Consider the following 224,344-nt stretch of genomic DNA (forward strand, 5'->3'; position numbering starts at 1 on the left):
AGCGGCGTGTTGTCCCTGATTGCCTTGGCCAGCCAGCGCATTTCCTCGGCGCTGATCTTTGGTGGGCGGCCGGGTATCGGCTTAGCCAGCAGCGCCGTCTGCCCGCCGTTGGCAAAGTCGGCCAGCCAGCGATAGACGCTGCGCACATTGACACCAAAGGCCGCAGCCACGCTTTCTACCGTCTGGCCTTCGCGAATAGCCTTCACTGCCTGCTGCCGCATTACCTGCAAGGCTTGATGCTCGATCGACCGAGCGTCCGAGTTTCGTTTGCATTTCATGAAATGCATTGTCTCACATGACAATACTTTCTAAAAGGTTAGTAACGTTGCGCAGTTTCATGAGTCACTTCCTCGATCGACATTCTCTTGCACTTGAGCCACACGCTGAAATCGGCAACGAGAAGCAAGTGTCTGCGAATAGACTCCTGCGCGTAACCTTGATCATTCAGCAGACCTTCAAATGCACCGAGGTGTTCAGCAAGGGGGCCCTCGGGTGTATCGAGTGAGTGCGACCGCGTTTTTTGGTACAACTTCTCCATGACCTGCGCCTCTTGTAAAAGCGGGTCTAACATCTATCAGACTATGCCGATCATCTTTCGTTCATTGCCTTGAATTTGCGGCTCGCCACGTCCAAATCGAACATAGTTAACTACGCGGCATAGTTGTAGCTACGCCGCTAGCGGCGTAGTCGTAAAAGCCGCATCGTTCCCTTGCACGAAAGCGCTCGGGCCGGGCTGGAGCGTTATCTCGAACGGCGGGTGCCCTATGCACCGTTCGACGATCACGTGTTCATTTCGACGGCGGGAAAGCCATTGATTATCAACGATGTCGAAATCGCATTTCGTGCTGCAGCGACGAAGATAGGTCTACGCTGCGGCCCAGGCATGTCTCGACCCACACCACATTCGTTACGGCACACGTTTGCAGTGAGGGCGCTGGAAGCATGCCCAGATGAGCGCGACAATATCACGAAACACATGCTCGCATTGTCGACCTATCTCGGCCACGCCAAGGTGGCTAACACCTACTGGTACTTGCAAGCGACGCCGGAGCTGATGAGCGGTATCGCAGAGCGTTGCGAGCGTTTCGTCATGGGGGATCGGCCATGATTCCCGTTGCCCCCCATATCACGGCGTTTCTCCGACAACGCCTGCCGATCGAGCGCGGTGCCAGCGAGAATACCAGCGAATCGTACGCCTACGCGTTCAGGCTGCTCTTTGAGTATGCTGCGGCCACGCTGAAGGTTCCGCCATCGGCATTGCAGTTTGAGCAAATTGATGCGCCTCTGGTTCTTGGCTTCCTCAACCATCTGGAAACGGTTCGCGGCAATGGAGCAAACTCCAGAAACACTCGACTGGCCGCAATCAAGTCGTTCATGCATTTCATGGAGTATCGAACTCCGTCGGCTTTGGAACAAATCACTCGCATCTTGGCAATCCCGGCAAAGCGGACCGATACCCGTCTTGTACGACACCTTACCGTAGACGAAATGCAGGCCATCTTAGATGCGCCCAACCCGACCCTGTGCGATGGCATCCGGGACCGGGCCATGATTCATCTTTGCTTTGCCGCAGGTTTGCGTGTTTCCGAATTGATCGGACTGCGACTTAATGACCTGCAACTCCAGCCGCATCCCAGCGTCCTTGTGCATGGGAAGGGGCGAAAGCAGCGCTGTTTGCCCTTGTGGAAGGAGACCGCCACGGCGTTACGGGCGTGGCTCGCAGTACGCGACACGGTCTCCGCACCCGAACTGTTTCTCAATGCGCGTGGTGAACAGATGACTCGATCCGGGTTCGAATACATCCTTCACAAACATGTTCGAGCGGCAGCAGTACGATGCCCATCGCTATCCACAAAGCGCATATCTCCGCATGTACTTCGGCATACCTGTGCGCTGACGATGTTACAAGCCACCAAGGATCTCAGAAAGGTTTCCCTCTGGCTTGGACATGCACATATGCAAACGACTGAGATATACACCCGCGCGGACCCTTCGGTGAAACTGGAAGCGCTCGAAGGAATTATTGCGCCGAAGCTGCGTTCAGGCCGATTCAAGGCAACGGATGAGCTCATCGCCTCTCTGAAATCGAGTTCCCTTATGCGGAGAGACAAACGGACAACTTGACTCACAAGCGGAGCCTTCATCAACGACGACTCCGCATTAAAATATGCTCAGCATTTGAGCTGAACTTTAACGGCCAGGAGATCAATGGGCTCGGGCCCTTGAACTACGAAGCGCAGAGGGGGATGTATCTCCATCCGACCTATGCTGTGACGCCGGATCGGGAACCACTCGGTGTGATCGACGCCTGGATGTGGGCCCGGGAGCCGCTGGATGCAAACGGGCAGCGGGTTGGTATTACAGAGAGCGTACGGTGGACCGAAAGCTACGAACGCGTTGCAGAACAGGCCGCGATGTTGCCTGAGACTCGCCTGGTCTACGTGGCGGATCGGGAAGGCGATATCGCTGCGATGATGGAGCGTGCTAATGAGCTCGGCAATCCTGCAGACTGGCTGATACGTTCCCAACACAACCGCAGCCTTGGTGAGACAGGAAAGCTGTGGGACACGGTAGACGCCAGCGAAGCTCTGGGGGAGATCGGCTTCATCCTGCCGGGGCGCGCAGGCCAGAAGGCGCGCGAGGTCAAGCAGGAGTTACGTGCGCAACGCGTGAAGCTGCCGGGTAAGACAGGGCCCGCCGTCACCTGCATTGTGGCCGAGGAGATCGGCGCTCCGGCAGGCGTTACCCCTGTCGTGTGGCGACTGCTGACCAACCGGGAGGCGCAAGATACAGATGCCGTCGTCGAGCTGATCGATTGGTATCGAGCCAGGTGGGAGATTGAGATGTTCTTGTGCGTCCAGCAAAGGCTGGCGTATTCAGCGGGAGTCAGTCCCGCCGGGGTAAGAGTCAAGGCCCCGTAGCTAGGATGGCAGCGTGCCTGGGAAACTGGGACGCTGAAGCCCATCGACAACGTCGTCCGTGGGGCGGCGGCGAGTCACCAGGCCGTAATGAAAATGAACGCGGATGTGGCCTCGAAACTCTGTCCCCGAAGGCCGAGCCTCCAAGAATAGGGCGAAGGCAGCAGAGCCTACCGCAGGCTGACTGAAGCGGTGGGATCCTTCGGCGGGGTGGAAGCGACGGCATGGTGGCAAGGATATGCTGAGCAACTGGAGAAGCCCTCCTTGCCCCGTCGAGAAATCGACGGAAGCTGGGTAGGTCGTATAACCGGCAACACCGGGAAGTCGGCCGAAGGCGAGAGGGTGGCGGACGGGTGTGTAGTAGTGACGAAGCGGGGTAATGCCCGTGGAGCGAAGGCACCCTACTGTGTGTAACTCTTCCAACATAAGGGAGGCAAGGGTGAGATGAGAAAGACACCCGGCAGTTTGCAGGACCTGAGAAGGAAGATATACGTCAAGGCGAAGTCTGAACCGTCCTGGCGTTTCTGGGGTTTATACGTGCATGTCTGCAAGATGGAAACGCTGCAAGCGGCTTACCAGATGGCCAAGGAGAATCGCGGCGCCCCCGGCGGGGACGGCGAGACCTTCGAAGCCATCGAGGCGGCAGGGCGCCCAGGATTCCTCGAGCAGATTCAAGATGAACTGATACGACGTACCTACGCACCGAGGCCGGCGCGCAAGAAGGAGATTCCCAAGGATGGGGGGACGAAAGTCCGCGTCCTGTCGATTCCTTCGATCCGTGACCGCGTGGTGCAAGGGGCGCTGAAACTCATATTGGAGCCGATCTTTGAGGCGGACTTCCAACCGGGGTCATATGGCTACCGCCCCAAGCGGACAGCGCATGAAGCGATAGACCGGGTGGCCGGAGCGATCGTCAGTGGCAAGACGCGCGTGATTGACCTTGACCTGAAAGCCTACTTCGACAGTGTCCGGCATGATCGGCTACTGGGGAAGGTGGCAAGCAGAATCCAGGACGAGGATGTAATGCGCTTGCTCAAGATGATCCTGAAATCTTCCGGGAAGATGGGCGTCCCTCAGGGCGGCGTGATCTCGCCACTGCTCAGCAATCTCTACCTCAATGAGGTTGATCAGATGTTGGAGCGGGCGAAGACCCTGACTCGCCGGGGCAAGTACACCCAAATCGAGTATGCGCGGTTTGCAGACGATCTGGTAGTGCTCGTGGACGCCCATGCGCGGCATGACTGGTTACATAAAGCGGTGGTCGTGCGATTGCGGGAGGAGTTCGCCAAACTCCAAGTAGAGATCAATGAGGACAAGAGCCGAATGGTTGACCTCACACGAGGCGAGAGCTTCGGATTTCTGGGGTTCGACTTCCGACGGACCCGTAGCAGTAAAGGGTTGTGGTGGGCGCAGTTCACGCCGAAGTTGAAGAAACGTACGGCGTTGATGCAATCGCTCAAGGAAGTGTTCCGACGGTATCGTTCTCAGCCTGTGGCACGGGTGATACAACGCATTAACCCGGTGCTGCGCGGTTGGGTGAATTACTTTGCTGTCGGTCACTCAAGTCGCTGCTTCCAAGTGGTCAAACGATGGGTTGCATTGAAGATCAGAAGTCATCTGATGCGCGCTCGGGGACGACGGGGCTTCGGCTGGGCGAGATGGAGTACGCGATGGCTCTACGACACTCTGGGGTTGTTCGACAACTACAGGGTGCACTGGAGCATGCCGAAAGGATCCCCAGCATGATAGGTCTCATAAGCCGTGGTGCGAAGCGCACAGGAAAGCGGAGTGCGGGAAAACCGCCCGCTCCGTTTGACGTGGCGGGGGCTGGAAACGTGACTATGGTAGCCGGACTGCGGTCCACTGCGAAAGCGGTGGAGTTACCACCGGAGCCTACAGGTGCGCGCGCCAGTCCTCGACCCTACCAATGTCCTGAAGAACGGGTGCAAGGTGGAAGCTTTACAGTTATCCCACATGGACCGCGTGGAACGGGCCCTGGTGTTTTACATGGTGGTGGCGTGGCGCATTGCCCGGCTGATGCGTTTGGGCAGAACCTGCCCTGACCTGGACGCGTCGCTATTCTTTGATGCCGATGAGATACGAGGCGCGTATCTACTCGCGAAGAAGGCGCGTCCAAAGACGCCCGTCACGCTCAATCAAATGATTCGCTTGATCGCTTCACTGGGTGGTTTCCTGGGCCGCAAGAGTGATGGCGAGCCCGGCGCCAAAACGATCTGGATCGGCATGCAGCGAACCATGGATGCTGCGTTCATGATCCTGGCGCTACGGGCTGAGGACTCATGACTTCTGTATAAGGAGATGGCTTTAATGACCTGTACCCAGGTAGTAGCGACCATGCCTCCAAAGATCACATAGACCGTCATCAGCACGCCAACGATGACTACTGCCCAGTGATATTCCAGGCCGAACAGAAGCTGAATCAGTTGTCCTGCCCCAACCATTTGCACCACTAGGTAAAAGCACACCACCGTCAGGGAGCCAAATGCGGAAAAGGTTCGCACACTGTTCTGGTCCAAGCGGAATGAAGTGATGTCGGCAAATGTAAAGCGACCTAAGTTGCGCAACCGCTCTGCCATAAGAAACATGATGATAGGCCAGCCGATAAAGGCGCTGATCAAGTAGACGAAGCCGTCGTAGCCTGTTGCGAAAATTAGGCTGGTGGTGCCTAGCAACGTCGCGGCCGACATGTAGTCCCCTGCGATGGTCAAACCGTTCATATTGCCTGATATACCCCCACCGGCGGTGTAGAAATCAGACGCGGTCCGAGTCTTGCCAGCCGCCCACCAAGTGATAGCCAGGGTAAAAATAACAAAGAGCCCAAACATCGAAATGGCGAGAAGATTGAGCGGCTGCCCGGCCGCCGGCTGCGTCGATGCCTGTGCGGCGCAGGGTGCGCCAAAGCCGGCGCACAGCGCAAGTACGAAATTTCGCTTCATCATGCAACCTCCTTGAGCAGTTTCTCGTTCAAGTCGTCGAACTCCGAATTTGCCTTGTAGACGTAAAGCCCCGTCAATATCCATGAGCCAACGATTAATAGGCCCCCGGCGATCCAACCAAGGCTAATAGGGGTTGCATCTGAAATCGGCGTGTGCAATGTCTCTGGGGTTGCAGCAATCACTATTAGTAGGCCGTAGTAGCCGGAAAACACCGACAACGACAACCAAGTCGCCCACGCCGATCGCTTGCGAATCAGCAGCTTGAACGTCCCGCTGTGCAGGATCCTTGCATTTACTCATAAGTCAGAAATTTAGCGGACATATAGTCTATGCTTGAGCGATAGTCATTGAGAGGCACGCTCATGAAACGGGACGGCCGCAGTCTGGCTCACAACACGCTTGAAGAAATGCGCATCCTGGCGGTGCAACGCATGGCCGAGGGGGACCATCCGGATGATGTCGCGGCGTCGTTCGGAATGAATCGGTCGTGGGCATACAAGATTCGCGCCCAGGCGCATGGCCGTGGTGTACGAGCGCTGCGCTCGACCAAGGGCACGGGTCGCCCGCGCACGCTCACGCTTGCGCAGGAGCAGCGGGTGCTGCGATGGATCAATGGCAAGAATCCGATGCAGTATGGGTTCGATTTCGGGCTGTGGACGCGCAATCTGGTTCGCGAACTGGTGCAGATAAAATTCGGCGTGACGCTGAGTCTGGCCTCGATCGGCGCGATGCTGGCACGCCTGAACCTGACGCCGCAAAAGCCGCTGCAGCGCGCTTACCAGCGCGATCCGGAGGCGATCGATCGCTGGCGGCGCGACACGTTTCCGGCCATTGCCAGGCAGGCTCGTGAGCAGAAGGCGGATATCTTCTTCTGGGACGAATCGGGCTTTCGAGCTGACTCGGTGCATGGCAAGACGTGGGCGCCGCGCGGAGAAACGCCCGTTGTCGAGCGGCCGGGCCAGCGGCAAAGCATGAGCGCGGCGTCCGCCGTCAGTTCGAAGGGTGCCTTCTGGTTTGCAACGTATGAAGGCGGGCTCAGCGGCGAGTTGTTCGTCACGCTGCTCAAGAAGCTGATGTTCAACCGAAAGAAGGCGGTACATCTGATCGTCGACGGATTGCCAGCGCACAAGAAGACCATCGTCAAGGACTACGTTGTCAGCACGCAGGGCAAATTGACCTTGCATTTCCTGCCCGGTTACGCCCCTGACCTCAATCCAGATGAGTTGGTATGGAGTCACGTCAAGCGCAACGGCGTCGCGCGGCGCCCTTTGCAAAAAGGCGAAAAACTGGGCCCGCGAATTCACGAACAGCTTGCACAAATTGGACGCAATCCGAAGCTCGTACGCTCGTTCTTCAGGCATCCATCTGTCCGCTATATTTCTGACTTATGAGTAATTGTTCATTTATTTATGTCTCCATCCTTGTTGTTGTGTGTATTTTCCCTGTCGCTGGCAGGGCCTTATCGACTGAGCGGTGCTGACCTCAGTAGCCGATGAACGCGTGGAGGCTCTACGCCCCTAGTATCAGTCCTTCACCACATCCCGACGGTTGCGACTCCGCCGGGCACTTCATTTCCGCGCCTAGAGCAACACCTGCATCATCGTCAGTCGCGATGTCGATGGCCCTCATGTCGCGATCAGCCGCCCCAACGTGCTGCGCCCGTGCAACATCCTCTCCCCTTACTCGATGCGAATGGAAGCTTTCGCAGCAACTGCACGCATTAGCGGCAACTCCTTTGCGATACGCGCCTTGACTGCCGCTGGATCTTCGTACTTGGGGATCAAGCCCAGGCCGCTGATCTGGGCCTGCAGCGCTGGCGCGCGAGCAACCTCGGCAAGCGCCGCTGTGAGCTTCTGCTGTACGTCCGGTGCCGTGCCCTTCCTGACCAGCACTGCAATCCATGTTTCCAACGTGGCGCTGCCATACCCGAGTTCGGCTACGGTAGGAACGGACGGAAGCGACGGCAGCCGATTAGGCGAGGGCGTGGCAACGGCAGTGATCTTCCCGGCCACGAGCAGTGGCCGGGAAGCCACGGCGGTGTCGAATGCGACCGGAATCTGACCGCCCATAAGCGCAGTCAGGTTTGGTGCGCTGCCATTGAAGGGGACATGGACCATGTGGAGATCGGCGGCCTGATTCAGCAGCTCACCTGCGAAATGGGTTGGCGAGCCCAGTCCATACGTGCCGAAAGAAAATTTCTCCGGCATCGCCTTGGCCTGTGCGACAAGGTCCCGAAGGCTTTGTGGCCCGCCTTCCTTCCTAGTGACCACCACCATCGGCAGTATGCTCACCAGTCCTAACGGATCCAGTGCGACATTGGGATCGAAAGGCATCTTGCGTACGGCCGGGAAGTTGGTCAGCAGCGTGCTGCCCGTGAGCAAAAGGGTGTAGCCGTCCGCCGGGCTATTGGCCACGATTGATCCGGCCACGATCGAGCCGGCGCCTGGCTTGTTCTCGACCACAATGGGTTGTCCGAGTTTCTGTGCGAGTGAAGCCGACACGAGTCTGGCTACGCTATCGGCCGCCCCTCCGGGCGGGTAGCCCACCAGAAGTTTGATGGGATGGTTCGGATAGGTCTGCGCGCTGGTGGGGGCCGTGAGGATGCACGCCGCGCCAGCCACAAGGGTTGCGAGGATGTGTTTCAAGATATCTCCTTGAGTTGGTGCTCGGTGCGGGAGGGGGGCTGCAGCCGCTAGCTTTTGCAGGCCTACACGAGCTTCACTAGTTGCTTGCCGAGATTCTTGCCGTTGAGGAGCCCGATAAAGGCTTCCGGTGCGCGATCCAATCCATGCGCGATACTCTCCCGGAACTTGAGCGTGCCCTGTGCCACGGCGTTGCCGAGCGCATGCAACGCCTGCGGCCATGCGTCCGCGTGCTCGGAGACAATGAAGCCTTCCACCTTGAGGCGCGAGAGCAGGATCTGTTCAGCATGCAGCAGAGGTATCTGACCGTTGCCGAATCGCGATATCTGTCCGCAGACAGCAATGCGGCCAAAGGCGTTCATCCGGCGCAGCACGGCATCAAGAATCTCGCCGCCCACGTTGTCGAAGTAGCCGTCCACGCCATCGGGCGTGGTGTCGGCGAGCATGGCGTACAGCGCGTCACTGGTGCCGGCAGACTTGTAGTCGATGCACGCGTCGAAGCCGAGCGAATGGATGACGTAGTCGCACTTGTCCTTGCCGCCAGCAATGCCTATGACACGACAGCCCATGGCGCTCGCCAACTGACCCACCACGCTGCCCACGGCGCCGGAGGCCGCGCTGACCACCACGGTCTGGCCCGCCGCAGGCTTCAGAATCCCGTTCAGGCCATACCAGGCTGTGATGCCCGGCATGCCCACGGCGCCAAGATAGGCCGACATTGGTATGCGGGTGGTGTCAATTTTCTGCAGCGCATCGCCGCTCACTGCCCCCATTTCCTGCCAGCCGAGCAAACCAAGAACCGTGTCGCCCGTCGCATATCGCGAATCTCTCGAAGCGACGACCTCACCAACGGTGCCACCGATCATGACCTCACCAAGCGGCTGCGGCGAAGCGTACGATTTGTTGTCGTACATACGGCCGCGCATGTATGGATCGAGCGACAGAAAATGAACGCGTACCAGTACTTGCCCGTCTGCAATCTCGGGAACGGGCACATTCTCGAGCCGGAAGTTGTCGAGCGTTACGGCGCCGGTGGGGCGCGACGCCAGCACAATGCGTTGATATGTGGTCATCTTATAGCTCCAAAGAGTGGAGAACACCGCGTTTCCTTAGGGCCAGGAGGTTTTCCAGTTCTCCAAGCTCGAGTCCTTCTACCTTGTCGCGCAGGACCAGCCCTGCCGGCGTACACTCAAACGTCGCGAAGTCGGTATAGATGCGCTTGACGCAGGCCGCTGCTGTCAGCGGATAGCTGCACCGCTCGACGATCTTGCTGTTACCGCGTTTGTCCAGAAGATCCATCATGACCCAGGCCTGCTTGGCTCCTACGGCGAGATCCATGGCACCGCCAACGGCAGGAACGGCATCGGGGTCACCTGTGTGCCAGTTGGCGAGGTCGCCGGTCGCGGAAACCTGGAAGGCGCCGAGGACGCAGATATCCAGATGTCCGCCGCGCATCATTGCGAAGCTGTCGGCGTGGTGAAAGAAGGCACCGCCGGGCAGCAGCGTGACAGCCTGCTTTCCGGCATTGATCAGGTCAAAATCTTCGTTGCCGTCCGCGGGCGCCGGACCCATGCCCAGTATCCCGTTCTCGCTGTGGAGCACCACTTGGCGGCCGGCGGGAAGATGGTTCGCAACCAGGGTGGGCATACCGATGCCGAGGTTCACGGTGGCTCCGTCGAAAATATCTTTGGCTACCAGGGCAGCGAGTTGATCTTTGGTTCGTCTCTGGTAAGTCATGGCTTGGCTGCATCCTTCCTGAATCCGCTTGGCGCCGTAGGTACACGTGCGATCTTCACGATGTGGTCAACAAAGACGCTGGGCGTAATGATGTGCTCCGGATCAAGTTCGCCAAGCTCGACAATCTCGTGAACGCTCGCCACCGTCAGCGTTGCGGCGGTGGCCATTACCGGACCAAAGTTCCGAGCGGCTTTCCTGTAGGTCAGGTTGCCCCAACGGTCTCCCTTCTCAGCCTTGACCAGCGCGAGATCACCATGGATGGGAAATTCGAGAACATAGCCCTGTCCGTCGATCTCGCGGATTTCCTTGCCTTTTGCTAGTTCCGTGCCAAAGCCGGTGCGCGTAAAGAATGCGCCAATGCCCGCACCGGCAGCGCGAAGTCGTTCGGCCAGATTGCCCTGAGGTACCAGTTCAAGCTCCACCTTTCGGCTGCGGTAGAGTTCGTCGAACACATAGCTGTCCGCCTGGCGTGGAAAGCTGCAGATGACCTTGCGTACCCGGCCGGCCTTGAGGAGTGCGGCCAATCCGATCTCGGCGCTACCGGCGTTGTTGCTTACCATGGTCAGGTCTCTGGCGCCTTGCGCGATTAGGGCGTCGATCAGCTCGTTCGGCACGCCCGCCCCACCAAAGCCGCCGATCAACACCGTTGCTCCGTCCTTGACGCGGGCTAGTGCCTGTACCGCGTCATCGATGACCTTATTGATCATGGCGCGCTCCTCGGCCCGAAGCCCGAATATGGCTTCAGCGCAATCGCGGTGGGTGGTTGCAGGAAGCCCGACTTCACCAGGGGCAGCGCCGAGAATGTTTGCTCCAGACTTTGTGCGTCGCTGCCATCTGCGATAATGCAGGCGCCTCCATCGCCGCGCAGCCAGATCTGCGTGACGACGCCGTCCAGATAGAGACGGCGAATGGCCTCGGATTCGGCTTCGCGTTCGGCAGGCCTGGGAAATTCGTTCGGTGTCGGTGAGGTGCGGGAAATCAAAACGAGAAACTGCATGTCGTATCTCCTCTGTATGCGAATCGGTTGTTGCAATTAAAGGGGGCCTGCGCTGATGTCAGACGGGGCGGAGGAAGCGTTCGATCGCGCTCATGTCAGCTGACGTGCAGCGGCTGTCGGACGTGGCCGGGAGGGGACCGCCGTGAATCGACGCGTAGGGCACATCCGGATGCGCGAAGGCATTGACGACAATGCGACCGGTGCGCCGTTCGAGGATTGGCAGGAGCCGGGCAGCCAGCGTATGGTCGGCTGGCTCGAGATGCATCGTGGCCGAAAGTTGGCCACGAAAGCGCCGGGCGATGGCAATCAACTGGTCGTCATCCTCGACGCGTACCAGCAGCGCCGCAGGGCCGAAGACTTCTTCAAGCAGCGCCGGCTGTTCGAGCAGCCGTGCGCCGTCGATCTCCACGAGCAGGGACTGGCCGTCCCAGTCGCGTTCGGGGTTGGCGCCTGTGGCGATCTGTGTCGCGTCCGCCATCAACTGACGCTCCACGTTCTTGCGGTATGCGAGACGGATGCCGCGCGTGAGCATCGTCCGTGCATGCATCGCGTTGACGCGGGCAATCATCGCCCGCCTGAGTTCGCCGTAGCCGATGCCATCGATAGCCAGCAGGATCGCAGGCTTCAGGCAGCCCTGTCCGACGTTCACTAGCATCCGCTCGGCAAAGCCGTCGCCAATCGCAGCACCGCGCGCGTACAGCGCAATAGGCAGCACAAAGGTAGGGTTGACGCTGGTCATCTCGGTGAAGACCGGGATCGGATCAGGGCGCCGTTGTGCGCGGCGGTAGAGCGCAATGCCGCCGGCCTCCGATCCCGTGAAAGCAACGCCCTTGATTAGCGGATGGTCCACCAGCGCCTCGCCGATCGCATTGCCATCCCCACGCAGCAAGAAGAACACGCCCTCGTGCAGGCCGGCTTCCTTCACGGCCTGCTGAATGATGCGCCCCATGATTTTCAATGCGCCGGAGTGGTCATTGTGGGCTTTCAGGATGACGGGGCAGCCGGCTGCCAGCGCCGATGTGGTGTCGCCGCCGGCGACCGAGTAAGAGATCGGGAAATTGCTGGCGCCGAAGATCGCTATTGGACCGAGCCCGATCTTCTGCATGCGGTGATCCATGCACGGGCGCGGCTGACGCTCGGGCTGGGCGGAATCGATCGTAGCCCGCCGAAAACGCCCCTGACGCACCACGGCGGCGAACTGCCGGAAGTGGGTGGTGGCCTTGGCGGCTTCCGCTTCGAGTTGTGCGGCTGGCAGGCCGGTTTCCAGTGCTGCACGCTGGGCCAATGCCGTGGCGTTGGCGTTGAGGCCATCCGCGATGCGTTCCAGAAACGAAGCACGGACCGCGAGGCTTGTGTTGTTGTAGCTGCCGAACGCTTCGTCGGCCAACTGCGCGGCGCGATCCACCTCTTCAAGGTCGCCGAAGGCGAAGCCCTGAGCGAATTTGAGTTGCGTCGCCGGATTAAGCGTGCGCATCGTGCCCGTTGCGTCGCGCTTTTCGTGCGCGCCGATCAGGAGATTACCGGTCAGGTTCACGCTGCGTTCTCCTACGACGAGGCGGGAAGGGCGGCAACCAGGTTGGCCGTCGTGAGGATTTCATGCGCTAACGTCTGCCCGGCGCCAACAGATGTGCGCAGGTTGTCGAGCAGGCTCACGTCGTCGGCAACGTCCCGAAGCATCGGGAACAGCTTGCCGCCGTGTGAAAGGAAGTCGTTATATGGATCCACCAGCAGCAGGCCGGTGCGCTCCACGCGATACACGGAATCAGTCATTCAGTACTCCAGTTGGAAATGTGTGCGACCGGAAGCGCTTATCGCAGTGGCGCGGGACTGCAGGATCGGGAACGCGCGACCTCTCGCGAGCTGACCCGTCGCATTATAACTATGAAAATCATAGCGGCAAGAGCCACGAGACTTGTACGATGATTTGCCGGCAATGCTGACGTCGCTTAAAGGCACTGGAAGCCGACGGCATGGTCGAGCGCCACCCATATAGCGAGAAGCCCTTGCGCCACGAATACCGCTTGACAGAGAAAGGGGGGGGGCTTCTACCCCGTGATCTACGCGCTCAGGGCTTGGGGTGAGACGTGGTGCAAGGACGAGGACGACAGGGTGGCGATGCATTTCGCGCATCGAACATGCGGCCATGATGTCGGACTGGCCAACGTTTGACCGCACTGTGGTGTACCAGTCGAGCGCAAGGATTTGATAGCTTCTGTGGGGGGCACTTCGCGGCGGAGCGCGAAAGGCGACGGGCTGCCTTCCGGCGAAGATGATCGATCGTGGCCGATCAAAGCGAAATTCGGTCACCATCGTGAAATGTCCAAGCGTCGCTGGCTGAGACCGAACGGATCGCGGGCGCGAGCGGTGGCCGCTTTCCTGTCAAGGTGGAGTCGATTCCGGGTGAGCAAGCGGCTGCAGGCGCACCTGACGCTGAACGATGGCAGCCGTCTGACCATCGATTTCGGCCAGGTTGTGCCATCGCCACACGCCCACATGCGATACGGCGGGTCCTGACCAAGCTGATCGGAGCTGAGCGTGCCGGGAGCATGACATCGTGGTGATCGAGATGCTCGATCACGGTGCCGGCATCCCGGAAGACAAGCTCGAAGCAGTCCTTCAGCCAGTCCTTCAGCCATTCGTCCGGCTTGAAAAGTCGTGCAGCCGGGAAACTGGAGGCACCGGCCTGGGCCTGGCGATTGCGCATCAGCTTGCGGTGGAGCTTGGCGGTTTGCTCCGGCCGCACAACCGCGAAGGCGGAGGCGTGGCGGAGAAGCTCAGGCTGGGCTGACTGCCTTGCAGCCGGCCCTATCAACCTATTCCCCGCAAGCGGGAGGCCAGAAAAAGACCCTCGTAGCCTTCACGAACGTGCGCCTCCGGCGGCAGGCGATGCCCAATACTCTTGAGTTCTAACGCGCCAACGTCTGCCACGATCCACCAACGGAGCGGGCAGAGCCGACAACTTTTTTGTATGCCTCTGTATCACACCACTTCAACGATACGTCTCATGACGGAACTGGCCTCCAGGCGCTATGGACGCGATACATCGATCTCCTTAAATGCTTTCCGTGGCCCAGCGGAGGTGACTAGCAACGCTGCGATCCCAGGGCGCGCATTACCCAAACGAAAGCTCTTCAAGGAAATTGATCATGACTACCAACATTGCCAAGCGTTTTGTCTTTGCTATCGCCCTGTTTGCCGCGGCAGCGGGCGCGCAAGCCGCATCGTCGAGCATCGGCGCGCGAGACCCGTACACCGACGGTGCTCGCGCCGTGCAGGATGCACGTGACCCCTACAGCGAAGGCGCGCGTTCTGTACAGGAGCCGCGCAGCCCATACAGCGATGGCGCACGCACTGTCGACCCGTACACGGACGGTGCGCGCAACGTCGATCCCTATCTCGACGGCGCCTACGCCTGACGCGTGCTGCGGCCTGGCAGGGGCCGTGATGGCTGTCCAGGCGGAGATGTCCGGTCAGCGACGTACCGCGAAGGGGCGGTTCAGAAGCTCTGAGGCGTGTTGACCCACAAGACTAGTGCTTCAATGCTGCCGGTATTTCGATAGGCATGAGGAAGGTGCGAGAGGAAGAAGAAGGAGTCGCCTTTGCCCACCCTCGTCGTTTGATCGCCGACGGTGAGCTCCAACTCCCCCTGAAGTACATAGCCCATCTCTTCACCCTGGTGCTCAAGAAAACCCTGAGACGAGGTTCCCGCCGGGACATGATGAATATTGGCTTCCAAAAGCGCGCACAGATGGTTTGGGACCAATGTTTCCAGCGATACCCCATCTCCAGCCCGTAGATGTTCCGTCCGCAATACTTGGCGCTGACCGTCTCTCATCACCGTCAAGGGCCCCTCCGCAGTGCCTCCTTCAGCAAAGAGCTTGGCCACGCTGATTCCCAGCGTTACGGCGATTTTGTGAAGCATCGGAATAGAGGGCCGGACTTTACTGTTCTCGACTTTTGAGAGGAAGCTTTCCGTGCATCCGACCTTCTCTGACAACTGACGCAAGCTCAGCTTGCGATTCAGCCTCGCATGCTTAAGCCGGGTTCCAATGACGATGTCCAGATTAAATTCCTTGTTTTCCATAATAAATTACGCCAGACGCGATCCGTGCAAGGATCCATTCCATCAGAAACCTGCATGGATAATTCGCGGATCAAGCGCGAGTGCAAAGCCGATAAATCGATGGTCGTCGTATTCCAACGGGGCAGTATCCATCGGAACGTGCAGCCATGCAAACAGGCCGCATGTAACCACGCCGTACAAGCGTTTCCTGCATGGTCGATTTGACGCCTCCCGCAGCACACGCTCATCGGTATCGATGGCGTCTGATACGAGGCAGCATGCTGGCTGCCGAGCGCTGATGGCGCAGGCCTACCACCCGGCGGCGCTGACCAGTCCGTCGGAGCGAACGGCAACGAGTATATCGCCGATGCTTCACGGGACACCAAGGCTCGACAAGTGGCATCGACGCTACGCGTCTTTGCTTCCAGGGACGCCGGCCCTCGTCGGGAGAGGAATCTTGTGCCGACCCAGCCACGCTTGCCATGTTGCCACAGGACAGTGTGAGTCTTTTTAGTCAAGTTACTTGACTTAGGGCTACGGGCCCGCCAAACTAATCCCAACGAAACAATGAAAGTCCCACAGTCACCGTGAAAACCGACAATTCCATCGCCACAGCCCAGCCCCTTATCAATGCCTCCAGGCTTGCCGAGCGCCATCGGACCATGGCCAAAATCGGCGCTACCGGCAACGGTGGCGTCAACCGCCAGGCACTGACGCCCGAAGACACCAGGGGGCGGCAAGTGCTCCTGGAGTGGGCTGCAAAGCGGGGCTATACGGCTGCCATCGATCCCATTGGCAATCTGTTCATCCGTCGGCCAGGTGCTCATCCCGAGCTCAGCCCAGTCATGACCGGATCGCATCTCGATTCCCAGCCCACTGGCGGCAGGTTCGACGGCGTATACGGTGTGCTGGCCGGGTTTGAAGTTCTGGAAACTCTCGACGACTACGCTGTGGTGACCGAGCGCCCCATGGAACTCGTTGTCTGGATGAATGAAGAGGGCTCAAGATTTCCGCCGCCAACGATGGGCTCGGCGGTTGCGTCAGGCGCAATTCAGCTTGAACGGGCGCTGGCTACGCTGGACAGGAACGGCATCACGATAGGCGACGCGCTGGCAGTGCAAATTGAGGAACTGCCTCAGTTGCAAAGGAGGCCGCTGGGCGCGAAAGGCCATGCATACATCGAGGCACACATTGAGCAGGGCCCGCTCCTCGAAGCCGAGAATTGCGATATTGGTATCGTGAAAGGCATTCAGGGGTTGCATGCATATCAGGTCGAAGTTAGGGGGGCGGAAGCCCACGCCGGCACCACGCCCATGCGACACCGGAAGGACGCGTTGGTGGCGGCGACCACCCTGATTGCGCGGATCCGGAGTGAAATTGCAGACCCTGCGGATATTCTGCGTTTTACCGTCGGACGGTTTGAGGTCGCGCCCGGCGCGTCCAGCACTGTGCCTGGAAAGGTCACCTTCGTCATTGACCTCAGGCACCCCGATCCAGGCCACCTCCTTCGGACGGGCGAAAGGATTCTCCAGCTCTGTTCAGGCGAAGTCGAGCATTGTTCCGTCTCCGCAAAGATATTGCTGCGGTCGACACCCGTGATGTTTAACGATCAGGTTGTGGCGATGGTCCGGGAAGCGGCCGAACGTCGGCAATTCAAGCACATGAGCATGATCTCCGGCGCGACCCATGATGCTAAATACATGGCCGAGCACACACCTACGGCGATGATTTTTGTGCCCAGCGAGAAAGGCATTAGCCACAATGTGGCCGAAAATACGCGGGACGAAGATCTGGCTGCAGGCACTCAGGTCCTTTGCGATGCAATGCTCGCTGTCATGTCAGCAATGGAATAACAAGATAGCCCCTTAACAATTCAGGCCTGAGCAACGGCTGGCCGACGGAAACAAGCCGAGAGGAGATAATTTTGCCAGTAATGATTCAAGAATCAGCGACCGACGGGAGGGTGGCTTCCGTCTATCGGAAGGTGAATTTGCAGTTGCTGCCGCTTCTGTTTGTCGGCTTCATGTTTGCGTACCTCGACAGAATCAATGTCGGTTTCGCCAAATTACAGATGCAGAATGAGCTGGCACTCTCCGACGCGGCTTATGGAGTTGGCGCTGGCATCTTCTTTGTCGGTTACGTGTTATTCGAACTCCCAAGTAATCTGTTGCTGCCAAAGGTAGGGGCCCGCGCCACCTTCAGCCGAATCATGGTGCTGTGGGGAATTGCATCGATATGCATGCTGTTTGTGAAAAGCGTGCCCGCCTTCTATGCGCTGCGTTTCCTTCTGGGCGTTTTTGAAGCAGGTTTCGCGCCGGGGGTATTGTTTTTTCTGTCGCGCTGGTACGGACCGTCGCGCATTGCTGGCGCAATATCGATTGTCTGGCTCGCGGGCCCTGTCAGCGGCATCCTGGGCGGTCCGCTTTCCACCTGGATCATGACGTCCTTTGCCGGGGTTGGCAATCTCTCCGGTTGGCAATGGATGTTCCTGCTCGAAGGCGCCCCGTGCGTGGTCCTTGGCGTTATCGCGTTCTTCTTCCTGCCGGATGGTCCGGCCACCGCCAGTTGGCTGAACCCGGAGGAAAAACGCCTGCTGCGGGGACAATTGGGCGAGGCCGACGGAAAGCATGGTTCCTTCCGCACTGTCGCGAAGGATCCTAAGGTGTACATTCTCGCGCTGGCCTACCTCTGTATTATATCGCCAATATATGCCCTCAGCTTCTGGCTGCCGACGATCCTCAACCAGGAGGGCATCACCAGTACACAACAGCTTGGCTGGTATGCCGCCATTCCCTACGTCGCAGCGGCACTGGCTATATTTTACGGTGGCCGCAGTTCTGACAAACATGGCGAAAGACGTTATCACATTGCCTTGCCCGTGCTCATTGCCTGCCTGTCCATCATTGCATGGGTATGCAGCGGTGGCCTTCTTGCAACGATCGGTTTCTTCACGCTCGCAACAGGCATGATGTGGATGGCTAATATCGTATTCTGGGCCGTGCCGCCTGAATACATCAAGGGTGATGCAAGGGCGGGAGCCATTGCACTGATCAATACAATCGGTCTTTCTGGCGGGTTCTGGGGGCCAAGCATCATTGGCTGGTCGAAGAGCCTGACAGGAAGCATCCATCCTGGCTTTCTCATCATGGCGGCGATGCTTTTCATCTCCGGAATCATTATTATGTTCCTGCGATTGAATCAGCAGAATGCCGTTGAATCTGCATCGCGTAGTCGGGTTTCGATTCCGGCAGGGGCAAGAAGAGCAGATTGATCCCGCAGTACCCATGATTCTGCAGCCACGCTTCGTGGAGCGCTCTGCCGCATTCAGTATTTTGTCGTCAATTATTACTTTCGCCTAACTTATGAATTTGGCCGAATACGCGTCTTTTGATGGCGTGGGTTTGCATCATCTGATTTCGAGCGGGCAGGTCAGCGCCGCAGAAGTGGCATCCGCCGCGCTGAACGCTCTCGAGGCGGTGAACCCGAAGATCAATGCGGTGGTCGAGTGTTGGCCTGCGGAGGCGTACCCGACGGTTTCCGGGGAACGGGAACATCGACCGCTTGCAGGCGTGCCTTTCCTCATCAAGGATCTGGGCGTGGCCATGAAGGGCCGGCGAAGCGAAATGGGCAGCCGCCTGGGTGAGGGGTTTGTCGCGCCGGCTGACTCGAATCTGATGGGCAGTTTCCGTAAGGCCGGCCTCGTCACGCTCGGTCGTACGGCGATGCCGGAGCTGGCGGTGAGCACAACCACCGAGGCGCGAGTGTGCGGGCCGACCCGGAATCCGTGGAACCTCGATCGCGGTGCCGGTGGCTCTAGCGGTGGGGCCGCCGCAGCCGTTGCAGCCGGCATTGTTCCGCTTGCTCACGCGACTGACGGCGGCGGATCGATCCGCGTTCCAGCATCCTGTAACGGCCTGTTCGGCATGAAGCCGACGCGAGGGCGCGTGTCCAACGGTCCCACTGTGGACGAGGTGTGGAACGGACTGGGGGTGAGCTTTGCCGTGAGCCGTTCGTTGCGTGACAGTGCCGCCCTGCTTGACGCCGTGAATGGCGGGGGCATTGGCGAGCCTTACTATATTGCCCCACCAGCCAACAGCTATCTGTGGGAACTCCAACAAAGTCCCGGCAGGCTCAGAATTGGCTTCATGCCAAATCCACCGGATTCCGGGCGGACCGCACCCGTTGTGGCGGATGCCACCCTAGCAGTCGCCCAGTGTCTCAAAACGTTGGGCCACCACGTAGAGGAAACGGCACTGGATCTCGGCGTTAGTTGGGACAGCTTCGTCCATGCCAACGCGCAAATCTGGACCGCGAATGCTGCCCTGAGGCTCAATGTACTGTCGTCAGCTACAAGGCGGCCCATCACGGCGGAGATTCTTGAGCCTGCGACATTCGCGGTCTACGAATATGGGTGCCGCGTCACGGCCACGGACCTGCTGGCCGCGCTCCAGGTGAGAAATGCCGTTTCGCGGGCGGTGGGGCGCTTTTTCCAGGACTACGACATCATCCTGAGCCCGACGCTACCTGAGCTTCCGCCTCAGATAGGCGAGTACAACAAGGACGAGGGAAGCGTGGATGGTCTTGGCTGGATTGCGCACGTATTCCGGCAGTCGCCCTTCACCGCGTGGTCCAACGTGACAGGGTTGCCGGCGATGTCGGTTCCATTATCGTTCGACGGCGAAACAGGACTGCCAATCGGTGCGCAATTTGGCGCGAGTTTCGGGCGGGAGGATATTCTATTCCGGTTGGCGGCCCAACTGGAAGCGGCCATGCCGTGGCACGCCCGCCGGCCGAGTGTGTGGGCTGGATCCAGTTCCAGGGACTAGTTCTATCGGTGCGGCATTCGGACAGCGGTTTGTGCGTCATAACTAGAACATGCTTGGGGGCCAGTGCGGAAATGGGCCCATCAGACAGGATCTCCCTGTGCCAGACCAGATTTCGGCGAGATGTTCGGACGCGTCCTTCGCAAGTCTTCAAATGCAAGGCTCGAATGACACGCAAGTGCTGCAGATAGGCGGCAAGCAGCGAGCCGTCCGGGTCGTCCCGGGCGGTTCGACTGCAATACGCTTTGAAAAGCACCCCGCTACACGACCGGCACCGACGCCCAGCGGGCGATTGGAAGAGGCGGCAACCAATGCCATCCGCGCAAACTCTATAATTGTACTCCCAGAGGCTTTGAAGCTGCCCCCAACGCAGTCTTAGTGCGAGCCGCAGTGTCATCCCTGCCCCGATCGTTTCGCGAGCAACTTGTAACGTCGACGAATACCCACGCCCCGCCGGCGAGCAAGCAGTCTTCCGATATTTTCGTCGGCATCACCCTAATCCTTCAATTCGGTGTGTTGGAGCCCAGGCTGGGTAGGTGGTCGCCGAAGCGCATCTCCAAGTCGCTGCGGGTGCCAATGCCGAGCGCCATCAATGCCTCCACGCGGGGCGGCGTGCCTGGCCAGGTGAAAGCCTTGTAGAAGAGCGCTTGGGAGGCCTTCAGATCATCGGCATCGGGAAGTGTGCGACGGTTGATGGTCTGCTTGGCAGCGCCAAGCGCCAACTTGTCAAACGCCGCCAGGCGCTGTGCCAGATTGGTCACGAAGGCGTCGAGGTCCCCGTCCGGCAATGCGCGATTGATCCAGCCGTAGCGTTCGGCAGTCTGGGCATCGAAGTCGCTGGCGCCAAGCACAATCTCGAGCGCTCGTGCGCGACCTGAAAGCAGAGACAGGCGCTCCATCGAACCGCCACCTGGCACCAGGCCGACGCCCACTTCAGGTTGCCCGAAGACCGCGCGTTCGATGCTGGCGAAACGCATGTCAAAACCCAGCGCGATTTCGCTGCCCATGCCGCGCGCGCGGCCGCGGATCATCCCGATTGTGACCACCGGTGCTTGTGCCAGGCGCAGACTGATGTCGATCCACGACGGGGCTGGCGAACCGTCGGGCCGAGGGCGTGCCACACCGGCGATGTCCCAGTGCGCGAGGAAAAAGTCGGGGTCAGCACTATCGATGACGACCACCTTGAGTTCCTCGGACGCTTCGATGGCTGACGTGAGATCGTGCAGCTCCTGCAGCGTGTCGTGATCTACGAGGTTGATCGGCGGATGGTTGATGGTCACACGCCAGATTGACGGCGTCTCGCGCTGAATGATCAGTTGCTTGCTGTCGGGGGACATGATGGTTCTCCTTGAGGGGGGGCCGAGAAGCGGCAAGTGCATTCGTGGCGGCAGATAAACAAGCCTACGCGTGTGAGCCCGATCCAGCGAGCTTGCTTGGCGCCGACGCTGCCCAGCGCCGCGCCGGCCGCGCCGCCGAAGAAGTAGGCCAGCAGCACCATGCCGACGATCAACCAACCAAGGCCTTGTCCGCGCCACCTAGCCGAACGCGCCGATGGCCGCGGGCCGAGCCTGTAAGGTGCCTACGACAGTAGCGCTGCGAGCGTGGCCCACAGTGCGCTGAAGGCGGCGAATATCAGGGAGCCGGTCACCGCCGAGATGCGCAGCATGCGCTCTTCGCGCACGAGGCTCCCGAACGAGGGCATTAGCGCGCCATAGCCAATGGGATCCAGGGCACATGCTGTCGACATCGCATCCTGTACCGTCAGCAGGCCCTGGCGACGCGGCGGAAGCCGGCACGCGCCGCCAGGGGCGGTGGGTGCCCCGGGGCTAGCCGAAGGTAAAGGCATAGGCCTGAGCACCGGGGTCCAGGAAGCGGATCTCGAAGGTGTGCTCGCCCACCTCGCGAGCCTGGCGCACCAGTTGGTAGAGCCGCGTCTGCGTGACAGCACCGTTGCCGCCTGCATCGGTGTCCGCGCCGTGGCTGTCACCAGGGGGCCTGCCGTCGATTGTGACCAGGAAGCGCACCGCCCGGCCGTCGGCCGCGGGACCCAGCACCAGGTGCAGGTCGCGCGCATGAAAGCGGTAGGTGATGCTCCCATCGGCGTGATTGAGCGTGGCCTGCTCCGCGCCGATAGTCCATTGGCCGGACAGGCCCCACTGGTTGAGGCGGAGTCTGCCAACGGTGTACTGGCGCGGAGCGTCCTGCCGCATGCCGCCTGGCGAGGCGAAATTGGTCGCCTGTCCATAGCCGATGTAGGTTTCGCCGGAGCGGATGTTGTTCATGTCCGGCGCAGCCTGCGCGCCTTCCGCGTGGGGGACGACCACGTCGCGCGCCACCGGCGGTTTGCCAGCCTCCGCCAGCAGCGACTGGATCGCGCGCTCGGATTTGGCGTAGTCGCCCTCGCCGAACTGGTGATGGCGGATATTGCCATGGGCATCGACGAAGTATGCGGCCGGCCAGTAGCTATTATTGAACGTGCGCCAGATCCGGTAGTTGCTGTCGACTGCGACGGGGAAGCCGATGCGGAAACTCGAAACGGCGCGCCGGACGTTCTCCGGAGACTTCTCGAATGCGAACTCAGGTGTATGCACGCCGACTACCATCAGGCCCTGGTCCTTGTACTTGTCCGCCCAGGCCCGCAGGTAGGGGAGGGTGCGGATGCAGTTGATGCAGGAGTAGGTCCAGAAGTAGACCAGCGTGACCTTGCCCTGGAGTTGCTCACGTGTCAGCGGCGGGGAGTTGATCCATTGCACTGCACCATCGAGCGCCGGCATGCGGCCCTCCACGGGCAGGCGGCCCGTGAAGCCCATTGCCGAGTCATTGGCGGCCAACAGCATCTCGGCGCCGCGGCCGGCATCATCATTCGCCGCCTGCGGTGTGAGCCGCTGCTTGCGCAAAGCATCGACTAGCGCCTGCTCGATCCCGGCGCGCGTCAAGGCAGATGTCGCCTCATTCATGCAGCCAAACGCTGTTTTTTGGCGCCTGGCTTGATACCGCTGGGCACGGCAATCTCGCGCTCCGGGTTGAGCGTGACCGTGCCGATTGGCGTCCAGTTTCGCGTGTGGCGTGACCAGCGACGTGGGTTGCGCTCGCGGGCCTCGGCATAGAGCACATGACGAGCGGCGAGAATCCTATCGTCGTGCCCGGCGTGGCGCTGTGCCGGGCTCACGTAGCGGATGCCGCTGTGCCGATGCTCGTGGTTGTACCAGTGCACGAAGTGCGCCGCCCAGGCGCGCGCCTTGCTCAGATCGGCGAAGCCGCTGGACGGGAACTCCGGCCGGTACTTGGCCGTGCGAAACAGGCTCTCCACAAAGGCGTTATCGTCGCTCACGCGTGGACGCGAATACGAGGGCTTGACACCCAACCAGTGCAACATCGCCAGCACCGTGGTGGCCTTGAGTGTGGCGCCGTTGTCCCCGTGCAGCACCGGCTTGGCCGCCATGGCGTGGATGCCCTCGGCCAGCGCCGTGCGCTTGACCAGATGCGCCGCGTGGTCGGCGTCGTCGCGGTCGTGGACTTCGAAGCCCACGATCTTGCGGCTATACACGTCCAGGATCAGGTACAGATAAAACCAGCGCCCGGTGATCTCGGCAGGCAGGTACGTCATGTCCCAGCACCATAGCTGGCGCGGTGCGGTAGCCACGTGCGTGGTGGGCGGGCGGCTTTGACGGGGCGCCTTGGCGCGGCCTCGATGCCGGCTCTGGCCATGCGCGCGCAGCACGCGGCCAAAGCTCGATTCGCTGGCCAGGTACACGCCTTCGTCGGCCAGCATGGGCACGATGCGCGCCGGCGGCATATCGGCGAAGCGCGGCTCGTTGGCCACGCGCAGGATCTGCTCGCGCTCAGCCTCGGTGAGGGCATGAGCGGGCATTGGCCGCACCGCCTGGGGCCTGCCGTCACCCGATATGAGACCTTGGCCGTCCGTCCAACGCTGCAGCGTGCGCGCGCTGATGCCAGCGGTCTCGCAGGCCGCGTGCAGCCTTGCCCCAGCAGCGTGCGCCACTTCGATGTCGCGGGCCAGAGTCTGGCGATCTTCGAGGCCGATCATTCGTCCTCGCCCTTGTTGAAGATCGCCGCGACTTTTTTTGAAAGTACCAGCAATGCAGCAGTCTCGGCCAACGCCTTCTCCTTGCGCCGCAACTCGCGTTCGAGCTCCTTGATGCGGCGGCGATCATGCTGGGTCTGCTTCGGACTGGCGCGCACCTCCTCCGGTTCAGCCAGCGCCTGCGTGGCGGCTTGGCGCCACTGTTCAAGCTGTTGGGGGTACACACCGTGCTCGCGACACCAAGCACTGCGCGCAGTCTCGTCCATGGCCGCCGTGGCGATTACAGCCTCCAGCCGGGCAGGCGCTGTCCATGCCCGCTCGCGAGCGGGCATGGACAGCGCATCCGCACGCCACCGCTCCAACGTGGCCACTGCCACACCCAGTTCCCTTGAAACCACTTCCACCGCCACACTCTCCGGCGGCAACAACCGCGCTACTGCACGGTCCTTAAACACTTGTCCGTATCGAGCCACTTCCATCTCTTATCGCCCCCAAGGTTCAGATTCTATCTGGGCGACATCTATTCTGACGCGGGGGGATCCGCGCTGGGCCACTTGCGGACAGGCCGGCCAGCAGGCCGGTATCGGCCCCGAGTCCGATTGCCAGCACGCCGCCGATCACACCTGCCCCGAGGCCGCGACGCAGCCATTCACCGGCACCCATCGACCGCTTCATGGACGCGAGGACGCGTCCGCCGAGGCCGAGCGCGGCAGCCAGCGAAGTGGCCGCGCCGGCGGCATAGGCGGCGAGCGACAGGGAAGCCGATACGCTCGCGCCCTGCAGCGCCGCACCCGTCAGTACAAGGCCGAGAATCGGGCCCGCGCAAGGCGCCCACAGCATACCGGTTGCGATGCCAAGCAGCAGTGAACTCCATGGCGAGGCCGGCGCGGACGGTGGCGACGCGGCCAAAGCGCTGCCGGCCAGTCGGTTGCCGAGCGCCACCACAGGCCGCGCTAGCGTGTTCGCCACTTTCGGCAGCAGCAGGGACAGCCCGAACAGCGCCAGCAGCAAGAGGGCGGCCAGGCGCCCGTATTCATTGGCGCGGACTGCCCATACTCCGCCAGTCGAGGCCAGCGTAGCGACCGCGGCAAAGGTCAGCGCCATGCCGACCAGCATCGGCAGCCTGCCGCGCAGGAACGGCTGGCCGGCGCGGCTGAGGACAAAAGGCAGGACGGGCAGGATGCATGGGCTCAGGATGGTCAATGCCCCCCCGAGGTACGCGAGTATCAATAGGCTCATGATCGCTGTCCTTTCGCTAAGGCTTGGCTTGCCCTAGATGTGTACAGATCAGATACTGCCGACGTGCCAGCCTCCACCAGGCAGCTCCGTGTCCAACGACAGATAGCCGGTCGGAACAGCACGCAAGTTGCACTGGGGCAACTGCGAGGCAAGCCAAAGCGATGGGTGGATTGTTTCGGGGGCGACAGTGAGCATGGGAAGCTCCTGCAAGTCAGGATACTGTATGTTTGGAGGGCTATCCACTTTAGCTCCAGTCATGTCAGAACTACTGGATGGATATACAGGTAGAGCGGATATTTCCTCCAGATGTCCTGCCTCAAAGTTATTGAGTTCTGTCTCGAAGCTGGTCGGTTGGATACACAAAATTATGGTACGCCGAGGGGCCGGGGACGAGGGATCGGAGGCCGGGCGAGCCGCTTCACGATCGATCTGCAAATGGGGCGATGCTGGACGAGTCGCCAGTCTGTAGCCGAGCCATTTGACCGTCCGTGCCCCTGATCGCCGCTTGGGCGCGCCACACACTCGACATCGGATGGGCATATTGATGACGCAAGGGCATCACACGAGACTTGGCGGGGGCTTGTAGTGAAGCGCGCTGTCGACGCTATAGTTGCCCAGCTCGCTTCCGCTAACTGTGACAATCATCGAAGCACCGGTATCCATCACAAGAAGGCAAGGGTCTCACTCAAAAGATGCATGAAAGCAATGTGTTTTTCTGCGGTGATCCGCATGGAGAGTTTGGACCGTTGATTGAGACCGTGCATCGTCCTGATGCAGTTGTGCTCGCAGGGGATATTCAAGCCAGGCGACCGCTGGATCAGGAAGAGGCTCGAAGGAGAAGGGCGCCACCCATGAAATCATCGATGCCTCCCTGTATGGCGTGGTGTCCTACCAGATCGACGCCCAGCTCTACGCCACGCCGACGATGATTTGGCGCCATGGCGACCACCTCTACTGGCACGGCTCTGCCGGCAACAGGATGCTCATGCATGTGTCGCAGGACACTCCGGTCTGCATCAATCACTGCTCGACGGCTAGGTCCTGTCGCGGCTGGCGTCGGCGCATTCGCTGAACTATTGCTCGATGATGGTTTTCTGGCGCCCGAAGGCGGTCGCGGTCGCCGCCGAGCGCCGCGAGCAACTGAAGTTACGAAGTTGCCCGGAAGCGCGAATGCCTCCGCGAACTAACGGCCGCGTCACGAGCGGCCTCTGCTAGTCGATCCTGCAGTCGTCGTCGGCAGTGCCATGACCTGCCGTCTAGCCATCTACCTTTCACGCGCTGTGGTGATAGCGAGCGGCTGCGTGCTTTTGCATCAAGTTCGGCAACATCGAAGCCCGAGCTGCATCATACTGCTGCCATTGCGTTAGGTCCGGTAGCGGCGGAATTGTCACTGTTTCGCGCTTGTCGAATCCGACCAGTGCCGCGTCGACCAGCTCGTCGACGTTCATCATGCCTTCGATCGTGTTCACGTTTCGCCCAGCATGCTGCCAGATTTCGGTGCGCGTCCCGGACGGCAAAGTCGCCTGCACGTAGACGCCTTTCGGGCCAAGTTCCAGATGCAAGCCTTGGGAAAGGAAAAGCACGAAGGCCTTCGTAGCGCCGTACACAGTCATGCCGAGCTCCGGTGCGAGGCCGACCACCGATCCAATATTGATAATTGCGCCTTGCCCGGTGCGTGCAAAGCGTGGTGCCACCGCGTTCGCGAGCCTGGCGAGCGCCGTGACGTTCAGTCCGATCAGCCGCGTCACGTCGTCGCTGCTTTGTTCGATAAATGTGCCTGGCAACGCGGTGCCCGCATTGTTGACCAAGATTCCGAGGTTCGGGTCGTCGCGCAGACGCGTCTCGATCCTCAAGACATCGGCGAGATCATTCAGGTCGGCCTTGATGACCTCGATCTCCACACCTGTCTCGGCGTGCAATCGTCCTGCAATCGCCTGCACTCGCTCTGCATCTCGCGCGACCATCACGATCGGGTGACCCCGACGTGCAAAACGATCTGCATACATGGCGCCGATACCAGTCGATGCGCCCGTGATCAAAACTGTCGATTTTTGCTGCATGATGTTGCCTCTTCGATAGGATTGTCGAGGAAAAACAGGCCGCCCCCTCTTATTGGACAGCCATCTTGAGAATCAGGGTCGTGTTGAGCTCCACTCAACTGGCCGGTACGACATCGCGCTCGGGCACACTGAGATCGTGTTGCAATAAATCAGTGCGCTGGATTCCCTGTTGTTGCTCCTGTGCCATATGCAATATCACTCCACTTCCGATGGCCAGCAACGCAGCCGCAATGATTCGAGTCGATTTCATATGAACATCTAGCCTTGAAAACAGAATTCCCTCTTCGCAAGTCACCTTGATCGTCTCGAAGATCATGCAGTGAATTGTGAGTAGCGCCTGAAGACAGAGTCGCGGTCCCGCGACGGCAGCCACCGAAAGAACAATGTGTAATAGAAGCCTTCTTCAGAATTAGCGCAGCGATTGGAAAGCCGCGTCAAACTGGTTCGTGGCCATCGCCTGCAGCAGACGCATATTCGGGGGAACGGCACGCCGTAGTGCTTCGCCCAACGCGTAGCGTCCAGAAATGCATAGCGGGTCTTGGGCGGACAAGCAGTCGATAGTTGGTTATTGACAGCCTGCATCACGCTGGGAGCGTCAACCGGCGTGATTTCCACTTCGGCGTCCAACCGGTGAATTTGTGTGCTTGCCAGGTAGGCGTAGGGGCTACGGTAGTCCAGGAGGAATTCAACTTTCATTTAGGTTCCTTGCTGTTTGATCGACGCGATTCATTCAACCATCATCTACGGAAGCGAGGGACAGTTTCCCGTCGACGACTTGAACCGGAACTGAGAACGGAGGAGTGCAGTGCGCGCAATTTGCTACGAAACGTTTGGTAACCCTGCCGAGGTCCTGAAACTTGTCGACCGCCCGGAGGAGAGCCCTGGGCCAGGACAGGTTCGGGTACGCATCGTCCTCGCGAGCGTCCACAACCACGATTACACGACCATTCAGGGCCGCTACGGCTACCGTCCCGAACTGCCTGCCACCGGCGGTACAGAAGCCGTGGGTATCATCGATGCAGTCGGTGAGGGCGCGCAGTTCTCTCCAGGGCAGCGAGTCGGTTTTTTCAATAAGACCGGGGCATGGGCCGAACAGGTTGTCGTGTCCGAGGCTGTGGTCGTTCCCCTTCCTGAGCCAATCCCGGACGAGATCGCGGCTCAACTGGTGTCCATGCCGGTGAGCGCCCTTACCCTGCTGAACTCGCCGCATCTCGGCGAAGGGGATGGATTATTCAGAACGCTGCGAATGGCGCCGTTGGCGTCACGCTCGCCAAGATCGCCAGGCTAGAAAGCTGAACATTCTGAATATCGTTCGCCGGAAGGAGGCGATAGGCGAGCTTGCTGCCATTGGTATCAACAACGCCATCTTGTCCGACCAAGCCGACTGGAAGAGCAGGGCTAAGGAGCTGGTTGGGGACGCGTGCATCGCCTCGGCCATCGACTCGATCGGCGGCATAGCTGTGAATGATCTTGTTGACCTCCTTTCTCCTGAAGGGGAATTGGTCATCTTCGGATCGCTGACTGGACAGCCACTCGAACTCAACGGCAGCCAACTGCTGTTCAAGGAGCTGAATATGCGCGGCTTCTGGGCAAGCCGCCTGATGCAACGCATGACTGCGGGCGAGCGTACCAGGCTGTACAGCGAGGTGCTGGGTCTTGCAGTATCGAGCGACCTTGTGCTGCCAGTCGGTGCCATCTTCGGTTTCGAGGACATCGAAGCGGCAATGGCCGCTCATCAGGCTCCGGGCCGTGGTGGCAAGATTCTGCTCAGACCGTAAGCGACCTGCATATCGCTGGGAAGTGGAGCGCACGATCAAGTCCTTTCAAGGCTTAGGCATATGCCCCTTCGTAGTACGAGTTGATGCTATGGTCCGGCGTTGCCGATACGCCCGTGCGGTCCAGGCCTGCCAGGGTGTGGCCCCCATCGGTGAACGGGTCGACGTTACGCGCGCCGTCGGTGAAGGTATCGACACTGTGAGCGGCATCGCTGTACGGGCTGCGCGGCTCCTGCACCGAGCGTGCACCGTCGTTATACGGGCCACGCGCGTCAAGCACGGAATGGGCGCCCTCGGTATAGGGGTCGCGCCCGCCTACTACGGCAGCCTGGGCGCCAGCAGCGGCAGCTACCAGTGCAACGGCGAACACAAAACGCTTGGCGATATTGGCAGTCATGATCGATCTCCTGGGGTTGGATTGGTCAGCGCAGCCGGGAATCGCATCGTTGCTGTTCGCCGACGGGCTACGGAATGCATTTAAGGAGACCGATGTATCGCGCCCTTAGCGGGGAACGGGCCTTTCTGTCGGGACACGTATCGTGGCGGCTGCCTGATACATGCGCGTACAAAAATCGTATGGCAGCGGAGTCCGGCCGTTCACACGCCATGCGATGCATGGACGGTGCGCCGGTCAGGTACCAGTGCGATAGTGAGGCATCGACCACAGGACAATAGGGAAAGCGCATTTAGGCCAAGCAATCACGGGGGATTGCTTGGCCAGTCGCGCGTATCAAGGCTTAGGCATATGCCAGGCCTGCCAGGGTGTGGCCCCCATCGGTGAACGGATCGACGTTACGCGCGCCGTCAGTGAAGGTATCGACACTGCGAGCGCCATCGCTAAACGGGCTGCGCGGCGCGAGGGTGGCGACAGTGTGGGCGCCATCGGTGAACGGGTCGACGTTACGCGCGCCGTCAGTGAAGGTATCGACATTGCGAGCGCCATCGCTAAACGGGCTGCGCGGCGCGAGGGTGGCGACAGTGTGGGCGCCATCGGTGAACGGGTCGACATTACGCGCGCCGTCAGTGAAGGTATCGACACTGCGAGCGCCATCGCTAAACGGGCTGCGCGGAGCGAGGACTGCGACAGTACGGGCGCCATCGGTGAAGGGATCCACCGTACGCGCACCGTCGGTGAACGGATCGACACTGCGAGCACCATCGCTAAACGGGCTGCGCGGCGCGAGGGTGGCGACAGTGTGGGCGCCATCGGTGAACGGGTCGACGTTACGCGCGCCGTCGGTGAAGGTATCGACACTGCGAGCGCCATCGCTGTACGGGCTGCGCGGCTCCTGCACCGAGCGTGCACCGTCGTTATACGGGCCACGCGCGTCAAGCACGGAATGGGCGCCCTCGGTATAGGGGTCGCGCCCGCCTACTACGGCAGCCTGGGCGCCAGCAGCGGCAGCTACCAGTGCAACGGCGAACACAAAACGCTTGGCGATATTGGCAGTCATGATTGATCTCCTGGGGTTGGATTGGTCAGCGCAGCCGGGAATCGCATCGTTGCTGTTCGCCGACGGGCTACGGAATGCATTTAAGGAGACCGATGTATCGCGCCCTTAGCGGGGAACGTTCGGGACACGTATCGTGGCGGCCGCCTGATACATGCGCGTACAAAAATCGTATGGCAGCGGAGTCCGGCCGTTCACACGCCATGCGATGCATGGACGCGGCGCAGGCCGTTCAAGTGAAATTGTGGCAAATGAATCACAATTATGCCGCGGCAAATGTGACGGGATATGGAAAGCGGGTTAGTTGGCGGACTGGGCGAGCCTGACTACCGCCACCAGGCCCCCGCCATCACGGTTATGTAGCGCAAGCGAGCCGCCGATGGCAATTGCAAGCTGCTGGGCAATCGCCAGCCCAAGCCCGGTACCGCCAGTCTCCCGGCTGCGTGAATTCTCGAGCCGGACAAACGGCTGCAGCACCGCTTCGAGCTTGTCCTCCGGAATGCCGGGGCCTTGATCGAGCACTTCGATCACCACGGCGCCTCCGTCCCGGCGCACGCACAATTCTGCCGCTCCGCCATACTTGATCGCGTTGTCGATCAGATTGGTCAGTACGCGGCGCAACGCTTGAGGACGCGTCATGATGGCGCCGCCAACGCCCTGCAGGACTGTCACGGCCTTGCCGGTATCCTGATAATCGTATGCCAGGCTTTCGATGAACGATCCGATATCGATGCGCGACTGCTTTTCGCCGTCGCCATGGGCGGTGCGCGCATATGCCAGGCCTTCGCGCACAAGCGTTTCAATTTCCGCCAGGTCATGCACGAGCTTGCGCTTCTCGTCGGAGTCCTCGGCAATCTCGGCGCGCAGCTTCATGCGCGTGATGGGCGTCTGCAGGTCATGAGAGATGGCGGCCAGGATCTGCACGCGTTCCTGGACGAACCGGGCGATGCGCTCGCGCATGGCATTGAATGCGTGGGCGGCGCGCGCGAGTTCAGTCGGCCCTGTTTCGTCAAGCGGCGGTGTCTCCGCATTGGGGTTGAGCGCGTCAGCAGCTTCTGCCAGCGCAACTACCGGACGGATCGACAAACGCACCGCAAACCAGCAGCACAGGATCAGCAGCAGCAACTGGATCACCAGCACATACGGCAACCACTGCGCGATGGGCAGCGTGCGCGGATGGACATCAATGGTCAGCGGATTGCCGTCACTCAGTGTCAGGTGCGCTTGCAGTTGCTTGCCCCCGGCTGGGGCTGACTCCACACGGACTTGAAAGCGGCCGGCACTCGCTTCGGTGATCCGCGCGGCGATATCCTTGCCACGCTGCGTCATCTCGGGCACCCCGGGCGAACCCGGGCCCAGTATGTACTGATAGTTGCCACGATTGAGGCGCGGCAGCCACTCCGGCCGCTCCGTCGCCGGCAGGCGGTCCAAAATGGCGATGGCGGTGGAGACGTCGTTTTCCAGCGTGCCAAGCATGACTTTGCGCGCGGTCATGTACCGTTCGGAAAACACCACCGCAAACGACAGCGCATAGGCGACGATCAGACCGGCAAGCAGGACTAGGAAGAGCCGTGATCCCAGCGACCGGGGCCAGGGTAAGGCGCGCGCGGTCACTGACGCTCCTCCTTGATCTCCACGGGCTTGGAAAATACATAGCCCTCGCTGCGCACGGTCTTGATATAGGCCGGATCGCGTGCGTCATCATTGAGGCGCTGGCGCAGGCGGCTGACCAGCAAATCGACCGACCGCTCGAACATGTCCGCCTCGCGGCCCTGCGTGAGGCTGAGCAACTGGTCGCGATTGAACACCCGCATCGGGTGGTCGACGAATACGCGCAGCAGGCGGTATTCGGCACCGCTGAGCGCGACAATGGTGCCTTCCCGATCAATCAGGTGCCGCGCGGTGGTATCAAGTTGCCAGTCGCCGAACGCCAGCATCTGCCCGGCCTCGGAGATCTGCAGGTTGGGCGGCAGCATCCGGGTGCGGCGCAGCACGGCCTTGATGCGCGCTAGCAACTCCCGCGCTGCAAAAGGCTTGGCCAGATAATCGTCGGCGCCCATTTCAAGACCGAGGATGCGGTCGGTCTCGTCGTCGCGCGCGGTGAGCATCAGTATCGGCGTGGCCTTGTGCTTGCCGGCGCGCAGTTCGCGGCACAGTACCAGGCCATCATCGCCGGGGAGCATCACATCGAGTACGATCAGGTCGACCGTGTTGGCCGCCAGGAAGGACCGCATATGCCTGCCATCCGGCGACACGGTCACACGCAGGCCGTTCTTCGTGAGGTAGGTCGAAACCAGTTCCCGGATTTCCCGGTCGTCATCGACGATCAGGATCTGGTCGACGTGGGTATCCATTGGTGTCACCTCGGCACAATTGAAAGAGAACGGCCATTTGCCGCTTCTACGGTGTGACGTCGCGAGCCGTGAGTATATCGCAATGCATGTTGCGGTGGCCTTTATACGGTTCGATACATAACCCTGCCTTCGGCGATACACGCCAGAAACGCCCATGGTCTTTCATTGACGCAAGCCCGACCCTTGCGGAGGAAACCGATCATGAGCCTGCTGATACTCGCCTATCTGGGTGGCGTGCTGACGATCCTGAGTCCGTGCATCCTGCCCGTCCTACCGTTCGTGCTCAGCCGCACCGGCCAGCCGTTCCTGCGCGGCAAGTTGCCGATGCTCACCGGCATGGCACTGACCTTTGCCGGATTTGCCACGCTGGTCTCGGCCGGTGGCGCCTGGGCAGTGCGCGTCAACGAATACGGGAGACTGGCCGCTCTGGTATTGCTGGCGGTCTTCGGGTTCTCCCTGCTCTGCCCGAAGCTGGCGGATCTGCTCGCGCGGCCGGCAGTGGCGCTCGGCAACCGGCTGGCAGCCAGCGGCGCTGCCATGCCTGCCTCGTCCACGCAACCGTCCCCGATGGGGTCGCTGCTGCTCGGCGTTGCCACCGGCATGCTGTGGGCGCCGTGCGCAGGCCCGATCCTCGGCCTTGTCCTGACCGGCGTGGCGCTCAAGGGCGCAAGCGTGTCGAGCGCGCTGTTGCTGGCTGCCTATGCTGCGGGCGCCGCTACCTCGCTGGCCGCTGCGCTCGGTATCGGCGGCCGCCTGCTCGCGACAATGAAGCGATCCATGGGTGTCGGACAATGGCTGCGCCGCGGCATGGGGGCGAGTGTGATCGGCGGCGTGGCCATCATCGGGCTCGGCGCAGACACTGGCCTGCTGGCACGCTTGTCTGCGACCGGGCCGGTGCGGCTGGAGCAAGTGCTGATCGACGGGTTGGGCATGAGGCGGTCCGCCCCGCAAGCCACCAAAGTTGCCGACCGCGATGCCAGCTTGCTGCCAGCCGCCTACGCTGCACAAGTCGATCGTCCGAGCCGCTTGCCCGTGGAGGGCCGCCTGCCCGCGCTCGATGGTGCGGTGCAATGGATCAATTCTCCACCATTGTCGGGCGAGCAGTCGCGGGGCAAGGTCACGCTGGTCTACTTCTGGACATAATCCTGCATCAACTGCATTCGCACCCTGCCGTACCTGCGAGCATGGGCTGACAAGTACAAGGACCAGGGCCTGACGGTGATCGGCGTGCACACACCCGAGTTCGCCTTCGAGAAGAAGCCCGAAAACGTCCGCCGCGCGATCGCCGATTTCCGCATCGGTTTCCCCGTCGCCGTCGACAGCGATTACCGCATCTGGAGCGCATTCCATAACAGCTACTGGCCGGCCGCTTACTTTGTCGATGCCCACGGCAACATCCGCCATCATCAGTTTGGTGAGGGCGATTACGCCAACTCCGAACGCGTCATCCAGTCGCTGCTGGCAGAAGCCGGCAATACGTCGGTGGCGCGTGGCGTGGTATCGCCCGATGCGTCCGGCGCACAGGCTGCACCGGATCTGAGCAACATCCGCTCCGCCGAAACCTACATCGGCTACAACCAGGCCTCGAACTTTGCCTCGCCGGGCGGCATGCGGCAAGACGCGCCGCGCCGATACAGCGTCGGCAGCCTGAGCCTGAACCAATGGGGCTTGCCGGGCCAATGGACGGTTGGTGCCGAGCGAGCCAGGCTCGATCGCGCGGTCGGCAGCGTCGTCTATCGCTTTCACGCGCGCGATCTGAATCTTGTGCTCGGTCCGGCAGTCGATGGCCGTGCAGTGCGCTTCGAGGTGATGATCGATGGCAAGGCTCCCGGTGACAGCCACGGCGCTGATATCAATGCGGCCGGCAACGGTGCCGTCACGGGCGGCCTGGAACCTGTCCCCGGGCGCTGGATTTTTGTATGCCTTTGTATCTGGCGGCAAGCGGGATACATGCCCAGACAGAATGGATGTTTCGGGCTACGTGGGGGATACATCGGTTTTCTTCAATGGATAGCGTGACCCCGCCGCCAGACAAGGGCGAAGTCACCTGGACGCCCAATCGAACCTAATCTCAATTCAAGGAGATCCATCATGATCCGTATCGAAAATGTGCTTTACACCGGAAAGGTCCGCGTTACCGGTGGCCGCGATGGCCAAGCCCACAGTGACGACGACCGCCTGAACCTGAAACTGTCACCCCCGGGCAGCAACGGCCACGGCACGAACCCGGAGCAGTTGTTTGCCGCAGGCTGGTCCGCCTGCTTTATTGGCGCGATGGGCCGTGCAGCCAGCCAGATGAAGATCAGGCTTCCGGCGGACCTCGCACTCAATACCGAAGTGGACCTGGGCACAACAGACGACGCGTACTTCCTGCAGGCCCGCCTGAATGTCAGCCTGCCGGGCCTGGACCGTGAGGTGGCGCAAGCGGTGGTGGAAGCCGCGCACCAGCTCTGTCCGTACTCCAAGGCGACGCGCGGCAACATCCACGTCGAGTTGAACGTGGCCTGACATGCATTGGCCTGCTTGCATCGCCTCGCAGGCCATCCTTTGCAACCTTTCACGTACCCGAACCATGCGCACGTATCTACGCGCCGCCCTGGTGGCCTTGGTCATCGGCGCAATTTATTTCATTGGGACCGGTGCGCGCACCTTCGGTGCGACGCCGGCTAACGGCGGTGCCGCGCCCGAGTTCACTGGCATCAAACAATGGCTGAACTCGCCACCACTGTCCATGCAGGCCTTGCGCGGCAAGGTAGTGCTGGTGGACTTCTGGACGTACTCCTGCGTGAACTGCATCAACACGCTGCCCCACGTCAAGCAGTGGTACGAGAAGTACAAGGACCGGGGCCTGGTCGTTGTGGGCGTGCACACGCCCGAATACGCCTTCGAGAAATCGACGGCCAACGTGCAGGCCGCACTCAGGCGCCTTGACGTCCGCTATCCGGTAGCGCAGGACAACGGGTACGGCACGTGGTCGGCATTCCGCAATGAGTACTGGCCCGCCCTGTACCTGATCGACGCCGACGGCCGCATCGTCTACCAACACTTCGGCGAAGGCAGCTATGCCGAGACGGAGGCTGTCATTCAGAAACTCCTGGCGGAGCGCAAGCCGTCGCAGCCAGCCTGATGCGAGAGCGGGCCAGCAGTTCCGCCAGCGGCGGGTACGGGATCAGTTTTGCAGCCGGCTCCGATTCGAGCGGAAGAATCGCCGGAGGGTAGGAGGGCATGGTGTTTTTTCATTTTCGCAACATGGATTGCCCCGGCGCCGGGCCTGTTTCGGCCTCGCGCGTAGGTACAGATTAGCCCCGAGCGATGTCAATTACGCAGCATTCTTGTATGGGAATGTATCCAGCGCGGTTCTGGATACGTGATGGTACGTTCTGGCCTGTTGATCGTTACAGAAGAGATACATGGCCATCCTCCAGATATCCAACTCAGGCGGATGTTGTCCACAATGCGAGGAAGAAACGGCACCGCCTGCATAGGCTTACCCGAAGCGATTTACGCCTGGCAGGATATTGCTTCAACGTTGGGTAATGAATTCGAAGTCTATGCATTCGACTCGATACCGAAAAACCAACACCAGAAATGACGCGGCAGATGACACGCAGACTGCTCTGAACAAAACGAATACGACGCGCGAGTTCGATATAGATCATGATTTCGAGCAGAGCGTTTTGCCATTAACGCTGAGAGAACAATGGGCAACTTTTTCTTTGGATCAGCGGCCTGTCTATCGCACCGGGATTAGAAACAAGCCAAAACAAATTGCCCGACACGACCGGCGATTCACCGGGACGATCGTGGCTGTAACGGAATCTCCCCCATCTTATCAAGACGAAGGAATCTCTAGATGAAATCGACCAAAATCATTGCTGCGGCTATGCTCTTCATGGGCAGCGCTTTGATGCTGCAGGCGGCTCAAGCACTAACGGCGGACGTCCATCGCACAGATCTCGTCCAGCACGATCTCAGCGTGCCGGATCGCGAGGGCATTCAGGTACGCGTTGACTTCGATCCTGGCGCGTTCGCGCCGAAGCATTCGCATCCGGGCGAAGAGATTGCCCATGTATTGCAGGGGGCGCTGGAATACCAGCTCGGCGACAACCCGCCTGTCACGCTCACGGCTGGTGATTCCCTGTTCATCCCGGCTGGAACCGCCCACTCGGCGAGGAATGTCGGCAGCGGCAAGGCATCGGAACTGGCAACCTACATCGTGAAGAAGGGGGCACCACTGCTGGTGCCGGCCAAATGAGCACTCGGTCTGGATCCACTACGGAAGGCAAAGGTGACATCCTCTTGAACACACACGCATCGAACCCGCCACCCAACCTGTCACGCCGAACGTTGCTAATGGGCGGCGTGGCAATGGCAGCGCTCCCCATGTTCCACCCGGTCCTGTCTGCTGCCGCGCAGGCCAATGCCGGGCATCCCGTCATGACGGACGCGATTCACCCGTTCCGCGCGCATGTTCCCCAAGCCGCGCTCGCAGATCTGCACCGTCGCCTGGCCGCAACGCGCTGGCCCGATGCGGAAACGGTCAGCGATCGATCCGAGGGCACACAGCTTGCAAAGCTTCAGGCGCTCGTGGGCTACTGGGCAACAGGCTACGACTGGCGAAAGGCCGAGGCAAAACTCAATGCCTATCCCCAGTTCCTGACGAACATCGACGGTCTGGACGTTCATTTCATTCACGTGCACTCTCGCCATCCGAACGCGCTGCCGCTCATCATGACCCACGGCTGGCCAGGGTCGGTCTTTGAATTGCTCAATGTCATCGGCCCGTTGACCGATCCCACAGCACACGGCGGCACCGCCAACGATGCTTTCCATCTGGTCATTCCGTCGATTCCCGGCTTTGGCTTTTCACAAAAGCCAACTGGCAAAGGCTGGAATCCCGAGCGCATTGCGCGCGCCTGGGACGTCCTGATGAAGCGGCTCGGCTATACGCGCTACGTTTCACAGGGCGAGGACTGGGGTGCCGTCATCTCCGATGCGCTTGGTCGCCTGGCGCCGGAGGGGCTTCTCGGCATCCACGTCAACCGGATCGAGCGCGCCACGACCTTGCCACCAGAAGTTGCAAAGGTGCTCAGAAGCGGGGATCCCGCGCCGGCGAACCTGGACCCCGAAGAAAGGCAGGTGTTCGACCAGGCCAGGGAATTCCTCAATAAGGGATTCGGATACGCCTCTATCATGCAAACGCGACCGCAAACCATCGGATACAGCCTGGCCGATTCGCCGGTGGGGCTGGCAGCATGGATCTATGACAAGCAGGCTGACTGGGTATTCACGCGTGGCGACCCTGAGCGAGCATTAGGACGCGACGCAATCCTCGACAACATCACGCTCTACTGGCTGACGGATACCGGAACCTCAAGCGGGCGGATCTACTGGGAAGCCGGTGCTACCACTGCCAGCACAGCGTCCATCACCATCCCCGTGGCGGTAACCATCTTCCCAGGCGAGGTCTACCGGCCGCCAAGGCACTGGGTGGCACGCGCTTATCAGAACCTCATCTACTACAACCGCGTGGACAAGGGCGGTCACTTCGCAGCATGGGAAGAGCCAGAATTGTTCAGTATCGAAGTACGTTCCGCGTTCCGGTCCCTGCGCTGAGCAAGTACCATGGTGCCGCCCGTCCCGATCAACTGACCGAGCAGGCGCGCGCGGCAATGAGTTCGCCATCGGGAAGGTACAACGGCATGCATTGTCGGGTAAAGTGGCTGTACTGCCAGCCGCACTTCACCCCTTCCCGGCCCGGTTACGGGCCTTGACTATCCCTGCGGTATTCGCCGTTGCCCACTCGGCGGGTTCGAAACGCATGTCGCGCAATCCAAGCGTGCGTGGACCCACGCGAACTCCTACGGCTTCGATGCGCCGGCCAGTACTGTCCTCGACGATACGTCTTGGCGTCTTGAGTCCGCACCACGCATCGCCCCATTGGATCAGTGCAATGAGCACCGGATAGAGCGCCTCGCCTTTTCGTCAGCAGATATTCGGTGCGCCGCTCGCTGCCCTCGGCCGGCCGAGCCGGCGAATTGTTCGCCACGCCGCGCGGCGGCATCCTTTCCGTCCCTCATGCTTGACTAAGCATATAGAGCACCCCCCACGTAAGTGGGGGCTCCGCAACCGAATTCGGCCTTGCCCCTGCTCCAATTTGGGTTAACGTTGTAGAGACAGGTAAAACAACGCTGCGCAAATCCGCGCGCCCCGGCGGCGGCGGCCCTGCAGTAGCCTGTTGACACCATCGCCGCTTGATCGCTCAGGTCTGCAGTTCACACGTCACGTTCCGGGGGGATATCGTGTGCGCAAGCTACTGACGCAATTGCTGCGTCCGTTCGGACGCGTCAGTACGACCGCCATTACACTCGGCGCGCTGCTGCTTGGCCTGCTTAGCACGATCGTCGTGCATTCGCTCTACACAGACCTGCTGGAGAAGGATGCGCGCCTGCGATTCAAGAGCGACACCGACGATATTGTCCAGCAGATCGATACGCGTATCCGGCTCTACACCGACGTCCTGGTAACCATGCAGGCGCTCTTCGGCGCCAGTGATGATATCTCGCGGGAGGAATTCCGCGACTTTGTCAACGGCCTCAACCTGGAGCAACGCTACCCCGGGTTCCAGACGCTAAACTACGCGCCTTATGTGCCGGCCTCCGCGCTGGCAAGCTTTGTCACCAGCCAGCGCAAGGACCCGGTCCTGCGCGACGCCGGAGTCGCGTTCTCCATCCACCCTGCAGGGGAGCGGCCAGCCTATTTCGTGTTGACTTATGTCGAGCCGCTCCACAACAATTTGACGTCGGTCGGCATCGACATAGGTGCTGACCCGGGGCGCCTGGCCGCCCTGGAAAGAGCCCGTGACAGTGGGCAGGCAGTGAGCAGCGGGCGCCTGATCTTCAGCGAAGCCAAAGGTCCTCACGTCGGCATTGCCTTGCGCCTTCCTGTCTACAGAAAGGGCCAGCCTCTCGATTCAGTGGAGCAGCGCCGCCGTGCCTATATCGGTTCCGTTGGAGCCGGGATACGAATCAGCGGCCTGCTCGGGGAGATCGGCGGCAACGAGCGCTTGTACGGGACCCGTTTTGAACTGTACGACGCCGGAAAACTCAATGGCGAGCCAGTACCGCCGTCCCCGGCGACTCTGCTGTACAACAGCGCCGGCGCCTTGACGGCCACCCCCGCCAGTGCCAAGGCGACAAGCCGTGCCAGCACGGCACGGCTTGTCGTCGGCGACGGGCATTCCGCACTCCAGCAGGCGAGCGCATCGGACGATCGCTCCTTCCTGCGCAAGGAGGCGACACAGGCGTTCGGAGGGCGGCGTTGGCTCATTGTTTTCTCCGCCGACGCCCAGGCCATGGCGGGCCCGCAACGCTACCTGAAGAGTGTGGTGCTTGGGGCCGGGCTGATCATTACCGCACTGTTGGCTGGGCTGGCCTACGCGCTATCCAGTTCCCGTTCACGTGCCCTGGCGGTGGCCGATGGCATGACGCACAGCCTGCGCGAGAGTCAAGAGGGCCTTGCCCAGGCGCAGCGGATCGCGCACCTGGGGGATTGGCGTCTCGACCTTGAGCGCAATGCCGCCTATTTCTCCCGCGAGATGGCCCGGCTGCTCGGTGCGCGAGTGCCGGATCCCACACCAGACACACTGCTAGGCGCAGCCGATCCTCGCTTCCGCGGCGTGTTGTGGCAGAGGATGCAAACCGCCTTGCGTGAGCGCGTCCCTTTCGAGCTCGAATGCCCCTACCGCTCGTCACGTGGACGCATGGGTTGGCTTCATCTGATCGGCCACGCGCATGGCCCACCGGGTACCGCCGTCCTGCGCGGCACCGCGCAAGACATCACGCAGCGAAAGCTCATCGAGCAGGCTCGCGCGCAGGAGCATCTGGTTGCCTTGCATCTCGCGACCGTGTCCAGCGAAGCCGAAGTCCTGGAAAAGATCGTTCGCACCCTGGTCGCAGGAATGGAATGGGAGGCGGGTGCGTTCTGGCCTTCGGACGCGGGACGTGGCTTGACGCTTGCGCCGGTTCTCCAGGCCAGAGAGCACGAACTGCAAGCCTGGCTGGCACGGCGGCCGGTCGGCCCACAGGCAGATCAGGGGGACGTACTGAGGGAACCGCATTGGTATGCGAGCCGCAGTGCCATTGCGCGTTTGCCTCAGCATCGCTGGCTGGCCGACGGGAGCGTCCGAACTGTATTTGCTTTCCCACTGCGCAAGGGCACGACCACGCTTGGACTGGTGGAGTTGTATTCGCGCACCAAGCGTCCACGCGATCCATATGCGCTTGCCATGGCTAGCGCGATAGCTAGTCACGCCGGGCACTTCCTGCTGCGTCGCCAAGCCGAGGAGACCCTACGTTTTTTTGCCAATCACGATGTGCTCACCGGTCTGCCCAACCGGCTGATGTTCAAGAATCATCTCGAGAGCAGCCTCGCTCGTTCTCGCTCCCGTCAACACCGTATCGACATTCTCTTTGTCGACCTGGACCAGTTCAAGAGGGTCAACGACACAATGGGCCACAACGCAGGCGACGTCCTGCTGCGTGCCGTGGCAGATCGCTTTAGCGCCACGCTTGGCGAAGCCAACCTGATTGCCCGGCTCGGTGGCGACGAGTTTGTCGTACTGGTCGAGCCAATCGACGACTTTTCCCTTCTGCACCGCATCATCAAGCGTATTCAGGCCGCACTCGCCTCGGGCTTTGTGGTCAATGGCAAGGAACTGCAGATGACGGCGAGCATCGGCGTCAGCTCCTTTCCCGAAGATGGCGATGACGCGCAGACTCTGCTAAAGCATGCTGATCTCGCCATGTATGCCGCCAAGCAACTCGGTAAGAACGGCTTCCAATACTATGTGCGCGAGATGAGCGTGTCCCTGCAGAATCGCATCGACATGGAATCGCATCTGCGCGGCGCACTCGAGCGCAATGAGTTCGTGTTGCACTACCAGCCACGCATCTCGCTGGACACCAATGCCTGTACGGGCGTGGAAGCCCTGGTTCGATGGCACCATCCGAAACTCGGCCTGGTGATGCCAGCTGACTTCATTCCGGTTGCGGAGGAATGCGGCGCCATCGTACAGATTGGCGCGTGGGTACTGCGTGAGGCCTGCCGGCAGAATGCGCAATGGCTTGCCGACGGCATTGCGCCGCTACGCGTCTCGGTCAACCTGTCCGCACGGCAATTTGCCGACAAGGACCTGAGGAGGGTCGTTCTCGATGCCCTCAGGCAAGCCGGCTTGCCAGGATATCTGCTCGAACTTGAACTGACAGAAAGCATGGTAATGCGCGATGCCGAGCAAGCGGCGCGCTGGCTGTCGCGCCTGAAGCGAACCGGGGTACGGCTGGCCATTGACGATTTCGGCACCGGCTACTCCTCACTCGCCTACCTGAGCCGTTTCCCGATTGACACGGTGAAGATCGACCGCTCGTTCATACGCTTTCTGCCCGACAGCAGGAGTGATGCGCAAATCACGAGCGCAATTATCGGGCTGGGACATCAGATGGCGCTGGAGGTCGTGGCCGAAGGCGTCGAGAACGAGGCTCAACTGGATTTTCTTCGTCGTGAGGGCTGTGACGAAGTCCAGGGCTACTACTTTAGCCGCGCTATTCCGGCCGAGGACGTCACCGCGTTCCTCGCCGGCCATACCGTGCACGGTCTGCTGCCTGAGCAGGGACCGCAGCCGATGCGCGCCTGATTCTGGAATCCGGCGCGTGCTCCAGCGTCAACAATAGGAGGAACCACATCATGACAGTGCAGCAAAAATCGATTGAACGGTCATGGCAAGCAATCGATGCGCTCGATTTCTCGAGGATCAAAACCAAGCTTCTACATGGCAAGCCAGCCCGTTGGAGCCCCGAAAGCCTGGTCGAAGCCGAGGCCGGTTACCGCAGGTTTCTCAAACTCGCGGCAAAGTACCCCGGCGCACCGGTCGTACCCAGCGAACAGGTGGACGCATTCTGGCATGCCCATATCGTCGATACCAGGCGCTATGCAAGCGACTGTGAGCGCATCTTTGGCCATGTACTGCATCATGACCCCTACGTCGGTATTGATGGACCACCGGATGAAGCCCGCCTGCGCGCGCTCGCCGAGGCAAGCGCACGGCTTGGTGCGCGCGAATTTGGCTTGAGACCGACGACGGCGGCCTACTGTGCGGTTACGGACGAGGGGAAGCCCACGCAGGGCTCCGCGCAGACAGACGCCAAGGCGGCGTACTGCGCGATAACCTCCGGGCCCACCCACCGGCACCCACTTTTAGCGATGGGCGGGCGGGCGTGTAGAGGCAGCGGGGCCAGTTGAGACGCGCCGAGCCAACTGACCGCAGGCGCTTTCGCGGCACCCCGCCCACGCCCGGGTGGGGCGCCGTTCTGCCGGAGACGATGCGATGATAGATGCATTGCTGTTCAGCAAGCCGTTTACTTTCCTGGCCTGCCCACCGATAGCGGAACTCAAGGAAGCCATCGATGCGCTTAACGCGCTGCCGGGACATTCGCGCTGGCTCAAGGACGAAGACACCATCCGTCGCGTTCATGTGCCGGCCTTTGTCGAGCAGAGCCGCCAGGCCCTGGAGGCGCTTGTTCCTGGCAGATCCCTCATGGTCGATAGCCTCTCCGAACGGATTCGGCACACACCACGCGTGCTGCACGAGTTGCGCGAGCACGGACCCGAGGTGGCAGATGCCGCTCACTCCTACTTCTACTGGCGCTACTCAGCCGACGTGCTCGGACGGGCGCAGGGCATTCCGCGCAGTGCGCTGGAGCGTCAGTTTGGCAGGGTGGCGGCGCGCGATGGGTCGCACAAAATCATCTGGGACTGCCCGTGTTGCGATCACCCGGCGCGATACCAGGTTGATGGGCTACTTGCCAGTCAGCGCCCGTCGCGCCAGGGCGGCTTTGCACTCGAATGCGATCATTGCGGGCATCAGGAACGGGTGTATGCCGGATTTCTGCATTACGGGCGTCTCCAGTGCCAATGCGCCGCGTGCAAGAGCTATGTTGGCATTCTCGCCTATGACATGGCCAGGGCCGCGCGAAAGCTTGCTGAAAATATCGAGAACTACGCCTGGATCCAAGCCGCCGAGACCCTTGCCGAGATCGAGGAATACAAGGACGAGTCCCTGCAGATTCTCCACCGCCGGGCTAACCCGTCACGCAATGCCGGTTCCTTCGCAGTGGAAGTCACGTCTGGCAGGCACGAATCGATGGCGACCATTCTAGCGAGCCTGGACCCTGGCCTGGAAGGCTGCATTGAGAAGAATCCCAGGGGCTGGGCATTGCTGTGCGAACTGCTGCGCGAAGGCGTGGTTGACGCGGAATGCCTGATTTACCAGGAAGCTGACCGCGAGCGCGTCGCGCTGCAGCTCTCACTGCTGGAAGAGCCTTCCCCCAAAACGGAAGGCTTGCCGCAGAAGAATCTTGAAATCGTGCTGCAAGGATATCAGCCTGTATCTCGTGAGTCCTTCGTGGCATGGCTGAAAGCAAGCATGCAATTGGGGCTGTTCACCGGCAAATTCTGTACTGCGGTGGAGGTCACCTGGAGACCCAATGTGCAGCGCTGCGAGCTCGTTGCCAGCAACCAGGACGGCCATCCCCGCGAGCTCGCGGTCGATGCAACGCCGAGATCCGCCACAACCTTCGCAGCGTCTTCGAAACGAGCGCCTCACACCGACGCTGAAATTGAAGCGGTGACGCTACTGAGATCACTGGGGTACATCGTTGTGGCGCCTGCAGTAATCGAAGCGCATGGCTACTCCAAGCTGGAAGAAAGCACGCCACTCAACAAGTAGCCCCGCGTGGCATTCCTTCTGCTGCCAATTCTCACTGGAGGCCGGGAGCTAAACAACATCGTCGACCAGGATCATCGGGCCAGCAAGCGCGCCACCCGGCCGATACGTTTTAGATTTCGCTTATATCTGCAGAAAACGGGGCGATGCCGGTGTGCGATGCAAGGGGCGATCAGGAACACGGAGGGAGAGGATATTTTTCATATCGCCTGTCGATACCGCGTGCGCTCCGTCGTCTAAGCTTTGAAGCGGCGCGCGTTGCGATCCGCAGGCCGGGCCGGAACGCTGGTCCGCCAAAAAGACATGGCATTCACGGAGAGGCACGGTATGTCCAGGTTGAGAGTTCACTGCTTTGCGGTATCCATCGATGGCTACGCCGCAGGCCCAAGCCAGAGCCTGGCGGATCCGCTTGGCGTGGGAGGCACTGCGTTGCATGAATGGGCCATCGCCACGCGCACGTTCCAGCACATGTTCGGCGGCGATGGCGGTACGACGGGGGTGGATGACGATTTTGCGGCGCGCGGATTCAGCAACGTCGGTGCCTGGATTATCGGTCGCAATATGTTCGGTCCTGTCCGTGGTCCATGGTCCGACGATCTCTGGAAAGGATGGTGGGGACCCAATCCGCCTTACCACACCGAGGTCTTCGTGTTGACCCACCATCCCCGCGAATCGGTCTCGATGGAGGGCGGCACAACCTTTCATTTCGTCACCGAAGGTATCCATGATGCGCTGAAGCGGGCGCGGGACGCGGCAGGCGGGCGAGACGTACGGCTTGGCGGAGGCGTAGCGAGCGTGCGGCAGTATCTGCGCGCCGGCCTGGTGGATGAGGTGCACCTGGCCATGGTGCCGGCCGTGCTGGGCGCCGGAGAGTCCCTGCTGACCGGTATCGATCTCAAAGGCCTGGGCTACGAATGCACCGAGCATGTGGGAACGCCGATGGCGATGCATGCCGTTCTGACGCGGCGGGCCGCCGCGGAACCTGTGGCGTGACCGGTCCGGCGTCCGGGAAGTTTGTAACAAGAGGGCAAGTCCTGTCGATCCGCGGGCTGTCCCCTCGTCGTGCCAGTACAGGGACGGCCGGTTCGGCCCTGTGATTGCCAAGCTAACAGCGAAAGGAATCCACATGACCCAAGCCATCGCATACCTCTCCTTCAACGGCAATTGCGCCGAAGCCATGCGCTTTTACGAGCAAGCCCTCCATGGCAAGCTCGAAGTGCTGATGAGTGGCGCCGATTCGCCCATGGCCGACCAGATCCCGAAGGAGTTCGCCCATCGCATCCTGCATGCACGGCTCGTGCTGCCTGGCGGTGGCACGCTTTTCGGGGGAGATTGTCCAGGGCACCTGCCCTATGAGGGCATCAAAGGTGTGTCCATCGCCGTCGACTACGCGACTACCGCGGAAGCGGAGCAGGTCTTTGCTGCCCTTGCCGGCGGCGGGCAGGTGACCATGCCCATGCAACCGGCCTTCTGGGCCAGGCGCTGGGGCATGCTGACCGACAAGTTTGGCACTCCGTGGATCGTCAACGGAGAACCGCTGCCGTTCTGAAGTGGCTGATGACGCGTAGGGCCAGTGTATGTGCCAATGGCGCGCGCTTGTGGGGCTGCGCGCGTCATGAACCAGCCCCGGCACGCATGATTTTCTATGCCGGCGCCAGCGCCAAGAGCAGAAGCAGCAAATTGAGGGCGATCAGCGCATACACGACGAGTCTGGCCGCCGGTACGGGCGCGGGTGGTTCGTGCTCTCTCGCGAAGCCGCCGTGCCGTTTGCGCGTCCGCCGGTAGGCCAGGCCCATGCCGATCACGCCTGCGCAAGCCAGCGCGCCAAACGAGCCTCTGGTGACAGGAGATGGCTTGCTTGCGACTGGCGTTACCGGAGCCCTTGCCGGCAAATTCCGCAGCGAAGTGTCGGTCGTGGGGGCGCGCACGGCCTGTTCCGTGCTGCGTTGCGTCACGATTAGCGGAGCCGGCGCTAGCGGATTCTGCCTGGGCGGCAAGGACGCTGCGATTTCGCCACGGCTTGGCTTGCTGCGCGCCTCAATATTCTGCGGCTTTGCCGGAAGCGGGATGGCGACGCGCTCCTTCGGCTGAGCGGCGACTCGCGTGGACTTCCTCTGCGCGGCGTACCTGTGCCATTGCGCGAAGACATCGTCCATGCAGTTCACGGAATCGCAGGCGTCGCGCTTTTTGCGCCACGCAACAATATCCGCCTGGCGAATTGCGCCATTCCGCAGCAGCCTCTGCTGCTCGGCGTAGATGCGGTCGTATCCTATGGAGAGGAGTGCATAATCGCAGATCAGAGTCTCCGCTCGTGGGTGACGATCGCTCGTTTTCTTCGCGCATCGCTGCCCGCCTGCCACCGTGTCTTCGCAACTGGCCGAGGCGCCCCGGTGGGCTGCCTTGCAAACGATGTCAGACGCCTGCGCGCCTTGAGCGGAGCAAAGACCCAATGTGACGAGAATGGCCAGGCGGCCCATGATCCTGTTCATCGTGTCTCCTCATGGAAGTGGGGACTTCGACCCTGAGGTTCAACCTGGATGAGGTTTGCATTGTGCTACAGCTTCAGGGCCGTCGCACGTGCGGTGCCACACGTTTCGCGCGGCGGTCGGCCGTCGATATCTTTGGCCGCACGGCATGGCAACTGAGCCTTATGAGTCACATTTCTGTGCGACAAGGGGAGTGCGGGATCCGTCCTATGCGCATGCACCATCATGACGATCGCCGGCCGTCCGGCTGCGGCGCAGGGTGCGATCAAGGAAGCGTTTGCGCTATCGGCCATCCCGGCGCCGGGTGTCTCGTCCCGGCAGTGCCGCCTGATTCGACTGGCGCCGAGACCTTTTGCGGCGACCGGACTGGTCCGTTCCGGCGAAAACCCGTTCCGCATTCCCGGCGTATAATCCTCTGCGCTGCGGGCCAAGGCCCGCAGCAGCGTTCTCAGGGCGGGGTGAAAGTCCCCACCGGCGGTGATGGCGATTGATTCGCATAAGCCCGCGAGCGCCCGGCTTTCCCAAGGCCGGGGTCAGCAGATTCGGTGTGATTCCGAAGCCGACGGTCATAGTCCGGATGAAAGAGAATCGCGACGTTCATGCCTCTGCCCGGAACTGGCGGGGGCGCGGGCTCGTGCGCCCTGATTCTGGTAACCCCTGCTAAAAGGCAACCCATGAATCAGCCCTACTCCTCGTTTCAACAATCCGCTGCCGGCCTGTCTCACCCGCAGCACACTCCCGCCGCTACCCGCTTTGCGTTTATCCATGCCCAGTGGCATGCCGATATCGTCCATCGCGCACGCGATGCCTTCCTCGCGGAAATGGCCGCGCAAGGCATTTCCCGCGATGTGATCGATGTGTTCGAGGTCCCCGGCGCATTCGAGATTCCCTTGCACGCGAGCAAACTGGCCGCTACCGGGCGATACGCTGCCATTGTGGCGAGCGCCTTTGTGGTCGATGGCGGCATCTACCGCCATGAGTTCGTTGCCGATGCCGTCATCAGCGGACTGATGCGCGTGCAGCTGGACACCGAAGTGCCGGTCCTGTCGGCGGTGCTCACGCCGAAGGATTTCCACGAGCACGAAGAGCATCGCCGCTTCTTCAGCGAGCATTTCGTGGTGAAAGGCAAGGAAGCGGCCCAGGCCTGCGTCAAGACCGTTGAAAGCCTTGGCAAGCTGGTAGCCTAACTGCGCACATGACTTTGCCCGGCCAGCACGGCGGCGCCGCGCTGGCCGGGCAATGACATCACCGGGTAGCACCCGGCTGGCCCGCTTTTACTTCAGGTCGCTGAATTTCTTCCCCTGCGCGACCAGGTCCACCAACAGTTTCGCCGGCCTGAAATCCGGGCCAAGCGTGGATTCGAAGCGCCTCAGCGTGGCCAGTACCTTGTCCAGGCCAATGGTGTCGGCATAGCACATCGGACCGCCGCGATACACTGGCCAGCCATATCCGTTGACCCACACCACGTCGATGTCCGACGCGCGGATGGCCTTGCCTTCCTCGAGGATCTTCGCGCCTTCGTTGATCATCGTGTAGACGCAGCGCTCGAGGATTTCCTGCTCCGGGACGATCCGGCTCGTCTTCCCCTGTTTAGCGGCGAAGTCGCGGATGATCTGCTCGACCACGGGCGAGGGTTTCGCGTTGCGCTTCTCGTCGTAGTCGTAATAGCCCGCGCCGGTTTTCTGGCCGCGGCGGTCCATCTCGCACAGGATTTCACGCAGCGTCGAGCTGCTGCTCTTCTCGCGGATCCAGCCGAGGTCCAGGCCGGCCAGGTCGCTCATGGCGAACGGTCCCATCGGGAAGCCGAAGTTGTAGAGCACGCGGTCGATATCCCATGGCAGCGCGCCTTCCAGCACCAGCTTCTGCGCTTCGCGCTGACGCTGCGCGAGCATGCGGTTGCCGACGAAGCCCGGGCACACGCCGACCAGCGCGGCGATCTTGCCGATCTTGCGCGCCAGTTCCATGGAAGTACGGATCACGGGCCTGGACGTCTTGTCCCCGCGCACCACTTCCAGCAGCTTCATGACGTTGGCTGGCGAGAAGAAATGCAGGCCGATCACGGATTCCGGGCGCGACGTGGCGGAGGCGATCTCGTTGACGTCGAGCGCGGACGTGTTGGTGGCAAGGATCGCGCCGGGCTTGGCGATCTTGTCGAGCTTGCCGAAGATGTCCTTCTTCACGTCCATGTTTTCATAGACGGCTTCGATCACCAGGTCGGCGTCGGCCAACTGGCCGAGATCCAGCGTGGGGGTCAGCAGCGCCATGCGCTTGTCCACATCGGCGGCCGTGATGCGGCCCTTCTTTGCCGTGTTGTCGTAGTTGGCGCGGATGGTGCGCACGCCGCGATCCAGCGCTTCCTGCGCGGTTTCCACGATGACGACGGGAATGCCGGCGTTGAGCATGTTCATGGCAATGCCGCCGCCCATGGTGCCGGCGCCGATGATGCCGACCTTCCTTACGTCGATGGTGGGGGTATCCGCGGGGATATCGGGCAGGTTCCAGACCTGGCGCGAGGCGAAGAAGTAGTAGCGCTGCGCGGCCGATTGCGTGCCGTTCATCAGTTCGAGGAAGAGCTTGCGCTCCACCTTCATGCCTTCGTCGAACGGCAGGTTGACCGCGGCCTCGATGCAGCGGATGTTGTACTCGGGCGCTTCGAACCCGCGGAACTTGCGGGCGTTGGCCTTGCGGAACTCGGCGAACAGCTCGGGCCTGCCGCAAGCGGCTTCCACTTTCTCATTGAGGTCGCGCACCTTGCGCAGCGGCCTTTGCTCGGCGTTGATGCGCTTGACGAAGGCAATGGCGTCGGCGCGCAGCGCGGCGTCGTCCGTGACCAGGTCGAACAGCCCCATCTCGGCAGCCGCGGCGGCCCCGACGTGCATGCCGGACGTCACCATCTCCAGCGCCTTGGCGGGTCCGACGATGCGGGGCAGGCGCTGCGTGCCGCCGGCGCCGGGCAGCAGCCCCAGATTGACTTCGGGCAGGCCGCATTTGGCGGATCTGGCCGCCACGCGGTAGTGGCAGACCAGCGCGACTTCCAGCCCGCCGCCGAGCGCGGTGCCGTGGATAGCCGCGACCACGGGCTTGGGCGAGTTCTCGATCGCGGCCTGCACGTCGGCCAGCGACGGGCCGGACGGCGGCTTGCCGAACTCGGTGATGTCCGCGCCGGCGATAAAGGTCTTGCCGGCGCAGGTCAGGACAATGCCCTTGACCTTGCTGTCGGCGATGGCGAGCCCGACGCCCTCCAGGATGCCGGTGCGCACGGCGGCCGACAAGGCGTTGACCGGAGGGGAGTTGAGCGTAAGGACGGCGATGTCGCCTTCAATGGTGAGATCGGCGACGGGGTTGACGGCTGTCATGTGGGTTGGCTCCAATAGGTCTGCGTAGGTGACTTGATACCGGCGGCTTCCGCCGTCCCTAGAAGATTTCGAACAGGCCGGCGGCGCCCATGCCGCCACCGATGCACATCGTCACCACCCCGAACTTCGCGCCGCGGCGCTTGCCTTCGAGCAGCAGGTGGCCGCTCATGCGCGCGCCGGACATGCCATAGGGATGGCCGATGGAGATCGCGCCGCCCGATACGTTCAGGCGCTCGTCCGGGATGCCAAGCGTGTCGCGGATATGCAGTACCTGGCTGGCAAAGGCTTCGTTCAGTTCCCAGATGCCGATGTCGCCCATGGACAGGCCGTGCTGTTTGAGCAGCTTGGGGATCGCGAAGACCGGGCCAATGCCCATCTCGTCCGGATCGCAGCCGGCCACGGCCATGCCGCGATAGGTGCCCAGCGGCTGCAGGCCGCGGCGTTCCGCTTCCTTCGCTTCCATCAGCACCATGGCCGATGCGCCGTCGGACAGCTGCGACGCGTTGCCGGCGGTGATAAATGCGCCTTCCGCGACGCGCTGCCCGTTCTTGAACACGGGCTTGAGCGCCTGCAGGTCGGCCAGCGTGGTACCTGGGCGATTGCCTTCATCCCTGGCGAGCGTGACCTGCTTCTCGCTGACCGCGCCGGTCGCCTTGTCCGTGACCAGCATCGTCGCCGTCATCGGCACGATCTCGGCGTCAAAGCGGCCGGCTTCCTGGGCGACGGCGGTGCGTTGCTGCGATTGCAGGGAATAGGCATCCTGGGCCTCCCGGCTTACGCCGTAGCGCTGCGCCACGATCTCGGCGGTTTCCAGCATCGTCATGTAGATCTGCGGCAGCGTCTGGTCCAGTTGCGGGTCCTGCGCCCGGTAGCGGTTGATCTTGTCGTTCTGCACCAGCGAGATCGATTCCAGCCCGCCGCCCACCGTCACCTGCATGCCGTCGACGATGATTTGCTTGGCCGCGGTGGCGATTGCCATCAGCCCGGATGCGCACTGCCGGTCCATCGACATGCCCGGCACGGTGACGGGAAGGCCGGCGCGCAACAGTGCCTGGCGCGCGATGTTGCCGCCCGTTGAGCCTTGCTGGACCGCGCAACCCAGGATGACGTCGGCAACCTCGGCCGGGTCGATGCCGGCGCGCCGCACGGCATGCGAGATGGCGTGGGCGCCAAGCTCCTGCGCCTGGGTGTTGTTGAATGCGCCGCGATGGGCTTTGCCGATCGGCGTACGCGCTGTGGATACGATGACTGCTTCACGCATTTGAAGTCTCCTGTGCGTTGATGTCTGGGAATGCATTATTTAATGCACTATTCAATGCTCATTCATGACGATCGGACACATCCCTGGCGATGGCGAGGAATCTCTCCAGGTCGTCGCGGATCTGCTTCTTGTTGTATTTGCCTACGCTGGTCTTCGGGATGTCCCGCGTGATGGCCACGAGCTTGGGCAACATCCACTTGGTGATCTTGCCGGTAGCCACGCCATGCACCTTCAGGAATTCGATGACGCTGTCCTCGGTGGCCTCGTAGCCCGCGCGCACGCTGACCAGCGCCATGGGCTTCTCGCCCCATAGCGGATCGGGCACGCCGACCACCGTGGCTTCGTGGACGAAGTCCGCCATCGCGATCAGGTTTTCCAGCAGCACCGTGGGCACCATTTCCGCGCCGCTGCGGATCACGTCCTTCATGCGGTCGGCGATGGTGATATAGCCTTCGGCATCCACCTTGGCGATGTCGCCGGTGTGCAGCCAGCCGTCCTGCCAGAGCTCGGCGCTCTTCTCGGGATTGCGGTAGTACTGCTCGGTCGTCCAGGGCGCGCGCACGACGATCTCGCCGACGGTCTGGTCGTCCTGCGGCACCGGCTTGCCTTGCTGGTCCACGACCTCCACCTCCACGCCGAGGATCGGCAGGCCGGACTTGACGAGCACGGCATCGGTCTCGTCGCGCTCCAGGTGCACCATGGTCTTCTTGATGAACGAGCCGACGATGGTGGGCGCGGTCTCCGTCATGCCGTAGCCGGAGCTCATGCGGAAGGTGGGGATCAGGGCTTCCAGCTTGCGCTTGAGTCCGAGCGGCAGCGCGCCGCCGCCAACGCTGACGCGCACCAGGCTGCTGAGGTCATATTTGCCGAGGTCCGGATAATCGAGCAGCATGGCCGCGATGGTCGCAACAATGCCGACCGAAGTCACTTTCTCGCGTTCCACCAGTTCGCAGAAGCCCTGTACGGTGAAGGTGCCGTGCAGCACGATCTTCTGCGCGCTGTAGACCGCGACGAACGGCTGGCCCCAGCCGTGGATGTGGAACATAGGCGTGTTCAGCAGCGGCACCGCGCCTTCGCCCAGGCGCGTGCCCAGGCCATCGGCGATATCGTGGTCCGGCGTGTTGCCGATGGCGAGCTGCGCCATCATGTGGATCGTCAGCAGGTACAACTGGCGGTGCGTAAACGTCGCGCCTTTCGGCTGGCCGGTGGTGCCGGTGGTGTAGCACAGCGTGGCGTTGACGTCCTCGTGCAGCGCGGGCCAGTCGAAGGTATCGGCCTGGCGGGCGAGCAGCGTCTCGTAATCGATGATGCCGGGGATTCGCGTCTGCGGCAGCCCCGGCGTGTCAGACATATAGACCACCGTCTCGACCACGTCCCTGATCTGGTCGTAGATGCCCTCCAGCAGGGGCATCAGGGTGTCGTCGACAAAGAGGATCTTGTCTCCCGCGTGCCGGATCGTGTAGACGATGTGCTGCGGCGAGAGCCGGACATTGATCGGGTGCAGCGTGGCACCGATGCCCGTCACGCCGTAGTACAGCTCCAGGTGGCGATGCGTGTTGAGCGCCATCGTTGCGATGCGGTCGCCAGGCTCGCCGGGCGTGCCGGCCCGCGCCTTCAGTTCGCCGCTCAGTCCGTTGGCAAGCTGCGCCACGCGCCGGTACCACTGCATCCAGGAAAAGCGGAAGTACTCCCCGGTGGCCGGGTTGCGGTAGACAACGCCGGTTTCGTTAGGGTACATCCGCACCGGCCGCTTCATGATGGTCGTGAGCAGAAGCGGGTAGTGGGTGCTGAACTCCGGATAGGTTCTGAATTCCATCTTGTCTCCTGGCGATTTCTGCGATTCTGGCGATCTTGATGCGATGTCCCGCTACGCGCTCCCCTCGCGCACCGCCCGCGGCCGGCGGCGTGGCTCTTCCACCCGCAGGGCAAGCGCGAAGGCAATGCCCATGACCGCGATGGCGGCAACGAATACCAGCGAGAAGCGCACGCCCTGTGCCAGCAGCCCGCCGAGGACCGGACCGCACGCCATCATGGTGTAGGTGGCGGTGTCGGAGACGGCCAGCAGCATGGGGCGGTCGCGCCGGTTGCCGAACTCCAGGGCGAAATTGTCCGCGGACAGGAGGTAGCCACCGAAGCCGGCGCCCAGTCCGCAGAAGACCAGCAGGAATGCGCCCAGCCCATCGCAGAGCAGCAGCGCGGCGGTCGACACGGCCCAGAGGCCGATGCTGCCCAGGAAAACCAGGCGATAGCCGTAGCGGTCGGCGATGCGGCCCCAGGCGAGGTTGCTGGTGGTCTGCGCCAGCAGGTAGGCAATGCTCAGGTAGCCCAGCGTGGCGCCGGACAGCGGGAGATGGCTGCCGACGTAGATGGCGTAGAACGGCACCGCCATCATGCTGAACGCCACCAGCGCCCGGGCGACGAAGAAGCGCACATAGTGCTTGTCCGCGCGCAGCAGGGCAGGAACCTCGCGGATGCGCTGGCGAAAGCCGGACTGCGACCGTACATCGTGCAATACCGGCTCGCGCATCCGCGTCAGCGCGGAGATGCCCAGGCTGGTGAGGACGAACGCGGCCAGGAAGGTGGTGGCATAGCCATTGCCGAACACATTGCCGCCAACGAGGAAGCGCCCGCCGAGATAAGCCACCGCCGCCGCGATCAGGCCGCCGAGGAAATTGCGGAGCGCGCTCAGCATGCCCCGGCGCTCCAGCGGGATGATCTTCGAGGTCAGGTAATTGAAGGTGACGTTCTGGACGCCGTTGAACAGGCCGAACAGCAGCAGGAACACGGCGGCAGCGGTCAGCGCCCCGTCACCGGAGAGCAGGAAGGCGGACAGGCCCAGGCCGAGGATCCGCAGGCGGACCAGCCATCCCACCAGGTAGATCAGCGGCATCACACGCTGGCGATGCTCGATCTGCGTCGCGCCCCAGATGGAGGACATCGCCATGCCCGCGTACTGCGCGTACAGCACGCATCCCCCCACCAGCTTGGAGCCGGACAGCAGGTAGATGTACGCCGGCACGAAGGTGGGGGCGGTCACCAGCCGGAATCCGGTCATGCCCAGCATGCCGTGGATCAGGTAGGCCTGGGCGTTGCGCGGCAGGTGCTGTTGCACGTGAGCGCGGAAATGGTGTTCCGCCAGTTTGTGCTGCACGCCGGGGGCGTGCGTTTCATGCAGGGCCGCTCCGGCGCCCATGGCCACCGCCACCGCGGCGGCTTCTGACGCGCAGTCCGCTTTCATGCCGGCGAGCCTCCACGCGTGGCCGCCAGCGATGCATATCGATGCAGCGCCTGGTCCAGTTCCACCGGCTCCAGCGAAAGCAGCTCGGTCACCGCTTTCAGCCAGTCCGGGCGCTCACGGGTACAGACCGAGATCGGCTGCGGCGTCTCCGAGTGCTGCGACGCCAGCATCGCGTAGTTGGCGGCATAGCTGGGCGGGCGCACGTCGGTAGCCAGGTCGGCAATGGCGTAAGGGTCTGGCGGACCGGTTCGCGTGGTGTCGACCACCGGGATATACGGATTGCGCGCGGCGGTGCCGCCACCTGCAAGCCCAGGACCGTCGCGCAGGATGGCGCCGCGCACCTGGTCCGGCCGCGCGCCGGCAAGCAGCAAGGCGATATAGCCGCCAAGACCGCGTCCGGCCACGGTCGACGGGCCCAGGTGCGCCAGTGCGACATCCGCGTCAGCCATCAGGAACTCGCAACTGTAGCCGCCGCCACGCGGTATGTCTGACAGCCCGTGGCCAGTGAAATCCAGCGCGTGTACCGGGCCGGGCCATGCCGCGTACTCCGGCGGCAGAGCCTGCGGCGCGCGTTCGCCCAGTCCGTGCAGCAGCAGCAGCGCTGGACCGCTGCCGGACTTGAGCGGATGTAGGGCGAGGCGCAGGCGGTTGTGGCGCAGGTAGACGGTCATGAGCGTAGAAAGCGCAGGATGAGGTCCGCGGTCTCGCGCGGCTGCTCGATATGGATGAAGTGCCCGGTGTCGCGCATCACATGGACCTGGGTCGTGGGCGGGAAATACGGCGCCAGGTCGGCGGCGGTGGCATCCCATCCCATGGGTTCGCGTTCGGTGCCGAAAATGGCCAGCATGGGAATGGGGAAGCCGGGCAGGCGGTCGGTCATCCAGCGCGCCCGCATGGGGCCGAAGCCGGAGGCGCCGATCACGGGGTCGAGCTTCCAGCGCCAGCCGTCCGCATCCTGCCGCGCGCCCAGCGATGCCAGGTAGCGCAGCCATGCCAGGCTCAGCCGCGGATTCATCCGGGCACGCCGTTGCGCCAGTTCCTCCAACGTGCCGGGCTTACGCAGGAGGCTCGCGCTCTGCCTGCGCGTATCGAGCCAGCGCGTGATGATGGGGGCGGTCATCGACTTCTTCTCACGCACCGCGCTGTCCGCGTGCGGGTTGCGGAAGGGCAGGCCGTCGATAGCCACGAAGCGGGTGAAGCGATGCGGCAGCGCCTGGATCGCGTGGACCAGCAAGGAGCCGCCCTTGCTGTGTCCGATCGCAATCAGCGGCTCGCGTGTGACCGAGTCGGCCACGGCAAGCAGGTCGCGCTCGTCGGCAACCCAGCTGTACAGGTCGGCATGCTCGGAATCTCCGTGGCCACGCTGGTCGTAGGACACCACGCGGTAGCCGCCATCGGCCAGCAGTGGCGCGAAGGCGTCGAAGGTCCGCGCGAAATCCAGGGCGCCGTGCACCAGCAGGATGGGCGTGGCGCCGGGCTCGCCCCATTCATGGACAGCGATGCGGATGCCGTCGGCAGTGACGGTGCGCATGCGGTCCGGTGCGCGGGTGCCAGGGAAGGCCGGGACGGCACGGCGCGTCGCGCCGATGGCTTCACCCTCCATTGTTGTCTCCTCGTTGCGCGCCACGGGGAACAGGCCAGTGTGTTGCTTTTGGCGGTTTCGTGTTTGCGGTATGTTTTTTTGGAATCCTATCACACTGTCTGTGAATACTAGTGCGGCCGTTTTTCGCGCCATGCGGCAGGGGCGGCCGGACACTCCCTCCATTTTAGGAAATGGAGTATTGACGTTGCCGGGATTGACTTATATAACCAGCTAAGCCGGTATGCATGGAACGCCGGGCAGGACGTAGCAAGCCAAAATAAAAAAGGAGACAAGCGTGGATGACCTGGAAACCTTCCGGCAGGAGGTACGTGCCTGGCTGGAAGCGCAATGCCCGTCCGAGATGCGGCAGCCGGTACGCAACGAAGACGATATCTGCTGGGGCGGACGCAAGTTCCGCTTCCAGTCCGAAGCGCAGCGCCTCTGGCTCACGCGCATGGGCGAGAAGGGCTGGACGGTGCCGGAGTGGCCGCGCGAGTACGGCGGCGGCGGCCTGTCCCGCGAGCAAGCCAAGGTGCTGCGCCAGGAGATGCAGGCGCTTGGTTGCCGGGTGCCGCTGCAAAGTTTCGGCATCTGGATGCTTGGCCCGGCGTTGCTGAAGTTCGGTACCGAGCAGCAAAAGCGGGAGCACCTCCCCAGGATCGCGCGTGGGGAAATCCGCTGGTGCCAGGGCTACTCGGAACCGAACGCCGGGTCGGACCTGGCCTCGCTGCAGACGCGCGCCGACGAGCGTGGCGATCACTTTGTCGTCAACGGCCAGAAGGTCTGGACCTCCTACGCCGACAAGGCGGACTGGATCTTCTGCCTGGTGCGTACCGATTTTGCGGCGCAGAAACATACCGGCATCAGTTTCCTGTTGTTCGACATGGAGACGCCGGGCGTGTCGACGCGCCCGATCGTGCTGATCTCGGGCAAGTCGCCATTCTGCGAGACCTTTTTCGATGAAGTCGTGGTGCCGCGCGGCAACCTGGTCGGCGAGCCGAACGGCGGCTGGACCATTGCCAAGTACCTGTTGACGCACGAGCGGGAAATGATCAGCGCCATCGGCAGCCGAGGGCGGCGCCCGCCGATGGGCAGGCTTGCCCGCGACACGCTGGGCCAGAATGAACGCGGGGAGGTTGATGCGCCGATGTTGCGCGCGCCGATCGCCACCTTCGAGATCGACGAGGTGGCCTTCGGGCTGGCGGGAGAGCGGGCCGTGGACCTTGCCAGGCAAGGCGAGGGCATCGCGGCGTTCTCCTCGGTGCTGAAGTACTACGGGGCCGAACTCAACAAGCGGCGCTATGAACTGCTGATGTCGATCGGCGGCAGCGAAGCGCTGGAATGGGAGAGCGAGCGCAGCCAGGACGGCGCCACCGCGCGCGGCTGGCTGCGCAGCAAGGCCAACTCGATCGAGGGCGGCACGAGCGAAGTGCAGCTCAATATTGTCGCCAAGCGGCTGCTTGGCCTGCCCGGCGCCTGACGCCGCCAGAACTTCACGCTTCGGAAACGACCATGGCCATCGTATTGAACCAGACCCAGGAGATGCTGCGGGACAGCGCCCTGGCATTCCTGCGCGAAAGCGCGCCGGTCGCGATGTTGCGCAAGCTGCGCGATACGCGCGACGAGACCGGCTTCTCGACCCAACTCTGGAAGGACTTCGCCGGACTGGGCTTTGCCGGCGTGCTGATCCCAGAGCAGTATGGCGGCAGCGAGCTTGGCGTGGTGGAGGCTGGCGTCCTCATGGAAGCGCTGGGCCGTACGCTGGCGCCCACGCCATTCTTCTCCACCGCCTTGCTCGGCGCATCGCTGATCTCACGGTGCGGCAGCGAAGCGCAAAAGGCGAAGCTGTTGCCAGCCATCGCCGCCGGCAAGCACCTGACGGCACTTGCGATCGACGAGAGCGCGGCGCACCGGCCGGAGCGGCAGGCGCTGCGTGCGGCGCAGCAAGACGGTGGCTACGTGCTCAATGGCGCCAAGGTGTTCGTCATCGACGGGCACATCGCGGATACGCTGATCGTAGTGGGCCGCACCAGTGGCGACACGGCCGACCCGGATGGCATTACGCTCTTCCTGGTTCCACGCGGCAGCGACGGCATCGACATCGAGCGCACCGTGATGGCGGATGCCCGCAATGCGGCCCGGGTGCGGTTCCGGGATGTCCGGGTCGACGCCGGCGCCGTGCTCGGCCGGGTGGGCGGCGGCGCGGCCATGCTCGGCCAGGTCCTCGATATCGCGCGCGCCGCGCTGGCGTCGGAACTCGTCGGCATTGCCGACGAGGTGTTCGAACGCACCTTGCAGTACCTGAAGGAGCGCAGGCAGTTCGGCAAGATCATCGGGGAGTTCCAGGCGCTGCAGCATCGCGCCGCCCACCTGTTCAGCGAAATCGAGATCACGCGCGCGGCGGTGTTGCGCAGCCAGCAGTTGCTCGACGAAAGCCCCGCCCAGCCTGTCGCCCTCGTATCGGCCGCCAAGGCGCGGGCGGGCAGCACGGCGACGCTTGCGGTGCAGGAAGGCGTGCAGATGCACGGTGGCATCGGCATGACTGACGAGTTCGAGATCGGCTTCTATATGAAGCGCGCTTGCGCCGCGCAAACACTGCTCGGCGACACCAACTTCCACGCGCATCGCTGGGCCACGCTGCGCGGCTACTGAGCGCCGCAGCGCACCATCCTGAAACCGGTTCGCAGGTCTTCCGCGCGCAGGCGCGGGGCCTGCGCTCGCCCTTGCTCCTGCGCTGGCGGGGTTTGCATTGCACAACGTGCGCGCCGCGAACGCGGACCCTAGGTAAATCCACTAGACATTCAAGGGCGAGTTCGGTTGTCACGAATTAGAACTCTGGGTATGCTAAGTACGCTATCTGCATAAACAGCAGCCCGGTGGAAAATCGTTGTGCAGGTTCTTTATTTCTGGTCGTAGTACGCGCTATTTAAGCGTCAAACGATTCCGGCATGCTGCACGGGTCAGCCACATGAAGCACCGAACAGGAGACGATATGGTCGGGGCGGCAAGAATTATCGTATCTACGGTATCTTTCTTCGAGGCGGGCGCCACGCTATGAGCGCCTACATCCTGCGCCGCTTGCTGGCGCTGCTGCCCACGCTGCTGTTCGCCAGCCTGATCGTCTTCGTGATCGTGCGCATGGTGCCGGGCGATGTGGTTGACCTGATGCTGAGCCAGAACGACATCAGCGCCGATGCAAAAAGCCGCGACGACCTGATCCGCGCGCTAGGGCTGGACCAGCCGATGTGGCGCCAGTACCTGCACTGGGTCGGCAGCATCGTGCTGCACGGCGACCTGGGCCAGTCGCTGTGGCAGGGCGAGCCGGTGCTGAAGATGGTGGTGGCGCGCATGCCTGCGACGTTTTCGCTTGGCGCGATGGCCTTGTTCGTGGCGTTGTCGGTAGCGTTGCCCGTCGGCGTGCTGTCGGCCATCCGGCAGGACACCGCGGCCGACTACGTGGCGCGCTCCTTCTCCATCCTGATGCTGGCGGTGCCGAGCTTCTGGCTGGGCACGATGGTCATGGTGTTTCCCTCGGTGTGGTGGGGCTGGTCGCCGGAGGTGCGCTACGTCCCCTTCCTTGAAGATCCGCTCCAGCACATCAGCAACATGCTGGTGCCCGCCATCATCCTCGGCATGGCGCTGTCCGCCATCACCATGCGGATGACGCGCACGATGATGCTGGAGGTGCTGCGGCAGGACTACATCCGCACGGCATGGGCCAAGGGACTGAACGAACGCCTGGTGATCCTGCGCCATGCGCTGCGCAACGCGCTGATCCCGGTGGTGACGCTCATCGGCCTTCAGGCGCCGCTGCTGATCGGCGGCGCGGTGGTGATCGAGCAGATTTTCGCGCTGCCGGGCATGGGATTGCTGTTGCTGGACGCCGTCAACCAGCGGGACTATCCCGTCATCACCGGCGTGTTCCTGGTGGTCGGCGTGGCAGTCATGCTCATCAACCTGCTCGTGGACCTGAGCTACGGTCTGTTCGACCCGAAAGTGAGGCATCGCTGATGGCCCGTCCAATCGCAAACGCCCCAGCAATCCAGGCGGCGCAACCGCCGCGGCCGATGTCCGGCACGGGTTGGGCTGTCGCTGCCCTTGCTCTGGTGAAGCGCCTCTTCCGCGAGAAGCCGCTGGGCGCCGCCGGCGCGGTGATCTGCCTGATCTTCCTGTTCTGCGGTGTCTTCGCCGACTGGCTGGCGCCATATGGCGTCAACGAGATCAGCATGATGAAGCGGCTGCAGCCACCGTCGTGGGCGCATCCCTTCGGCACCGACAACCTCGGGCGCGACATGCTGTCGCGCTGCCTGTATGGCGCGCAGCTTTCCGTGATCATCGGGCTGTCGGCGGCCACGCTCGCCACCGCGGTGTCGGTGGTGATCGGCATCCTGTCCGGCTACCTTGGCGGCAAGTTCGACCTGATCGTGCAGCGCATGGTGGATGCGTGGATGAGTTTTCCGGACCTGGTGATCCTGATCGTGGTGGTGTCCGTGCTCGGCCCGGGCAGCTGGCAGATCATCGGCACGCTGGGCCTGCTGCTGGGCGTCGGCGGATCGCGCATCATCCGCAGCGCGGTGGTCTCGGTACGCGAGAACATGTATGTCCACGCCGCGCAGTCCATGGGCGCCTCCACCGGCCGCATCCTGTGGCGCCATATCCTGCCCAACGTGCTGCCGCCCATCATCGTGCTGTTCACCACGCGCGTGGGCACGGCCATCCTGGCCGAGTCCGGACTGTCCTTCCTCGGGCTCGGCGTGCCGCCGCCGGCGCCGACCTGGGGCGGCATGCTCTCCGGCAACGGCCGCACCTTCATGTTCCAGGGGCCCTGGCTGGCGCTGGCCCCCGGCATCTGCCTCACCGTGGTCGTCTATGCCATCAACGTCTATGGCGACGCACTGCGCGACCTGCTCGATCCGCGCATGCGCGGCACGCGGTAACGAGATACCAGGGGCTGGCGCCATGACGCCGGCCCGGGAGGATCCAGGGGCGCGGGCGCATCGCTTGCGTCGCGGCTTGACGGGCGCAACTAGGAGGCAACGATGGAGGGACGCGGTTTGAAAAGAACAATAGTCTCGGTGGCAACGGGCGCGGCACTGGCGCTGTCCGCCGGCGCGGCCAGTGCGCAGGCCGAAGCGCCGAAATACGGCGGCAATCTCGAAATCGGCTCGATGTATCCGACCATCTCCGCCTTGTCCTGGGACCTGGCGGACTGGAACTGGAAGCAGAACTACGATACCGGGCAGGTCTACGAGCAACTCTTCGTGGCCGATCTTTCCAAGGCCAGGCGCAACGGCGGCAAATATGCCTTCCAGGCAGACGCCTGGCTGCCTGAGGATGCGATCCGCGGCGAGCTGGCCGAGAGCTGGAAGTGGGTCGATCCGCTGACGCTGGAAGTCAGGCTGCGCAAGGGCGTCAAGTTTCCCGCCAAGGCCGGCGTGATGGAAGAGCGCGAACTGGTGGCCGACGACGTGGTCTTCAGCTACACCCGGATGAACAGCAGCGCCAAGAAGATCCCGGCCTACTACGACCACCTCACCAAAGTCGAGGCGACAGACAAGTACACCGTGGTATTCCGCTTCAAGGAATACAACGCTGAATGGGATTACCGCTTCGGCTGGGGCTACTACTCCGGCATCATGCCCAAGGAAGTGGCGGCCGCCGGCGCCGGCAACTGGAAGAATGTGAACGGCAGCGGGCCTTTCCTGCTGAGCAACTTCGTGCAGGGCACTTCCAGCACCTATACCAAGAACGCGCAGTACTGGGACCGCGACAAGATCGGCGGCAAGGACTACAAGCTGCCCTTCGTCGACAAGGTGGTACTGCGCACGGTCAAGGACGAGTCCACCCGCAACACCATGCTGCGCACCGGCAAGCTCGACGTGCTGGAGTATGTCCGCTGGACCGCTGTCGATGAACTCAAGAAGAGCGCGCCGGCGCTCAAGTGGTCGCGCTGGTTGTCGACCAATGGCCAGTACGTGGCGCTGCGCGTCGACACCAAGCCGTTCAACGACGTCCGGGTGCGGCGCGCGCTGAACATGGCGGTCAACAAGCAGGAGATCGTCAAGCAGTTCTACGGCGGCAATGCCGAACTGTTCGCCTATCCGCAGCATCCGGACTACGCAGGCTACTTCGAACCGCTGAGCGCCATGCCGGAGCCGGTGAAGGAGTTGTTCACCTACAACCCGGACAAGGCACGCAAGCTGCTGGCGGAGGCGGGCTATGCGAAAGGCTTCACGTTCAAGGTGCAGGTATGCGCCTGCCAGCCCGAGCACCTGGAGCTGCTGCCGCTGATCGGAGCCTATCTCGAACAGGTTGGCGCGCGCATCGAGATCCAGCCGATGGAGTACGGCGCCTTCCTGTCGGCCATGACCACCAAGACCAATGCGCCCGGCTACCTGATGAGCAACGGGCATACCAACCCGACCACCACGATCCGCAAGAGCTTCGTGAAGGGCCAGGTGTGGAACGCCGCGCAGTGGGGCGATCTGAAGTATGAGCAGCGCGTGAACGAAGCCTTCCAGATGCGCGACCTCGGCCGCCGCCAGGAGGCATTGCGCGCGCTGACGCGGGACGTGCTCGCGGATGCGCCGTATATCTGGCTGCCGATCCCTTACCAGTACACCGCATGGTGGCCCTGGGTGAGGAACTACGACGCCGAACTGCGTGCGGGTGCGGTGCGTCCCGGCCCGATCTACGCGCGGATGTGGATCGACCAGGACATGAAGAAGAATATGGGATTCTGAACCCGTGACGCGAACGCGCGGGCCGGAGCGCCCGGCCCGCGTATTACCGTCATTCAGGCAATTGGCCACTTTGCCACTCAGAGGAGGCGCATGACGCAGCCCATTCTGCAGGTGAACAAGCTGACGACGCGGTTCCGTACGGACCGTGGCGTGGTCACGGCGGTGGACCAGGTCTCGTTCGACGTGGCGCCGGGCGAGACGCTGGCCATCGTCGGCGAATCCGGCTCGGGCAAAAGCGTGACCGCGCTGTCGATCCTGGGGCTGATTCCCAGCCCGGCCGGACGGATCGAATCGGGCGAGATCCTGTTCGACGGACAAGATCTGCTGCAGCTCAGTCCGGCACGCATGCGCGCGATTCGGGGCAACCGCATCGCCATGATCTTCCAGGAGCCGATGTCCTCGATGAATCCGGCGCTGACCGTTGGCAAGCAGATCGCCGAGCCGATCAACCTGCATCAGGGCATGCCGTGGAAGACCGCGCTCGGCATTGCCGGCGAGCTGCTCGGCAAGGTGCAGATCCCGGAAGCGGAAAGCCGGCTGGGCGCCTATCCGCACCAGTTCTCGGGCGGCATGCGCCAGCGCGCCATGATCGCCATGGCGCTGGCCTGCAAGCCGCAGTTGATCATCGCCGACGAGCCGACCACTGCGCTCGACGTCACGGTGCAGGCCCAGATCCTCGACTTGCTGAAGGATCTCGCCAGCAAGTCGGACACGGCGCTGATCCTGATCACGCACGACCTGGGCGTGGTGGCGCGCTATGCCGATCGCGTGGCCGTGATGTACGGCGGGCGCATGGTCGAGACCGCGAGAGCGCGGGAGCTGTATGGCCATCCGTCGCACCCGTACACGCGTGGCCTGATGGCCTCGGTGCCGCGCATTGACGGCGATACCCGTCAGCCGCTGGTGCCGATCGACGGCCAGCCGCCCGACCTGACCGCGCTGCCGCCCGGCTGTGCCTTCATGCCGCGGTGCAAGCTAGCCTCCGATCAATGCGGCCTGTCGCGCCCGGCGCTGCGTGCCGTTCGCCCGAACCACTACAAGGCATGCTTCCTCCATGATGCAGACTGAGACACAGGCGGCGCCTGCCGCGCCCCGGTATGGCGAGATCGGCGACGAGATCCTGCGCGTCGAGAATCTCAAGGTTCATTTCCCCGTGACCAAGGGCGTCTTCATCAAGCGTCAAGTGGGATCTGTGAAGGCCGTGGACGGCGTATCGTTCACGCTCAGGCGTGGCGAGACACTTGGCCTGGTCGGCGAAAGCGGCTGCGGAAAATCCACGACCGGGCTGGCCATCATCAAGATGCTCGCCGCCAGCGGCGGTCGGATCGCCTTTGACGGGGACGACTTCTCCACCTTCAGCAAGGCGCAGGAAAAGAACTTCCGGCGCAGCGTGCAGATGGTCTACCAGGACCCGTTCGGATCGCTGAATCCGCGCATGAAAGTGCGTGACATCATCGGTGAGCCGCTGGAGGTGCATGGCATGGCGAGCGACAAGGCGCGCTATGGCGCGCGTATCGCGGAGCTGTTGCAGATGGTGGGGCTGCTGCCCTACATGGCGGACCGCTACCCGCACGAGTTTTCCGGGGGGCAGCGCCAGCGCATCGGTATTGCCCGGGCTTTGGCCGTGGAGCCCAGGCTGATTGTCTGCGACGAGCCGGTCTCCGCGCTGGACGTGTCGATCCAGGCGCAGGTGGTCAATGTGTTCATGGAGTTGCAGCGGCGCCTTGGGCTGACCTATGTCTTTATTGCCCACGATCTCGCGGTGGTGCGCCATATCAGCGACCGGATTGCCGTGATGTATCTCGGCCGCATTGTGGAGATCGCCAGCCGTGACGAGCTATATGCGAATCCGCGGCATCCCTATACCAGGGCGTTGCTGTCTGCCGTGCCGGTGGCCAGTGTCGAGGCGGAGGAAAGGCGGCAGCGGATTGTGCTGAAAGGGGAGGTGCCGAGTCCGTTGAATCCGCCGGCGGGGTGCCGGTTTCATCCGCGCTGCGCGCAGGCTACTGAGCGGTGCAGGGGGGAGGATCCGGTGTTGAGGGAGAGGGGCGGTGGGCAGATGGTGGCTTGCCATTTGGAATGAGTGGGTTATTGTTTTCTATTTGGTTATATTCTGGCGGTGTTGGTTTTTGGACCCAAATGAATACGGCGTCCCCCGCAGGGGGATGTCGTACGCTGTTGGGTCCAAAAACCAACGCCGCTTAAAAAAAGCAATAACCGATTAAAAATCGATAAAAAACCCCCCTGTCACTCCCCAGAAAACAACCCCATAAATAAAGGCCGAATAAATAAATCCCCAGCATTCCCCCCGGAAGCATCCGGCACCCACCGCTGCAACTCCACCGCCGCATTAATCATCCCATTCACCTGCAACGAAGCAATCGACTGATCCATCGGCCGGATCGACCCATCCTGCATCCCCTGCACCAGAAACCGTGTAAACCGTGCCGACAGCCGGCTCATCGTCAACATCTTCTCCTTGCGCATCTCCTCCGGCAGCGCCCCATAGATGGTCAGCCGCAGCAGCGGCCCCTTGCTTGAGAACTGATAGCTCACCAGCGCACGCGAGATCGCGCACAGCTTGTCCCAGCCCGTGCCCGGCCCTTCCTCCACCTTCGACTGCGCATCCCGGATGACCGCGAACATGCGGTCGAAGCAGGCGGAGATCAGGTCGTCCTTGTTCTCGTTGTGGTGATAGAACGATCCCTTGGTGAGATTCAGCCGCGCGGAAATGCGATCCGCGGAGGCGCCGCGATAGCCCAGTTCGTTGAGTAATTCGGTGGCGGCGCGCAGGAAGGCTTCCTGAGTTGTCTCGGGTGTGTCGATCACCGGCAGCGGCGGCGAGGCGGGTGTGGTGTCGTCCCATTTCGAGGAAGGCGAGGCAAAGCCGTTGAGCAGCAGATCCACGACCGTTTCCGCGACTTTCGGGTAGTCCTGCGGTTCGTAGCGCTCGACCCATGTCATCGCGCCGCTGGTGAGCGACAGCAGCAAGTGCGCTGCCGCGCTGAGCGCGCTGCGTTGCGCGGGGCTCCGCGGTGCTTCCGCACGCAGCAGCTTGCGGATACGCCGGAACATGTCCGTGTACGCCTCGAAGGCGACATCCGCGTGGGTGTCCGGCAGCGAGCGGATCTCGCGAAAGCTCATCAGCTCCGGGCGCTCTCCCGTTGCCGTCCTGGCCAGCCGCTCGAAGAACAGGGCGATAAACCGGCGCACCCGTGCCTCCGGGCCGGGCTCGCCGGCCGTGGCGTCGGCGATGCCCGCCATCTCGTCGATCGTGCGCATCAGGCAGGCCACCACAAGGTCTTCCTTCTTGCGGTAGTAGTAGGTGATGCTGTTGGTGCTGAGCCCGACCTCCTGCGCGACGTCCGAGAGCGTGGCGCCACGCAAGCCCTTCCGGTTGAACAGGCGGGCAGCCGCGTCGAGAATCGCTTCGCGTTTCTCCACATAACGGCGTGTGGGGCGGGCTTCCGCTGTTTCCTTGAGCATGGAGTGATGTATCTGCGTTCGTTGGCCGGAGGCGCGGATCATTTGAGCGGGCGCATTGATCCGGGCGGTCTCGACGGGACTGTAAGTGTACCGAACGGATTCACAGGATGGCTTCCGTTTGATGCCGCGCAAGGGCTCACCAACGTGGCATCCGATCGCCTGGCGGCGCGAGGAGGGCATCGGATGGCCAGCGGTACCAGCGGGATCGACCTGATCAACGCGGCGAACAGCACCAACGGCGATCCCGTCATCGACCTGCGGGGCATCGCGTTCACATGGCCCGGGCAGGCTGCGCCTTGCCTGCGGCTCGACCGGTTCCGGCTGGGCGCGGGCGAGCAGGTATTCGTCTGTGGCCCGAGCGGCAGCGGCAAGAGCACCTTGCTGTCGATGCTGGCCGGGGTGCTGGTGCCGCAGCAGGGCAGCCTGCGCGTGCTGGGCACGGCGCCGGATGCGCTTAGCGCGCCGCGGCGCGACCGCTTCCGGGCCGACCATATCGGCCTCATCTTCCAGCAATTCAACCTGCTGCCCTATCTTTCCGTCGTGGACAACGTGTTGCTGCCGTGCCGCTTCTCGCGCAGCCGTCGCGAGCGCAGCGCGGCGCAGGGCGCCACGCCGCAAGCCGCCGCGCATGCGCTGCTTGCGCAGCTCGACCTGCCGCGGGCGCTGTGGCAGCGTGCCGTGACCCGGCTTTCCGTCGGCCAGCAGCAGCGCGTGGCGGCGGCCCGCGCGCTGATCGGCCGCCCGCGCCTGGTGCTTGCCGACGAACCCACTTCCGCGCTGGACGCGCCCCGACAGCAGGCCTTCATGGACTTGCTGCAGCGGGAATGCGGAACCGCCGGCGCCAGCCTTGTGTTTGTCAGCCATGACGAACGCCTGGCCACGCGCTTCCAGAGGCGGGTGTCGCTGCCGGCGGCCTATGCGCCGGATGCGCCGGATGTGGCGGAGGCGGCAGGATGGTGATGCTCGCGATGGCCGCGCGCAGCGCATGGAACCGCCGCTTCAACCTGCTGCTGATGCTGCTGGCAATTGCCATGTCCACTGCCATGCTGCTGGGGGCGGAGCGCATCCGGCACCAGGTACGGGCGAGTTTTGCGCAATCGGTGTCCGGCACCGACCTGGTGGTGGGCGCGCGCACCAGCCCGGTCCAGCTGATGCTTTACACCGTGTTTCACCTTGGCGGCACGACCAATAATATGAGTTGGGACAGCGTCCGGCGACTGGCGGGCCATCCGGCCGTGGCGTGGACCATTCCGCTTTCGCTGGGCGACTCGCACCGAGGCTTCGCGGTGCTGGCGACCACCGCCGGCTACTTCGCGCATTACCGCTACGGCGACCGGCAACCGCTGGTGCTCGCCCAGGGCCAGCCGTTCGCGGCGCTGTTCGATGCCGTGCTCGGCGCCGAGGTGGCGAACCGGCTGGGCTATCGCGTGGGCGACCGCATCGTATTGAGCCACGGGGATGGCGATGGAGAAGGGCCGGCGCACGCGGTCCATGCCGGGCATGAGGACAGGCCCTTCGTCGTGAGCGGCATCCTTGCGCGCACCGGCACGCCGGTGGACCGCACCGTGCATATCGGGCTGGAAGCGATGCAGGCCATCCACCTTGGCTGGGAAGGCGGCATGCCGCTGCCGGGCCTTGCCATCCTCCCGGAGCAGGTGCGCAAGTTCGACCTGACGCCCCATAGCGTGACCGGCGTGCTGGTCGGACTGAAGCTCAGGTCGCACGTCTTCACCGTGCAGCGGGAGATTGCCGAAGACCCGCATGAGCCGCTGATGGCGGTGCTCCCGGGCGTGGCGCTGGATGAGCTATGGCGCGTGACCGGTGTCGCCGAGCGCGCGTTGCTGGTGGTGTCGGGGCTGGTGGTGGTGGTCGGGCTGGCGGGGCTGGCTTCGTCCATCCTTGCCGCGCTGGGCGAGCGGCGGCGCGAACTCGCCATCCTGCGCTCGGTCGGCGCACGGCCGCGCGACCTGTTGGCGATGCTGGCGCTGGAAGGGCTGGTGGTGATGCTGGCGGGCGCGCTCCTTGGCCTCGCGCTGGTGACGCTGCTGGCGGCGGTGTCCGGCCCTTATCTGCAATCCGCCTTCGGCGTAACGGTGCCTGCAGCCTGGCCCACGCCGGGCGAATGGCCGCTGCTGGCCGCCGCGGTGGGCGCCGGTTTCTGCGTGAGCCTGCTGCCTGGATGGCGCGCCTATCGCCTGAGCCTGGCCGACGGGCTGATGCCGACGACATGAAGACGAAGACGCCAATGACTGCCCGCTTCCGGCGCACGTTGCTTGCGCTCACGGTCATCGCGCTGGCCGGCGGAGGCGCGGCGTATTTCTTCCGGCCGCTGTCCGCGCCGGAGTCCGGGGCCAACGCGGGCGCCGCCACACGCGAATCCGCCTATGCAGTAGGCGAGGCATTGCGCCCTGCCGTCGCGCCTTCCACGCCTGACCCCGCCTTCCGCGAGATAGCGTGGCGAGATTTGCTGCCAACGGGCTGGGACCCGCTGGCGCCGTTCAAGGGCCTGAAGCTCGACGAACTCGACGACGCCGATCCCCGCGCGCAGATTGCCCTGTACAAGGCACGGCAGTACTGGAAGAACGCGCCCGTTGAACCCACCCCGGATGGCGCGGCGGTACGTCTTGCCGGTTTTGTGGTTTCACTCGACGCAGAGGGCGAGGCGATTCGCGAGTTCTTGCTGGTGCCGTACTTCGGCGCGTGCATCCATGTGCCACCGCCGCCGGCCAACCAGGTCATCCACGTCCGCACGGACAAGCCGTTGCCGGGGCTGCGCACCATGGACACCGTGTGGATCGGCGGCGCGATGCGGGTCGTGCGGGCAGACACCATGATGGGCTACGCCGGCTATGCCATGCACGGGGCGCGGGTGGAGTCCTATCGCCCGCCCGCGCGGCAATAGCGGAGGCAGCGCGCGCTCCATTCTTGCTCCGGAATCAAGTATCTTCTGCGCGGGACATGGTTTTTCTCGTGGCGGGCAGCGCGGATACTCGGGGCATGTTCGCTGTGAAGGCAAGCAGGGCTTGCGTTGCGGCAAGCCGTGGCCCCATCGGCCAGATAAAACCCCGAATCAGGAAACAACAATGCCCATTCCCGCCCTTGGCCTCGGTACCTTCCGCCTGCAAGGCCAGACTGTCATCGATTCCGTGCGCAACGGCCTCGACGTTGGCTACCGCGTGATCGACACCGCGCAGATCTACGGCAACGAGGCCGAAGTCGGCCAGGCCATCGCCGAGAGCGGCGTCGCCCGTGCCGACCTGTTCGTGACGACCAAGATCTGGATCGAGAATCTCTCACGCGACAAACTGGTGCCCAGTCTCAAGGAGAGTCTCGCCAGGCTGCGCACCGACCATGTCGACCTGACCTTGATCCACTGGCCGTCTCCGGACAACGCGGTCCCGGTCGCCGAATTCATGACCGCGCTGGCCGAGGCTCGCGAGCAAGGACTCACCCGCCAGATCGGTGTATCCAACTTCACCGTCGACCTGATGCGGCAGGCGATCGACGCCGTTGGCGCGGGGGCGATCGCCACCAACCAGATCGAGTTGCATCCCTTCCTGCAGAACCGCAAGGTCGCTGACTTTGCGCGCAGCCAGGGCATACACATTACGTCGTATATGACGCTGGCCTACGGCAAGGCGCTGCAGGACCTGGTGATACGGGAGATCGCGCAGCGGCACGGCGCTACGCCTGCGCAGGTGGTGCTGGCCTGGGCCATGCGGCTTGGATATGCGGTGATTCCGTCTTCGACCAAGCGGGCTAACCTGGAGAGTAATCTTGGGGCCGTTGATTTGCGCTTGTCGGAGGGGGAGATGGAGGAGATCTCGGGGTTGGAAAGTGGCGGGAGGTTGACCAGTCCGGAGGGGTTGGCGCCTGTTTGGGATTGAGGCGACACGGATGGGATGTTACCGAAGCCGGCGCGGCAGCCGTCGCTCAGCCAATCATGTGCGGGCTCGGCCGTTGCCGCCGGGCACCGGTTTCATCCAGGCGATAGCCGTGGCCATACACGACCATGATGACCAGGCCATTCCGGGGATGCAGCTCCAGGGTCGCGCGCAGGCGCGACACCAGGCTGGCCAGCCCACGCGACCGCGGCGGCAGCGCATAGCCCCAGATCGCGCATTCGATGTAGGCGTGGGACAAGACGCGGCCGACGCTGGAAAACAGCAGCGAAGCAAGATCGAACTCCTTGGGGGGCAGCGGCATGCGGCGCCCCTGAAACACGGCCTGGTGCGACTGGCAATCCAGTGAATAGTGCCCGACCGTGATGTCCGGGCTCGGGGCTTGCTGGTGTGAGGCCGCGCGGCGCTGCAGCGCGTGCAGCCGGGCCACCAGTTCGCGCAAGCGCAGGGGGTGGATCATATAGTCGTCGGCCCCGGCTTGCAGGGTATTGACGACCGAGTCCTCGTCACGGCGGTTGGAAACCACCAGCACCGGCACCTTGCAGCGCCCGGCGCCGCGCAGCGCGCACACAGCCTCAACGGCAGGCAGGTCGGCCAGTTCCTGGTCGACCAGCAGGACATCGTAACCGGACTGGTCGATGCCGCGAAAGAACTCGCGGCTTGCGTGGTAGGTGTGGCAATACACCCCGGCGCGGGAGAGGGCGTCTGCCATGATCTTGGCCTTAAGCGACCGATCCGCGAGCAGTGCAATCTTCATAGATTTGTCCAACGCGTTAGTGCGGTTCGCGGGCCGGCGCGCGCATCGGCTGCGATACCTCTGTATCTCATTGCCGCAGCCTGGCGTCCGGTTCAGCCAGCGACCCGGCACGCGCGAGCCCCAGTGCCTGCAAGGCGTGGATATCGGAGGGAGGGGAGGCGGCAGCGGAAAGCATGCCGCCAGTTTACTGGCGGCGTGCTGGCAATGAAATCGGACACGTCCTAAACGCGCGAGTCCGGTGAGCGCGCGCGAGCGCTTTGCTGTAGTTGCCTGAGTAGAAACATTTGCCTATTACGGGTCTTTCGCAAAAACGGCCCCGTCCCGATAATCCACACGTCGTCCCGGGAACACCGCCGGGACGGCCCGGGCCTCAGTCCTCTTGCGGTGGCGTCAAGGATGGCCGGCTGCCCGTAGTGATACAGGCGTCACCCGGTGGCCCCGGGGGCCGTCCTCGGGCAGCTCATGCCGATTTTGCATAAGCGCCCGCCGGGGCTTATGGAACAATACGGCAACCGACGGATTCCGCTTCCGTCCCTTTACCGCTCTCCCTGCCCTGGCGCTACCCAACATGAACGACGAAATCGTCTACCTCAACGGCGAACTCACGCCTTTGTCCGAAGCCCGCATCCCCGTGCTGGACCGCGGCTTTATCTTTGGCGACGGCGTGTATGAAGTCGTCCCCATCTACGGCGCCAAGCCCTTCCGCCTGCAGCAGCACCTGGCCCGCCTGGGGCGCAGCCTGGCAACCATCGGCATTCCCAACCCGCACGCCGAGCCGGAGTGGATGGCGCTGATCGACCGCGTGGTGCGCGCCAACGGCCTCAGCGACCAGATGGTCTACATTCAGGTCACGCGCGGCGTGGCACGGCGCACCCATGCCTTCCCCAAGGAGGTGACGCCGACGGTGCTGATCATGACCAACCCCATGTCGCTGCCGTCGGCGGACATGCGCGAGAAGGGCGTGGCCTGCGTGACGGCCGAGGACAAGCGCTGGCTGCACTGCCAGGTCAAGTCGACCTCCCTGCTGGGCAATGTGCTGGCGGCGCAGAACGCGGCGGAGCACGGTGTCACCGAAACCATCCAGTTCCGCGACGGCGCGCTGACCGAAGCCTCGGCGTCGAATGTCTGGGTGGTCGGCAAGGGCCGGGTCTCGGCGCCGCCGAAGGACAACCTGATCCTGGAAGGCATCCGCTACGGCTGGATGGAGGAGTTGTGCGCAGCGCTGGATATCTCGCTGGAAGCGCGCCGGATTTCGCAGGACGAGGTAATGGCTGCCGACGAGGTGCTGCTGACGTCGGCCAGCAAGGAGATCCTCGCGGTGGTGACTATCGACGGCAAGACCATCGGCAGCGGCGAGCCTGGCCCTGTGTTCAAGAAGCTCTACGCCGCGTACCAGGCAGCCAAGGTGGCGCCGTAGTACGGGAACGGTGTGGCTGGTTGCCCGGCGTGACCGAGCGACCGGCGTTGCCCGTCCGGCCCGCAGAGCAGCAGCGTGCCGGCGGCGGTATCCAGTTCCAGGCGGGCCGCGGCGATCATGCTGCGGCTGTCAGCGCCTGCGGCGCGGCGCGGTATTCCGGCTCTCCTTGCGCCCTGGCGGCCTGCGGGCGGACCTGCCAGTAGGCGTCGTCGGGCGCAGCAGTCAGGGATTTGCCCCGCTGCTTCCAGTTTCAGCTTCCCCAACGTCAACGCAGCCTCTTCCCCGGCTTGCCATACGCCAGCGCGGGCAGGCCCGGCCAGTGCCAGCATGGCCTGCGCCTCGCGCTCGCGAGCGAATGATTCCGGATATGCAAACGCGAAATCCGTGCAGGCGGCGCGAAGCGGGGGAGGGCCGCAGCGCACGCGATGGCGGTCGGGATTCGCATTCGCATATACACCCCACGCATCTAAGCAAAGACGAATTTCGTCCTTCGGCGGCTTGTTGTGCTGCGCTATCGTGAGGGACTTGTAAGCGACCGCTTGCGACGGACAAAGCCTGCGGACAACGGCGCTGCGCAAGCGCTGCCGCATGCGCGGCACCGGGCAGGCATTGCAATGCGCGAATCCAGGACCAATCGATATCGACAGGAGGTTTTCCAATGGCTACACCGCTGAAAGTGGTTGCCGTCAACGGCAGTACGCAACAGCCCTCGCGCACGCTCGCGTTGGTGCAGGCGCTGCTTGCCGAGCTCGATGGCAAGCTGCTGCTGCACAGCCATATCGTCAACCTGGGCGAGATCGCCCGTCCGCTGGGCGCCGCGCTGACGCGCGCCGAACTGCCGCCGGAGATTGAAAACGAGCTGCTTGCCATCGAGTCTGCCGACCTGCTGGTGGTGGCGACGCCGGTCTATCGCGGGTCCTATTCCGGCCATTTCAAGCATCTGTTCGACCTGGTGGGGCAGGAGGCGCTGGCCGACAAGCCCGTGCTGCTGGCGGCCACGGGTGGCAGCGACCGGCACGCGCTGGTGCTGGAGCATCAGCTGCGGCCCTTGTTCGGATTCCTGCAAGCGCTGACGCTGCCGATCGGCGTGTATGGTAGCCCCGGCGATTTCCAGAACCACCAGGTCAGCAGCGATGCGCTGGCCGAGCGCATCCGCCTGGCGGCCGACCGCGCCGCGCCATTGTTCGGCGCCAGCCGCAGATCGCCGCTGCAGCGCGCCGCCTGAGGGGAGCGCCGCAGCCGGGATGTCTTCATCCCGGCTCTCGGCAAGCGTTCGTTGCCACGCCGTGTCCTTATTGACGGATCGTGTCCGGCATTGCCTTCCCATGCGCGCTCTCGCGCGATTGACATGGGCGTAATCTATGCTTGTGAGCGAAAGCCCGCCCCGGCTCCTCCGTCGGCGCGGCGCCCAATCCCTTGAAAGGACAAGCATATGGAACACCAAGCAGCCAATCAGATCCCCGCCACCCTGATCCCCGGGGACGGCATCGGGCCGGAAGTGGTGGAGGCCACCGTCAGGGTGCTGGACGCGCTGGGCGCGCCGTTTTCCTGGGACGTGCAGCAGGCCGGCATGGCGGGCATCGCCCAGGGCGGCGACCCGTTGCCCGAGGCTACCCTTGACAGCATTCGCCGTACCGGCCTGGCGCTGAAAGGCCCGCTGACCACGCCCGTCGGCGGCGGCTTCCGCTCGGTCAACGTGCGCCTGCGCGAAGCCTTCAATCTCTATGCCAATGTGCGGCCCGCCCGCACGCTGGTGCCGGGACGCTTCGAGAACATCGACCTGGTGCTGGTGCGCGAGAACGTGGGCGGCTTCTACGTGGCCCACGACTATTACATCCCGGTGGGCGACGATCCGCATGCCGTGGCCGTATCCACCGGCACCAATACGCGCGACGCCTGCCGGCGCATCGCCCGCTTCGCCTTCGAGTACGCGGTCAGGAACCAGCGCAAGAAGATCACCGTGGTGCACAAGGCCAATATCCTCAAGGCACTGACCGGGATCTTCCTGGAAGCCGCGCGCGAGGTGGCGCAGGACTATGCGGGCCGCGTGGAGATGGACGACCGCATCGTCGATGCCTGCGCCATGCAGCTCGTTCTCAATCCCTGGCAGTTCGACATGCTGCTCTGTACCAACCTGTTCGGCGATATCCTTTCCGACCAGATTGCCGGCCTGGTGGGCGGGCTGGGCATGGCGCCGGGGGCCAATATCGGCGATACCGCCGCCATTTTCGAGGCCGTGCACGGCTCGGCTCCCGATATCGCCGGCAAGGGCATCGCCAATCCGATTTCGCTGATGCTGGCCGCCGGCCTGATGCTCGAACATGGAGGCCGGCAGGACCTGGCGTTGCGGCTGCGCAAGGCGATCGACCTGGCGCTCAATGAGGACCAGGTCAGGACTGGCGACCTGAAGGGCTCGGCGTCCACGCTGCAGTTTGCCGACGCGGTGGTGAAGCGGCTGGGTTGACGCACCGGCGCATGCGGGGCGCCGCGGACAGGACCAACCCGGATAGTCCCGCCACGCACTCTTGCGTACCATGGTTGCGCCGCTACCGTCACTTCCGACACGAGCCGGCGCTAACCGAGGGCTTGGCATGCAGACATCGGAACCGTACTTCCACTTCCGTCTTGATTCCAACGACGACCACAAGATTGAGGTCCATCGCTGGCAGGCAGGCGCGGCGCCGCGCGCCGTGGTGCAGATCGCGCATGGCATGGGCGAGCACGCGCGGCGCTACCGGCCGCTGGCCGAAGCGCTGGTGGGCGCGGGCTATGTGATCTATGCCAGCGAGCACCGGGGGCATGGCGCCGATGCGGCCGCCCAGGATAGGCTTGGCGAATTTGGGCCGCGTGGCTTTGTAGCACTGGCGGACGATATGGCCGTGCTCAGCCGGCACTCGCGGGCGCAGCATCCCGGCTTGCCGCTGATCCTGTTCGGCCACAGCATGGGGTCGTTCGCCACGCAGTGCTACCTGGTCGAGCACAGCGAGTTGCTCGCCGGCGCGGCGCTGTCGGGCACCACCGCGGTGGACCTGATGCTCGAGGCGGCGCGGGCGGGGTTCAAGCTCGAGGATATGAATGCCGGGGTGCCGGACAGCCGCACGCCCTTCGACTGGCTCAGCCGCGACCCGGCACAGGTGGATGCGTATATCGCCGATCCGCTGTGCGGCTTCACCGCCACGCCGGCGTCGCGCGCCTCGATGTTCGCCGAATGCGCGCGCCTGGCCGAGCCGGATACGCTGCGCCGCATCCGTCCGGGGCTGCCCATCTACCTGTTCACCGGCGACCGTGATCCGGTCAATAATCACCTGGCCTGGTTCGATCCGCTGGTCAGCCGCTATCGCGCGGCGGGGCAGACCGATGTGTCGTCCCACGTATTCGGCGGCGCACGCCACGAGACGTTGAACGAGACCAACAGTGCGGAGGTGATTGCCATCCTCGCCGCGTGGATCGGGCGGGTGGTGTCCGGCCGCTGACGGGCGTCAGGGCAGGAGGCGCGCCTCGGTCACCGCCTGCAGCGCTTCCAGTGTGATGCCTTCCGCCATTGCCTCAACGCGCAAGCCATCGGGCGTCACGCGCATCACCGCCAGGTCGGTATAGATGCGGCGGACCACGCCGCGTGCGGTCAACGGCAGCGTGCAGCGGCGCAGCAGGCGCGGGCGGCCGTCGCGCGTGGTGTGTTCCATCAGCACCCAGACCTCGCGGGCGCCGAAGGCGAGTTCCATGGCGCCGCCCACGGCTGGCGGGGTGTTGGGGTCGCCGCGGGTCCAGTTGGCCAGGTCGCCGTTTTCCGCTACTTCATAGGCGCCCAGGATGGCCAGGTCCAGATGGCCGCCGCGCATCATGGCAAAGCTCAGCGCGGAATCGAAGATCGCCGCGCCGGGGCGCAGCGTCACCGGCTGCTTGCTGGCGTTGATCAGTTCCGGGTTTTCCTGGCCCTGCGGCGGGCGCGGCCCGAGATGCAGGATGCCGTTTTCGCTATGCAGGAAGACCTCCCGCTCGGGCGGGATCATGTCCCCGACCAGCGTCGGCAGGCCGATGCCCAGGTTGACATAGGATCCCGTGCGGATGTCCTGCGCCGCGCGCCGGGCGATCTGCTCCCTGTTCCATCGCATCATTGTTCGCTCCCGGCGGGTTGGCCATCGGTGGTGACGAGGCGATGGACAAAGATGCCCGGCGTCACGATATGTTCGGGGTTCATGGCGCCGGCATCGACCATCGTGTCGACCTCGGCCACCACCACGCGCGCGGCGGTCGCCATCACGGGATTGAAGTTGCGCCCGGCCAGGTGATAGTCCAGGTTGCCGAGGCGATCGGCGGTGCCCGCGCGGATCAGCGCGAAATCCGCATGCAGCGGCAGTTCCAGCACGTGCTGCACGCCGTTGATCTCGCGCGTGTCCTTGCCCTCGGCAAGAATGGTCCCGGCGGTGATGGGGCAGTAAAAGCCGCCCAGCCCGGCCCCGGCGCAGCGGATGCGCTCCACCAGCGTGCCTTGGGCCACCAGTTCCAGCTCGACTTCGCCGCGCCGGTAAGCGTCGCGAAAGGCCGTGGCCCCGGCCGTCAGCGGATACGAGCAGACCAGTTTGCGCACGCGCCCGGCTTCGATCAGGCTCGCCACGCCCTCGCCGTCGTAGCCGGCGTTGTTGGAGATCACCGTCAGATCACTGGCGCCATGCGCCAGCACCGCGGCGATCAGGCCGCCGGGCAGGCCGGCGCTGCCGAAGCCGCCCACCATCATGGTGGCGCCGTCGCGCAGATCGGCGATGGCCTCGCCGCAGCTTGCTACCCGTTTGTTGACCAATTCCATGCCCGACACGCTCCCGATCCGCAGCTTCCCCGCCGCCAAGCCATGCATCATGCGGCGTTCGGATCGATAGGTTCAAGTACAAGAGGCTTAATTGTTGATAAGCTAGGCTTATATTGTGCGCACTGGCCATCCCGATGAACCTGGAACTCCGACACTATCGATACTTCGCCGCGCTGGCGGAGGAACTGCACTTTGGCCGCGCGGCGGAGCGCCTCGGCATTTCGCAGCCGGCGCTGAGCCAGCAGTTCAGGTGGATCGAGCAGGAGGCGGGTGCGCCGCTGCTTTCGCGCAGCAAGCGCCGGCTGGCGCTGACGGAGGTTGGCGTTGTCTTCCATGAGGAAGCGCTGGGCGTCCTGCGGCAGGTCCGGCACGCCGAACTGGCCACCGCCAGCGCGAGCCGTGGCGATCTCGGCAGCGCGTCCATCGGCTACGTGGCATCCGCCGCGCTCTCGGGTTTGCTGCCGAGGCTTGTCTATCGCTTCCGCCAGGACTATCCGGCCGTGCGGCTTGCGATGCGCGAGATGGACATGCCGGCCCAGCTCGATGCGGTTGCGCGCGGCGCGCTCGATATCGGCTTTATCCGCCCGCCGTTGCAAGCTTTGCCCGAGGGGCTGGCCTTGTTCGATATCGCCGCGGAAGCGGTCGTGGTCGCGCTGCATGCCACGCATGCGCTGGCAAGCCGTGCGCGCATCGATGTGGCCATGCTGCGCGACGAGACGTTTATCTGCACGCACACCGAACACGGCACCGGCTTCTACGCCATCACCCTTGCCATCTGCGGCAATGCCGGCTTCCAGCCGCGCGTGGAGGCATTGTCGAGCCAGATGGCCACCATCATCAGCATGGTGGCGGCCGGGTTCGGCGTGGCGCTGATCCCGGCCTCGATGCGCGCGTTCGCGCCGCCCGACGTGGTATTCAAACCGCTGGCGCGCAACGAGGTGACGTCGCAGCTTGCCGTGGTACATCGCAAGAACGAACGCTCGCCCACGGTGCTGCGGTTGATCGAGCGGTGCCGGCAGGGGAGGGGGAAGGGCCGGCAGCCGGGCTGAATCCTGAACGGGCCGGGCGGCGGGGAGCCGCCCGGGTCGAATGCGAGGGGCCGTGCCCCCGTGCTCAGGCCTTCAACTGGTCCCGGACCGGCAACGCGCGGATGCGCTTGCCCGTAGCCGCGAAGATCGCATTGCACAGCGCGGGTGCAATGGTCGGCACGGCGGGTTCGCCGACGCCGCCGAGCGGCGCGTCGAACTTGCCCGGCACCAGGTGCACGTGGATCTGGCGCGGCGCCGACGGCGCGCGCATTACCTCGTACTGGTGGAAGTTGTCCTGCTGGGCGCGTCCGTCCTTGAAGGTGATCTCACCCGTGGTGGCCAGGCTGATGCCCATGATGCAGGCGCCTTCCACCTGCGAGCGGATGCGGTCCGGGTTGACCTGCGCGCCGCAGTCCACCGCCATGTCAATGCGCGGGATGCTGATGCCGCCATCGTCGCCCACCACCACCTCGATCACCGCCGCTACATAGGTCACGAAGCTGTAGCAGACTGCCAGCCCCAGCCCGTGTCCCTTCGGCGGCTTCCTGCCCCACCCGGCTTCGCGCGTGGCCAGTTCGATCACGCCGCGCAGGCGGCCGGTATCGAGCGGATATTGCTGCGGCGATTCGCCGTAGTTCCAGGCGTCGGACAACTGGTTCGGGTCGATGCGGCGGTCCGGGCCCAGCAGCGCCAGCAGGTAGTCGCGATGATCGCGTCCCGCAGCCGTGGCCAGCTCCGCCGCGAACGACTGGACCGCGAACGCGTGGGGGATATTGGACACCGAGCGGAACCAGCCGATGCGCGTGTGCGCTTCCACCTCCGGATTCTCCACGCGCACGTTGGGGATGTCGAACGGCATGTTTACCGCGGACATGCCTAGCTCGAACGCGGCTTCGTTCTTTGCGCCGGCCACGAAGGTGGACGTGATGGTGGATGCGGCGGTGCGGTGCAGCCAGGCCTGCGCGCGGCCGTCGGCGCCGAGCATCGCCTCCATGTGCTCAACCGAAACCGTGTGGAAGTAATCGTGATGCAGGTCGTCGTCGCGCGTCCAGGTCACCTTGACCGGCTTGCCGCCCATGGCCTTTGACAGCAGCGCGGCCTCGGCGGCGAAGTCAGGCTTGGACTTGCGGCCAAATCCGCCGCCCAGCAGCGTCACGTGCACCGTGACGTCCTCGGGCTTCAGGCCCAGATGCCCTGCCACCGTTTCACGCGTGGCCTGCGGCGCCTGCACCGATGCCCAGACCTCGCACTTGCCGCTGGCGACGCGCGCGGTAGCAACCGGCGGCTCCATCGTGGCGTGCGCGATATGCGGCAGGTAATACCGCGCCGTGACCCGCTTGCCGGGACCGGCCAGCGCGGCCATGGTGTCGCCCTGGTTCCGCACCACCTTGCCGGGCTGGCTCGCGGCCTTCTCCATCGTCACCCGGAACGCGCCGGACTCGTAGCTGGCATTGGGGCCATCGTCCCAGCGCAGCTTCAGCGCCTCGCGGCCCTTGATGGCCGACCAGGTATTGGTGGCGATCACGGCCACGCCGCCGAGCGGATGGAACATCGCGGGCGCGGGGCTGCCCGCCAGTTCGACCACCTTGATCACGCCGGGCACTTTCATGGCCTGCGTGGCATCGACGCTGGCCAGCTTGCCGCCGAACACCGGCGGGCGCGCGATCACGGCGTAGAGCATGCCGTCCAGCCGCACGTCGATGCCGTACTGCGCGCGGCCCGTGGCGATGGCGTGACCATCGATATTGCGCGTGCTGTTCTTGCCGATATAGCGGAACTGGGCGGGATCCTTCAGCTTGAGGCTGGCGGGGGCGGGTACCGGCAGGCGCGAGGCGTCCTTCGCCAGCGCGCCATAGCCGAGGCTCTTGCCGCTGGGTATGTGGACCACGGCATGGTTGCGGGCCTGCACTTCGTTCACCGGCACGCCCAAGCGCGCGGCGGCGGCGGCCTCCAGCATCGTCCGGGCGCTGGCGCCGACGCGCCGCATGGGCTCGAAGAAATGCCGCACGCTGCGCGAGCCGTCGGTGTTCTGGTTGCCGTAGCGGATCTCGTCGCCCGGGGCCTGCACCACCAGCACCTGCGCCCAGTCGGCCTCGAGTTCGTCGGCCACCACCATCGGGAGGCTGGTGCGCACGCCCTGTCCCATCTCCGAACGGTGGCACACGATGCTCACCTTGCCGTCCTCGCCGATGGAGAGGAAGACCAGCGGGCTGTCCACCGCGCCGCCGGGCATGCCGTCGCGGCCGTATTTTTTGGGTTCGTCGGCCGCCAGCACGATGCCGTCCAGGCCCACGGTGAGCGTCAGCCCGGCAACGGCGCCCATGCCCTTGAGCCAGCGGCGGCGCCCGGCGGATTGCGGGCTGCCGGCGTGGTCCGGCTGGGCCTGTGCCACGGCGAGAACGTTTCGTTCGCTCATTTTGCGCTCCTCTTGCCAGCCGGCTGGGCAGCCGGTTTCGCGGCCACGTTCGATCTGGCGACGTGCTGGATGGCGGCGCGGATGCGCGTATAGGTGCCGCAGCGGCAGATGTTGCCGCTCATGGCGCCGTCGATGTCTTCCTCGCTCGGGTGCGGGTTCGCGTGCAGCAGCGCAGTGGCCGACATCAACTGGCCGGCCTGGCAGTAGCCGCACTGCGGCACGCCGAATTCCTCCCAGGCTGCCTGCAAGGCCTGCCCGATCTTGTCGGCCGACAAGCCTTCGATCGTGGTGATCTTCTTGCCCGCGACTGCCGAGATCGGTGTCACGCACGAGCGGATCGGCTGTCCATCCATATGCATGGTGCAGGCGCCGCACAGCGCCATGCCGCAGCCGAACTTGGTGCCGGTCAGGCCGATGTGATCGCGCACGGCCCACAGCAGCGGAGCATCGTCGGGCAGGTCGATCTTTTGCGGCACACCGTTGATCGTGATTGTTCTCATGTGTTTTTTTTTGCGGGGATGGTGCAACGGGGAAGAAGACTGGCGTGCGAGCCAGTGCCTGCGCATTCCTGCGCTGCCGCGTGCGTGAAGGCGGGGGAGTGGTTCGTGTGGTGGGAGTGGACCGCCCGGCCGGGCGCCATGCCGCTGCGGCAGCGTTGCGCAACGCGCATTGTGACCCCGGCCGTTGATTCACGGAATGGCGGAGTCGGGATTTCTTAATTCCAGAAAATGGAATTGTGGTGGTGGGGGGCGAAGCGGGGAGGGGGCTGTGAGGGGGGGGTGTTCTTGCGCGGCGGCATCCGATGCCGCGGCACCAGGTCACATGGTGCCGCGGCGGGATACCAACTGCGGGTACTGCATCAGGCGTTGGCGCCGTCGGTGAATGCGTCAGCCTTGCCGGTGCGGGCGCCATCGGTGTAGGTATCGAAGGCGCGGGCCGGGAAGGCCGAGACACCGGTGCGGTCCAGGCCAGCGATGCGGGCGCCGTCGGTGAAGGTATCCAGCTTGCCGGTGCGGGCGCCGTCGGTGTAGGCATCGAAGCCGCGGGCCGGGGAGGCCGAGACACCCGTGCGGTCCAGGCCGGCGATGCGGGCGCCTTCGGTGAAGGTATCCAGCTTGCCGCTGCGGGCACCGTCGGTAAAGGTGTCGTGGGTGCGGAAGTCATAGCCATACTTGTCGGCGGGCACCGTGGTGCGGAACTCATAGCCGTACTTGTCGCCGGGGAGCAGGTCCTTGGCGGTGGTGGCGTGGGCGGCGCCGATGGCGGCGAACGACAGCACGAGGGTGGAAGCAAGCTTGAGGGCGACGGTCTTGGTCATGATGTTCTCCGGTTTCTTAAAATTCGTTGAATTTCATTGATTGTTCGTTGCATCTGCCAGAACGTTGCTTTGTTTGCTGCGCGCCGTTCATGTAACGAACTATAGGAGAACCATCGGTGGCTTTGACTTGCTTTATCAGGATAAATTGTTCAATATTTTTGAATTAAGGGGGCAGGCCGTTGAGCCCTCGCTTGTCGTGCCAGACGCGGCGAAGGTGGACGCTCTCGCCTCAAGCCTCGGGCTGCGCTTCCCGGCTGGCGGCGATAAGCGCCGGCGCCACCATCTGAGCCAGCAGCCGCAAAGTCGCAACTTCACCCTCCGTCCATACGCCGCGCGCCGCGAGGAAGTTAAAGGTGCCCACGCAACGGCCGTCCTCGCACACCGGCACATTGACTACCGCCGACAGGCCAAGGCCGCGGATGACGGCGATGTCGTCGAACACCGCCTCAAGCGCGGCGTCGCCTTCGCCCACGAAGACCTCGCCCTGATGCAGCACCCACCGTGTCCATGGCGTATCGGCCTTGCGCTTGCTGCCGCCCACGGGATAGGCGGCCTTGTCCGAGGACCACAGCCGCACCACTTCCGAACTGGCGCGCCGGTAGGCATTGATGGTGAGCAGGCCGGGGCCGAGCAGTGCGGCGGTGGCGTTGCCAATTGCCTCGAAGGCACTGGCGGGCCTGGTTGCGCGAGCCAGCGCGCCGCACAGCGAGGCGAGCAGTGGCGCAGGCAGCGACACAGTAGCGTGAGCGGGGTCGGTAGCAGATTCGGGAACACGATCGGTCACAGCTTCACTCCCCCTTGATGCCGAGGTCGTGGATCAGCTTGCCGTAGCGGTCGGCGTCGCGGCGCAGGATGGCGCCGAACTGCTGGGGCGTGGAGGTGGCGGTTTCCACGCCGATGGCGTTCATCTTCTCCTTCACTTCCGGCATCGACATGATCCTGTTGATCTCCTGGTTCAGGCGTGTCACCAGTGCGGGCGGCATGCCGGCGGGGCCGAAGGCACCGTACCAGACGGACAGCTCATAGCCAGGCACGGTTTCCGCCACGGTCGGCACATTGGGCAGCAGCGGCGAGCGCTTGCTCTCGGTCACGGCGAGCAGGCGCAGTTTGTTGGCTTTGACGTGCGGCAGGGTCTGCGTGCCGGCGGAGAACAGCAATTGCGTCTGCCCGGCCACGGTATCGACCACGGCAGGCGCACCGCCCTTGTACGGCACGTGCAGCATCTGCACGCCGGCCATCTTCTCGAACAGTACCGCGCTCAGGTGGTTGGTGGACCCGGGGCCGGCGCTTGCGTAGGCGAGCTTGCCGGGATTGGCGCGCGCGTAAGCGATCAGTTCCTTGACGTTGTGCGCCGGCACCGATGGGTTGACCACCATGGTGTTGGTCACGTAGGCGAGCAGGCCCAGTGGCGTGAAGTCTTCCACGCCGCGGAACGGCATGTTGGGCATCAGCGCGGGGTTCATCGCGTGCGTGCTCATGGAGCCGACCAGCAGGGTGTAGCCGTCGGGCTTGGCGCGCGCGACCATGGCGGAGCCGATGTTGCCGGATGCGCCGGGCTTGTTGTCGACAATCACCGGCTGGCCGAGGGAGCGGGTCAGGTGTTCGGAGAGTACGCGTGCCAGGATGTCGGTGGAGCCGCCTGCGGCCCACGGCACGATCAGGGTGATGGGCTTTTGCGGATAGGGATCGGCCGCGCCGGCCCCGGAGGCGGCGCAGAACAGCGAGAACGTGGCAAGCCCCAGCAGGCAGCGCTTCAAAACGGTTTTCATCTCTTTCCTTCTCCGGTTGCTATGCGAACCGCCTGAGGCGATCCGGTTTGATTCGATTCCTGCTTGCCTCGTCGGACCGCTGGTTTCCTCCGGCGGTCTTTAACGCGCCTCAACGCGCCTCAACGCCCCACCGCATATCCCTGCATGCCCCGTGCATTGGCCCCGGCACGCAGCACCAGCCGGCCCTGCGCATCGCGCTCTCTGGTGCAGGCGGACATGCGGCCCTCCGACCACGGCTCGCCCACCTTCACCTCATGCCCACGCGCGCGCAACGCCGCGATGGTGTCTTCAGGCAGCCGCGATTCCACGCTGAGCCGGTTGAGGACCACCGAGCGTGGCCAGAAGGAGCCGGGAAAATGATCGATATGCCAGGCGGGCGCGTCGATGGCTTCCTGCAGGTTCATGCCGTGCACGGCGTGGCGCAGGAAGAAGGCGACGGACCATTGGTCCTGCTGGTCGCCGCCGGGTGTGCCGAACACCATGTAGGGCTCGCCGTCGCGCAGTGCCAGCGAAGGCGAGAGCGTGGTGCAGGGGCGCTTGCCCGGCGCCAGCGTGTTGGGCAGGCCTGGTTCGAGCCAGGTCATCTGCAGGCGGGTGTTGAGCGCGAAGCCAAGCTCGGGAATCACCGGGCTGGACGACAGCCAGCCGCCCGACGGCGTAGCGGCGACCATATTGCCGTGGCGGTCGATCACGTCGATGTGGCAGGTGTCGCCGACAAAGATCTCGCGCTCGGCCCATTCCGCGACCGGGGGCATCGACGCGAAAGTGGGCTCGCCCACGCCGAAGCGCACATCGGCTTGCCGCAGCGTGCGTTCCGCCGCGCCGAGATCGGGCAGGCGGGGCGCGCGGCCCCCGACGGTGCCGGGCAGGATGTCGGGCGAGGCGCGCTCGCCAATCTGGCGCGCGCGGGCGGCCAGGTAGGCGGGATCGAGCAGGCCGGCCAGCGGCGCGTCGCCAAAGCGGGGGTCGCCGTACCACGCCAGGCGGTCGGCCATGGCCAGCTTGGCCGCCTCGGCGATGCGGTGGACGAACTCGGGCGAGGTGGGCGCGTGGGCGGCAAGATCGGCGTGGCGCAACATGCCGATCTGCTGCAGGAAGGCGGGGCCCTGGCTCCAGATGCCGCACTTGGCCACCGTATAGCGGCCGAAATCCAGCGTGGCGGGTGCCTCCACCGTGGGCGTCCAGTCCGCCATGTCTTCATGGCGGAGCAAGCCCTTGTGGCGCTCGCCGGTGGTGTCGCGCACGGCCTGCGTGCGGCAGAAGCTGTCGATTTCCCTGGCAACGAAGCCGCGGTACCAGCAATCCAGCGCGGCGTCGATCTGCTGCTCGCGCGTGCCGCCGGTGGCCTCGGCCGTTTCCACAATGCGCGTATAGGTCCGGGCCACGCCAGGCGTCGCATGCAGGCTGCCGGGACGCGGCACGCGTCCATCCGGCAGCCAGACATTGGCCGAACTGTGCCACTCGTTCTGGAACAACTCGCGCACCGCCAGGATGGCTTGCGAGATGCGCGGAACCAGCGGGAAGCCGTCGCGTGCATAGGCAATGGCGGGCGCCAGCACATCAGCCAGCGTCCAGGTGCCGTAGTCGCGCAGCATGGTGAGCCATGCGCCGAAGGCACCAGGCACGGTGGCGGGCAGCAGGCCGATGCCGGGCACCAGGTCCAGCCCCCTGGCACGCATGGCGGCCGGGTCGGCCAGTGCCGGCGCGGGACCTTGGCCGCAGACCGAGCGCACCGCGCGTTCGCGCTCGCTCCACAGCAGGATCGGCACTTCGCCGCCCGGGCCGTTCAGGTGCGGCTCCACCACCTGCAGTACAAAGCCGCCGGCCACCGCCGCGTCGAAGGCATTGCCGCCGCGCTCGAGCACGCTCATGGCGGTTTGCGAGGCCAGCCAGTGGGTGGACGAGACCACGCCAAAGGTACCGACGATTTCCGGGCGGGTGGTGAACATGAAGGCTCCGTGGGGTCCGGACAGGGCGGCGAAGTGCACAGCGCAAGCCGAAGGGGGTTGGTGCCTTGAAGTATACGGTTTCCGGATAACCGTTTGTCGCGGATTGCTTATCGTTGTATGAGTGATTGGTTATGCATAACAATCACCCCAAAGGCGACCCGGATGGCCCGACGACGAGGCGCTCCATACGTGATCGGCAAACCTTGACGGCTCGCTTCGCATCGCGGGGCCGTGTTTGCAGCCCCTCCCGCTTGCGGGAGAGCAAGCCGGGGTCTGATCCAGCTTGCCATCGGTAGGGGAAGCGGTGCCCGCCCCGGGTCCTGCGCCTACAACCCCAGCACGTTAGCCCCGATCTTCGGATCGATCGCCCGCTCAAGCTGCTGCGGATAGACCGTCACGGTTACCTCCAGCGATCCCGTCCCGACCTCCATCGCCAGGATATGCCCACCGTAGGTGTCGAACAGCTTGTCCCCGGCGACACCGTGCGCGTGGATGGAGGGCTTGCCTTCTTTCCAGGCCAGGCTCCCCACGATACTGGCCATCTCCACATTGCGGAACGTCTTCGGATTGAATGCTTTCTTGTCCGCATCCCAGAACCCGAACGTCACGTTGGCAAAGCCGATGGCACTCAGGCTGGCGCTGGGCACGCGCTCGCAGATGGCAAACGCTTCGATTTGTTCGAACACGTTGTCGCCCATGCGCAGCACCAGCAGGTAGCCGGTGGGGGTCTTGATATAGCGCTTGACGCTGGCGCTCGGGTAGCCGGGATTCTGGCTGGCGGCCTGCGCGTTGGCGCAGTCGCTGGATTGCGCGCGGGCCGGCGACGCGGCGATGCCTAGTGCGAGAATGCTTGCTGCCGCCAGGGCCATGCCGTGCTTCGCCAGCTTGCTGCCAATACGTGTTTGCTTCATGTCAGTCTCCTATCGGTTATGTTGGTGGTACCGCATACTTCGATCAAATCAGTCAGCGCAGCCAGCTCGCGGGTACGAGAATGAGCTGCGGGAACAGCACGAAAAGGAACATCAGCGCCGTCAGCGAAAGCAGGAACGGCCACACGCCGGCGATCACGCTGTCCAGGCTGCAGCGCGAGGTGCCTGCCACCACGTTGAGCACCGTGCCTACCGGCGGCGTCAGCAGCCCGATGGCGTTGTTGAGGATGAACATCACGCCGAAGTACACCGGATCGATGCCGGCCTTGGTGATCACTGGCATCAGGATGGGCGTCATGATCAGCACGGTGGGCATCAGGTCCAGCGCGGTGCCGACGATGATGACCAGCACCATGATCACGAACATCAGCAGGATCTTGTTGTCGATGAACGGGTCGAGCAACGCCGTCACCTGGGCCGGGATATTGGCGATGGTGATCAGCCATGCCGAAACCAGCGCGCAGGCCACCAGGAACAGCACGGTGCTGGAAGTCTTGGTCGCGGTGATGATCAACCGGGGCAGGTCGCGCAGGTTCAGCTCGCCATAGACGAAGCGGCCGACTGCAATGGCATAGACCACGGCGACGACCGCCGCTTCCGTGGGGGTGAACGCGCCTATCTTCATGCCGCCGATGATGACCACCGGCAGCACCAGCGCCCACACGCCGTCCATCAATGACCGCCGCAGCCGGCGAAACTCGAAGCGCTGCGTGGCGGCGGCGGCCGGCGATTCCTTGCGGGCGCAGAACCACCAGGTAGCGGTCAGCGTCAGCGCCATCATGGCGCCCGGCGCGATGCCGGCGAGGAACAGCTTGGTGATCGACACCTGCGCCACCACCCCGAACACCACGATGGCGATCGACGGTGGAATCACCGGCGCGATAATGCCGCCCGCGGCGATCAGGCCCGCCGAGCGCGGCACGTTATAGCCGGCGTTGCGCATCATGGGGATCAGCAGGGCGGCCACCGCGGCGGTGTCCGCCACCGCCGAGCCGGAGATGCTGGCCACCACCGTGGCGGCGATGATCGCGACATAGCCGAGCCCGCCGCGCACATGGCCCACGGCGGCTTCCGCCACCTTGACGATGCGGCTGGACAGGCCGCCGGCGTTCATCAGCTCGCCGGCCAGCATAAAGAACGGCACCGCCATCAGCGGGTAGTTGTTCACGCCCTCCAGCATGTTCTGGGCAATGATCTGCGTGTCGAAATTGCCCAGGTGAAACATCAGGGCGATGCCCGACACCAGCAACGAGAAGGCGATCGGCATGCCAAGCGCCATGGCGCCCAGCAGGGAACCGACAAATACAACGATAGTCATGGCAAGCTCCAGGAATCATTCGCCGCTGACGCCGGATGCCGGCACCAGCTCCGTGCGCGGCATGCGCCCGCTCAGCAGTCGCCACAGCGAGTGCGTCAGCAGGCAGGCCATGCCCAGGCTGCTGAACAGCAGGCAGGCGTAGACCAGGCCGATGGGTACGCCCGTCACCGGCGCCATGTCGTCCATGCCGATCACCACCAGCTTCCACGCGCCGTTGGCGAGCAGCAGGCAGCAGGCCAGGGCGCCCAGGTCGGCGATAAAGCGGCAAAGTCGCTGCCCCGGCTCGCCAAGCCGGGACACGATGGTGGACATGCCAAGGTGCGCCTTGTCGCGCATCACCAGCAGGGCGCCGGTCAGCGTCAGCCACATAAAGACGAAGCGCGAGGCTTCCTCGGAAAACGCGATGCCTGAGTTGAAGGCATAGCGCAGCACCACGTTGGCAAATACCAGCACGATCATGACGGCCATCATGGCCACCATCGCGCCTTCCGCCGTGCGCACCAGCAGGCGGGTCACGGCGGGCTCTTCTGTCATCGGTTCGGTCATTGTCTGTCTCTCTGTTTTGTTATCCGTGAGGCGGGCGTCTCGCTATTCGGCTGGTTGCGGCTGGCGCAAGGCGCGTAGCGGTAGTTCGCCGGCCTGGGCCTCGATGCGATAGAAGCGCAGCGCGTTGCCGCACCACACGTCATGCGCGGATGCCGGGTCCAGTCCGCGCAATCCCTCGGCCATCGTGGCAACGACTTCCCCGATGTCGGCGCGCAGGCTGGACACTGGCAGGTTGCTGGCGAACATGCAGCGCTGCCTGCCGAAGATGTCCAGTGCCTGCCGGATGACACGCACGTTGCCGGCGCGGTCCCACGGCGCGCCGGGCAAGCCGAACTCGGACAGCTTCACGTGCACATTCGGCAGGCGCGCCAGTGCCTCCATGCCGCGGCGCCACACCGCAAGGCCGTCGTCGGAGCGGTCCCACGGCAGCCCTGTGTGCTCCAGCACCACGCGCAGCGCCGGGAACATCGCCACAGCCTCCGCTGCTTGCTGCAAATGCCAGAACGGCACGCGCAAATCCCACGACAGCTCATGCGCCGCGAGCAAGCCGAGGCCTTCCAGCCAGCGTGCGTCCTGCAGCGTGCCGGGCTGGCCGTGCACGCTCAGGTCCGCGCGGCGGCTGGTCAAAGGCTTGCACCGCACGCCGCGCACCAGCGGGTAGGCGACCTGCGCCAGCAGCCGCTCCTCGAGCTCAGCGCTGTTGAAGTCCGCATGCGCCACGATGGCATTGGGAAAGCCGTGCACCGCATGGATCCGGTGCAGCCAGCCGGTCTCGGCGAGGGACTCGGCGGGATGGCGCTCGGCTTCCACGTGCACGGTGGCGGCGAGAGGCAGCCCGGCCCAGCGGTCCAGGTAGGCATCCGGGCCGAAGTCGCCGCGCAGCGCGTCGTAGTCGCCGAGGAAGAAGGCTTGCGGATCGTAGTTCTCCTGCAGCCACGGATAGCGCGCATCGTCGCCGGGCCGCCAGAGATGATGGTGGGCGTCGGCGATGGCCGACGGCAAAGGCAGGGTCTGCATGTCCAGTCTCCGCGTGGCTTCAACGCTGGGCGTCGATGGCGCGCAGCACGGCGTCGCCGTTCTTCTGCACATAGAGCTGGCGCGTCTCTTCCCTGACGATTTTCCTGATGCTTGCCACATCCGGGTGTTCGTTGACCTGCATGCCCTTGGCGCGCAACTGGGCAATCGCGGCCGCTTCGTTATCCGCGTTGAGCTTGCGCTGGAAGGTGGCGGCGGCAGCGGCTTCTTCCAGCAGGATCTTCTGGTACTCCGGCTTGAGTGAGTCGAACTTCGCCTTGTTCATCAGGACCACCAGCGCGGTGTAGGCGTGGCGCGTGAGCGAGAGATACTTCTGCACCTCGTACATCTTGGACGACAGCATCAGCGTGGGCGGGTTCTCTTGCCCGTCCACCGCGCCGGATTCCAGCGCGCCGAAGACCTCGGCGAACGGCATCGGCCGCGGACTCGCTCCCAGCAGCTGGAAGGCCTTGATATGCGACGGGTTCGGCGTGGTGCGGATCTTCAGGCCGCGAATATCCTCGGCCTTGGTGATCTGCCGCTTGTTGTTGCCCAGGCTGCGAAAGCCAATCTCCCAGAACGCCAGGCCCTTGATCTGGTGCGCGGCCAGTTCATCGAGCAGGCCGCGCCCCACCGCGCCGTCGAGCGTGCGGTAGGCCTGCGGGCCGTCATCGAACTGGTAGGGCAGGTCGAGCGCGTTGAGCCGGGGCGCGAGGCCGGTGACGAACGGGTTGCCGGTCGCACCGATATCGATGGTGCCGCTGCGGATGCCGGTGACCAGTGTGGTGTCGTTGCCCAGCTGGCTGTTGGCGAAGACCTGGATCTCGATCGCGCCTTGGGTGCGCTCCTTGACCTTCTTGCTGAACGATATCGCGGCCTGGTGCTGGGAATCGGTCTCGGGCACGGTATGGCTGAAGCGCAGCTTGATAGGCGATTGCGCGGCGGCCAGGCCGGCGGCGCTGGCAAGCAAAGCGGCCAGCACGATACGCGAAATGGCGTGTTTCATGGTGTCTCCTTGGTGTTGTGTCGATGGCGAGCCCGGGTGGTCCCGGGTCTTGCCTGGTGTCGTGCGGAAGGCTCGGGGGAGCGGGCCGGGCAGGCTGCCGCGGCCGGGGTTGTCCAACGGGGCGCCGGTGCCGGGCAGGGCCGGCGCGTCATCTCAGACCTTTACCTGGGCGTCTTTGACCACCTTGGCGCACATGGCGCCTTCATGTGTATTGCAGATCAGCAGGTTCGAACGACCTGCGTAGCATGGTTTGTTTCCAGTCTGCTTTTGTAGGCCCTGCGAGGCTTGATCTGCTACAGCCTGCTTTCTCCTCGCGCAAGCGGGAGAGGGGAGAAAACCACACGCCGCTGGCGTGACTACATCGCTTCGGCCAGCATCGCCGCATACTCCTCCGCGCTCGCAATTCGCGGATTGGTCTTGTGGCAATGGTCGGCCAGCGCCCCTTCGATAATCCGGGGGAACCACGCGCTCGTGACGCCCAGCGCCGCCAGCCCGGCCGGCAGGCCCAGCCGCAGGTTCATCGCGGCAATTGCCGGACCGATCGACTCGGGGCCGTCTAGCTGCATCGCCTGCGCCATGCGTTCCAGCCGCTGCTCGTCGCGTACCGACGGCGCCGAAGCATTGAAGCGGATCACCGCCGGCAGCAGGACGGCGTTCAGCGTGCCGTGGTGCAGCGAGGGGTTCAGCCCGCCCAGCGAATGGCTCAGGCTGTGCACGCAGCCCAGCCCTTTCTGGAACGCCAGCGCGCCTTGCATCGAAGCGCTCATCATGTTCAGGCGCGCGGAGCGGTCCATCGGCGATGCCGTGGCGGTCTCGATATGCATCCAGGCGCGGTGCAAGCCATCCAGCGCGATGCCGTCGGCGGGCGGGTTGAAGGCCGGCGCCAGGAAGGTCTCGATGCAGTGCGCAATCGCATCCATCCCGGTGGCGGCGGTCAGCCGCGGCGGCAGGCCGAAGGTCAGTTCGGGGTCGCAGATGGCGACGCGCGGCACCAGGTAGGGCGAGAGCACGCCTACCTTGCGCCCGTCGTCGAGGATCAGCACCGCGCCACGGCCCACTTCGCTGCCGGTGCCGGCCGTGGTGGGGATGGCGATCAACGGTGCCGTGGCCGCAGTGATGCGCGCAACGCCGCCTTCGATCGCGGCAAACGTCTTGAGCGGACCCTTATGGGTGGCGCAGACGGCCACACCCTTGGCCAGATCGATGGGCGAGCCGCCGCCCACCGCGATGATGCCGTCGCAGCGGTGCTCGGTGTACAGCGCCACCGCCTCGCGCATGGCGCGCTCGGTCGGGTTGGAGGGGGTGCCGTCGAAGACCACGGCCTGCACGCCCGCGGGTAGTTGCGCCAGGACGTGCTCCAGGATGCCTGCGGCTCTGACGCCGGCATCGGTGACGACCAGCGGGCGGGAAATGCCGATGCGCTCGCACTCCTGCGGCAGCAGCGCCACCGCGCCGAAATCGATCTGGATCTGGGTGATGTAGTTGATCAGGGCCATGTTGTCTCTTGTCTCCGTGCTTGATTTTTGCTGCGTCGCTTCCCGGAAGCCGCGGGAAGCTGCATTGGTGACGAAGTCTAGAAACAAGCTGCCGGCGTCACAACGTGGATTTACTTGAAGCGGTTCCAAGTTTTTTTCATAGCCGCGCCGGTCCTAGTTTTTCTTGAAGAGGCGCTGAGATTTTCTCGTTTGGCGAGCGGCGAGGGAAACCCTAGACTTCGGCAGGTCAAGGCAACGCATCGAACCTGCCCTTGCGGCAGGCGCCCACGCAACATAGGCCGACCCTAAGCAAACCAGAAGCAGACCAAAAGCAGACCATGAGACAAGCCATCCTGATCGAGTATGACGAGTGCATCGCCACCGTTACGCTGAACAACCCCGACAAGCTGAACGCGCTCGACCTGGGCATGTGGCAGGGCCTGGCGCGGGCCTTCGAGACGCTGTCGGCCAACGAGGACCTGCGCTGTATCGTGCTGCGCGGCGCGGGCGACAAGGCCTTTGCGGCCGGCGCGGATATCGAGGAATTCACCCGCATGCGCGCCAGCTCGGCGCAGGCCGCAGACTATGCGCATATCACCCATGCCGCCATGCAGGCCATCGCGGAAAGCCGGCATCCCACCGTGGCGATGATCCAGGGCGCGTGCGTTGGCGGCGGACTGGAGATCGCTTCCGTGTGCGATATGCGCATCTGCGGCGAGTCCAGCCGCTTCGGCGTGCCGGTCAACCGGCTCGGGCTGGTGATGTCGTATGGCGAACTCGGTGGCCTGATGGCGCTGGCGGGGCACGCCGCCGCGCTGGAGATCGTGCTGGAAGGCCGTGTATTCGGCGCGGCCGAGGCGCTCGAGAAGCGCCTGGTCAACCGCGTCGTCCCCGACGCCGGGGTGCCGGACGAAGCCTACGCCGCGGCGCGGCGCATCGGCCAGGGCGCACCGCTGGTGGCGCGCTGGCACAAGAAGTTCGTGCGCCGTCTGATGAACCCCACGCCGCTCAGCGCGGAAGAACAGGCCGAAGCCTATGCCTGCTTCGAGACGGAAGACTTCCGCATCGGCTACCAGGCCTTTGTCGGCAAGACCAAGCCCGTGTTCCAGGGGCGCTGATCCGGCCCCTTCCCATCCCGACGCCGCGCGAGCACGCGCGTTGTCACCTAGCCATAAGGTTTCCAATGAATTTGCCGTTGTCGAACATCAAGGTCCTCGATGTCAGCCAGATCATGGCCGGCCCCTTTTGCTGCATGCTCCTTGGCGACATGGGCGCCGACGTCATCAAGGTCGAGACGCCCGGCGTGGGCGACCAGACCCGCAAGGCCATGGGCTTCAAGCTCAAGGGCGAGGACAGTGGCGGTTTTCTCGCGCTGAACCGCAACAAGCGCAGCGTGGAGATCGACCTGAAGAATCCCGCCGGGCTGGAAGCGTTCTACGAACTGGTGCGCGGCGCCGATGTGCTGGTGGAGAACAACCGCCCCGGCGTGGCCGCCCGGCTCAGGATCGATTACCCGGTGCTGCGCGAGATCAACCCGCGGCTGGTCTATGCCAGCATTTCCGGCTTCGGCCAGACCGGCCCCTGGTCGCGCCGCCCGGGGCTGGACCTGATCGCGCAGGCGATGTCGGGCGTGATGAGCGTGATGGGCCACCCGGAGGCGCCGCCGGTCAAGTCGAGCGTGCCGATCGCCGACCTTGGCGCAGGCCTGTTCAGCGCCTATGGCATCCTGAGCGCGATCATCGGGCGTGGGCACACTGGCCAGGGCCAGTATGTGGACGCATCGCTGTTCGAGACGGCGCTGGGTTTGTCGGTCTGGGAGTCGGCGGAGTACTGGGGAACCGGTACGGTGCCGGTGCCGATCGGCAGTGCCAATCGCATGAGCGCGCCTTATCAGGCGGTGCGGGCGGCGGATCGCCACTTTGTCATCGGCGCCGCCAACCCCAAGCTGTGGGCCGCACTGTGCGAGGCGATCGGTCGCACGGACCTGTTGCAGGACCCGCGCTTCACGGATAATGCAGCGCGCATCCGCAACCGCGACGCGCTGATTCGCGAGATCGAAGGCGAGTTCGCGCGGCGGCCCGCCGAGGAATGGGTGGAAGCCTTGCTGGCGGCGGGCGTGCCGGCGGCGCCGATCTATACCTACGACGAAGCGCTGGTCAGCGAGCAGGCCGTTGCCCGAGAGATGGTGCTGGAGATCGACCATCCCGTGGAAGGCCGCGTGAAGGCGCTCGGCTTTCCCGTTAAGCTTAGCGGGACGCCGCAGCAGGTCCGCTACCCGGCTCCCTTGCTCGGGCAGCACACGCAAGAGGTGCTCGGCGAATTCGGGCTGGACGACAGGGCGATACAGGCACTGCGCGAACGTGGCGCATTCGGCCAGCCGGTTGCGCCACAAACGCTGAAGAACGGCACTGCCTGAAGCAGGCAAGAAAGAGTCAGAGACTGCACAGCATTAAAAGCACAAAGCAAAAAATCACGGAGACAAGCCTCATGAAGCTCTACTCACGCCCTTGGCGCGTGGCAGCACCCGTCGTCATCGCCACCATCGCCGCCTGGACAGGCGTGGCCGCCGCGCAGGACGGCCCTTACCCCAACCACCGCATCGAACTGATCGTGCCCTGGCAGGCCGGCGGCGGCGCCGATGTCGTGGCACGCGCGCTGTCTGCCGCCGCCGCCAAGCACCTGCCGCAGCCGCTGGTGGTCATCAACAAGCCCGGCGCCACCGGCGCGGTCGGCCTGGGCGAGGTCGTGCACGCCAAGCCGGACGGGTACAAGCTGGTGCTGTCATCCAGCGAGCTGACCTTCCTCAACTACCTGGGACTGGCCAAGTTCACCTACCAGGACCTGGTGCCGATCGCGCGGCTCAATGCCGATCCGGCCGCCGTGGTGGTGCGTGCCGACGCCCCTTACGCCACGCTGGAGCAGTTCCTGGACCAGGCCCGCAAGCCTGACTCCAACGTCCGCGTGGGCAACGCCGGGCAGGGCTCGACCTGGCATATGGCCGCCGCCGCGCTGGCGGAGAAGACCGGGGCGAAGTTCAACCACATCCCCTATGCCGGCGGCGCCCCGGCCACCATGGCGCTGCTGGGTGGCCATATCGACGCGGTGACGGTGAGCACCGCCGAGGTTGCCAGCTACGTGGCGGCGGGCAAGCTCAAGGTGCTCGCGGTGATGGCCGACAAGCGCGTCGCCGGCTACGAAAACGTGCCGACCCTCAAGGAGCGCAACATCGATCTGTCAATGGGCATCTGGCGCGGCATCTCGGCGCCCAAGGGCACGCCGCCGGAAGTCATCAACATCCTCAAGGCGGCGGTGGCCAAATCCGTGCAGGAGCCGATCATGCGGCAGACGCTGGAGAAGCTGCATTTCAGCACCGACACCTATGCCGACGATGTGACGCTGCAAGCCGTGATGGCGAAGGAATCGGCGCAATACAAGCAGCTGGCCAGCCGGATCGCCGTCAAGGATTAACGCGATGCCCAGCTTCACATTCGACCAGCCGTTCATCGATGCCCATCATCACTTCTGGGACCTGCAGGCCAATCCTTATCCGTGGCTGCAGGGTGAAGAGGTAAAGGGCTTCCGCTACGGGGATTACTCCGCCCTGAAGCGCGATTACCTGCCGGAGGATTTCGAGCGCGACACGCGCGGCTTCGCGCCGGCCCTGACCGTGCACGTGGAAGCGGAATGGGCCCGCGCGAACCCGGTGGACGAGACCTCCTGGCTGACCGCGCTGGCCCGGCGCACGGGCCGTCCTTCGGCGCTGGTCGCGCATGCGCAACTGGACCGCGCCGACGTGGCCGAGATCCTGGCGGCGCAGGCCGCCTTCCCGATGGTGCGCGGCATCCGGCAGAAGCCGGTGACCAGCGCCACGCGCGAAGGCGCCGCCCGCGGGCTGGCGGGATCGATGGACGACGAGCGCTGGCGGCGGGGCTATGCCTTGCTGGCCGGCCACGGCCTGTCCTATGACCTGCAGGCCCCGTGGTGGAACCTGGACCAGGCCGCCGCGCTGGCGCGCGATTTTCCCGGCACGCAGATCATCCTCAACCATACGGGCCTGCCGTCCGACCGCAGCGAGGCCGGCCTCAAGGGCTGGCGCGATGCGATGGCGGCGCTGGCCGCTCAGTCCAATGTGGCGGTGAAGATCTCCGGGCTTGGGCTGCCGGGCCGCGCATGGGAGCAGGCGGATAACGTGCCGGTGATCCGGGATGCGATCGCCATCTTCGGCACAGAGCGTTGCATGTTCGCGAGCAATTTCCCGGTGGACAGCCTGGTTGCTCGCTACGAGACGATTCTCTCCGGCTTCCTTGCGGCGATCGGGATCTACCCGGCCGCAGAACAACGCAAGTTGCTGCACGACAACGCCGCGCGCATCTACCGGCTTGCCGGTGCACATCATCAATAGGAAACCGAAATGAAGAACAGCCTGAAACCGGGTGCCGCCACAACGCGCTCGCTGAGCGTAGACCGCCCGCGCACCATCGACTTCCTCGGCGAGACGCTGCGCATCTACGCCACGCCGGAACTGATCCGCGATATCGAGCAAACCTGCCTGGACTTCCTGCAAGAGTACGTGGACGCGGGCGAAAGCTCGGTCGGCACCGAAGTCTCTATCCGGCACAGTGGCGCAACCCTGCTCGGGGGCGAGGTGGAGATCCATGCCGAAGTGACGAACATCGACGGGCGCAGCGTGAGTTTCCGCGTCTCGGCCAGCGATGGCATCGAAGATATCTGCACCGGCACGCATAGCCGCTTTGTGGTGAACGTGGACAAGCTGCGCGCGCGGGTGGACGCCAAGGCGGCGCAGTTGCGTGCAGGCTGAACGGCCTGCGCAGCGGGTTCAGGCGTGCCGGGGATCGTCGCCAGCCGCTACCTCGGCGCGCAGCCAGTTCACGAAGGTGGTGACGCGCGGATCGCCGAGTCGCTCTTCCGGGAACACCACGAAGTAAGAGAACTCCACCGGCAGGCGAATCTGCTCGAACAGGCGCACCAGCCGGCCCTGCCGCAGGTCTTCTTCGATCCAGTTCTTCTTGACCAGCGCCACGCCAAGGCCGCTGATCGCGGCATTGATCACCAGGTGGCTCGGCCAGAACGACGGGCCGCGCGACGCGTCGACATCCGTCACGCCCGCGTGGCTGAGCCACATCGACCAGTCGGGGTTGCTGACGTCGGTGTAGGTGCTGTCGTCATGCAGCAAGGTGTGGTGCTTCAGGTCGCCCGGTTCCTTGAGCGGGCGGGGGCCGGCCAGCAGCTCGGGGCTGCAGACGGGTATCACCTCGACCGACAGGCAAAGCTCGGAATGCAGGCCCGGATAATTGCCGCGGCCATAGCGGATGGCAAGGTCGAAATCGTCGCGGTCGAAGTTGATGGCGTGGTTGGAGGTGGAGACCTTGAGGTCGACCTCCGGGTACGCCTTCATGAAGCGGTCCATGCGCGGGATCAGCCATTTGACGGCGAAGGTCGGCGGCATGTTGACCTTCAGCGCGGGCAGGTCCTTGCTGTGCAGGCGCTGGGTGGCGTCGGCCAGCTGCTTGAAGGCCTGCTGCACGCTGGGCAGGTAAGCCATGCCGGCCGGCGTCAGCACCAGGGACTTGGCCTCGCGCAGGAACAACTGCACGCCGAGGCTTTCTTCCAGCGTCTTGATCTGGTGGCTGACCGCCGACGGGGTGACGTAAAGCTCGTCGGCGGCCCGCGTAAAGCTGAGATACCGGGCCGCAACCTCGAAAGCTCGCAGAGGATTCAGAGGGGGCATTCGTCGCGACATGCGGGTCTTTCCAACAGAAACTAAAACCAAAAGCAAGGGATCGAAAGCGCTGGTCGGGATGCACGCATCGACACCAGGCCATGGCCCGGACCGACAGGCGGCACCAGGTCATCGAGATTAGCAGTTAGTGCTTTCCGATGGAATAGGGATGAGCCCCGACACGGCCGGCACCGCAGCGCAAAAAGCACCGCTGCTCAAATTACTGCCGGAGTTGGAAGCGGAAGCACCAACCTACCGCGCAACCAATGATCGCAGCCGGGAAGCGGAGGCCATGGTACAGCGATTTAGACTGGGTCATGGCCCAACGCTACACGACGGCACCTTCAAGTTGACCATGCCCATCTTTACTACACTTCAGAACAGCGGACCCTGTCATTCGACGCACGGCTGGAAGTCTTGATTCGTGGGCATCCTCAGCGCTGGTAGCCGCCGAGCAAACGCTTGAGGAAGCGCTGGTTACGATACTTCACGCAACGCCTGCGGAAGTCGATACCCGGCGGGCATGCTCCCGTGCGCACCACCAAGGAGCTTCAGGATGGCTGGGAATATCCGTAAGCAGACCGATAACGGTGAACAAAAGCCAATTGCACTTGCTTTGCAGGGCGGCGGCATGCACGGTGCGTTCACGTGGGGCGTCCTCGACCGGCTGCTCGAGGATGAGAGATTTACCATCGAAGGCGTCAGTGCAACGAGCGCGGGGGCGATGAATGCCGCCGTGCTCGCCTATGGCTTGCTGCAAGGCGGGCACGACCGTGCGCGCCAGGCGCTCCACGATTTCTGGCTCGCGATCGCGCAATCGGCAGAGCGGTACAGCCCGTTGCGTTGGGTGCCGTGGCTGAAAGGGACACATAGCTTCGGGCTGAACCACTCGCCCTTGTACGCGATGGCGGACATCGTTCTCCGTATCCTGTCGCCATACCAGTTCAATCCCAATAACTCGAATCCGCTCCGGGACGTGCTGGAGAAGCAGGTCGATTTTGCGGCATTACGCAAGCAATGCCCGATACAGCTTTATCTGTGTGCGACCAATGTCGAGACTAGCAGGATACGCATCTTTTCAAGCGAGGACATTTGCGTTGAAAGCGTGCTGGCTTCGGCCTGTCCGCCAACCCTGTTTCAGGCCGTGTCAATCGACGGTGAGTACTTTTGGGATGGCGGCTATGTGGGTAACCCGGCAATTTTCCCGCTGATCTATCACTGCAATACAAGCGATGTCGTGATTGTCCATATCAATCCGATCGTACGCCGCGGCGTGCCGACCACTGCCGCCGACATCCTCAATCGCGTCAATGAAGTGAGCTTCAACTCGTCGCTCATGCGAGAAATGCGCGCGATAGCCTTTGTGACTTCGCTCATCCAGCAAGGCAAGGTTGACCGGAGCGAGATGAAGGAAATGCTGATCCACTCCATCCGTTCCGATGAGACGATGAGCGCCCTCGGGGCGTCGAGCAAGTACAACGCCGACTGGGACTTCCTTTGCTTCCTGCGTGACAAGGGGAGGGCTGCGGCCGAGGCATGGATCGCGGAAAACTACGACAATGTTGGCCAGCGCTCGAGCATTGACATCAAAAAGGAATTCCTTTGAGGATGATGACCGGGCAGCCGGGAAGCGCTATCGCTTCAGCTCGGATCGTCCAGTAGTGCCTTGGCTTGCTGCCAGTCAGCCGTGTCGAAGCCCTCACTGAAGGATCCATGGATCGGGGCAAGTGTCTGGCGCGCGGCGTTCATCTTCCCCTGCCGTCGCCATAGCTGGGCCAGGCTCAGCGCGGCCTGCAGCTCCAGTGACCTGGAACCCTGATGGCGGGCGACGGCGATTGCCTTGTGAAAGCAGGCCTCGGCTTCTTCGTGGCCAGTGAGCGCGCGGGATTGGAGTATCAATTCGCCCTTGAGCCGATGCAGCGTCGCTTCGTCAAGCCGCTCTCCCGTGCTTTCCGTCAAGGCTAGCGCCTCGGCCAGCACGTCCAGTCCGGCTTGGAAGTCCCCGGCTCTCCCAAGGGCTTCAGCTAGCAGGGCCAGAAAGTTCGGCCTGCCCAGTGCCGCGCCAGTTGCCTCGTAAGCGGCGAGGCCCTGGTGTATCTCGGCAACCCCCTCTTCAGAACGGCCTTGTTCCGTCAGCGCCCAGCCTTGCAGAACGGTTCCCCACGCCAGATAGATGGGAAAGCCTTCCTCGCCCGAGATCGCGATCGCGGCCTCTGCGTACTCGCGGGTCAATTGCACCTCACGCCGACATTGGTGTACTTCGGCTGCGAAGACGAAGCAAAGCGCGAGGTTAAAGGCGTCCGGGCGCTTCCTGGCCAGAACCAATGCGTCCTGGCAGCGCGTGCGAGCCAGATCCGGCAGGCCCAGATACCACAGGATCCAACCCAGCGTGCTCGTGGCATGTACGGCCGGGTCTCGCCCGTAGCCCAGAAGAAAATCGTATGCCGACGGGTCCGGCCGTTGCAGTGACAGCACCTCCTCCATATGGGCGCGGGCCATGCCGGGCTGGCCCAGACGGAACGTGGTGGCGCCGAGTACACGATGCGCCTCCGCGAGCTGCCCAGGCTTCTGCGTGTCCAGAGCCATGGCAAGCAGCCGTTCCCCAAGCGGCTGCGCAACTGTATACTGCGCCCGCAATTGGTAGAACGCCCACAGTCCTAGCTGCGCCGAGAAGAAACTGGGTGTTTGCCCACCCTGTTCGCACAATGCCAGCGCACGCCTGTAAGTTGACTCCACCTCGGGAGCGGCCTGACCCCGTGTGGCTATCAAGGCCGGTCCTAGCGTTAGTAGCAGTGCGAGTTCCTCGCGTGCGCGCTCGGGCGTGTCGGGCAGCCGCTCTAGCAGTTCAACGGCCGTGCCCAGGTGACGGATTGCTTCCATCTGGGCAGAGCGCTGCAGGGCCTGCTCGCCGGCGCAGTGCAGGTACTTGACTGCCTTCGGGATGTTGCCGCTATGGCTGTAATGATGTGCAAGCTCGCTGCAGTAGTCCTTTAACCGACTCTGGAACAGTGTCTCGATGGCCTCTGCGGTGCGCTCGTGCAGCGCGCTGCGCCGCTCGGTAAGCAGCGAGTTGCCGGCAACTTCCTGAGTGAGCGCGTGCTTGAAAGCGTACTCCACCTCCGGGAATACAGGTCGCTCGTAAATGAAATCGCCCGCCTGCAGGGCGGCCAGAAGCGGGCGCAATTCGTCGTCAGCCAGTGCAGTGACATGCTGGATGAGACTCAATGGAAACTCCTTTCCGATCACGGCCAGGCTTTGCAGCAGTTCCTTCTGGACGAGCGGGAGCCGGTCGATGCGGGCGGCGAGCACGCCCTGGACGGTGGTGGGGATGTGCAGCGAGGTAGGCGCCTTCTCGATGCGGTAGCAGCCAGGCTGGCCAACCAGGGCATTCTCCTCAACCAGGGTCTGGACCACTTCCTCCATAAAGAACGGGTTGCCTTCCGTCTTGTCCAGGATCAGCCGTTTCAGGGGCGCGAGAGCGCGATCCTCGCCCAGCAGCGCGGTGAGCAGCCCCTGGGCTTCGGCCGGGCCCAGCGGCTCCAGATGCAACTGGACGCAGTAACTCCTGGAACTCCAGTCATGGGAGTACTCCGGGCGGTAGTTGACGAGCAGGGCGATCCTGGCCCCCGGCACATAGTCCAGGAGAATATTGAGGAAGGCCTCGGTTTCGCTGTCCAGCCATTGCAGGTCTTCGAACAGGAGCTCGAGAGGCTGGTTGAGGCTTTCGCGTACCAGCAGACGTGCAACCGCTTCAAACGTGCGCTGCCGCCGGATGGCAGCGTCCATGGTCGGCAGTGCCGATCCGGGCTCGACGGAGCCGAGCAGGTAGAGCAAATAGGGCAAATGGTCTTCCAGCGTCCTGTCGAGGGTAAGCAGCCTGCCGGTGACCTTCTCGCGGCAGCTTCGGTCGTTGTCCTGCGGGGTGATTTGAAAGTAATTTCTCAGGAGCTCGATCAGCGGCAGATAGGCGAAGGCCTTGCCGTGCGAAACCGAGAAGGTCTCCAGCACCATGCAGCCTTGCTGTGACCGCGCCTTGAACTCGTGGAACAGCCGCGATTTTCCTACCCCGGCCTCCCCCATCACCTCGGCGACCTGCCCATGCCCCGCCTTGGCCAGTTCCAGGACCTTGTGCAACGCCTCCATTTCGGCCTGGCGTCCCACAAAGCGCGCCAGGCCGCGATGCGCCGCCACTTGCAGGCGAGTACGCAATGCGCCGAGGCCCAGCACCTCGTACACCGCAAGCGGATCCCGGACGCCTTTTACTTGGGTCGTCCCCAGCGGCTTGAATTCGAAATACCCCTCGGTGAGCTTATGGGTAGACTCGCTGACGAGGATGGACGCCGGTGTGGCAACGCCTTCCATGCGCGAGGCGATGTGGATTGTGTGCCCCACGGGATCGTAGTCCGTGTGCAGATCGTCCTTGCGGATCGAGCGCACCAACACCTCACCCGTGTGGATTCCGACGCGGATCTGAAGCGGTATGCCCTGATCCAGACGCACCCGGTCACTGTGGCGACGCATCGCTTCCTGCATGCGCAGCGCTGCATATAAAGCCCGCAGAGCATGATCCTCATGGGCAATGGGAGCGCCGAACAGAGCGAGAATGCCGTCACCCAGGAACTTGGCTACGTAGCCCTCATAGTGGTGCACGGCATCCATCATCAGCGTCACCACGGGGTCGATCAGGTGACGCGCCTCTTCCGGGTCCAGGTCCTGGATCAACGCCGTCGAACCAGCCATATCGGCGAACAGCGCCGTGATGGTCTTGCGCTCGCCGGCCGTCCCGCCCCTGGCTTCCATGGCCGCCTGCTCCGCCCGGATGCGCTCGGCCAGATGGGGCGGCGTGTAGTGGACAGGGGCCGAAGCGGCGGTCGCAGGCACTGGAGGCGCCGCTGACGGGGAGTCATCCAGGGGCGAGCCACATCCGCGGCAGAACTTCGCGGCAGGGCCGGACTGCTCGCCACAGCGCGGGCAGATCCGCGCAAGCCTGGCCCCGCACTGCTCGCAGAAGTTGGCTTGATCGAGGTTCGCGAACCCGCAATTTGTGCAGCGCATCACCCCTCCTGACTGCCATCGCCTGCCTCGGATCATTAGACGCGCCATCGGCCGCCTTAGCAAGTTTTGGGCGCGTCGTGGCGGCGATGGCATGATACGTTTCGCAGCGCGCCGGCGGACGGGAGCATGCGCGACTGCATGCTGAACTTGAAGTGCTCGGCATGCAGCTAGGGCAGGCGCAACAGGCGCTAGTAGAATCAAGGACTTGCAAGACACTCAGGTCCAGGACTTTAATTGCCGTCCCCAGTCGACAAACTTCAGCACAACCTCATCTCCCGCCTGCGCCTCAAGCATCTGGTGCTGCTGCTGGCGCTGGACCGTCAGCGCTCGGTTTCGCGCGTCGCGGCCGAGATGGACCTGACCCAGCCCGCCGTGACCAAGGCGCTGCGGGAGATCGAGGAGATCTTCATGGTGCCGCTGTTCGCGCGCTCGCGGCGGGGGCTGGAGCCTACCGGGACCGGCGCGGCCGTGCTGGCGCATGCGCGGCTGGCGATGGCGGATACGGAGGCGCTGGGGCGGGAACTGGCGGTGATCGGCGCCGGCCTGCACGGGCGGTTGCGCATCGGTGTGATTCCGTATGTGGCGCCGGTGGTACTGGATGCGGCCTGCTCGCACGGCTTGCAACAGCAGCCGCGCGTGGCGGTGCTGGTGCGCGAGGGCACCACGGACGAACTGGTGGCGGCGCTGCGCGCGCACGAACTGGATTGCGTGATCGCGCGGTCCTTCTACGCGCCGGGCGACGACATCGTGCAGACACCGCTTTACCGCGAGGAACCCGCGCTGGTGGTGCCAGTGGCCGCCGCGGCGCGGCTGGCGCGCGGCAAGCTGGACTGGCAGCGACTGGCCGCGCTGGACTGGATTTTGCCGCCCTCGCATACGCCGATCCGGCGCACCATCAATACCTTGTTCGCTACCGCCGGCGCGGTGCCGCCCACGCCGATGGTGGAGACGTATTCGATCAAGACCATCGCCACGCTGCTGCGCAACCAGCCACGCGCCATCACCATCGTGCCGCGCGCGGTGGCTGCCGAACTCGCGGCCAGCGGCAGCGCCGCGGTCTTGCCGCATACGTTGACGTGGGACCTGCCGGCGGTTGGGGCAATGTGGCTGCGCCGTACGGAACACAGCGAGCCGCTGCTGGCGTTGGTGCGTGCGTTGCAGCAGGCGGTGGGGGTGAAGGGCTGAGGCCGGACCTGAAGCGCAAACGGCCGGCTGCGCCCTTCAAAGCGCGCAGCCGGCACAGCCGCGGGTTGCAGGCCGTTGCGGCCTGCTTATCCGATGATCTCAAACTCGCCAAAGTACTCTTCGTTGAGCGTCAGCCCCAGCCCCGGCAAATTGTCGTCCAGCTGCAGGTAGCCCTTGTCCGGCGCCGGGTCACCCTTGAAGATGTAGTAGAACAGCTCGTTGCCCACCTCCACGTCGTGCACCGGGAAGTACTCGGACATCGGCGACGCGGTCGAGGCCATGGTGAGGTGGTAGTTGTGCATCTGGCCCGCGTGCGGGATCACCGGCACCGACCAGGCCTCGGCCATGGCATTGATCTTCTGCGCGGCGGTGATGCCCCCCACGCGGTTGGTGTCGTACTGGATCACGTCCACCGCGCGCCGCTCCAGCAGGTCCTTGAAACCGTAGGAGGTGAATTCGTGCTCGCCGCCGGAGATGGGGAATGGGCTCATCTTCTTCAGCTCGGCATAGCCTTCGATGTCGTCGGCGATCACCGGTTCTTCCAGCCAGCGTGGATTGAATTCGGCCAGGCGCGGCAGCATGCGGCGCGCGTATTCGAGCGTCCAGCCCATATAGCATTCCAGCATGATGTCGACACTGTCGCCCACCAGTTCGCGCAGCAGGCGCACCTGCTCGATGTTCTTCTGCATGCCGGCGGGGCCATCCTTGGGACCATAGCCGAAGCGCATCTTCATCGCCGTGAAGCCCTGGTCGAGATAGCTCTGGGCCTCGGCCAGGAAGGCGTCGCGGTCATCGTTGTTGTAGAGCTTGGAGGCGTAGCACCAGATCTTTTCCTTGGTGCGCCCGCCCAGCAGCTTGAACACCGGCTTGCCCACGGCCTTGCCCATCAGGTCCCACAGCGCGATGTCCACCGCCGAAATCGCTGCCATGCCGATGCCCTTGCGGCCCCAGGCGTGGGTGCGGCGGTACATCTTCTGCCACAGGTATTCGTTGTCGAACGGGTCCTGGCCGATCACGATCGGGGCCAGGTACTGGTCGACGATTTCCTTGGCCACGCGCGGCGCAAGCGCGCAGTTGCCGATGCCGACCAGGCCGGTATCGGTTTCCACTTCCACCACCAGCCAGCCGTGGAAGCGGAACGAGCCCATGGCGTCGCCACGTTCGAACAGGATGTCGGTGGCATTGGTGCAGAAGTGCGCTTGCGGGGGCACGGTCTTGCCCTTCCATTCAAAGACGCGGGCGCGGACGTTGGTGATTTTCAAGATAGTCTCCGTTGGATAGTGGCCGGTGGCGGGCGGCAGGCTCAGGGGGCTGCGCGCTGGCTGCCCATCTGGCAGGCGATGCGGAAGGCTTGCAGCGTGGCGCCGAGATCGGCGCGGCCTTGCTGCGTGATGTCGAAAGCGGTGCCGTGGGCCGGCGTGGTGATCGGCACCGGCAGGCCGCCCTGCACGGTGACGCCGCGCGAGAAGCCCATCAGCTTGATGCCGATCTGGCCCTGGTCGTGATACATCGTGACGATGGCGTCGAACTGCCTTTGCTGCGGGCTGCCCTGCACCTTGAGGAAGATGGTGTCGGCGGGGAAGGGGCCATCCGCCGCCACGCCGCGTGCCTGCGCATCGGCGACCGCCGGTGCGATGAAGTCGATCTCCTCGCGGCCGAAGGCGCCGTTGTCGCCGTTGTGCGGGTTGAGGCCGCACACGGCAATGCGCGGGCGAGCCATGCCGGCCCTGCGCAGGGCCTGGTCGATCAGGTCGATGGCGGCGCCCACGCTGTCGCGGTTGATCATGGCGGGCACGTCCTTGAGCGCAACGTGGGACGTCACGCGGGAGGTCCACAGGCCGTCGAGTACATTGAACTCGCAGAAAGCGCCGTCGTAGCCGAGCTTCTCGGCGAACCAGTGCAGCTCATCGTTGTGCCCCATGCCGGCGGCGTGCAGCGAGCTTTTGTTGAGCGGGCCGAACAGGATGGCGTCGGCCTTGCCTGCCTGCGCCAGCTCCAGCGCCACGGCCAGGGTGCCGAGGCTGTAGCGGCCGCCTTCCGCGCTGGCCACGCCGCGCCGGTAGGCGGGTTTGCCGTCGAGCTGCCAGTGGAACAGGCGCGGGGCGCTGGCGCTGTCGCCGCCAGCGAACGCGAGCGAATCGGTTTCGCGCAGCGCGATATCCACGCCGGCCACCTGCATGCCGTGGCGCCATTCGTCGCGGTCGGCGATCAGCAGGATGTCGGCCTGCGCCGCGGTGGCAGGGTCGGCCAGCAGCCTGGCGATCAGCTCGGGGCCGATGCCGGCGGGGTCGCCGAGCACCATGGCGATTCGGGGTCGTTGGGTCATGGGAGTCTTGAGGGAAAAGGATTCAGTCCAGCTTGACGCCGAGTTCGGCGATCAGCTTGCCGTAGCGCGCATATTCGGCGCGCGAGAAGGCATCGAACTGGGTGTTGTTTAGCGCACCCGGCAACGCGCCCACGTCATTGAGACGGCGCACGGTGTCGGGATCCTTGAGTATGGTGGCCAGCGCCGCGCTCAGCTTCTGCAGCGTGGCGGGCGGCGTGCCGGCCGGTGCGTAGACCCCGTACCAGGCATTCATCTGGATGCCGGGCACGCCGGCTTCGGCCAGCGTGGGTACGTTAGGCAGCAGCGCCGAGCGCTGGTCGGCGGTGACTGCCAGCGCGCGCAGCTTGCCGGCCTTGATGTGGTTGATGACCGAGGGCATGGTCTCGAAGCTCATGTCGACCTGGCCGCCCATCAGGTCCACCAGCGCGCTGCTGCTGCTCTTGTACGGCACGTGCAGCAGCTTGCCGTGGATCTGGCGGGCAAACGCCGCGCCGGCCAGGTGCTGGGTGCTGCCGACGCCGGAGGAGCTGTAGCGGAATTTGTCGGGATTGGCCTGGATCTGCGCCACCAGCGCTTTTACGTCTTGCGCCGGCACTTGGTTGTTGACCACCAGCACATTGGGCACCGACGACACCAGGCCCACCGGCGCCAGGTCCTTGAGCGGGTTGAACTGCAGCTTGAGCAGGTGGGGCGCGATGGCCTGGGAGGTGACCACGCCCATCAGCAGCGTGTTGCCATCCGGCGCCGCCTTGGCGGTGATGTCGGCGGCGATGGTGTTGGAGGCGCCAGGCCGGTTGTCCACCACGACCGGCTGCTTGAGGATGGCGGCCAGCTTGTCGGAGACGATGCGCGCCATCACGTCAGTGCCGCCGCCGGGCGCCGCGCCCACCATCATCCGTACGGGGCGGGTGTCCTGCGCGTGGGCGCCGGTTGCCATGGCGGCTGCCAGTCCCATCACGCCGGCGAAGGCGCCGGTCATCCATCGTTTCATTGTTGCCTCCATGTCTTGTTATGGGCCTGCGCCGGAGCGCGGATGGGGCAACTATAAGGATGGGAGCGATGCGTGACTACTGACGTTTATTGAATGGGTGATTACTTTCAGGAATACCTCGCGGCGGATGCCAGGCGTCGCTCAGGATTCCGCCTGCCCGGCGCGGAGCAGCTTGATCAACTGGCCCGCGGCGGCGGAAAGCGTGCCCCCGCGCCGGGTCACGACCCCAAAGGTCTGCTGACGCGACCGCATCGTCACCGGCAGGATGCGCAGCATCTTTTGCCGGGCGAACAGTTCGGCCACGCTGGTCGGCAGCAGCGAGACCAGTTTCGCGCTGCGCTGCAGCAAGGCCACGGTGACGAAGCTGGAGGAGGTGGTGATCGCATTCGCCGGCATGCCCACGCCGACCATGTCCAGCTCGCGCTGCAACAACTCGTGCATCGGCATCTGGCCGGGGTAGACGATCCACCGGTAGCCGGCCAGGTCGGCAAAGGTGAGCGTCCTGGTGCGCGGCGCGGCATGGCTGTAGCCCACCACGGCCGAGATCGGTTCGTCGCCAATCGCCTGGTAGTGGTACCTGGCGGGCTGGTCGCTTACCAGCGCCCGCCCGATGACCAGGTCCAGGCGCCCGTCGTCCAGCAGCGTGAGCATGCGCAGGCTGGTGTCTTCGACGATTTCGATGGACAGGTTCGGCTGTTCGTCCTGCATGGTCTCCAGCGCCGGCACCAGCACATCCGGGACCGCGCCCATGATGGCGCCGACGGCCAGGTGGCCGCCCTTGCCGGAACGGATCTCGGCCATGTCCTGGCACAAGGCGGTGAGATCCGTCGCCAGCAGCCGCGCATAGCGGATCACGCAGTGGCCGAACTGGTTTGGCCGCATGCCGGTCTTGGAGCGCTCGAACAGCGGGGCGTCCAGCATGCCTTCCAGCTCCTGCAAGGCCTTGCTGGCCGCCGACTGCGTCATGGCCATGGCCGACGCGGCCTGGTGCAGGGATTTGTGGTCGTCCAGCGCAATCAGCAATTGCAGTTGCTTCATGCGCAGGCGGGACATCAGAACGTCAAGCGTGGCCTTCATGGGAACCTGGGGTGGAAGCTACGTGAGTCGCAAAAGCGATCACGAGATGGAAAGGTTTCAATATACATCGCGGCCTGGCGCACCGTATATTGCTTCCCTGTCACAAGCCCCCTCGACGTGGGGCTCCGGCCGGACCCGGCGCCGCCGGCAAGAACAAGGAGGAGAGACCATGAACATGCCCAAAGCCAATGCCGTCTACCGTGGTGTATTCCCGGTGGCACCCACCATCTTCGACGAACAAGGTGGCCTTGACCTCGACGGCCAGCGCCGCTGCATCGATTTCATGATCGACGCCGGCTCCGACGGCATCTGCATCCTGGCGAATTTCTCCGAGCAGTTCGTGCTGTCCGACGACGAGCGCAGCCTGCTGATGACGACCGTGCTGGACCACGTGGCCGGCCGCGTGCCGGTGATCGTCACCACCACGCACTTCAGCTCGCGCATCTGCGCCGCACGCAGCCGCGCCGCGCAGGACGCCGGCGCCGCCATGGTGATGGTGATGCCGCCGTATCACGGCGCCACCATCCGCGTGCCAGAGCGCGCCATCCACGACTTCTTCGCCACGGTGTCCGGCGCGATCGACATCCCCATCATGATCCAGGATGCGCCCGTGAGCGGCACCACGCTGTCGGCCCCGTTCCTGGCCCGCATGGCGAAGGAGATCGCCAACGTCTCCTACTTCAAGATCGAAGTGCCGCAGTCCGCGGCCAAGTTGCGCGAGCTGATCGAACTCGGCGGCGATGCCATCGTGGGTCCGTGGGATGGCGAGGAAGCCATCACGCTGATGGCCGACCTCGATGCGGGCGCCACCGGCGCAATGACCGGCGCGGGCTTTCCCGACGGCATTCGCAAGATCGTGGATGCCTACCAGGCGGGCGACACGGAGCTCGCCGCGCAGCACTACCAGCAATGGTTGCCGCTGATCAACTACGAGAACCGGCAAGGCTGGCTGGCGACGGCCAAGGTGCTGATGATGGAGGGCGGCGTGATTGCTTCCGACGCCGTGCGCCACCCCTTGCAGCCGATGCACCCGGCCACGCGCGCCGGTTTGCTGAAGATCGCGCGCAGGCTGGATCCGGTGGTGCTGCGCTGGGGCCGGTGAGCGGCTGGCAAGCATTGGACAACTGGCGGCGCTGCCAACGCGCCGCCTTTTCATTTAAAGGACAGAGCATGAACATTTCAGGCGAATTGCTGATCGGGCGCCAGTCGGTGCGCGGCACCCATGGCGAGATCCGGGCTGTCGATCCGGCGACAGGGGAAACGCTGGGGCCGGCCTTCGGCGGCGCCACGCCGCAGCAACTGGAGCAGGCTTGCGCGCTGGCCGCGCAGGCCTTTGACGTCTACCGCGAAACCTCGCTCGAACAACGCGCCGCGTTCCTGGAGAAGATCGCCGTCAGCATCCTTGAACTTGGCGATGCGCTGATCGAGCGCTGCGTCAGCGAGAGTGGCTTGCCGCGTGCCCGGATAGAGGGCGAGCGCGGGCGCACCGTGGGCCAGCTCCGCCTGTTTGCCGCCGTGGTGCGGCAGGGGGATTTCCTCGACCTGCGCATCGATCCCGCGCAGCCGGAGCGCAAGCCGCTGCCGCGCGTGGACCTGCGCCTGCGCAATATCGCGCTGGGGCCGGTGGCCGTGTTCGGCGCCAGCAATTTCCCGCTGGCGTTTTCCGTGGCCGGTGGAGATACCGCATCGGCGCTGGCAGCCGGCTGCCCGGTCATCGTCAAGGCGCATCCGGCCCATCCCGGCACATCGGAACTGGTTGGCCGCGCGATCCGGAAGGCCGTGGACGAGTCGGGTTTGCCCGAGGGAACGTTCTCCCTGCTGTTCGATTCCGGCCTGCAGATCGGCCAGGGGCTGGTCAGCGATCACCGTATCAAGGCGGTCGGCTTCACCGGCTCGCGCGCCGGCGGCACGGCGCTGATGCAACTGGCCGCGGCCCGCGCCGAGCCGATCCCGGTCTACGCGGAAATGAGCAGTATCAACCCGGTGCTGTTGTTCCCGCACGCGCTGGGCAGCCGTGCCGACGCCATCGGCAAGGCCTTCGCCGCCTCGCTGATGCTCGGCTCGGGCCAGTTCTGCACCAATCCGGGCCTGGTGCTGGCGGTGGAGGGGCCGGATCTCGATCGTTTCCTGGCGTCAGCCGAAGCGGCGATCGCCCAAGCCCCGGCGTCGACCATGCTGACTCCGGGCATCCACCGGGCATACGGCGCCGGCGTCGAAGGCCTTGGTTGCCATCCGCAGGTCAGCACCATTGCGCGCGGCCAGGCCGGCGCGCAATACCAGGGGCAGGCGGCGCTGTTCTCGACCACCGCAGAGGCCTTCCTCGCACACGAAGCACTGCGCGCGGAAATCTTCGGCGCGGCGTCGCTGGTGGTGCGATGCCCCGACCTGGCCGTCATGCGGCGTGTGGTGGAAAGCCTGGAAGGGCAACTGACCGCGGCCATCCATATCGATGAGGCCGACTACGATGCCGCGCGCGGCTTCCTGCCCGCGCTGGAGCGCCGCGTCGGCCGGATCCTCGTCAATGGCTTTGGCACGGGGGTGGAGGTGAGTCATTCGATGGTGCATGGCGGACCGTATCCTGCCACCTCGGACGGCCGCTCCACGTCGGTCGGGAGCCTGGCCATCGCGCGCTTCCTCCGGCCCGTGTGCTACCAGGACATGCCTGTCGCCTTGCTGCCGCAGGCGCTGCGCACCGGCAATCCGCTCGGGCTTGCGGTGCGGGTGGATGGGGAGGCACAGGCCGGGCGACAAGCGCTTTAACCGGCGTGGTTCCAGGCACGCAAGCGTAAGCGCGGCGCGGGTGCTTGCCGGCGCCGCGGCTTCCCCGCGAGACGTTACTTCACGAAGCCGAGCACCTCGCGGAAGCGTTCGTGCCGGCTTGTCCGCATCCATTCGAAGGCAATCATCTCGACCGTGGCGGCGGTGGCCCCGTCCCTGCGCATCCTGTCGATGGCCGCGTCGCGGCTGGAGGCCTTGCGCGAGCCGATGGCATCCAGCACGACGGTCACGCTCAGTCCGTGGCCGAGCAGCCCGGTGACCGTCTGGAAAACGCAGACGTGGGCTTCGCAGCCGGCTACCACTACGTGCTTCCGCCCGACAGGCAGTGCGTCGAGCAAGCCGTCCTGGCAGCCATCGAAATGGTCTTTGGCCACGGTCTGATCGCACAGGCGCCCGATCTCGCCGAGATTCCCGCCCAGGCTGCCGGGGCTTTGCTCGGTGCCGATCACCGGCACGCCCAGTACCCGCGCGATATTGGCTAGGCGCACGGCTTCCGATACGACGCGATCGCTTTCATGGATCGCGGGCATCAGGCGCGCCTGGAGATCCACCAGCACCAGGACAGATTCAGCGGCGTTGTGCAGCATGCGCATTCCCTTTGTGAGTTGGCGTGGCAAGCGCTTCCTGCATGCGCTGCCTGGATGGAACCATAGCAGGCTCAAGCTGCATCATCGCGCCTGGACGGGACTACAGGTAAATCGATCATGACCGGCGCGCCAGGTACCGTGCAGCCTTGCGAGCAGCATTTGCCGGGTTGCGTGTTGCGCGTGATCGCGCGATCCGGATCGTCCGTCAGCCCGCGCGCCAGCAACCGTTCGACCAGCTGCACCTTGGAGCCCACAGGATAGTGCCTGTAGATCTCCCGCTTCATCGCTTCCGGCGAGCCGCCGCCATGCAGGCTGATGACCGAGTACCAGCCGCCCTGATAGGACGCCGTCAGGTCTTCGATGAACCGGGCCGTCTCGATGCGCCTGGCGTACGGCACATCGGGATTGGCACGCAGGACATCCTGCAGCGTTGCCGCGGTGAGCGGGTTGTGATCTTCGTCGGGGCCCGGCAGCGCCACGATCAGCCCGCCCGATACATAGTGGGCGATCTTGTGCATGTCGTAGATCTGCGTGGCCAGCAGCAGCTTGCCGATGTTCGCGAACACCGGGTCCGGCACGAAGCTCTGCGCCGGCACGTCCTGCGTGGCATAGACGGAGGCGGCGACGCCGCAGGCGTAGAAGCCTTCCGTGATCTTGATCAGTTCCACCATCTGATCGCGCAGGTGCGATTCCTCGCCGGGGTCGAAGCCATTGGCCTCGCACATCAACGCGCCCGCGCCAATCAGCAGGTCGCCGAAGCCGGCCCGCGCGCCGATGCAACTGTGGCGGTGATGCGTGGCGTAGTTGTATGTCATGTAGCCGCTGTGTTCCCATTCGCCGGCGTAGAACACGCGCTCCCACGGCACGAACACATTGTCGAACACCACGACGCCGGTCGACTGCCCATACCGGTTCGAGAACAGCGCTGCCTTCTCGCCCGGGCGGCCCGCGGGGCGGGCGACGATCGTGACGCCCCCGGCATCCACCGGCACCGCGCAGCACACGGCAAAGTCGGCGTCTTCCCGGGTCATGTTGCGGCAGGGCATGACCAGGAATTCGTGCATGTAGGGCGCGCCCGTCACGATGGCCTTGGTCCCCGAGATGCGAATGCCCTTGCCGTCGCGGTGCACGACGTGGACGTAGGCGTCCGCGTTGCCCTGCTGGTGCGGCCGCTTGCTGCGGTCGCCTTTCGCATCCGTCATCGCCACGCCCAGCGTCAGGTCGCGGTCCTGGACGTCGTGCAGGTAGTTGGCGAAGCGCTCGCGATGCTCAGTCGTTCCCTTGGCATCATCCAGCCGCGCTGAAACCTGGTGGATTGCGTTCAGTGCATCGTGCGTCAGGTAGCGCTGCGCGCAACCGGTTTCCTGGCAGACCAGCCGAACGGCTTCCAGCTTGTTGAGCAGGTCGCCGCTGCTGGTGTTGATGTGAAGCAGCCGGTTTACCAGCCTGCCGCTGCTGCCCTGGGTCGCGGTCATGACCGGGGCGTATTCAGGCCGCAGCGCATAGTCGTACGTCAGCCCCACCGCGTTGATGCCAGGCCGCAGCGCCGGCTCGTCGACCACGCTTTCGACCAGCCGGCCGTCAACGAATACCTTCGGATGGTACTGGCGCAGCGACGCCTCGTAGCCTTGTGCGGACATCATCATGGCGGGTCTCCTGGGGGTGAACGTCTCATTTTTAACTTGTGTTTTTAAAATTAAACGCTGTTTAATATAATTGTCAAGCGTTCGATTCTGTGACACGATGCGGTCTCACAGGAGAGGCAATGAGCCCAGTGGCGGAAGAGCGCGAGCAGCAAAGGCGCGACAGGAAAGCGGTGGTGAGCGACGCCAAGCGCGCTCACATCCTTGCGGCGGCCCGGCATGTGTTCGAGGAGCGCGGCCTGGACGGCGCCAGCATCCGGGAGATCGCCAAGCAGGCCGGCTACACGCCGGGTGCAATCTATTCGTACTTCGACGCCAAGGAGGAGATCTACGGCGCACTGCTGGGCGAGTCGCTGGAGAGGTTGAACGACGCGGTTGCCGAGGACCTGGGCGCAGCGGCTTCCGACAGGGCGCGGGCCAGGCATGCCGCAATGGGGTTTTATGGCTTTTACGCCACCAATCCCCGGGACCTGGATCTTGGTTTCTATCTTTTCGGTGGCATGAGGCCGCACGGACTGACGCCGGAGTTGAATGCCAGGCTCAACGGCCGGTTGCGCGACGCACTGAAACCGTTCGAGGAAGCGTTACTACGCCTTGGTGCGACGCAAGACACCGCGCGGGCGGAGGTGACGGCATTCTTCGCGCACTGTGTCGGACTGCTTCTCCTGGAAAACACAAAACGAATCAGGATGTTCCAGGAGGACTCCGGCAGGCTTTGCGAATGCTATGTCGATCGCGTCGTCGAGCGGATCGGTGCTGATTCCCCCGATACCATCCCCGATATCAATCGCCCGCTAAAGGACGCAATTAACCCATGAGTCTGCAATCCGTAATGACCTTCCTGGCGCAACACGCGCCCGATATCAGGATTCTCGAGACGGCGACGAGCACCGCGACGGTTGCCGAGGCGGCCGAGACCCATGGCGTCGAGCCCGCCCAGATCGCCAAGACGCTGTCGCTGCGGCTGAAGGACGAGGGTCCTGCTGGTGATGGGTGGCGACACGAGGATCGACAATCGGAAGTACAAGGACCAGTTTGGCGGGAAAGCAAAGATGCTGGATGCCGAAGACGTGCTGGCGTGGACCAGCCACCCCGTTGGCGGGGTTTGTCCGTTCGGTTTGCCCCATGAGCTGAAGGTCTTTGCGGACGTCTCGCTGAAGAAGTTCGACGAGGTGCTGCCGGCGGCGGGCGCAACCAATGCGGCCATCCGGATTTCGCCCGAGCACCTGGCGCGGCTCGTCAAGGCGCAGTGGGTCGATGTGGCGCAAGGCCAGGCATGACGCCGGAGATTGCGCGCGCAAAGCGGCCTTAAAAAGCACCTGATGTAACATGACTCCCCAATCTGCCCAAGGAGAGGGAATGTCTAAAGGTTTGGTATTGCTGGCCGCCGCCCTGACGGCGCAAGTGCTATTGCTTTCGGGTTGTGCCGGTGGCGTTAACGCGAGTTCCATCGAGGCGTCGGAACCGAAGCGCGTGCATTCCAATGCCAGCGTCAGCGACCTCGTGCTGTGCCTGAAAGGCAGGCTGGGGGATGACGCCAGCGTGGTCGCTTACCCGCAGCCGGGGCGGGTCGATATCCGGGTCGGGCGCGCCCAGGATTCCGATTACCGGTTTTTTCACCTGATCAGCTTGCGTCGGGCCCAGGAAGGCTCGGATGTCGAGATCCGCAGCGCGGATGAATGGCATCCCTGGCTGAGTGCCAGCCGGATCGCCGGGATGGTGGATGACTGTGTACCGGGAAAGGCGCGCTGAATAGCCATTCTTCCATGCGCTCGCTGAAAGCGGGGCGCCTGCCGGGTCAGCGGTGCGTGGCGTGCGCCCGCGCGCTGTCCGCGTTGCCCGGATCTGCATGGCGGCCGGTGCGGCTGTTTCCGGGCGTATCGTCTGCCGCGCCGAAGCGGGGCGGGTAGAGCGGGTGCCGCAGTGCCGCGTAGACAAGCACGACAGTGGCAATGGCGGTGATCCAGTCGATCAGGTCTTTCATTGGCGTTCCTCCACGTTGCCTGCATGGCGCGGCAGTTCCATATCCAATGACAGTAGCCAACCGGCGCGGTCCGGGCAACGAAGCTTTGGTGCAATCCATATGCGCCGGCGCCGCGGGAGGCCTACAAGATTAGTTTATAGCCCTCATGGCTGGCCACAAAGCCGAGCCTTTCATAGAACCGGTGCGCGTCCGGACGGCCCTTGTCCGTGGTCAACTGGACCAGCGCGCAGCCGCGTGCCCTGCACGCCGAGATTGCCCATTCGAACATCTGCTGGCCAATCCGCGCGCTACGGTAGGGTGCGGCGATCCGGACTGCTTCGATCTGCCCCCGCCATGCCCCTCTCCGGGCAATGCCCGGTATGAACGATATCTGCAGTGTGCCGACTACCGCATCTCCGTCCATGGCGACCACGAGACGCTGATTCGGGTCGGCTTCCATGGCTTTAAAGCCGGCAACGTATCGTTCGTCCAGGGGCGAACCGACAGTCTCCCGCTGGCTGCCAAGCGCATCGTCCGCCAGCAATCCGACGATGGCGGGAAGGTCGGCCGGCAATGCGGTCCGAAAAATGATGTGTGCCATATCTGAACCGTGGGTAGCGCTGGCGCCAGGGGAAAGGCAAGTATATCGTCGCCTAATGAAGCCCCGGGCGATCGCCGGATCGCTCGGGGTTGCCGGCAAACCGCCTTCGCGACCTTGGCTCGCGAGGCGAGCCGTCATGCAGGGAGGCTGAAATGCGCAAGCTGTTCTTCACCACGGGATCGCCGTTCGCCCGCGCCGTGCGCATCGTGCTCGTCGAGAAGGGGCTGGATTTTGAGCGCGAGGAAACCTTCACTACGCCCAGCGTCGAGGAACGCGCGAGGATCACGCCAACCCTTCAGGTGCCTGCCCTGATCGACGGCAAGCTGACGCTATGGGACTCGGCCGTGATTATGGATTACCTCATGTCGGCCTATCCGGTTGCGGCGGCGCCCGAAGGCATGCAGCCCCTGGCCGCCGGTTATGTGCGCTCCGGGGAAGAATGGCATGACAAGCTCGTTCTCGCCACGCTGCAGACCTTAGGCGTGTCGACGACGACGGTGTCGCAGCTGCAATGGTCCGGCATTCGCCATGAAGAAAACAGCCATGCGGCCCGGTGCGCCATTCGCAACCAGCATCTTTTCGATTGGTTCGAGGCTCAGCTCATCGGCACTGCGGACGGCTTTGTCCCTGGCGTGGTATCCGCCCAGGATATCCTGCTCGCCTGCATTTGCCAGTTCATTGAAACTCGCCCGTTGCGGTTGTCCTGGCGCGCTCCGGATCGCCCCAAACTCGCTTCGCTGATCGCTCGCATGGAACAGCGGCCGTCCTTCCAGGAGGAAGCCGCGCTTTGGTGGGAGCCAGGGGTCACTTACGCCACTGCCGCCGAGGTGGAGTGGGCGAAGCGAAAAACCATTTACAGTGGACCTGCCTTCAGCGAGTTGGCGTCACGGCGCGCTGACTAGCGAATTGGGCCCAGGCACCTGACCCAACGCTTCAAGCGCCGTACTCGTCGCCGCTGGATGGATCGTACGGTAAAACCTGCTCATGTTCGTCGGGCTGGTTGCGCGCGACGATGGCTCTCGCGGCTATCGTCGCACTCAGGTTGAATGGCTGATGCGGCACGCCGGGAGGAATAAACAGAAAGTCGCCTGCTTCGGTGATGACCGACTGCCGCAGTCCCGGCCCGTATCGCGTCTCGACGCGCCCCTCCAGCATGTAGATTCCGGTCTCATAACCGCTGTGCACGTGCGGTTCGGCGTGCCCGCCTGGCGGGACGACGACGAGGTACATCGACAGGCCTTTCGCCCCCGCGCTGATGGCGGAAATGCCCACGAAGTAAGGCAGACGCTGGCTCGTTGCCATTTCCCGGCCGGGGCGCACCTTGACCAGGGCCGTGCCCGCGTTATCCGAACTGTCTTGCATGTGGGCTCCTCCTGGCTTCGCTTCGCTGTCGCGGCGTGGCTACGGCGCGGTGGCATTGCCGTTGCGACCGGTCTCCTACACCTTATTCTGCCGGCGCCGCCGTTTCAACCAGGTTCGGTTTCGCGCGGCAGCCGGGAAGGAAGCGGGGGTGGAAGCGAGCGGGAACTTTGCCAATGGGTCGACTGTGCAGGGTCCGCCGTGCTGGAAATGCAACTGTCAGCCGAACTGCCTGCCAGCTCGTCCGGCCTGGACCGCCAGGCTGCATCCTCGTCCGGCGCAGGCAAATCCCGCACAAAGGCAGCGAACGTATCCGGACAGACTGCGTCAATGCGGCGCCGGGCACGCGTGTTGCGGCCAGAGGATTTCAAACGCCTCGGCGTCATCGCCACCCCTTCAAACTCCGGATCCGCGTTGATCTCGTCGAGAAGTGGCACGGGAACGAGCCCAAGGTTGGTTCTTCCGGTTGTTGCCCCGACGCTTGCGAAGCCTACGCTTCCATCCGGGAAGAACTCCAGCTTCCGGGACTCGAAGCGCTTGCTATTGAGCTCCGACACAAGGCGAACCGGCTCCGAGGAAAACTCGTGCCTCCAGATGACGTCGATGTATTCCACGCAAATCCCCCTTGGCGAAATGCAATCCAGTCCTTGCTGGTCGTTTTTGATCGTTACGGGTACGAATGCAGGTACGCCAGCAGGTCCTCGATCTGCCGCTCGTTGCCGAGTCCCCAAAAACGCATCTTGGTACCGGGCACAACCTTGCCCGGCGACCTGAGAAAATCGCTCAGCGTCTTTTCAGACCATACGATCCCCGATTTCTTCATTGCCGGAGAGTAGGTGTAGTCGTTGGTTCCTCCGGCGGTCCTGCCAAAGATGGCATTGAGCTGGGGACCAAACGCACCGCGCGCGGATGGCCCGACGCTGTGGCAAGAGGCGCATCTCGTGGCGAACAACGCCTTTCCGGCCTGTACATCCCCGGCAGCGTGCGCCGATGTTTGGATGGCTAGTGCCAGAGTCAACAATGCGGCTGTTTTCATGGCGCTTGTTCGGAATAGGAGAGGCGCAGCATTATATAGCGCCTCCTGGCGCCGGAAAGAGCGCGTGCCGCGGACGCAGTATCAATGCAGCGCTTGCGTGGCCAGCGTCCGCTCAGGTGGAGACCAGGCCTCAGTCATCCCGCGTCAACACTTCGAGCAGCTCGATCTCGAAGACCAGGTTCGAGTTCGGCTTGATGGGAACCCCGACTTGTCTCTCGCCATAGGCGAGATGGGCCGGCACATGAAGCTTGCGCTTGCCGCCGACTTTCATGCCCATCAGTCCGATATCCCAGCCTTTGATGACGCGCCCGGTTCCGATGACGCACCGGAAAGGCTTGCCGCGATCATGGGAGGAGTCGAATTTGGTGCCGTCCTCCAGGTAGCCGGTGTAGTGGGTGGTGATCAGGGCGCCCTTGACCACCTCTTTGCCGTCGCCGGGCCGGATATCTTCAACTTGTAGTTCGCTGCTCATCGGTTGCACTCGTTCATGGTCTGAGGAGGCAGAGTTTACAGCGACCGTGCCGCCGCGCTATCGCTGTTCGGGAGGGATCGTCCCGATGACTGCGGAAAACCGCGCATGAGCAGAAGGATCTACCGGCCTGTGCCTGACCTTGGTGCTGGCGGGATCCTTGCCGAGGAAGTTGTCGTTCTTCCAGTTCTTCGACGGCCTGACCGGCCTTGGCGCGAAGCCGCCTCCACAATTCGGGCAGACATTGCCCAGGACATCGTCCACGCATCCAGCGCAGAATGTGCATTCATAGCTACAGATGCGTGCTTCCAGCGAAGCTGGCGGCAGCGCCTTGTTGCAGTGCTCGCAGGTTGGCCTGAGTTCCAGCATGTTCCCTTCCTCCGTATCGATAGCCGCGTTAGCCGTGATAGCCGAAGCGGTAAATCCGCTGCCATACTAACCACAAGCAAGATTGGCTGCTATTCGAAAAAAGGACAAGCATGGAAAAAAATCTGCCATGAAGCGTATCTTCCTTGTACTCCCGCCGAAGGTGCATATCCTCGATCTCGGCGGGCCGATGCAGGTACTCGGCTCGGTGGCTGCGCTTGGCATCTCGCCGCTCGAACTGGTCTGCGTGGGGCCGCTGAAGGAACTGACAAGCTTCCAGGGCCTGGCGATCAGCGCGGTGCGGCCCTTGCCGGCGCGGCTGGTGGCCGGCGATGTCGTCATTGTGGTGGGTTTCAAGCTGGCGGTTAGCGCGCTGTCCACGCCGGAACAGCAGCAGATCGTCCGTTGGCTGCAAACCGTGGCGAAGCCCCGGCTCGGCGAGATCACGCTTGCCAGTGTCTGCACCGGCGCTTTCCTGCTCGGGGAGGCCGGCCTGCTCGACGGCCGCAACTGCACCACGCACCATGATCACCTGGCGCGGCTGCAGCAGCGCCATCCGCTGGCCCGCGTGCTGTCCAACCGGCTGCTGGTCGACGATGGCGTGCTGATCACCTCGGCGGGTGTCACGGCGGGCATCGACCTCGCGCTGCACCTGATCCGGCATCGGTTCGGCGCGGCCGCCGCGATCCGCGTCGCGCGGGAGAACGTGGTCCCGTTCCGCCGGCTGGCGCAGGACCCGGCGCTCGACGCGCCGCTGCGCTACCGCGATCACCATCATCCGGTCGTCCATGCCGTGCAGGACTTCCTGACCGGGCGGCCCGCCAGCGCGTTGCTATATCGCGAACTGGCCGAACGCTTCGCGTTGAGCTATCGGCATCTGGCCAGGCTGTTCCAGCAGGAGTGCGGCGTTACCCTCAAGCAATACCAGCAGCAGCTACGGCTCGATCTGGCGCGCCGGCTGTTGAAGGACAGCGACTGGGCCGTGGAGCTCGTTGCCGAGCGTTGCGGCTTTGCCAGTCCGCAGGCCTTCCGCGCGGCGTGGCGGCAGGAGGAGCCGGTTGCGCCCTCGCTCTGGCGGGCGCGACCTTGACGCCGCCTGGCTTATGGCGCGCCGTGCTCGCCCAGTGCCGGAACGTGGTCGTCGCTTGCCGGCAAGCCAAGGGAGAATTTGACGGGGAAGCCGAGCGTGATGGCTTGCTCCCCCGGCAACGCACGGATCATGCCGCGTGCCTGCACATGCGGGTCGGCAAACAGCTCCTGCGCGCTTAGCGATGGGGAAAAGGGAAGGTCCAGCGCAGCGAAGGCGTCGGCCCACTCCGCGAGCGTTCGCGTCAGGAAGATGCCTGTGAGCAGGCCGTTCACTTCTGGCTTGTGCTGCTGTCGGCCCGCGCGGGAACTGAACCGGGCATCGAGCAGCGCCGGGAACGCGGCGCCAAGGGCATCGCACAGGTTCAGCCAGAACTTGTTTTCGAGGATGCCCATGGCAAGGTGCCGGCCATCGCGCGTCTCGAAGATATCGTTGTCCGGCATCACGGTGGGCGATTCATGGGGGCGATCCTCGTAGCCGCGCGCGGCCCATGCGCCATGCGCGGTCCAGGACAGGATGGCATCATGGATCGAGACATCGAGATGCTGGCCGTGGCCATTCTGGCGCGCGCTCATGATGGCTACCGCCAGCGAGAGCGCGGCGTAGCCCGAGGCCGCGTAGTCGGAGACGCGGGCACGCGGGCGGGAGACCTTGTCCGCCACCTGGACCGGGACGGACCAGTAGCCCGCCAGGGCGAGATAGTTCAGGTCGTGGCCGGCGTGGTCGGCATAGGGGCCGGTCTGGCCGAAGCCGGAGATGGAGCACAGCACGATGGCGGGATTCACTTCCGCGAGCGTGTCATAGCCCAGGCCGAGGCGCTGCATCACGCCGGGCCGGAAGCCTTCGACAACGGCGTCCGCATCCCGCACCAGGCCGAGGAATGCGGTACGCCCTTCCGCGGATTTCAGGTCGAGCGCGATGGATTGCTTGCCGCGATTGAACTGGGCAAACACCGCGGGGCCGAGCTGCCGGGAGGTGTCGCCGATGCCCGGCTGCTCCACCTTGATGACATCCGCGCCGAGTTGCAGGAGCAGACTGGTGGCGTGCGGGCCAGGCAGCAACTGGCTGACATCGATGATCTTGACGTCCTTGAGGCAGGACCACTCTGGATTCATGGTGCTTTCCGGGTGAGGTGGATTCAGCTTACGTCGCCGTTCATGCCGATCGAGCGGATCAGCGTGCCGTAGCGGGCGCTGTCGGCGGCTACCGTTGCGTTGAACTGGGCCGGGGAGACGCTGCGGCGCAACTCGCCCGCGTTGGCCTTGATCTGGGCATCGAGGCGCCCGCTGGCCTGCAGTTCGCTGACGGCGGCAAAGAGCCGCTGGGTGAGTTCGGCGGGAAGGCGCGCGGGGGCAAACAGGCCGGTCCAGTTGTCGAGGACGAAGCCGGGCGGCATGGCCTCGGCAAACGTCGGTACCTCAGGGAAATAAGCCGAGCGCGCGGATGACGACACCGCCAGCGCCCGGACCTGCCCGTTGCGCAGGTATTGAGTCGCGGTACTCAGCACGGGCATGCCGAACTGGGTCTGGCCGCTGAGCATGGAGGCAATGATCTCCGTCGCACCCTTGTACGGGATATGGACGGCTTCGGTGCCGGTCTGGTGCAGCAGGGCTTCGACGGCCAGATGCGCGATGCTGCCTTTGCCGCCCGATCCGTAGTTGAGCTTGCCGGGGGCGCGCTTCATCGCGGCGATCAGGTCACCCGCGGTCTTGTAGGGCGCATCCGCGGGCACCACGAGCGCGGTCGGCCCGCCGGAGATCGCCGCGATGGAAGTGAAATCGTGCGCGGGATCGTATGGCATGTTGCGATACATATGCACATTGATGACATGCGTATTCGCGAGAATGCCGAGCGTGTATCCGTCCGCCGCGGCGCGCTTCAGGGCGCCGGCGCCGATGATGCCGCCGGCGCCGGGCATGTTCTCGACCACCAGCGGCTGACCCAGCTGCCGCCCCAGTTCGGCCGCCAGCGTCCGCGCGATACTGTCGGGGGCGCTGCCTGCCAGGAACGGGACGATCAGGCGGAGGGGACGGTTGGGATAGGACGCGGCGGCGCGCGCCGGGGCCAGCATGCTGCTCAAGGCGGCCGCGCTTGCCGCGGCAAGCCAGGTTCGGCGGTTCATGGGTTGTCTCCTTTTTGGGGCCGCGCAGTCTTGCCGCGCCGGCTCGTCAATGCTTGCTTGTGCCTGCCCGCTCAAGCTTGCGCCTGCATGGGCTCGAGAATCGCCCGGGCGATGGTATTGCGCTGGATCTCGCTGGTGCCGGTGAAGATCCGGAACATGCGCAGCTTGCGGAAAGCCTGCTCGACCGGATGCCCTCGGGTGACACCGACATTGCCGTGGATCTGCACGGCTTTGTCGGCTACTTCGAAGCAGCGCTCGGAGATATAGAGCTTGCAGGCCGCGGCCTTCATGCGCAGGTCGGCACCGCTATCGGCCAGCGCCGCCGTCTGCGCGATCATGCTCTCGCAAGCCCACAGCGCGGCGGCCATGTCCGCCAGCATGTGCTGGATTGCCTGGAAGCGCGCAATGGGTCCGCCGAACTGGCGCCGCTTGCCGGCGTATTCGAGCGAGGCTTGATAGGCCGTGGTGGCCAGCCCCAGCATGGTAGGGCAGTGCAGCAGCCGGTTGACGTTGATGCGCGACATGCCGAGCTTGAAGCCGTTGCCTTCTCCGCCAAAGATATTGGCGCGCGGCACCTGTACATTGGTGAACTCGATATCCGCATCGATATGCTGGCCCGACATCGGCACGTATTCGGTACTGACCTTGACGCCGGGCAGGTCCAGGTCGATCAGCACGGCCGTGATGGCCGGCGGCGAGGCTGTGGCATCGGTCACGCACATGACGATGGCGAAATCGGCGAATGGCGCACCGCTGATGTAGTGCTTGCGGCCATTGACGACCAGCTCGTCGCCATCCGCCACGGCGGTGGTCGAGATGCTCTGGGCGTCCGAGCCGGAATGCGGCTCGGTGAGGGCAAAGCAGGTCGACTTCTCGCCCCGGATCACCGGCTGGAAGTAGCGCGCGAGCTGTTCGGGCGTCGCGTACTTGAGCATATTGCCGACGCGCGGCGGGCCGCCCAGGTCCCCCAGCACATGCGGCGCCAGCGCGGCGCCGCTGGCGGCCAGGTCCGCTTTCAGCGCGCACTGCTCGGCGATGTTCAGGCCCTTGCCGCCGAGCTGGACCGGCAGGCAGGCGGCATAGAGCCCCAGCTCGCTGGAACGGCGCCACACGCCGCGCAGCACATCCCTGGGCCAGGCGTCTTCCGAGCCGAGGCCAAGTTCCCGCTCCAGCGGCAGCAATTCCTCGTCGATATAGCGGCGGATCGCGGCGCGGGTCTCGATGAGCGTGGGGTTGGTCAGATGGTCGAACATGGCGATTCTCCTTAATTCACGCGGCGGGACACGCCTTGCCAGTACGGCTCGCGTACCAGTTTCCGGGCAAGTTTTCCGCTGGCGTTCTTGGGCAGGTCGGCAACGAAGTCGATGGATCGCGGCGACTTGTAGTCCGCGATCCGTGCGCGGCAGTGCGCGATGAGGTCGTCGGCGCTGGCTTGCCGGCCGGGCCTGAGCGCGACGACAGCCTTGACGCTTTCGCCCCATGTGTCGTCGGGCACGCTGATCACGCAGGCTTCCATCACGTCGGGGTGCAGGTACAGGGTAGCTTCGACCTCGGTCGGGTACACATTGAAGCCGCCGGAGATGATCATGTCCTTCTTGCGGTCGACCAGATAGATGTAGCCTTGCTCGTCGACACGGGCCAGGTCGCCCGTGCGCAGCCAGCCGTCGGCAAGCGCCTCGCGCGTCAGCGCCGGCTCGCCCCAGTAACCCTGGAACACATCCTCACCGCGGATCACCAGTTCGCCGATTTCGTCACCGCTCACTTCACGTCCCCGCTCGTCGACCACGCGCACTTCCGTCTCACCGAGTGCCCGGCCGCAGGACGCCAGCCGCTCGGGCCGGTGCGCCATTGCCTCGGCATGGTCGGCTGTGGAGAGGCGGGTCACGCCGGAGGTGGACTCGCTCGCCCCGTAGCCTTGCGAGAGGATGGGGCCGATACGCTCCCATGCCTCGCGGATACGGGCCGGCGCCATTGGCGCGGCGCCGTAGGCCAGCGTCTTGAGGCTGCTCAGGTCGGCGCTGGCCAGGGTTGGCTCGGCCAGCAGCATGTTGATCATGGCCGGCACCATGAACACATGGGTGATGCGCAGCCTGGCTACTTCCGCCAGGAAATGCGCGGGCTCGAATTTGTCGAACAGGACCAGGGTCGCGCCGGTGTACAGGTAGGGCTGCATCAACATGCCGGAGGCGTGCGTGACCGGCCCGATCAACGCCAGGCGATCGCCGGGCCGGGCGGGTTTGTCCATGCCGAGCAGCATCTTGCGCAGCGCCGCGAGGCGGTTGCCGTAGCTCTGCATAGCCGCCTTGATCTTGCCGGTGGAGCCCGACGAGAAATGCAATACGGCGAGGTCATCGGAGAGCGGCGCGGCATCGACGGGTGCATCGCTTGCGCCCGCCAGGAGGGACTCGTAGTTGGCATAGCCTGCCGCGGGGCCGCCGATGGCGATGAAGGTCTCCACCGACCCGAAGCCCGCGGTTGCCGGGGAGTAGCCGGTATAGCCCGGCCCCGCGATCATGACCCGGGGCGTGCAGTTCTCCGCGACATCCGAGGCTTCCGCGGCGGTGAAGCGCGGGTTCAGCGCCGCCTTGACGAGGCCGGCCTTATACAGGGCGCACTCGATCTCGACCAGTTCCGTACGGTTGCGAGACTGAATCGCCACGCGGTCGCCCTTGACCAGGCCGAGGCCCAGCAGCGCATTGGCCAGGCGGTTGGAGCGCTCGTCCAGCTGGCGGTAGGTCAGGACCCGGTCCTGGTAGAGGACCGCGGCGTGGTCCCCCCAATAGCGCGCGGCGCGGCGCAGGAAGAAAGCGAAACCCATTTTGTGTCTCCGTGGTGATTCCTGGCCGTAGTCTGTAAGATGCGTGGCATCACCACAATGCCGCACTGGCTATAAAGACATAACCAACAGGAATGTCGAAATGGAGACAAGGGATCTTGAGTACGTGCTGGCCGTGGATGCCCACGGCGGCATCGGCCGCGCCGCGGAGTCGCTGGGCATCAGCCAGCCGGCCCTGACCAAGGCGGTGCAGCGGGTGGAAGGGCAGATCGGCCTGCCCCTGTTCGAGCGCACGGTTCACGGCATGACCCCGACGCAGGCCGGCGCGCAGTTTATCGAACGCGCCCGGAGAATCCGGCTGGAGTACGAGGATGCGCTCAAGGAGATGCAAGGCATTCGGACCGGCGAGCAGGGCATCCTGCGCCTGGGCTATTCGCCTTCCATACCCAACGCGCTCTTCCTGGGCGCCTGCCGCCAGCTTGTGAAGGAGCGGCCGGTTGCCAGGCTTCGCCTGCGCAGGCGCATGGCGCGGGAACTGATGGATCTGCTGCTGGCGGGCGAACTGGACCTTGCCGTCGCGCCGATGCAGAAGCAGCGCGCGAGCGAGTTCGCGGTGGAGGAGTTGTTCGACGACCGCCTTGTCGTCGTGGCTGATGACGCGCACCCGCTGCTGCGCCGGCGCAAGGTGAGGCTGGCGGATCTGGTGGGCCAGGAATGGTTGCTTCCCGCGCCGCATATCGCCCTGCGGCAGCAGGTCGACGCGGCCTTTCGCAAGCAGGGGCTCGCCGAGCCGAACTTGCGGATCGAGACCGATTTTGGCAGCGCTTCGTTGTTCCAGCTGGTGAGGGGCACGCAGATGTTGAGCGTGTCGGGCGGGGATTCGGAGGCGATGCAGATTGGCCTGCGGCCGTTGAACCTGGGGCTTGAAGAGCTGGATCTGCGCCGGCGCGTGGGGGTGATCTCGCGGGCCGGGGCTTATCTTTCGCCGCTTGCGCAGCGGATGACGGTGTTGCTGCGGGAGCAAAGCGGTCAGGGGGGGAATCGTTAGGTGGTTGCGGGGCGGGGGATCCGGGCCGCATGGCGGCCGACCGCCGAGTATGGAAAGCGCGCGCAGCGCCGCGAACCGAAGGTTTCGTCTTAGCTTACAAGGCGCACGCGCAAGGCAGGGAGCAAGGCACGGGGACTAGGACTGCCTCTCGGCCGCAGCCGGGTTCGGCCCGGTGCCGGCAGCCGGCGCCGCCTGCGTGGACCGGTAGCTGTACGCAAGCGCCAGCAGGATGACGATTGGTACCGCCAGGCACCAGAAGGACGCAAACACGTAGGCATAGGCGCCGGACACGGCCCCGGCGGCGAATGCGCCGATGGCGGGGACCATCTTGCGCAGCCGGTTCTTCGCGGGCGCGGTCTTGTCGGCCGGACCGCGCGCGAGTTCGACCAGGTCGATGATGACCTGCGTGCTGTTGCCCGTCATGATGGTGGTCGGCACATGGTCGGTCAGCACGATGCGCGACTGCGCGTTCTGGACCGCCATCGCGGCCACGCCCAGCATGCCGGTTGCGATGGCGGAGGGCATGTCGGGCGAGGTGACGGGCGAGGCCAGGCAGCCGGCTAGCATGAACAAGGCCAGCAGCACCCCCTGCGTGACCAGCAGCGGCGGGAGCGGCGGCTTGCCGCGCGCCAGCATGGCGTCGATCGCGATCTTGGTAGCCGCCACCGACAGGGCGAACACGGGCAACGCCAGCATCTTGGCCGCCACGCCGGTGGTCGAGTGCGCCAGTTCCACGCCGACCATGACAAAGTTGCCGGTCACGTGCGCGGTGAACAGCCCGAACAGCGCGATAAAGCCGACCACGTCGACGTAGCCTGCCACCAGGCTAAGCCAGGCTGCCTTGAGCACGTTGCCGGCGGTTGCCTGGGGTTGCGGCGGCGATTGCGGCATGGTCGGCATGGCGGTCTCATGGTTGTGAAGAGGCGGGCGCTTGACTGTACTACAGCATAGGACGGAACCATTGGTGCGAGGGTCTAAGCGCCAGCATCGCTCCCTCCGTACAGGAGCCGTACCCGCCGCTCAGGGCAGCGTGGTGCCTTGATCCGCCTGCCAGACCGCGTTGCAAATTTCCTTGATTTTTTCAAAAGCTGGCCCATAATGCGGAGGTCTTGCAAACGTTTGCATAACCCAAAGCGAGAGAGACGCATATGGAGACGATACTTGCCCCGAGGCCTGGCCAGGGCCTTGCCGTGGTGGACGATGAACACACGCTCAGCCAGCTGGTGAAGCAGGCCATGCACGATACCGCCGACCCGCGCCTGCGCCAGGTCGTCGACGCGCTGGTCGATCATCTGCACGCCTTCCTGCGGGAGGTGCGCCCGAGTGACGAGGAGTTCGAGTTCGGGCTGCGCTACCTCGCAGCGCTTGGCCACGCCACCAACGCCACCAACAATGAAGTCGTGCTGGCGGCGGATGTGCTGGGGTTGTCGACGCTGGTCACGCTGATGAACAACGGCACCACCGGTGGCCGCACGCCGGGCGCGCTGCTCGGGCCGTTCTATCGCGGCGGCGCGCCGTCCTACGACTGCGGGGATTGCGTGGTGCAAGGCGAAACGCCGGGCCTGCCGCTGTTCGTAACGGGGCAGGTGCGCAACATCGCGGGCGAGCCGCTGGCGGGCGCGCTGGTGGAGGCCTGGCAGGCATCGCCGGTCGGCCTCTACGACAACCAGGATCCATCGCAGCCCGACAAGAACCTGCGCGGCGCTTTTCGCACCGATGCGAACGGCCGCTTCCACTTCCGTTCCGTGCGCCCGGCGGGCTATCCCGTGCCCACCGATGGGCCCGTCGGCAAGCTGCTGGCCGAACAGAACCGCCATCCGTACCGCCCCGCGCATATTCATTTCATCGCGGCCGCGCCGGGCTATCGCACGCTGGTGACGCAGGTGTTCGCGGATGACTCCGAACACCTGGAATCGGACGTGACCTTCGGCGTGCACCGCGAACTCGTCGGTCACTTCCGCCGCGTGGACGAAGGCGCCAGCCCGTGGGGCGGACTCTCCGCGCCGTTCTACACGCTCGACTTCAACTTCGTGCTGGAGCCCGGCGAGCAGACTTTCCCGACGCCTCCCATCGACTGATTACCAACGACAGAAGAACTCAAGATGGCAATTCCAGATCAAGCAGTGATGCCGCAGCTTGCCGGCAAGGTAGCCGTCATCCTTGGCGGCACGGGCGGCATCGGCATGGCCACGGCACGCAAGCTGGCAAGCCTCGGTGCCAGTGTCGTGCTGGTCGGCCGCAAGGCGGAGACGGCCGCGCGCGCCGTGGCCGGACTGCCGGCGGGCAATCACCACGCTGCCGTGGCGGAGGTCAGCGACTCGGCCTCGCTCACGCGCCTTGCCGATGAAGTCCAGCGCAAGTACGGCCGCATCGACATGCTGGTCAACAGCGCCGGCTTCACCACGGCGATCCCGCATGGCGACCTGGACACGCTGGACGACGCGCTCATCGACCAGATGTTCGCCGTCAACTGGCGCGGGCAGTTCGCCGCGATCCGCGCGATGGCCTCGCACCTGAAGGCCACCGGGGAAGGGCTGGTGGTCAACGTGGGATCGATCGCTGGGCGCACCGGCATGGGCAGCAATGTCGCGTACTGCGCGGTGAAGGCGGGGCTCGACATGATGGCCGTCTCGCTGGGCCGCGCGCTGGCGCCGGAGATCCGCGTGCTCAACGTATCGCCCGGCGTGGTGGATACGGATTTCGTGCGGGGGCGCGACAGCGCCTTCAACGAGCGGGCGGCGAAGACCACGCCGCTAAAGCGCATCGGCAAGCCGGACGATGTGGCCGATGCCATTGTTGCCTGTGCTACTTCGCTGCGATTTGCCACCGGCACCACCATCGTGGTCGATGGCGGGCGCCAGCTTGGGTGATTCAGCTCCGCTCGCCCACGCCGTGGGAGAGGGGAGCTACGGCGGCGCGAGATCTCGTTCGACGAGGGGTAGCCCGCACACTGAAGCGCAAAGAACCAGTTTTCAAGACATCAACCCGACCGCCATGCACAGCAGAAATACCATCATCACCTGCGCCGTCACCGGCAACATCGTCACCCCCGAGCAACATCCCGGCTTGCCCGTGACGCCCGCGCAGATCGCCACCGCGGCACTGGAAGCAGCCGAGGCCGGCGCCGCCGCCGCCCACATCCATGTACGCGATCCCGCGACCGGCCGGCCATCGATGGCGCTCGAGTACTACGCCGAGGTCATCGAAGAGATCCGCAAGCGCAACAAGGCACTGATCATCAACCTCACCACCGGCCCCGGCGGACGCTTCGTGCCAGACGACGACGAGCCTCGCCGGGCCGCCGCTGGCACCACGCTGGTTCGTCCGGAGGTGCGCGTGGCGCATATTGCCGCGCTGCGCCCCGATGTATGTTCGCTGGACCTCAACACCATGAACTCCGGCCCCGACGTGGTCATCAACACGCCGAAGAACGTACGCAAGATGGCGGCCGTCATCCGCAGCGCGGGGGTCATGCCTGAGCTTGAGATCTTCGACTCCGGCGACCTCCACATGGCGCGCGACTTCATCAAGGATGGCGTGCTGGACGGTCCCGGCCTCTGGACCTTCGTGCTCGGCGTGAAATACGGTTTCGCGGCCACGCCGGAAACCCTGTTCTATGCCCGCAACATGCTGCCGCCGGGCGCGCACTGGTCGGCCTTCGGCGTCGGGCGCGCGGAGTTTCCGATCGTGGCGCAATCGTGGCTGGCGGGAGGGCATGTCCGGGTCGGCCTGGAAGACAACATCTACCTGGAGAAGGGCGTGCTCGCCCCGGACAACGCCGCGCTGGTCGCCAAGGCGCGGGACATCATCGCGTCGCTGGGCGGCGCAATCGCGTCGCCGCGCGAGGCCCGGGCCACGCTCGGCCTGCGGGCGGCATGAGCGCGAAGGCAATCCTGCCAGCGGCGCTCCTTCATATTGACAACACAACTACCTACAAACGTAACCAGGTGCACGACAAGATGAACACTATCCGCGTTTCCCGCAAGGCCGCAAACATCGACGAGCTGCGGCTCGAGTTCGTCGGAAATCCCAAGCCAACTGCCGCCGCCGGCCAGTGCGTCATCGAGGTGGCCAGTGCCGGCGTCAACCCGAGCGACGTCAAGGCCACGCTGGGACTGATGCCGCACGCCGTGTGGCCGCGCGTGCCTGGCCGCGACTACGCCGGCGTGGTGGTGGACGGGCCCGCGCACCTGCTGGGCAAGGAAGTCTGGGGCAGCGGCGGCGAGCTTGGCATTCGGCGCGACGGCACGCATAGCCGTTACCTGACGCTGGACGCCGCCGCTGTGCGCGAGAAACCTGCCAACGTCCCGCTGCGGGAAGCCGGCGCGGTCGGCGTGCCGTTCGTGACCGCCTACGAAGGCCTGCGGCGCGCCGGCTTGCCGAAGGCGGGCAGCGTGGTGCTGGTCTGCGGCGGCAACGGCAAGGTTGGCCAGGCCACCATCCAGATTGCCACCGCGCTGGGCGCTCATGTATTCGCCGTGGAGCGAGAGGCCGGCCCGTATCGTGGCCACGCAAGCAGCACGGTGCGCATGATGGATGCCAGCCGCGACAACATCGCCGAGCTGGTGCGGGAAGAAACCGACGGCCACGGGGCCGATATCGTCTACAACACGGTCGGCAGCCCGTACTTCGAGCAGGCCAACAAGGCCATGGCGACCGGCGCCGCGCAGATCTTCATCTCGACCATCGACCGCGCCGTGCCGTTCGACATCTTTGCCTTCTACCGCGGCCAGCATACCTATGTGGGCATCGATACGCTGGCGATGGACAGCATCGCATGCGCGGCGGTCTTCGATCAGCTCGCCCCGATGTTCGCGGCGGAGCAGCTCAAGCCCTTCCCGGTGCGCGCCGACTACACCTTTCCGCTGGCCCGTGCTGCCGGCGCGTATCGCGCCGTGCTGCAGGGCGCGCGGGAACGCGTGGTGCTGACGCCGTGAATACGACGCGTTTCGCCACGGCGCCGGCGTATTTCCCGCCCCGGCATGAGGGCATGCGCTGCCTGCGCCTGCAGGGCCACGAGGCAGGCCCGTCCGAGTCGCTCTGGTTAGGCGTCTCGGTCATCCTGCCGGGCGGCCATACCGGGCTGGATGCTTCGCCCCTGGAAAAGCACTACGTGGTGCTGGAGGGAGAGGTAACCATCAGCACCGGGACGGAGGTTGTGCAACTGGCGCAATACGACTCGGTGCGGCTTGCGCCGGGCGAAGCCCGCAAGGTGGAGAATCCAGGGAACCGTCCTGCCATGCTGCTGCTGGCCATGCCCTGTCCGCCATAAACATGCAGATTTTTAGTTTGGATGCAAACGTTTGCATATGCTTCAAATTGACGTGGTGAACCTGACTTGGTGAACCGCGCGTTGCGATCCCGTACCAAGGGGAGGGAACATGGAAGAAGCCCGGAGGCATGGGTGGGAGGATGCGGGCAAGGGTTGTGGCACAGGCGGTGCCGGGCACCGGTGGCTGGCGCTGGTAGCGGTGGCATGCGCTCCGGTGTACGCGCAATCCTCGGTGACGATCTATGGGCGTCTGAATACCAGCATCGAGTATTCGCGTGCCAGCACCGCTACGGACGGTACTTCGCTGGGCGGCATGGGAAGGGTGACCAATAACCGGTCGGTCTTCGGCCTGCGGGGAGAGGAAGGACTCGGCGGAACGCTAAAGGCAATCTGGCAGATCGAAAGCAACCTGTCGCTTGACAACGGGACCGGGCAGATTGCGGGACGGAACTCGCGCATTGGCCTGACCGGCAGCTACGGGACCTTCTTCATGGGGCACTGGACCACGCCGTACACCGAGGCCACCATGGAATACGACCCCTATTACCCGACCACGGCCGGGTATATGGCCCTGATCAGCAACGGCGCGGCATCGACCACGAACAACATCCAGAACCCCAGTTCCTTCGACCGCCGGCAGCAGAACATCGCGCAGTACCGCAGCGCCGAATGGAATGGCTTGCGTGGGGGCGTGGGCTGGGGCGTGCCCGAGGAAAAGCTCACAACGCCGCGCAACCCTGCGCTGTATTCGTTCGCCGCGACCTATGACCGCGGGCCGCTCAATGTGGCGCTGGCCTACGAACTGCACCAGCATTACCAGGCTGCCGGCCGCAACGACGACGCCATCAAGGTCGGGGTGTCGTACCAGTTCCCGACCACCAGGATCGCGGCGGTCTACGAACGGCTGCACTACCGCACCGCCACGGGCGACCTGACACGCAACGGCTACTACACCTCGGTGGTGCAAAAGTTCGGGCCGGGCAGCATAAAACTGGGCTTCACCTTGGCGAGCAACGGTGCTGGCAACGCCACCGAGACGGTGGGGTCCATCAGCAGCGGCGCGGATACCGGCGCAACACAGATCACGATCGGCTACGACTATCCGCTGTCCAAACGCACCGCGCTCTTTACCTACTACAGCCGCATCAATAACAAGAAGAACGCCATCTACGATTTCGCCATCAACGGTCTCGGGGTGTCCGCGGGGGCCGATCCGCAAACTTTCGCGCTTGGCATGCGCCATTACTTCTAACCCTCGAACCTGACCATCGCGCCGCCCAACCGCGGCCGGATTGCGATCCGGCCGGCCACGAGGCGGTGGAGGAGACAAACGTGATTCGAAAGAGCTTGATACGCGCCGCCGTCGCGGCCGGCGTGGCGGGTGCGTTCGCCCTGCCGGGCGTTTCCGGGCAGGCACATGCCCAGCCGGCCAAGTACCCCGCCAAGCCCATCCGGCTGGTGGTGCCATTCTCATCGGGCAGCGCCACCGATATCCTCGCCCGCATCGTCAGCACCAGGCTGGGCGAATCCGGCAGTTACCAGATGATTGTGGAGAACCGGCCCGGTGCCGGCGGCACGCTTGGCGCCGCGCTGGTCGCCAAGGCGGCGCCCGATGGCTACACCCTGATCCTGGTTTCGGTCGGGCATGCCATCAACGCCACGCTGTATCCCAGGCTGCCCTACGACACCGTCAAGGACTTCGCCCCGGTGACGCTGGTGGCGACGGTGCCCAACGTGCTGGTGGTCAACGGCGCCAGCAAGCTGGGCTCGGTCAAGGACGTGGTGGCGGCCGCCAAGGCGAAGCCGGGCGCCATGAACTTCGACTCGGCCGGCTCCGGCAGTTCGACCCACCTGAGCGGCGAGCTGTTCAAGATGGAGGCTGGCGTGGACATCGCGCACATCCCTTACAAGGGCACGGGCGAGGCGCTGACCGATGTCATGGCCGGCCGCGTCGACCTGATGTTTGCGCCCACGGTCTCGGCGATGCCGTTCGTGCGCCAGGGCAAGCTCAAGGCGCTGGCGGTCACCACGCCCCGGCGGGCAACCTCGCTGCCGGACATCCCGACCGTGGCGGAGTCGGGCCTGCCCGGCTATGCATTCGAGTCCTGGTTCGGCGTGCTGGCGCCTGCCGGTACGCCGAAGGAGATCGTTACGGCGCTGAATGGCGAAATCGCGAAAGCGCTAGGCACGCCGGCGGTGCGCGAGCGCCTGCTGGTGCAAGGGGCGGAGCCGCGTACGTCCACGCCGCAGGAGTTCGAGCGCTACATCAAGGCGGAGATCGCCAAGCTGGCGCCGGTGGTCAGGCAGTCGGGCGCGCAGGCTGGCCAGTAGGGCGCCGGCAAGCCGCGGCGGCCTGGGATGGAGGGCGGCTCGGGCGTCTTCGCATAAAATGGCGTGTTCTCATTCACCGCACATCCCAGCCTGCCGTCATGGACCAGCGTAAGCGCATTACCCTCAAGGACCTGGCGGCGAAGGCGGATGTCCATTACTCCACTGTCTCCCGGGTGATGAATGCGTCCACCCGGCACCTGGTCGCCGACGAGGTGGCGGAGCGCATCCTGCGCATGGCGGATGAGCTTGGCTTCCGGCCGAACCGCATCGCCGCCGGCCTGCGCACCAAGCGCTCCGGACTGATCGGCGTGGTGCTGCCGGATATTGCCAATCCCGTCTTTCCACCCATCCTCGCCGGGCTCGAAGGCGTGCTGGCCTCGCAAGGCTATGTGCCCATCGTGGTCAATGTCGGCGCCGACAAGGCGCGGCAGCGCTTCGTCATCGACCAGATGCTCGGGCGTCAGGTCGATGGCCTGATCCTCGCCACCGCCGAGCGCGAGGATCCCGTCCTGGATTACTGCGTCAAGCAGAACATCCCCGTAGTCATGGTCAATCGCGGGGAGGATCTCGACAGGGTGCCCTGCGTGGTCAGCGACAACATGGTGGGGATGCGGCTGGCGGTGGATCACCTCCTTGCGCTGGGCCATCGCCGTATCGGCCATATCGCCGGTCCGGACTCGTTGTCCACCGGGCACCAGCGCAAGCTGGGCTTTATCGAAGCGGTGCGCAAGCACAAGCTGCGCAAGAGCGAATGGATGATCGTGGAAGCGGCGAACTACGGCCGCGAAGCGGGCCGCGAGGCATGCCAGGCGCTGCTCGCGCAGTTTCCCGCCCTGACTGCGATCGCCGCCGGCAACGACCTGGTGGCGCTGGGATGCTACGACTATTTCCGCGAAGCGGGGATCGCCTGCCCTGGCCGGGTCTCGGTGGTTGGCCACAACGATATGCCGTTCGTGGATGCGCTCACGCCGCCGCTCACCACGATCCGCATCGCGGTGCACGAAATGGGGGCGAAGGCTGCTACCTTGCTGCTGGCGCGCATCGAAGGCGCGGGCGCCGAGGCAGCCAGCGTGGTGCTGTGCCCGGAGCTGATCGTCCGCGGCTCGACGGCGCCGCCGGCGGCCTGACGGCCATCAGTCAGGGTTATTCGCCCGGCGGCGCCATGGCAACCTGCCACCGTGGCGGGCTGCCGATGCTGGCGCTCAGATGCTCGCGAAAGGCGCGTACCTTGGCGCTTGCACGCGGCAGCGCGCGCAGCAGGTGGATGCCGGTTTCCGCCTGCGGCGCCAGGCCGTCCAGGTCCACGCTCCGCACGGGATCAAGATGGACTGAGCTTCCTCAGCCGGCAGTGGCCGGCAATCAGGGCGTCAGCGCGGCCACCCGTTCCCCGACGTAACCGCCAATGGCCAGCGATGCGCTCAGCCCCGGCGACTCGATGCCAAACAGGTTGAGCAGGCCCGGAATGCCATGCTCGCGCTCGTCTTGCACGATGAAGTCGGTGGCGCTGTTGTGCATTGACGACCCCGGGCCGGCCAGGCGGGGGCGGATGCCCGTGTAGCCGGGTTGCAGGTCGCCATCGCGCAGGCCGGGGTAGTAGCGGCGCACGGCGCGGTAGAACGCGGCTTCGCGCGAGGCGTCGAAGCGGTAGTCCACGCCGTCGCGCCAATCCAGGTCCGGGCCGAACTTGCACTGCCCGCCCAGGTCCAGCGTTACGTGCGCGCGCAGCGCGCCCGCGCGGCCGGTGGGATAGACCAGGCGCTGGAAGGGCGATGGGCGGCCCAGCGTGAAGTAGTGGCCGATGGCGTGATAGAGCGGCGGGATCTTGTCGGCCGGCATGCCCGCGATGGCCGTTGCCACTCGCTGCGCGCCAAGGCCAGCCGCGTTGATGACGGTGCCGCACAGCAACTCCGTTGGTTCTGGCGCCGCCCACCTTCAGAACGATGCCATCCGGGGTTGGCTGTCCTGCCAGCACCGGACTACTCAGTGCCAGCGCAGCGCCATGGCGTTCTGCGTCGCCCAGGTAGGCCAGCATCAGGCCGTGGCTGTCGACGATGCCGGTCGACGGTGACAGCAAGGCCCCCGCGCAAGCCACTTCCGGCTCCAGGGCGCGCGCCTCGGCGGCGCCGATGATGCGCAGGTCGGTGACACCCTGGGCCGTGCCTAGCTCCACGTACTTGTGCAGTTCGGGAAGGTCAGCTTCCTGTACCGCGACGATCAGCTTGCCAATGCGCTGGTGGCCGATCCCGCGCTCGGCGCAGTAGTCGTACAGCGCCGCCTTGCCCGCCACGCAAAGCCTGCCCTTGAGCGAGCCCGGCGCATACGAGATGCCCGCATGAATGACTTCCGAATTGCGCGCGCTGGTGTGGGTGCCGAAGGCGTTCTCCGCCTCCAGGATGACCACTTCGCGGCCGGCGGCGGACAAGGTGCGGGCGATGGCGAGACCTACCACGCCAGCGCCGATGACGGCGCAGTCAACGCTTTCCATTTTGCAGAAACTCCGGTTGAACAAGGTTGGGCTTGCTTTCCGTCTGGCGTCTCAGGTCAGCCTGATCTGCGCTTCGCGGATCAGCGCGCCCCATTTGGCGTGCTCGGCACGGATGTGCGCGGCGAACTGCGCCGCGGTCTGCGGCGTCGGCACGCTGCCTTCCTGCGCCAGCTTCTGTTGCACGTCCGGGCGCGCCAGCACCCTGATGGTCGCCGCGCCCAGCCGCTCGGTGACATTGGCGGGCAAGCCGGCGGGGCCGACCAGGCCCAGCCACGTGGTGGCCTCGAAGCCTGCGAATCCTTGTTCGGCCACCGTCGGCACTGCGGGCAGAGAAGGCAGGCGCTTCGCCGACGTCACAGCCAGCGCGCGGATCTTGCCGGCCGACAACTGCGGCATCACGGAAACGGTGTTGCCGAAGTAAGTGTCCACCTGGCCGCCGAGCAGGTCTGTCATGGCCGGGCCGGCGCCCTTGTACGGCACCTGCAGCACACGCACGCCGGCGCGCCGCGCCAGCATCTCGCCGGCCAGGTGGCCCACGGTGCCGTTGCCGGCCTGGGCGATGCCCATATCGCCGTCGCGCGCCCTGGCCGCCTTGACGAAGTCGGCCAGCGTGCGCAGCGGCGAGTCCTGGCGCACCACCAGCACCACGGGCTGTTCCGCCACGCCGGCGACCGGCGTGAAATCCTTCAGGGGATCGAACGGCATCTTCGGGTACAGCGCGGGGTTGATCGCCAGGTTGGCGGCCTGGCCCATGCCAATGGTGTAGCCGTCCGGCGCCGACTTGGCCACCGCGTCCAGGCCGATATTGCCGCCCGCGCCGGGCTTGTTGTCCACCACCAGCGTCCAGTGGTCGGTCAGGGTCAGCTTCTCGGCGACCAGCCGCGAGGTGGTGTCGGTGCCGCCTCCGGGCGGGAACGGCACCACCAGCCGGATGGGCTTTTGCGGCCACGCGCCTTGCGCACGGGCGATGCCGGCGGCGGCCAGCGTCATGGCGGCGGTGGCCTGGAGGAAATGACGTCGTTGCATGTTTTGTCTCCTGTTTTTCTTGGCACCCGCGCGGGCGGTGCCGCGCCGGATTCAGACCGGCAGTCCCTTGGCGCGCAGCGCCGCGTCGAACCGTTCGGGGTCCGAGGTGCCGGCGGCGTTGTCGGCGCGAATCCGCGCCTCCTTCTGCAGGTGGGCGCGGGTGCGCTGCAGGATATCGGCGGCCTCCGCGGCGGGCACGGCGATCACGCCGTCCGCGTCGCCCACGATCAGGTCGCCCGGCAGCACGGCCATGCCCGCGCACGAGACGGGCACGTTGATCTCGCCGGGGCCGTCCTTGCTCGGGCCGCGGTGGGTATTGCCGCGCGCAAAGATGGGCATGCCGTCTTCCGCCCATTCGAGTACGTCGCGCACCGCGCCATCGATCACCAGCCCGCCGAGTTTTTTGGCCAGGCAGGTGGTGCGCATCAGGCCGCCGACCAGCGCCTGCGTGACGTCGCCGCCGCCGTCGATCACCAGCACATCGCCGGGGCGGACCATCATCAGCGCCTTATGGATCATCAGGTTGTCGCCGGGGCGCACGCGCACGGTGACGGCCGGCCCGCACAGTACGGTGTCCGGCCGGCTGTGATAGGGGCGCAGGCCGATGGTGCCGATATTGCGGCTCATGGCATCGCCGATCGCCGCCACCGGCATATCGCGGAAGGCGGCGACGATGTCCGGCGCGGGGCCGGCGGCGCAGGAGTTGATGCGGTAGCCCGCGGGCCATGCCTTGTTGCCGGCTTCGGTGCTGCTTGCTTCGTTGCTCATCCAGGTCTCCTTCGTGTCTTGCTGTCGGTTGGGGGCGCGCTGTCACGCGCTGAGGGCATCCGGGGCGCCGTCCAGCACCTGCGGATTGACGCAGGCGGTGGCCGCGGGCGGCGTGCCCTGCAGGAAGCCGAGCACATTGCGCGCGGCGCCGCTCGCCATCGCGGCCAGGGCGGCCGGCGTGGAGCCGCCCACATGGGGCGTGAGGACGATGTTGTCCAGGCCGCGCAACGGGCTGCCGGCGGGCAGGGGCTCGACCGCCATGGTGTCCAGTCCGGCTGCGTAGAGCTGGCCGCTTTGCAGCGCCTGCACCAGCGCCGGCTCGTCGACCACTTCGCCGCGCGCCGTATTGAGCAGGATGGCGCCGTGCCGCATGCGCGCGAACTGCGGCGCGCCGATCATGTTGCGGGTGTGGCTGTTCAGCGGTACGTGCAGGCTCAGCACGTCGCTGGCTTCGAGGAGCGCGTCGAGCGTGCCGACAAGCGCCACGCCCTCCACGGGGCTGGCGTGCCCGGCCAGTGCCGGGTCGAAGGCAAGCACCGGCATGCCGAGCGCCAGGCATACGCCGGCGACCCGTTGCGCGACCTGCCCGAAGCCGACCAGGCCCAGCGTGCGGCCATGCAGTTCGATGCCGTCCTGCGCGCGCGACCACCGGCCGGCCTGGATCTCCCGGTCCATCCACGCCACGCGCCGCGCCGCCGCGAACATCAGGCCGAGCGTGAGTTCAGCCACCGAACGGGCATTGGCGCCGGGCGTGACGTAGACGGGAATGCCGCGCGCGGTTGCGGCTTCCACGTCGATGTTGCTAACGCCTACGCCGTGCTTGGAGATCACCTTCAGCGTGGGGCATGCCGCGACGGCGGCACCGCTCAGTGCGACGGTGCGGGAGATGACGGCGTCGACCGGTTGGGTGGCGAGGATGCGCGCTACCTCGCCAGCGTCATCCGCATTGGCAAGATAGAGAATCCGCGAACCGGCCGCTTGCAGCAGGCGGGCGCCGGCCGGGGCCAGGCGAGGAGCGGTGACGAGAACGGTATATGGCATGGAGACGGTCAGCAGGCGTTGGACAATCGGCGTGCGGCCGATGCGGTGCTGAATTCTTGTCCTCACGACAGATTCCGTCCAGCTTATAATTTTTGGAAATCGTTAAATATTAGTAATCAATCAAGGCTGCCCCTCCGGCAGCGCACTCCACGCACTCCATGGACCTCCGCGATCTCAAGTACTTCCTTGCCGTGGCCAGCGCGGGTAACTTCCGGCGCGCGGCAGAACTGGTGCACCGCAGCCAGCCGACGCTCACCAAGGCCATCGACCGGCTGGAGGCGTCGCTCGGCGCCGGGTTGTTCGAGCGCGACGGCAGGGGACAGAAGCTCAGCGCGGCCGGTATCGCGCTGCGGGCGCGCGCAACCTTGCTGCTGCAGGAAGCCGACCTGTTGCGCGACGAGGTAAGCGCCATCGCGCGCGGGGTAGCCGGCACGGTACGGCTGGGCAGCGGCCCGCTTGGGGCGGAATACCTGCTGCCCCGCATCTGCAGCATGCTGCTGCGGCAGGCCGCCGACGTGATGCTGCAGCTCACGATCCGCAACAACTACGAACTACGCGACGAACTGCGCGAGGGGCGCCTGGACCTTGTGCTGGGCTTCGTGCCGGAAGAGGAGGAGGAATTCCGCTGCGAGACGCTGCTCAAGGACACCGTGGTCGTCGCGGCAGCGAAGGGCCATCCGATCCTCAAGACGCGGCGCGTCACGCTGGAGTCGCTCGCGGCTTGCCAATGGGCTCTGCCCAACCGCGCGGTGGCAAGCCGGGCCTGGCTGGACGATGCCTTCGAGTCGCGCGACCTGCCCCGGCCCGTGGTGCAGATCGAGACCAATTCGATCCCGCTGATCCCCCGCGTGGTGGCCGACACGGCATTGCTGACCTTCGTCTCGCGGCGCACCTTGCGCGCAAGCGGCGGACAACTGCAAGAGGTGCCCCTGGCGGCGGCCACGCTGGTGCGCAATTTTGGTGTGACGTATCGCAAGGACGTGCCGCTATCGCCGGTGGCGGATCGCCTGATCGGCTTGCTGCATGACCATGGGAGCAGCTTGTTCAACAAGGTGGATTAGAACGGCGGCGTGGGCGCGGGAGGAAAGTGGAACATACTGCGGCTTCCGCCCGGCTGCGCTATCCGGACCAATATTTCCCGCGCATCGCGGTGAGCGATGTCCGATGCGCGGCTGGGTGATCGGCTTTGGCGCCGGCTACCTGCTTGGCGCGGGAAAGAGGACCGACGATGAAAGGAGTGTGATCGCGGACCACAGGTGGTGGTCGCAAACGGAGTTGGCCTCGACCACCGAGACCGTATGGCCGGAAGGGCTGGTTGGCATCCTGAAGGCCGCGGGAAGGTTCTAGCCGCCAAGCGCCATGCGTATCGGGGGTGCGGCAGCGGCGTCCCCCGATGCCTCTTCTTCCCTCAGAACAAGGTATAGCCACCATCGATGACCAGCGTATCGCCCGTGTGATAGCGGGATGCCGCGCTCATCAGATAGATGGCGATCCCGCCGAAGTCGGCCGGCTCGCCCCAGCGGCGCATCGGCACGCGCTTGCCCACCATTTCCTGGAACGCCGGATCCGCCTGCCCCCTGGCGGTCATGTCGGTGGCGATCCAGCCCGGCAGGATGGAATGCGCGCGGATGCGGTGGCGCGCGTACTCCACGGCCAGCGCACGCATCATCGATATCAGCCCGCCCTTGGTGGCGGCATAGTGCTGGTTGCGCGCGGCCCCTTCGATGGCGGCTACTGACGCGGTGCCAACCAGCACGCCGCCGTCGTCTTGCTCCAGCATGTGCCGCGCGGCGGCGCGCAGTGTAAAGAAGGCCCCGTCGAGGTTGACCCGCAGCACGCGATGCCAGTCTTCCGTGCCGAGCGTCTCGAAGCGGCCGCCGCGCGCGCCGATTCCCGCGTTGGCAAAGCAGCCGTCTACGCGGCCCAGGGTCGCGACCGTTTCGGCGAAGGCGGTTTGCACCGCGGCCTCGTCGCCCACATCGCAAACCGCCGTGTGCACTCTGCGGCCGTGCGCGGCCAGGCGCGCGGCCGCATCGTCATTTTTCCGGGCGTTGGTGCCCCAGATCGCCATGTCGGCACCAGCCGCCGCCATGGCCTCGGCCATGCCGAGTCCGATTCCACTATTGCCGCCCGTGACGAGGGCAACCTTTCCGGTCAGGTCAAAAGCTGTGTAGGTCACGACGCTTCCTTAGCCAGGATCAGGGTTCCTCCCTGCGGCGATCCGGCAGGGAACCTGCAGCGGTGTCGCGAGCGCGGTGCGCCGGTGCGTCGTCCAAAGAGACGAATCTGCGCGCCGGACGCCTTTCCACGGCTTTACCGACATCGACGGCAGCCGGCCGGACGCCTGGCGCTGCGTTCCCGAAGTACAGGACGCGGACAAGCCTGCCGACACAATCGGCTACCGCTGACGGTTGCGGCCAGGCTCCCCGCCTGGCAGCAACAATAAAAAAGGCCATTCCGAAGAATGGCCTTTTACACCCCGCGACATCCACACCTCGTAAATCCTGCCCCGTTGGCTCTCTGGCCTGTGTAGGCATGCTGGATCACGCTGCGAAGATCGGCATACAAGTCGTTCCAGGCGGCAATACCGCTTATGGTCCAGTTGTCAGATCTATTAACTTATGCACTGCGACTTGTCACGCGACGGATCATACGTATTCTTGCTGATACAACGTATGGAGAATAGCCCCCATTTTTTCCTCTCTGTTCTCGGGCTCGTCCTTGCTCGCTTGTGCCTTGCCTTCTCCGGGGCAGTGCGCCAGGTGCATGGCGTTAGCCAAAGATGCGCGTATCGGCCGCTGCGTCGTCCCGCTTTGGCAGACGCTCGCGGAGTTGTCGTTCCAGGTCGCAGATGCGGAGATCGACGCGGGTTTGTTTCCGGGCACGCCGGATCGCGAGTGCTGTACAGAGCACGGCAGCAAAGGTGCAGCATAGCGCGGCGAGCTGTGGCAGATTGTCTTGCATAGGGATACTCGGGCTTCTGTGGGCGCCATGGCGCTGTCGGGCGCGGGCAGCGCCAACATGCGGCATGGCGGAGCCCGCCGCTAAGGGAATAACGGCAGCGGCGCGCAAATTTTTAGTTCGGTGGCGGCGCATCTCCGGGTCTGTTTTGCCTATGATTTTTCCATAAGCGTTGCGCAGGCCATGCATCCGGCGCGGCCACAAAGCCGTGCGCGCGCGGGTCAGGCGTTGCCCCGTGGCAACGAGCCCGAGCCTGCCGGCTTGCGCCGCCGCCCCCCGATAGCCAGCTTGCAGGCGGTGCGGGCAAGGCCGTTGCCATCCTCCGTGACATCGCCGCAGCAACGCCTGGTGCGCTAGCCCACGTTCTATTTGCGCGGCCGCGGGTAGGCTCCATACGTCGCGGGCAGGTCTGACCCACCTGTTCGCGCTTTGCGCCTCGCCTATCCCCCGGTGGGCGAGGCGTCTTTCTGCACCGCCAGCGTCGTGCCGACAGCTTTCGCGCTTGTCCCGCGGCGTAACGGCATGTTGCCGCAGCCCTGCCCGCCACCCATGCCGGCGCTGTACTTTTCCTGGGGATCCGTGCCCGCCTCCGGCTGAATGAAGCAACGCGGGGCAGGATGTTGCCTGTCGATTTCGGAGCCGATTTCAATGCTCGTCGGGAAGGATTTCTTCTTTGTGGTGCGCCATGCACCGCTGGTCTCGATCGACCTGCTCGTCACCGATGCGCAAGGCCGGGTGCTGCTTGGCCGGCGCCGTAACCGGCCGGCGCAAGGTACGTGGTTCGTGCCGGGCGGGCGCATCCGCAAGGACGAAGGCCTGGATGCCGCCTTCCGCCGCATCGTGGCGGACGAACTGGGCATCGCCGGGGCCAGGCGTGGCGATGCAGTCCCGCGCGGCGTGTTCGAACATCACTATGCGGACAACTTTGCCGGCGAGCCCGGCGTTACCACGCACTATGTGGTGCTTGCCTATGCCTGGACCCTGCCGGGCGGCGAGCCGGACGGGAAGCCGCCAGGGCAGCCCGATCAGCACAGCGCGTACTGCTGGATGGCGCCGGCCGAGATGCTTGCCCGCGACGATGTGCACGAATATACCAAGGCCTATTTCCGCTGACAGGCCCGGCAAGCGGCGTGGCCGGGGAGAACCGTCCTACCAGGTACAGATGCCCCAGTCTGTGAAAAGCGGCATCTCCAGTCCGAGCGCCGCATCGGTCACCGCATGGACCTGCACGAAGGGCCGCTCGGATTCCACCTTGCCGAAAATCGCCGCGAAAGGAATCTCCCCCGCGTCCCGGCCCGTGCCGATGCGCAGCAGGCCGGTGGGAATGGACGTGCCGGAGGGATCGGCCAGGTACCATCTTCCCGACAGGAAGACTTCGACAAAGGCATGAAAATCCGGCGGCCCGAGAGCGGGATCGGCGCCGTAGTCCAGGCTGCTGGAAATGCGCGCGGGAATGCTCAGGGCCCGGCAGATCGCAATCATCAGGTGCGCAAAGTCCCGGCACACACCGGTGCGTTCGACAATCGTATCCACGGCCGAGGTGCGCTCGTTGGTGGACTTTGACATGAAGCGCACGTGGTTGCGCACCCATTCCCGGATCGCGACGATACGGGTGTATCCCCACGGAATGGCGCCGAACTCCCGCAGGGCAAATTCCATCAGCCGGTCGGATTCGCAGTATCGGCTCGGCGCCAGGTAGGGCAGCACATCGAACGGCAGTTGCGCGACCGGGACCTCCGACAAGGTCGATGGCTCGTCGAGGCGATGGTCGATATCGACCACGGCTTCATAGTGAATGGCCAGATGTCCCTTCGGCGCGCGCAGGCGGATCAGCCGGTTGCATAGCAACGGGTCGTTGTAGTGGTCCATGCGCAGCACGGGCGGTAGCGTCAGGCGCTCGGAAACGACAGTCTGGCGGGCTGTACGGGCGGCTTCGATGTTGAAGAGGAAGTCCGCCTCGGCATCCAGGACTTCGTAGGACAGGTCGACCGAGTATCGAAGACGGTTCATTTGATGCCCCTCCCTTTTTTCCCACGCAGCATAACCGGCTGCTTTGCTTGAAGAATAGTTTGTGACAAGTTCAACGGATCGCCACTTCCTGCCGTTAAGCGGTGTATCGTGCCCGACCATGGTCACCGGCACTCAGGGGAAAGTCCAGTGAATCTGTTGAAAGCGCTTTGGTGGTGTCCGCTGTCCTTGCTGAGCACCATCACGGTGCCGTCTCCCGAGCCGGGGTTCGAGATGCATGCGGCGGCGGCCGCGTCGGCGGAGCCGAAGGACCGGGTGGACCGGAACCGCAGTGCCGACGGTGGCGCGGCGCTTCGCGTCCCGGCGAAGTAGCCCGGGCATCGCGTTCGCCACCGGGCAGGGCTTCGAGGCGTTCGCGCGCGTTTGGAGGCGGGGTATCGGCGGGCCGGCGGCGCTCGCCTGCATTATTGCGCGCCGTTATTCCCGGGTTGTGGCGTTCAGGTGGTGCGCGCGGTACTGCCCGAGCAGGCCGATGGAAGCGGCGTAGTTGTAGAGTTCCAGGTCGCCACGTAAGCCGAGCCGGCGCATGGCCGACATTTTTTGCGTACTGATGGTCTTGATGCTGCGCCCGAGGCTGACCGCGATCTGGCTGACGGACATGCCGGACAGGTAAAGCCGGATCACCTCGACCTCGCGCGGGCTGAGTGGCCCGAACCGGGCTCGCAGGTCAGCGGGCGGGCCGATGCTGTCCAGCAGCCGCTGTATCGCCGGCGACAGGTAGCGCACGCCAGCGAGCAGGTGTGCCAGCGCCTTCGGGATGTGGGATGCGTCGTCGAGCTTGCTGACCACGGACAAGTGGTCGAAGCTGACCAGCTCGCTGATCTGCTCGGGGTTGTGCAGCATGGTGAATACCAGGATCGCCAGCTCTGGGTAGCGGCGGCGCAGGAACTCGATCATGCGCAGGCCATCGCCATGGGCGCCGCCTGGCATCGCATAGTCGGTCAGCAGGATCTCGCAGGGCTGCCGGCTGAGCAACGCGAGGATTTCGGTGGAGTTCCGGGCGATGCCGGCGATTTCGACGCTTTCAAACTGCGCGAGCAAGCCGCGCAGGCCCACCAGCATGACGGGATGATCGTCGGCGATGACGATGCGGGATTTGGAGAGCGAGACGTCGGCCAGCATGGGCTCATATCCGTGAGAACGTCGGGCGGGACGGCTTGCATCGCGCGAGCCGTTCCAGCTGCGCGGGTGGCTCCGGTGCCCCGGTTGCGCAAATTGGGGTGATATCACTCATGGCTTGCTTCCGTGTTCTCCCGTCCAGGCCGCGTTGCGCCAATGGCAGTGCGGCTGACGGTGGTCAATGGCGGCGCGGCGCGCCGGCGAAAGTACTGTTTTGTGACTGCAGACTGTATCGCCGACGGCACGATGCCGGTTTGCGAAATTTCCGCATTTTGCGTCCCGCCATGTCAGTGATCCATGTCATTGGTCTCTTTCAGGCGTGCCGCTGCCGAATGTGCCGTGGCGATCGGCCTCAGGTAGCGGTCAAGGGGATAGTGGGGGAATTGTGCCTTGTGCGGAATTTTCAGCAGCTTGATTCGGAGCATTCGGCGGTCCGGGCAAGATCAGGGTTTCATGCCGGCCACGCAAACCGGGACCGGGCTCCGGCGTGCCCGTAGAGAAGAGGGAAAGTGACTAAGGAAAAGCAGAACATATTTCGACGAAGGACTCAGCGCGGAAGTACTCGGCGAGATCCTTTATGGCATCGCGGTCTGCCCTGCGTCCAGCGTAGGATTTTCTCTCTTTAAACGTAATTCAAGATTCATTTTTATCAGCGAACGCCCGGCTTGAGCCCTGGCTGTGAAGACGCGGTTCGAGGTTGCGGGAGCCGTTCTTTAGGAAATTTCCTATAACTTGCTCGGAAATTTCTGGCCAGTTGTGGCGTAAATTCGCCACATAATCCGCGCTCCACCTTTTGATTATCGGTGTGTCCCGGCGCAGGTGAGTTCCTTGTTGGTTTTTTTTGGGGAGAATGCGAGTGGCAACTATCTTGGTCGTCGACGATCACCCGGCACTCCGCCTGGTGATCAAGACCCAGTTGTCGCAAGTGCTGGGGGTCAGCCATATTCTGGAAGCGGACAATGGCCAGGCTGCAATCGAAGCCGCCAGGCAGTTCCAGCCGGATCTCGCTGTCCTGGACCTGGATATTCCCCGCATCAGCGGCCTTGACGTGATTCCGCGCCTGAAGCTGATCTACCCGCCGATCCGCATCCTGGTGATTTCCGGGCAAGACCAGGCCACGTTCGCCCCTCGGGTGAGGCATGCTGGTGCCCAGGGCTTCGTCAGCAAGATGCAGGACATGAAGGAAATCGTGCGCTGCGTCGAAGCGGTGATGGGCGGCTATACGGTGTTTCCGGAGATGCGCTACGAGCGCGAACTGCCGAAGGTTGCACAGCTGGCGGACGAAGAGCGGCTCGCTCGGCTGTCGGACAAGGAAATCGTCATCCTGCAGTTGCTGGCCAGGGGCTTGTCCAATAAAGCGATAGGCGAACTGTTATTTATCAGCAACAAGACGGTGAGCAGCCACAAGACCCGCATCATGGGCAAGCTGCAGGTCGGCTCGCTGGTGGACCTGGTCGACTTTGCCCGGCGATATCGCCTCACACCGACGCAATGACGCCAGCCTGTGGTCACTTGCCGACAGTGGCTCAACAAAATGCAAATGCTCCCGAAGGTAATTTCATGATCCGTGCGCTATTACTCAGCACTACCGAGAGTGGCGCGCAAGCGTTGCAAATCAGCGGGCTCGCGACCGTGCTCGCGGGCCTGGGGTTTTCCGTCGAATACGGGGATCCGGCCAAGCCGGATGCCGGTCCCGCGCAAACCGGACGTATCCGGCTGGCGCTGGTCTGGCTTGCGCATGACCATGAGGGCGAACCGGCTCGCAGTGACTTCGGCCTGTCGCCGGATAGCCTGCTGTTTGCGGTGGTGCCGGCCGATGCTGGCAAGCGCGTAACCCATGCGGCCCACGGCGTGGCCTTCGATGCCACGCTCACCGCGCCGGTCAATGCCAGTTCACTGGCGCGCGCGCTGGCTGAACACGGCTTTGTCGCGGTTTCGCCGGACGAATGCGCGGCCGTCGGCACCTTGCTCGATACCCTGGCCGGCGGCGATGCGGATATCGTCAGGGATCTGGTCGATAGCCTGGTCGACACCAACCGCATCGATCTCGCCATGATGCACGCCGCGCTGACGGACGGCGCTTGGCAGCGGTTCGACAGTGGTGCTCATCGGATCAAAGGCACTCGGCCCGGATTCTGGAGTGCGCGGCGCTGGTGACACTATGTGGACGGCTGGAAGCCGTTGCGCAGTTCGGTGATCTGGCTGCGGCGCAGGCGTTGCTGCCGATTCTTGCCGCGACGGTGGAACATCTTGAGGCTTCGCTGTTGGCAATGCGGCCGCCGCCTCGGGCGGCGAGGGTTTTGGGGTAGCGGTCGGAGTCAACTTCGACTTCAACTTCAACTTCGACTTCAACCCCAACTTCAAGGTGCGCTTCCGGCGCGCAATCAGGCCGGCGTGGCATCGCCTTGCGCGGCACCATGGCTTGCGTGCAGATGGCGGCGCAGGGCGCGTTCCAGTGCGACCAGCCCCATTGGCTTGACCAGTACCTCGCTCATTCCCGCCGCCAGCGCATGCTGATGATCTTCGCTTTGGGCACTGGCGGTGCACCCGATGATCGGTATCTTGCCCAGGGGGGTCCTTGCGCGCGCGAATTGCACGGGCCAGGCTGAAGCCGTCCATCACCGGCATCATGCAGTCGCAGATGATCAGGTCTGGCGGGTGGCGCAACAGGGCTTCCAGGGCAAGGGCGCCGTTTTCCGCCGTATCTACCGCAATGCCTAGCCGCTCCAGCTGACGCTCCAGCAACAGCCGGTTAGGCGCATGGTCATCCACGATCAGCACGCGCATGCCGGCGGGGAACAGCGAGATGTCGGGCGTGCCGGCAATCGAAGCGCTTTCCTGGGGCGGGGATGCCGAAACTTCGAGGTTCAGGCGCACCACCACCTTCGTACCGAGGCCCGGCTCGCTCTCAAGCGAGATCTCGCCTCCCATCCTTCGCACCAGGTTTTGCGCGATCGAGAGGCCCAGGCCGGTGCCGCCGGTATTCGCGCGCTCGGGCGATTCCACCTGGGAGAAGGGGCGGAACAGCTTGCCGATCGCTCCGGGGGGAATGCCGATGCCGGTGTCCTGGATGACGATGTGGAGCGCTTGCCAGGCGTCTCGCACAGTGGATCCGTCCAGCCGGATATCCACGCCGCCCTGCTCGGTAAAGCGGATGCTGTTGGAGACAAAGTTGCTGATGACCTGCTTGATGCGCAGGATATCCACCTTGTGCGCTTGCGCCACCGTATCGTCAACGCTGATGCTCAGGGCCAGGCCTTTCTGCGAGGCTACCGGCCCGAACATCCGGGCGAGCTCGTGCAGGGCCTGGCGCAGGCTGGCGGCGCGCGGCTGTAGCGTGAACTTGCCGGCTTCCATCTTGGAGAGGTCCAGGATGTCATCCAGCAGCGACAGCAGCGACGTGGCCGCGCCGTGCGCGGCGCCCAGCTGCTCCCGATCCGCGTGCGAGGCGTGCTGGCGCGCCAGCACCAGCTCCAGCATCCCCAGGATGGCATTCATGGGGGTGCGTATCTCGTGGCTGATCGAGGCGAGGAAGGTGGACTTGGCGCGGTTGGCCGCTTCGGCGCGGTTCTTGGCCGCGGCCAGTTCGGCCAGCATCTGCTGGCGCTCCGTCACATCGATCCAGCCACCGACGATGCCGGCCGTGCCGCCATTGGCGCGGCGCAGCGGCACGACCCAGCTGATGACGCTGCGTTGCTCGTTGCCAATGGTCAGGCGCCGGTCGGCGCTGGACGGCAGGCCGGTCTGCAGTACGTCCTGGTAGACGTCCATCAGCTCGTCGTGGCGGATGTCGGGGCTGATGGCGGCGGTGGCGAACGCCAGCTCCGTGCCGGCCAGCGCGCGCCGCGTCGTGCCAAGTACCGCTTCGTAAGCGGTATTGCAGGTGATCATGCGCAACTGGCTGTCGCGCAGGTAGATCGGCTGCGGAATCCCGTCGAGCACCGCGGTCTGGAATGCCACCTGGTCCTGCAAGGCGTGTTCGGCCGCGGTGCGTTGCGTCACCTGGCGCCGCAGCGAGGTCACCCATGCCAGAAAGAGCAGGCTGACCAGCAGCAGGGCAGCCGCGGCCCCCATCAGCCACGGCAGGATCTGGCGCCAGGCAAGGGGCGATGGCCTGACTTCCGTCCAGTGCGCGCGCATGGCGCCGAGATCGTGGGGTGGAATGCTCAGGATGGCCTTGTTGATGATACCGAGCAATTCAGGATGCCGGTTGCTGATGCCCAGACCGACTTCCAGCGGGACCCCGCCTGTCGCGGCTGCAACCTTGAGGCGGCCAGCGTCGGTCTGCCTGAGCATGTGGTCGGCCATGAAGGCGTTGGCGATGGTGGCATCGGCACGGCCGGTGGCGACCATGCGGAATGCCTCCTCGTAGGAGTCGGTCTCGCGCTGGCTCACCGCATAGCGGGTGCGCACGAGGTCTTGGATGCCGTTGAACGGCGGCCCCGCAATGATCTTGTTGGCGAGGTCGGGCAGGCTCTTGATGCTGTCGTCGCCGGCGCGCGTGACGACGACCCAGTTGCCCGAGAAATAGGGCGCACTCACCGAGAGGCGTGCGGAGCTGGCCGGAGGCTGGTTTACCGGCAGGATCGGCACGATGTCCAGGATGCCATTCTCTACGGCGGCGGTAATGTCCGCGCCGCTGGCTGGCCAGTAAGGCACGAAGCGTAGCCCGGTGCGCTGCGCGATCAGTTGCAGCACCTGTTCGGTGAGTCCGCCGAGGCGCCCCCTGGCTTCGGCAAACTGGAACGGGACGAAGTCGCGCGACACCAGGTAGCGCACCTCCGGGTGGCCGGCGATCCAGGCAGTTTCGATCTCACGCTTGAGCGAGGCGGGCATGGCCGCCAGCGTCCGGTCGACGATCCGGCCCAGGGAGGGATCCGCCACGGCGAACGTGACGCCCGCTTGCGCCATTGGCGCGAAGTTGCGCGCGGTGAGTTCGTCGTACCGGTATTGCTCGACGAGGTAGCCTGCGGCGGTAGCGTTGGTGACCACCACGAAGTCGGCATCGCGGGAGAGCTGGTCGAGCGCGCCCAGCAGGTTCTCGAAGGGTTGCAGCGGCGCGCCCGGGTAGGCCCGGTGAAGCGCGGCGGGCGAGACTTCGCCCGCCAGGTAGCCAATGGTGCGGTTGGCCTGGTTACGCGCCTTGTCCCTGCGAGACACCACCTCGATCAGGCGATGGTCATGGTACGGCGCGGTACGCAGGCCGGCGCCGGGGTCGTCCAGCGACGTGGTGATCAGGTCGACGGCGCCGTTGGCCAGCTGGCTGCGCGCCAGTTCGTGAGAGGGATAGCGGAAGATTTGCGCCGGTATGCCAAGCCGCGCGACCAGCACGGCGAGGTAATCCGCGGAGATCCCGCGGTAATCCCCTTTCAGGTCGACGAGGTCGAAAGGCGGCAGGTAGTTGCCCACCACCGCTACCCGCAGGACCTTGTGCTTGCGGCGCCATGCGGCCAGTTCCGCATCGTCGCCATGCCATGCACCGGCCTGACCGGTGGGGGCGCCCGTACCGGGCGTATAGGACGAAGCCAGCCGCAGCTGGGGGCTTGGTTGCGGCGCGCGCGGCGGCTCGGCCGGGAAGGCAGCCAGCGCCGGCAAGCCGTGGCAAAGCGACAGCAATAGTACAAACGGCTGGCGGTGCCACCAGCGGGCGGGCGGGCGCCGGCTCCGGGTAGCCGAGCCGTCCGCCGGGTTCAGGGAAGTGCAGATGCACATATGGGAGTTCTCATCGAGTAGGGGCGTGCCGGCGCCTGCCGGTCCGCCCATGCGAGCGTTTGCTGCCTTGGGAGACGGCAGGCGCCACAGCGGGCGCGCATGCGGGATGCCTTGCCCGAATGTAAGCGTCGTGATGGCAGGCAACGTTAGGAAATGTCTGAAAAGTCCTGTGGGAATTTCTGACTCCGCGCCAGTAGCAGCCGCAGCGTCTTTGTTCCCGGCCGCCATGGACAGGATCAGTGCATTAAAGTGATGTTTAAATATCATGCTAAAGGTTACGTGGAGTCCCATAGGGCGAAGTTATCCATGTTCGATAGCAAAAGACAATCATTGTGTTTGTAATGATGAATTGTACAAATCACGTTGCGGCGCGGAAAATCGGGTCTTCGCTGCAACACGCGGCCATCCTCCCCCAGTCATCCAGGAGCTCATCCATGCTGCAATCCCGTGAAGGTCAACGCGTTCCCAATGTCACGTTCCGCGTCCGCGAGAATAATGAATGGAAGACCGTGACCACGGCCGACCTGTTCGAAGGCAAGACCGTCGCGCTGTTCTCGCTGCCCGGCGCATTCACCCCGACCTGCTCGTCCACCCACCTGCCGCGCTACAACGAGCTGGCGCCGGTGTTTGCCAAGCATGGCGTGGACGCGATCCTGTGCGTTTCGGTCAATGACACGTTCGTGATGAATGAATGGGCCAAGGACCAGGAATCGGAAAACATCGTGATGATTCCCGACGGCAACGGCGAATTCACCGAAGGCATGGGCATGCTGGTCGACAAGACCGACCTGGGCTTCGGCAAGCGCAGCTGGCGCTATTCGATGCTGGTCAAGGATGGCGTGGTCGACAAGATGTTCATCGAGCCGGAAGAGCCGGGCGACCCGTTCAAGGTATCGGACGCGGACACCATGCTCAACTACATCGCCCCGAATGCCAGGAAGCCCGACCAGGTAGTCGTGTTCTCCAAGGTTGGCTGCTCCTTCTGCGCCAAGGCCAAGCAGATGCTGTCGGACAACGGCTTCGACTACATCGACGTGCCGCTGGAGCACAAGATCCGCGGCAAGGTGCTGGGCGCGGTGTCCGGCAACATGACCGCGCCGCAGATCTTCATCAACGGCAAGCTGATTGGCGGGGCCGAAGCGCTTGAGACCTACCTCGTCCGCTAAGCCTGTCCAGACGCAATAACCGCTTCACCGCCGCAAGGCGCGGCGCCGGCATGGCCGGCGGCCGCGTCCCAGTCGGCGGACCGGATGGCAGTGCCGCGCGGTGCCATCCGGTCCGCTGATTGAAGCCGACTTCACCAGGAAACTCGACATGACCGCCACGCAGACCACGCAGAAGCAGCAGACCGTGCAAACCATTCAGACCGACGTCGCCGTGATCGGCGCCGGCACCGCCGGCCTGGCTGCCTATCGCGCCGCCAGGGCCGCCGGCAAGCGCGCCGTCATCATCGAAGGCGGCCCTTATGGCACCACCTGCGCCCGCGTGGGTTGCATGCCTTCCAAGCTGCTGATCGCCGCGGCCGAGGCCGCCCACGAACTGCGTCACACGGCGTCCTTCGGTGTGCATGTGGATGGCGAGATCCGCATCGACGGGCGCGAAGTCATGGCCAGGGTCAAGCGCGAGCGCGACCGCTTTGTCGGTTTCGTGGTGCGTGGCGTGGACGGCATTCCCGCCGAGGACAAGGTGAGCGGCTATGCCCGCTTTATCGACAACACGGTGCTGCAGGTCGGCGAACACACCACGGTGCGTGCCAGCCGCGTAGTGATCGCCACCGGCTCCAGCCCCATGATTCCGCCGCCCTTCAAGGTGTTTGGCGATCGGCTGGTGGTCAACGACGATGTTTTCGCCTGGGACGACCTGCCGCGCCGCGTGGCCGTGTTCGGGCCCGGCGTGATCGGGCTCGAACTTGGCCAGGCGCTGTCCCGCCTGGGCGTGCAGGTGCGCGTGTTCGGCCTGCGCGGCGGCGTGGGGCCGCTGACCGACCCGGCCATCAAGGCCAATGCCGTTGCCACCTTCCGCGAGGAGTTCTACCTTGACCCGGACGCGAAGCTCGGCGAGATGCGGCGCGAGGGCGACGAAGCCGTGATCTCCTTCACGGATCTCGCGGGGAACACGGTGACCGAACGCTTCGACTACGTGCTTGCCGCCACCGGCCGCGAGCCTAATGTGCGTGGCCTGGGCCTGGAGCATACCGGGCTGGAACTGGATGCGCGCGGCGTGCCGGTATTCGATCCGGCAGCCCTGCAATGCGGCACGGCACCGATCTTTATCGCCGGCGACGCCAACGACATCCTGCCGCTGCTGCACGAAGCGGTCGACGAGGGCAAGGCCGCCGGCGAGAATGCGGCAGCTTACCCCGCGGTGCGTCCGCTGGCGCGCCGCGCGCCGATCGGCGTGGTGTTCAGCGATCCGCAGATCGCCATGGTGGGCCAGCGCCATGCCGACCTGGCGCGGGACAGCTTCGTGGTGGGCGAGGTGAGCTTTGAAGACCAGGGGCGCAGCCGCGTGATGCTCAAGAACCGCGGCCTGATGCACATCTATGCCGACAAGCAAAGCGGGCGCTTCCTTGGCGCGGAATGGACCGGCCCGCGCGCCGAGAACATCGCGCATTTGCTGGCCTGGGCTTATCAGCAATCGCTCACTATCGAGCAGATGCTGGCCATGCCGTACTACCACCCGGTGGTGGAAGAGGGCCTGCGCACCGCGCTGCGCGACGCGGCGGCAAAGCTGGCTGGCTGAACCGGCGGCCGCACCGTAGCCCGCACTCACTTCGGTACGGCGGCACTCCGTGGGATGCCTACCGGCGCCCGGCGGGGCGCCGTTGTTGCCATGGCTCCGCCGCCATACCCCCGGGGGACGGTCCGTTGGCCTTGCGCTTCCCCGTTGACTGCAAAGTTATTCCGAGGCAATCGGCGCCAGCCAATGGCTCGGCGCGGTCGGGTCTGCGTAGCTGCCCGTTTTGTGGGCAGTCCGATAGGGTCCGCGTGCTAGAGCCATTTGCGGAGCTTGTTGACAGTGTTATCCACATAAAGTGTGGATAACACTGCGAGGCAGGGTGAGGCTAGGCACAAAATCCAGGTGTTTTGTCAAGCCCGGATTGCGGGTTTCGCAAGGTTCACGGGAGCGCGCCGGCGATGGCCGCTGATGGCTCCCCGGTGGCTTGCGCGGCTGGCGCGAAAATCGGCGAAACTCTCCTCCGGGCCCGGCCGGCATGACGCCGGCGGCGCTTCAGGCCATCCCGCCTACCAAAAACGCCTCGTCAAGGACGACCACGCCATGCCATTCCTCATCGAAACCTGGGACAAGCCGCAGCACCAGCAAGTCCGGCAGGCAGCCCGAGCCGGGCACCTGGCCTTCCTGGACGCCCAAAAGGCGTTGCTACTGGCGTGCGGGGCCAAGCTTAACGATGACGGCAGCGATGCGGGCGGCGGTTTCTATATCGTGGATGTCGACACCCGCGATGCGGCGCAGCAATTCATCGATGCCGATCCGTTCACGCAGGCCGGGCTCTTTGCCGAGGTGCGCATTACCCGCTGGCGCAAGGCCTATCTGGCAGGGGAGTGCTGCCTCTGACAGCCAGGCCCCCGCCGGACAAGTGGCGCGGGGCCGCGCTCAGCCACCTCCTGCCATCCCCGGGGAATCCGGCGCACGCCGTTCCAGGTTGGTGTAGGCATCGGCCGCGATCAGTCCGAACAGGATGTGCGCGAACACGCTTTCCCACCCGCGCGCCTCGTCGAACCAGTTGAAGTAGCGGCCCAGGACATAGAAGTTCACCAGGTAGGCCAGCAGTCCGAACAGCGCGCCGACCATGGTTGCCATGCCGATGCTGGAGTCAAAGCGGAACGACGCGATGATCATGGCCAGGATCGTGGCCAGCACCACCGACAAGGCGAAGTGAACCACGCCCGCAGCCAGCACGATGGTCCAGCTGAACGCATCCGCCGATGCCAGCGCCTCCCGGCCGAGCATGATGGCCGCCACCATCTTCACCGTGCCCCATGCCCCCTGGTACAGCACGAAGCGCGCCGTCAACAACTCCAGCACGACATACAGGGTACCTGCGATCAGGCCGGCAATCGCGGCCGCGCGCCAGTCCGGCGCGCGGCGCGCGAAATGGTGCGACTGCATATGCAAATGGAGTTCCATGAGAGGCTCCCGTTCACAAGCGGCCTGAAAATCAGGCCCTTGTGATAGTTCTAGCCCATTGACGGGAAATACCAAGGCCGAGCGCGCGCGGCGAGTCGCACCGGCGCGGCATCGCAATATGATGCGTCGGGCACCCCTTCGCTGGCGTCAGGAATGCTTCTGGTACGTCCCCACCAGTTCCACCTTCGCCAGCACGTGGCCATGCATGGCTTTTTCAAGCGTAGCCTTGGAGGCCTTGCCCAGATCGGGCAGTACCACGTCCAGCGCATATAGCTTGAAGAAGTAGCGATGCCGCCCGATTGGCGGGCAGGGGCCACCGTAGCCCGTGCGGTGCCAGTCGTTCGCGCCTTCGCGGGTGCCCGCGGGCAAGCCGGCCGGCGCAATGCCGCCGGGAAGGCCGGCGCTGGCGGGCGGGATGTTGTACAGCACCCAGTGCACCCAGGTCATCCGGGGCGCGGCCGGGTCGGGCGCATCCGGGTCATCCACGATCAGGGCAAGGCTCACGGCGCCAGGGGGGATACCCGTCCAGGCGAGCGGCGGCGAAGTATCCGCACCTTCACACGTGTGGATGGCGGGGATCCCGCCACCGTGCGGGAAGGCTTCGGATGTCAGCGTGAGGGACATGGCGTTCTCCTTGCGGGCCGCATGGAGCCCGGCTTGCGGTACGCACAGCAGCAGAATGGACAGAACGGCAGTGCGTCTTCGCATTCTGGGCTCCTTCTCTCTAGCCGTCACCCGCTGGTGGCCAGGATCCATGCCGGACCGGGCCGAAGCTGCCTCAGGAGACGGCGCGCGGTGCGAGTTGCAGCGTCAATTCCCCGCCGCCATAGGTGGCCCGGACAGTACGGGCGCCATCCGCGACGGATACGTCGAACGGGCGGGTCAGGGTGCCGGTGGTGACCACGGTGCCCTTGCGCAGGGTGACGCCGCGCTCCGCGGCGTGCGCCAGCAAGGCTTGCAGCGCTTCGAGCGGATAAATGGCATCATCGCCGGCCAGCGGCAGCGCGCAACGCTCGCCGTCGAGCGCTACTTCGGCGCTATCGCGGACGTCTTCCACGCTGGCGGGGTCGATCTTCCCGCCCAGCACCAGCGCGTGGAAGCCCACGTTGTCGGCGGCGAAGGCGGGCATGCCGACCGCGACGCGGTCTTCATACCGGGACAGGACCACTTCGACGGCGACCTGCGCGCTCTCGATGAGCCCGGCCAGGTCCGCTGGCGCGAGCTCGGCTTGCAAGGGGGCCACATCGCGCGCCAGCCGCACCGCGATCTCGAATTCGATGGTGACCACCGCGCCCGCCGGGACGGGCACGGTATCCCCCGCGGCAAAGCAGCGCGATGCGCCAACCTGGCCCACCAGCGGACGCGCCAGCTTTGCGCGCCGCATGGCATTGGCGCTGCCGACCCCCAGCTTCCATCCCACCAGCGGATCGCCCAGGGCCGCCATGAACTGGTCCTGCACGTCATAACCGCTGGCCAGCGTGGCCGGCTTGGCCTCGGCGGGCAGGTCGCGGAATTGGACGCCGCTGCGCAAGGCATCGGTCAGCAGCGTCGCCGCGGCGCCGGGATTGAAGGTTGCGCTCACAAGTTCTCCTGGATTCTGGTGATGGATTCGATCGGGCAAAGCATGGGCGGCCGACCACCCATGCAGCGGGGCCGACAGCTTAACCCGGCGCGGGCCGCTTCAGAAGCGATGGCGCTCGGAGGTGCGCCCCACGATCGACGCGCCCGCGATCAGCTCCTTGAGCAGCGCCTGCGATGCCAGGCCGCTGGTACGGTACGGATCGAGTTCGCCATGGGCGGAGTACTTCAGGATGGTGGCCATATTGACCTTGCCGGTATTGACCAGTCCCATCGCCCAGCCCGCGAATTCGCGTTCGAGGATTTCCTCGTAGTGCAGCAGCACGATGTCTTCGTGGCGCGCGTCCCGGACGAGTTGCTGGTACAGGCGCGAGACTTCGTTGCGGCCGCCTTCCAGCGCCTGCATGAAGATACCGTTGCCGTAGCACAGCACCCCGGTGACGCCGTGCTTGGGGTTGTTCGCGATGCTGGTAGCGACGATGGCGTCTACCAGCCCGGGATCGGCCGGCTTGCATGCGCGGCTGGCATAGAGCAGGCGTACGAGCATGATGTCTCCACGGGATAGGCGGGGTTTGCGGGCGGGGGCGCGGCGGCTTAGTCGCGCTGCCGGTTCAGCAAGGTCAGGAACTCGCGGCGCAGGCTGTCGTCCTTGAGGAAGGAGCCGCGCATCACGCTGTTGGTCATCTTGGCATCGGTATCGCGCACGCCGCGCCAGTGCATGCAGAAATGCTCGGCTTCCATGACGATGGCCAGCCCGTCCGGGCTCATCTTTTCCTGCAGGAGATCGGCCACCTGGGTCACGGCTTCCTCCTGGATCTGCGGGCGGCACATGATCCATTCGGCCAGGCGCGCGTACTTCGACAAGCCGATCAGGTTGGAATGCTGGTTGGGCATCACGCCCACCCACAGCTTGCCGATGATCGGGCACAGGTGATGCGAGCAGGCGCTGCGCACGCGCAAGGGGCCCACTATCATCAGTTCGTTGATCCGCTCGGCGTTCGGGAATTCGGTCACGTTGGGCGGGTTGACGTAGCGGCCCGCGAAGATTTCCTTCAGGTACATCTTGGCCACGCGGCGCGCGGTCTCGCGGGTGTTGTGGTCCTGGTCGATATCGATCACCAGGCTGCGCAGCACCGCTTCCATGCGCGACTGCACTTCATCGAGCAATTCGTCCATCTCGCCGGGTTCGACGTAGGCGGAGATATTGTCGTTGGCGTGGAAGCGCTCCTGCGCGGCCTGCAAACGCGATCGTATGCGGGACGACACACTACCCGCCGCCTGGTCCAGGTCCGGGTGGGGTGCTTGGTGGTCGGATTCCATATCGTGCGGTTCGTGGCTGTCGTTGAGGGATCGTTGCAGGATTGGCGAATGGCCCGGCATGGTCCGGCATGGTCCGGCAGGGAGGATTCCTCATGTCCCGGGTTACCCGGGGCCTGCCATTCGCTTTTTCGCTACAACCATATCCTACGCCAGCACCGGCCAACCTGGGTGCATTGCACGCAACAGCGGGATGGAGACGCAGGAGCGGGATACACGAACAATCGCCGCGCATCGATCTTGCGGGAGCCGGGGGTGCAGGCCCCGGCGCGGCGGCAAAGCTACAGCGCGGCCTGCATCACCGTGGCGGATGCCGGGCAGGTTTCGCGGGACAATGCCGTGTCCAGCAGTTCAGGCGGCATGCAGGCGCGTTCCACGCGCTCGAAACCCAGGCGAGCAAAATAACCGGCCGCCGTAGTGGTTTGCAGCACCACCGACTGCACGCCGCGCGTGCGTGCCTCGGCCAGCATCGCCGCCACCAGCAATTCTCCAAGGCCGGCCGAACGGGCGCGTTCGGCGACCGCCACCGAACGCAGCACGGCCACCTGCCCGTAGTTCTCCACGCCGGCACAGCCAAGCAGGCCCGCGTTGTCGCGCACAACCAGGAAATTGCCGATTTGCTCGGCTACGCCGTCAACCGGCAAGTCGCAAGCCTGGAGCAGATCCTGTACTTCCTTACTGTCTTTTTCGTTTGCATAGTGCGGGCGCATGATGCCCTCCTGCCCTTCGGGCTGTTCTTCGTATCTTAAGTTCAGACTGGCTTTACGGTGCCTAGGGATACTTCTTAAGTAGATTCGCGTACTCGACGTACCGCGGCCTCGGTTTCATGCGGAAAGGCGGCACCCGGCCCGTCCGGGTTCAGGGATTACACTGATGCGCTATCGTGATGAATTCGCGATAGCAGTTGAATTTTTTGCCATTGGGCCAGTGGCTGGTGCATTCGATCCGTCACGTACGTTCACGCGCGGAAATCCACTACCATTCCCTGCAGGCAACGACATCTCCGCACGCCGGGCGAGCTCGCATTCACTCCGGCAACCACTCTCCGTTTCAAGAGCGACATGTCATGGCCGATGTACCCGCTCCACCTTCCGCTTCACTGTTGCGCGCACGCAGCGCGGGCACCCTGAAGACCGATGAGCTTGGCAACCGGGCCGGCCGTTCTCCAGACTATGCCGCCGAATGCGTGGCCTTGCGCCGGCTGGCACGGGCGCTGGTGGCGTCCGACCTCGCCCTGCTGCAATCGTTGGCGGATTCGGCGCTGAAGCTTTGCGGCGCGGGCAGCGCGGGCATCAGCCTGCCCGAAGACGGTGGCGACGATAGGGAGAGCTTGCACTGGACCGCCACGGCCGGTCTGTGCGACAAACTGGTCGGGCACGCCGTGCCTTGCGAAGATAGTCCGTCCGGCATTGCGCTGGAACTTGGCGGCCCGCAATTGCTTGCCTATCCGCAGCGCCATTTCACCTGCTTGCCGGCGCTGGAACCGGAGGTGGTAGAGGAACTGGTGGTGCCGATTCCCGGCGATGGCGAACCCTGGGGCACCATCTGGGTCATGTCGCATGAGCACGGGCGCGTGTTTGACGACGAAGATGCGCGCCTGCTCGAAAGCCTGGCCAGTTTTGCCGGCGCGGTGCTCAGCATGTCGCGCAGCAAGGATGCCGCCATCGCGGAAGCAGCGCAGGCCAGGGCAGCGCGCGAAGCGCTGCAATTGTCCGACACGCGCAAGGACGAGTTCCTCGCCATGCTGGGGCATGAACTACGCAATCCGATTGCCGCTATCGACAGCGCGATCAAAGTGGCGCGGCGGCTCGCACAGGTGCAGCAGGCCGCCTCCGGCATGCTCGATATTGCCGAGCGCCAGATGCGCCAGCTCAAACGGCTTACCGACGATCTGCTCGATGCGTCCCGTATCAAGCAAGGCAAGGTGCCGATTGTGCGCACCTACGGCAATGTGCAGGATATCGTGGGCGATGCCTTGTCGTCGGTGGCATCGGATATCGAATGGCACGGCAATGTGCTGACCACGGACCTTCCCGCGGCACCGGTGACGGTCTATGCCGATACGGCGCGGCTCACGCAGGTGGTCACCAACCTGCTGTCCAATGCGATCAAGTACACGCCGCGCGGCGGCACCATTGCCTTGTCGGTCCAGGCCGAAGCGTCGCCCCCCGGCGACGCACCGGTGGCCGTTGCCGGCCCGGATCTTTTCGATACGCTGGTGATCACGGTCAAGGATGCCGGCATCGGCATCGATCCGGCCTTCCTGCCAAACGCGCTGGACATGTTCAGCCAGTACGCAGCAGATGCCCAAGGTGGCGGACTCGGCGTCGGGCTGGCCATCGTCAGGCGCATGGTCGAACTGCACAATGGCATGGTGACGGTGCACAGCGATGGCAAGGGCCTCGGCACCCTGGTGCAGGCGCGGCTGCCCGTGGTCTGCGCCAGTCCGGTAGAGGCCGGCGCCGCGCAGCCCGGCACCCTTCCGGCGCTGCGTATCCTGCTGGTTGACGACAACACCGAAGCCCTGCGCGCGCTGGGCATGTTGCTCGAACTCGACGGCCACGAAGTCAGGCTGGCGGCCAGCGGCGAGGACGCGCTGGATATCGCCGGCGGCTTTACGCCCGACGTGGCGCTGATCGATATCGGCCTGCCGGGTATCGACGGTTTCCAGCTGGCGCAAAGCCTGCGCGCGCTTCCCGCGTTCGCGGGCACCCGCCTGGTGGCGCTGAGCGGCTACGCCTCCGAAGCCGACAAGGCGCGAGGCGCGGCGGCCGGCTTCGATTTCCACCTGGCCAAGCCGCTGGCGATGGACGCCCTGGCGAGTATCCTGTCACGTACCTGATGAAGGGTCGCCGATGTTCTTCGGCACCCTATTCGTCACAAATCTGTAGTACCCGCCGATTCAGAGGTCTCCCGACGGCAGTGTTGTGCCGGCCGTTCCATACTGGAGAAACGCCAACACCAGTTGCCGTCGATGCTTGCCTTCCTCTTGCTAACCCTCGCGGGCCTTGGGGTCGTCGTTATCGTCATCTACATGGCCACGTGAGCCCGCAACCCCGGCCGTCCCGGCGTGGCCAGGAAAACGCCGGCCGCCGTGGCCCACGGCCATGCCTTGGCGCCGGCCAGTCGGTTTGCTCCCGGCAAGGCAAAAAGCCGCGCAAAACACTTGCGCGGGGGAGTCTCTGATCCGTCAAGGATTCCCCCGTCAGCGCTGGCAGCGGCGCGAGCCGCGCCTACCCCATTGCCCGCGCTGAACTGCTCACGGCGCGCGCGCACTGCAACAGCAGCGGCCCAAGCTTGCGCTCCGCTTCCTCCCGGGTCCAGCGGCTGGTGGGCGCGACAAGGTGTATCGCGCCCAGCGGGCGGCCATTGCCCCCGATCACCGGCGCGGCGATCGTCATATCGCCAAGGAACAGTTCCTCGCAATTTACCGCGTACCCGCGCTGCCGGGTCTCGCCCAACATCGCCACGATTTCGTCGACCTCCGTGCGGGTGTGGACCGTATGCACGTTCCGCGCCGATCGCTCGATCATGCCGCGCGCTTCGTCTTCGGGCAGCGCGCTCAGGTAGGCGCGCCCGGAGCCGGTGCAATACATCGGAATCCGGCTGCCGATGGGCATATGCACCGGCACAAAGTGTGCGCTGACGAATCGCGCGATATAGACCATGTCGAGCAGGTCCGGCTCCGTCAGGCAGGAGGTCTCGGTGGTGACCTTGGTCAGTTCTGAGAGAAACGGATTGGCCACCTCGATCAGAGGGTTGGCGGCCAGGTAGTTGAAGCCGATCTCCATCACGCGTGGCGTCAACTGGTAGCGCCGCGTTTGTGGATGCTTGCGCAGATAACCTAGTTGTTCGAGCGTGAAGACCATGCGCTGGGCCGAACTTTTGTTGATGCCGGCGGCGTCGGCTACGTCGGCGATCGTCATGGTGCGGTGCTGCGCGCTGAACGCGCGCAGCACGGCAAGTCCCTTTTCCAAAGACTGGTTGAACAGCAGGTTAGCGGAGTCATTGGCTTCAGGTTTTGACATACATGTGCTGTAAAAGGCTTATTTATTAATTATAGAATCGCATATCGATTTCGATAATGCAAATACTGGTTAACGACAATTAAATTTCGAGCATGGTTAATTGAAAATTGGCATGCTCATTGCATAAGTCGGTGGGTCGCCCTAACCGGGGCGCCGTTTGTTCCTTCCGCTAGGAGTGTCCGCATGTCTCGATTCACCATGTCCCGTCGCGCCGCACTAATCCTGTGCGCAGCCAGCACCGTTTCGTTCGCCTGGGCCCAGGGAACGGCACCGACCTCGGCACCAACCTATAACGTCGGTGCGACGGCCACCGGCGTGCCGTTTACCTTCCTGGACGTGAAGAGCAACACCATCCAGGGCATGATGGTCGACACGGTCACTGCCGTCGGCAAGGCCGGCGGCTTCAACGTCAACGTGCAGCAGACGGTCTTCTCCGCGCTGATTCCGTCGCTGACTTCCAGCAAGATCGACATCATCTCGGCCGCCATGCTCAGGACGCCCGCGCGACAGCAGGTGGTGGACTTCAGCGATCCGGTCTACTCATACGGGGAGGGCCTGATCGTCAAGGGCGACGACGCCAAGACCTATGCCTCGCTCGACGAACTCAAGGGCGAGATCGTGGGCGCGCAGGTGGGCACGGTCTTTCTCGACATGCTCAACAAGAAGGGCATCTTCAAGGAAGTGCGCAGCTACGACTCGGTGGCGGACATGACGCGCGACCTGACCCTGGGCCGCATCAAGGCGGGCCTGGGCGATCAGCCCATCATTGCCTACCAGTTACGCCAGAACGCCTTCCCCGGCGTCAAGCTGGCCGCCAGCTACAAGCCGGTCAACGTCGGCGACGTTTGCCTGGTGGTGCGCAAGGGCGACACCGAGACGCTGGCCCGCGTCAACAAGGCCATCGCCAAGATCAAGGCCGATGGCACGCTCGCCGCCATCGTCCAGAAATGGGGCATGTGAGTTGTGATGGAAGCCGCTAATTTCTTCCAGCATGCGCGGGAGTTCCTGCCGATCCTGCTGCAGGGCGCGGTGGTCACCATAGAGGTGACCGTGCTCGCCTTCCTGCTCAGCAGCATGCTAGGGCTGGCTCTGGCGCTGATGAAACTGTCGCCGGTACGCTCGCTGTCGTGGGGCGCGTCCGGCGTGATCAACGTGATCCGTGGCCTGCCGATCATTGTGCAACTGTTCTACATCTACTTTGTGCTGCCGGATGCCGGGATTCACCTGACGGCCTTCCAGGCCGGCGTGATCGGCCTGGGCATCGCTTACTCGGCCTATCAGGCGGAGAACTTTCGCGCCGGCATCGAGGCTGTCGATCCAGGCCAGCGCGAAGCCGCGCAGGCCATGGGCATGCGCCCGGCGCTGGTCATGCGCCGGGTGATCCTGCCGCAGGCCTTCCGTATCTCGCTGCCGCCCTATGGCAACACGCTGGTGATGATGCTCAAGGACTCGTCGCTGGTGTCCACCATCACCGTGGCGGAGATGACGCGTGCCGGCCAGCTGATCGCCTCGTCGACCTTCCAGAACATGACTGTGTACACGCTGGTGGCACTGCTCTACCTGCTGATGAGCCTGCCGCTCGTCTTCGGGCTGCGCCGACTGGAGCAACGCCTGGGCGCGGGCAGGAGAAAGCCATGATCCGTATCGACAACCTGCAGAAGTACTTCGACGAACACCACGTGCTGCGCGGCGTGAGCCTGCACGTCGACGCGGGCGAGGTAGTTTGCCTGATCGGCCCGTCCGGTTCCGGCAAGTCCACGGTCTTGCGCTGTATCAACGGACTGGAATCCTACGAAGGCGGAGAGATCCACGCCTTTGGCGAACGGGTCGACCGTGGCGGCAAGGACATCCACCGACTGCGTAGCCGCATGGGCATGGTGTTCCAGCGCTTTAATCTCTTCCCGCATCGCAGCGTGCTGGAAAACGTGATGGAAGGGCCGGTGTACGTGAAGGGCGAAAGCCGCGACAAGGCGCGCGCCCAGGCGATGGAACTGCTTGAGAAAGTCGGCCTGGCCGCCAAGGCCCAGGCCTATCCGCCGCAGCTCTCCGGCGGGCAGCAGCAGCGCGTGGCCATTGCCCGCGCGCTGGCGATGCGGCCCGAGGCCATGCTGTTCGACGAACCCACCTCGGCGCTCGACCCGGAACTGGTTGGCGACGTGCTGGAAGTCATGCGCGATCTGGCGCGCGAGGGCATGACGATGATCGTGGTGACGCATGAGATGGGATTCGCCCGCGAAGTGGCCGATCGTGTGTGCTTCCTGCACAGCGGCACCATTGTCGAGGAAGGCGCGGCCGCGCAGGTGCTGGGCGCGCCCCGACAAGCGCGCACGCAGGACTTCCTGCGGCGCGTGTTGCACAAGCCGGTCGATGCGGGGGACCTGGCGCTATGAGCTCCAGCCAGTTCGCGGCAAACCGTCCGGCTCCGGTGATGCCTTTGCCCCCCTCCTTGTGGGCTGCCACGGCACCGCCCGCGCCGCCCACACCGGCGTTGTACGAATCGCTGACGACCGATGTGCTCGTCATCGGCGGCGGCTTCACCGGCCTGTCCACCGCGTTGCATCTTGCCGAGACCGGTGCGAGGGTGTGCGTACTGGAGGCCAGCGAGCCGGGATGGGGCGCGTCCGGGCGCAACGGCGGGCAAGTCAATCCCACGCTCAAGCACGATCCCGACGAGCTGGTGCGCCTGTTCGGGGCCGCGCGCGCCGAGCCATTGATCGACACGGTATCGCGTTCTGCCGACCTGGTGTTCGACCTGATTGCTCGCCACGGCATCGATTGCCAGCCGCTGCGCAGCGGCTGGCTGCAACTCTCGTATTCGCCGGCTGCGGTGCCTGCCATGCACGCCCGGGCGGAGCAATGGGCGCGCCGCGGGGCACCGGTGGAACTACTGGACCATGCCGCGGTAGCGCGGCGCGTCGGTACGCAGGCCTTCGCCGGCGGCTGGCTGGATGGCCGCGCCGGCGCCATCCAGCCGCTGGCTTACACGCGGGGACTGGTCAGGGCTGCGCAGCGGGCCGGCGCCGCCGTGCACGGCGGTACGGCGGTGACGGCGCTGGAGCGCCACGGCTCGCACTGGGTGGCAGCGACAGACACCGGCGCCCGCGTGACCGCCGGACAGGTCGTGATCGCCACCAACGGCTACACCGGCCCGCTGTGGCCCGGTCTCGCGCAAACGGTGCTGTCGGCCAACAGCTTTATCGTGGCCACGCAACCGCTGCGGGGTTCCGATGCGCAAGGCATCCTGACGCAAGGCGAGACCGCATCCACGTCGCAGCGCCTGCTGCTGTACTTCCGCAAGGATGCGCATGGGCGCCTGCTGATGGGCGGCCGTGGCTTCTTTGCCGATCCGCGCGGGCCACAGGACTTCGCCCACCTGGAGCGCTCGCTTGAATTGCTGTTCCCGCAACTTGGTCCGCTCACATACGAGTATCGCTGGGCGGGCCGCATCGCGATCACGCGCGACTTCATGCCGCATGTGCATGAACCCGCGCCGGGCATCGTCATGGCCCTGGGCTGCAATGGGCGGGGCATCGCGCTTTGCACCAGCCTGGGCAAGCATATCGCGGCACGGCTGGCTGGCAAGGGCGAGGACTTTCCCTATCCGGTCACGCCAGTGACAAGAATCCCGCTACATGGCCTCCAGCGTTTCTACATTGCCGCGGGCGTGGCCTGGTACAGCCTGCTGGACAAGCTGGGCTGACATTCAAGGCAACAGGCCTGCCGGGAGGGCGCGTGGCCGATGGCGCTCAGAGAAGCAACGCCGCCAGCGCCAGCCCTAGCGCCAGCGGCATCACCACCGCGCCGATGCGCAGGAACTGCAGCGCGCCGACCATCTGGCCCTCGCGCCGCAGCGCCGTCAGCCATAGCAGGGTCGCCAGCGAGCCGGTGACAGACAGATTGGGGCCAAGGTCGATGCCAATCAGCACCGCGTCAGTGACATGCGTGGTGGCATGGCTGCCCGCCAGCGCCGACGAGGCGAACAGCCCGGCCGGCAGGTTGTTGACCACGTTGGACACCAGGGCCACCGCGCCGCCAGTCACCCATATGTTGGCCGCCGGAGACTGCTGCGACAGCGCCTGCACCAGCTGGGCGAGTTTCCCGATCAGACCGGTGTGCTCCAGGCCGGCCACCAGTACGAACAGGCCAGCCACCAGCGGCAGCACGCCCCAGGAAATCTCGCGCAGCGCCGGCAGGCACAGGCCGGGGCAGCGCGCGCAAACCAGCAGCAGCGTCGCCACGCCGGCCAGGCAGGTTGGCCAGCCCAGGTCGGCGCCCAGCAACGATGCCACCAGCAGCACAAGGCCCATCGCCACGATGCCGACGGCGGTCAGTTTGGCCTCGATCGTCAGGGGCGGCACCGGCACGTCGGTCGCGATGCGTTCCTTCAGTGCGTGGCGCTGGGTCCAGTAAAGCGCGGCAAAGGTCGCGGCGATGGCGACGGCCGACGGCAAGGAAAAGCGCGCCAGCCAGCCCGGCAGCGTGGGCATGTGCGCCCCGAAGATGACGAGGTTGGCGGGATTCGAGATCGGCAGCACGAAGCTCGCTGCGTTGGCAATGAAGGCACAACTGTAGAGATAGGGCAGGGGATGCCTGACCCTGGCGGCGCGGGTGGCGGCGAGGACAGCGGGCGTCAGCACCACCGCGGTGGCATCGTTGGACATGAACACGGTGACCAGGGTGCCGAAACCATAGACCAGCACGAACAGCCGCCGCGCCGATCCCCCGGCCTGGCGCACCGCCACCGCCGCTACGTGGTCGAACAGCCCGGTCTTGCGCGCCAGTTCGGACGCCAGCATCATGCCGCCGAGAAACAGGTACACATCGTAGCCGCGTGCCACGGCGGCCAGCGCATCCGGTACCGCAAGCAGGCCCGTCACGCACAGCAGCAGTGCGCCCGCGACGGCCCAGAAGGCCTCGGGCAGCCGGAAAGGCCGCATGATGACCCCAAGGGTGGTGGCCGCCGCCACCGCCCAGATCAGTGGGCCGCTGTAGGGGGAGATGTTCATCGGGCGCGCGCAGGCGGCAGGTGATTGTTGATGTTGTGGGCTGCATTCGTGCGCGGGGGCAGCGCCCCGCGCTCGTCAGGTGCTGGGCTGCGACGGACTGGGCGTGGTCCCTGGCGGGACGGGGGACGTGGATGCCCTGACAGGTTCCGCTGGTCCGGCGGCCGCGGGAGGGGCGGCCATCCCGACGGGCTCGGCCGCGGGATCGGGCTGTGCCGGCGGCGGGAAACCAAGCGCTGCGATGCCGTGGCTGCCGTCCGCATACTCCGGATAAATCCAGTCGTCGCCACTGCGCACCAGGTTTTTCGGCGCCACGAATTCCGCCTCGGGCTGGCCGGCCAGCCGGCCTTCCATGTAGTTCGCCCAGATCGGCAGGGCCGTGGTGGCGCCGAATTCGTGCCGGCCCAGGCTGCGGTTGTCGTCGAAACCCATCCACGCCACAGTGACGATGCCCGAGGCATAGCCGGCGAACCAGCCGTCGACCGAATCGTTGGTGGTACCGGTCTTTCCGGCCACATCCGCACGCCGCAGGTAGCGCTGCAGCCCGGCGCCGGTGCCGCTGGTCACCACACTGTGCAGCAGGCTGTTCATCACATAGGCGTTGCGCTCGGGGATGACGCGGCGCGGCTGGGGCTCGCTGTCCGCGGTGAACAGCACATTGCCCGCGCCGTCGCTGATGCGCTCGATCAGGTAAGGCTCGGTGCGGTAGCCCTCGTTGGCGAAGACGCCATAGGCGGCGGCGAGCCGCAGCGGCGTCGTGGTGCCGGTGCCCAGCGCCATCGGCAGGTAGCGCGGCAGGCGTTGCTCGGAGAAACCGAATTTGCCGGCGTAGTCCACCGCATAGGGAATACCGATGGCCTGCAGGGTGCGGATGGCCGGCAGGTTGCGCGACTCGGCCAGCGCCTGGCGCACGCTGACGGCACCCAGGAAGCGGCCATCGTCGTTGCCCGGCTGCCACCGCGACGAGCCGTCCAGCGGCGCGTCGTTGATCATCGTGGTGGCCGATACGCCGCGCTCCAGCGCGGCGGAGTAGATGAAGGGCTTGAAGGTCGAGCCCGGCTGGCGCAGCGCCTGCGTGGCATGGTTGAAGCGGCTGGTGGCAAAGTCCGCACCGCCGATCAGTGCCTCGATGGCGCCCGACCTGCTGTCCAGCGAAACCAGCGCGGCCTGCTGTCCGCGGGCGTTGCCGTGGCGCTTGCCGTACTGGTCGAGCCCTGCGTGCACGGCCTCGTAGGCCAGGCTTTGCCTGACCGACGACACCGTGGTGTAGACATTCAGGCCACGGGTATAGGCAGCTTCGCCGAAACGGTCGTAGGCAAGCTGCCGGGCCAGTTCCGCCACGTACTCGGCGTGGCCGCCGAAGTGGCCGCCATTGGATCCCGCCACCTGCAGCCGTTCGGACCGCGCCGCCTGGTACTGATCGTGCGAGATCATGCCCAGCGCATGCATCCGCCCCAGCACATATTGCTGGCGCAGCCTGGCGCGGGGAAAGTTGACTACCGGGTTCATGGTCGACGGCGCCTTGGGCAAGCCGGCCAGCATCGCGGTTTCCGCCAGCGAGAGCGCTTCCAGCGGCTTGCCGAAATAGGTCTGGGCCGCGCTGCCGAAACCATACGCATGTTCGCCCAGGTAGACCTGGTTCATGTACAGTTCGAGGATGCGGTCTTTCGGCAGGGAGCGGTCGATCTTCCATGCCAGCAGGATTTCATACCACTTGCGCGCCAGCGTCTTCTCGCGCGACAGGTAGAAATTGCGCGCCACCTGCATGGTGATGGTGGAGGCGCCCTGGGCGTAGCCCTCGCCGATATTGGCGAGCGCGGCGCGGAAGATCCCGGGGATATCGACGCCGGCGTGCTGGTAGAACTGATCGTCTTCCGCCGCCAGCAAGGCATTGGACATCTGCCTGGGCATGCGATCCAGCGGCACGAATTCGCGGTGCTCGTTACCGAACTCGCCGATCAGGACGTTGTCGCTGGTAAAGATCCGCAGCGGTACGTCGGGGCGGTAATCCCGCAGCGCATCCACGTCGGGGAGTTGGCGCAGGCTCACCACGGCGGCGAACCCAACTAGCAAGGTGGAAGCTGCAGCCAGCGCTAGAGCGGCGCTTGCTGCCTTTACAACGACTCTTTTCATGCGCGCATTCTACCTTGGGGCAAAAACCGGGTAGCCGGCCACGCCATCCGGGGCTTCCGCCACTGTCAGGCCGTCCCCGTTGTCTTGTGAGTCTTCCGGTGCTGCCGGCCGGGTGCCGGGTTTGCCGACCTGCTGCGCGAATTGCGCCAGCGCGCGCCAAGTATCGGCGCGCTCGATGATGGTGGAGTGGTCGGTGCCCGGCATCGTCTGCCGCGCCACCTGGCCGGGCCATGCCGCGATCAGGCGCTCCGAGCATTCGTGCGGTACCACCTCGTCGGTCTCGGCAAGCAGCACCTTGGTGCTCTGCACCACCTTCTTGCAGTGGGAAATCGAATCGAAGTGATGGCGCATCAACTGCCGCAGCGGTACCAGCGGGAAGCGCTTGCGCACGATCTCCAGCAGCGAGTCATAGGGCGTGATCAGCTGCAGGCTCTCGAAATCCTGCAGGTCCGCCAGCTGGATAGCCACGCCCGTGCCGAGGCTGCGGCCGACCACGTGCACGCGCGTGCCCGGGAACATGCGGCGCAGGTGCAGCAAGAACTGGCTGGCGTCCGCCACGGCGGCGGCTTCTGAGGGCTGGCCGTCCGAATGGCCCAGGCCGCGGTAGTCCATGGTGGCAAAGCCCACGCGCTGCGGCAGCCATTGGAGGTACTGCATGGTGTCCAGCACGTCCTCGCCGCGGCCGGGCAGGTAGAACAGCAGGTCGCGCGCCGTGTTCGTGCCCTGCACGGTTTCCCCGGTTTGCGTGTCCAGCACGCCTTGCGTGCCATAGACGTAGCCGCGCAGCAAGCCGCCCGGCACCTCGTGCGAATACGCGGTAATGCCATCGGGCAGTTCCCGCGGGGGGCGGCGGCGCGCGTCGAACAGCAGCCGGTCCTGGTTCAGCGCCAGGTAAGTCCAGTAGCAGGTAAAGCCGCCTGCGGTCAGCAGTACGGCGGCGAGCGCCTTGCGTGTATGGGATGGCATGCTGGATTCGGAGGGTTTGTTCTGCCTGACTTTTCTGCTTCGCTTGACAGCGCAATGCGGGGCGTTTCGTGGTGAATCCCTGGTGATTTTCCGGGGCCACGGCATTCGACCCGGCTTGGCCCAGCAAGTTCTTGTACGATACGCTTCACATCAACGGCGGCCGGTGCGGCCGCGCACGGAGCCAAAGGCATGACCGACCAGAACAACCAGAACAACCAGAACGACGAACAAATGCGCGCCGAGGAAGCGCAGGCGATGGACCGCGTAGTCAACGCAACGCGGCAGGTGCAGGTGGCATTTGCCGCGCTGCAGGGGCAGTTCGCGCCACAAGGCAGCGGCAAGCCGTCAAAGATGGCGCTGCAGACATTCGATGCCGCCTTGCAGGCGCTGGAAGATGCGCAAGCGGCATTCGACGAGGTCCTCAACGACCTGCTCGACGGCAAGCGCTGAGCCCGTCCGGCGCTCAGGGCGCCGGATATGCCGCCACCTCGATCAGGTTCCCGTCCGGATCGCGGCAATACACCGAGGTCATCGGGCCGAGCGCGCCGGTGCGCTGCGCCGGCCCGGCCTCGATCGGCACGCGATGTGCCAGCCAGTGCGCGATCACGCTCTCCAGCGTGTTGCGGGTGATGAAGCAAAGGTCGTCGCTGCCGGCGGTGGGATGCGTGCCGGTGAACCAGGCCACGGTATCGGTGCCGATGGGGCGCAGGTTGATCTTCTGCTGGCCGAAGCGCACCGAGACCCGTTTGCCGGTGCGGGATTCGAAGTCCTCGCGCTGCATGCCGAGCACGCTCTCGTACCACGCCGCGCTGGTCTCGACGTCCTTCACATTGAGGACGATATGGTCGAAGCGGTCTATCACAATACTCATCTTGCGCCTTTCGCGGGAGTGAAACGAGTCAGACGGGAACGGGACGGGGCGCGATCGCGCGTGCCGGAAAACAGGTACTTTACACCCGACTTCTTCCTCGCTTGCGCCCGTGACGCCGGAGGCTTGTGATAAGGTTTCGCGGCAAGGTCGCCACGCCGCCCGCCAGGCCGGCGCAGAGACGGCCTGACCCGGCCTGGCCGGGATCCAGAACAGGAGACCTGCCGCCATGAGCAGCACGCCAGCCAGCCACGCCGCGGCGTCGGACGACGATCCGGAGCGCCGCGCCCTGATTGCCCGCGCCCACGCGCGCTCCTCCGGCTTCGGCCTGGAAGCCGTGCATGCGGCGGACTACCACCCGCTAGGGGGGCGCGCGCTGCACGAACTGGTCGACGCCAACCAACTCCTCTACAAGCATGCGCTGCCGGTCATGGAAACCTTGCACGCGCAGATCGCCAACACCGAGAGCATGGTGCTGCTGACCGATAGCGGCGGCGTGATCCTGCACAGCCTGGGCGATGGCGATTTCGCCGACAGGGCCCGGCGCGTGGCGCTGGCGCCGGGCGTGTCGTGGGCGGAGTCGAGCAAGGGCACCAACGCGATCGGCACGGCGCTGGCCGAGGCCCGTCCCACGGTGATCCATGCCGATGAGCATTTCCTGCGCGCCAACCGCACGCTGACCTGTTCCTGCGCGCCGATCGCCGGGCCGTTTGGCCAGGTCCTGGGCGCGCTGGACGTCAGCGGCGATCGTCGCGGCTTCCACAAGCACACCATGGCGCTGGTGCGGATGTCGGCGCAGATGATCGAGAATCACCTCTTCGCCACCCATTTCACCGACGCTGCGCTGGTGCGCTTCCATGCGCGGCCCGAGTTCATCGGCACGCTGTTCGAAGGCATGGCGGCATTCGCTGCCGACGGCACTTTCCTTGCGGCCAACCGCAGCGGCCTGTTCCAGTTGGGCTTGCCGCCCGATTCGAGGGAGCGCCACAGTTTCGCCGCCTTGTTCGGCATGCCGCTGGGTGTCGCGCTCAAGCAGGGCGAAGAGGCCTCCGGGCAATTGCTGACGCTGACTTTGCCGAGCCGCGTGCTCGTCTTCGCGCGGATGGCATTGCTGGCGCCGCCCCGGCGCGTATCGCACACAGCGCCCGCTGCGCCCGCAGCACGCACATCCGCCGCCGGGCCGGCCTCGGCGCTGGCTGCCCTCGATACCGGCGACGCCCGCATGGCGGCCGTGCTGCAGCGGGTCGACAAGGTACGCGGGCGCGATATCCCGATCCTGGTGCTGGGGCGCACCGGCACCGGCAAGGAATGGCTGGCGCGCGCCATCCATCGCGACTCGCCGCGCGGCGCGGCGCCGTTCGTGGCAGTCAACTGCGCATCCATCCCGGAATCCCTGATCGAGGCGGAACTGTTCGGCTACGAGGACGGCGCGTTCACCGGCGCCCGGCGGCGAGGCAGTCCGGGCAAGCTGGTGCAGGCGCATGGCGGCACCTTGTTCCTCGACGAGATCGGCGACATGCCGCTGGCACAGCAGGTAAGGCTGATGCGCGTGCTGCAGGAGCGCGCGGTGACGCCGCTGGGGGGCGCCCGCTCGATACCGGTGGATCTGCGCATCATCTGCGCCACCCACCGCGACCTGCGCGCCATGATCGCGGTCGGTACGTTCCGCGAGGATCTGTACTACCGGATCAATGCGCTGGCGGTCACTCTGCCCGCGCTGCGCGACCGCACCGACCTGCCGGTCCTGGTTGAACGCATCCTGACGCAACAGCTCGCGCAGGCGGACCATGCCGCGCATGCTGGTGCGCATCCAAGCCAGATCGCGGCGGACGTGCTGGCACGTTTCCAGCGGCATCCGTGGCCGGGCAACCTGCGCCAGATGGTCAACGTGCTGCGCACCGCGGCCATCATGGCCGAAGGCGAGGACGAGATCCGGGTGGAGCATTTGCCGGAGGACTTCGCGGACGACCTGGTGCCGGAGGCGTATGGCGATGCGCAGCGAGCGATGGACGGCGATGCCAATTCAACCAGCGTCGAACCGGCAACGCCAACCGACGCACCCGAGCGCCTGCGCGATCGCGAAGCCGCCATGATCCGCCAGGCGCTGGCACGCCACGGCGGCAACATCAGCCTGGCCGCGCGCGAGCTAGGATTGTCGCGGAGCACGATATACAGACGGCTGAAGCGTGGCAGTTGAAGCGTGGCCCGCCAGCGGCCCCCACGCGATGCGAAGCGAGCCGTCAAGGTGTACCAGGCCGTATGGGGCGCCTCGGGATCCGGCGAAAAGAGCGGAAAAGAGGGACCCATGTTTGAGTATCGCCTTAAGGCGATGCGAGTTTGGGTCCCGGCCGCTCTTTTCGTCGGATCCCGAGGGAGGTGTCGCCCCATCCGGCGCGCCTTCTTTGCCTACTTTCTTGGCAAGACAAGAAAGTAGGTCGCCCCCCGCAGGGGGGTGAAACCGCCTTTGACTTTAAGCCTTTGAATTTGAATTTGAATCTGAAGGAGAAGGAGAAGGAGAAACCAACCTCTCCACCTCCTCATCGCTAAACAACTCCGACCGCGTCAAAAACCGCATCCCCGTCGGCCCCTCCAGCGAAAACATCCCCCCCGACCCAGCCACCACATCAATCACCAGCCGCGTATGCTGCCAGTACTCGAACTGCGCCCGCGTCATATAAAACCGCGCGCCGCCAATCTCGCCGAGGCAAACGTCGGCATCGCCGATAATCAGTTCGCCATCCGGATAGCACATCGGCGCGCTGCCATCGCAGCAACCCCCTGACTGGTGAAACATCAACGCGCCATGCTGAGCGCGCAAGCGCTCGATCAGCGCAAGCGCGGCAGGGGTGGCAACGACGCGTTGCACCGCATCGGGTGAATTGGCATCAGCGTTGGACATCGGGCGGGCTCCTTGCCTATAGACCGTTCAGGCGATCGTTCAGGCGATCGTTCAGACCGCAAACCTCAGGCAGCAAAGTCCATCACCACCCGGCCTTCGATATCGCCGGCGCGCATGCGCGTGAAGATCTCGTTGATCTTCTCCAGCGGCGCGGTGGACACGGTAGCCTTGACCGCCCCATGAGCGGCGAAATCGAGCGATTCCTGCAGGTCGCTGCGGGTGCCGACGATGGAGCCGCGGATGGTAATGCCCTTGAGCACCACATCGAAAATCGGCGTAGGGAAGTCTCCCGGCGGCAAGCCGTTCAGCGCAACCGTGCCGCCGCGCCGCACCATGCCGATGGCCTGGCCGAACGCCTTGGGCGAAACCGCCGTCACCAGCGCGCCGTGCGCGCCGCCGATTTCCTTTTGCAGGAACGCCACGGGATCGGTCGTGCGCGCATTGACCGTGACCTCGGCCCCCAGCTTGCGGGCGAGCTCGAGTTTCTTGTCGTCGATATCCACCGCCGCCACGCGCAGGCCCATGGCGCGCGCATATTGCACCGCCACATGGCCGAGCCCGCCGATGCCGGAGATCACCACCCATTGCCCGGGTCGCGTATCGGTAACTTTCAAGCCCTTGTAGACGGTGACGCCCGCGCACAGGATGGGCGCGATCTCGACAAAGCCCACGCTGTCGGGCAGCAGCCCTACGTAGTTGGGATCGGCGACCACGTATTCGCCATAGCCGCCGTTGACCGAGTAACCGGTATTTTCCTGCTTTTCGCACAGGGTTTCCCAGCCCTGCAGGCAGTGCTCGCAATAGCCGCAGGCGCTGTACAGCCAAGGCACGCCGACACGGTCGCCTTCCTTCACGCGGGTCACGCCGGCGCCTACCGCCGATACAAAGCCCACGCCTTCGTGGCCGGGGATAAAGGGCAGGGTGGGCTTGACCGGCCAGTCGCCTTCGGCGGCGTGCAGGTCGGTGTGGCATACGCCGGAGGCTTCAATCTTGACCTGGATCTGGCCGCGTCCAGGTTGCGGAACCGGCACTTCATCGATTGTGAGCGGGGCGCCGAATTCGTGCACCACGGCGGCTTTCATCATCGCTGTCATCTCGACTCCTGATGCTGTTGGCAAGGACGCCCGCGCTGCGCGGCGGGAGGCCGGCAGCGCGGGCACCTTGCCGATCATGGCATGGGCGGATGCGCCCATTTTTGCGCTATATCAAAAAAAGCCGAGCGCGTTCGGGCTGTAGCTCACCAGCAGGTTCTTGGTCTGCTGGTAGTGGTCCAGCATCATGCGATGGTTCTCGCGCCCGATGCCGGATTGCTTGTAGCCGCCGAACGCCGCGTGTGCCGGATAAGCGTGATAGCAGTTGGTCCACACGCGGCCGGCCTGGATGCCGCGGCCCATGCGGAAGGCGCGCGCGCCGTCGCGTGTCCATACGCCGGCGCCCAGCCCGTAGAGCGTGTCGTTGGCGATTTCCAGCGCTTCCTCCTCATCCTTGAAGGTGGTGACAGAAACCACCGGGCCAAAGATTTCTTCCTGGAAGATGCGCATCTTGTTATGGCCGGCGAATACCGTGGGCTTGACGTAGTAGCCGCTGGACAGGTCGCCGCCCAGCGCGTTGCGCTCGCCGCCGATAAGGCACTGCGCGCCTTCCTGCTTGCCCAGGTCGATGTAGGAGAGGATCTTTTCCAGTTGTTCCTGCGAGGCCTGCGCGCCGATCATGGTGGTCTTGTCGAGCGGGTGGCCCTGCTTGATTGCCGCCACGCGCTTGAGCGCGCGTTCCATGAAGCGCTCGTAGATCGACTCCTGGATCAGCGCGCGCGACGGGCAGGTGCAGACTTCGCCCTGGTTCAGCGCGAACATGGCGAAGCCTTCCAGCGCCTTGTCGAAGTAGGCATCGTCGGCGGCCAGTACATCCTCGAAGAAGATGTTCGGCGACTTGCCGCCCAGTTCCAGCGTGACCGGGATCAGGTTCTGCGAGGCGTACTGCATGATCAGCCGGCCGGTGGTGGTCTCGCCGGTAAAGGCAATCTTGCTGATGCGCGTGCTGGATGCCAGCGGCTTGCCGGCTTCCAGGCCGAAGCCGTTGATCACATTGAGCACGCCCGGCGGCAGCAGGTCGCCGATGATTTCCATCAGCACCAGGATCGAGGCCGGGGTTTGTTCCGCGGGCTTGAGCACCACGCAGTTGCCGGCGGCCAGCGCGGGCGCCAGTTTCCAGGTGGCCATCAGGAGCGGGAAATTCCACGGGATGATCTGGCCGACCACGCCGAGGGGCTCATGGAAGTGATAGGCCACGGTGTCGTGGTCGATCTCGGAGATGCCGCCTTCCTGCGCACGGATGCAGCCGGCGAAGTAGCGGAAGTGGTCTACCGCCAGCGGCAGGTCGGCCGCCGTGGTTTCACGGATGGGCTTGCCGTTGTCGATGGTCTCGGCCACCGCCAGCGTGACCAGGTTGGCCTCGATGCGGTCGGCGATCAGGTTCAGGACGCGGGCGCGCTCCGTGACGGAGGTACGGCCCCAGGCGCTTTTGGCGCGATGCGCGGCGTCGAGCGCGGCATCCACGTCCTTCTGGTTGGAGCGCGGCACGCGCGTGAAGGTCTTGCCGGTGACCGGCGAGATGGCTTCGAAGTACTGGCCATCGGCCGGGGCCACCCAGGCGCCGCCGATATAGTTCTCGTACTGTTCCTTGTAGGGATACGCAACGCCCAGCTGGGCGATTTCCGCCATGTTCATGTCTCGCTCCGATTCGTGATTTCGCTCTGTACTGCGTGTCGTGCCGCTTTGTTTGCGCACGGATATCCTTCCGCAAGAGCTGTGCCCGACGGACATTCCGGAGCGGGAACGCCAGAAACCGGGCAAAGACGGCGCTTGGCCGGGCGATGCCGGCTGTAGCCGATGTGTCACGGCGCGAGGCGGTGTTCCAATCTGGAACACCAGGTGTGGCGATGCGGCGCAGTCAGCTGCCGCTGGTGTGGATCAGGAACTCGCGCAGGGCGTCCGCCGCCTTCTCCAGCTTGCACCCGGGCTGCCACAGCAGCCCGACTTCCATGTCCGGCACGCCGTCGGCAATCGGCCTTGCCTCGATCTGCCTGCCCTCCAGCGACCACGGGCGGTACACCATGTCGGACAGCACGGTCACGCCGAAGCCGTGCGCCACCAGGCCGCGCAGCGCTTCCATCGAACTGGTGCGAAACGCGATCGACGGCGCGAGCCGCTTGCTGCGCCAGTAGCGCAGCGTGGAGCGCTCGCCTTCGTCCACCGTGAGCAGGATGTAGGGGTGCGCCGCGATATCCTTCAGCGTCAGCCGGGGCAGTGCCAGCAAAGGGTGCGACGGCGAAGCCCAGAGCTGCCGCCGCGAGCGGATCAGCGTGTGGTGGGCAAACCGCGGCAGCTTCTCGATATTGGACAGCAGGCCGATGCCCAGCTCGATCTCCCCGGACAGCACGGCCTGCTCGATGCCCGGGCGGTCCATGTCGTGCAGGTCGAAATCCACATCCGGATAGTTGGTGCGGAAGCGCGCCAGCAGTCCCGGCAGCAGGTAGCCCAGCACGGTATAGGACGCCGCCAGCCGGACTTTGCCCTGCAGGTTGTGCGCCTGGAAGCGCGGCTCGCGCAGGGTGTCCTGCACGGCGTCGAGGATCTGGCGAGCGCGCTGGTGTAGCCGGTGGCCCTCCGCCGTCAGTGCCACGCCGTGCGGCAAGCGATCGAAGAGGCGCACGCCGAGCTGCTGCTCCAGCATCAGCACGGCATTGGTAATGGCCGATTGCGACACATGCTCGGCCGTGGCCGCCATCGAGAACTGCCCGGTTTCCGCCGCCGCGGCGAAGTAGCGGAACTGCCGCAAGGTGATTTCCTTGGCAATGCGCTGCCCGCCATCTTCCTTGCCGTGCCGTTCTTTCGCCATGTGCGCTCCTGCTATGCGTTTTTCAGATACCAGCTCTCTGAATTCGTGATTTTACGATATCGGCGCACCTTCCTACACTCAGCTCCAGCCCCATAAGAGCGTACGGAGACAGCATCGATGAATGCCCCCCTATCCCAAGCCCAGCAAGATGCCCTGGCGTCGGTTACCCTCGACGACAAATACACCCTGGAAAAAGGCCGCGTCTATCTCAGCGGCACCCAGGCGCTGGTGCGCCTGCCCATGCTGCAAAAGGCGCGCGACCGCGCTGCCGGGCTGAATACCGCCGGCTTTATCTCGGGCTATCGCGGCTCGCCGCTGGGCGGGGTGGACCAGGCGCTGTGGAAGGCCAAGAAGCACCTGGCCGCCAGTGACGTGGTGTTCCAGCCCGGCGTGAACGAGGACCTGGCGGCCACCGCCGTGTGGGGCACCCAGCAGGTCAACCTGTTCCCCGACGCCACCCGCGACGGCGTGTTCTCGATGTGGTACGGCAAGGGCCCGGGGGTGGACCGCTCCATCGACGTGCTCAAGCACGCCAATTCCGCCGGCTCGTCGAAGCATGGCGGCGTGCTGGTGCTGGCGGGCGACGACCACGCCGCCAAGTCATCCTCGGTGGCGCACCAGTCCGAACACGTGCTGCTGGCTTCCGGCATCCCGGTGCTGTATCCGTCCAATGTGCAGGAATACCTCGACTATGGCCTGCATGGCTGGGCCATGAGCCGCTACTCCGGCCTGTGGGTGTCGATGAAATGCGTGACCGACGTGGTGGAATCCACCGCCTCGGTCGAGGTCGATCCCGACCGCGTGAAGATCGTGCTGCCGGAGGACTTCGCCATGCCGGAGGGCGGCCTCAATATCCGCTGGCCCGACCCGCCGCTGGCGCAGGAAGCCCGCCTGCTCGACCACAAGTGGTATGCGGCGCTGGCCTATATCCGCGCCAACAAGCTCAACCGCGTGGTGCTGGATTCGCCCAACGCGCGCTTCGGCATCATGACCGCCGGCAAGGCCTACCTCGACGTGCGCCAGGCGCTGTCGGACCTCGGCCTGGACGACGACACCTGCCGTCGCATCGGCATCCGCGTGTTCAAGGTGGGCTGCGTGTGGCCGCTGGACGCGCACGACGCGCGCGACTTCGCCACCGGCCTGGAAGAGATCCTGGTGGTGGAAGAAAAGCGCCAGATCCTCGAATACGCGCTCAAGGAAGAACTCTACAACTGGCGCGACGACGTGCGCCCCAAGGTCTATGGCAAGTTCGACGAGCGCGGCAACCACGGCGGCGAATGGTCGCTGCCGCGCGGCAACTGGTTGCTGCCGGCGCACTATGAACTATCGCCGGCGCTGATCGCCAAGGCCATCGCCACCCGGCTGGAGAAGAGCGACCTGCCGTCCGACGTGCGCGAACGCATCGCCGCGCGCGTGGCGCTGATCGAGGCCAAGGAGCGCGAAGCCGCGCGCCCGCGCATCTCGGTGGAGCGCAAGCCCTGGTTCTGTTCGGGCTGCCCGCACAACACGTCCACCCGCGTGCCCGAAGGCTCGCGTGCGCTCGCCGGCATCGGCTGCCACTATATGGCGATGTGGATGGACCGCAATACCGACACCTTCAGCCAGATGGGCGGCGAAGGCGTGGCGTGGACCGGCCAGATGCATTTCACCGGCGAGAAGCATGTGTTCGTCAACCTTGGCGACGGCACCTACTTCCACTCGGGCCTGCTGGCGATCCGCGCGGCCATCGCATCTAAGGCCTGCATCACCTACAAGATCCTCTTCAACGACGCCGTGGCGATGACCGGCGGCCAGCCCGTGGACGGCGTGCTGACCGTGCCGCAGATTGCGCACCAGGTGCTGGCCGAAGGCGCCAGCAAGATCGTGGTGGTGACGGACGAGCCGGAGAAATACGGCGACGGCAGCATGTTGCCCGGCGGCGTCACGGTGCATCACCGCGACCAGCTCGACGACATCCAGGTCCAGCTGCGCGACACCGCCGGCGTCACCATCCTGATCTACGACCAGACCTGCGCCACCGAGAAGCGCCGCCGCCGCAAGCGCGGCACCATGGCCGATCCCGCCAAGCGTGCTTTTATCAACGACGCGGTCTGCGAAGGCTGCGGCGACTGCTCGGTCAAGTCCAACTGCCTGTCGGTGGAGCCGCTGGAAACGCCGCTGGGCACCAAGCGCAAGATCAACCAGTCCTCCTGCAACAAGGACTTCTCCTGCGTCAACGGCTTCTGCCCGAGTTATGTCACGGCTGAAGGCGCTCAGGTGCGCAAGCCGGCCGCGGCGGGCGGCAAGGGCGCGGGCGCCGATTTCAGCGCGCTGCCGCAGCCGGCGCTGCCCACGCTGGAACGGCCCTACGGCGTGCTGGTAACGGGTGTCGGCGGCACTGGCGTGGTCACCATCGGTGGCCTGCTCGGCATGGCTGCCCACCTGGAGCAAAAGGGCGTGACCGTGCTCGACATGGCCGGCCTGGCGCAGAAGGGTGGCGCGGTGATCAGCCATGTGCAGATCGCGCCAACTCCAGCCGCGCTGCATGCTACCCGCATCGCCACCGGCGAGGCGCGGCTGGTGATCGGCTGTGACGCCATCGTCTCGGCCTCGCCCGAAGTCCTGTCCAAGACCCGGGTCGACGTAACGGCGGCCGCGATCAACAGCGCCAACACGCCCACCGCCGATTTCATCAAGAACCCGAACTGGAAATTCCCTGGCGCCTCGGCCGAGCAAGACCTGCGCGCCAGCGTCGGCGAGGCGTGTGCCTTTATCGACGCCAATGCCTGGGCCGTGAAGTTGCTGGCCGATTCGATCTACTCCAATCCGCTGCTGCTCGGCTTTGCCTGGCAGAAAGGCTGGGTGCCGCTGCAGCGCGAGAGCCTGGTGCGGGCCATCGAGCTGAACGGCGTGTCGGTCGAGAAGAACCTGCTGGCCTTCGACTGGGGGCGCTATCTGGCGCACCATGGCGAAGCGGCGCTGAGCGCGCAATTGCAGATGGCACCGCGCGCGCAGGTGGTGGCCATGCCGGAAACGCTCGATAGCGTCATCCGCCAGCGTGAAGCCCTGCTCACGGCCTACCAGAACGCGGCATACGCCGCCCGGTACCGCGCCGTGGTCGACGCCGTGCGCGCCGCCGAGAAGCGCGTGGGTGCCAATGCCCGCCTGCCGCTCAGCGAAGCCGTGGCGCGCAACCTGGCCAAGCTGATGGCTTACAAGGATGAGTACGAGGTCGCCCGACTGTACGCCGACCCCGCCTTCCTGGACAAACTGCGCGCGCAGTTCGAAGGCGAGCCTGGCCGCGACTACCGGCTCAGCTTCCACCTGGCCCCCCCGCTGCTGGCAAAGCGGGACTCGCATGGCCACCTGGTCAAGCGCCGCTTTGGCCCGGCCATGCTGACCGCCTTCCGTTTGCTGGCACGCGCCAAGGGCTTGCGTGGCACCGCTTTCGACGTGTTCGGCAAGACCGCCGAGCGGCGCGCGGAGCGCAAGCTGGTCGAGGATTACATCGCCATGGTGGAAGAGATGGGCACCACATTGAGCGCCGATCGCCTGGACACGGCGGTGGCGCTGGCCAGTCTGCCCGACGACATCCGTGGCTTCGGGCATGTCAAGGAAGCCAATATGGAAAAAGTGGCGGCACGCCGGGCGGAGCTGCTGGCCCGGTATCGGGGGGAGGCGGTGCGCGCGGCGGCCTGAGCGGCCCCGGGTGCGGATGATGGGCTGGCGCGCGGCAAGGATGGCGAGCGCCAGCCCGGATGCACCGTGCCGGTCAGCGAGTGCGGCGGCGCGCGCGCTCTTGATCGGCAATCGCAAGCGCATCTGCAATGGCGTCCAGGGAGTCGACGCCCATCGCCACCACGAGATCGACGGCATCGTCTTTTCTGAAGATGATCACCCTGAGATTGCCGTTGCCAGCGCGGAACTCGTCGACGGCTTGAATAACGCTCGGGTCAAGGTCTTTCACCAGGTCCGCGCTCTCAATGCTCCCGGAGGACCAGTACGTGCGATTCTCGTCCGGGCGGCCAACTATAAGGCGTTCTCTGGCAGGCAGACGTTCGACAAGACCGAACGCCTCAATCAAGGTCATCATTTGACGTCCTCCCCTGCCTTTAAAGGCAGGGGATTCCCACACCTGGCGATGCACGTCCGCATCGGAGAATGTTCAGCGCAGCATTGGTATCACGGTCATGCACGACACCACAGCGACTACAGGTCCACTCTCTTATTCGCAGTCCTGCGATACCTTTCGGGCGCGTCGTGCTGTCTTTCGAACCGCACGCCGAACAGGACTGGGTAGAACCACTTTCGTTCACTTCCTCAAACGTGGCCCCGTGCGCAATCGCTTTGTAGCGGAGCTTGTCCCGGAAGGACGACCAGGATGCGTCGTAGACACTCTTCGCCATCCTGGTTTTGGCGAGTTTCGAAGCCGACACGTTGCCGACTGCGATGTAATCGAAGCGCCGGACGAGATCGAGCGCGAGCTTGTGCTGGAAGTCGGCGCGGGCATTCGCCACCTTGGCATGCAGCTTGGCGATATGCCGCTTGTGCTTTCGCGCACGCTGCGCCTTGGCCAGTCTTTCGGCGGCATGCCGGCCAAACCGGTCATTGGAAAGCTTCTCGCCGGTCGAGAGCGTGGCGAAGTCCTTCAAACCAAGGTCGATGCCGACGCCAGCTTGAATCGGGCGTGCCGGCACATCAGCCACTTCGATCACGATGTTGAGAAACCAGTTCCCGCGCGAATCCTGCGCAAAGCTTGTGCCGTCCTTGATCTTGCCTTCGGGCAACAGGCGGCTGTTGAACACGCGAAAGGTACTTCCGGCAAAGCGAAACGCCTCGCCCTCTCGTTTCAGATCGCGGCCCTTCAAGGGCACCCATCCGAGACACTTGCCGCCACGGTATCGCAGGTAAGGACGGTGATGCTGGCTGCGCGATTTCGCGTACTGCTCGCACGTCGCGTTGACCGTGCCGGAATGGATGCCGAGCTCCTTGCTGCTGCCGGTGGTCAGCACGTTCAGATCGAACCCGCTCGGCCACTTCTTACCCCATTTGAGCGCGTGCTTCTGCGTGTCATTGCAGAAGTTCCAGACGTAGTTCACCGCTCGGCTCTGCTTGTTGAGCAGGCCGTTGAGCGACTTCACCCGGTAGCGGTAGACAAGAATCATGCCGCACATTCTAACGTGGGAATGCCGCCTGGCGGCGGCGCTCCTTTCACTCCCCGCCATGAATGGCGTGGTTTCTCGGAGCAAATCTGATGAATTAGGCAACGGCGGGCCGGCAAAGCAAAAAGTGCCATCCGCGGGGGGGCGCGGCCTTCATTATAGGAGGCCGCGCCAGCAGCCTCGTACCCATCCATGCCCGCTTTATCTCACCGCGGCTGGAACACAATAATCGCCATCCCCGCAATCGCAACCGCCACCCCGGCCAGATCCCAGTGGCTGGGCCGCACCCCATCCACCAGCCACAGCCACGCGATAGCGACCGCGATGTAAATCCCGCCATAAGCCGCATAGACCCGCCCGGACGCGTCCGGGTGCAACGACAGCAGCCAGGCAAACAGCACCAGGGCCAGCGCGCCGGGGATCAGGATCCAGGCGCTGGCGCCCTGGCGCAGCCACAGGTAAGGCAGATAGCAGCCGAGGATTTCGGCGCAGGCGGTGACGAGGTAAAGGGCGAATGTCTTCATTCAACGGAAGAGGCAGCGGACTCAGGCGTGTGTGCAGGGGGCGCATCGGCCTCCGCATTCGTCACCCGCTTGCGCGCCGCCGTACGCCGCTTGCCGCCGCCCAGTTCGCCGCCCTTATAAGGTACCCGCCCCGACGGCACCACCGCCGAAGCCAGTTCCACATGGCCCTCCTGGTCATCGAAGAACATATGCGCGCCGAAGGCCTGCAGGACCTGGTCCTTGGGCAGCCCGCCCAGGAAGAACGCCTCGTCGATACTGACGTTCCACGCCCGCAAGGTATGCACCACCCGCGTGTGCGCCGGGCTGTTGCGCGCAGTCACGATGGCGATGCGCACCGGGCACTGTCCCGGCTCGAAATGCGACTGGATCTCCGCCAGCCGGAGCAGCAGCTTGGCGAACGGCCCTTCGGCCATGGCCTTGTGGCGATGTTTCTGCTCATGCCGGGTAAAGGCCTCCAGCCCCTTCTGCTTGAAAATCTGCTCGGACTCGGGCGAGAACAGCACGGCGTCGCCGTCGAAGGCAATGCGGATCTGGCCGGCGGGGGCGTGATAGTCGGCGGGCGCGGCGTAAAGCTGGGCCGCGGCCACGCCACCGTCGATGGCGGCCTGTACGTCGGAGGCTTCGCGCGAGAGGAACAGGTCTACCTTGAAGGCCTGCAGGTATCGCGAGATCGGCTCGCCGCCGGTGAAGGCCGCGCGGGTGATGTCCAGCCGATGGGTCTCGATGGCGTTGAACGCGCGCAGCCCGGTGTCGGGCGAATTGCGCGAGATCACCACCACTTCCACCAGCCGCCGGCCGGGGATCAGGTTGTTGAGCCCGAGCAGCGCCTGCACCAGCGGAAAGGCCGTGCCCGGCAGCAGGGGCTCGTCCTCATGCTGGCGCTGGTAGGCGGAGTAGGAAGCCACGCCTTCGGATTGATAGATGCCGTTCTCGTGCTCGAGGTCGAATAGCGCTCGGGACGAGATGCCGATGACGAGTTTGTCGGTGAGATCGTAGGCCATGCCGCAGTATAAAGGCAGACGATTCGACGCTATGGCGCCAACATCGACATTGAGGATTGGGTGGGCGTGATCAGGGCCAAGTCTCCGTTGCGGTCGCTCAGACGCGGGCAAGCGTCTGAGAATGCCTATCGAGCATAAGTGTTGCTTGATAAGCGCCTCCCAAGAAGTATCTCTATAATGTCGGGCCGAACAAGAACCGCGACATAGACGATGGCCGTATTGAAGCCGCTGGAACTGACGAAGGAAGAACGTACCGAGCTTGAGGTTCTGGCGAGAAGCCGCCGTGATTGGAGAACACGAGACAGGTCTCGGACGATTCTGATGTTTAGCAACGGCGTGCCAGCCAAGGAGATAGCCAGGCGGCAGGAGTTGACGTTGGAGGCGGTGTACGAGAGGCGCTATCGTTGGTTGGACAAAGGCATGGCGGGGCTGTCGGACGCGCCGCGTAGCGGTGCGCCGTCGAAGCTGTCGCCGGCGCAGGTTGAGCAGTTGAAGATGTGGGCGACGCAGGAGGCGCTGACGGCCGCGGAACTGCTGGCACGACTCGAAGAGAAGTTCGGGATTCGAGTTCATGTGCGACCTGAAAGTCGCTTGAGTTTCTGTTTCACTGGAGCAGGTATTACCTGATGAAACCGGTTGTTCCATCAACCGTTCCCTACCCGGGCATGCGGAGCCGGTAACAGCTCGGTGTGAAGCTCTGGGGACAACGTAGCCGCCGGATAACCGGTACGCCGAGCCGCGAGGTAAGGCGGAATCTGCCAGCACAGAGGCGGAGAGGAGCAAGGGATGAGTGGGTACGATCAACATATGTGAACTTCCGATAAACGTCGTCAGAATCAACAAGCCAAACGTGCTGACAGGCTTGGACCAAAACGGTACGCGGTGTGGAGTGGCCTTCGTGAACTGGGCCACCATGGACGACAAGCCGCCGGCGAAGAGGAAGGGTCCGCCCCGCTCGGAAATTCATGCGGAACAGGGTAAGCCCATCGCGGCGCCGGCAACGGCAGGCGAACCGCGAGGAACGCTGTTGGCGCGGTGGGTAAAGGAATGCGGAGAAAGCGAACGCCCGGCTGTAATGGACGGGATACGGGCTGAGACATCGCCCGACGCGAAAGCGGGCAGACTTCCGCGTGGTCATTCATGGCGAGATAACCTTGAACAATCGTTATACGGGGGAAAGCAGATGACGGCAACGGACGCGAAAGCTCCTGACGCTGGTGCACTCTCGAGCGCTGCGCAGATGTGGGACCATGCAAACTGGTCGCACATCGAAGCAGAGGTGAAGCGACTTCAGATGCGTATCGCCAAGGCCGCTCAGGAAGGCCGATGGGGCAAGGTGAAAGCATTGCAACGTCTGCTAACCCGCTCGCATGGCGGCAAGATGCTCGCCGTCAAGCGTGTGACGGAGAATCGCGGTAAGAGAACGCCGGGGGTGGACGGCAAGATATGGTCATCCCCGGCGGCCAGATGGAACGGAATGCTGTCGCTACGACATCGCGGCTATCGTGCGATGCCGTTGCGGCGTGTCTACATTCCCAAGAGTAATGGGAAGAAGCGTCCGTTAGGAATCCCGTGTATGCGGTGCAGGGCGATGCAGGCCTTATGGAAGCTCGCTCTGGAACCCGTCGCGGAGACCCTTGCAGACGCCAATTCCTACGGCTTTCGGCCCGAGCGCTCGACCGCCGATGCCATCGAACAGTGCTTCAACGTTCTGGCCAAGCGTGCCTCGTCAGAATGGATTCTGGAGGGTGACATTCGGGGCTGTTTCGACAACTTCAGTCATTCCTGGTTTCTGGAGAACGTACCGATGGATAAGGAGGTTCTGCGCAAGTGGCTTCGAGCCGGATATATCGATGAAGGAACCTTGTTCGAGTCACAAGCGGGCACACCCCAAGGGGGTGTGATCTCGCCTGTGATCGCGAATATGGCGTTGGACGGACTTGAAGCAGCAGTTCATGCAAGTGTGGGCACATCCACACTTGAGTGCAGAAAGGCGCAGCTCAACGTCGTCCGCTATGCCGATGACTTTGTGGTGACTGGCGTATCGAAAGATGTGCTGGAATCCCGGGTACTTCCGGCAGTCAGGCAGTTCATGGCGGCTCGGGGTCTGGAGCTCTCGGAAGAGAAAACCCGGATCACGAACATAGCGGCGGGTTTCGATTTCCTTGGCCAGAACGTGCGCAAGTACGACGGCAAGTTGCTGATCAAGCCAGCGAACAAGAGCATCAAGTCGCTGCTTGACAAGGTCAGGGGAATCATCAAGGAAAACGCGAGCGCCACGCAGGAGGCGTTGATACGACAGCTCAACCCTGTGATCCGGGGATGGGCCCAGTATCACCGTCACGTCGTGTCGAAAGCGATCTTCTCCTCAATCGACTCCCACATCTGGCAACGGCTCTGGAGATGGGCGAAGCGTCGTCACCCCATGAAAGGAGCCCGATGGGTCCGGCAACGGTACTTCCGGCGCGACGGATACCGGTCCTGGGATTTTGCAACAGAGGGTTCAACCGAGGGTGACACCTGCGGCCTGCAACTCTTCCGCGCAACGACCGTCGCGATCCAGCGACACGTCAAAATCCGGGGACTGGCCAATCCGTTTGACCCGGCATGGGCCGCCTACTTTGCCCGCCGTCGAACCGCGAAACGTTCCGCTGGTCTGCCCGGTGCCACACAATGGTGCTGAACGAATGGCTTGAGCCGGATGCGGGGCGACTCGCACGTCCGGTTCTTAGGGGGCGGCGACGTAGTAATGCGTCGCTGCTACCCGACCGCAATACGCTGACAGGGATTCTCAAACGGGCGGGGCTGGTATGGAAGCGAACCCGGCATAGCTTAAAAAAAAGCGGGACGAACAGCGGTTCCGACAAGCCCAATCCGAAATTGGGGAGTTGGTCCAGCAAGCCCAGCGTGGCGAAATCGAACTCGCCTACGTAGACGAAGTTGGCTTCGCGCAAGCGCAGCCGAATCGAAGTGCGTGGACACCTGTCGGGGAGCAACACATGATTGAAGCCCGGCGTGGTAAGCGTCTGAACGTGGTCGGAGCACTGCTGTCCTCGGGAGAACTGTTTGCAGCGAAGTTGTGGGAGACGATGACCTCGATGCTGTTCGCTGGATTTCTCGGCCTGCTGGTCGAACACGTCGGCAAGCCGCTGACCGTGATTCTCGACAATGCTTCGGTCCACACGGCCCGCGCACTGCGGCCTTATCTCCGGCTGCTACAAACGAAAGGCTTGACGTTGTATTTCCTGCCACCGTACAGCCCGGAGCTCAATCGCATCGAGAAGCTCTGGCACAAGATGAAATACGAGTGGCTGGCCTTCAAAGCCCGCGACACCAAAACCCTTGAAGCTGATGTCGATGTAATCCTTCAGGGATTTGGGGCAGACTACAGATTCACTTTTTGTTGAAAGCTTACGTGCCGATGGCACGGCCCAGGATGACTCGGCCGACCTGGTGGTGGCGTTCAGCCACAGCCGTCCTGCTGGCTAAGGCTAGCCGGCGGTAATACTGGCCCTTGCGCTGAAAATCTCAATTTGAGATATACTGCCGTCATGCGCGTGATCTCTAACAAAACCCTGGTGGATTTCGCGGCCCGATATCCGGATGCCAACGTACCCTTACAGGCTTGGCGCAAACTGGTCGAGGCCACCAGCTTCGGCAGCTATGCCCACTTGAAGGCAACCTTTAACGCTACCGATCGTGTGGGAAATTTCTACGTTTTCGACATTGGTGACAACAAATACCGTCTCATCACCGCGATTCACTTCAACCGCCAGATGCTCAACGTGCGCGAAGTCCTAACTCACAAGGAGTACGACAAATGGAAGCCCTCTTGAACGTGGCTGCACTGACCGCTCACTTCCGCGCTTTGTCCGAAGTCGTACCCCTGCACCCCATCCGGACTGAACGCGATTACGACAAGGCCGTCAACGTCATGAACGCACTGCTCGATGCGGGCGCGGCAGACGAATCACATCCTCTGGCGGATCTGGTCGCGACGCTCGGTGAGTTGATTGCAGACTACGACCAGGCACACTATGCATTTCCTGCCATAAGCGGCGTGGATGCCTTGCGATTTCTGATGGAGCAGCACCACCTTACGCAGGCGCAAGTCCCCGAAATCGGTAGCCAGGGCGTGGTTTCGGAAATCCTGAAAGGGCGCCGCGAACTCAACGTGCGCCAAATTCGGGCCCTCGCTGCCCGTTTTGGCGTCGCTACATCCGTCTTCCTCCCGGCCGATGCACCTGTCGTAGCCTGAGGCCGCGATACGCCAAGCCCATCTGCCACCACTTGCAGCCAGCGCGCCTGTCCCCGCGGCACGTTGCGCTGCCAGCAGCCCAGCCGCAGCACGCTACGCTGCCGGCGGCCGGTCTTGCTTGCCAATTCGGCAGCTTCTGCCGCGGCCTCCTCCCTACAATGAATTCCTCGATTCGCGGCATCCTTGACGCTGTCGCCGGATACAGAAGAACGAAGCCCCACGGAGACCGCAATGAGTGCCCTGCAAAAGCCCGCCGCCATCGAGAGTGCCTCAGGCCAAAGCCACGACCCCGACCATGAAGAGACCCGGGAATGGCTCGACGCCCTGGCCGGCGTCTTCCGCGCCAGCGGTGCCCCGCGCGCGCGCTTCCTGCTGGAACGCCTTGCCGAGCATGCGAGCCATCTCGGCCTGGGGCCAAGGGCGAATCCGTACTCGGCCTACCAGAACACGATTGGCGTGGGCGAACAGCAACGCTATCCCGGCGACCTGGCGCTCGAACAAAAACTGACCTCGATCATCCGCTGGAATGCGCTGGCCATGGTGCTCCGCGCCAACAAGGCCTATGGGGAGCTTGGCGGGCACCTGGCCAGCTATGCTTCCGCCGCCGAGATCTTCGAGGTGGGCTTCAATCACTTCTTCCGCGCGGACGAGGGCGAGCGCAAGGGCGACCTGGTCTACTTCCAGCCGCACTCCGCGCCGGGCGTCTATGCGCGCGCCTTCATCGAAGGACGCCTGTCCGAAGCCCAGCTCGCCAGCTACCGGCAGGAAACAGGCGGCGGCGGACTCTCTTCCTATCCGCACCCCTGGCTGATGCCGGATTTCTGGCAGTTCCCGACCGGCTCGATGGGCATTGGCCCGATCAGCGCCATCTACCAGGCGCGCTTCCTGCGCTACCTCGGCCATCGCGGCATTGCAGATACCGCGGCGCGCCGCGTCTGGGGCGTGTTCGGCGACGGCGAAATGGATGAACCGGAATCGCTCGCCGCGCTCTCGCTCGCCGCGCGCGAGAAGCTCGACAACCTGACCTTCGTCATCAACTGCAACCTGCAGCGCCTCGATGGCCCGGTGCGCGGCAACGGGCAGGTGATCAATGAGCTGGAAGCATTGTTCAGCGGCGCCGGCTGGAACGTGGTCAAGGTGGTCTGGGGTTCCGAGTGGGATGCCCTGTTCGCCCGCGATACCAGCCACGCGCTGCTGCGGCGCTTCGCCGCGATGGTGGATGGCGAATACCAGAACCTTGGCGCCAAGGATGGCGATTACAACCTCGCGCACTTCTTCAACCGCGACCCCGAACTGAGAGCGCTGGCCGCCAGCATGAGCAGCGCGGATATCGATGCGCTGCGCCGGGGCGGGCACGACTTCCGCAAGCTGTATGCCGCATTCCGCGCCGCGCAGGAACACAAGGGCAAGCCGACGGTGATCCTCGCCAAGACCAAGAAAGGCTACGGCATGGGCGAGGCGGGCGAATCCCGCATGACGGCGCACCAGCAGAAGAAGCTGGACATCGACGCGCTGCTGGCCTTCCGCGACCGCTTTGCGCTGCCGCTGGACGACGATGCCGTGGCGGCGCTGCGTTTCTGCAAACCGCCGGAGGACAGTCCCGAGATGGCCTACCTCCACGCGCGCCGCCAGGCGCTGGGCGGTTACCTGCCGGCGCGCGCGCGGACCGCGCCCGCGCTGCGCATGCCGGAACTGATGCAGTACGGCCGCTTCGCGATGGAGCCGGACGACCGCGCGGTCTCCACCACCACCGGCGTGGTCCGCCTGTTCACCAACCTGATCAAGGACAAGACCGTGGGCCCGCGCGTGGTGCCCATCGTGGCGGACGAGGCGCGCACCTTCGGCATGGCCAACCTGTTCCGGCAGATCGGCATCTATTCGCCCATGGGCCAGCTCTACGAGCCGGAGGATGCCGGTTCGATGCTGTACTACAAGGAAAGCCAGCAAGGGCAGTTGCTGGAAGAGGGTATTACCGAAGCCGGGGCGCTGGCATCGTGGACGGCCGCGGCCACGTCATACAGCGTGAGCGGCGTGGCCATGCTGCCGTTCTACATCTATTACTCGATGTTCGGCTTCCAGCGCGTCGGCGACCTGATCTGGGCGGCGGCGGACCAGCGCGCGCGGGGCTTCCTGATCGGCGCCACCGCCGGACGTACCACCCTTGCCGGCGAAGGCCTGCAGCACCAGGACGGCACGAGCCAGCTGATCGCCGCCACGGTGCCGAACTGCCGCGCCTACGATCCGGCCTTCGCCAGCGAAGCCGCGGTCATCATCCATCACGGCGCGCGCAGCATGCTGGAAGAACAGCGCGACGAGTTCTACTACCTGACCGTCAACAACGAAAACTACGTGCAGGCGCCGTTGCGCGAGGACGCGCACGACGACGTGATCAAGGGCATGTACCTTTACGGCACGCGCGGTCCCGAAGGCGCCGCCACCAGCGTGAGGCTGCTCGGCTCGGGCGCCATCCTGCGCGAAGTCATCGCCGCCGCGGACCTGCTGGCGAGCGACTGGGATATCAAGTCGGAGATCTGGAGCGTGACCAGCTTCTCCGAACTGGCCAGGGACGCCCGCGAATGCGAGCGCGCCAGCCTGTTCGCCAGCGGTGGCGAAACGGAAAGCCATTTGCAGCGCTGCCTGCCGGGCGCCGTGCCGGTCATTGCCGCCACCGATTACGTGCGGGCCTATGCGCAGCTTATCGCGTCGTACCTGCCCGCGCCGTTCACCGCCCTGGGCACGGATGGCTTCGGGCGCAGCGATACGCGCGCGGCGCTGCGGCGCTTCTTCGAGATCGACCGGTACCACGTGGCAATTGCCGCGCTGCGCGCGATCTCGCCGGAGCTGCACGCGCGGGGGCTGGAGCACTATGGCGTGCGCGTGGAGGCCGATGGGCCCTGGGTGCGTTAAGCAAGCGCCTGCGCAATATCCGCCAGCAGGTCCGGCGCATCCTCGATGCCGGCACTGAGGCGGACCAGCCCGTCCGTGACGCCGTTCCGCAAGCGGATATCCTCCGCGACGGCGCTGTGCGTGGTGGAGGCGGGATGGCAGGCGAGCGAGTCGGCATCGCCCACTGAGACCGCCTGCGTGACCAGCGTCAGCCGGTCCAGGAATCGCCGTGCCGCTGCCCGGCCGCCACGCAGCTCGAGCGACAGGATGCCGCCGAACAGCCGCATCTGGCCGCGCGCGATCTCGTGGCTGGGGTGCGAGGGCAGGCCCGGATAGTAGACGCGCTCCACCGCGGCATGGCCATGCAGCATCTGTGCGATCTGCTGTGCGTTGTCGCAGGCTGCCTCGATCCGCAGCGGCAGCGTTTTCAGCCCGCGGATGAGCATGGCGGCCTCATGCGGGCTCAGGCAACCGCCCAGGTCCTTCATGCCGGTCGGGCGGATGCGATGGATAAGCTCGCCACGGGCCACGGCGACGCCGCCCGTGGCATCGCCGTGGCCGCCGATGTACTTGGTGGCCGAATGCACGGCTACGTCGATGCCGAGCGCCAGCGGCCGGGTCAGGCAAGGCGTGGCGAAGGTGTTGTCGGCCACGCTGAGGATGCCCGCCGCCCGCGCGATACGGGCTGTTTGCTCCAGGTCGATGATGCCCATGACGGGGTTGGCCGGCGTTTCCACGTAGATCAGCCGGGTACGCTCGCTCAGGCGGGCTTGCACGCTCGCCAGGTCGGGCACGGCAAAGGTCTGGATGCCAAGGCGGGGCAGCAGGTTGCGCATGATCCCGTCGGTGCCGCCGTAGAGCGTGCCGACGTAGATGGCCTCGTCGCCCGCCGAGAGCAGCCCGAGCAGCGTCGACGTGATGGCGGCCGTGCCGCTGGCAAAGGCCACCGCGCCTTCGCCGCCTTCCAGCGCGGCCATCTTGGCCTCGAAGGTCAGCACGGTCGGGTTGGCGAAACGGCTGTAGAGAAAGCCCGGCTCCTCCCCGGAGAAGCGCCGCGCGCCCGCGTCGAAATCGTCGTAGGCAAACGACGAGGTGGCAACGATGGGCGGCGCGATGGCGCCGGTCGACGCATCCGGATGTTGTCCGGCGTGCACGGCGAGGGTGCGCAGGCCGAAGGCGGGGGAGGACGATGAAGCGGGCTTTTGAGAACGCATGACTGTGCCTCGACGATGTGGGTTCGCTAGCCATCCGGGTCTTTCCCGAAGGCATGAGAATTATGCTTCTTGTTGAGCGTCAACAGCCGAATCCTCCGGACGTGGCGTAGATCAATCCCGGCTCGCATCCTCTGAACGTTCGTGCAAGACGTGCCCGAACTCATCCAGTTCCTTCTGGATCCTCGCCATGCTAGCGTCAATGGTCTGCTGTGTAACTTCACCATCGACGAACTCAACCGAGACGCGGGTAACACGGGAATCCTTGTCGACGATGCCCTGCAGCACCTTGTCAAATAGCTTCTCCCCCGCACGCAAGCCGAGCGGGCGGGGAACAAGCACCTTGACCAGCAGGATCTCCTCCTCACTCTCCGTATTCTCCGTATTCTCCGTATTCTCCGTATTCTCCGTTTTCTCCGTTTTCTCCGTTTGCGCCGCATCGGCAAAGGCAGTCCGCAGATACGATTTGAGTTTCAAGACACTCAGGTTGCCGGGAACACCGATATGCGACACCCGAACCTTTTTCTCAGCCATGCTATCTCTCCGCCGAAATTGAACGCGAGGACTATACCGCAGGCGGCATCGGTCCAACAAAGCGCAGCACTGTCGCAATGGATCACGCCAACGAGGATGCAGGTGCAGGTAAAGGGCTGAGCGTGACCGTGCTCATTCCTACGGTTGCTGCGCGTTAGGAAGCAACTGGTCAGGCAGCATGCCTGAGCGTGCGCAGGCGCCGCCGGTTGGCGTCCAGCGCCGCGTCATACTCCATGATGCGGGCCGTCTCGTAGCTCACTTCAGAGCCGAGGTACCGCTCAAGGAGGTAGAGCGTCAGGTCAATGCCGAGCGTCACGCCGCCGCCGGTAATGACATCGCCTTCGTCGACCACCAGCGCCTGGACGGCTTGCGTGTCCGGATATAGTCTGGCCAGGGTGGTCACCGGGCATTCCTCTGGTCCTGTGACAGGAAACTTTGTCGTGGCGGTCTTGCCTTCGAGCAGGCCGGAGGCCCCGAGGATCATGGCGCCCGTACATACGCTCGCCACGCGCTCGCCGCTGGCGTGACGCCGGCGGATAAACGAAAGCATGCCATTGTTATGCACCTGCTCGCGCCAGCCCGGGCCGCCGGTCACGATCACGACATCCGCCGGCGGCGCATCGGCGAACGCGTAGTCGGTTTCGACGCGCAGCCCGTTCTGCAACCGGACCATGCCGCCGTGCTCTGAAACGGTGAAGTACGAGAGCTTCTCCGTCACGCGTTTCGCCATCGATAGCGTCCCGACGACAGCGAGTTCGATGGGTTCAATATGTTCATACAAAACGACCGCGATGCGCATGGTGTTGTCTCCGAGTGGGGTGTTTCCCAATCTTATGACAATGTTTCCTTTTGGGCAACATGTCCATTTCGCTAGCCTGCCGTTTTGCTGTGTCTCACTTGAGGTCTGGCTCGGCAGGCTCCATCACAACCACCACTGCCTGTGCATCACCCTCCAGGGCGCGGCCCCGATGCGGCGTGCTCGACTCGAAGTAAAGGCTGTCGCCAGCTTCCAGGATGCAGCGTTGAAGCTTGCCTTTGACCTTGAACTCGAATTCGACTTTCCCCGACAGGAGAAAGACGAATTCTTCTCCCGCATGCTCGAAGAAGAAGTCGAGATTGATCTCGGAGGGGAAGGTAAACATGAAGGGGTCCATGTGCTTGCGCTGCTTCTTGTGCGCCAGGCTCACATAGTCGTACCCGTAGGCGCTGCCGCCGCGAAACACGGGTTTGCGCTCCCAATGATGTACCACGGAGACGGGAGCGTCGGCGCCCTCGGGCGAGACAGCGTCCGCAGCATCCGCGTCGACAAAGAAATAGCTTAGCTCCATGCCCATGGCGCGTGCGATGCGAGCCAGCGAACCAATCGGCGGCGCCTTTTTTCCGTTCTCGATCTTGGATAGATAGCCTTTTGTGAATCCGGATAGCTCCGCAAGGGCTTCAAGCGTAAGGCCGTGTTCGATGCGTGCTGTGCGCAGACGCAGGCAGACGGCTTCTTCATCATCTGTCGGCGTGGCGCTCACATCCTGAGCGGCTTGCTTCTGCCGTGATGCGAGAAGCGCTTTATCGAGGGTTTTTGCCGTCATGGCTTGCAAGTTCCGTTCGCCCGTCTGGTAGGGGAATGGGAAACTTGGGCAAGTTTCCCGGTTGGAATTGTAAGCCTTGTTGCGTGGCGTTTGTTGCCCAGGCGGTTTTGGCGCCGCTTGCGCCGCCCTTGCGTCGGGAAGGCGACGGCGCCGCGAGCAGCCCGCCGTCAGGATTCGTACAGGTTGTCCCGATAGGTTTCAGTGCTGGCCGCGGTAGCGATCAGGGTAACGAGGCCAAGCACGGCAATCATGATGGCCACGCCGACGAAATGTCCCTGCCTGGCCAGCAGGGCGGTCGCCAGCATGGGAGCAAGGCCGCCCCCGATGCCCGCCGCCACCTGGCACCCCAGGGATGCCCCGCTGTAGCGTACCTTGGTGCCGAACAGTTCGGGAAGCAGTGCGGCTTGCGGGCCATACATGGAGCCGTGGCCCAGGTTCATGCAGATTGCCACCGCCAGCGCAATGATCACGGGATTGCCGGTCTGGATGCACATGAACAGCGGATAGGCGGCCGCGATGGTGAAGATGGATCCCAGGAAATACAGCGGGCGCCGGCCCCAGCGGTCCGACAAATAGCCGAACAGCGGGATCGTCAGCAGTTCCAGCGCGGCACCGAGGAGCACGCCGTCCAGGATGACCGCTTTGGGAATCTTCAGTACTGTGGTTCCGTACACGACGACGAACACCGTGAGGATGTAGACCCAGGCAACTTCGCAGACTTTCAATCCGATGCTGATGATGAGGTTGTGGCGGTGCTTGGTCAGCACCTCGAGCAACGGGATCTTCGGCGGCTCCTTCGCTTCCGCCGCCGCGGCAAAGACCGGCGATTCCGAGACCTTCAGGCGGATATAGAAGCCCAGGAAGACCAGAATGGCGCTCAGCAAAAAGGGGATGCGCCAGCCCCACGACAGGAAGTCGGCGTCTGTCATCCTGCTCAGGTAGGCAAAGATGCCGGTAGAGGCAAGCATGCCCAGCGGGAATCCCATCTGCACAAGGCTCCCATAGAAGCCGCGCTTGTCTCGCGGCGCATGCTCAATCACCATCAGCGCCGCGCCGCCCCACTCCCCGCCGATGCCGATGCCCTGGATCACGCGCAGCAAGATCAGCAGCGCCGGCGCCCAGATGCCAATCTGGCCGTAGGTGGGGAGCAAGCCGATGGCGAACGTTCCGCCGCCCATGAGGAACATCGTCGTCATCAGCATGGTCTTGCGGCCGACCTTGTCGCCGAAATGTCCGAATATGACACCCCCCAGGGGGCGCGCGATAAAGCCAACGGAAAAGGATCCCAGCGCGGCCATGGTCCCCATCAACGGGTCTAGCGATGGAAAGAACAGCTTGTTGAACACCAGCGCGGCGGCTGTGCCATAGAGCAAAAAGTCGTACCACTCGACCATGGTGCCGATGACGCTGGCCGTCACCACCTTGCTCATGCTGTCCCTGCTGCTGGATCGGTGCGCCGTGTCGGCCAAACCTGCGGCGCCCTCCGTGTTTGTGTATGCATCCATCGGTGTCTCCTGTCTCCTGTTTGCTGCTTGTCATTGGCTTCGGGGGGGGCAATCTCGCGAGAACTGCGCGTTCATAGTAGTCAATTGGGAAACATTTTCAAGCAAAGTAGGGTAAACAAGGAAACTAAAGTTACTAAAAAAGCATAAATACAAAAATACATTGAGGTTTGGTTGACTACAAGGAAACTATTGAGTAAATTGGTTTCCGTGCGACGCATCGTGTTTGCGCGCTTGCACTTACCTAATTGTCCAGAGGAGACTGCCGTGATTGAGAATCAACACTTCAGCGAGCGTTTGAAGGGCAAACTGGAGCCGACCCCGGGCGGCTCGGTTTATGTCGATCCGGATACCCTCGAATGGGAGCCCTCCCAGTTCGAGAAGATCTCGATGAAAGTCCTGTATCGCAACGACGCCGCCGGCGAAATGACCGTGCTCCTCAAGTGGGAGCCGGGCGCGGTGCTGCCATTCCACAAGCATCCGGAGATCGAGCAAAGCTATGTGCTCGAGGGATCGTTCTACGATCACGACGGGATCTGCCGCGCCGGCCAGTTCGTCTGGCGCCAGCCTGGCTCATTGCACGAAACCCGTTCCGACGAGGGCTGCCTGCTGTTCGCGGTCTATCGCAAGCCGAACGTCTTCTTTGGCACGGCCGGCTTCCGCAAGGCCACCTGAAATTACCGGCGTCCTATCCCCGGGGCGCGGTGCTCCGGGATTTGTCATTGGAGTCGCCATGGCTTGCGTCGTCACTGAAGCTTGCATCAACTGCCGCTATGGAGATTGCGCGGAAGTCTGCCCCGTGCATGCGTTCCATCAGGGGCCGAACTTTATGGTGATCGACCCGTCGGCCTGCCTGAATTGCACGATCTGCACCCTGGTATGCCCGGTCAATGCCATCAAGAATGACTACGACCTGACAGAGGAGGAACTCGGTTTCGTTGAACTCAATGACAAGCTGGCGCAGAAGTGGCCGGTGGTGAAAATTGCGGACGGGCCGCTGCCGGATGCGGACGATTGGGCGTTTCTGGAAAACAAGAGGGCGTTGCTGGTCTAGGGAGCAGGAGATGGGCCATCGCCACGGAGAGCTGCCTTCCATGCGGTCAGCCGTGCAGAGGATCAGGAAGCGCCTGGCAGCTTCGGGTGCTCGGCACACTAGTCAGTCGTCCGCGCTCTCTGGTGGCAGCACAACGATCGAGCGCGCGCGGATAGCGCGCCTTGGCGTCGATGGCAACGCTGGTAAATGACTGTTGCAAAATCAAACAAAATGTCAGGTACCTCGGCGCTACAGTGGTCCTTCCCATGCCTGAAGGCGTTTTTTGGAGGTACACGAATGAAGCAACATCTGGCGAAATCCCTGTTGATGGCTGGCGCGATGATCGCGTCCTACCCGCTGTTCGCGCAGCAGGCCCAGCCCATTCAGCCGGGCCAGCCGATGCCGATGACTCAGCCGATGCAATCCACCCAGCCTATGCAATCCGCCCAGTCGGTGCCATCCGCGCAGCCTGTGCAAGCCATGCCGGCGGCAGCGCCGTCGGCCCAGGCGACGCTGCCGGCCGCACGCGATCCTTATGCGCAAAGTGCCGAACAGCCGGTTCAGCCGGGCATGGCGCCCGCACCGGTTGACCCGACGCTGGGCCGCAGCCCCAACCCGGCAATGGACTCCGCCAGCATGAGCCTGGCTCCGGATGCGCTCGGGACGCGCCTGGGCCAGCGCAACCCCTTCCTCGACGGCGCCTGAGCGCCTGTCAGCCTTCCTGAGCCCCAACCCTTCGGAGTGCAACGTCCCGTGAACCGGGCAGGGCGCCGGCACGCCCGCGCCGGCGCCCTCCGTCAATGGCCCTTGCCCGCTTCCGCGCGCAGGGCCTTCACCTTGTCCGCGCTCACATCGCCGGGTTGTCCGCCGTAGCTCGCCCGCAGGTAGTTGGCCAGGTCGGCAAGCTCCGCGTCGCTCAGGTGCGACGCAAAGCCGGGCATGTCCTGCATGCTCTCCAGCCCGGGGAATTTCTGGGCTTCGATGCCGTCGAGCATGGATACGATCAGGTTGTGCGGGTCGGCGTTGCGCACGGTGGAGTTGCCCAGCATCGCCACCGCCACGTGCGGCTTGCCCTCGCCCTCGCGGCCGTGGCAGCCAGCGCAGACGGCCAGGTAATGCTGGCGGCCGGGCTTGAACCGGGCCGCGTCCGCGTTGGCCGGCTTGAGTGGCTGGGGCAGCGGCGGCTGGTCGCCCAGCAGGTAGGTCGACATGGCGGCGAGGTCGGCCTTGTTCAGGTACTGGCTACTGAGATGGACCACGGGGAACATCTCGCCGTAAGCCGAGCCTTGCGGCGCCATGCCGGTGGCGAAGAAGGTCTGCAGGTCCGCGCCCGTCCAGCCGCGCGCGGCCAAGCCGGCGGGGGTGATGTCCGGCGCGGCCACGCGGCCGAGCGCGGCGCCGGCCAGTGCCTTGGCTGCGTCCAGGCGGCCGAACGCGGCGCGCGGCGTGTGGCATTCGGCGCAGTGGCCCAGTGCATTGGACAGGTAGCGGCCGCGCTGCCAGGGCGGGGTCTGGCCGGTGGAGGCGGCGGGCAGCTGGTTCTTCAGGAACAGCAGGTTCCAGCCGGGCAGCGCCGCGCGCATGTTGTATGGAAAGCTGAGATCGTGCGGCCTGTTGGCCACGGCAACCGGTTTCAGCTGCATCAGGTAGGCGTACATCGCATCGGTGTCGCCGCGCGACAGGCCGCGATACGAGGTGTAGGGCATGGCCGGGTAGAGATGCTTGTCCGGCGTGACCCCGTCGTGCAGCGCCTTGTAGAAATCGTCCGCGCTCCACTTGCCGATGCCGTGGTCCTTGTCCGGCGTGATGTTGGTGCCGTAAAAGGTGCCGAATGGCGAGGCTAGTTCCACCCCGCCGGCAAAGGGCGCGCCCTGGGCGCTGGTATGGCAGGCGGCGCAATCCGCGGCGCGCGCCAGGTAGCGTCCGCGTGCGATCTCGTCGGCGGGAGAGAGCTTGGTGGCGGGTTGCTGGTCGGCGGCGGTGTCGATCGGGGCGGCGTGGTCGCCGCAGCCAGCCAGCAGGGCCGCGCCCAGCGCGGCCATTGTCGCCAGCGTGGTGCGCGCGCGCCGGAGGATGTTGGGCTGGCTCATCATCACTTGTCTTCCTTTACCAGGCCCGGGGTGTTGACCACCACGTCCTTGACGGCTTCGAAGTAACGCACGTAGCCGGTGCAGCGGCAGATATGGTCGTTGAGCGCCGCGGTGATGGTCTCGTCGACCTTGCCCCGCGCTACCGGCTGGCGCTTCAGCCGCTCCACCAGGATGGTCGCGCCGTTGACGAAGCCCGGCGTGCAGTAGCCGCACTGGAAGCTGAAGTGCTCCAGGAACTTCTGCTGCACCGGCGACAGTTCCACCACCTCGCCCTTGTCGTTGCGCCTGGCGTGGCCTTCCACCGTGCGCACCTTCTTGCCCTGGAAGTAGTGCGCGCCGGTGATGCAGGCGCGCACTTCCTCGCTGCTGCCGTCGGCTCTGTCCAGGATCACCACGCAGGCGTGGCAGATGCCCTGGCCGCAGCCCAGGCGCGAGCCGGTGAGTTCCAGGTACTCGTGCAGGAAGTCGATCATCATCAGGCCTTCCGGCACGTCGATGGGGCCAACGTCCTTGCCGTTGATATTGAGGGAAAGCGGTTGGGTGGCGATGCTCATGCCAGGATCTCCTGAATCTTTTCGGCGCTGACCGGCAGGGCGGTAAAGCGATGGCCGATGGCATGCGCGATGCCGTTGACGATGGCGCCCACCACCGGAATCATCACCACTTCGGCGATGCCCTTGGGCGGATCGGTGTCGGACACGGGCGGCAGGACTATCCCGGTTTGCGACCACACCGCCACGTCGCTGGCGCGCGGCAGGTGGTAGCGGTTGAAGTTCCAGGTACCGTTGCCGGGCCCGTCCTCATAGAGCGGCAGGAACTCGTGCAGCGCGTGGCCGATGCCCATGGCGATGCCTCCCTGGAGTTGCCCGGACACCAGTTCCGGCGACAACTGCGAGCCGCATTCCATGATGGAGTGGTGGCTGAGGATATCCACCTTGCCGCTTGCCTCAGCCACCGACAGCTCCACCAGCGTGGCCACCGCGCTGTAATAGGTCACGCTCGCGTTGTTGCGCTGGGTCGGGGCGATGTAGACCTTCTTGCGGTCCAGCACCTGGTAGCCGCCGCTGGTGGTCATCCGCGCCTTGCGCGCGGCGTCCGCGCCATCGCCGTAGCGTACCGAGAGCCCGTCGATGGGCAGCCGGGCGGCCGTGCCGTCGACCTCAAAATCGGCCTCGCTCCATTGCCATCGATTGAACACGTGCACCGTGGCGCCCGTGACCAGGCCAAGCTCGTGCGCCTTCCTCGCCAGTTGTTCGTAGGGCAGCGCCTGCAGGCCGCCGGCGGTGAGCTTGCCCTTGACCCAGCGCGCATCCTCCACGCGTACTACCAGCGAGGCCGCCTGGCCGCCGCCGACGCCCTGGCTCCAGATCGCCATGGCAGCGGGCCATAGGCCGTGCATAAAGACCACGCGCGCGGCTTCGCGGGTGCTGTGGGTGAAGTAGTAGGCCGAATTGGTCGCGCTGGAAGGCGAGGCGTAGGCGGGCGACCAGCGCGGATTGGCCGACAGCTTGTCCTGGTCGGCCTGGCTCATCAGGTAAGGATCGCCGGTGGCGGTGACGGGAAGGTCGGGCCAGTCGGTGATCGCCACGCGCACTTCGGTGGCTGGCTTGCCCAGCCAGCGCGTCACGGCCACCGCCTGCGAGGTCGACATGCCGGTGCCGATCTCGGCGCCGCAGTGATGCAGGGCGATGGTGCCGTCGGCGCGCATCTCCACCTTGGCGAACGAGGCTTCCGCGCCGGTGCCGAAGTCCTTCTGCACGCAGGCGAAGCCCACGCCGTAGCGCCGGCCGGGATGGCTCGCCTCGAAATCCGCCTTCTTCTTCGCGCGCCCGTTCCAGAGCGGATGGGCCCTGGCCGCCTCCAGCACTTCATCCACGCGGATGGCGCCGGCGGGGATCGCGCCCTGCGTATTCTTCATGCCCGAACGCAGCGCATTCCTCAGGCGGAACTCGATGGGGTCGAGCTTGAGCTGCTCGGCGAACTCGTCGACCATCATCTCGGTGGCCGCCATGCTTTGCAGCGTGCCGTAGCCGCGTGCCGAGCCGGCATCAATGGCGCGCGAGGCTATGGCCACGGCGGTCAGGTCGTTCTTCGGGAAGTAATAGATCGACTGCGCCGCGGTGGCCCCCACCATTGCCACCGAGGGCGAGAAGTTGGCACGGCCGCCGCCATTGGCCTCGAAGTCGCCCTGGAAGGACTGGAACAGGCCTGTGCTCTTGTCCACCGCGATGCGGTAGCGCATCCTGAAGGCGTGCCGCTTGATCGCGGTCTGGAACTGTTCGTAGCGGTCGTTGGCCAGGCGCACCGGCTTGCCGTCGGCGTAGAGCGCCGTCACCAGGCCATAGAAGGGGAAGTTGTAGTGATCCTTGGAGCCATACCCCACGGTGTAGCAGGGATGGACGAACACCTGCTTCACCGGGAACACGCCCTTGGCCCTGGCCATCATCTCCGCCGCGCTTTCGCCGACTTCGATGGGGGACTGGGTCGGCACGACCATGTGCAGCGCCTGCGTGCCGGCGTCATACCAGCAGTTGGCGTTGTCCGGTTCCAGCGCGGCGGTATCGACGGACTGCGTGTTGTACTCGCGCTCCAGCACCAGCCAGTCGGCCGGCGGCTGGTCCAGTTGCTGGCGGATCTGGCCGGCGTGGAACATGCCCTGCTCGCCGAGCTGGCCGTGGTCCTTGCCGTCGGGCCAGACCGGTTCGTGCTTGCGCATCATGCTGGGAAACAGCGGCGCATTCTTCAGGCTGGAAAACACATCATCGTCGAACGGCGTCTCACCGCCCACCCGCACGAAGCGGAAGGTGCCCCAGGGATCGCGCTCCAGCGGGCCGGTGCTGGCGCCGTAGCGGATGATCTCGTCGTGGAACTTGAGCTTGTCCTTGGCAAAGCGGAAACGGGCGAAATCGTGATAGATCAGGATTGCCACGGCATGACCGAGATAGGCCGGGGTCTTGCCTTCCGGCAGCAGCATGTCTTCGCCATAGAAGGCGGGAAAGGCCACGCCGTCGCGCGTCAGGTCCGCGGCGGTGACTACGCGGTCGGGCTTGAGATCGTCGCCCAGCAACGCCAGGTCGAAGCCCGCATAGCTGCGGTCCGCCTTGGTGGCGCGCAGGATGAAGGCGTGCGATTGCGCCTTGGGCCAGTGCGGCATGTCACGCGAACGGATATCGCGGGCGAAGACCTTGTCGCCGGTGACCTTGGCCATGCCGTCGATGCGGAAATTCGGGGCGCCGGTCTTGGGGTCCCACTGGACCGGGGTCAGGATTTTTTCTTCGAACAAGGCCGCGAAGGCCTTGCCGCCGATCGGTGCGATATACACCGATACCCCGGCCACGACGCTGGCCTTCAGGAACGTGCGGCGCGAAGGGCTGAAATTAGCCATGGATTTTCCTTGGGAATGCGCTGATGCCGCTGCGGCGGCGTCCGGGCGAGATACACGGCCTGACGCGTCCGGCCTGGGCAGCCGGGCGAACGAGACGGGAAGAACCGGAAGGCGAGGCGCAGCGGCAATCGAGGTCTCCGTACATGAGGGCGCGGGCACGAAGTACGGCACCGGCGCGGATTACGACGCAAGACTGGGCTGGTGATCTGTGGGGCAATGCAAGCTTTTATTCTAGGCGTGGAAGTACACGCCGGGGCGCGGATTCTGCGCCGTCGGGAGTGCGGCAGCAACAGGGCGGGCTGAATAATGCTTATCACGGCCGTGTCATTCCGTTGCGGGCAGCATTGAAGTAGCGCGTTGTGCGGAGCACAAACCAGCGTCACATGGGCGTGCCGCGCGATCGTCGTCCGGCATCGTCTGCGATGCCTGATCGTTGTAGCATCGCAGCCATGGACAACCTGCTCAGAAAACTCGACCTGACCTCGCTGCGGCTATTCGTCGCCGTCTGCCAGGAACAGAACATTGCCCGCGCCGCCGAGCGTGAATTCATTGCACCGTCGGCGGTCAGCCGCCGCATCGCCGAGATCGAGGCGATGATCGGCTTGCCGGTGATCCAGCGGCATCCGCGCGGCATCACGGTCACGCCAGTGGGCGAGACGGTGCTGCGCCATGCATTGGCCATCATCGGCAATATCGAGGCGCTCGGGGCGGAATTGTCGCGATTTTCCTCGGGCGCGCGCGGGAATGTGCGGATGGTATGCAATCTCGGCGCCATCGTGCAGTTCCTGCCGGAGGACCTGGCGGCCTTTGGCCGGGTGTATCCCGATGTCGGCATCGAGCTGGAGGAGCAGCATAGCCCCGAGGTGCTGCGCCAGGTTGGCGAGCGCAGTGCGGATTTTGGTATCTGCAACGCTATCCCGGGGGTGGAGCAGTTCGTATCGCTGCCGTACCGGGAGGACCAGCTATGCGTACTGGTGCCGGGCGGCCATCCGCTGGCCTCGGCGCCGGCGGTGTGCTTTGCGGACTTGCTGGGCGAGACGTTTGTTGCGCTGCGGGAAGAGAGCGCGCTGAGCCGGCTGTTGTCGGATCAGGCTGCACGCCTGAATGCAGCGCTCAGGATCAAGATCCGGGTGGCCAGCCTGGATGCGCTGTGCCGCATGGTGCATGTCGGTCTGGGCATCGCCATCGTGCCGCGCCAGGTGGGCGAGCTTTACCTGAACACGCTTGACGTGGCGGCGCGGCCCCTGGCGGATGCGTGGGCCACGCGGCAACTGGTGGTGGTGTTCCAGTCGCGCGAGCAGCTTTCGGCCAGTGCCGCGGCATTGGTGGGGTTTCTCTGCCGGCAATAGCGCCAATAGCGGTTTCGGCAATAGCAACGATAGCAAGGCAGGCAGCCGTCTCGAACCGAGACGGCTGCCATGCCGACTCCGCACTTTGCCCGTCCGGCGCCAAAACATATAGTGGGGCCATCAGAAGGAGAAGCCCCCACGATGGAAGACACCATTCGCTTCAGCGGCCGCGTGCTGTACCTGTCGCAAGACCCCGCCTGCGTGCGCGCCCAGCTTGAGGGCAGGCCCATGACCCTGGCAGCAGCGGGCCCACTGCGCGACAACATCTCCACCGACGAGATCACCCCGGTCACGGTGATGCTCACCTACGACGAACGCCTCGGGCAATTCCCCTACGTGGGCTTCCAGGCTGGCGGCGAGCAGCCCATCGGCCGCGATGCCGTGCGCAATGGCGGCTTTGCGGTCACGGTGGCTGGCAAGCGCTACGGCAAAGGCTCGTCGCGCGAGTCCAGTCCGCTGGCCGAACTGTCGGCAGGCATCCGCCTGATCGTGGCGGAGAGCTTCGAGCGCATCTACCAGCAGAACTGCGACAACATCGGCATTCTCACCACCACGGATTTCACCGTGCTTGACAGGGTGCTGGCGGGCGAGGCGATCCCAATCGAGACCTTTCTGACCGGGCGCGACGCGCTGACCCGGCAGGTGATTCGTGCAGGCGGCCTGCTGGCCTATAGCCGCGCGGCGAACTGGCCGGCGGCGGGCGAGGGCGCGCAGGGCACGGAGGCAACGGGCAACGCCGCACCGCGCACCTTGGTGGAAAAGATCATCGCCCGCCATCTGCTCCCTGGCACGCCGAGTGCTGAACGTGGGCAGGGCGTATTCGTGGCGGCGGACTGGCGTTTCTCGCACGACTATTTCACCGGCATGTGCGCGCATCTGATGCATCGCGCCTTCGGCAAGCCGGCGGCGTTGCACGCGCCCGACCATATCATCGCCTTCCAGGATCATTTGGTGCTGGCGGCGCAGAGTTATCCGCATGTACGTGATGGCCTGTTGCCCGGCGTGGCCAACCTGATGCAGGGCCATGACGGCCTTGCGCATGATTACCCGGTGCGCTCGCACAACGCGCTGAAGGGCGATGTACCAGGCTCGGAAGGCATCTGCCACGCGCTGATGGCCGAGCAATACGCGTTGCCGGGGCAGGTGGTGGTGGGCACCGATTCGCACACGCCGCATTCGGGCGCGCTCGGCTGCCTGGCGTTCGGCGCCGGCGCCACCGATGTCGCCAATAGCTGGGTCACCGGCTATGTGCGCTGCAAGGTGCCGGAGACGCTGCGCGTGGAGGTCGAGGGAGAACTGGCCAAGGGCGTGACGGCCAAGGACATCGTGCTCTACCTGCTGCAGATGGACGCGATCCGCTCCGGCGGCGCCATCGGCATGGTGTTTGAATATGCCGGCAGCACGGTACGTGCCTTGTCGATCGACGAGCGCGCCACGCTGACAAACATGGTCGCCGAGCTGGGCGGCTTCACCGGCATCGTCGAACCCGACGACAAGACCGTGGCCTTCCTGAAGGCGCGGCGCGGCGTCGACTTTGTCATTGAGGACTGGATGCGCAGCGATGCCGGCGCAAGCTACCGCGACATAATCCGCATCGATGCCACTGCCATTGCCCCCATGGTCGCGCGCCCCGGCGACCCCGGCAACGGCATCGCGGCCGACACGCTGGACCAGTCCGTCCCGGTAGACATTGCCTACGGCGGATCCTGCACGGCCGGCAAACGCGAGGATTTCGACTACTACCACGAGGTGTTGCGCTGGGGGCTGGATCACGGCCTCAAGGTGTCGTCCCGTACCCAACTCTTCCTGCAGTTCGGCACGCTCGGCGTGAAGGAATATTGCGAAGCGCGCGGCTATCTGGACACCTTCGCCGCCGCCGGCGCCACCCTGGTCATGCCGGGCTGCGGCTCCTGCGCCAACTGCGGACCGGGCGCTTCCACCACCAGCGAGCAGGTCACCATCAGCGCCATCAACCGCAACTTCCCCGGCCGCTCGGGGCCGGGTCAGGTCTGGCTGGCCAGTCCTTACACGGTGGCCGCAAGCGCGCTGGCGGGGCAGATCAGCACATTCGGGCAATTGCAGGCAAGCCGCGCCGCACCCGCGTCCTAGCAGCACACCCCGGCGTCCCCGCGCAAGCGGGGACGCGGCGGCATCCATAGCCGGGCGACAGATCCCGGCCGCCATCCACAGGAGACAAAGATGTTCCCCAATATCTCGCGCGTCCTGCGTGCGGCGGGGCGGCTGCTTGCCGTCGCCGCCATCGCATTCCCGGTCATCGGCGCTCCCGCCGCCCACGCCGCCGACAAGTATCCTGCCAAGACCGTGCGCCTGATCGTGCCGAACTCGCCGGGCTCCACAGCCGACGTGGTCGCGCGCGTAGTGGCCGAGGGGCTGGGCCATGAACTTGGGCAGCCGTTTTACGTGGAGAACATTCCAGGGGCGGCCGGCATTCCCGGCACGCGGCAACTGGTGTCCGCCGCCGCCGATGGCTACACGCTCGCGGTGGTGTCGTCCAACCATGCCATCAACCCCGGCCTGTACCGCAATATTCCCTACGACAGCGTAAAGGACATCACCGCCGTGGGGCTGATCGGCACCACCCCGCTGGTGCTGGTGGTGGGTGCGGGCTCGCCGTACAAGACCGTGCAGGAACTGCTCGCGGCGGCGCGGGCGCATCCGGGCAGCCTCAGCTACGGGTCGTCCGGCAAAGGCAGCGTGCTGCATCTGGCGGGCGAACTGCTTAAATCGAAGGCCGGCATCGATATGCTGCACGTACCTTACAAGGGCGTGAACACGTTGCTGACCGATGTGCTCGGCGGCCAGATCAACGCCGCCTTCCTGGCCACGCCGTCCGCCCTGCCGCAGATCAAGGCCGGCAAGCTCCGGGCGCTGGCGGTGAGTACGCCGGCGCGGCTGGACAGCCTGCCGGCGGTGCCGACCCTGGCGGAATCGGGCGTCAAGGACTATGCCTACGATGCCTGGATCGCACTGGTCGGTCCCGCTGGTTTGCCCAAGGACGTCGCCAAGCGGCTACAGCAGGCGCTGGTCAAGGCGCTGGCCGCACCCAAGGCCAAGGACCTGTTCGCCGCGCAGGGCTTCGTCGTGAAGTGCGGCAATGGCGAAGAGACCGCCCGCCTCATCCGCGACGAACTGGGCAGGAGCCAGGCACTGATCAAGAGCGCGGCGATTGCCGTGGAGTGAGGGCGCAGCGGGAATCTCCCAATTCAAGCCGACTTTCGCAAGCGGAGTGACCAGCCACGAAGTTGCAAGCGATGCCGATTTCGTCGTGGGCGCGGTGGCACCGCATTGAAGAGCCCGAGACCTTGACCACCGCGCCCGCCCCACCACGAAACCATTGGCGGGCGCTGTGTCGTGGTGGTTCGCGCCGGTAACGGCAGATGGTCGAATGGGCAAGGATTCCGCTACCGGGGGCCCCACCACGAATCCCGGAAATTGGCAGATTCGTGGTCATTCGAGCCGGTACCGGCAGATGCCAGCAGAACAGTGGCCGTACTACGAATCTCCTGTCCCTCGCACGCGCGATTGCTCTTCCCCCGGCAGGGTCGGCTTTCTTTTCGTTAGTTTTCTTTGCCGAACGCAAAGAAAAGTGACCGGCGTCCCCCGCAGGGGGATGTCGTAATCCTTTGGGTGCAAGATGCCAACACCGCTCAAATAAAGCCCCCCCTAAACCTCCACAAACACCCCCCCACCCTCAACCCTCACCCCAAACACCTCAATATCACCAGTCAGCGGCTCACACATAGCCCGCCCGGTGCGCACATCGAACCTCCCCTGATGCAACGGGCATTCAATCTCGTGTCCATCGAGAAACCCATCACACAGCCGCGCGTTACCATGACTGCAAGCATTATCCGTCGCATAAATCTCATCCCCCACGCTAAACAGCGCGATCTCCCTGCCACCAGCATTAACCGCCACGACATCATCCTTAGGAATCGCGACCAGCTGTATCACTTGAATCCATTGCTTAGGCATAGCACACCTCAAATCGGGTAAATAATGGAATTGGCGATCATCTCGCTATCGAAAACGCATAGCCGGGACTCAAACCTCAAGCCCTCCCCGGTGCGCCGGATCACATCGATATAGCGGCCCACGTTGTACACGGTGGACAGCCCGTCCGGCTTGGTACGAAAGACCGCGTAGCTGGCCTCGGCCTCGATCCGCTCCGCATCGGCCTTCAGGATACGAGGGATGCCGACCACATGCCGCTGGTAGTACGGATCATGGAAGATGGTCTCGGTCGCGCCGTAGATGCGGTCCTTGAGCATGCCGCGGCTCTCGAAGGAAAGCGTGGCAAGCGGGAAGCCACCGTCGTAGTTCTCGCGCGGCTGCAGCTTGTAGACGCACGCCTCGGTGAAAAAGTCCGGCCACTTCCCCCATTCATTGTTGTCGAGCGCCGCAGCGTAATCCGCATACAGCGCCAGCACTTGCGAGTAGGTTTCAAAGTCGAGCATGTCTCAAGCCTCCATCACGCGGCGCCAGTAGTTGTACATGCCGCGAATCAACGTCTCGGTCACCATGTGGTCTGTATCGCCGATCTCGCGTCCGCCCAGTTCCGTCACCGTCCGGTGGAACGGCTTCTGCTCGAAGCCCTGCTGGGAAAATTCGATCACTTCGCCGTCGTCGGCCGAGACAAAGCCGGCCGGACCGAACAGGTTCGCCTGGCGGAGCCGGCGCCGGGTCATGTCGGCATCGTCGTCCTCGAAGCCGAAGTGCGTCCACACGAAGTTGAACGAGCCGTGGCCGGCCGGCTGGATATGCCGGGTGGAAACCGAGTTCACCTGCTGCTGGATGATGACGCTGGGGAATAGCGTCATCATCACCGCCGTGGGCGTGCCCCACCAGTCTTCCTTCACCACGTCGAGGAAGCGGTCGTCGTGCAGGCTCATCTGCTCCTTGAAGCTGGACACTCCGCTGGTCACTTCGCCTTTGCCGCCCTGGCCGCGCGTGGAGATCATCGCCGCGTGGCGGAAGTGCTCATCCATCTTGAGCTCCGACTTGTTGTCGGCTCGCCAGAGCCCGAACGTCACGAACCAGGTGTGCAGCAGCCCGGGGTGGTACGGATCCTTGATGTTCTCCTGCATCAGCTTCCAGTTGCCGGGAATCTGCTGGCGGCTGTAGCCGAGGATCGTCAGCTTGCGGCCGTCGAAGACCCTGTCGAAGTAGGCCAGGATGGCCGGGCCGAGATAGTCCTCCAGTTCGGGCACCTCGTGATCGAACGAGGCGAAGATCACGCCGTTGCGCCGCGCGACCTTGAGCTTGGTCAGGCCGTGCGCCTTCGGGTCGAAGTCGGCTGGCATGCCGCCATTGACCTTGCCGTCGAGCTTGACGCCGCGCCGGAACGGCACGCCGACGAGGTTGCCCTTGAGGTCGTAGTTCCACTGGTGATAGGGGCAGGTGAAGTCCTTGCGATTGCCGGAGCGCTCGCGGCAGAACTGCACGCCGCGGTGCGCGCAGACGTTTTCCACCACGTAGAGCTCGCCGTCCGCCGCGCGGCTGGCGATCACCGAGCGCTCGCCGACCGCCGTGCGCTTGAAGTCGCCCGGGTTCGGGATTTCCGCTTCCAGCCCGATGTAGCACCAGTGGCCCGAGTAGAAGAAGCGTTCCAGCTCCTGCCGGTAGATATCGTCGTCGGTATAGGCCCAGAACGGAATCCGGCTTGAGCCTTCGTCCTTCCATTCCTTTTTCCTGAATGCAATAGCCTGTTCGCGCATGGCCTGTTCGTGCATGGCTTGTCTCCGTGTGGTCTCTTGTCGGGATGTCTCAGACGCCGCTGGCATGGAATGCGTCGGCGTGGATGTGCTCGGGGTCGATGCCTTTCTGCCTGAGCAGGATGGAGGCGGCGTCGACCATGACGGGGGCGCCGGCGAGATAGGCGCGCCAGCCGCCCATATGTGCCCAGTCGTCAGCGACCGCCTTGGTCACCACGCCGCCCCGGAAGCCGTCGCCGTCACCGGCTGCCGCCACCACTACATGCACGTGCAGCGCGGCGTGGCGCGCCTGCAGTTCGCGTAGCCACTCCAGGCCATACACGTCCGCCTGCGTGCGGACGCCAAAGTAGACATGCACGGGATTGCGCATGCCGGCATCGAGCATGCCGCGCAGGATCGACAGGATCGGCGCGAGGCCGGTGCCGCCGGCAATGCACACTACCGGGCCGTCGCACTTGCGCCGCAGGTAGGCCGTGCCCAGCGGACCGCTGACGCGGATGGCATCGCCGACCTTCAGCTCCGACGCCACATAGGACGTGACGCGCCCGTCGGGCACCAGCCGGATGTGAAACTCGAGTTCATCGGCGCCATGCGCGACCGCCATCGAGTAGGGGCGGATATGGCGCGGCGTGAACTGCAGCGTCGCGTACTGCCCGGGCGAGAAGTCGAGCGGCTTCGGAATTCCCACGCGAACGCGCTTGATGTCATGGGTGAGGTCCTCCAGGCCGGTCACCGTGCCTTTGAGGATCTTTGCCGGGTGCACCACGACTTCGTCGAGTTCGGGAATCTCGATCGCGCAGCTTTCCACCAGCGTGGTCTGGCACGCCAGCACCGTATCCCCCGCCGCCATGGGCGCGCGGGAATCCTCGGGCCCGGCAACCAGTGCGCGGCCGCCCACCATCTTGCAGCGGCAGGTGCCGCATCGTCCCGCCATGCAGCTGTATGAAATAGGAACCTGGTTGGCGCGCAGCACGTCCAGCAGGTTGTCGCCGGGCTGCACGCGGAGCGTGCGCGCGAGCGGATGAATGGATACTTCCATGGGGCTTTGTCTCCAACGATGCTTGCTGTCGTTGTCCGCATATTGGCGCGGCAGGTAGAATAAATAAATAGAAGGAAGGTGATACGTCATATCACTGTGAGTGATAAAGGAGGCGGGATGGAACTGCGGGAAATCGACCTGAACCTGCTGGTCGTGTTCAACGAATTGCTTCGCCTGCGCCGCGTTTCCGCGGTGGCGGAGGCGCTGGGCATTTCCCAGCCCGCCATCAGCAACGCGCTCAATCGCTTGCGCAAGCTGCTTGGCGACGAACTGTTCCTGCGGACCTCCAAGGGCATGGTGCCCACGCCGTTCGCGGAGAATCTCGCGGAGCCGATCGGCTATGCGCTTGGTGCCATCCACAACACGCTCAACGCGCAGTCGGCCTTCGAGCCGGCCTCGAGCACGCGCAACTTCACCATCGCCATGACGGATATCGGCGAGATTTATTTCCTCCCGGACCTGATGAAACGGCTGTCGAAGGTGGCGCCGGGCGTAACCATCAGCACGGTGCGCAACCATACGGTCAACTTGCGCGAGGAGATGGAAAGCGGGCGCGTCGACCTGGCGATCGGCTTCATGCCGGATCTCAAGGCCGGTTTCTTCCAGCGGCGCCTGTTCCGGCAGCGTTACGTCTGCATTTTCAGGAAGGGCCATCCGCTGGCGCGCGAGGGCATGACGATCGGTTCGTTCAGCAACGCCGAGCATGTGGCGATCGTGGCGGCCGGGACCGGCCACAGCATGGTGGACGAAGTGATCCAGCGCGCGGGGGTGCCGCGGCAGGTGCGCCTGCGGGTGCCGCACTTCGTGGCGGTGGGCCATATCCTGCAGACGACGGACATGATCGCGGTGGTGCCGGAGGCCTATGCGGAGCGGACGTTAAAGCCGTTTGGCCTGGAGACGGCGGCGTGCCCGGTCAAGATTCCCGATATCGTGATCAACGTGCTCTGGCACGCCCGGAACAATCGGGAGCCGGCCAGCCAGTGGTTGCGGCAGTTGGTATTTGAGGCGTTCTCGAAGTAAATGCGGTGCCGGAGGCGATTCCCTATTCCAAATTCCCTATTCCCGCTTCCATGGGAAAGGCGGCATCTGCATTCCCCGCCTGCCCACAAGGCCCACCCTCAAGCCCCCAGAACTTCCGCGCATACCGACAACCACGCCCGCGCCGCGTGCGACTGATACCGCCCCTGCGCCCAGATATGCGCCAGCGCCCAGTCCATGGTGGGTTCCGTCAGCCGCGCCACGGCCAGCTTGTCCTCGAGCTGCAGCTTGGACAGCAGCGGCTGCGGCAGGAAGGTGGTGCCCAGCCCGGCCGCTGCCATCGAGGCGAGGAATTCCCAGTGTCCGCTTTGCGCCACGACCCGCGGTTCGATGCGGGCCTCGAGGAAGGCTTGCCGCAGTTTCCGGGTCAGGGAGAAGTCTTCTGTCAGCAGCAGCAGGGGCTCGTCGCGCAGCGCCGCCAGGGTGACGGTCTTGCCCTTGGCCCAGCTGGCCTTGCGTGATCCCGCCACCCAGATCGGATACTTGGCGAATTCGCGCGTGGCCAGGGCAAGGTCGCTATCCCTGGGCAACACCGTTGCGCCGACTTCAAGTTCCCCACTCGCCACTTGCTGTTCCACCATGTGGCCGCCATGCTCGGCGAGGTTCAGGTCCAGGTTGGGATAGCGCTGGCGGAAGGCGCTGACGGCCGGCGAGAAGAACAGGTTGGCCATGGGCGGAATCCCTACCGTGAGCTGGCCACGGCCCAGGGAGGAGAGGTCGGCCACTTCCAGCGTGAGCCGGTGCACCACGCCCAGCGCTTCCTGCCCGCGTTCGTAGACCACCCGCCCCACGTCGGTCATCTGGACCTGCTTGCCCTCGCGGATCAGCAGCGGCTGGCCGATCTCGTCTTCCAGTTGCCGCACCATCTTGCTGATGGTGGATTGCGTGACGAACAGGGACGCAGCCGCCTGCGTGAAGCTCTTGAGGCGCACGGTTTCCACAAAGTACCGCAGGGCACGGATATCGATGGGCATGGGGGTACTTCCTTTGCCATGAAAAAAGCGAATAGGGATGGCAATTTTAAATCATGTTCGGAATGCTAGCCAGTTGGCTACACTTCTTTTCTACGCGGCGCCGGGCTGCCGTTGCAGGGACCCGGCGCCGGATCTGGAAGCCAAGGAAGACAAGATGAATGCCCGTGCGCAAACGCGCCCAACCGCCATCGCCGCCCCCCGTGCGATGCGCCTGCGTCCCGTTGCACGCCGCCTTGGGCGGAACACCTAGCCGGCCGGCCCGATCGTCCTGGTTCATCGCCCCTGTCCGCCAGCGTGCCACGCCGGCGTGAATACATCGAGCGCCCCCCAAAAAACAACAGGTTCACGTCATGCCTAGCTGGCCGAGCGCACGGCAGTGGCTCTTTTCGCTGAAAGCATTCGCCGCTTCGATGCTGGCGCTTTATATCGCGCTGGCACTGGGCTTGCCCCGCCCGTACTGGGCCATGGCAACCGTCTATTTCGTGTCGCATCCGCTGACGGGCGCCACCCGCTCCAAGGCAGCCTATCGCGTGGCGGGCACGCTGCTGGGCGCGACCGCCGCCGTGGTCACGGTGCCCTTGCTGGTCAACGCGCCCGTCATGCTGATGGGGGCGATTGCACTGTGGACCGGCGCCTTGCTCTATCTCTCGCTGCTGCAACGCACGCCGCGCAGCTATGTGTTCCTGCTGGCGGCCTACACGCTGCCGATCGTGGCGCTGCCGTCGGTCAGCGACCCCGCGCAGGTCTTCGACATCGCCGTTGCGCGCATCGAGGAGATTGTCATCGGCATCGTCTGCGCCGGTATGGTGGGCGCCATCGTCTTTCCGGCAAAGGTGGCACCGGCGCTGCGCGCCCGCTCCGCCACCTGGCTGGCGGACGCGGCGCTCTGGGCCGCCGACATGTTGTCCGCCGATCCGGACGCCAATGCCACGCGCCATGGCAGCCGCCACCGGCTGGCCGCCGATATCCTCGCGCTGGACCAGTTGATCACCCAGCTGTCCTACGACACGGAAAGCGCGGACACCCTGCGCCATGCGCGCGCCTTGCGCGAGCGGATGACGATGCTGCTGCCTGTGCTGTCTTCGCTGGCGGCTGTCCTGCAGGCCCTGCGGCGCCACGCGGCTGGCATTCCGGAGCAACTGGCGCGCCATATGGCCGACATGTCGGGCTGGATCCACGCTGGCTTCGATGGCCCGCGGCCCGCGCTGGAGCCGGCGGCCGGGCCGTGGGCCGGGTACGGGAAGGCGCCGGGCTGGCATGCCGGCCTGGTCGCCACCGCCAACGATCACCTGCGCAAGCTGGCGGAGGTGTGCGAAGACTGCCACGCCTTGCAGCGCGGCATCGGCGACCAGGCGGCGGGCGCGGCGGCGGCGCACCGCGGCCGCAGTAGCCACCGAGCCGACCGTGCGGACCGGGCGCATCACCACGATCACGCCATGCTGCTGTTCTATGCGTGCTCGACCAGCCTCGCCGTGTTCTGCGCGGGGATGCTGTGGATCGTCTCGGGATGGGAGGACGGGGCGGGGTCGGTCGCGGTGGCGTCGATCGCGTGCTGCTTCTTTGCCACCATCGAGGAGCCGCGGCCGGTGGCGCATTCCTTTTTGCGCTGGAGCTGTTTCTGTTTCGCCGTCTCTTCCTTCTACCTGTTCCTGGTGGTGCCGAACGCACACAACTTCGAAACCCTGGTGGGCATGCTGGCCGTGCCCTACATGGGCATCGGCATGCTGATCTCGCGGCCGGGCTTCAACCTGATCGCCATGCTGCTGTCGGTCAATACGGCATCCTTTGCCAATGTGCAGAGTGTTTACGATACGAACTTCCTCGGCACCTTCAACAGCAGCCTTGCCAGTATCGGCGGCATGTTGTTCGCGCCGCTGTGGGCCATGGCCACGCGGCCGTTCGGCGCCCGCGTGGCCGCGCACCGGCTGATCCGCGCCAGCTGGAAGGACCTGGCGCAGGCCGCGACCCGGCGCGAGCCCGGCGAGCAGGCAAAGCTGGGCGGCCGCATGCTCGACCGGCTCAGCCAGCTCGTGCCCCGGCTCGCGGCCAGCGACGACAAGATGTCGTCGGACGGCTTTGCCGAGTTGCAGGTCGGGTTTGGCGCGCTGGCGCTGCAGCGCAACCTGCCGGCCTTGCGCCCCGCCGCGCGCCGGGGCGTGACCAGGGTGCTGAATGCGGTCGCGCTGCATTTCCGCGCACGGCTGAAAGCCGGGCACGCGATGGCGCCCCCGGATGCGCTGTCCGAGCGGATCGACAAGGCGATTCGCGAGGTCGCCCTGCAATCCGACAGCGCCGGAACCCTGGGTGAGAGCGCCCGCCATGCGCTCGCCGCGCTGATCGCCCTTCGGGTCACGCTATATCCTGCGGAGCAGGCGGCGGCGCGGCCGGCGCATCCCTTGCCTGCCTTGCCGCTTCCCTTGCAGGCGGAACACAAATGCTGAGCGCGGAAATCGATATCTACGGCGTGTTCGTGCCCGGCCTGCTGGCGCTGATGCTGCTGACCTTTGCCATCACCGCCGGCATGCGCGCGGTGCTCGCCCGCGTGGGCTTCTACCGGCTGGTCTGGCACCGGTCGCTGTTCAATCTCGCCCTTTACCTGATCGTGCTGGGTGGCGTGGTCGCCATGGCCCGATCGCTGCAATCATGAAACTCAAATTCCGTTTGTTGGGCCCCGTATTGCTGACCGTGCTTGCCACGGTTGCCGCCCTGTTCGTCGTCAGGCACCTGTGGGACTACTACACCATCGCGCCATGGACGCGCGATGGCCACGTGCGCGCCGACGTGGTGCAGGTTGCCCCCGATGTCTCCGGGCTGGTCACGCGCATCCTGGTCAAGGATAACCAGCGCGTGCGGCGCGGGCAGGTGCTGTTCGTGATCGACCAGGACCGCTATCAGCTGGCGCTGCAACAAGCCATGGCGACGGCAGCCGCGCAGCGCGCGACGCTGGCGCAGGCACGCCGGGAGGCCGCCCGCAGCCGCAACCTGTCCGAGGTGGTCGCCACGGAAGTGGTGGAGGAAGGGCAGGCCAGGGTGCAGCAGGGCGAAGCGGCGCTGGCGCAAGCCGAAGCCGCCGTCGCCCTGGCGAAACTCAACCTTGCCCGCACCAGCGTGGTCAGCCCGGTGGAAGGCTTCCTCAACGACCGCCTGCCGCGGCTGGGCGATTACGTCACCACGGGCCGGCCCGTGCTGTCGATGGTCGACACGGACTCCTTCCACGTCGAAGGGTATTTCGAGGAGACCAAGCTGCACGGCATCCGCATCGGGAACCCCGTGACGGTGCGCATCATGGGCGAGCGCACCCTCCTGCACGGACATGTGCAGAGCATTGCCGCCGGCATCGAGGACCGCGACCGCAGCAACGGCTCCAATCTGTTGCCGAACGTGAACCCCACTTTCAACTGGGTGCGGCTGGCGCAGCGGGTGCCGGTGCGCATCGTGCTCGACGACGTGCCGGCCGGGGTGCGGCTCGTTTCCGGCCGCACGGCGACGGTGTCCGTAGCGGAGCCCGGCAAGGGCATTCCTGTCCTGCGTGACGGGGAGGGCGCGTGATGAACAAGCTCCGTCTGGCCGTGCTACCTGCGCTGGCGCCGCTGCTGTTCGCCTGCACCACGGTGGGCCCCGACTACCACGTGCCGGAGCAAGCCGCCGTACGCGCGCCGGAGGCCAACGGCCCCTTGCTTGGCACGGCGAATCCGGCCGTCGCCGTTGCGCCGGTACCGGACGACTGGTGGCGCCTGTATGACGACCCCAGGCTCGACAAGCTGGTCCGGCAGGCGCTGACCGCCAATACCGAGCTGCGCGTTGCCGCCGCCAACCTGCGGCGCGCCATTGCGATCTACCACGAGGTCGAGTCGGAGAACCTGCCGCAAGCGGCATTGTCCGCCAAGACCGAGCGCGCGCAGATCGCGGGCGAGAGCTTCCTGATCAAAGAGAAGCTACCGGTCTTCAATCTGGGCGATTTCGGCTTCTCGGTGTCCTACCTGGTGGACTTCTTCGGCAAGCTGGCCCGTGCCGACGAGGCCGCGCTGGCTAGCGCGGAGGCGAGCCAGGCCGCGCTGGACGCGGCGCGGGTCAGCGTGGTGGCGCAAACCGTGCGCGCCTATGTGCAGGGCTGCGCCGCCACGCATGAGCTGGAAGTGGCGGAGCACCAGCTTGCCTTGCAGTCGCGTGGCGTGGAGATCGCCGGCAAGATGGTGGCCGCCGGCCGTGGCCAGCCCACCGACATGCTGCGTGCCCGGGCGCAAGCCGAGACCCTGCGTGCGGCATTGCCACGCTTCAGGGCGGAAAAGGAAAGCGCGGCCTACCGGCTCGCGGTCATGCTGGGCAAGCCGCCGGCGGCACTGCCCGAGGCGGAATCCGAGTGCAAGGAGGAACCGCGGCTGCGCCAGGCGATTCCGGTAGGGGACGGCGCGGCGCTGCTCAAGCGCCGGCCGGACGTGCGGCAGGCGGAGCGCGAACTGGCCTCCGCCACGGCGAAAATCGGCGTGGCCACTGCAGATCTCTACCCCTCCATCCGCATCGGCGCGTCGGCCGGCCTGAGCGGCCTGCTCAGCGACCTCGGCACGGGCCCGACCGCCCGCTGGAGCATGGGCCCGCTACTGACCTGGAACCTGCCCACCAACGGCGTGCGCCCGCGCATCCATGGCATGGAAGCCGGCGCGGACGCCGCGCTGGCCCGCTTCGATGGCGTGGTGCTGAAGGCGTTGCAGGAAACCCAGACGGCGCTCAGCGCCTACACCAGCGAACTGGAGCGCAACCAGTCCCTGCGCGTGGCGCGCGACGACGCCAATGAAGTGGCGCGGCAGCACCGGATGCTGTACCAGGCGGGCCGCGTGCCCTACCTGTCCAGTCTCGATGCCGACCGCACGCTGGCCGGGGCCGATGCCGCGCTGGCGGCATCGGACAGCCAGGTCGCCCTTAACCAGATCAACCTCTTCCTGGCGCTGGGCGGAGGATGGCAGAACAGCCCAAAGGTGGAGGAGCACACTGCGGCAGGCGACCACCCAAGCGAGCACCACTAGGCATTGCCGCGTGCGGATTTCGCCTTCTTGCCGGTGACGTGCCGCACGGACTCGATAAAGCGCTGGACGCGCGGCGAGCGGCGCGCCGCCGAGTACACGAACTCGATATCGACGCGCTCCGTCAGGTCGGCCAGCGCGATGAATGCAACAGCCGGTGGCGCATGCAGCTGCGAACTGGCTGGCACCAGCGCGCATCCCATGCCCGCGGCCACCAGGCCGAGGATGGTCGGCGTGTCGGTGCCGATCTGGACGATGTGCGGGGTAAAGCCCGCGTTCGCGCAGGCCGCCATCAGCAGGCTGTGCTGCGCGCTCGACTTTTCCCGGCTGAACCAGACAAAGCGTTCGCTGGCGATATCGGCCAGCCGCCGCGGGCGCCTGGCGGGCGGCGAGGCTTGCGCCGGCACCGCCAGCACGAAGTGCTCCCGGTACAAGCGGATGCCGCTCAGGCTGGCATCGTCCGCCGTGCGCCAGGCCATGATGCCGCCGTCGAGCTGCTCGCTTCTAAGCGCCTGCGCCTGTTGCAATGACAGCAGAGGCTCGATCGACAGCAGGATCTCCGGGTTGTGCTCCCGATAGTGTTCGAGAATCGACAGCGTGACCCGTGAAGCCAGGTAGCTCGGCATGATGCCCAGCCTGAACGAACCGGTCTGTCCCTGCGCAATGCGATGGGCGCGGTCGCGCGCCTGTTCCAGTTGCAGCAGGGATTGCTTCGCATCCTGCAGATAGCTCACCCCGGCATCGGTAAGCTGCACCCCCTTGGCATGCCGCTCGAACAAAGGGACGCCAATGGCGCCCTCCAGGTTCTGGATCTGCCGCGACAAGGCGGGCTGGGTGATGTTCAGGGCCCGGGAGGCCGCAATGATGCTGCCTTCCTCCGCGACGGCGATGAAGTAGCGTAAGTGCCGGGTTTCGATGTTGCGCATTCGTGCTGTCTTTGCTCCGGGGATCTCGTGCCGCTGGCAAATCCCGTCGCCATGACGGTGACAAGCCTATGCCTTTAAAGTATAGCTTCTGCATTCAGTAAGCATTTGACCGCATGGCAGTCCGGCTCCTACCATGCAGCATCCCTCATTGCCGAACCAACACGCTTCACATGTCCAATTCTGACCACGCACTGCCAGGCGCCCCTGGCGGGGCAGCGCACGAACCTGACCTGCACATCGTCACGCCGCTGCTGAGATCCACGTCCTATTCGCAGCGGCTGGGCCGGTCGGTGTGGTTCAAGATGGAAGCGCTCCAGCCCCCCGGCTCGTTCAAGGCGCGGGGAATCGGCCATGCTTGCCGCGTCCACAAGGAGCGGGGGGCAAAGCACTTCGTCTGCTCTTCCGGCGGTAATGCCGGCATTGCCGTCGCCTATAGCGGAAGGCTTCTCGGCGTGCCGGTCACTGTCGTCGTGCCCGAAAGCACATCCGCCGCGGCGCGCGAGCGCATCCGCATGGAAGGCGCCGAGCTGATCGTTCACGGACGCGCGTGGAGCGAGGCAAACGATCACGCGCTCTCGTTGATGAAACAGGACTACGCATTCATCCATCCCTTCGACGATCCCCTGCTTTGGGAAGGCCACGCGACCATGATCGACGAGGTCGCTGCCACCGGCATCAAGCCCGGCGCCGTGGTGTTGTCGGTGGGCGGCGGCGGCTTGCTGTGCGGCGTGCTCGCCGGGCTGCACCGGAACGGCTGGGGCGACGTGCCGGTCATTGCGGCCGAGACCGTTGGCGCCGAATCCTACGCGGCCTCGCTGGCGGCAGGCGCGCCGGTGGAACTGCCGGCAGTCACCAGCATTGCGACCTCGTTGGGGGCGAAGCGCCCTTGCGACAAGGCGATCGAGTGGTCCTCGCGGCATCCGATCGTCAGCCAGGTGGTCTCGGACAAGGCCGCGGTCAGCGCGTGCCTGCGCTTCCTGGCGGAGCACCGCATCGTCGTGGAACCGGCGTGCGGCGCGGCATTGGCCGCCCTGGAGCAAAGGCCGGCGGCGGTGATGGCGGCAACGGATGTGCTGGTCATCGTTTGCGGCGGCGCCGGCGCGACTGCTGAACAATTGCAGGCATGGGGGTGCGAGGGCTAGCGCTTCCCGCCGCTCGCCTCAATCCTCGTGACGCAGGTGCCTGGCTTCCCGTGGCAGGCGGAGGCTGACCACGAACGCCAGGGCCATCATTGCCGTCACATACCAGTAGAAGGACGATTGGTGCCCCGCCGATTTCAAGGCCAGCGCCACGTATTCGGCCGAGCCGCCAAAGATCGCATTGGAGATGGCATAGGCAAGCCCCACGCCGAGCGCGCGCACCTCGGGCGGAAACATCTCCGCCTTGACGATGCCGCTGATCGACGTGTAGAGGCTGACGATCGCCAGCGCCAGGGAGATCAGCAGGAAGGCGGCGAGCGGGCTGGAGACAATCTGCAGCCCGCTCAGGATCGGCACGGTGGCGAGGGTGCCGAGCGCGCCGAAGGCCAGCATATTGCTGCGCCGGCCGATGCGGTCCGACAAGGCGCCGAACAGCGGCTGCATGCACATGTAGAGGAACAGGCAGCCGGTCATCACCGTGCTTGCCGTCCTGATGGACATGCCCGCGGAGTTCACCAGGTACTTCTGCATATACGTGGTGAACGTATAGAAGATCAGCGAGCCGCCGGCGGTATAGCCCAGCACGGTAAAGAACGCCGCCTTGTGATGGCGGAAGAGCGCCGCGACGCTGCCGGCTTCCTTGCTGCCGCGCGTGGCGGCGGACGACGTCTCGTGCAGCGTGCGCCGCAGTGCCAGCGCGACGACCGCGGTCAGCGCGCCGATCACAAAGGGAATGCGCCAGCCCCAGCTCCTGAGCGCGGCTTCGTCCAGCAGTTGCTGAAGCACCACCACCACCAGCACGGCCAGCAACTGGCCGCCGATCAGCGTGACGTACTGGAACGACGAGAAGAATCCGCGCCGGCCCTTGAGCGCGATCTCGCTCATATAGGTCGCCGTAGTGCCATATTCACCGCCGACCGACAAGCCTTGGAGCAGCCGCGCCAGCAGCAGCAGGGCGGGTGCCCAGTTGCCGATACTGGCATAGGTGGGCAGGCAAGCGATCAGCAGCGAGCCGAAGCACATCATCAATACCGAAATCAGCATAGAACTCTTGCGCCCGTGGCGGTCCGCAATGCGGCCGAACAGCCAGCCGCCGATCGGCCGCATCAGGAAGCCGGCAGCGAATACGCCGGCGGTATTCAGCAGTTGCGCAGTGGGATCCGCCTTTGGAAAGAAGGAGGGCGCGAAGTAGATGGCGCAGAACGCGTAGACGTAGAAGTCGAACCACTCAACCAGGTTGCCGGATGAGGCCGCGACGATGGCGAAGATGCGCTTGCGGATGTCTTCCGGGGAGGGCGGTTTGCGTGATGCGGCGGAAGCGGATTCTGTCATTCAGGGTGCGGCCGGGGGGGCTTGTTGTCATGGCAGCCGGTGACCGGGGGAGGGCGACCGGAGGGCAGGGAACCGCGCGGAGACCGTGGGGGATGCCCGGCTTCACCTGCTGCGGCGTGCGGAGTGTACCCATGCCGTTCGCATTGCCGGCATGAATTAATGTCACGCTGATCAGTCGGGTTTCGCATGGATGACGGGCGCCCGCCCCCGTTGTGACAAAGGAATTCGCCTGGCTGTGGATTGTGAAAAAAACGACTGGAACTGAGACGTTTAATTCATCACAGGAATGGTTCGCCGTGACTACACTATGGACCTGTACCGCGCCACTCATCGCGCCGGTGCAGATCAAAAGGCGAAACAGACGACATGCGGGACGCAGATCCGCCTATCCCGCTCCACGTTAAGTGGAAAGTGCCGCCAAATTCTGGAATCAAGCAGCATCATGAATAAGAAGCTCTTCACGACCCTCGTTTCCGCAGCCGCATTCGGTGTGTGCGTACTGGCATCGACGCAAGCCAACGCAATGGGTCCGAAAGATAGCACCAACGCCGGCGACAAGTACGGCTACGCACTGCACAACGGCAAGCGCGACCCGTTCAGCGACGGCGCACGCGTCAACGACCGCCGTGACGCGTTCAGCGACGGCGCGCGTGCCAACGACCGCCGCGACCCGTTCACGGACGGCGCGCATGGCGGCGTCTCCGCGGCTCTGGAGCTTGCCGGCCGCGACCTGACCGGTGTGTCGGCTTCGCCGGCGCATGGCGCGGCAGCCAACAGCCAGGCCAGCGCCTGATACAGCGCGGCCGGTCCGGCCCCTGGGTTCCCTCGCCCGGGGGCTGGCCGGCAAGTATCAAGATCCCCGATTGCTATTCCTCTGTCTCAAGACAAATCATGAAAACCATCGTGCTGGCGCTGCTTAGCGTCACCGCCCTCGCTTCCTCGCTGCCGGCTCTTGCCGGCCCGGACTGGACTGTCATCGAGCGCGCTCGCGCCCAGAAGCAGGCACAAGCGAAGCAGCAAGCGCAGACCCCCTGCGCGCTGAAGTCCAATCAAGCGGCTGCCGCTCCCGGCGCCGACGGCAAGCCAAGCTGAGCATTGCCCCCGGGTGCCGGCACCGCACGCGGTTCAACCGGACACCAGCGTCCGGCGCATGTTTCGCGGCACCCCGGTGCTCCGCATGTCATTTCACAGCGCGCATCAGCGCATCACACCCTGACCCTGGCGTTGCCCGGGTCGTAGGGCGGGCGCAGATGCACGCTGGCAGGCATTAATTCGCCAGCCAGGTCAACGTGGTACTTGCCGGCGGCGATCCATTCCGCATCGGCCGCGCCATCTTCACGCTGCAGCAGCGCCAGGCCTACGGGGCAACCGAGCGTATGGCCGAAGGCCGCCGACGTGATAAAGCCGGCCGGGCGTACCGTGCCATCCGGACCGGTGCGCAGCACCGCCTCTCCGCCCCACAGCATGGCCTGGCTGGCGCCGTCCAGCGTCAGCACCGCCACGCGCCGTTTCACCTGGGCGGCGCCGCCTGACGCGCGCAGTTTCAGCAGCGCTTCGCGTCCCCGGAAAGGAATCGGCTTGTCCAGTTTGCAGGCGAAGGACAGCCCGGCCTCGAACGGATGGATGCCGGTGGTCAGCTCGCGGCTCCAGGCGCGGTAGCCTTTTTCCATGCGCAGCGATTCGATGGCGTAGTAGCCGGCATTGACCAGCCCGAGCGGTTTGCCCGCTGCGTGCAAGGTCTCGTAGACGCCCACGGCGAACTCCACGGGCACATACAGTTCCCACCCAAGCTCGCCCACATACGTCAGGCGCGTCGCGCGCACGGTGGCGTAGCCCAGGTCGATCTCGCGCGAGCTGCCGAAGGGGAAGGCCGCGCTGGAGAAGTCCGCGCGCGACACGCGCTGCAACAGCTCGCGCGAGCTCGGTCCCATCACCGCCAGCACCGCGTACTGGCCGGTTACGTCGACGATGGCGCAACGCTGGTCGGCGGGGATCAGCCGTTCGATGTAGCTGAAATCGCGCGTGGTCTGCGCCGAGCCTGTCACCAGCAGGTACTGGTCTTGCGCCAGCCGGGTCACGGTCAGGTCCGACTCATAGGTGCCGCCGTCGTTGAGCATCGCGGTGTAGACCGTCTGCCCCGGCGGCACTGCAACGTCGTTGCTCATCAGTTGCTGCAGCACGGCCTCGACATCGGCGCCCTTGACGATGTACTTGGA

The 224,344-nt window shown here is 64.6% G+C and carries 204 protein-coding genes, 13 pseudogenes and 1 riboswitch (2 of these 218 only partly in view); of the genes and pseudogenes, 101 read left to right on the plus strand and 116 right to left on the minus strand.

Annotated features, from left to right (window positions below):
- Both ACZY0R_RS09540 and ACZY0R_RS09545 read right to left on the minus strand, forming a co-directional pair.
- A protein-coding gene (locus ACZY0R_RS09540) for an IS630 family transposase (RefSeq protein WP_477115608.1) crosses the window boundary here: on the minus strand, nucleotides 1-278 show its beginning. 757 nt of this gene lie to the left of the window's left edge; only the first 278 of its 1,035 coding nucleotides appear in the window; the start codon lies at nucleotides 276-278; the stop codon falls past the left edge of the window.
- 38 nt (nucleotides 279-316) lie between these two features.
- Nucleotides 317-538, minus strand: a complete 222-nt coding sequence (locus ACZY0R_RS09545) for a hypothetical protein (RefSeq protein WP_488858136.1) — start codon at nucleotides 536-538, stop codon at nucleotides 317-319.
- Nucleotides 539-697: 159 nt separating this feature from the next.
- Here ACZY0R_RS09545 and ACZY0R_RS09550 point away from each other — a divergent pair.
- From ACZY0R_RS09550 to ACZY0R_RS09570, 5 genes and pseudogenes are all read left to right on the plus strand, one after another.
- A pseudogene (locus ACZY0R_RS09550) lies at nucleotides 698-1,108 on the plus strand (tyrosine-type recombinase/integrase); the annotation flags it as partial.
- Nucleotides 1,105-2,124, plus strand: a complete 1,020-nt coding sequence (locus tag ACZY0R_RS09555) for a tyrosine-type recombinase/integrase (RefSeq protein WP_477111631.1) — start codon at nucleotides 1,105-1,107, stop codon at nucleotides 2,122-2,124. The pseudogene ACZY0R_RS09550 and the gene ACZY0R_RS09555, both read left to right, overlap by 4 nt.
- A gap of 56 nt (nucleotides 2,125-2,180) precedes the next feature.
- A pseudogene (locus tag ACZY0R_RS09560) lies at nucleotides 2,181-2,858 on the plus strand (IS4 family transposase); the annotation flags it as partial.
- A 504-nt stretch (nucleotides 2,859-3,362) separates the two neighbouring features.
- A complete protein-coding gene (gene ltrA / locus ACZY0R_RS09565) occupies nucleotides 3,363-4,664 on the plus strand; it encodes a group II intron reverse transcriptase/maturase (protein WP_488858137.1) in 1,302 nt (433 codons plus the stop codon).
- A gap of 180 nt (nucleotides 4,665-4,844) precedes the next feature.
- Nucleotides 4,845-5,222, plus strand: a pseudogene (locus ACZY0R_RS09570) (IS4 family transposase); the annotation flags it as partial.
- An 8-nt stretch (nucleotides 5,223-5,230) separates the two neighbouring features.
- Here the strand turns inward: ACZY0R_RS09570 and ACZY0R_RS09575 are convergent.
- Nucleotides 5,231-5,878 (minus strand): annotated as a pseudogene (locus ACZY0R_RS09575) (sodium:solute symporter family transporter); the annotation flags it as partial.
- The gene (locus ACZY0R_RS09580; RefSeq protein WP_488858138.1) at nucleotides 5,875-6,099 is read right to left on the minus strand and encodes a DUF485 domain-containing protein; all 225 of its coding nucleotides are present in this window, start codon (nucleotides 6,097-6,099) and stop codon (nucleotides 5,875-5,877) included. The pseudogene ACZY0R_RS09575 and the gene ACZY0R_RS09580, both read right to left, overlap by 4 nt.
- Nucleotides 6,100-6,237: 138 nt before the next feature.
- On the opposite strand from ACZY0R_RS09580, the gene ACZY0R_RS09585 reads away from it, so the two are divergent.
- Entirely contained in the window at nucleotides 6,238-7,266 is a 1,029-nt protein-coding gene (locus tag ACZY0R_RS09585; protein ID WP_488857245.1) for an IS630 family transposase, read from the plus strand.
- Between the two features lie 288 nt (nucleotides 7,267-7,554).
- Here the strand turns inward: ACZY0R_RS09585 and ACZY0R_RS09590 are convergent, their stop codons facing one another.
- The 7 genes from ACZY0R_RS09590 to ACZY0R_RS09620 form a co-directional block, all read right to left on the minus strand.
- Nucleotides 7,555-8,520 carry a Bug family tripartite tricarboxylate transporter substrate binding protein gene (locus tag ACZY0R_RS09590; protein ID WP_488858139.1) on the minus strand — a complete coding sequence of 322 codons (966 nt, stop codon included), beginning with the start codon at nucleotides 8,518-8,520 and terminating at the stop codon, nucleotides 7,555-7,557.
- Nucleotides 8,521-8,582: 62 nt separating this feature from the next.
- The gene (locus ACZY0R_RS09595; protein ID WP_488859614.1) at nucleotides 8,583-9,590 is read right to left on the minus strand and encodes an NADP-dependent oxidoreductase; all 1,008 of its coding nucleotides are present in this window, start codon (nucleotides 9,588-9,590) and stop codon (nucleotides 8,583-8,585) included.
- Between the two features lies 1 nt (nucleotide 9,591).
- Nucleotides 9,592-10,254 carry a 3-oxoacid CoA-transferase subunit B gene (locus ACZY0R_RS09600; protein WP_488858140.1) on the minus strand — a complete coding sequence of 221 codons (663 nt, stop codon included), beginning with the start codon at nucleotides 10,252-10,254 and terminating at the stop codon, nucleotides 9,592-9,594.
- On the minus strand, nucleotides 10,251-10,961 hold the full coding sequence (locus ACZY0R_RS09605) for a 3-oxoacid CoA-transferase subunit A (RefSeq protein ID WP_488858141.1): 711 nt from the start codon (nucleotides 10,959-10,961) through the stop codon (nucleotides 10,251-10,253). The genes ACZY0R_RS09600 and ACZY0R_RS09605 overlap by 4 nt, the downstream gene beginning before the upstream one ends.
- Nucleotides 10,958-11,251, minus strand: a complete 294-nt coding sequence (locus ACZY0R_RS09610) for a hypothetical protein (RefSeq protein WP_488858142.1) — start codon at nucleotides 11,249-11,251, stop codon at nucleotides 10,958-10,960. The genes ACZY0R_RS09605 and ACZY0R_RS09610 overlap by 4 nt, the downstream gene beginning before the upstream one ends.
- Nucleotides 11,252-11,309: 58 nt before the next feature.
- A complete protein-coding gene (locus ACZY0R_RS09615) occupies nucleotides 11,310-12,785 on the minus strand; it encodes an aldehyde dehydrogenase (NADP(+)) (protein ID WP_488858143.1) in 1,476 nt (491 codons plus the stop codon).
- Between the two features lie 11 nt (nucleotides 12,786-12,796).
- Nucleotides 12,797-13,021, minus strand: coding sequence for a hypothetical protein (locus ACZY0R_RS09620; protein WP_488858144.1), 225 nt, complete (start codon nucleotides 13,019-13,021; stop codon nucleotides 12,797-12,799).
- 185 nt (nucleotides 13,022-13,206) lie between these two features.
- On the opposite strand from ACZY0R_RS09620, the gene ACZY0R_RS09625 reads away from it, so the two are divergent.
- The 3 genes and pseudogenes from ACZY0R_RS09625 to ACZY0R_RS09635 form a co-directional block, all read left to right on the plus strand.
- On the plus strand, nucleotides 13,207-13,332 hold the full coding sequence (locus ACZY0R_RS09625) for a winged helix-turn-helix transcriptional regulator (protein WP_488859616.1): 126 nt from the start codon (nucleotides 13,207-13,209) through the stop codon (nucleotides 13,330-13,332).
- A gap of 473 nt (nucleotides 13,333-13,805) precedes the next feature.
- Nucleotides 13,806-14,039: an ATP-binding protein gene (locus ACZY0R_RS09630; protein WP_488858145.1), complete on the plus strand. Its 234-nt coding sequence runs from the start codon at nucleotides 13,806-13,808 to the stop codon at nucleotides 14,037-14,039.
- A gap of 358 nt (nucleotides 14,040-14,397) precedes the next feature.
- A pseudogene (locus ACZY0R_RS09635) lies at nucleotides 14,398-14,658 on the plus strand (hydroxyquinol 1,2-dioxygenase); the annotation flags it as partial.
- A gap of 89 nt (nucleotides 14,659-14,747) precedes the next feature.
- On the opposite strand, the gene ACZY0R_RS09640 reads toward ACZY0R_RS09635, so the two are convergent.
- On the minus strand, nucleotides 14,748-15,335 hold the full coding sequence (locus ACZY0R_RS09640) for a cupin domain-containing protein (protein ID WP_488858146.1): 588 nt from the start codon (nucleotides 15,333-15,335) through the stop codon (nucleotides 14,748-14,750).
- A 566-nt stretch (nucleotides 15,336-15,901) separates the two neighbouring features.
- Between ACZY0R_RS09640 and ACZY0R_RS09645 the strand changes: the two genes are divergently transcribed.
- From ACZY0R_RS09645 to ACZY0R_RS09655, 3 genes are all read left to right on the plus strand, one after another.
- The gene (locus ACZY0R_RS09645; RefSeq protein ID WP_488858147.1) at nucleotides 15,902-17,167 is read left to right on the plus strand and encodes a M20 family metallo-hydrolase; all 1,266 of its coding nucleotides are present in this window, start codon (nucleotides 15,902-15,904) and stop codon (nucleotides 17,165-17,167) included.
- A gap of 80 nt (nucleotides 17,168-17,247) precedes the next feature.
- Entirely contained in the window at nucleotides 17,248-18,585 is a 1,338-nt protein-coding gene (locus ACZY0R_RS09650; protein ID WP_488858148.1) for an MFS transporter, read from the plus strand.
- A 91-nt stretch (nucleotides 18,586-18,676) separates the two neighbouring features.
- On the plus strand, nucleotides 18,677-20,140 hold the full coding sequence (locus ACZY0R_RS09655; protein WP_488858149.1) for an amidase: 1,464 nt from the start codon (nucleotides 18,677-18,679) through the stop codon (nucleotides 20,138-20,140).
- Between the two features lie 500 nt (nucleotides 20,141-20,640).
- Here ACZY0R_RS09655 and ACZY0R_RS09660 read toward each other — a convergent pair whose 3' ends face one another.
- The 5 genes and pseudogenes from ACZY0R_RS09660 to ACZY0R_RS09680 form a co-directional block, all read right to left on the minus strand.
- Nucleotides 20,641-21,510: an enoyl-CoA hydratase/isomerase family protein gene (locus ACZY0R_RS09660; RefSeq protein WP_488858150.1), complete on the minus strand. Its 870-nt coding sequence runs from the start codon at nucleotides 21,508-21,510 to the stop codon at nucleotides 20,641-20,643.
- Between the two features lie 206 nt (nucleotides 21,511-21,716).
- On the minus strand, nucleotides 21,717-21,884 hold the full coding sequence (locus tag ACZY0R_RS09665) for a hypothetical protein (RefSeq protein ID WP_488858151.1): 168 nt from the start codon (nucleotides 21,882-21,884) through the stop codon (nucleotides 21,717-21,719).
- A 79-nt stretch (nucleotides 21,885-21,963) separates the two neighbouring features.
- Nucleotides 21,964-23,070: pseudogene (locus tag ACZY0R_RS09670) on the minus strand (thioredoxin family protein); the annotation flags it as partial.
- A 20-nt stretch (nucleotides 23,071-23,090) separates the two neighbouring features.
- Nucleotides 23,091-24,655, minus strand: a protein-coding gene (locus ACZY0R_RS09675; protein WP_488859618.1) for an IS3 family transposase whose coding sequence is annotated in 2 segments (ribosomal slippage) — nucleotides 23,091-24,217 and nucleotides 24,217-24,655 — 1,566 coding nt in all. Because the reading frame shifts where the segments join, the coding sequence is not laid out codon by codon here.
- A gap of 85 nt (nucleotides 24,656-24,740) precedes the next feature.
- Nucleotides 24,741-25,421 (minus strand): annotated as a pseudogene (locus ACZY0R_RS09680) (cytochrome c biogenesis CcdA family protein); the annotation flags it as partial.
- An 853-nt stretch (nucleotides 25,422-26,274) separates the two neighbouring features.
- Here ACZY0R_RS09680 and ACZY0R_RS09685 point away from each other — a divergent pair.
- Nucleotides 26,275-26,493: pseudogene (locus tag ACZY0R_RS09685) on the plus strand (pyridoxamine 5'-phosphate oxidase family protein); the annotation flags it as partial.
- 199 nt (nucleotides 26,494-26,692) lie between these two features.
- Here the strand turns inward: ACZY0R_RS09685 and ACZY0R_RS09690 are convergent.
- From ACZY0R_RS09690 to ACZY0R_RS09700, 3 genes are all read right to left on the minus strand, one after another.
- Entirely contained in the window at nucleotides 26,693-27,481 is a 789-nt protein-coding gene (locus ACZY0R_RS09690) for an SDR family NAD(P)-dependent oxidoreductase (RefSeq protein ID WP_488858152.1), read from the minus strand.
- Between the two features lie 94 nt (nucleotides 27,482-27,575).
- Nucleotides 27,576-27,797: a hypothetical protein gene (locus ACZY0R_RS09695; RefSeq protein ID WP_488858153.1), complete on the minus strand. Its 222-nt coding sequence runs from the start codon at nucleotides 27,795-27,797 to the stop codon at nucleotides 27,576-27,578.
- Nucleotides 27,794-28,177 (minus strand): DsbA family protein, encoded by a 384-nt coding sequence (locus ACZY0R_RS09700; protein WP_488858154.1) that lies wholly within the window; start codon nucleotides 28,175-28,177, stop codon nucleotides 27,794-27,796. The genes ACZY0R_RS09695 and ACZY0R_RS09700 overlap by 4 nt, the downstream gene beginning before the upstream one ends.
- 109 nt (nucleotides 28,178-28,286) lie before the next feature.
- Here ACZY0R_RS09700 and ACZY0R_RS09705 point away from each other — a divergent pair, with 109 nt between their 5' ends.
- Both ACZY0R_RS09705 and ACZY0R_RS09710 read left to right on the plus strand, forming a co-directional pair.
- Nucleotides 28,287-28,769, plus strand: a complete 483-nt coding sequence (locus tag ACZY0R_RS09705) for an alcohol dehydrogenase catalytic domain-containing protein (protein WP_488858155.1) — start codon at nucleotides 28,287-28,289, stop codon at nucleotides 28,767-28,769.
- A complete protein-coding gene (locus ACZY0R_RS09710; RefSeq protein WP_488858156.1) occupies nucleotides 28,705-29,259 on the plus strand; it encodes a zinc-binding dehydrogenase in 555 nt (184 codons plus the stop codon). The genes ACZY0R_RS09705 and ACZY0R_RS09710 overlap by 65 nt, the downstream gene beginning before the upstream one ends.
- Before the next feature lie 52 nt (nucleotides 29,260-29,311).
- On the opposite strand, the gene ACZY0R_RS09715 is transcribed toward ACZY0R_RS09710, so the two are convergent.
- From ACZY0R_RS09715 to ACZY0R_RS09730, 4 genes are all read right to left on the minus strand, one after another.
- A complete protein-coding gene (locus ACZY0R_RS09715; protein ID WP_488858157.1) occupies nucleotides 29,312-29,653 on the minus strand; it encodes a hydroxyquinol 1,2-dioxygenase in 342 nt (113 codons plus the stop codon).
- 340 nt (nucleotides 29,654-29,993) lie between these two features.
- Complete coding sequence (locus ACZY0R_RS09720; RefSeq protein WP_488858158.1) at nucleotides 29,994-30,710, minus strand: copper resistance protein CopQ; 717 nt, start codon at nucleotides 30,708-30,710, stop codon at nucleotides 29,994-29,996.
- Between the two features lie 297 nt (nucleotides 30,711-31,007).
- Nucleotides 31,008-32,321: a HAMP domain-containing sensor histidine kinase gene (locus ACZY0R_RS09725; RefSeq protein WP_488858159.1), complete on the minus strand. Its 1,314-nt coding sequence runs from the start codon at nucleotides 32,319-32,321 to the stop codon at nucleotides 31,008-31,010.
- On the minus strand, nucleotides 32,318-33,061 hold the full coding sequence (locus ACZY0R_RS09730) for a response regulator (RefSeq protein ID WP_488858160.1): 744 nt from the start codon (nucleotides 33,059-33,061) through the stop codon (nucleotides 32,318-32,320). The genes ACZY0R_RS09725 and ACZY0R_RS09730 overlap by 4 nt, the downstream gene beginning before the upstream one ends.
- A 201-nt stretch (nucleotides 33,062-33,262) precedes the next feature.
- On the opposite strand from ACZY0R_RS09730, the pseudogene ACZY0R_RS09735 reads away from it, so the two are divergent.
- The 3 genes and pseudogenes from ACZY0R_RS09735 to ACZY0R_RS09745 all read left to right on the plus strand — a co-directional run.
- A pseudogene (locus ACZY0R_RS09735) lies at nucleotides 33,263-34,945 on the plus strand (cytochrome c biogenesis protein DipZ); the annotation flags it as partial.
- Nucleotides 34,946-35,152: 207 nt separating this feature from the next.
- Nucleotides 35,153-35,569 (plus strand): organic hydroperoxide resistance protein, encoded by a 417-nt coding sequence (locus ACZY0R_RS09740; RefSeq protein ID WP_488858161.1) that lies wholly within the window; start codon nucleotides 35,153-35,155, stop codon nucleotides 35,567-35,569.
- Nucleotides 35,570-35,633: 64 nt separating this feature from the next.
- Nucleotides 35,634-36,188 carry a thioredoxin family protein gene (locus ACZY0R_RS09745; protein WP_488858162.1) on the plus strand — a complete coding sequence of 185 codons (555 nt, stop codon included), beginning with the start codon at nucleotides 35,634-35,636 and terminating at the stop codon, nucleotides 36,186-36,188.
- Here ACZY0R_RS09745 and ACZY0R_RS09750 read toward each other — a convergent pair.
- The gene (locus ACZY0R_RS09750) at nucleotides 36,142-36,288 is read right to left on the minus strand and encodes a DUF6130 family protein (RefSeq protein WP_488858163.1); all 147 of its coding nucleotides are present in this window, start codon (nucleotides 36,286-36,288) and stop codon (nucleotides 36,142-36,144) included. The two genes, ACZY0R_RS09745 and ACZY0R_RS09750, sit on opposite strands and share 47 nt — an antisense overlap.
- Nucleotides 36,289-36,914: 626 nt before the next feature.
- Here ACZY0R_RS09750 and ACZY0R_RS09755 point away from each other — a divergent pair.
- From ACZY0R_RS09755 to ACZY0R_RS09785, 7 genes are all read left to right on the plus strand, one after another.
- On the plus strand, nucleotides 36,915-37,316 hold the full coding sequence (locus tag ACZY0R_RS09755; protein WP_488858164.1) for a cupin domain-containing protein: 402 nt from the start codon (nucleotides 36,915-36,917) through the stop codon (nucleotides 37,314-37,316).
- A gap of 113 nt (nucleotides 37,317-37,429) precedes the next feature.
- On the plus strand, nucleotides 37,430-38,677 hold the full coding sequence (locus ACZY0R_RS09760) for an epoxide hydrolase family protein (protein ID WP_488858165.1): 1,248 nt from the start codon (nucleotides 37,430-37,432) through the stop codon (nucleotides 38,675-38,677).
- Nucleotides 38,678-39,365: 688 nt separating this feature from the next.
- Nucleotides 39,366-42,752 (plus strand): bifunctional diguanylate cyclase/phosphodiesterase, encoded by a 3,387-nt coding sequence (locus tag ACZY0R_RS09765; protein WP_488858166.1) that lies wholly within the window; start codon nucleotides 39,366-39,368, stop codon nucleotides 42,750-42,752.
- 50 nt (nucleotides 42,753-42,802) lie between these two features.
- Nucleotides 42,803-43,357 carry a glycine-rich domain-containing protein gene (locus ACZY0R_RS09770; protein WP_488858167.1) on the plus strand — a complete coding sequence of 185 codons (555 nt, stop codon included), beginning with the start codon at nucleotides 42,803-42,805 and terminating at the stop codon, nucleotides 43,355-43,357.
- A gap of 85 nt (nucleotides 43,358-43,442) precedes the next feature.
- Nucleotides 43,443-44,843, plus strand: a complete 1,401-nt coding sequence (locus tag ACZY0R_RS09775; protein ID WP_488858168.1) for a hypothetical protein — start codon at nucleotides 43,443-43,445, stop codon at nucleotides 44,841-44,843.
- A 324-nt stretch (nucleotides 44,844-45,167) separates the two neighbouring features.
- Nucleotides 45,168-45,833: a dihydrofolate reductase family protein gene (locus ACZY0R_RS09780; RefSeq protein ID WP_488858169.1), complete on the plus strand. Its 666-nt coding sequence runs from the start codon at nucleotides 45,168-45,170 to the stop codon at nucleotides 45,831-45,833.
- 133 nt (nucleotides 45,834-45,966) lie between these two features.
- Complete coding sequence (locus tag ACZY0R_RS09785; protein ID WP_488858170.1) at nucleotides 45,967-46,389, plus strand: VOC family protein; 423 nt, start codon at nucleotides 45,967-45,969, stop codon at nucleotides 46,387-46,389.
- Between the two features lie 94 nt (nucleotides 46,390-46,483).
- Here the strand turns inward: ACZY0R_RS09785 and ACZY0R_RS09790 are convergent, their stop codons facing one another.
- Nucleotides 46,484-47,329, minus strand: coding sequence for a hypothetical protein (locus ACZY0R_RS09790; RefSeq protein ID WP_488858171.1), 846 nt, complete (start codon nucleotides 47,327-47,329; stop codon nucleotides 46,484-46,486).
- Nucleotides 47,330-47,551: 222 nt separating this feature from the next.
- Between ACZY0R_RS09790 and ACZY0R_RS09795 the strand changes: the two genes are divergently transcribed.
- Together ACZY0R_RS09795 and ACZY0R_RS09800 are read left to right on the plus strand one after the other, a co-directional pair.
- Nucleotides 47,552-47,737, plus strand: a complete 186-nt coding sequence (locus ACZY0R_RS09795; protein ID WP_488858172.1) for a hypothetical protein — start codon at nucleotides 47,552-47,554, stop codon at nucleotides 47,735-47,737.
- Between the two features lie 29 nt (nucleotides 47,738-47,766).
- A riboswitch (FMN riboswitch) is annotated at nucleotides 47,767-47,920 on the plus strand.
- A gap of 80 nt (nucleotides 47,921-48,000) precedes the next feature.
- Nucleotides 48,001-48,513: a 6,7-dimethyl-8-ribityllumazine synthase gene (locus ACZY0R_RS09800; RefSeq protein ID WP_052685830.1), complete on the plus strand. Its 513-nt coding sequence runs from the start codon at nucleotides 48,001-48,003 to the stop codon at nucleotides 48,511-48,513.
- Between the two features lie 87 nt (nucleotides 48,514-48,600).
- On the opposite strand, the gene ACZY0R_RS09805 is transcribed toward ACZY0R_RS09800, so the two are convergent.
- From ACZY0R_RS09805 to ACZY0R_RS09830, 6 genes are read right to left on the minus strand one after another with little or no spacing between them, the layout of a single operon-like run.
- Nucleotides 48,601-50,682 (minus strand): 3-hydroxyacyl-CoA dehydrogenase NAD-binding domain-containing protein, encoded by a 2,082-nt coding sequence (locus ACZY0R_RS09805; protein ID WP_488858173.1) that lies wholly within the window; start codon nucleotides 50,680-50,682, stop codon nucleotides 48,601-48,603.
- A 58-nt stretch (nucleotides 50,683-50,740) separates the two neighbouring features.
- A complete protein-coding gene (locus ACZY0R_RS09810) occupies nucleotides 50,741-51,943 on the minus strand; it encodes an acetyl-CoA C-acyltransferase (RefSeq protein WP_488858174.1) in 1,203 nt (400 codons plus the stop codon).
- Between the two features lie 58 nt (nucleotides 51,944-52,001).
- Complete coding sequence (locus tag ACZY0R_RS09815; protein ID WP_488858175.1) at nucleotides 52,002-53,759, minus strand: long-chain-fatty-acid--CoA ligase; 1,758 nt, start codon at nucleotides 53,757-53,759, stop codon at nucleotides 52,002-52,004.
- A 51-nt stretch (nucleotides 53,760-53,810) separates the two neighbouring features.
- Nucleotides 53,811-55,181, minus strand: coding sequence for an MFS transporter (locus tag ACZY0R_RS09820; protein WP_488858176.1), 1,371 nt, complete (start codon nucleotides 55,179-55,181; stop codon nucleotides 53,811-53,813).
- Nucleotides 55,178-55,852, minus strand: a complete 675-nt coding sequence (locus tag ACZY0R_RS09825) for an alpha/beta fold hydrolase (RefSeq protein WP_488858177.1) — start codon at nucleotides 55,850-55,852, stop codon at nucleotides 55,178-55,180. Before ACZY0R_RS09825 ends, ACZY0R_RS09820 begins: the two co-directional genes overlap by 4 nt.
- On the minus strand, nucleotides 55,849-56,784 hold the full coding sequence (locus ACZY0R_RS09830; protein ID WP_488858178.1) for an alpha/beta fold hydrolase: 936 nt from the start codon (nucleotides 56,782-56,784) through the stop codon (nucleotides 55,849-55,851). Before ACZY0R_RS09830 ends, ACZY0R_RS09825 begins: the two co-directional genes overlap by 4 nt.
- A gap of 274 nt (nucleotides 56,785-57,058) precedes the next feature.
- On the opposite strand from ACZY0R_RS09830, the gene ACZY0R_RS09835 reads away from it, so the two are divergent.
- The 7 genes from ACZY0R_RS09835 to ACZY0R_RS09865 all read left to right on the plus strand — a co-directional run bounded on the left by ACZY0R_RS09835 (nucleotide 57,059) and on the right by ACZY0R_RS09865 (nucleotide 65,589).
- Nucleotides 57,059-58,243, plus strand: a complete 1,185-nt coding sequence (locus ACZY0R_RS09835; protein WP_488858179.1) for an acyl-CoA dehydrogenase family protein — start codon at nucleotides 57,059-57,061, stop codon at nucleotides 58,241-58,243.
- Between the two features lie 32 nt (nucleotides 58,244-58,275).
- Nucleotides 58,276-59,415: an acyl-CoA dehydrogenase family protein gene (locus ACZY0R_RS09840; protein WP_488858180.1), complete on the plus strand. Its 1,140-nt coding sequence runs from the start codon at nucleotides 58,276-58,278 to the stop codon at nucleotides 59,413-59,415.
- A gap of 402 nt (nucleotides 59,416-59,817) precedes the next feature.
- Nucleotides 59,818-60,774 (plus strand): ABC transporter permease, encoded by a 957-nt coding sequence (locus ACZY0R_RS09845; protein WP_488858181.1) that lies wholly within the window; start codon nucleotides 59,818-59,820, stop codon nucleotides 60,772-60,774.
- Nucleotides 60,775-60,869: 95 nt separating this feature from the next.
- Nucleotides 60,870-61,700, plus strand: a complete 831-nt coding sequence (locus ACZY0R_RS09850) for an ABC transporter permease (protein ID WP_488858182.1) — start codon at nucleotides 60,870-60,872, stop codon at nucleotides 61,698-61,700.
- Nucleotides 61,701-61,802: 102 nt separating this feature from the next.
- Nucleotides 61,803-63,506, plus strand: coding sequence for an ABC transporter substrate-binding protein (locus ACZY0R_RS09855; RefSeq protein ID WP_488858183.1), 1,704 nt, complete (start codon nucleotides 61,803-61,805; stop codon nucleotides 63,504-63,506).
- 90 nt (nucleotides 63,507-63,596) lie between these two features.
- Entirely contained in the window at nucleotides 63,597-64,574 is a 978-nt protein-coding gene (locus tag ACZY0R_RS09860; RefSeq protein ID WP_488858184.1) for an ABC transporter ATP-binding protein, read from the plus strand.
- Nucleotides 64,564-65,589, plus strand: a complete 1,026-nt coding sequence (locus ACZY0R_RS09865; protein WP_488859620.1) for an ABC transporter ATP-binding protein — start codon at nucleotides 64,564-64,566, stop codon at nucleotides 65,587-65,589. The genes ACZY0R_RS09860 and ACZY0R_RS09865 overlap by 11 nt, the downstream gene beginning before the upstream one ends.
- Nucleotides 65,590-65,753: 164 nt before the next feature.
- Here ACZY0R_RS09865 and ACZY0R_RS09870 read toward each other — a convergent pair whose 3' ends face one another.
- Nucleotides 65,754-66,992, minus strand: coding sequence for a TetR/AcrR family transcriptional regulator (locus ACZY0R_RS09870; protein ID WP_488858185.1), 1,239 nt, complete (start codon nucleotides 66,990-66,992; stop codon nucleotides 65,754-65,756).
- A gap of 183 nt (nucleotides 66,993-67,175) precedes the next feature.
- On the opposite strand from ACZY0R_RS09870, the gene ACZY0R_RS09875 reads away from it, so the two are divergent.
- From ACZY0R_RS09875 to dkgB, 4 genes are all read left to right on the plus strand, one after another.
- Entirely contained in the window at nucleotides 67,176-67,952 is a 777-nt protein-coding gene (locus tag ACZY0R_RS09875; protein ID WP_488858186.1) for an ATP-binding cassette domain-containing protein, read from the plus strand.
- Entirely contained in the window at nucleotides 67,946-69,223 is a 1,278-nt protein-coding gene (locus tag ACZY0R_RS09880; RefSeq protein WP_488858187.1) for an ABC transporter permease, read from the plus strand. The genes ACZY0R_RS09875 and ACZY0R_RS09880 overlap by 7 nt, the downstream gene beginning before the upstream one ends.
- Before the next feature lie 14 nt (nucleotides 69,224-69,237).
- On the plus strand, nucleotides 69,238-69,894 hold the full coding sequence (locus ACZY0R_RS09885) for a DUF3299 domain-containing protein (RefSeq protein ID WP_488858188.1): 657 nt from the start codon (nucleotides 69,238-69,240) through the stop codon (nucleotides 69,892-69,894).
- A gap of 181 nt (nucleotides 69,895-70,075) precedes the next feature.
- Nucleotides 70,076-70,879 (plus strand): 2,5-didehydrogluconate reductase DkgB, encoded by an 804-nt coding sequence (dkgB, locus tag ACZY0R_RS09890; RefSeq protein ID WP_488858189.1) that lies wholly within the window; start codon nucleotides 70,076-70,078, stop codon nucleotides 70,877-70,879.
- Nucleotides 70,880-70,925: 46 nt separating this feature from the next.
- Here dkgB and ACZY0R_RS09895 read toward each other — a convergent pair whose 3' ends face one another.
- Complete coding sequence (locus tag ACZY0R_RS09895) at nucleotides 70,926-71,651, minus strand: response regulator transcription factor (RefSeq protein WP_488858190.1); 726 nt, start codon at nucleotides 71,649-71,651, stop codon at nucleotides 70,926-70,928.
- A gap of 568 nt (nucleotides 71,652-72,219) precedes the next feature.
- On the opposite strand from ACZY0R_RS09895, the gene ACZY0R_RS09900 reads away from it, so the two are divergent.
- The 4 genes from ACZY0R_RS09900 to ACZY0R_RS09915 all read left to right on the plus strand — a co-directional run bounded on the left by ACZY0R_RS09900 (nucleotide 72,220) and on the right by ACZY0R_RS09915 (nucleotide 76,541).
- Nucleotides 72,220-73,068 carry a D-amino acid aminotransferase gene (locus tag ACZY0R_RS09900; protein ID WP_488858191.1) on the plus strand — a complete coding sequence of 283 codons (849 nt, stop codon included), beginning with the start codon at nucleotides 72,220-72,222 and terminating at the stop codon, nucleotides 73,066-73,068.
- Nucleotides 73,069-73,726: 658 nt separating this feature from the next.
- A complete protein-coding gene (gene msuE, locus ACZY0R_RS09905; protein WP_488858192.1) occupies nucleotides 73,727-74,293 on the plus strand; it encodes an FMN reductase in 567 nt (188 codons plus the stop codon).
- 207 nt (nucleotides 74,294-74,500) lie between these two features.
- Nucleotides 74,501-75,532, plus strand: coding sequence for an isocitrate/isopropylmalate dehydrogenase family protein (locus ACZY0R_RS09910; RefSeq protein WP_488858193.1), 1,032 nt, complete (start codon nucleotides 74,501-74,503; stop codon nucleotides 75,530-75,532).
- 127 nt (nucleotides 75,533-75,659) lie between these two features.
- Nucleotides 75,660-76,541, plus strand: coding sequence for an alpha/beta fold hydrolase (locus tag ACZY0R_RS09915; protein ID WP_488858194.1), 882 nt, complete (start codon nucleotides 75,660-75,662; stop codon nucleotides 76,539-76,541).
- Between the two features lie 6 nt (nucleotides 76,542-76,547).
- Here ACZY0R_RS09915 and ACZY0R_RS09920 read toward each other — a convergent pair whose 3' ends face one another.
- On the minus strand, nucleotides 76,548-77,183 hold the full coding sequence (locus tag ACZY0R_RS09920) for a 3-oxoacid CoA-transferase subunit B (protein ID WP_045235765.1): 636 nt from the start codon (nucleotides 77,181-77,183) through the stop codon (nucleotides 76,548-76,550).
- A complete protein-coding gene (locus tag ACZY0R_RS09925) occupies nucleotides 77,180-77,866 on the minus strand; it encodes a CoA transferase subunit A (RefSeq protein WP_488859622.1) in 687 nt (228 codons plus the stop codon). The genes ACZY0R_RS09920 and ACZY0R_RS09925 overlap by 4 nt, the downstream gene beginning before the upstream one ends.
- A 140-nt stretch (nucleotides 77,867-78,006) precedes the next feature.
- Here ACZY0R_RS09925 and ACZY0R_RS09930 point away from each other — a divergent pair, with 140 nt between their 5' ends.
- Nucleotides 78,007-78,921: a LysR family transcriptional regulator gene (locus tag ACZY0R_RS09930; RefSeq protein ID WP_488858195.1), complete on the plus strand. Its 915-nt coding sequence runs from the start codon at nucleotides 78,007-78,009 to the stop codon at nucleotides 78,919-78,921.
- Nucleotides 78,922-78,985: 64 nt separating this feature from the next.
- On the opposite strand, the gene ACZY0R_RS09935 is transcribed toward ACZY0R_RS09930, so the two are convergent.
- From ACZY0R_RS09935 to ACZY0R_RS09990, 12 genes are all read right to left on the minus strand, one after another.
- Nucleotides 78,986-81,316 carry a xanthine dehydrogenase family protein molybdopterin-binding subunit gene (locus ACZY0R_RS09935; RefSeq protein WP_488858196.1) on the minus strand — a complete coding sequence of 777 codons (2,331 nt, stop codon included), beginning with the start codon at nucleotides 81,314-81,316 and terminating at the stop codon, nucleotides 78,986-78,988.
- A complete protein-coding gene (locus ACZY0R_RS09940; RefSeq protein WP_488858197.1) occupies nucleotides 81,313-81,816 on the minus strand; it encodes a (2Fe-2S)-binding protein in 504 nt (167 codons plus the stop codon). Before ACZY0R_RS09940 ends, ACZY0R_RS09935 begins: the two co-directional genes overlap by 4 nt.
- Nucleotides 81,817-82,175: 359 nt before the next feature.
- Nucleotides 82,176-82,634 (minus strand): hypothetical protein, encoded by a 459-nt coding sequence (locus ACZY0R_RS09945; protein ID WP_488858198.1) that lies wholly within the window; start codon nucleotides 82,632-82,634, stop codon nucleotides 82,176-82,178.
- A 229-nt stretch (nucleotides 82,635-82,863) separates the two neighbouring features.
- Nucleotides 82,864-83,418 (minus strand): GAF domain-containing protein, encoded by a 555-nt coding sequence (locus tag ACZY0R_RS09950; RefSeq protein WP_488858199.1) that lies wholly within the window; start codon nucleotides 83,416-83,418, stop codon nucleotides 82,864-82,866.
- Nucleotides 83,419-83,422: 4 nt separating this feature from the next.
- Nucleotides 83,423-84,403, minus strand: a complete 981-nt coding sequence (locus tag ACZY0R_RS09955; protein ID WP_045235771.1) for a Bug family tripartite tricarboxylate transporter substrate binding protein — start codon at nucleotides 84,401-84,403, stop codon at nucleotides 83,423-83,425.
- A 119-nt stretch (nucleotides 84,404-84,522) separates the two neighbouring features.
- Nucleotides 84,523-86,352, minus strand: coding sequence for a gamma-glutamyltransferase family protein (locus ACZY0R_RS09960; RefSeq protein WP_488858200.1), 1,830 nt, complete (start codon nucleotides 86,350-86,352; stop codon nucleotides 84,523-84,525).
- Nucleotides 86,353-86,678: 326 nt separating this feature from the next.
- On the minus strand, nucleotides 86,679-87,263 hold the full coding sequence (locus ACZY0R_RS09965) for a PPC domain-containing DNA-binding protein (RefSeq protein ID WP_045235773.1): 585 nt from the start codon (nucleotides 87,261-87,263) through the stop codon (nucleotides 86,679-86,681).
- A gap of 52 nt (nucleotides 87,264-87,315) precedes the next feature.
- On the minus strand, nucleotides 87,316-88,599 hold the full coding sequence (locus ACZY0R_RS09970) for a TRAP transporter large permease (RefSeq protein ID WP_488858201.1): 1,284 nt from the start codon (nucleotides 88,597-88,599) through the stop codon (nucleotides 87,316-87,318).
- Between the two features lie 15 nt (nucleotides 88,600-88,614).
- Nucleotides 88,615-89,145: a TRAP transporter small permease gene (locus ACZY0R_RS09975; protein ID WP_488858202.1), complete on the minus strand. Its 531-nt coding sequence runs from the start codon at nucleotides 89,143-89,145 to the stop codon at nucleotides 88,615-88,617.
- Nucleotides 89,146-89,187: 42 nt separating this feature from the next.
- Nucleotides 89,188-90,162, minus strand: a complete 975-nt coding sequence (locus tag ACZY0R_RS09980) for an amidohydrolase family protein (protein WP_488858203.1) — start codon at nucleotides 90,160-90,162, stop codon at nucleotides 89,188-89,190.
- Nucleotides 90,163-90,181: 19 nt separating this feature from the next.
- Nucleotides 90,182-91,165, minus strand: coding sequence for a DctP family TRAP transporter solute-binding subunit (locus ACZY0R_RS09985; RefSeq protein ID WP_488858204.1), 984 nt, complete (start codon nucleotides 91,163-91,165; stop codon nucleotides 90,182-90,184).
- A gap of 356 nt (nucleotides 91,166-91,521) precedes the next feature.
- On the minus strand, nucleotides 91,522-92,661 hold the full coding sequence (locus tag ACZY0R_RS09990; RefSeq protein ID WP_488858205.1) for an iron-containing alcohol dehydrogenase: 1,140 nt from the start codon (nucleotides 92,659-92,661) through the stop codon (nucleotides 91,522-91,524).
- Nucleotides 92,662-92,978: 317 nt separating this feature from the next.
- Between ACZY0R_RS09990 and ACZY0R_RS09995 the strand changes: the two genes are divergently transcribed.
- The 5 genes from ACZY0R_RS09995 (at nucleotide 92,979) to ACZY0R_RS10015 (ending at nucleotide 97,459) form a co-directional block, all read left to right on the plus strand.
- Nucleotides 92,979-93,758: an enoyl-CoA hydratase-related protein gene (locus ACZY0R_RS09995; protein ID WP_488858206.1), complete on the plus strand. Its 780-nt coding sequence runs from the start codon at nucleotides 92,979-92,981 to the stop codon at nucleotides 93,756-93,758.
- 65 nt (nucleotides 93,759-93,823) lie between these two features.
- Complete coding sequence (locus ACZY0R_RS10000; protein WP_488858207.1) at nucleotides 93,824-95,056, plus strand: CaiB/BaiF CoA transferase family protein; 1,233 nt, start codon at nucleotides 93,824-93,826, stop codon at nucleotides 95,054-95,056.
- Between the two features lie 71 nt (nucleotides 95,057-95,127).
- Nucleotides 95,128-96,108, plus strand: a complete 981-nt coding sequence (locus ACZY0R_RS10005) for a tripartite tricarboxylate transporter substrate binding protein (protein ID WP_045235781.1) — start codon at nucleotides 95,128-95,130, stop codon at nucleotides 96,106-96,108.
- Nucleotides 96,109-96,112: 4 nt separating this feature from the next.
- The gene (locus ACZY0R_RS10010; RefSeq protein WP_488858208.1) at nucleotides 96,113-97,042 is read left to right on the plus strand and encodes an amidohydrolase family protein; all 930 of its coding nucleotides are present in this window, start codon (nucleotides 96,113-96,115) and stop codon (nucleotides 97,040-97,042) included.
- Nucleotides 97,043-97,051: 9 nt separating this feature from the next.
- Entirely contained in the window at nucleotides 97,052-97,459 is a 408-nt protein-coding gene (locus tag ACZY0R_RS10015; protein ID WP_488858209.1) for a thioesterase family protein, read from the plus strand.
- A gap of 18 nt (nucleotides 97,460-97,477) precedes the next feature.
- Here the strand turns inward: ACZY0R_RS10015 and ACZY0R_RS10020 are convergent, their stop codons facing one another.
- Both ACZY0R_RS10020 and ACZY0R_RS10025 read right to left on the minus strand, forming a co-directional pair.
- Nucleotides 97,478-98,401 carry a transcriptional regulator GcvA gene (locus tag ACZY0R_RS10020; protein ID WP_488858210.1) on the minus strand — a complete coding sequence of 308 codons (924 nt, stop codon included), beginning with the start codon at nucleotides 98,399-98,401 and terminating at the stop codon, nucleotides 97,478-97,480.
- Between the two features lie 208 nt (nucleotides 98,402-98,609).
- Nucleotides 98,610-98,699: pseudogene (locus ACZY0R_RS10025) on the minus strand (IS6 family transposase); the annotation flags it as partial.
- Nucleotides 98,700-98,936: 237 nt separating this feature from the next.
- On the opposite strand from ACZY0R_RS10025, the gene ACZY0R_RS10030 reads away from it, so the two are divergent.
- Nucleotides 98,937-99,986: a patatin-like phospholipase family protein gene (locus ACZY0R_RS10030; RefSeq protein ID WP_488858211.1), complete on the plus strand. Its 1,050-nt coding sequence runs from the start codon at nucleotides 98,937-98,939 to the stop codon at nucleotides 99,984-99,986.
- 35 nt (nucleotides 99,987-100,021) lie between these two features.
- Here ACZY0R_RS10030 and ACZY0R_RS10035 read toward each other — a convergent pair whose 3' ends face one another.
- Nucleotides 100,022-103,435 (minus strand): adenylate/guanylate cyclase domain-containing protein, encoded by a 3,414-nt coding sequence (locus ACZY0R_RS10035; RefSeq protein WP_488858212.1) that lies wholly within the window; start codon nucleotides 103,433-103,435, stop codon nucleotides 100,022-100,024.
- Between the two features lie 234 nt (nucleotides 103,436-103,669).
- On the opposite strand from ACZY0R_RS10035, the gene ACZY0R_RS10040 reads away from it, so the two are divergent.
- Complete coding sequence (locus tag ACZY0R_RS10040) at nucleotides 103,670-104,620, plus strand: LysR family transcriptional regulator (RefSeq protein ID WP_488858213.1); 951 nt, start codon at nucleotides 103,670-103,672, stop codon at nucleotides 104,618-104,620.
- An 86-nt stretch (nucleotides 104,621-104,706) separates the two neighbouring features.
- Here the strand turns inward: ACZY0R_RS10040 and ACZY0R_RS10045 are convergent, their stop codons facing one another.
- The 4 genes from ACZY0R_RS10045 to ACZY0R_RS10060 all read right to left on the minus strand — a co-directional run bounded on the left by ACZY0R_RS10045 (nucleotide 104,707) and on the right by ACZY0R_RS10060 (nucleotide 109,014).
- Nucleotides 104,707-105,882, minus strand: coding sequence for an L-rhamnonate dehydratase (locus ACZY0R_RS10045; RefSeq protein WP_488858214.1), 1,176 nt, complete (start codon nucleotides 105,880-105,882; stop codon nucleotides 104,707-104,709).
- Nucleotides 105,883-105,923: 41 nt separating this feature from the next.
- Nucleotides 105,924-106,946 carry a 4-hydroxythreonine-4-phosphate dehydrogenase PdxA gene (locus tag ACZY0R_RS10050; RefSeq protein WP_488858215.1) on the minus strand — a complete coding sequence of 341 codons (1,023 nt, stop codon included), beginning with the start codon at nucleotides 106,944-106,946 and terminating at the stop codon, nucleotides 105,924-105,926.
- Nucleotides 106,947-106,968: 22 nt separating this feature from the next.
- Nucleotides 106,969-107,937 carry a Bug family tripartite tricarboxylate transporter substrate binding protein gene (locus ACZY0R_RS10055; protein WP_488858216.1) on the minus strand — a complete coding sequence of 323 codons (969 nt, stop codon included), beginning with the start codon at nucleotides 107,935-107,937 and terminating at the stop codon, nucleotides 106,969-106,971.
- Between the two features lie 141 nt (nucleotides 107,938-108,078).
- Nucleotides 108,079-109,014, minus strand: coding sequence for a LysR family transcriptional regulator (locus tag ACZY0R_RS10060; RefSeq protein WP_488858217.1), 936 nt, complete (start codon nucleotides 109,012-109,014; stop codon nucleotides 108,079-108,081).
- Between the two features lie 169 nt (nucleotides 109,015-109,183).
- Between ACZY0R_RS10060 and ACZY0R_RS10065 the strand changes: the two genes are divergently transcribed.
- Nucleotides 109,184-110,116, plus strand: a complete 933-nt coding sequence (locus ACZY0R_RS10065; RefSeq protein ID WP_488858218.1) for a dihydrodipicolinate synthase family protein — start codon at nucleotides 109,184-109,186, stop codon at nucleotides 110,114-110,116.
- A 68-nt stretch (nucleotides 110,117-110,184) separates the two neighbouring features.
- A complete protein-coding gene (locus ACZY0R_RS10070; protein ID WP_488858219.1) occupies nucleotides 110,185-111,774 on the plus strand; it encodes an aldehyde dehydrogenase (NADP(+)) in 1,590 nt (529 codons plus the stop codon).
- A gap of 74 nt (nucleotides 111,775-111,848) precedes the next feature.
- Here ACZY0R_RS10070 and ACZY0R_RS10075 read toward each other — a convergent pair whose 3' ends face one another.
- Complete coding sequence (locus ACZY0R_RS10075) at nucleotides 111,849-112,379, minus strand: isochorismatase family protein (protein WP_488858220.1); 531 nt, start codon at nucleotides 112,377-112,379, stop codon at nucleotides 111,849-111,851.
- Nucleotides 112,380-112,450: 71 nt separating this feature from the next.
- The gene (locus tag ACZY0R_RS10080) at nucleotides 112,451-114,025 is read right to left on the minus strand and encodes a 4-hydroxyphenylacetate 3-hydroxylase family protein (protein WP_488858221.1); all 1,575 of its coding nucleotides are present in this window, start codon (nucleotides 114,023-114,025) and stop codon (nucleotides 112,451-112,453) included.
- Nucleotides 114,026-114,144: 119 nt separating this feature from the next.
- Between ACZY0R_RS10080 and ACZY0R_RS10085 the strand changes: the two genes are divergently transcribed.
- The 3 genes and pseudogenes from ACZY0R_RS10085 to ACZY0R_RS10095 all read left to right on the plus strand — a co-directional run bounded on the left by ACZY0R_RS10085 (nucleotide 114,145) and on the right by ACZY0R_RS10095 (nucleotide 115,774).
- Entirely contained in the window at nucleotides 114,145-114,840 is a 696-nt protein-coding gene (locus tag ACZY0R_RS10085; RefSeq protein WP_488858222.1) for a TetR/AcrR family transcriptional regulator, read from the plus strand.
- Nucleotides 114,837-115,302: pseudogene (locus tag ACZY0R_RS10090) on the plus strand (YbaK/EbsC family protein). Before ACZY0R_RS10085 ends, ACZY0R_RS10090 begins: the two are co-directional and overlap by 4 nt.
- A gap of 79 nt (nucleotides 115,303-115,381) precedes the next feature.
- Nucleotides 115,382-115,774: a hypothetical protein gene (locus tag ACZY0R_RS10095; protein ID WP_488858223.1), complete on the plus strand. Its 393-nt coding sequence runs from the start codon at nucleotides 115,382-115,384 to the stop codon at nucleotides 115,772-115,774.
- A gap of 46 nt (nucleotides 115,775-115,820) precedes the next feature.
- Here the strand turns inward: ACZY0R_RS10095 and ACZY0R_RS10100 are convergent, their stop codons facing one another.
- Together ACZY0R_RS10100 and ACZY0R_RS10105 are read right to left on the minus strand one after the other, a co-directional pair.
- Nucleotides 115,821-116,006: a hypothetical protein gene (locus tag ACZY0R_RS10100; RefSeq protein ID WP_488858224.1), complete on the minus strand. Its 186-nt coding sequence runs from the start codon at nucleotides 116,004-116,006 to the stop codon at nucleotides 115,821-115,823.
- Between the two features lie 121 nt (nucleotides 116,007-116,127).
- Nucleotides 116,128-116,586 (minus strand): GNAT family N-acetyltransferase, encoded by a 459-nt coding sequence (locus tag ACZY0R_RS10105; RefSeq protein ID WP_488858225.1) that lies wholly within the window; start codon nucleotides 116,584-116,586, stop codon nucleotides 116,128-116,130.
- Nucleotides 116,587-116,738: 152 nt separating this feature from the next.
- On the opposite strand from ACZY0R_RS10105, the gene ACZY0R_RS10110 reads away from it, so the two are divergent.
- Entirely contained in the window at nucleotides 116,739-117,488 is a 750-nt protein-coding gene (locus tag ACZY0R_RS10110; RefSeq protein WP_488858226.1) for a glutathione S-transferase family protein, read from the plus strand.
- A gap of 31 nt (nucleotides 117,489-117,519) precedes the next feature.
- On the opposite strand, the gene ACZY0R_RS10115 is transcribed toward ACZY0R_RS10110, so the two are convergent.
- From ACZY0R_RS10115 to ACZY0R_RS10135, 5 genes are all read right to left on the minus strand, one after another.
- Complete coding sequence (locus tag ACZY0R_RS10115; RefSeq protein ID WP_488858227.1) at nucleotides 117,520-117,948, minus strand: cupin domain-containing protein; 429 nt, start codon at nucleotides 117,946-117,948, stop codon at nucleotides 117,520-117,522.
- Nucleotides 117,949-118,052: 104 nt separating this feature from the next.
- Nucleotides 118,053-118,559 carry a DUF6881 domain-containing protein gene (locus ACZY0R_RS10120; RefSeq protein WP_488858228.1) on the minus strand — a complete coding sequence of 169 codons (507 nt, stop codon included), beginning with the start codon at nucleotides 118,557-118,559 and terminating at the stop codon, nucleotides 118,053-118,055.
- Between the two features lie 53 nt (nucleotides 118,560-118,612).
- Entirely contained in the window at nucleotides 118,613-118,981 is a 369-nt protein-coding gene (locus tag ACZY0R_RS10125) for a c-type cytochrome (protein ID WP_045235803.1), read from the minus strand.
- A 130-nt stretch (nucleotides 118,982-119,111) separates the two neighbouring features.
- Nucleotides 119,112-119,453 (minus strand): FKBP-type peptidyl-prolyl cis-trans isomerase, encoded by a 342-nt coding sequence (locus ACZY0R_RS10130; protein WP_488858229.1) that lies wholly within the window; start codon nucleotides 119,451-119,453, stop codon nucleotides 119,112-119,114.
- Between the two features lie 57 nt (nucleotides 119,454-119,510).
- Nucleotides 119,511-119,819 carry a DUF1272 domain-containing protein gene (locus ACZY0R_RS10135; RefSeq protein WP_488858230.1) on the minus strand — a complete coding sequence of 103 codons (309 nt, stop codon included), beginning with the start codon at nucleotides 119,817-119,819 and terminating at the stop codon, nucleotides 119,511-119,513.
- Between the two features lie 127 nt (nucleotides 119,820-119,946).
- Between ACZY0R_RS10135 and ACZY0R_RS10140 the strand changes: the two genes are divergently transcribed.
- Complete coding sequence (locus ACZY0R_RS10140; RefSeq protein ID WP_488858231.1) at nucleotides 119,947-120,906, plus strand: GlxA family transcriptional regulator; 960 nt, start codon at nucleotides 119,947-119,949, stop codon at nucleotides 120,904-120,906.
- Nucleotides 120,907-120,917: 11 nt separating this feature from the next.
- On the opposite strand, the gene ACZY0R_RS10145 is transcribed toward ACZY0R_RS10140, so the two are convergent.
- The 4 genes from ACZY0R_RS10145 to ACZY0R_RS10160 all read right to left on the minus strand — a co-directional run bounded on the left by ACZY0R_RS10145 (nucleotide 120,918) and on the right by ACZY0R_RS10160 (nucleotide 125,843).
- Complete coding sequence (locus ACZY0R_RS10145) at nucleotides 120,918-122,018, minus strand: CaiB/BaiF CoA transferase family protein (RefSeq protein ID WP_488858232.1); 1,101 nt, start codon at nucleotides 122,016-122,018, stop codon at nucleotides 120,918-120,920.
- A gap of 23 nt (nucleotides 122,019-122,041) precedes the next feature.
- Nucleotides 122,042-123,025, minus strand: a complete 984-nt coding sequence (locus tag ACZY0R_RS10150) for a tripartite tricarboxylate transporter substrate-binding protein (protein WP_488858233.1) — start codon at nucleotides 123,023-123,025, stop codon at nucleotides 122,042-122,044.
- Between the two features lie 71 nt (nucleotides 123,026-123,096).
- On the minus strand, nucleotides 123,097-124,278 hold the full coding sequence (locus ACZY0R_RS10155) for an acyl-CoA dehydrogenase family protein (RefSeq protein WP_488858234.1): 1,182 nt from the start codon (nucleotides 124,276-124,278) through the stop codon (nucleotides 123,097-123,099).
- Between the two features lie 11 nt (nucleotides 124,279-124,289).
- Nucleotides 124,290-125,843 carry an AMP-binding protein gene (locus ACZY0R_RS10160; RefSeq protein WP_488858235.1) on the minus strand — a complete coding sequence of 518 codons (1,554 nt, stop codon included), beginning with the start codon at nucleotides 125,841-125,843 and terminating at the stop codon, nucleotides 124,290-124,292.
- Between the two features lie 100 nt (nucleotides 125,844-125,943).
- Here ACZY0R_RS10160 and ACZY0R_RS10165 point away from each other — a divergent pair, with 100 nt between their 5' ends.
- Nucleotides 125,944-126,849, plus strand: coding sequence for a LysR family transcriptional regulator (locus tag ACZY0R_RS10165; protein WP_488858236.1), 906 nt, complete (start codon nucleotides 125,944-125,946; stop codon nucleotides 126,847-126,849).
- 135 nt (nucleotides 126,850-126,984) lie between these two features.
- Here the strand turns inward: ACZY0R_RS10165 and ACZY0R_RS10170 are convergent, their stop codons facing one another.
- Nucleotides 126,985-127,749 carry a YoaK family protein gene (locus tag ACZY0R_RS10170; protein WP_488858237.1) on the minus strand — a complete coding sequence of 255 codons (765 nt, stop codon included), beginning with the start codon at nucleotides 127,747-127,749 and terminating at the stop codon, nucleotides 126,985-126,987.
- Between the two features lie 248 nt (nucleotides 127,750-127,997).
- Between ACZY0R_RS10170 and ACZY0R_RS10175 the strand changes: the two genes are divergently transcribed.
- The 8 genes from ACZY0R_RS10175 to ACZY0R_RS10210 all read left to right on the plus strand — a co-directional run bounded on the left by ACZY0R_RS10175 (nucleotide 127,998) and on the right by ACZY0R_RS10210 (nucleotide 135,579).
- Complete coding sequence (locus ACZY0R_RS10175) at nucleotides 127,998-128,927, plus strand: dioxygenase family protein (protein WP_488858238.1); 930 nt, start codon at nucleotides 127,998-128,000, stop codon at nucleotides 128,925-128,927.
- A 24-nt stretch (nucleotides 128,928-128,951) separates the two neighbouring features.
- Complete coding sequence (locus ACZY0R_RS10180; protein ID WP_488858239.1) at nucleotides 128,952-129,719, plus strand: SDR family NAD(P)-dependent oxidoreductase; 768 nt, start codon at nucleotides 128,952-128,954, stop codon at nucleotides 129,717-129,719.
- A 124-nt stretch (nucleotides 129,720-129,843) separates the two neighbouring features.
- Nucleotides 129,844-130,728, plus strand: coding sequence for a beta-keto acid cleavage family enzyme (locus ACZY0R_RS10185; RefSeq protein WP_488858240.1), 885 nt, complete (start codon nucleotides 129,844-129,846; stop codon nucleotides 130,726-130,728).
- A gap of 80 nt (nucleotides 130,729-130,808) precedes the next feature.
- Nucleotides 130,809-131,786 (plus strand): quinone oxidoreductase family protein, encoded by a 978-nt coding sequence (locus tag ACZY0R_RS10190; protein ID WP_488858241.1) that lies wholly within the window; start codon nucleotides 130,809-130,811, stop codon nucleotides 131,784-131,786.
- A complete protein-coding gene (locus ACZY0R_RS10195) occupies nucleotides 131,783-132,121 on the plus strand; it encodes a cupin domain-containing protein (RefSeq protein ID WP_488858242.1) in 339 nt (112 codons plus the stop codon). Before ACZY0R_RS10190 ends, ACZY0R_RS10195 begins: the two co-directional genes overlap by 4 nt.
- Before the next feature lie 109 nt (nucleotides 132,122-132,230).
- Nucleotides 132,231-133,373: a porin gene (locus ACZY0R_RS10200; RefSeq protein ID WP_488858243.1), complete on the plus strand. Its 1,143-nt coding sequence runs from the start codon at nucleotides 132,231-132,233 to the stop codon at nucleotides 133,371-133,373.
- 122 nt (nucleotides 133,374-133,495) lie between these two features.
- Nucleotides 133,496-134,452 (plus strand): tripartite tricarboxylate transporter substrate binding protein, encoded by a 957-nt coding sequence (locus tag ACZY0R_RS10205; protein ID WP_488859624.1) that lies wholly within the window; start codon nucleotides 133,496-133,498, stop codon nucleotides 134,450-134,452.
- A 98-nt stretch (nucleotides 134,453-134,550) separates the two neighbouring features.
- Entirely contained in the window at nucleotides 134,551-135,579 is a 1,029-nt protein-coding gene (locus ACZY0R_RS10210) for a LacI family DNA-binding transcriptional regulator (RefSeq protein ID WP_488858244.1), read from the plus strand.
- 16 nt (nucleotides 135,580-135,595) lie between these two features.
- Here ACZY0R_RS10210 and ACZY0R_RS10215 read toward each other — a convergent pair whose 3' ends face one another.
- The 5 genes and pseudogenes from ACZY0R_RS10215 to ACZY0R_RS10235 form a co-directional block, all read right to left on the minus strand.
- Nucleotides 135,596-135,757, minus strand: coding sequence for a hypothetical protein (locus ACZY0R_RS10215; protein WP_488858245.1), 162 nt, complete (start codon nucleotides 135,755-135,757; stop codon nucleotides 135,596-135,598).
- A gap of 54 nt (nucleotides 135,758-135,811) precedes the next feature.
- Nucleotides 135,812-136,937: pseudogene (locus tag ACZY0R_RS10220) on the minus strand (NAD(P)/FAD-dependent oxidoreductase).
- A 51-nt stretch (nucleotides 136,938-136,988) separates the two neighbouring features.
- The gene (locus tag ACZY0R_RS10225) at nucleotides 136,989-137,963 is read right to left on the minus strand and encodes a Bug family tripartite tricarboxylate transporter substrate binding protein (protein WP_488858246.1); all 975 of its coding nucleotides are present in this window, start codon (nucleotides 137,961-137,963) and stop codon (nucleotides 136,989-136,991) included.
- Between the two features lie 51 nt (nucleotides 137,964-138,014).
- Nucleotides 138,015-138,731, minus strand: coding sequence for an RraA family protein (locus ACZY0R_RS10230; RefSeq protein ID WP_488858247.1), 717 nt, complete (start codon nucleotides 138,729-138,731; stop codon nucleotides 138,015-138,017).
- Between the two features lie 42 nt (nucleotides 138,732-138,773).
- Nucleotides 138,774-139,838 (minus strand): hydroxyacid dehydrogenase, encoded by a 1,065-nt coding sequence (locus ACZY0R_RS10235; protein ID WP_488858248.1) that lies wholly within the window; start codon nucleotides 139,836-139,838, stop codon nucleotides 138,774-138,776.
- Nucleotides 139,839-139,930: 92 nt separating this feature from the next.
- Between ACZY0R_RS10235 and ACZY0R_RS10240 the strand changes: the two genes are divergently transcribed.
- A complete protein-coding gene (locus tag ACZY0R_RS10240; protein ID WP_488858249.1) occupies nucleotides 139,931-140,833 on the plus strand; it encodes a LysR family transcriptional regulator in 903 nt (300 codons plus the stop codon).
- Nucleotides 140,834-141,180: 347 nt separating this feature from the next.
- Here the strand turns inward: ACZY0R_RS10240 and ACZY0R_RS10245 are convergent, their stop codons facing one another.
- Nucleotides 141,181-141,951 (minus strand): SDR family NAD(P)-dependent oxidoreductase, encoded by a 771-nt coding sequence (locus ACZY0R_RS10245; protein ID WP_488858250.1) that lies wholly within the window; start codon nucleotides 141,949-141,951, stop codon nucleotides 141,181-141,183.
- A gap of 593 nt (nucleotides 141,952-142,544) precedes the next feature.
- Nucleotides 142,545-142,736 (minus strand): hypothetical protein, encoded by a 192-nt coding sequence (locus ACZY0R_RS10250; RefSeq protein ID WP_156176930.1) that lies wholly within the window; start codon nucleotides 142,734-142,736, stop codon nucleotides 142,545-142,547.
- Between the two features lie 645 nt (nucleotides 142,737-143,381).
- Between ACZY0R_RS10250 and ACZY0R_RS10255 the strand changes: the two genes are divergently transcribed.
- Entirely contained in the window at nucleotides 143,382-143,846 is a 465-nt protein-coding gene (locus ACZY0R_RS10255) for a GDP-mannose mannosyl hydrolase (RefSeq protein ID WP_488858251.1), read from the plus strand.
- A 36-nt stretch (nucleotides 143,847-143,882) separates the two neighbouring features.
- Here ACZY0R_RS10255 and ACZY0R_RS10260 read toward each other — a convergent pair whose 3' ends face one another.
- Nucleotides 143,883-144,743: a transglutaminase-like domain-containing protein gene (locus tag ACZY0R_RS10260; RefSeq protein WP_488858252.1), complete on the minus strand. Its 861-nt coding sequence runs from the start codon at nucleotides 144,741-144,743 to the stop codon at nucleotides 143,883-143,885.
- 147 nt (nucleotides 144,744-144,890) lie between these two features.
- Here ACZY0R_RS10260 and ACZY0R_RS10265 point away from each other — a divergent pair, with 147 nt between their 5' ends.
- Nucleotides 144,891-145,073, plus strand: coding sequence for a hypothetical protein (locus ACZY0R_RS10265; RefSeq protein ID WP_488858253.1), 183 nt, complete (start codon nucleotides 144,891-144,893; stop codon nucleotides 145,071-145,073).
- Nucleotides 145,074-145,178: 105 nt separating this feature from the next.
- Here the strand turns inward: ACZY0R_RS10265 and ACZY0R_RS10270 are convergent, their stop codons facing one another.
- A complete protein-coding gene (locus ACZY0R_RS10270) occupies nucleotides 145,179-145,883 on the minus strand; it encodes a response regulator (RefSeq protein ID WP_488858254.1) in 705 nt (234 codons plus the stop codon).
- Between the two features lie 284 nt (nucleotides 145,884-146,167).
- Entirely contained in the window at nucleotides 146,168-146,305 is a 138-nt protein-coding gene (locus ACZY0R_RS10275) for a hypothetical protein (RefSeq protein WP_488858255.1), read from the minus strand.
- Nucleotides 146,306-146,736: 431 nt separating this feature from the next.
- Between ACZY0R_RS10275 and ACZY0R_RS10280 the strand changes: the two genes are divergently transcribed.
- The gene (locus ACZY0R_RS10280; RefSeq protein ID WP_488858256.1) at nucleotides 146,737-147,375 is read left to right on the plus strand and encodes a response regulator; all 639 of its coding nucleotides are present in this window, start codon (nucleotides 146,737-146,739) and stop codon (nucleotides 147,373-147,375) included.
- A gap of 80 nt (nucleotides 147,376-147,455) precedes the next feature.
- On the opposite strand, the gene ACZY0R_RS10285 is transcribed toward ACZY0R_RS10280, so the two are convergent.
- Nucleotides 147,456-147,719, minus strand: a complete 264-nt coding sequence (locus tag ACZY0R_RS10285) for a hypothetical protein (RefSeq protein ID WP_488858257.1) — start codon at nucleotides 147,717-147,719, stop codon at nucleotides 147,456-147,458.
- 54 nt (nucleotides 147,720-147,773) lie between these two features.
- A complete protein-coding gene (locus tag ACZY0R_RS10290) occupies nucleotides 147,774-151,643 on the minus strand; it encodes an ATP-binding protein (protein WP_488858258.1) in 3,870 nt (1,289 codons plus the stop codon).
- 383 nt (nucleotides 151,644-152,026) lie between these two features.
- Between ACZY0R_RS10290 and ACZY0R_RS10295 the strand changes: the two genes are divergently transcribed.
- The 3 genes from ACZY0R_RS10295 (at nucleotide 152,027) to ACZY0R_RS10305 (ending at nucleotide 155,168) form a co-directional block, all read left to right on the plus strand.
- Complete coding sequence (locus tag ACZY0R_RS10295; protein WP_045235837.1) at nucleotides 152,027-152,758, plus strand: glutathione peroxidase; 732 nt, start codon at nucleotides 152,027-152,029, stop codon at nucleotides 152,756-152,758.
- Nucleotides 152,759-152,942: 184 nt separating this feature from the next.
- Complete coding sequence (locus ACZY0R_RS10300) at nucleotides 152,943-154,334, plus strand: dihydrolipoyl dehydrogenase (RefSeq protein ID WP_488859626.1); 1,392 nt, start codon at nucleotides 152,943-152,945, stop codon at nucleotides 154,332-154,334.
- A 537-nt stretch (nucleotides 154,335-154,871) separates the two neighbouring features.
- On the plus strand, nucleotides 154,872-155,168 hold the full coding sequence (locus tag ACZY0R_RS10305) for a YciI family protein (RefSeq protein WP_045235839.1): 297 nt from the start codon (nucleotides 154,872-154,874) through the stop codon (nucleotides 155,166-155,168).
- A gap of 39 nt (nucleotides 155,169-155,207) precedes the next feature.
- Here ACZY0R_RS10305 and ACZY0R_RS10310 read toward each other — a convergent pair whose 3' ends face one another.
- The 6 genes from ACZY0R_RS10310 to arsN2 form a co-directional block, all read right to left on the minus strand.
- On the minus strand, nucleotides 155,208-155,741 hold the full coding sequence (locus ACZY0R_RS10310) for a hypothetical protein (RefSeq protein WP_045235840.1): 534 nt from the start codon (nucleotides 155,739-155,741) through the stop codon (nucleotides 155,208-155,210).
- A 147-nt stretch (nucleotides 155,742-155,888) separates the two neighbouring features.
- Nucleotides 155,889-156,365, minus strand: a complete 477-nt coding sequence (locus ACZY0R_RS10315) for a YbhB/YbcL family Raf kinase inhibitor-like protein (protein ID WP_488859628.1) — start codon at nucleotides 156,363-156,365, stop codon at nucleotides 155,889-155,891.
- Nucleotides 156,366-156,519: 154 nt separating this feature from the next.
- Nucleotides 156,520-157,323, minus strand: coding sequence for a fumarylacetoacetate hydrolase family protein (locus tag ACZY0R_RS10320; RefSeq protein ID WP_488858259.1), 804 nt, complete (start codon nucleotides 157,321-157,323; stop codon nucleotides 156,520-156,522).
- Nucleotides 157,324-157,422: 99 nt separating this feature from the next.
- Nucleotides 157,423-157,866 (minus strand): BLUF domain-containing protein, encoded by a 444-nt coding sequence (locus ACZY0R_RS10325; RefSeq protein WP_035870851.1) that lies wholly within the window; start codon nucleotides 157,864-157,866, stop codon nucleotides 157,423-157,425.
- A gap of 47 nt (nucleotides 157,867-157,913) precedes the next feature.
- A complete protein-coding gene (folE, locus tag ACZY0R_RS10330; RefSeq protein ID WP_477102262.1) occupies nucleotides 157,914-158,639 on the minus strand; it encodes a GTP cyclohydrolase I in 726 nt (241 codons plus the stop codon).
- 278 nt (nucleotides 158,640-158,917) lie between these two features.
- The gene (gene arsN2, locus ACZY0R_RS10335; protein WP_045235845.1) at nucleotides 158,918-159,346 is read right to left on the minus strand and encodes an arsenic resistance N-acetyltransferase ArsN2; all 429 of its coding nucleotides are present in this window, start codon (nucleotides 159,344-159,346) and stop codon (nucleotides 158,918-158,920) included.
- Between the two features lie 356 nt (nucleotides 159,347-159,702).
- Here arsN2 and ACZY0R_RS10340 point away from each other — a divergent pair, with 356 nt between their 5' ends.
- Nucleotides 159,703-161,478, plus strand: coding sequence for a hybrid sensor histidine kinase/response regulator (locus tag ACZY0R_RS10340; RefSeq protein WP_488858260.1), 1,776 nt, complete (start codon nucleotides 159,703-159,705; stop codon nucleotides 161,476-161,478).
- Between the two features lie 391 nt (nucleotides 161,479-161,869).
- Here the strand turns inward: ACZY0R_RS10340 and ACZY0R_RS10345 are convergent, their stop codons facing one another.
- The gene (locus ACZY0R_RS10345; protein ID WP_488858261.1) at nucleotides 161,870-162,664 is read right to left on the minus strand and encodes an IclR family transcriptional regulator; all 795 of its coding nucleotides are present in this window, start codon (nucleotides 162,662-162,664) and stop codon (nucleotides 161,870-161,872) included.
- Between the two features lie 183 nt (nucleotides 162,665-162,847).
- Between ACZY0R_RS10345 and ACZY0R_RS10350 the strand changes: the two genes are divergently transcribed.
- From ACZY0R_RS10350 to ACZY0R_RS10365, 4 genes are read left to right on the plus strand one after another with little or no spacing between them, the layout of a single operon-like run.
- Entirely contained in the window at nucleotides 162,848-163,624 is a 777-nt protein-coding gene (locus ACZY0R_RS10350; RefSeq protein WP_045235848.1) for an ABC transporter substrate-binding protein, read from the plus strand.
- A 6-nt stretch (nucleotides 163,625-163,630) separates the two neighbouring features.
- A complete protein-coding gene (gene ehuD, locus ACZY0R_RS10355; protein ID WP_488858262.1) occupies nucleotides 163,631-164,302 on the plus strand; it encodes an ectoine/hydroxyectoine ABC transporter permease subunit EhuD in 672 nt (223 codons plus the stop codon).
- The gene (locus ACZY0R_RS10360) at nucleotides 164,299-165,054 is read left to right on the plus strand and encodes an amino acid ABC transporter ATP-binding protein (RefSeq protein ID WP_488858263.1); all 756 of its coding nucleotides are present in this window, start codon (nucleotides 164,299-164,301) and stop codon (nucleotides 165,052-165,054) included. The genes ehuD and ACZY0R_RS10360 overlap by 4 nt, the downstream gene beginning before the upstream one ends.
- Before the next feature lie 38 nt (nucleotides 165,055-165,092).
- Complete coding sequence (locus ACZY0R_RS10365; protein ID WP_156176936.1) at nucleotides 165,093-166,364, plus strand: NAD(P)/FAD-dependent oxidoreductase; 1,272 nt, start codon at nucleotides 165,093-165,095, stop codon at nucleotides 166,362-166,364.
- Between the two features lie 46 nt (nucleotides 166,365-166,410).
- Here the strand turns inward: ACZY0R_RS10365 and ACZY0R_RS10370 are convergent, their stop codons facing one another.
- The 3 genes from ACZY0R_RS10370 to ACZY0R_RS10380 form a co-directional block, all read right to left on the minus strand.
- Complete coding sequence (locus tag ACZY0R_RS10370; RefSeq protein ID WP_488858264.1) at nucleotides 166,411-167,670, minus strand: arsenic transporter; 1,260 nt, start codon at nucleotides 167,668-167,670, stop codon at nucleotides 166,411-166,413.
- Between the two features lie 75 nt (nucleotides 167,671-167,745).
- Complete coding sequence (locus ACZY0R_RS10375; RefSeq protein WP_488858265.1) at nucleotides 167,746-169,800, minus strand: penicillin-binding protein 1A; 2,055 nt, start codon at nucleotides 169,798-169,800, stop codon at nucleotides 167,746-167,748.
- A 9-nt stretch (nucleotides 169,801-169,809) separates the two neighbouring features.
- On the minus strand, nucleotides 169,810-170,766 hold the full coding sequence (locus ACZY0R_RS10380; protein ID WP_488858266.1) for an alpha/beta hydrolase: 957 nt from the start codon (nucleotides 170,764-170,766) through the stop codon (nucleotides 169,810-169,812).
- A 189-nt stretch (nucleotides 170,767-170,955) separates the two neighbouring features.
- Here ACZY0R_RS10380 and ACZY0R_RS10385 point away from each other — a divergent pair, with 189 nt between their 5' ends.
- Nucleotides 170,956-171,216: a hypothetical protein gene (locus ACZY0R_RS10385; protein ID WP_045235855.1), complete on the plus strand. Its 261-nt coding sequence runs from the start codon at nucleotides 170,956-170,958 to the stop codon at nucleotides 171,214-171,216.
- A gap of 13 nt (nucleotides 171,217-171,229) precedes the next feature.
- On the opposite strand, the gene ACZY0R_RS10390 is transcribed toward ACZY0R_RS10385, so the two are convergent.
- On the minus strand, nucleotides 171,230-171,637 hold the full coding sequence (locus ACZY0R_RS10390; RefSeq protein WP_045235856.1) for a VOC family protein: 408 nt from the start codon (nucleotides 171,635-171,637) through the stop codon (nucleotides 171,230-171,232).
- A gap of 226 nt (nucleotides 171,638-171,863) precedes the next feature.
- Between ACZY0R_RS10390 and ACZY0R_RS10395 the strand changes: the two genes are divergently transcribed.
- On the plus strand, nucleotides 171,864-173,831 hold the full coding sequence (locus ACZY0R_RS10395; protein ID WP_488858267.1) for a sigma-54-dependent Fis family transcriptional regulator: 1,968 nt from the start codon (nucleotides 171,864-171,866) through the stop codon (nucleotides 173,829-173,831).
- Nucleotides 173,832-174,104: 273 nt separating this feature from the next.
- Here ACZY0R_RS10395 and ACZY0R_RS10400 read toward each other — a convergent pair whose 3' ends face one another.
- From ACZY0R_RS10400 to ACZY0R_RS10415, 4 genes are all read right to left on the minus strand, one after another.
- Nucleotides 174,105-174,533, minus strand: coding sequence for a DUF779 domain-containing protein (locus ACZY0R_RS10400; protein WP_488858268.1), 429 nt, complete (start codon nucleotides 174,531-174,533; stop codon nucleotides 174,105-174,107).
- A gap of 65 nt (nucleotides 174,534-174,598) precedes the next feature.
- Entirely contained in the window at nucleotides 174,599-175,627 is a 1,029-nt protein-coding gene (adhP, locus tag ACZY0R_RS10405; protein ID WP_488858269.1) for an alcohol dehydrogenase AdhP, read from the minus strand.
- Between the two features lie 111 nt (nucleotides 175,628-175,738).
- On the minus strand, nucleotides 175,739-177,259 hold the full coding sequence (gene adh, locus ACZY0R_RS10410) for an aldehyde dehydrogenase (protein ID WP_488858270.1): 1,521 nt from the start codon (nucleotides 177,257-177,259) through the stop codon (nucleotides 175,739-175,741).
- A gap of 223 nt (nucleotides 177,260-177,482) precedes the next feature.
- A complete protein-coding gene (locus tag ACZY0R_RS10415) occupies nucleotides 177,483-178,430 on the minus strand; it encodes a LysR family transcriptional regulator (RefSeq protein WP_488858272.1) in 948 nt (315 codons plus the stop codon).
- A 117-nt stretch (nucleotides 178,431-178,547) separates the two neighbouring features.
- Here ACZY0R_RS10415 and ACZY0R_RS10420 point away from each other — a divergent pair, with 117 nt between their 5' ends.
- A complete protein-coding gene (locus ACZY0R_RS10420; RefSeq protein WP_488858273.1) occupies nucleotides 178,548-182,108 on the plus strand; it encodes an indolepyruvate ferredoxin oxidoreductase family protein in 3,561 nt (1,186 codons plus the stop codon).
- A 73-nt stretch (nucleotides 182,109-182,181) separates the two neighbouring features.
- Here the strand turns inward: ACZY0R_RS10420 and ACZY0R_RS10425 are convergent, their stop codons facing one another.
- The 4 genes from ACZY0R_RS10425 to ACZY0R_RS10440 form a co-directional block, all read right to left on the minus strand.
- Complete coding sequence (locus tag ACZY0R_RS10425; protein ID WP_488858274.1) at nucleotides 182,182-182,502, minus strand: hypothetical protein; 321 nt, start codon at nucleotides 182,500-182,502, stop codon at nucleotides 182,182-182,184.
- Nucleotides 182,503-182,521: 19 nt separating this feature from the next.
- Nucleotides 182,522-183,574: an RNA-guided endonuclease InsQ/TnpB family protein gene (locus ACZY0R_RS10430; RefSeq protein ID WP_488858275.1), complete on the minus strand. Its 1,053-nt coding sequence runs from the start codon at nucleotides 183,572-183,574 to the stop codon at nucleotides 182,522-182,524.
- A 203-nt stretch (nucleotides 183,575-183,777) separates the two neighbouring features.
- Nucleotides 183,778-184,095 carry a YnfA family protein gene (locus tag ACZY0R_RS10435; RefSeq protein ID WP_441634969.1) on the minus strand — a complete coding sequence of 106 codons (318 nt, stop codon included), beginning with the start codon at nucleotides 184,093-184,095 and terminating at the stop codon, nucleotides 183,778-183,780.
- Nucleotides 184,092-185,096 carry a 5'-nucleotidase gene (locus tag ACZY0R_RS10440; RefSeq protein WP_488858276.1) on the minus strand — a complete coding sequence of 335 codons (1,005 nt, stop codon included), beginning with the start codon at nucleotides 185,094-185,096 and terminating at the stop codon, nucleotides 184,092-184,094. Before ACZY0R_RS10440 ends, ACZY0R_RS10435 begins: the two co-directional genes overlap by 4 nt.
- A 210-nt stretch (nucleotides 185,097-185,306) precedes the next feature.
- On the opposite strand from ACZY0R_RS10440, the gene ACZY0R_RS10445 reads away from it, so the two are divergent.
- From ACZY0R_RS10445 to mdeB, 6 genes and pseudogenes are all read left to right on the plus strand, one after another.
- Nucleotides 185,307-185,723 carry a helix-turn-helix domain-containing protein gene (locus tag ACZY0R_RS10445; RefSeq protein WP_488858095.1) on the plus strand — a complete coding sequence of 139 codons (417 nt, stop codon included), beginning with the start codon at nucleotides 185,307-185,309 and terminating at the stop codon, nucleotides 185,721-185,723.
- Between the two features lie 271 nt (nucleotides 185,724-185,994).
- Nucleotides 185,995-187,779: a group II intron reverse transcriptase/maturase gene (gene ltrA, locus ACZY0R_RS10450; RefSeq protein ID WP_488857409.1), complete on the plus strand. Its 1,785-nt coding sequence runs from the start codon at nucleotides 185,995-185,997 to the stop codon at nucleotides 187,777-187,779.
- 166 nt (nucleotides 187,780-187,945) lie between these two features.
- A pseudogene (locus tag ACZY0R_RS10455) lies at nucleotides 187,946-188,503 on the plus strand (IS630 family transposase); the annotation flags it as partial.
- Nucleotides 188,504-188,647: 144 nt separating this feature from the next.
- Nucleotides 188,648-188,932 carry a type II toxin-antitoxin system HigB family toxin gene (locus ACZY0R_RS10460; protein WP_488858277.1) on the plus strand — a complete coding sequence of 95 codons (285 nt, stop codon included), beginning with the start codon at nucleotides 188,648-188,650 and terminating at the stop codon, nucleotides 188,930-188,932.
- Nucleotides 188,917-189,354: a helix-turn-helix domain-containing protein gene (locus ACZY0R_RS10465; RefSeq protein ID WP_045235865.1), complete on the plus strand. Its 438-nt coding sequence runs from the start codon at nucleotides 188,917-188,919 to the stop codon at nucleotides 189,352-189,354. Before ACZY0R_RS10460 ends, ACZY0R_RS10465 begins: the two co-directional genes overlap by 16 nt.
- Nucleotides 189,355-189,585: 231 nt before the next feature.
- A complete protein-coding gene (mdeB, locus tag ACZY0R_RS10470) occupies nucleotides 189,586-192,261 on the plus strand; it encodes an alpha-ketoglutarate dehydrogenase (protein ID WP_488858278.1) in 2,676 nt (891 codons plus the stop codon).
- On the opposite strand, the gene ACZY0R_RS10475 is transcribed toward mdeB, so the two are convergent.
- The 5 genes from ACZY0R_RS10475 to ACZY0R_RS10495 form a co-directional block, all read right to left on the minus strand.
- A complete protein-coding gene (locus tag ACZY0R_RS10475) occupies nucleotides 192,258-193,454 on the minus strand; it encodes a trans-sulfuration enzyme family protein (RefSeq protein WP_488858279.1) in 1,197 nt (398 codons plus the stop codon). The genes mdeB and ACZY0R_RS10475 overlap by 4 nt on opposite strands.
- A 111-nt stretch (nucleotides 193,455-193,565) precedes the next feature.
- Complete coding sequence (locus ACZY0R_RS10480) at nucleotides 193,566-193,985, minus strand: hypothetical protein (protein WP_488858280.1); 420 nt, start codon at nucleotides 193,983-193,985, stop codon at nucleotides 193,566-193,568.
- A 169-nt stretch (nucleotides 193,986-194,154) separates the two neighbouring features.
- Complete coding sequence (locus tag ACZY0R_RS10485) at nucleotides 194,155-194,784, minus strand: DJ-1/PfpI family protein (protein ID WP_488858281.1); 630 nt, start codon at nucleotides 194,782-194,784, stop codon at nucleotides 194,155-194,157.
- Nucleotides 194,785-194,878: 94 nt separating this feature from the next.
- Entirely contained in the window at nucleotides 194,879-195,568 is a 690-nt protein-coding gene (locus ACZY0R_RS10490) for a helix-turn-helix domain-containing protein (RefSeq protein WP_488858282.1), read from the minus strand.
- 167 nt (nucleotides 195,569-195,735) lie between these two features.
- Nucleotides 195,736-197,073: an MFS transporter gene (locus tag ACZY0R_RS10495; protein WP_488858283.1), complete on the minus strand. Its 1,338-nt coding sequence runs from the start codon at nucleotides 197,071-197,073 to the stop codon at nucleotides 195,736-195,738.
- A gap of 264 nt (nucleotides 197,074-197,337) precedes the next feature.
- Between ACZY0R_RS10495 and ACZY0R_RS10500 the strand changes: the two genes are divergently transcribed.
- From ACZY0R_RS10500 to ACZY0R_RS10510, 3 genes are all read left to right on the plus strand, one after another.
- Nucleotides 197,338-197,745 carry a cupin domain-containing protein gene (locus ACZY0R_RS10500; protein WP_488858284.1) on the plus strand — a complete coding sequence of 136 codons (408 nt, stop codon included), beginning with the start codon at nucleotides 197,338-197,340 and terminating at the stop codon, nucleotides 197,743-197,745.
- Between the two features lie 58 nt (nucleotides 197,746-197,803).
- The gene (locus ACZY0R_RS10505; RefSeq protein WP_488858285.1) at nucleotides 197,804-198,124 is read left to right on the plus strand and encodes a DUF3470 domain-containing protein; all 321 of its coding nucleotides are present in this window, start codon (nucleotides 197,804-197,806) and stop codon (nucleotides 198,122-198,124) included.
- A gap of 276 nt (nucleotides 198,125-198,400) precedes the next feature.
- Complete coding sequence (locus tag ACZY0R_RS10510; protein WP_488858287.1) at nucleotides 198,401-198,808, plus strand: hypothetical protein; 408 nt, start codon at nucleotides 198,401-198,403, stop codon at nucleotides 198,806-198,808.
- Between the two features lie 92 nt (nucleotides 198,809-198,900).
- Here the strand turns inward: ACZY0R_RS10510 and ACZY0R_RS10515 are convergent, their stop codons facing one another.
- The 3 genes from ACZY0R_RS10515 to ACZY0R_RS10525 are packed head-to-tail and all read right to left on the minus strand — an operon-like array spanning nucleotide 198,901 to nucleotide 203,578.
- Nucleotides 198,901-200,196 carry a c-type cytochrome gene (locus ACZY0R_RS10515; protein WP_488858289.1) on the minus strand — a complete coding sequence of 432 codons (1,296 nt, stop codon included), beginning with the start codon at nucleotides 200,194-200,196 and terminating at the stop codon, nucleotides 198,901-198,903.
- Complete coding sequence (locus ACZY0R_RS10520; protein ID WP_488858290.1) at nucleotides 200,196-200,747, minus strand: (2Fe-2S)-binding protein; 552 nt, start codon at nucleotides 200,745-200,747, stop codon at nucleotides 200,196-200,198. The genes ACZY0R_RS10515 and ACZY0R_RS10520 overlap by 1 nt, the downstream gene beginning before the upstream one ends.
- Entirely contained in the window at nucleotides 200,744-203,578 is a 2,835-nt protein-coding gene (locus ACZY0R_RS10525; RefSeq protein WP_488858291.1) for a xanthine dehydrogenase family protein molybdopterin-binding subunit, read from the minus strand. The genes ACZY0R_RS10520 and ACZY0R_RS10525 overlap by 4 nt, the downstream gene beginning before the upstream one ends.
- A 449-nt stretch (nucleotides 203,579-204,027) precedes the next feature.
- On the opposite strand from ACZY0R_RS10525, the gene ACZY0R_RS10530 reads away from it, so the two are divergent.
- The 3 genes from ACZY0R_RS10530 to ACZY0R_RS10540 all read left to right on the plus strand — a co-directional run bounded on the left by ACZY0R_RS10530 (nucleotide 204,028) and on the right by ACZY0R_RS10540 (nucleotide 208,128).
- Complete coding sequence (locus tag ACZY0R_RS10530) at nucleotides 204,028-204,927, plus strand: LysR family transcriptional regulator (protein WP_488858292.1); 900 nt, start codon at nucleotides 204,028-204,030, stop codon at nucleotides 204,925-204,927.
- Nucleotides 204,928-205,068: 141 nt separating this feature from the next.
- Complete coding sequence (locus ACZY0R_RS10535; RefSeq protein WP_488858293.1) at nucleotides 205,069-207,036, plus strand: aconitase family protein; 1,968 nt, start codon at nucleotides 205,069-205,071, stop codon at nucleotides 207,034-207,036.
- 90 nt (nucleotides 207,037-207,126) lie between these two features.
- Nucleotides 207,127-208,128 carry a Bug family tripartite tricarboxylate transporter substrate binding protein gene (locus ACZY0R_RS10540; protein ID WP_488858294.1) on the plus strand — a complete coding sequence of 334 codons (1,002 nt, stop codon included), beginning with the start codon at nucleotides 207,127-207,129 and terminating at the stop codon, nucleotides 208,126-208,128.
- 483 nt (nucleotides 208,129-208,611) lie between these two features.
- Here ACZY0R_RS10540 and ACZY0R_RS10545 read toward each other — a convergent pair whose 3' ends face one another.
- Genes ACZY0R_RS10545 through ACZY0R_RS10560 form a run of 4 tightly spaced genes read right to left on the minus strand, consistent with a single transcriptional unit; the run spans nucleotide 208,612 to nucleotide 211,701 of the window.
- A complete protein-coding gene (locus ACZY0R_RS10545; RefSeq protein WP_488858295.1) occupies nucleotides 208,612-208,923 on the minus strand; it encodes a non-heme iron oxygenase ferredoxin subunit in 312 nt (103 codons plus the stop codon).
- Nucleotides 208,924-208,931: 8 nt separating this feature from the next.
- Nucleotides 208,932-209,405: an aromatic-ring-hydroxylating dioxygenase subunit beta gene (locus ACZY0R_RS10550; RefSeq protein WP_488858297.1), complete on the minus strand. Its 474-nt coding sequence runs from the start codon at nucleotides 209,403-209,405 to the stop codon at nucleotides 208,932-208,934.
- A gap of 3 nt (nucleotides 209,406-209,408) precedes the next feature.
- Nucleotides 209,409-210,665, minus strand: coding sequence for an aromatic ring-hydroxylating dioxygenase subunit alpha (locus ACZY0R_RS10555; RefSeq protein WP_488859630.1), 1,257 nt, complete (start codon nucleotides 210,663-210,665; stop codon nucleotides 209,409-209,411).
- A 49-nt stretch (nucleotides 210,666-210,714) separates the two neighbouring features.
- Nucleotides 210,715-211,701, minus strand: coding sequence for a 2Fe-2S iron-sulfur cluster-binding protein (locus tag ACZY0R_RS10560; RefSeq protein ID WP_488858298.1), 987 nt, complete (start codon nucleotides 211,699-211,701; stop codon nucleotides 210,715-210,717).
- 117 nt (nucleotides 211,702-211,818) lie between these two features.
- On the opposite strand from ACZY0R_RS10560, the gene ACZY0R_RS10565 reads away from it, so the two are divergent.
- Nucleotides 211,819-212,721, plus strand: a complete 903-nt coding sequence (locus ACZY0R_RS10565) for a LysR family transcriptional regulator (protein ID WP_488858299.1) — start codon at nucleotides 211,819-211,821, stop codon at nucleotides 212,719-212,721.
- Between the two features lie 98 nt (nucleotides 212,722-212,819).
- On the opposite strand, the gene ACZY0R_RS10570 is transcribed toward ACZY0R_RS10565, so the two are convergent.
- Nucleotides 212,820-213,713: a LysR family transcriptional regulator gene (locus ACZY0R_RS10570; protein ID WP_045235881.1), complete on the minus strand. Its 894-nt coding sequence runs from the start codon at nucleotides 213,711-213,713 to the stop codon at nucleotides 212,820-212,822.
- Nucleotides 213,714-214,063: 350 nt separating this feature from the next.
- Here ACZY0R_RS10570 and ACZY0R_RS10575 point away from each other — a divergent pair, with 350 nt between their 5' ends.
- Genes ACZY0R_RS10575 through ACZY0R_RS10590 form a run of 4 tightly spaced genes read left to right on the plus strand, consistent with a single transcriptional unit; the run spans nucleotide 214,064 to nucleotide 218,734 of the window.
- Nucleotides 214,064-216,154, plus strand: coding sequence for an FUSC family protein (locus tag ACZY0R_RS10575; RefSeq protein WP_488858300.1), 2,091 nt, complete (start codon nucleotides 214,064-214,066; stop codon nucleotides 216,152-216,154).
- Nucleotides 216,148-216,360: a DUF1656 domain-containing protein gene (locus ACZY0R_RS10580; protein WP_045235883.1), complete on the plus strand. Its 213-nt coding sequence runs from the start codon at nucleotides 216,148-216,150 to the stop codon at nucleotides 216,358-216,360. The genes ACZY0R_RS10575 and ACZY0R_RS10580 overlap by 7 nt, the downstream gene beginning before the upstream one ends.
- Nucleotides 216,357-217,262, plus strand: a complete 906-nt coding sequence (locus tag ACZY0R_RS10585) for an efflux RND transporter periplasmic adaptor subunit (protein ID WP_488858301.1) — start codon at nucleotides 216,357-216,359, stop codon at nucleotides 217,260-217,262. Before ACZY0R_RS10580 ends, ACZY0R_RS10585 begins: the two co-directional genes overlap by 4 nt.
- Nucleotides 217,262-218,734 carry an efflux transporter outer membrane subunit gene (locus ACZY0R_RS10590; protein WP_488858302.1) on the plus strand — a complete coding sequence of 491 codons (1,473 nt, stop codon included), beginning with the start codon at nucleotides 217,262-217,264 and terminating at the stop codon, nucleotides 218,732-218,734. The genes ACZY0R_RS10585 and ACZY0R_RS10590 overlap by 1 nt, the downstream gene beginning before the upstream one ends.
- On the opposite strand, the gene ACZY0R_RS10595 is transcribed toward ACZY0R_RS10590, so the two are convergent.
- A complete protein-coding gene (locus ACZY0R_RS10595) occupies nucleotides 218,731-219,657 on the minus strand; it encodes a LysR family transcriptional regulator (RefSeq protein ID WP_488858303.1) in 927 nt (308 codons plus the stop codon). The two genes, ACZY0R_RS10590 and ACZY0R_RS10595, sit on opposite strands and share 4 nt — an antisense overlap.
- Nucleotides 219,658-219,827: 170 nt before the next feature.
- Between ACZY0R_RS10595 and ACZY0R_RS10600 the strand changes: the two genes are divergently transcribed.
- On the plus strand, nucleotides 219,828-220,799 hold the full coding sequence (locus ACZY0R_RS10600) for a pyridoxal-phosphate dependent enzyme (protein ID WP_488858304.1): 972 nt from the start codon (nucleotides 219,828-219,830) through the stop codon (nucleotides 220,797-220,799).
- 18 nt (nucleotides 220,800-220,817) lie between these two features.
- Here the strand turns inward: ACZY0R_RS10600 and ACZY0R_RS10605 are convergent, their stop codons facing one another.
- A complete protein-coding gene (locus tag ACZY0R_RS10605; RefSeq protein ID WP_488858305.1) occupies nucleotides 220,818-222,128 on the minus strand; it encodes an MFS family transporter in 1,311 nt (436 codons plus the stop codon).
- Between the two features lie 442 nt (nucleotides 222,129-222,570).
- Here ACZY0R_RS10605 and ACZY0R_RS10610 point away from each other — a divergent pair, with 442 nt between their 5' ends.
- Both ACZY0R_RS10610 and ACZY0R_RS10615 read left to right on the plus strand, forming a co-directional pair.
- Nucleotides 222,571-222,921 carry a hypothetical protein gene (locus ACZY0R_RS10610; RefSeq protein WP_488858306.1) on the plus strand — a complete coding sequence of 117 codons (351 nt, stop codon included), beginning with the start codon at nucleotides 222,571-222,573 and terminating at the stop codon, nucleotides 222,919-222,921.
- A gap of 98 nt (nucleotides 222,922-223,019) precedes the next feature.
- The gene (locus ACZY0R_RS10615) at nucleotides 223,020-223,220 is read left to right on the plus strand and encodes a hypothetical protein (protein ID WP_488858307.1); all 201 of its coding nucleotides are present in this window, start codon (nucleotides 223,020-223,022) and stop codon (nucleotides 223,218-223,220) included.
- 113 nt (nucleotides 223,221-223,333) lie between these two features.
- Here ACZY0R_RS10615 and ACZY0R_RS10620 read toward each other — a convergent pair whose 3' ends face one another.
- On the minus strand, nucleotides 223,334-224,344 hold the final stretch of the coding sequence (locus ACZY0R_RS10620) for a GcvT family protein (protein ID WP_488858308.1). It continues 1,497 nt past the right edge of the window; the window shows 1,011 of its 2,508 coding nt (coding positions 1,498-2,508); the start codon falls outside the window, past its right edge; the stop codon is at nucleotides 223,334-223,336.

It is taken from the genome of Cupriavidus sp. F041, assembly GCF_057814235.1.

Coding starts and splice junctions, on each gene's coding strand:
- ACZY0R_RS10525 (WP_488858291.1), bottom strand. CDS start 203,578: ATGGCTAATTTCAGCCCTTCGCGCCGCACGTTCCTGAAGGCCAGCGTC.
- ACZY0R_RS10165 (WP_488858236.1), top strand. CDS start 125,944: ATGGAGACAAGGGATCTTGAGTACGTGCTGGCCGTGGATGCCCACGGC.
- ACZY0R_RS09865 (WP_488859620.1), top strand. CDS start 64,564: ATGCAGACTGAGACACAGGCGGCGCCTGCCGCGCCCCGGTATGGCGAG.
- ACZY0R_RS10260 (WP_488858252.1), bottom strand. CDS start 144,743: ATGAACCGTCTTCGATACTCGGTCGACCTGTCCTACGAAGTCCTGGAT.
- ACZY0R_RS10425 (WP_488858274.1), bottom strand. CDS start 182,502: ATGATGACCTTGATTGAGGCGTTCGGTCTTGTCGAACGTCTGCCTGCC.
- msuE (WP_488858192.1), top strand. CDS start 73,727: ATGGCTACACCGCTGAAAGTGGTTGCCGTCAACGGCAGTACGCAACAG.
- ACZY0R_RS10380 (WP_488858266.1), bottom strand. CDS start 170,766: ATGCCATCCCATACACGCAAGGCGCTCGCCGCCGTACTGCTGACCGCA.
- ACZY0R_RS10505 (WP_488858285.1), top strand. CDS start 197,804: ATGGCTTGCGTCGTCACTGAAGCTTGCATCAACTGCCGCTATGGAGAT.
- ACZY0R_RS10095 (WP_488858223.1), top strand. CDS start 115,382: ATGTCTAAAGGTTTGGTATTGCTGGCCGCCGCCCTGACGGCGCAAGTG.
- ACZY0R_RS09845 (WP_488858181.1), top strand. CDS start 59,818: ATGAGCGCCTACATCCTGCGCCGCTTGCTGGCGCTGCTGCCCACGCTG.
- ACZY0R_RS09910 (WP_488858193.1), top strand. CDS start 74,501: ATGGAACACCAAGCAGCCAATCAGATCCCCGCCACCCTGATCCCCGGG.
- ACZY0R_RS10075 (WP_488858220.1), bottom strand. CDS start 112,379: ATGCTGCACAACGCCGCTGAATCTGTCCTGGTGCTGGTGGATCTCCAG.
- ACZY0R_RS09755 (WP_488858164.1), top strand. CDS start 36,915: ATGAAATCGACCAAAATCATTGCTGCGGCTATGCTCTTCATGGGCAGC.
- dkgB (WP_488858189.1), top strand. CDS start 70,076: ATGCCCATTCCCGCCCTTGGCCTCGGTACCTTCCGCCTGCAAGGCCAG.
- arsN2 (WP_045235845.1), bottom strand. CDS start 159,346: ATGCGCCCGCACTATGCAAACGAAAAAGACAGTAAGGAAGTACAGGAT.
- ACZY0R_RS09885 (WP_488858188.1), top strand. CDS start 69,238: ATGACTGCCCGCTTCCGGCGCACGTTGCTTGCGCTCACGGTCATCGCG.
- ACZY0R_RS10585 (WP_488858301.1), top strand. CDS start 216,357: ATGAAACTCAAATTCCGTTTGTTGGGCCCCGTATTGCTGACCGTGCTT.
- ACZY0R_RS10290 (WP_488858258.1), bottom strand. CDS start 151,643: ATGGGCGGACCGGCAGGCGCCGGCACGCCCCTACTCGATGAGAACTCC.
- ACZY0R_RS10390 (WP_045235856.1), bottom strand. CDS start 171,637: ATGAGTATTGTGATAGACCGCTTCGACCATATCGTCCTCAATGTGAAG.
- ACZY0R_RS10000 (WP_488858207.1), top strand. CDS start 93,824: ATGAATTTGCCGTTGTCGAACATCAAGGTCCTCGATGTCAGCCAGATC.
- ACZY0R_RS09600 (WP_488858140.1), bottom strand. CDS start 10,254: ATGACTTACCAGAGACGAACCAAAGATCAACTCGCTGCCCTGGTAGCC.
- ACZY0R_RS10430 (WP_488858275.1), bottom strand. CDS start 183,574: ATGATTCTTGTCTACCGCTACCGGGTGAAGTCGCTCAACGGCCTGCTC.
- ACZY0R_RS10370 (WP_488858264.1), bottom strand. CDS start 167,670: ATGAACATCTCCCCCTACAGCGGCCCACTGATCTGGGCGGTGGCGGCG.
- ACZY0R_RS10595 (WP_488858303.1), bottom strand. CDS start 219,657: ATGCGCAACATCGAAACCCGGCACTTACGCTACTTCATCGCCGTCGCG.
- ACZY0R_RS10255 (WP_488858251.1), top strand. CDS start 143,382: ATGCTCGTCGGGAAGGATTTCTTCTTTGTGGTGCGCCATGCACCGCTG.
- ACZY0R_RS10050 (WP_488858215.1), bottom strand. CDS start 106,946: ATGACCCAACGACCCCGAATCGCCATGGTGCTCGGCGACCCCGCCGGC.
- ACZY0R_RS10295 (WP_045235837.1), top strand. CDS start 152,027: ATGCTGCAATCCCGTGAAGGTCAACGCGTTCCCAATGTCACGTTCCGC.
- ACZY0R_RS10200 (WP_488858243.1), top strand. CDS start 132,231: ATGGAAGAAGCCCGGAGGCATGGGTGGGAGGATGCGGGCAAGGGTTGT.
- ACZY0R_RS10435 (WP_441634969.1), bottom strand. CDS start 184,095: ATGAAGACATTCGCCCTTTACCTCGTCACCGCCTGCGCCGAAATCCTC.
- ACZY0R_RS10315 (WP_488859628.1), bottom strand. CDS start 156,365: ATGTCCCTCACGCTGACATCCGAAGCCTTCCCGCACGGTGGCGGGATC.
- ACZY0R_RS09980 (WP_488858203.1), bottom strand. CDS start 90,162: ATGCAGACCCTGCCTTTGCCGTCGGCCATCGCCGACGCCCACCATCAT.
- adh (WP_488858270.1), bottom strand. CDS start 177,259: ATGAACATGGCGGAAATCGCCCAGCTGGGCGTTGCGTATCCCTACAAG.
- ACZY0R_RS10605 (WP_488858305.1), bottom strand. CDS start 222,128: ATGACAGAATCCGCTTCCGCCGCATCACGCAAACCGCCCTCCCCGGAA.
- ACZY0R_RS09545 (WP_488858136.1), bottom strand. CDS start 538: ATGGAGAAGTTGTACCAAAAAACGCGGTCGCACTCACTCGATACACCC.
- ACZY0R_RS10535 (WP_488858293.1), top strand. CDS start 205,069: ATGGAAGACACCATTCGCTTCAGCGGCCGCGTGCTGTACCTGTCGCAA.
- ACZY0R_RS09760 (WP_488858165.1), top strand. CDS start 37,430: ATGGCAGCGCTCCCCATGTTCCACCCGGTCCTGTCTGCTGCCGCGCAG.
- ACZY0R_RS09935 (WP_488858196.1), bottom strand. CDS start 81,316: ATGAGCGAACGAAACGTTCTCGCCGTGGCACAGGCCCAGCCGGACCAC.
- ACZY0R_RS10465 (WP_045235865.1), top strand. CDS start 188,917: ATGGAAGCCCTCTTGAACGTGGCTGCACTGACCGCTCACTTCCGCGCT.
- ACZY0R_RS10480 (WP_488858280.1), bottom strand. CDS start 193,985: ATGGCTGAGAAAAAGGTTCGGGTGTCGCATATCGGTGTTCCCGGCAAC.
- ACZY0R_RS09940 (WP_488858197.1), bottom strand. CDS start 81,816: ATGAGAACAATCACGATCAACGGTGTGCCGCAAAAGATCGACCTGCCC.
- ACZY0R_RS10055 (WP_488858216.1), bottom strand. CDS start 107,937: ATGAAACGATGGATGACCGGCGCCTTCGCCGGCGTGATGGGACTGGCA.
- ACZY0R_RS09915 (WP_488858194.1), top strand. CDS start 75,660: ATGCAGACATCGGAACCGTACTTCCACTTCCGTCTTGATTCCAACGAC.
- ACZY0R_RS10550 (WP_488858297.1), bottom strand. CDS start 209,405: ATGCTCGACTTTGAAACCTACTCGCAAGTGCTGGCGCTGTATGCGGAT.
- ACZY0R_RS10570 (WP_045235881.1), bottom strand. CDS start 213,713: ATGCCCATCGATATCCGTGCCCTGCGGTACTTTGTGGAAACCGTGCGC.
- ACZY0R_RS09745 (WP_488858162.1), top strand. CDS start 35,634: ATGCGCACGTATCTACGCGCCGCCCTGGTGGCCTTGGTCATCGGCGCA.
- ACZY0R_RS09720 (WP_488858158.1), bottom strand. CDS start 30,710: ATGACTGCCAATATCGCCAAGCGTTTTGTGTTCGCCGTTGCACTGGTA.
- ACZY0R_RS09860 (WP_488858184.1), top strand. CDS start 63,597: ATGACGCAGCCCATTCTGCAGGTGAACAAGCTGACGACGCGGTTCCGT.
- ACZY0R_RS09790 (WP_488858171.1), bottom strand. CDS start 47,329: ATGAACAGGATCATGGGCCGCCTGGCCATTCTCGTCACATTGGGTCTT.
- ACZY0R_RS10150 (WP_488858233.1), bottom strand. CDS start 123,025: ATGAACCGCCGAACCTGGCTTGCCGCGGCAAGCGCGGCCGCCTTGAGC.
- ACZY0R_RS10100 (WP_488858224.1), bottom strand. CDS start 116,006: ATGAAAGACCTGATCGACTGGATCACCGCCATTGCCACTGTCGTGCTT.
- ACZY0R_RS09825 (WP_488858177.1), bottom strand. CDS start 55,852: ATGACCGTCTACCTGCGCCACAACCGCCTGCGCCTCGCCCTACATCCG.
- ACZY0R_RS10240 (WP_488858249.1), top strand. CDS start 139,931: ATGGACCTCCGCGATCTCAAGTACTTCCTTGCCGTGGCCAGCGCGGGT.
- ACZY0R_RS09805 (WP_488858173.1), bottom strand. CDS start 50,682: ATGACAGCCGTCAACCCCGTCGCCGATCTCACCATTGAAGGCGACATC.
- ACZY0R_RS10270 (WP_488858254.1), bottom strand. CDS start 145,883: ATGCTGGCCGACGTCTCGCTCTCCAAATCCCGCATCGTCATCGCCGAC.
- ACZY0R_RS09555 (WP_477111631.1), top strand. CDS start 1,105: ATGATTCCCGTTGCCCCCCATATCACGGCGTTTCTCCGACAACGCCTG.
- ACZY0R_RS10415 (WP_488858272.1), bottom strand. CDS start 178,430: ATGGCGAAAGAACGGCACGGCAAGGAAGATGGCGGGCAGCGCATTGCC.
- ACZY0R_RS09605 (WP_488858141.1), bottom strand. CDS start 10,961: ATGATCAATAAGGTCATCGATGACGCGGTACAGGCACTAGCCCGCGTC.
- ACZY0R_RS10495 (WP_488858283.1), bottom strand. CDS start 197,073: ATGGATGCATACACAAACACGGAGGGCGCCGCAGGTTTGGCCGACACG.
- ACZY0R_RS09730 (WP_488858160.1), bottom strand. CDS start 33,061: ATGGATACCCACGTCGACCAGATCCTGATCGTCGATGACGACCGGGAA.
- ACZY0R_RS10005 (WP_045235781.1), top strand. CDS start 95,128: ATGAAGCTCTACTCACGCCCTTGGCGCGTGGCAGCACCCGTCGTCATC.
- ACZY0R_RS10545 (WP_488858295.1), bottom strand. CDS start 208,923: ATGCCTAAGCAATGGATTCAAGTGATACAGCTGGTCGCGATTCCTAAG.
- ACZY0R_RS10210 (WP_488858244.1), top strand. CDS start 134,551: ATGGACCAGCGTAAGCGCATTACCCTCAAGGACCTGGCGGCGAAGGCG.
- ehuD (WP_488858262.1), top strand. CDS start 163,631: ATGGAAGCCGCTAATTTCTTCCAGCATGCGCGGGAGTTCCTGCCGATC.
- ACZY0R_RS10485 (WP_488858281.1), bottom strand. CDS start 194,784: ATGCGCATCGCGGTCGTTTTGTATGAACATATTGAACCCATCGAACTC.
- ACZY0R_RS10555 (WP_488859630.1), bottom strand. CDS start 210,665: ATGCGCGAACAGGCTATTGCATTCAGGAAAAAGGAATGGAAGGACGAA.
- ACZY0R_RS10375 (WP_488858265.1), bottom strand. CDS start 169,800: ATGAAAAGAGTCGTTGTAAAGGCAGCAAGCGCCGCTCTAGCGCTGGCT.
- ACZY0R_RS09795 (WP_488858172.1), top strand. CDS start 47,552: ATGACGATCGCCGGCCGTCCGGCTGCGGCGCAGGGTGCGATCAAGGAA.
- adhP (WP_488858269.1), bottom strand. CDS start 175,627: ATGACAGCGATGATGAAAGCCGCCGTGGTGCACGAATTCGGCGCCCCG.
- ACZY0R_RS09900 (WP_488858191.1), top strand. CDS start 72,220: ATGAACGACGAAATCGTCTACCTCAACGGCGAACTCACGCCTTTGTCC.
- ACZY0R_RS10400 (WP_488858268.1), bottom strand. CDS start 174,533: ATGTCCAACGCTGATGCCAATTCACCCGATGCGGTGCAACGCGTCGTT.
- ACZY0R_RS10540 (WP_488858294.1), top strand. CDS start 207,127: ATGTTCCCCAATATCTCGCGCGTCCTGCGTGCGGCGGGGCGGCTGCTT.
- ACZY0R_RS09870 (WP_488858185.1), bottom strand. CDS start 66,992: ATGCTCAAGGAAACAGCGGAAGCCCGCCCCACACGCCGTTATGTGGAG.
- ACZY0R_RS09700 (WP_488858154.1), bottom strand. CDS start 28,177: ATGAAAGTTGAATTCCTCCTGGACTACCGTAGCCCCTACGCCTACCTG.
- ACZY0R_RS10015 (WP_488858209.1), top strand. CDS start 97,052: ATGAAGAACAGCCTGAAACCGGGTGCCGCCACAACGCGCTCGCTGAGC.
- ACZY0R_RS09650 (WP_488858148.1), top strand. CDS start 17,248: ATGATTCAAGAATCAGCGACCGACGGGAGGGTGGCTTCCGTCTATCGG.
- ACZY0R_RS09775 (WP_488858168.1), top strand. CDS start 43,443: ATGATAGATGCATTGCTGTTCAGCAAGCCGTTTACTTTCCTGGCCTGC.
- ACZY0R_RS10065 (WP_488858218.1), top strand. CDS start 109,184: ATGAACATGCCCAAAGCCAATGCCGTCTACCGTGGTGTATTCCCGGTG.
- ACZY0R_RS10080 (WP_488858221.1), bottom strand. CDS start 114,025: ATGATGATGTCCGCACAAGGCTACGAGGCGTCGCTGCGCCAGTACCAT.
- ACZY0R_RS09695 (WP_488858153.1), bottom strand. CDS start 27,797: ATGATCTTCGAGACGATCAAGGTGACTTGCGAAGAGGGAATTCTGTTT.
- ACZY0R_RS09820 (WP_488858176.1), bottom strand. CDS start 55,181: ATGAAAGCGGACTGCGCGTCAGAAGCCGCCGCGGTGGCGGTGGCCATG.
- mdeB (WP_488858278.1), top strand. CDS start 189,586: ATGAGTGCCCTGCAAAAGCCCGCCGCCATCGAGAGTGCCTCAGGCCAA.
- ACZY0R_RS10160 (WP_488858235.1), bottom strand. CDS start 125,843: ATGGGTTTCGCTTTCTTCCTGCGCCGCGCCGCGCGCTATTGGGGGGAC.
- ACZY0R_RS09740 (WP_488858161.1), top strand. CDS start 35,153: ATGATCCGTATCGAAAATGTGCTTTACACCGGAAAGGTCCGCGTTACC.
- ACZY0R_RS09990 (WP_488858205.1), bottom strand. CDS start 92,661: ATGGCCCTGATCAACTACATCACCCAGATCCAGATCGATTTCGGCGCG.
- ACZY0R_RS10020 (WP_488858210.1), bottom strand. CDS start 98,401: ATGTCGCGACGAATGCCCCCTCTGAATCCTCTGCGAGCTTTCGAGGTT.
- ACZY0R_RS09610 (WP_488858142.1), bottom strand. CDS start 11,251: ATGCAGTTTCTCGTTTTGATTTCCCGCACCTCACCGACACCGAACGAA.
- ACZY0R_RS10060 (WP_488858217.1), bottom strand. CDS start 109,014: ATGAAGGCCACGCTTGACGTTCTGATGTCCCGCCTGCGCATGAAGCAA.
- ACZY0R_RS09995 (WP_488858206.1), top strand. CDS start 92,979: ATGAGACAAGCCATCCTGATCGAGTATGACGAGTGCATCGCCACCGTT.
- folE (WP_477102262.1), bottom strand. CDS start 158,639: ATGGAATCCGACCACCAAGCACCCCACCCGGACCTGGACCAGGCGGCG.
- ACZY0R_RS09895 (WP_488858190.1), bottom strand. CDS start 71,651: ATGAAGATTGCACTGCTCGCGGATCGGTCGCTTAAGGCCAAGATCATG.
- ACZY0R_RS10250 (WP_156176930.1), bottom strand. CDS start 142,736: ATGCAAGACAATCTGCCACAGCTCGCCGCGCTATGCTGCACCTTTGCT.
- ACZY0R_RS10420 (WP_488858273.1), top strand. CDS start 178,548: ATGAATGCCCCCCTATCCCAAGCCCAGCAAGATGCCCTGGCGTCGGTT.
- ACZY0R_RS09620 (WP_488858144.1), bottom strand. CDS start 13,021: ATGACTGATTCCGTGTATCGCGTGGAGCGCACCGGCCTGCTGCTGGTG.
- ACZY0R_RS10030 (WP_488858211.1), top strand. CDS start 98,937: ATGGCTGGGAATATCCGTAAGCAGACCGATAACGGTGAACAAAAGCCA.
- ACZY0R_RS09770 (WP_488858167.1), top strand. CDS start 42,803: ATGACAGTGCAGCAAAAATCGATTGAACGGTCATGGCAAGCAATCGAT.
- ACZY0R_RS10520 (WP_488858290.1), bottom strand. CDS start 200,747: ATGAGCATCGCCACCCAACCGCTTTCCCTCAATATCAACGGCAAGGAC.
- ACZY0R_RS10110 (WP_488858226.1), top strand. CDS start 116,739: ATGCGCAAGCTGTTCTTCACCACGGGATCGCCGTTCGCCCGCGCCGTG.
- ACZY0R_RS10530 (WP_488858292.1), top strand. CDS start 204,028: ATGGACAACCTGCTCAGAAAACTCGACCTGACCTCGCTGCGGCTATTC.
- ACZY0R_RS10135 (WP_488858230.1), bottom strand. CDS start 119,819: ATGCTGGAACTCAGGCCAACCTGCGAGCACTGCAACAAGGCGCTGCCG.
- ACZY0R_RS10615 (WP_488858307.1), top strand. CDS start 223,020: ATGAAAACCATCGTGCTGGCGCTGCTTAGCGTCACCGCCCTCGCTTCC.
- ACZY0R_RS10350 (WP_045235848.1), top strand. CDS start 162,848: ATGTCTCGATTCACCATGTCCCGTCGCGCCGCACTAATCCTGTGCGCA.
- ACZY0R_RS09840 (WP_488858180.1), top strand. CDS start 58,276: ATGGCCATCGTATTGAACCAGACCCAGGAGATGCTGCGGGACAGCGCC.
- ltrA (WP_488858137.1), top strand. CDS start 3,363: ATGAGAAAGACACCCGGCAGTTTGCAGGACCTGAGAAGGAAGATATAC.
- ACZY0R_RS10345 (WP_488858261.1), bottom strand. CDS start 162,664: ATGTCAAAACCTGAAGCCAATGACTCCGCTAACCTGCTGTTCAACCAG.
- ACZY0R_RS10510 (WP_488858287.1), top strand. CDS start 198,401: ATGAAGCAACATCTGGCGAAATCCCTGTTGATGGCTGGCGCGATGATC.
- ACZY0R_RS09810 (WP_488858174.1), bottom strand. CDS start 51,943: ATGCGTGAAGCAGTCATCGTATCCACAGCGCGTACGCCGATCGGCAAA.
- ACZY0R_RS10340 (WP_488858260.1), top strand. CDS start 159,703: ATGGCCGATGTACCCGCTCCACCTTCCGCTTCACTGTTGCGCGCACGC.
- ACZY0R_RS10115 (WP_488858227.1), bottom strand. CDS start 117,948: ATGCAAGACAGTTCGGATAACGCGGGCACGGCCCTGGTCAAGGTGCGC.
- ACZY0R_RS10285 (WP_488858257.1), bottom strand. CDS start 147,719: ATGGGTTACGCGCTTGCCAGCATCGGCCGGCACCACCGCAAACAGCAG.
- ACZY0R_RS09690 (WP_488858152.1), bottom strand. CDS start 27,481: ATGCAGCAAAAATCGACAGTTTTGATCACGGGCGCATCGACTGGTATC.
- ACZY0R_RS09715 (WP_488858157.1), bottom strand. CDS start 29,653: ATGACTGCCAATATCGCCAAGCGTTTTGTGTTCGCCGTTGCACTGGTA.
- ACZY0R_RS10070 (WP_488858219.1), top strand. CDS start 110,185: ATGAACATTTCAGGCGAATTGCTGATCGGGCGCCAGTCGGTGCGCGGC.
- ACZY0R_RS10610 (WP_488858306.1), top strand. CDS start 222,571: ATGAATAAGAAGCTCTTCACGACCCTCGTTTCCGCAGCCGCATTCGGT.
- ACZY0R_RS10225 (WP_488858246.1), bottom strand. CDS start 137,963: ATGCAACGACGTCATTTCCTCCAGGCCACCGCCGCCATGACGCTGGCC.
- ACZY0R_RS09960 (WP_488858200.1), bottom strand. CDS start 86,352: ATGTTCACCACCCGCCCGGAAATCGTCGGTACCTTTGGCGTGGTCTCG.
- ACZY0R_RS09855 (WP_488858183.1), top strand. CDS start 61,803: ATGGAGGGACGCGGTTTGAAAAGAACAATAGTCTCGGTGGCAACGGGC.
- ACZY0R_RS10125 (WP_045235803.1), bottom strand. CDS start 118,981: ATGAAAACAGCCGCATTGTTGACTCTGGCACTAGCCATCCAAACATCG.
- ACZY0R_RS10475 (WP_488858279.1), bottom strand. CDS start 193,454: ATGCGTTCTCAAAAGCCCGCTTCATCGTCCTCCCCCGCCTTCGGCCTG.
- ACZY0R_RS10310 (WP_045235840.1), bottom strand. CDS start 155,741: ATGGAACTCCATTTGCATATGCAGTCGCACCATTTCGCGCGCCGCGCG.
- ACZY0R_RS10010 (WP_488858208.1), top strand. CDS start 96,113: ATGCCCAGCTTCACATTCGACCAGCCGTTCATCGATGCCCATCATCAC.
- ACZY0R_RS10385 (WP_045235855.1), top strand. CDS start 170,956: ATGACCGACCAGAACAACCAGAACAACCAGAACGACGAACAAATGCGC.
- ACZY0R_RS09880 (WP_488858187.1), top strand. CDS start 67,946: ATGGTGATGCTCGCGATGGCCGCGCGCAGCGCATGGAACCGCCGCTTC.
- ACZY0R_RS10325 (WP_035870851.1), bottom strand. CDS start 157,866: ATGCTCGTACGCCTGCTCTATGCCAGCCGCGCATGCAAGCCGGCCGAT.
- ACZY0R_RS10460 (WP_488858277.1), top strand. CDS start 188,648: ATGCGCGTGATCTCTAACAAAACCCTGGTGGATTTCGCGGCCCGATAT.
- ACZY0R_RS10085 (WP_488858222.1), top strand. CDS start 114,145: ATGAGCCCAGTGGCGGAAGAGCGCGAGCAGCAAAGGCGCGACAGGAAA.
- ACZY0R_RS10305 (WP_045235839.1), top strand. CDS start 154,872: ATGCCATTCCTCATCGAAACCTGGGACAAGCCGCAGCACCAGCAAGTC.
- ACZY0R_RS10580 (WP_045235883.1), top strand. CDS start 216,148: ATGCTGAGCGCGGAAATCGATATCTACGGCGTGTTCGTGCCCGGCCTG.
- ACZY0R_RS09780 (WP_488858169.1), top strand. CDS start 45,168: ATGTCCAGGTTGAGAGTTCACTGCTTTGCGGTATCCATCGATGGCTAC.
- ACZY0R_RS10155 (WP_488858234.1), bottom strand. CDS start 124,278: ATGTTCGACCATCTGACCAACCCCACGCTCATCGAGACCCGCGCCGCG.
- ACZY0R_RS10565 (WP_488858299.1), top strand. CDS start 211,819: ATGGAACTGCGGGAAATCGACCTGAACCTGCTGGTCGTGTTCAACGAA.
- ACZY0R_RS09655 (WP_488858149.1), top strand. CDS start 18,677: ATGAATTTGGCCGAATACGCGTCTTTTGATGGCGTGGGTTTGCATCAT.
- ACZY0R_RS10180 (WP_488858239.1), top strand. CDS start 128,952: ATGGCAATTCCAGATCAAGCAGTGATGCCGCAGCTTGCCGGCAAGGTA.
- ACZY0R_RS10035 (WP_488858212.1), bottom strand. CDS start 103,435: ATGCGCTGCACAAATTGCGGGTTCGCGAACCTCGATCAAGCCAACTTC.
- ACZY0R_RS09750 (WP_488858163.1), bottom strand. CDS start 36,288: ATGCCCTCCTACCCTCCGGCGATTCTTCCGCTCGAATCGGAGCCGGCT.
- ACZY0R_RS10170 (WP_488858237.1), bottom strand. CDS start 127,749: ATGCCGACCATGCCGCAATCGCCGCCGCAACCCCAGGCAACCGCCGGC.
- ACZY0R_RS09945 (WP_488858198.1), bottom strand. CDS start 82,634: ATGACCAAGACCGTCGCCCTCAAGCTTGCTTCCACCCTCGTGCTGTCG.
- ACZY0R_RS10190 (WP_488858241.1), top strand. CDS start 130,809: ATGAACACTATCCGCGTTTCCCGCAAGGCCGCAAACATCGACGAGCTG.
- ACZY0R_RS09640 (WP_488858146.1), bottom strand. CDS start 15,335: ATGGAAAACAAGGAATTTAATCTGGACATCGTCATTGGAACCCGGCTT.
- ACZY0R_RS09930 (WP_488858195.1), top strand. CDS start 78,007: ATGAACCTGGAACTCCGACACTATCGATACTTCGCCGCGCTGGCGGAG.
- ACZY0R_RS10575 (WP_488858300.1), top strand. CDS start 214,064: ATGCCTAGCTGGCCGAGCGCACGGCAGTGGCTCTTTTCGCTGAAAGCA.
- ACZY0R_RS09970 (WP_488858201.1), bottom strand. CDS start 88,599: ATGACTATCGTTGTATTTGTCGGTTCCCTGCTGGGCGCCATGGCGCTT.
- ACZY0R_RS10185 (WP_488858240.1), top strand. CDS start 129,844: ATGCACAGCAGAAATACCATCATCACCTGCGCCGTCACCGGCAACATC.
- ACZY0R_RS10365 (WP_156176936.1), top strand. CDS start 165,093: ATGCCTTTGCCCCCCTCCTTGTGGGCTGCCACGGCACCGCCCGCGCCG.
- ACZY0R_RS10140 (WP_488858231.1), top strand. CDS start 119,947: ATGAAGCGTATCTTCCTTGTACTCCCGCCGAAGGTGCATATCCTCGAT.
- ACZY0R_RS09965 (WP_045235773.1), bottom strand. CDS start 87,263: ATGAAGCAAACACGTATTGGCAGCAAGCTGGCGAAGCACGGCATGGCC.
- ACZY0R_RS10560 (WP_488858298.1), bottom strand. CDS start 211,701: ATGGAAGTATCCATTCATCCGCTCGCGCGCACGCTCCGCGTGCAGCCC.
- ACZY0R_RS10490 (WP_488858282.1), bottom strand. CDS start 195,568: ATGACGGCAAAAACCCTCGATAAAGCGCTTCTCGCATCACGGCAGAAG.
- ACZY0R_RS10105 (WP_488858225.1), bottom strand. CDS start 116,586: ATGGCACACATCATTTTTCGGACCGCATTGCCGGCCGACCTTCCCGCC.
- ACZY0R_RS09955 (WP_045235771.1), bottom strand. CDS start 84,403: ATGAAAACCGTTTTGAAGCGCTGCCTGCTGGGGCTTGCCACGTTCTCG.
- ACZY0R_RS10360 (WP_488858263.1), top strand. CDS start 164,299: ATGATCCGTATCGACAACCTGCAGAAGTACTTCGACGAACACCACGTG.
- ACZY0R_RS10395 (WP_488858267.1), top strand. CDS start 171,864: ATGAGCAGCACGCCAGCCAGCCACGCCGCGGCGTCGGACGACGATCCG.
- ACZY0R_RS09665 (WP_488858151.1), bottom strand. CDS start 21,884: ATGTCGACAGCATGTGCCCTGGATCCCATTGGCTATGGCGCGCTAATG.
- ACZY0R_RS10275 (WP_488858255.1), bottom strand. CDS start 146,305: ATGCTCCGAATCAAGCTGCTGAAAATTCCGCACAAGGCACAATTCCCC.
- ACZY0R_RS09800 (WP_052685830.1), top strand. CDS start 48,001: ATGAATCAGCCCTACTCCTCGTTTCAACAATCCGCTGCCGGCCTGTCT.
- ACZY0R_RS10145 (WP_488858232.1), bottom strand. CDS start 122,018: ATGAATCCAGAGTGGTCCTGCCTCAAGGACGTCAAGATCATCGATGTC.
- ACZY0R_RS10590 (WP_488858302.1), top strand. CDS start 217,262: ATGAACAAGCTCCGTCTGGCCGTGCTACCTGCGCTGGCGCCGCTGCTG.
- ACZY0R_RS09710 (WP_488858156.1), top strand. CDS start 28,705: ATGGATTATTCAGAACGCTGCGAATGGCGCCGTTGGCGTCACGCTCGC.
- ACZY0R_RS09785 (WP_488858170.1), top strand. CDS start 45,967: ATGACCCAAGCCATCGCATACCTCTCCTTCAACGGCAATTGCGCCGAA.
- ACZY0R_RS09815 (WP_488858175.1), bottom strand. CDS start 53,759: ATGGAATTCAGAACCTATCCGGAGTTCAGCACCCACTACCCGCTTCTG.
- ACZY0R_RS10440 (WP_488858276.1), bottom strand. CDS start 185,096: ATGGCCTACGATCTCACCGACAAACTCGTCATCGGCATCTCGTCCCGA.
- ACZY0R_RS10230 (WP_488858247.1), bottom strand. CDS start 138,731: ATGAGCAACGAAGCAAGCAGCACCGAAGCCGGCAACAAGGCATGGCCC.
- ACZY0R_RS09595 (WP_488859614.1), bottom strand. CDS start 9,590: ATGACCACATATCAACGCATTGTGCTGGCGTCGCGCCCCACCGGCGCC.
- ACZY0R_RS09985 (WP_488858204.1), bottom strand. CDS start 91,165: ATGAAACACGCCATTTCGCGTATCGTGCTGGCCGCTTTGCTTGCCAGC.
- ACZY0R_RS09975 (WP_488858202.1), bottom strand. CDS start 89,145: ATGACCGAACCGATGACAGAAGAGCCCGCCGTGACCCGCCTGCTGGTG.
- ACZY0R_RS09585 (WP_488857245.1), top strand. CDS start 6,238: ATGAAACGGGACGGCCGCAGTCTGGCTCACAACACGCTTGAAGAAATG.
- ACZY0R_RS10130 (WP_488858229.1), bottom strand. CDS start 119,453: ATGAGCAGCGAACTACAAGTTGAAGATATCCGGCCCGGCGACGGCAAA.
- ACZY0R_RS09875 (WP_488858186.1), top strand. CDS start 67,176: ATGGCCAGCGGTACCAGCGGGATCGACCTGATCAACGCGGCGAACAGC.
- ACZY0R_RS10445 (WP_488858095.1), top strand. CDS start 185,307: ATGGCCGTATTGAAGCCGCTGGAACTGACGAAGGAAGAACGTACCGAG.
- ACZY0R_RS10175 (WP_488858238.1), top strand. CDS start 127,998: ATGGAGACGATACTTGCCCCGAGGCCTGGCCAGGGCCTTGCCGTGGTG.
- ACZY0R_RS09830 (WP_488858178.1), bottom strand. CDS start 56,784: ATGGAGGGTGAAGCCATCGGCGCGACGCGCCGTGCCGTCCCGGCCTTC.
- ACZY0R_RS10600 (WP_488858304.1), top strand. CDS start 219,828: ATGTCCAATTCTGACCACGCACTGCCAGGCGCCCCTGGCGGGGCAGCG.
- ACZY0R_RS09920 (WP_045235765.1), bottom strand. CDS start 77,183: ATGATGCGATGGAACAGGGAGCAGATCGCCCGGCGCGCGGCGCAGGAC.
- ACZY0R_RS10515 (WP_488858289.1), bottom strand. CDS start 200,196: ATGATGAGCCAGCCCAACATCCTCCGGCGCGCGCGCACCACGCTGGCG.